This is a genomic window from Streptomyces sp. NPDC014995 (assembly GCF_043080745.1).
Taxonomy (GTDB): Bacteria; Actinomycetota; Actinomycetes; order Streptomycetales; family Streptomycetaceae; genus Streptomyces.
The window spans coordinates 1-203,850 of the sequence record NZ_JBIBVX010000018.1; the positions used below are offsets into that span (position 1 = coordinate 1).

The 203,850-nt window shown below is 71.2% G+C and carries 156 protein-coding genes, 1 tRNA gene, 1 rRNA gene, 9 pseudogenes and 1 riboswitch; of the genes and pseudogenes, 105 read left to right on the forward strand and 62 right to left on the reverse strand.

Annotated features, from left to right (window positions below; all coding sequences use genetic code 11):
* The 3 genes from rrf to ACF1A1_RS31140 form a co-directional block, all read left to right on the forward strand.
* A 5S ribosomal RNA gene (gene rrf, locus ACF1A1_RS31130) occupies positions 1 to 93 on the forward strand; the annotation flags it as partial.
* 114 nt (positions 94 to 207) lie between these two features.
* On the forward strand, positions 208 to 870 hold the full coding sequence (locus ACF1A1_RS31135; RefSeq protein WP_392004481.1) for a DegT/DnrJ/EryC1/StrS family aminotransferase: 663 nt from the start codon (positions 208 to 210) through the stop codon (positions 868 to 870).
* A 75-nt stretch (positions 871 to 945) separates the two neighbouring features.
* Positions 946 to 1,018, forward strand: a tRNA-Thr gene (locus ACF1A1_RS31140).
* Positions 1,019 to 1,072: 54 nt separating this feature from the next.
* On the opposite strand, the gene ACF1A1_RS31145 is transcribed toward ACF1A1_RS31140, so the two are convergent.
* On the reverse strand, positions 1,073 to 3,808 hold the full coding sequence (locus tag ACF1A1_RS31145) for a SpoIIE family protein phosphatase (RefSeq protein WP_392004337.1): 2,736 nt from the start codon (positions 3,806 to 3,808) through the stop codon (positions 1,073 to 1,075).
* Between the two features lie 327 nt (positions 3,809 to 4,135).
* Here ACF1A1_RS31145 and ACF1A1_RS31150 point away from each other — a divergent pair, with 327 nt between their 5' ends.
* From ACF1A1_RS31150 to ACF1A1_RS31190, 9 genes are all read left to right on the forward strand, one after another.
* Positions 4,136 to 9,598 carry a HAMP domain-containing protein gene (locus ACF1A1_RS31150; RefSeq protein ID WP_392004338.1) on the forward strand — a complete coding sequence of 1,821 codons (5,463 nt, stop codon included), beginning with the start codon at positions 4,136 to 4,138 and terminating at the stop codon, positions 9,596 to 9,598.
* Between the two features lie 244 nt (positions 9,599 to 9,842).
* Complete coding sequence (locus ACF1A1_RS31155) at positions 9,843 to 10,529, forward strand: two-component system response regulator (protein WP_392004339.1); 687 nt, start codon at positions 9,843 to 9,845, stop codon at positions 10,527 to 10,529.
* Between the two features lie 252 nt (positions 10,530 to 10,781).
* The gene (locus ACF1A1_RS31160; protein WP_392004340.1) at positions 10,782 to 13,502 is read left to right on the forward strand and encodes a DNA translocase FtsK; all 2,721 of its coding nucleotides are present in this window, start codon (positions 10,782 to 10,784) and stop codon (positions 13,500 to 13,502) included.
* Positions 13,503 to 13,760: 258 nt separating this feature from the next.
* On the forward strand, positions 13,761 to 14,594 hold the full coding sequence (locus ACF1A1_RS31165; protein ID WP_392004341.1) for a helix-turn-helix domain-containing protein: 834 nt from the start codon (positions 13,761 to 13,763) through the stop codon (positions 14,592 to 14,594).
* A 112-nt stretch (positions 14,595 to 14,706) separates the two neighbouring features.
* Complete coding sequence (gene rimO / locus ACF1A1_RS31170; protein WP_392004342.1) at positions 14,707 to 16,176, forward strand: 30S ribosomal protein S12 methylthiotransferase RimO; 1,470 nt, start codon at positions 14,707 to 14,709, stop codon at positions 16,174 to 16,176.
* Positions 16,173 to 16,907, forward strand: a complete 735-nt coding sequence (pgsA, locus tag ACF1A1_RS31175; RefSeq protein ID WP_392004343.1) for a CDP-diacylglycerol--glycerol-3-phosphate 3-phosphatidyltransferase — start codon at positions 16,173 to 16,175, stop codon at positions 16,905 to 16,907. The genes rimO and pgsA overlap by 4 nt, the downstream gene beginning before the upstream one ends.
* Positions 16,904 to 17,449, forward strand: coding sequence for a CinA family protein (locus ACF1A1_RS31180; protein WP_392004344.1), 546 nt, complete (start codon positions 16,904 to 16,906; stop codon positions 17,447 to 17,449). Before pgsA ends, ACF1A1_RS31180 begins: the two co-directional genes overlap by 4 nt.
* Positions 17,450 to 17,558: 109 nt before the next feature.
* Positions 17,559 to 17,939 carry a helix-turn-helix domain-containing protein gene (locus ACF1A1_RS31185; RefSeq protein WP_392004345.1) on the forward strand — a complete coding sequence of 127 codons (381 nt, stop codon included), beginning with the start codon at positions 17,559 to 17,561 and terminating at the stop codon, positions 17,937 to 17,939.
* Between the two features lie 269 nt (positions 17,940 to 18,208).
* Positions 18,209 to 18,679: a Dps family protein gene (locus ACF1A1_RS31190; protein ID WP_392004346.1), complete on the forward strand. Its 471-nt coding sequence runs from the start codon at positions 18,209 to 18,211 to the stop codon at positions 18,677 to 18,679.
* A gap of 483 nt (positions 18,680 to 19,162) precedes the next feature.
* Here the strand turns inward: ACF1A1_RS31190 and ACF1A1_RS31195 are convergent, their stop codons facing one another.
* The 3 genes from ACF1A1_RS31195 to ACF1A1_RS31205 all read right to left on the reverse strand — a co-directional run bounded on the left by ACF1A1_RS31195 (position 19,163) and on the right by ACF1A1_RS31205 (position 25,817).
* Positions 19,163 to 19,927, reverse strand: a complete 765-nt coding sequence (locus ACF1A1_RS31195; RefSeq protein ID WP_392004347.1) for an SDR family NAD(P)-dependent oxidoreductase — start codon at positions 19,925 to 19,927, stop codon at positions 19,163 to 19,165.
* 32 nt (positions 19,928 to 19,959) lie between these two features.
* The gene (locus ACF1A1_RS31200) at positions 19,960 to 20,802 is read right to left on the reverse strand and encodes an Fpg/Nei family DNA glycosylase (RefSeq protein ID WP_392004348.1); all 843 of its coding nucleotides are present in this window, start codon (positions 20,800 to 20,802) and stop codon (positions 19,960 to 19,962) included.
* 101 nt (positions 20,803 to 20,903) lie between these two features.
* A complete protein-coding gene (locus tag ACF1A1_RS31205) occupies positions 20,904 to 25,817 on the reverse strand; it encodes an ATP-dependent helicase (protein WP_392004349.1) in 4,914 nt (1,637 codons plus the stop codon).
* Positions 25,818 to 25,951: 134 nt separating this feature from the next.
* Here ACF1A1_RS31205 and ACF1A1_RS31210 point away from each other — a divergent pair.
* The 3 genes and pseudogenes from ACF1A1_RS31210 to ACF1A1_RS31220 form a co-directional block, all read left to right on the forward strand.
* Positions 25,952 to 26,791: pseudogene (locus ACF1A1_RS31210) on the forward strand (AraC family transcriptional regulator); the annotation flags it as partial.
* A gap of 23 nt (positions 26,792 to 26,814) precedes the next feature.
* Complete coding sequence (locus tag ACF1A1_RS31215; protein WP_392004350.1) at positions 26,815 to 27,561, forward strand: AzlC family ABC transporter permease; 747 nt, start codon at positions 26,815 to 26,817, stop codon at positions 27,559 to 27,561.
* Entirely contained in the window at positions 27,558 to 27,866 is a 309-nt protein-coding gene (locus ACF1A1_RS31220; protein WP_392004351.1) for an AzlD domain-containing protein, read from the forward strand. The genes ACF1A1_RS31215 and ACF1A1_RS31220 overlap by 4 nt, the downstream gene beginning before the upstream one ends.
* 409 nt (positions 27,867 to 28,275) lie before the next feature.
* Here ACF1A1_RS31220 and ACF1A1_RS31225 read toward each other — a convergent pair whose 3' ends face one another.
* Entirely contained in the window at positions 28,276 to 29,220 is a 945-nt protein-coding gene (locus ACF1A1_RS31225; protein WP_392004352.1) for a hypothetical protein, read from the reverse strand.
* A 79-nt stretch (positions 29,221 to 29,299) separates the two neighbouring features.
* Between ACF1A1_RS31225 and ACF1A1_RS31230 the strand changes: the two genes are divergently transcribed.
* The 6 genes from ACF1A1_RS31230 to ACF1A1_RS31255 all read left to right on the forward strand — a co-directional run bounded on the left by ACF1A1_RS31230 (position 29,300) and on the right by ACF1A1_RS31255 (position 37,507).
* Positions 29,300 to 29,494, forward strand: coding sequence for a DUF3046 domain-containing protein (locus ACF1A1_RS31230; RefSeq protein WP_392004353.1), 195 nt, complete (start codon positions 29,300 to 29,302; stop codon positions 29,492 to 29,494).
* Between the two features lie 60 nt (positions 29,495 to 29,554).
* Positions 29,555 to 30,829 (forward strand): AI-2E family transporter, encoded by a 1,275-nt coding sequence (locus ACF1A1_RS31235; RefSeq protein ID WP_392004354.1) that lies wholly within the window; start codon positions 29,555 to 29,557, stop codon positions 30,827 to 30,829.
* Between the two features lie 905 nt (positions 30,830 to 31,734).
* Positions 31,735 to 32,865 (forward strand): recombinase RecA, encoded by a 1,131-nt coding sequence (recA, locus tag ACF1A1_RS31240; RefSeq protein ID WP_392004355.1) that lies wholly within the window; start codon positions 31,735 to 31,737, stop codon positions 32,863 to 32,865.
* A gap of 3 nt (positions 32,866 to 32,868) precedes the next feature.
* Complete coding sequence (recX, locus tag ACF1A1_RS31245) at positions 32,869 to 33,666, forward strand: recombination regulator RecX (protein ID WP_392004356.1); 798 nt, start codon at positions 32,869 to 32,871, stop codon at positions 33,664 to 33,666.
* A 520-nt stretch (positions 33,667 to 34,186) separates the two neighbouring features.
* Positions 34,187 to 34,672 (forward strand): winged helix-turn-helix domain-containing protein, encoded by a 486-nt coding sequence (locus tag ACF1A1_RS31250; RefSeq protein WP_392004357.1) that lies wholly within the window; start codon positions 34,187 to 34,189, stop codon positions 34,670 to 34,672.
* Between the two features lie 291 nt (positions 34,673 to 34,963).
* Entirely contained in the window at positions 34,964 to 37,507 is a 2,544-nt protein-coding gene (locus ACF1A1_RS31255) for an FtsX-like permease family protein (protein ID WP_392004358.1), read from the forward strand.
* A 487-nt stretch (positions 37,508 to 37,994) separates the two neighbouring features.
* Here ACF1A1_RS31255 and ACF1A1_RS31260 read toward each other — a convergent pair whose 3' ends face one another.
* The 8 genes from ACF1A1_RS31260 to ACF1A1_RS31295 form a co-directional block, all read right to left on the reverse strand.
* Positions 37,995 to 38,390: a rhodanese-like domain-containing protein gene (locus tag ACF1A1_RS31260; protein ID WP_392004359.1), complete on the reverse strand. Its 396-nt coding sequence runs from the start codon at positions 38,388 to 38,390 to the stop codon at positions 37,995 to 37,997.
* The gene (locus ACF1A1_RS31265; RefSeq protein ID WP_392004360.1) at positions 38,387 to 38,926 is read right to left on the reverse strand and encodes a cysteine dioxygenase; all 540 of its coding nucleotides are present in this window, start codon (positions 38,924 to 38,926) and stop codon (positions 38,387 to 38,389) included. Before ACF1A1_RS31265 ends, ACF1A1_RS31260 begins: the two co-directional genes overlap by 4 nt.
* 87 nt (positions 38,927 to 39,013) lie before the next feature.
* On the reverse strand, positions 39,014 to 39,139 hold the full coding sequence (locus ACF1A1_RS31270; RefSeq protein WP_392004361.1) for a putative leader peptide: 126 nt from the start codon (positions 39,137 to 39,139) through the stop codon (positions 39,014 to 39,016).
* A gap of 99 nt (positions 39,140 to 39,238) precedes the next feature.
* Positions 39,239 to 40,834, reverse strand: coding sequence for an FAD-dependent monooxygenase (locus ACF1A1_RS31275; RefSeq protein ID WP_392004362.1), 1,596 nt, complete (start codon positions 40,832 to 40,834; stop codon positions 39,239 to 39,241).
* 175 nt (positions 40,835 to 41,009) lie between these two features.
* Positions 41,010 to 41,915 carry an amino acid ABC transporter permease gene (locus ACF1A1_RS31280; protein ID WP_392004363.1) on the reverse strand — a complete coding sequence of 302 codons (906 nt, stop codon included), beginning with the start codon at positions 41,913 to 41,915 and terminating at the stop codon, positions 41,010 to 41,012.
* Entirely contained in the window at positions 41,912 to 42,580 is a 669-nt protein-coding gene (locus tag ACF1A1_RS31285; RefSeq protein WP_392004364.1) for an amino acid ABC transporter permease, read from the reverse strand. The genes ACF1A1_RS31280 and ACF1A1_RS31285 overlap by 4 nt, the downstream gene beginning before the upstream one ends.
* A gap of 153 nt (positions 42,581 to 42,733) precedes the next feature.
* Positions 42,734 to 43,576, reverse strand: a complete 843-nt coding sequence (locus ACF1A1_RS31290; protein WP_392004365.1) for a glutamate ABC transporter substrate-binding protein — start codon at positions 43,574 to 43,576, stop codon at positions 42,734 to 42,736.
* Between the two features lie 92 nt (positions 43,577 to 43,668).
* Entirely contained in the window at positions 43,669 to 44,445 is a 777-nt protein-coding gene (locus ACF1A1_RS31295; protein ID WP_392004366.1) for an amino acid ABC transporter ATP-binding protein, read from the reverse strand.
* Between the two features lie 325 nt (positions 44,446 to 44,770).
* On the opposite strand from ACF1A1_RS31295, the gene ACF1A1_RS31300 reads away from it, so the two are divergent.
* Together ACF1A1_RS31300 and ACF1A1_RS31305 are read left to right on the forward strand one after the other, a co-directional pair.
* Complete coding sequence (locus ACF1A1_RS31300) at positions 44,771 to 45,457, forward strand: response regulator transcription factor (protein ID WP_392004367.1); 687 nt, start codon at positions 44,771 to 44,773, stop codon at positions 45,455 to 45,457.
* Positions 45,458 to 45,467: 10 nt separating this feature from the next.
* A complete protein-coding gene (locus tag ACF1A1_RS31305; protein ID WP_392004368.1) occupies positions 45,468 to 46,880 on the forward strand; it encodes an ATP-binding protein in 1,413 nt (470 codons plus the stop codon).
* Between the two features lie 152 nt (positions 46,881 to 47,032).
* On the opposite strand, the gene ACF1A1_RS31310 is transcribed toward ACF1A1_RS31305, so the two are convergent.
* Positions 47,033 to 48,031, reverse strand: coding sequence for a TAXI family TRAP transporter solute-binding subunit (locus tag ACF1A1_RS31310; protein WP_392004369.1), 999 nt, complete (start codon positions 48,029 to 48,031; stop codon positions 47,033 to 47,035).
* 141 nt (positions 48,032 to 48,172) lie between these two features.
* On the opposite strand from ACF1A1_RS31310, the gene ACF1A1_RS31315 reads away from it, so the two are divergent.
* Positions 48,173 to 48,580 carry a MazG nucleotide pyrophosphohydrolase domain-containing protein gene (locus ACF1A1_RS31315; protein ID WP_392004370.1) on the forward strand — a complete coding sequence of 136 codons (408 nt, stop codon included), beginning with the start codon at positions 48,173 to 48,175 and terminating at the stop codon, positions 48,578 to 48,580.
* A 114-nt stretch (positions 48,581 to 48,694) separates the two neighbouring features.
* Here the strand turns inward: ACF1A1_RS31315 and ACF1A1_RS31320 are convergent, their stop codons facing one another.
* Together ACF1A1_RS31320 and ACF1A1_RS31325 are read right to left on the reverse strand one after the other, a co-directional pair.
* Positions 48,695 to 49,918, reverse strand: coding sequence for a cation:proton antiporter (locus ACF1A1_RS31320; RefSeq protein ID WP_392004371.1), 1,224 nt, complete (start codon positions 49,916 to 49,918; stop codon positions 48,695 to 48,697).
* A gap of 4 nt (positions 49,919 to 49,922) precedes the next feature.
* Complete coding sequence (locus ACF1A1_RS31325) at positions 49,923 to 50,408, reverse strand: cation:proton antiporter regulatory subunit (protein ID WP_392004372.1); 486 nt, start codon at positions 50,406 to 50,408, stop codon at positions 49,923 to 49,925.
* 417 nt (positions 50,409 to 50,825) lie between these two features.
* Here ACF1A1_RS31325 and ACF1A1_RS31330 point away from each other — a divergent pair.
* Together ACF1A1_RS31330 and ACF1A1_RS31335 are read left to right on the forward strand one after the other, a co-directional pair.
* Positions 50,826 to 51,767, forward strand: a pseudogene (locus tag ACF1A1_RS31330) (sensor histidine kinase); the annotation flags it as partial.
* A 206-nt stretch (positions 51,768 to 51,973) separates the two neighbouring features.
* A complete protein-coding gene (locus tag ACF1A1_RS31335) occupies positions 51,974 to 52,663 on the forward strand; it encodes a response regulator (protein WP_392004373.1) in 690 nt (229 codons plus the stop codon).
* 269 nt (positions 52,664 to 52,932) lie between these two features.
* Here the strand turns inward: ACF1A1_RS31335 and ACF1A1_RS31340 are convergent, their stop codons facing one another.
* Genes ACF1A1_RS31340 through ACF1A1_RS31355 form a run of 4 tightly spaced genes read right to left on the reverse strand, consistent with a single transcriptional unit; the run spans position 52,933 to position 56,914 of the window.
* Complete coding sequence (locus ACF1A1_RS31340) at positions 52,933 to 54,231, reverse strand: NAD(P)/FAD-dependent oxidoreductase (RefSeq protein WP_392004374.1); 1,299 nt, start codon at positions 54,229 to 54,231, stop codon at positions 52,933 to 52,935.
* Complete coding sequence (locus ACF1A1_RS31345; protein WP_392004375.1) at positions 54,228 to 55,157, reverse strand: amino acid ABC transporter ATP-binding protein; 930 nt, start codon at positions 55,155 to 55,157, stop codon at positions 54,228 to 54,230. The genes ACF1A1_RS31340 and ACF1A1_RS31345 overlap by 4 nt, the downstream gene beginning before the upstream one ends.
* Entirely contained in the window at positions 55,154 to 55,969 is an 816-nt protein-coding gene (locus ACF1A1_RS31350) for an amino acid ABC transporter permease (RefSeq protein WP_392004376.1), read from the reverse strand. The genes ACF1A1_RS31345 and ACF1A1_RS31350 overlap by 4 nt, the downstream gene beginning before the upstream one ends.
* Before the next feature lie 9 nt (positions 55,970 to 55,978).
* Positions 55,979 to 56,914, reverse strand: a complete 936-nt coding sequence (locus ACF1A1_RS31355; RefSeq protein ID WP_392004377.1) for a substrate-binding periplasmic protein — start codon at positions 56,912 to 56,914, stop codon at positions 55,979 to 55,981.
* A 244-nt stretch (positions 56,915 to 57,158) separates the two neighbouring features.
* Here ACF1A1_RS31355 and ACF1A1_RS31360 point away from each other — a divergent pair, with 244 nt between their 5' ends.
* The 3 genes from ACF1A1_RS31360 to ACF1A1_RS31370 all read left to right on the forward strand — a co-directional run bounded on the left by ACF1A1_RS31360 (position 57,159) and on the right by ACF1A1_RS31370 (position 61,000).
* Positions 57,159 to 58,460 carry a CdaR family transcriptional regulator gene (locus ACF1A1_RS31360; RefSeq protein ID WP_392004378.1) on the forward strand — a complete coding sequence of 434 codons (1,302 nt, stop codon included), beginning with the start codon at positions 57,159 to 57,161 and terminating at the stop codon, positions 58,458 to 58,460.
* Positions 58,420 to 59,949 (forward strand): tRNA (N6-isopentenyl adenosine(37)-C2)-methylthiotransferase MiaB, encoded by a 1,530-nt coding sequence (gene miaB, locus ACF1A1_RS31365; protein WP_392004379.1) that lies wholly within the window; start codon positions 58,420 to 58,422, stop codon positions 59,947 to 59,949. The genes ACF1A1_RS31360 and miaB overlap by 41 nt, the downstream gene beginning before the upstream one ends.
* A 319-nt stretch (positions 59,950 to 60,268) precedes the next feature.
* The gene (locus ACF1A1_RS31370) at positions 60,269 to 61,000 is read left to right on the forward strand and encodes a class III extradiol dioxygenase subunit B-like domain-containing protein (RefSeq protein WP_392004380.1); all 732 of its coding nucleotides are present in this window, start codon (positions 60,269 to 60,271) and stop codon (positions 60,998 to 61,000) included.
* Between the two features lie 161 nt (positions 61,001 to 61,161).
* On the opposite strand, the gene ACF1A1_RS31375 is transcribed toward ACF1A1_RS31370, so the two are convergent.
* Entirely contained in the window at positions 61,162 to 61,431 is a 270-nt protein-coding gene (locus ACF1A1_RS31375; RefSeq protein ID WP_392004381.1) for an antitoxin, read from the reverse strand.
* Between the two features lie 23 nt (positions 61,432 to 61,454).
* Positions 61,455 to 61,787, reverse strand: coding sequence for a hypothetical protein (locus ACF1A1_RS31380; RefSeq protein ID WP_392004382.1), 333 nt, complete (start codon positions 61,785 to 61,787; stop codon positions 61,455 to 61,457).
* Between the two features lie 182 nt (positions 61,788 to 61,969).
* Between ACF1A1_RS31380 and miaA the strand changes: the two genes are divergently transcribed.
* The 6 genes from miaA to hflX all read left to right on the forward strand — a co-directional run bounded on the left by miaA (position 61,970) and on the right by hflX (position 70,855).
* The gene (gene miaA / locus ACF1A1_RS31385; RefSeq protein WP_392004383.1) at positions 61,970 to 62,908 is read left to right on the forward strand and encodes a tRNA (adenosine(37)-N6)-dimethylallyltransferase MiaA; all 939 of its coding nucleotides are present in this window, start codon (positions 61,970 to 61,972) and stop codon (positions 62,906 to 62,908) included.
* 108 nt (positions 62,909 to 63,016) lie between these two features.
* On the forward strand, positions 63,017 to 63,526 hold the full coding sequence (locus ACF1A1_RS31390; protein WP_392004482.1) for a hypothetical protein: 510 nt from the start codon (positions 63,017 to 63,019) through the stop codon (positions 63,524 to 63,526).
* Between the two features lie 310 nt (positions 63,527 to 63,836).
* Positions 63,837 to 64,730 (forward strand): diaminopimelate epimerase, encoded by an 894-nt coding sequence (gene dapF / locus ACF1A1_RS31395; RefSeq protein WP_392004384.1) that lies wholly within the window; start codon positions 63,837 to 63,839, stop codon positions 64,728 to 64,730.
* Positions 64,731 to 65,030: 300 nt separating this feature from the next.
* Entirely contained in the window at positions 65,031 to 67,265 is a 2,235-nt protein-coding gene (locus tag ACF1A1_RS31400; protein ID WP_392004385.1) for a RelA/SpoT family protein, read from the forward strand.
* Between the two features lie 452 nt (positions 67,266 to 67,717).
* A complete protein-coding gene (locus tag ACF1A1_RS31405) occupies positions 67,718 to 69,226 on the forward strand; it encodes a M1 family metallopeptidase (protein ID WP_392004386.1) in 1,509 nt (502 codons plus the stop codon).
* Between the two features lie 135 nt (positions 69,227 to 69,361).
* Positions 69,362 to 70,855 (forward strand): GTPase HflX, encoded by a 1,494-nt coding sequence (hflX, locus tag ACF1A1_RS31410; protein ID WP_392004387.1) that lies wholly within the window; start codon positions 69,362 to 69,364, stop codon positions 70,853 to 70,855.
* A gap of 119 nt (positions 70,856 to 70,974) precedes the next feature.
* Here hflX and ACF1A1_RS31415 read toward each other — a convergent pair.
* The 4 genes and pseudogenes from ACF1A1_RS31415 to ACF1A1_RS31430 all read right to left on the reverse strand — a co-directional run.
* Positions 70,975 to 71,621, reverse strand: a pseudogene (locus tag ACF1A1_RS31415) (trypsin-like serine peptidase); the annotation flags it as partial.
* Between the two features lie 66 nt (positions 71,622 to 71,687).
* A complete protein-coding gene (locus ACF1A1_RS31420) occupies positions 71,688 to 72,911 on the reverse strand; it encodes a trypsin-like serine peptidase (protein WP_392004388.1) in 1,224 nt (407 codons plus the stop codon).
* Between the two features lie 416 nt (positions 72,912 to 73,327).
* Positions 73,328 to 74,920, reverse strand: coding sequence for a DHA2 family efflux MFS transporter permease subunit (locus ACF1A1_RS31425; RefSeq protein WP_392004389.1), 1,593 nt, complete (start codon positions 74,918 to 74,920; stop codon positions 73,328 to 73,330).
* A 170-nt stretch (positions 74,921 to 75,090) separates the two neighbouring features.
* On the reverse strand, positions 75,091 to 75,564 hold the full coding sequence (locus ACF1A1_RS31430; protein WP_392004390.1) for a MarR family winged helix-turn-helix transcriptional regulator: 474 nt from the start codon (positions 75,562 to 75,564) through the stop codon (positions 75,091 to 75,093).
* A gap of 864 nt (positions 75,565 to 76,428) precedes the next feature.
* On the opposite strand from ACF1A1_RS31430, the gene ACF1A1_RS31435 reads away from it, so the two are divergent.
* From ACF1A1_RS31435 to ACF1A1_RS31450, 4 genes are all read left to right on the forward strand, one after another.
* Positions 76,429 to 78,045, forward strand: coding sequence for a diaminobutyrate--2-oxoglutarate transaminase family protein (locus tag ACF1A1_RS31435; RefSeq protein ID WP_392004391.1), 1,617 nt, complete (start codon positions 76,429 to 76,431; stop codon positions 78,043 to 78,045).
* 512 nt (positions 78,046 to 78,557) lie between these two features.
* Complete coding sequence (locus ACF1A1_RS31440; protein ID WP_392004392.1) at positions 78,558 to 80,444, forward strand: IucA/IucC family protein; 1,887 nt, start codon at positions 78,558 to 78,560, stop codon at positions 80,442 to 80,444.
* A complete protein-coding gene (locus ACF1A1_RS31445; RefSeq protein ID WP_392004483.1) occupies positions 80,339 to 81,163 on the forward strand; it encodes a GNAT family N-acetyltransferase in 825 nt (274 codons plus the stop codon). The genes ACF1A1_RS31440 and ACF1A1_RS31445 overlap by 106 nt, the downstream gene beginning before the upstream one ends.
* Positions 81,164 to 81,423: 260 nt before the next feature.
* The gene (locus ACF1A1_RS31450; protein ID WP_392004393.1) at positions 81,424 to 83,406 is read left to right on the forward strand and encodes an ATP-dependent DNA helicase; all 1,983 of its coding nucleotides are present in this window, start codon (positions 81,424 to 81,426) and stop codon (positions 83,404 to 83,406) included.
* A gap of 138 nt (positions 83,407 to 83,544) precedes the next feature.
* On the opposite strand, the gene lexA is transcribed toward ACF1A1_RS31450, so the two are convergent.
* Positions 83,545 to 84,324: a transcriptional repressor LexA gene (gene lexA, locus ACF1A1_RS31455; RefSeq protein ID WP_392004394.1), complete on the reverse strand. Its 780-nt coding sequence runs from the start codon at positions 84,322 to 84,324 to the stop codon at positions 83,545 to 83,547.
* Between the two features lie 582 nt (positions 84,325 to 84,906).
* Between lexA and nrdR the strand changes: the two genes are divergently transcribed.
* On the forward strand, positions 84,907 to 85,476 hold the full coding sequence (gene nrdR, locus ACF1A1_RS31460; protein WP_392004395.1) for a transcriptional regulator NrdR: 570 nt from the start codon (positions 84,907 to 84,909) through the stop codon (positions 85,474 to 85,476).
* 165 nt (positions 85,477 to 85,641) lie between these two features.
* Positions 85,642 to 88,530, forward strand: coding sequence for a vitamin B12-dependent ribonucleotide reductase (locus tag ACF1A1_RS31465; RefSeq protein ID WP_392004396.1), 2,889 nt, complete (start codon positions 85,642 to 85,644; stop codon positions 88,528 to 88,530).
* A 125-nt stretch (positions 88,531 to 88,655) separates the two neighbouring features.
* Here ACF1A1_RS31465 and ACF1A1_RS31470 read toward each other — a convergent pair whose 3' ends face one another.
* Positions 88,656 to 89,189, reverse strand: coding sequence for a TerD family protein (locus ACF1A1_RS31470; protein WP_392004397.1), 534 nt, complete (start codon positions 89,187 to 89,189; stop codon positions 88,656 to 88,658).
* A 155-nt stretch (positions 89,190 to 89,344) separates the two neighbouring features.
* Between ACF1A1_RS31470 and ACF1A1_RS31475 the strand changes: the two genes are divergently transcribed.
* The 3 genes from ACF1A1_RS31475 (at position 89,345) to ACF1A1_RS31485 (ending at position 91,647) form a co-directional block, all read left to right on the forward strand.
* On the forward strand, positions 89,345 to 89,950 hold the full coding sequence (locus ACF1A1_RS31475; RefSeq protein WP_392004398.1) for a YdbC family protein: 606 nt from the start codon (positions 89,345 to 89,347) through the stop codon (positions 89,948 to 89,950).
* 119 nt (positions 89,951 to 90,069) lie between these two features.
* The gene (locus ACF1A1_RS31480; RefSeq protein ID WP_392004399.1) at positions 90,070 to 90,729 is read left to right on the forward strand and encodes a histidine phosphatase family protein; all 660 of its coding nucleotides are present in this window, start codon (positions 90,070 to 90,072) and stop codon (positions 90,727 to 90,729) included.
* A 12-nt stretch (positions 90,730 to 90,741) separates the two neighbouring features.
* Positions 90,742 to 91,647, forward strand: a complete 906-nt coding sequence (locus tag ACF1A1_RS31485) for an ADP-ribosylglycohydrolase family protein (RefSeq protein WP_392004400.1) — start codon at positions 90,742 to 90,744, stop codon at positions 91,645 to 91,647.
* A gap of 390 nt (positions 91,648 to 92,037) precedes the next feature.
* Here ACF1A1_RS31485 and ACF1A1_RS31490 read toward each other — a convergent pair whose 3' ends face one another.
* Positions 92,038 to 93,585, reverse strand: a complete 1,548-nt coding sequence (locus ACF1A1_RS31490) for an MFS transporter (protein ID WP_392004401.1) — start codon at positions 93,583 to 93,585, stop codon at positions 92,038 to 92,040.
* 186 nt (positions 93,586 to 93,771) lie between these two features.
* On the opposite strand from ACF1A1_RS31490, the gene ACF1A1_RS31495 reads away from it, so the two are divergent.
* From ACF1A1_RS31495 to ACF1A1_RS31505, 3 genes are all read left to right on the forward strand, one after another.
* Positions 93,772 to 94,395: a TetR/AcrR family transcriptional regulator gene (locus tag ACF1A1_RS31495; RefSeq protein WP_392004402.1), complete on the forward strand. Its 624-nt coding sequence runs from the start codon at positions 93,772 to 93,774 to the stop codon at positions 94,393 to 94,395.
* Between the two features lie 93 nt (positions 94,396 to 94,488).
* Positions 94,489 to 95,190, forward strand: a complete 702-nt coding sequence (locus tag ACF1A1_RS31500) for a ribonuclease HII (protein ID WP_392004403.1) — start codon at positions 94,489 to 94,491, stop codon at positions 95,188 to 95,190.
* Positions 95,191 to 95,258: 68 nt separating this feature from the next.
* Positions 95,259 to 95,897, forward strand: coding sequence for a hypothetical protein (locus tag ACF1A1_RS31505; RefSeq protein WP_392004404.1), 639 nt, complete (start codon positions 95,259 to 95,261; stop codon positions 95,895 to 95,897).
* 331 nt (positions 95,898 to 96,228) lie between these two features.
* On the opposite strand, the gene ACF1A1_RS31510 is transcribed toward ACF1A1_RS31505, so the two are convergent.
* Together ACF1A1_RS31510 and ACF1A1_RS31515 are read right to left on the reverse strand one after the other, a co-directional pair.
* Positions 96,229 to 96,849 carry a hypothetical protein gene (locus tag ACF1A1_RS31510; protein WP_392004405.1) on the reverse strand — a complete coding sequence of 207 codons (621 nt, stop codon included), beginning with the start codon at positions 96,847 to 96,849 and terminating at the stop codon, positions 96,229 to 96,231.
* A gap of 347 nt (positions 96,850 to 97,196) precedes the next feature.
* Positions 97,197 to 99,362, reverse strand: coding sequence for a RecQ family ATP-dependent DNA helicase (locus ACF1A1_RS31515; RefSeq protein ID WP_392004406.1), 2,166 nt, complete (start codon positions 99,360 to 99,362; stop codon positions 97,197 to 97,199).
* A 130-nt stretch (positions 99,363 to 99,492) separates the two neighbouring features.
* On the opposite strand from ACF1A1_RS31515, the gene ACF1A1_RS31520 reads away from it, so the two are divergent.
* From ACF1A1_RS31520 to ACF1A1_RS31550, 7 genes are all read left to right on the forward strand, one after another.
* Complete coding sequence (locus ACF1A1_RS31520) at positions 99,493 to 101,235, forward strand: DUF4192 domain-containing protein (RefSeq protein WP_392004407.1); 1,743 nt, start codon at positions 99,493 to 99,495, stop codon at positions 101,233 to 101,235.
* Positions 101,236 to 101,963: 728 nt separating this feature from the next.
* Positions 101,964 to 103,883 carry a glycogen debranching N-terminal domain-containing protein gene (locus ACF1A1_RS31525; protein WP_392004408.1) on the forward strand — a complete coding sequence of 640 codons (1,920 nt, stop codon included), beginning with the start codon at positions 101,964 to 101,966 and terminating at the stop codon, positions 103,881 to 103,883.
* A 131-nt stretch (positions 103,884 to 104,014) separates the two neighbouring features.
* Positions 104,015 to 104,773 carry an NUDIX domain-containing protein gene (locus ACF1A1_RS31530; protein ID WP_392004409.1) on the forward strand — a complete coding sequence of 253 codons (759 nt, stop codon included), beginning with the start codon at positions 104,015 to 104,017 and terminating at the stop codon, positions 104,771 to 104,773.
* Positions 104,774 to 105,037: 264 nt separating this feature from the next.
* Positions 105,038 to 107,401, forward strand: a complete 2,364-nt coding sequence (locus ACF1A1_RS31535) for an ATP-binding cassette domain-containing protein (RefSeq protein WP_392004410.1) — start codon at positions 105,038 to 105,040, stop codon at positions 107,399 to 107,401.
* A 163-nt stretch (positions 107,402 to 107,564) separates the two neighbouring features.
* Positions 107,565 to 108,452: a FadR/GntR family transcriptional regulator gene (locus tag ACF1A1_RS31540; RefSeq protein WP_392004411.1), complete on the forward strand. Its 888-nt coding sequence runs from the start codon at positions 107,565 to 107,567 to the stop codon at positions 108,450 to 108,452.
* A gap of 428 nt (positions 108,453 to 108,880) precedes the next feature.
* Complete coding sequence (locus ACF1A1_RS31545; protein WP_392004412.1) at positions 108,881 to 110,422, forward strand: RNA polymerase sigma factor; 1,542 nt, start codon at positions 108,881 to 108,883, stop codon at positions 110,420 to 110,422.
* Between the two features lie 132 nt (positions 110,423 to 110,554).
* Complete coding sequence (locus tag ACF1A1_RS31550; protein ID WP_392004413.1) at positions 110,555 to 111,406, forward strand: S1 family peptidase; 852 nt, start codon at positions 110,555 to 110,557, stop codon at positions 111,404 to 111,406.
* A gap of 113 nt (positions 111,407 to 111,519) precedes the next feature.
* Here ACF1A1_RS31550 and ACF1A1_RS31555 read toward each other — a convergent pair whose 3' ends face one another.
* On the reverse strand, positions 111,520 to 111,750 hold the full coding sequence (locus tag ACF1A1_RS31555; RefSeq protein ID WP_053848812.1) for a hypothetical protein: 231 nt from the start codon (positions 111,748 to 111,750) through the stop codon (positions 111,520 to 111,522).
* A 443-nt stretch (positions 111,751 to 112,193) separates the two neighbouring features.
* On the opposite strand from ACF1A1_RS31555, the gene ACF1A1_RS31560 reads away from it, so the two are divergent.
* From ACF1A1_RS31560 to ACF1A1_RS31580, 5 genes and pseudogenes are all read left to right on the forward strand, one after another.
* Positions 112,194 to 114,317 carry a type IIA DNA topoisomerase subunit B gene (locus tag ACF1A1_RS31560; protein ID WP_392004414.1) on the forward strand — a complete coding sequence of 708 codons (2,124 nt, stop codon included), beginning with the start codon at positions 112,194 to 112,196 and terminating at the stop codon, positions 114,315 to 114,317.
* Positions 114,318 to 114,826: 509 nt separating this feature from the next.
* A pseudogene (locus tag ACF1A1_RS31565) lies at positions 114,827 to 115,291 on the forward strand (DUF1453 domain-containing protein); the annotation flags it as partial.
* 10 nt (positions 115,292 to 115,301) lie between these two features.
* Positions 115,302 to 115,853, forward strand: a pseudogene (locus ACF1A1_RS31570) (response regulator); the annotation flags it as partial.
* Positions 115,854 to 115,931: 78 nt separating this feature from the next.
* Positions 115,932 to 116,492 carry a DUF485 domain-containing protein gene (locus tag ACF1A1_RS31575; protein ID WP_392004415.1) on the forward strand — a complete coding sequence of 187 codons (561 nt, stop codon included), beginning with the start codon at positions 115,932 to 115,934 and terminating at the stop codon, positions 116,490 to 116,492.
* Positions 116,489 to 118,081: a cation acetate symporter gene (locus tag ACF1A1_RS31580; protein WP_392004416.1), complete on the forward strand. Its 1,593-nt coding sequence runs from the start codon at positions 116,489 to 116,491 to the stop codon at positions 118,079 to 118,081. Before ACF1A1_RS31575 ends, ACF1A1_RS31580 begins: the two co-directional genes overlap by 4 nt.
* Before the next feature lie 80 nt (positions 118,082 to 118,161).
* On the opposite strand, the gene ACF1A1_RS31585 is transcribed toward ACF1A1_RS31580, so the two are convergent.
* The 4 genes from ACF1A1_RS31585 to ACF1A1_RS31600 form a co-directional block, all read right to left on the reverse strand.
* Positions 118,162 to 118,842, reverse strand: coding sequence for a response regulator (locus ACF1A1_RS31585; RefSeq protein WP_392004417.1), 681 nt, complete (start codon positions 118,840 to 118,842; stop codon positions 118,162 to 118,164).
* Complete coding sequence (locus ACF1A1_RS31590) at positions 118,839 to 120,509, reverse strand: ATP-binding protein (RefSeq protein WP_392004418.1); 1,671 nt, start codon at positions 120,507 to 120,509, stop codon at positions 118,839 to 118,841. The genes ACF1A1_RS31585 and ACF1A1_RS31590 overlap by 4 nt, the downstream gene beginning before the upstream one ends.
* 133 nt (positions 120,510 to 120,642) lie before the next feature.
* A complete protein-coding gene (locus ACF1A1_RS31595; protein WP_392004419.1) occupies positions 120,643 to 121,581 on the reverse strand; it encodes a sucrase ferredoxin in 939 nt (312 codons plus the stop codon).
* 158 nt (positions 121,582 to 121,739) lie between these two features.
* Positions 121,740 to 122,996, reverse strand: coding sequence for a citrate synthase (locus tag ACF1A1_RS31600; protein ID WP_392004420.1), 1,257 nt, complete (start codon positions 122,994 to 122,996; stop codon positions 121,740 to 121,742).
* A 96-nt stretch (positions 122,997 to 123,092) separates the two neighbouring features.
* Here ACF1A1_RS31600 and ACF1A1_RS31605 point away from each other — a divergent pair, with 96 nt between their 5' ends.
* A complete protein-coding gene (locus ACF1A1_RS31605; protein WP_392004421.1) occupies positions 123,093 to 124,259 on the forward strand; it encodes a citrate synthase/methylcitrate synthase in 1,167 nt (388 codons plus the stop codon).
* A gap of 461 nt (positions 124,260 to 124,720) precedes the next feature.
* Here the strand turns inward: ACF1A1_RS31605 and ACF1A1_RS31610 are convergent, their stop codons facing one another.
* Positions 124,721 to 124,960: a hypothetical protein gene (locus ACF1A1_RS31610; RefSeq protein WP_392004422.1), complete on the reverse strand. Its 240-nt coding sequence runs from the start codon at positions 124,958 to 124,960 to the stop codon at positions 124,721 to 124,723.
* A 247-nt stretch (positions 124,961 to 125,207) separates the two neighbouring features.
* Positions 125,208 to 125,765, reverse strand: a complete 558-nt coding sequence (locus ACF1A1_RS31615; protein WP_392004423.1) for a DUF6082 family protein — start codon at positions 125,763 to 125,765, stop codon at positions 125,208 to 125,210.
* 321 nt (positions 125,766 to 126,086) lie between these two features.
* Between ACF1A1_RS31615 and ACF1A1_RS31620 the strand changes: the two genes are divergently transcribed.
* Both ACF1A1_RS31620 and ACF1A1_RS31625 read left to right on the forward strand, forming a co-directional pair.
* Positions 126,087 to 127,211 carry a CobW family GTP-binding protein gene (locus tag ACF1A1_RS31620; RefSeq protein ID WP_392004424.1) on the forward strand — a complete coding sequence of 375 codons (1,125 nt, stop codon included), beginning with the start codon at positions 126,087 to 126,089 and terminating at the stop codon, positions 127,209 to 127,211.
* 50 nt (positions 127,212 to 127,261) lie between these two features.
* Positions 127,262 to 128,235 (forward strand): annotated as a pseudogene (locus ACF1A1_RS31625) (IS701 family transposase).
* 109 nt (positions 128,236 to 128,344) lie between these two features.
* Here the strand turns inward: ACF1A1_RS31625 and ACF1A1_RS31630 are convergent.
* Complete coding sequence (locus tag ACF1A1_RS31630) at positions 128,345 to 130,387, reverse strand: PA14 domain-containing protein (protein ID WP_392004425.1); 2,043 nt, start codon at positions 130,385 to 130,387, stop codon at positions 128,345 to 128,347.
* Positions 130,388 to 130,748: 361 nt separating this feature from the next.
* On the reverse strand, positions 130,749 to 133,205 hold the full coding sequence (locus ACF1A1_RS31635) for a DNA topoisomerase (ATP-hydrolyzing) subunit A (RefSeq protein ID WP_392004426.1): 2,457 nt from the start codon (positions 133,203 to 133,205) through the stop codon (positions 130,749 to 130,751).
* Positions 133,206 to 133,598: 393 nt separating this feature from the next.
* Here ACF1A1_RS31635 and ACF1A1_RS31640 point away from each other — a divergent pair, with 393 nt between their 5' ends.
* From ACF1A1_RS31640 to ACF1A1_RS31655, 4 genes are all read left to right on the forward strand, one after another.
* On the forward strand, positions 133,599 to 134,981 hold the full coding sequence (locus ACF1A1_RS31640) for a M16 family metallopeptidase (protein ID WP_392004427.1): 1,383 nt from the start codon (positions 133,599 to 133,601) through the stop codon (positions 134,979 to 134,981).
* Positions 134,978 to 136,366 carry a M16 family metallopeptidase gene (locus ACF1A1_RS31645; protein WP_392004428.1) on the forward strand — a complete coding sequence of 463 codons (1,389 nt, stop codon included), beginning with the start codon at positions 134,978 to 134,980 and terminating at the stop codon, positions 136,364 to 136,366. Before ACF1A1_RS31640 ends, ACF1A1_RS31645 begins: the two co-directional genes overlap by 4 nt.
* 199 nt (positions 136,367 to 136,565) lie before the next feature.
* Positions 136,566 to 136,733: riboswitch (cyclic di-AMP (ydaO/yuaA leader) on the forward strand.
* A 13-nt stretch (positions 136,734 to 136,746) separates the two neighbouring features.
* A complete protein-coding gene (locus ACF1A1_RS31650; protein ID WP_392004429.1) occupies positions 136,747 to 137,502 on the forward strand; it encodes a M23 family metallopeptidase in 756 nt (251 codons plus the stop codon).
* A 187-nt stretch (positions 137,503 to 137,689) separates the two neighbouring features.
* Positions 137,690 to 138,382 (forward strand): GntR family transcriptional regulator, encoded by a 693-nt coding sequence (locus ACF1A1_RS31655; protein ID WP_392004430.1) that lies wholly within the window; start codon positions 137,690 to 137,692, stop codon positions 138,380 to 138,382.
* A 214-nt stretch (positions 138,383 to 138,596) separates the two neighbouring features.
* Here the strand turns inward: ACF1A1_RS31655 and ACF1A1_RS31660 are convergent, their stop codons facing one another.
* Positions 138,597 to 138,878 (reverse strand): HPr family phosphocarrier protein, encoded by a 282-nt coding sequence (locus tag ACF1A1_RS31660; protein WP_145866789.1) that lies wholly within the window; start codon positions 138,876 to 138,878, stop codon positions 138,597 to 138,599.
* 178 nt (positions 138,879 to 139,056) lie between these two features.
* Here ACF1A1_RS31660 and ACF1A1_RS31665 point away from each other — a divergent pair, with 178 nt between their 5' ends.
* The 4 genes from ACF1A1_RS31665 (at position 139,057) to ACF1A1_RS31680 (ending at position 144,459) form a co-directional block, all read left to right on the forward strand.
* Positions 139,057 to 141,861: a GNAT family N-acetyltransferase gene (locus tag ACF1A1_RS31665; protein WP_392004431.1), complete on the forward strand. Its 2,805-nt coding sequence runs from the start codon at positions 139,057 to 139,059 to the stop codon at positions 141,859 to 141,861.
* 63 nt (positions 141,862 to 141,924) lie between these two features.
* Positions 141,925 to 142,521: a DUF5998 family protein gene (locus ACF1A1_RS31670; protein ID WP_392004484.1), complete on the forward strand. Its 597-nt coding sequence runs from the start codon at positions 141,925 to 141,927 to the stop codon at positions 142,519 to 142,521.
* Positions 142,521 to 143,768, forward strand: a complete 1,248-nt coding sequence (locus ACF1A1_RS31675) for an alkaline phosphatase family protein (RefSeq protein ID WP_392004432.1) — start codon at positions 142,521 to 142,523, stop codon at positions 143,766 to 143,768. Before ACF1A1_RS31670 ends, ACF1A1_RS31675 begins: the two co-directional genes overlap by 1 nt.
* Positions 143,769 to 143,811: 43 nt before the next feature.
* Entirely contained in the window at positions 143,812 to 144,459 is a 648-nt protein-coding gene (locus tag ACF1A1_RS31680) for a thymidine kinase (protein WP_392004433.1), read from the forward strand.
* 108 nt (positions 144,460 to 144,567) lie between these two features.
* Here ACF1A1_RS31680 and ACF1A1_RS31685 read toward each other — a convergent pair whose 3' ends face one another.
* A complete protein-coding gene (locus ACF1A1_RS31685) occupies positions 144,568 to 145,371 on the reverse strand; it encodes a VOC family protein (RefSeq protein ID WP_392004434.1) in 804 nt (267 codons plus the stop codon).
* Positions 145,372 to 145,666: 295 nt separating this feature from the next.
* Here ACF1A1_RS31685 and ACF1A1_RS31690 point away from each other — a divergent pair, with 295 nt between their 5' ends.
* The gene (locus tag ACF1A1_RS31690; RefSeq protein ID WP_392004435.1) at positions 145,667 to 146,518 is read left to right on the forward strand and encodes a sulfurtransferase; all 852 of its coding nucleotides are present in this window, start codon (positions 145,667 to 145,669) and stop codon (positions 146,516 to 146,518) included.
* A gap of 126 nt (positions 146,519 to 146,644) precedes the next feature.
* On the opposite strand, the gene sepH is transcribed toward ACF1A1_RS31690, so the two are convergent.
* The 3 genes from sepH to ACF1A1_RS31705 all read right to left on the reverse strand — a co-directional run bounded on the left by sepH (position 146,645) and on the right by ACF1A1_RS31705 (position 150,610).
* On the reverse strand, positions 146,645 to 147,676 hold the full coding sequence (sepH, locus tag ACF1A1_RS31695) for a septation protein SepH (RefSeq protein ID WP_392004436.1): 1,032 nt from the start codon (positions 147,674 to 147,676) through the stop codon (positions 146,645 to 146,647).
* Positions 147,677 to 148,092: 416 nt separating this feature from the next.
* Entirely contained in the window at positions 148,093 to 149,412 is a 1,320-nt protein-coding gene (locus tag ACF1A1_RS31700; RefSeq protein WP_392004437.1) for a D-arabinono-1,4-lactone oxidase, read from the reverse strand.
* Positions 149,372 to 150,610: an MFS transporter gene (locus ACF1A1_RS31705; protein WP_392004438.1), complete on the reverse strand. Its 1,239-nt coding sequence runs from the start codon at positions 150,608 to 150,610 to the stop codon at positions 149,372 to 149,374. The genes ACF1A1_RS31700 and ACF1A1_RS31705 overlap by 41 nt, the downstream gene beginning before the upstream one ends.
* A 261-nt stretch (positions 150,611 to 150,871) precedes the next feature.
* Here ACF1A1_RS31705 and ACF1A1_RS31710 point away from each other — a divergent pair, with 261 nt between their 5' ends.
* A complete protein-coding gene (locus ACF1A1_RS31710; RefSeq protein ID WP_392004439.1) occupies positions 150,872 to 151,999 on the forward strand; it encodes a ferrochelatase in 1,128 nt (375 codons plus the stop codon).
* 8 nt (positions 152,000 to 152,007) lie between these two features.
* Positions 152,008 to 152,823 (forward strand): inositol monophosphatase family protein, encoded by an 816-nt coding sequence (locus ACF1A1_RS31715; protein WP_392004440.1) that lies wholly within the window; start codon positions 152,008 to 152,010, stop codon positions 152,821 to 152,823.
* 73 nt (positions 152,824 to 152,896) lie between these two features.
* On the opposite strand, the gene ACF1A1_RS31720 is transcribed toward ACF1A1_RS31715, so the two are convergent.
* Positions 152,897 to 153,070 (reverse strand): hypothetical protein, encoded by a 174-nt coding sequence (locus tag ACF1A1_RS31720; RefSeq protein WP_167348321.1) that lies wholly within the window; start codon positions 153,068 to 153,070, stop codon positions 152,897 to 152,899.
* A gap of 416 nt (positions 153,071 to 153,486) precedes the next feature.
* On the opposite strand from ACF1A1_RS31720, the gene ACF1A1_RS31725 reads away from it, so the two are divergent.
* From ACF1A1_RS31725 to ACF1A1_RS31740, 4 genes are all read left to right on the forward strand, one after another.
* Complete coding sequence (locus ACF1A1_RS31725; RefSeq protein ID WP_356254900.1) at positions 153,487 to 154,140, forward strand: response regulator transcription factor; 654 nt, start codon at positions 153,487 to 153,489, stop codon at positions 154,138 to 154,140.
* A gap of 5 nt (positions 154,141 to 154,145) precedes the next feature.
* Entirely contained in the window at positions 154,146 to 155,381 is a 1,236-nt protein-coding gene (locus ACF1A1_RS31730; RefSeq protein ID WP_392004441.1) for a sensor histidine kinase, read from the forward strand.
* Positions 155,382 to 155,775: 394 nt separating this feature from the next.
* Positions 155,776 to 156,072, forward strand: a complete 297-nt coding sequence (locus tag ACF1A1_RS31735; protein WP_003993510.1) for a DUF4193 domain-containing protein — start codon at positions 155,776 to 155,778, stop codon at positions 156,070 to 156,072.
* 13 nt (positions 156,073 to 156,085) lie between these two features.
* Entirely contained in the window at positions 156,086 to 157,045 is a 960-nt protein-coding gene (locus ACF1A1_RS31740) for a hypothetical protein (protein WP_392004442.1), read from the forward strand.
* 33 nt (positions 157,046 to 157,078) lie between these two features.
* On the opposite strand, the gene ACF1A1_RS31745 is transcribed toward ACF1A1_RS31740, so the two are convergent.
* Entirely contained in the window at positions 157,079 to 157,543 is a 465-nt protein-coding gene (locus ACF1A1_RS31745) for a DUF3093 domain-containing protein (RefSeq protein ID WP_392004443.1), read from the reverse strand.
* 168 nt (positions 157,544 to 157,711) lie between these two features.
* Here ACF1A1_RS31745 and ACF1A1_RS31750 point away from each other — a divergent pair, with 168 nt between their 5' ends.
* The 8 genes from ACF1A1_RS31750 (at position 157,712) to ACF1A1_RS31785 (ending at position 165,669) form a co-directional block, all read left to right on the forward strand.
* Entirely contained in the window at positions 157,712 to 158,296 is a 585-nt protein-coding gene (locus ACF1A1_RS31750) for a PaaI family thioesterase (protein ID WP_392004444.1), read from the forward strand.
* The gene (gene dut / locus ACF1A1_RS31755) at positions 158,293 to 158,844 is read left to right on the forward strand and encodes a dUTP diphosphatase (RefSeq protein ID WP_392004445.1); all 552 of its coding nucleotides are present in this window, start codon (positions 158,293 to 158,295) and stop codon (positions 158,842 to 158,844) included. The genes ACF1A1_RS31750 and dut overlap by 4 nt, the downstream gene beginning before the upstream one ends.
* 1 nt (position 158,845) lies before the next feature.
* A complete protein-coding gene (locus ACF1A1_RS31760) occupies positions 158,846 to 159,610 on the forward strand; it encodes a DUF3710 domain-containing protein (RefSeq protein WP_392004446.1) in 765 nt (254 codons plus the stop codon).
* Between the two features lie 165 nt (positions 159,611 to 159,775).
* Positions 159,776 to 160,960 carry an alginate lyase family protein gene (locus tag ACF1A1_RS31765; protein ID WP_392004447.1) on the forward strand — a complete coding sequence of 395 codons (1,185 nt, stop codon included), beginning with the start codon at positions 159,776 to 159,778 and terminating at the stop codon, positions 160,958 to 160,960.
* Positions 160,961 to 161,171: 211 nt separating this feature from the next.
* The gene (locus tag ACF1A1_RS31770; RefSeq protein WP_392004448.1) at positions 161,172 to 163,742 is read left to right on the forward strand and encodes an ATP-binding protein; all 2,571 of its coding nucleotides are present in this window, start codon (positions 161,172 to 161,174) and stop codon (positions 163,740 to 163,742) included.
* Positions 163,736 to 164,452 (forward strand): response regulator, encoded by a 717-nt coding sequence (locus ACF1A1_RS31775; RefSeq protein WP_392004449.1) that lies wholly within the window; start codon positions 163,736 to 163,738, stop codon positions 164,450 to 164,452. The genes ACF1A1_RS31770 and ACF1A1_RS31775 overlap by 7 nt, the downstream gene beginning before the upstream one ends.
* Positions 164,453 to 164,514: 62 nt before the next feature.
* Positions 164,515 to 164,913 (forward strand): OB-fold nucleic acid binding domain-containing protein, encoded by a 399-nt coding sequence (locus ACF1A1_RS31780; RefSeq protein WP_392004450.1) that lies wholly within the window; start codon positions 164,515 to 164,517, stop codon positions 164,911 to 164,913.
* A 3-nt stretch (positions 164,914 to 164,916) separates the two neighbouring features.
* A complete protein-coding gene (locus ACF1A1_RS31785; protein WP_392004451.1) occupies positions 164,917 to 165,669 on the forward strand; it encodes a DUF3159 domain-containing protein in 753 nt (250 codons plus the stop codon).
* 208 nt (positions 165,670 to 165,877) lie between these two features.
* Here ACF1A1_RS31785 and ACF1A1_RS31790 read toward each other — a convergent pair whose 3' ends face one another.
* Positions 165,878 to 166,555, reverse strand: coding sequence for a potassium channel family protein (locus tag ACF1A1_RS31790; protein WP_392004452.1), 678 nt, complete (start codon positions 166,553 to 166,555; stop codon positions 165,878 to 165,880).
* Positions 166,555 to 167,223, reverse strand: a complete 669-nt coding sequence (locus tag ACF1A1_RS31795) for a potassium channel family protein (protein WP_392004453.1) — start codon at positions 167,221 to 167,223, stop codon at positions 166,555 to 166,557. The genes ACF1A1_RS31790 and ACF1A1_RS31795 overlap by 1 nt, the downstream gene beginning before the upstream one ends.
* A gap of 394 nt (positions 167,224 to 167,617) precedes the next feature.
* On the opposite strand from ACF1A1_RS31795, the gene ACF1A1_RS31800 reads away from it, so the two are divergent.
* Together ACF1A1_RS31800 and ACF1A1_RS31805 are read left to right on the forward strand one after the other, a co-directional pair.
* Positions 167,618 to 169,681, forward strand: a complete 2,064-nt coding sequence (locus tag ACF1A1_RS31800) for an APC family permease (protein ID WP_392004454.1) — start codon at positions 167,618 to 167,620, stop codon at positions 169,679 to 169,681.
* Between the two features lie 92 nt (positions 169,682 to 169,773).
* Positions 169,774 to 171,117, forward strand: coding sequence for a class I SAM-dependent RNA methyltransferase (locus ACF1A1_RS31805; protein WP_392004455.1), 1,344 nt, complete (start codon positions 169,774 to 169,776; stop codon positions 171,115 to 171,117).
* 210 nt (positions 171,118 to 171,327) lie between these two features.
* Here ACF1A1_RS31805 and ACF1A1_RS31810 read toward each other — a convergent pair whose 3' ends face one another.
* Together ACF1A1_RS31810 and ACF1A1_RS31815 are read right to left on the reverse strand one after the other, a co-directional pair.
* Positions 171,328 to 171,618 carry a hypothetical protein gene (locus tag ACF1A1_RS31810; protein ID WP_392004456.1) on the reverse strand — a complete coding sequence of 97 codons (291 nt, stop codon included), beginning with the start codon at positions 171,616 to 171,618 and terminating at the stop codon, positions 171,328 to 171,330.
* Between the two features lie 262 nt (positions 171,619 to 171,880).
* The gene (locus ACF1A1_RS31815) at positions 171,881 to 172,570 is read right to left on the reverse strand and encodes a TetR/AcrR family transcriptional regulator (RefSeq protein ID WP_392004457.1); all 690 of its coding nucleotides are present in this window, start codon (positions 172,568 to 172,570) and stop codon (positions 171,881 to 171,883) included.
* Between the two features lie 276 nt (positions 172,571 to 172,846).
* On the opposite strand from ACF1A1_RS31815, the gene ACF1A1_RS31820 reads away from it, so the two are divergent.
* A complete protein-coding gene (locus ACF1A1_RS31820; RefSeq protein ID WP_392004458.1) occupies positions 172,847 to 173,647 on the forward strand; it encodes an SDR family NAD(P)-dependent oxidoreductase in 801 nt (266 codons plus the stop codon).
* Between the two features lie 142 nt (positions 173,648 to 173,789).
* Positions 173,790 to 174,254, forward strand: coding sequence for an SRPBCC family protein (locus ACF1A1_RS31825; protein ID WP_392004459.1), 465 nt, complete (start codon positions 173,790 to 173,792; stop codon positions 174,252 to 174,254).
* Between the two features lie 177 nt (positions 174,255 to 174,431).
* Here ACF1A1_RS31825 and ACF1A1_RS31830 read toward each other — a convergent pair whose 3' ends face one another.
* Positions 174,432 to 175,280, reverse strand: coding sequence for a helix-turn-helix transcriptional regulator (locus ACF1A1_RS31830; RefSeq protein WP_392004460.1), 849 nt, complete (start codon positions 175,278 to 175,280; stop codon positions 174,432 to 174,434).
* Positions 175,281 to 175,424: 144 nt separating this feature from the next.
* Between ACF1A1_RS31830 and ACF1A1_RS31835 the strand changes: the two are divergent.
* From ACF1A1_RS31835 to ACF1A1_RS31860, 6 genes and pseudogenes are all read left to right on the forward strand, one after another.
* A pseudogene (locus tag ACF1A1_RS31835) lies at positions 175,425 to 175,606 on the forward strand (SDR family NAD(P)-dependent oxidoreductase); the annotation flags it as partial.
* A 21-nt stretch (positions 175,607 to 175,627) separates the two neighbouring features.
* Positions 175,628 to 175,789, forward strand: a pseudogene (locus ACF1A1_RS31840) (SDR family NAD(P)-dependent oxidoreductase); the annotation flags it as partial.
* Complete coding sequence (locus tag ACF1A1_RS31845; RefSeq protein ID WP_392004487.1) at positions 175,779 to 175,940, forward strand: hypothetical protein; 162 nt, start codon at positions 175,779 to 175,781, stop codon at positions 175,938 to 175,940. The pseudogene ACF1A1_RS31840 and the gene ACF1A1_RS31845, both read left to right, overlap by 11 nt.
* A gap of 2 nt (positions 175,941 to 175,942) precedes the next feature.
* Positions 175,943 to 176,380: an SRPBCC family protein gene (locus tag ACF1A1_RS31850; RefSeq protein ID WP_392004485.1), complete on the forward strand. Its 438-nt coding sequence runs from the start codon at positions 175,943 to 175,945 to the stop codon at positions 176,378 to 176,380.
* Positions 176,381 to 176,466: 86 nt separating this feature from the next.
* The gene (locus ACF1A1_RS31855) at positions 176,467 to 177,264 is read left to right on the forward strand and encodes an SDR family NAD(P)-dependent oxidoreductase (RefSeq protein WP_392004461.1); all 798 of its coding nucleotides are present in this window, start codon (positions 176,467 to 176,469) and stop codon (positions 177,262 to 177,264) included.
* Between the two features lie 266 nt (positions 177,265 to 177,530).
* Positions 177,531 to 179,561: an AAA family ATPase gene (locus ACF1A1_RS31860; protein ID WP_392004462.1), complete on the forward strand. Its 2,031-nt coding sequence runs from the start codon at positions 177,531 to 177,533 to the stop codon at positions 179,559 to 179,561.
* Between the two features lie 61 nt (positions 179,562 to 179,622).
* On the opposite strand, the gene ACF1A1_RS31865 is transcribed toward ACF1A1_RS31860, so the two are convergent.
* From ACF1A1_RS31865 to ACF1A1_RS31885, 5 genes are all read right to left on the reverse strand, one after another.
* Positions 179,623 to 180,627, reverse strand: a complete 1,005-nt coding sequence (locus ACF1A1_RS31865; protein WP_392004463.1) for a zinc-binding dehydrogenase — start codon at positions 180,625 to 180,627, stop codon at positions 179,623 to 179,625.
* 58 nt (positions 180,628 to 180,685) lie between these two features.
* Positions 180,686 to 181,804 carry a glycosyltransferase gene (locus ACF1A1_RS31870; RefSeq protein ID WP_392004464.1) on the reverse strand — a complete coding sequence of 373 codons (1,119 nt, stop codon included), beginning with the start codon at positions 181,802 to 181,804 and terminating at the stop codon, positions 180,686 to 180,688.
* A 606-nt stretch (positions 181,805 to 182,410) separates the two neighbouring features.
* A complete protein-coding gene (locus ACF1A1_RS31875; RefSeq protein WP_392004465.1) occupies positions 182,411 to 182,692 on the reverse strand; it encodes a hypothetical protein in 282 nt (93 codons plus the stop codon).
* A gap of 26 nt (positions 182,693 to 182,718) precedes the next feature.
* Positions 182,719 to 183,408, reverse strand: a complete 690-nt coding sequence (locus tag ACF1A1_RS31880; RefSeq protein WP_392004466.1) for a response regulator — start codon at positions 183,406 to 183,408, stop codon at positions 182,719 to 182,721.
* Between the two features lie 32 nt (positions 183,409 to 183,440).
* Positions 183,441 to 184,676: a sensor histidine kinase gene (locus tag ACF1A1_RS31885; protein ID WP_392004467.1), complete on the reverse strand. Its 1,236-nt coding sequence runs from the start codon at positions 184,674 to 184,676 to the stop codon at positions 183,441 to 183,443.
* A gap of 266 nt (positions 184,677 to 184,942) precedes the next feature.
* Between ACF1A1_RS31885 and ACF1A1_RS31890 the strand changes: the two genes are divergently transcribed.
* From ACF1A1_RS31890 to ACF1A1_RS31900, 3 genes are all read left to right on the forward strand, one after another.
* On the forward strand, positions 184,943 to 185,725 hold the full coding sequence (locus ACF1A1_RS31890) for an ABC transporter ATP-binding protein (protein WP_392004468.1): 783 nt from the start codon (positions 184,943 to 184,945) through the stop codon (positions 185,723 to 185,725).
* Positions 185,725 to 188,301, forward strand: a complete 2,577-nt coding sequence (locus ACF1A1_RS31895; protein WP_392004469.1) for an ABC transporter permease — start codon at positions 185,725 to 185,727, stop codon at positions 188,299 to 188,301. Before ACF1A1_RS31890 ends, ACF1A1_RS31895 begins: the two co-directional genes overlap by 1 nt.
* Before the next feature lie 740 nt (positions 188,302 to 189,041).
* The gene (locus ACF1A1_RS31900; protein ID WP_392004470.1) at positions 189,042 to 189,281 is read left to right on the forward strand and encodes a hypothetical protein; all 240 of its coding nucleotides are present in this window, start codon (positions 189,042 to 189,044) and stop codon (positions 189,279 to 189,281) included.
* Positions 189,282 to 189,443: 162 nt separating this feature from the next.
* Here the strand turns inward: ACF1A1_RS31900 and ACF1A1_RS31905 are convergent, their stop codons facing one another.
* The gene (locus ACF1A1_RS31905) at positions 189,444 to 189,632 is read right to left on the reverse strand and encodes a DUF4157 domain-containing protein (protein WP_392004471.1); all 189 of its coding nucleotides are present in this window, start codon (positions 189,630 to 189,632) and stop codon (positions 189,444 to 189,446) included.
* A 493-nt stretch (positions 189,633 to 190,125) separates the two neighbouring features.
* Positions 190,126 to 190,698 (reverse strand): TetR/AcrR family transcriptional regulator, encoded by a 573-nt coding sequence (locus ACF1A1_RS31910; protein ID WP_392004472.1) that lies wholly within the window; start codon positions 190,696 to 190,698, stop codon positions 190,126 to 190,128.
* A gap of 258 nt (positions 190,699 to 190,956) precedes the next feature.
* Between ACF1A1_RS31910 and ACF1A1_RS31915 the strand changes: the two genes are divergently transcribed.
* Positions 190,957 to 192,405: an MFS transporter gene (locus ACF1A1_RS31915; protein ID WP_392004473.1), complete on the forward strand. Its 1,449-nt coding sequence runs from the start codon at positions 190,957 to 190,959 to the stop codon at positions 192,403 to 192,405.
* Between the two features lie 312 nt (positions 192,406 to 192,717).
* Positions 192,718 to 192,825 (forward strand): annotated as a pseudogene (locus ACF1A1_RS31920) (IS5/IS1182 family transposase); the annotation flags it as partial.
* A gap of 930 nt (positions 192,826 to 193,755) precedes the next feature.
* Here ACF1A1_RS31920 and ACF1A1_RS31925 read toward each other — a convergent pair.
* A complete protein-coding gene (locus ACF1A1_RS31925; protein ID WP_392004474.1) occupies positions 193,756 to 194,376 on the reverse strand; it encodes a transposase in 621 nt (206 codons plus the stop codon).
* A gap of 69 nt (positions 194,377 to 194,445) precedes the next feature.
* On the opposite strand from ACF1A1_RS31925, the gene ACF1A1_RS31930 reads away from it, so the two are divergent.
* From ACF1A1_RS31930 to ACF1A1_RS31950, 5 genes are all read left to right on the forward strand, one after another.
* Entirely contained in the window at positions 194,446 to 195,063 is a 618-nt protein-coding gene (locus ACF1A1_RS31930) for a hypothetical protein (RefSeq protein ID WP_392004475.1), read from the forward strand.
* 19 nt (positions 195,064 to 195,082) lie between these two features.
* Entirely contained in the window at positions 195,083 to 195,643 is a 561-nt protein-coding gene (locus ACF1A1_RS31935) for a phage minor capsid protein (protein ID WP_392004476.1), read from the forward strand.
* Positions 195,644 to 195,740: 97 nt separating this feature from the next.
* A complete protein-coding gene (locus ACF1A1_RS31940; RefSeq protein WP_392004477.1) occupies positions 195,741 to 197,054 on the forward strand; it encodes an ISL3 family transposase in 1,314 nt (437 codons plus the stop codon).
* 154 nt (positions 197,055 to 197,208) lie between these two features.
* Positions 197,209 to 198,459, forward strand: a complete 1,251-nt coding sequence (locus ACF1A1_RS31945) for an IS701 family transposase (protein WP_392004486.1) — start codon at positions 197,209 to 197,211, stop codon at positions 198,457 to 198,459.
* A 9-nt stretch (positions 198,460 to 198,468) separates the two neighbouring features.
* Complete coding sequence (locus tag ACF1A1_RS31950; protein ID WP_392004478.1) at positions 198,469 to 198,927, forward strand: hypothetical protein; 459 nt, start codon at positions 198,469 to 198,471, stop codon at positions 198,925 to 198,927.
* Between the two features lie 565 nt (positions 198,928 to 199,492).
* On the opposite strand, the gene ACF1A1_RS31955 is transcribed toward ACF1A1_RS31950, so the two are convergent.
* Positions 199,493 to 199,939: a hypothetical protein gene (locus ACF1A1_RS31955; RefSeq protein ID WP_392004479.1), complete on the reverse strand. Its 447-nt coding sequence runs from the start codon at positions 199,937 to 199,939 to the stop codon at positions 199,493 to 199,495.
* 32 nt (positions 199,940 to 199,971) lie between these two features.
* On the reverse strand, positions 199,972 to 203,850 hold a 3,879-nt coding region (locus ACF1A1_RS31960; RefSeq protein WP_392004480.1), incomplete at its 5' end, for an RHS repeat-associated core domain-containing protein.

Genomic DNA, 203,850 nt, shown 5'->3' on the forward strand with positions numbered 1-203,850 from the left:
ACGCCCGGTTACATTCCGAACCCGGAAGCTAAGCCTTACAGCGCCGATGGTACTGCAGGGGGGACCCTGTGGGAGAGTAGGACGCCGCCGAACAATCATTCAAAGGGTTGGGCCCTGAACTTCGGTTCGGAGCCCAACCCTTTTTTGTTTTTCGTCACTTGAGGTTCATGTCGCGCGCCCAGCATCCACCGCATGGGTACTGCAGCACTGCTCAGGGCCGCAGGCGTCGGAGTCGGTGACGAGGTCGTCGTGCCGGCCTTCGGCAACGTGGAAGTGGCCGAGGCGGTGGCCCTGACGGGCGCGCTTCCGGTGTTCGCCGATGTGGATCCGGTGACGTACTGCCTCGACCCGGTCGCGGTCGCGGACGCCGTAACTCCCCGGACCGCGGCCGTCGTTGCCGTACACCGGTTCGGGCGGCCGGCGGACGTCTCGCGGTTGCGCGAGGTGGGGCAGCGGCACGGGCTGCTGGTGTTGCAGCACGGGGAGTCCGAGGCGCCGTATGACGAGGTCGCGCAGCGTAGGGAGCGGGCCGCCTATCTTGATGCCCGCTTGCGTGGCGTACGGACGCCCGATGGTGGGGACGGGCACACCTATCAGCAGTACGTCGTGCGGGTGCCGGGGAACGGACGGCCCGATCGGGACGCGTTCGCACGGGCCCTGCGGGGGAGGGGAGTCGCGTGCCGGGTGCCGGTGAAGACTCCGCTGCACCGGATGCCCGAGTTCCGGCGGTGCGTTTCGCTGCCGCAGACCGAACTGGCCGCCGACGAGACGCTCGCGCTGCCGGTGGACGCGTCGCTGACGAAGCGGGACATGCAGCGGGTCGTGTCCGCCTGCAACGCACTGGGGGGACTGCTCCAGCCTGCCTTCTGAAGGCGTTTGGGACCACGGCTCTGTTCGGGGTATGATCTATTCCGTTGCCGCGAGGGAAACCTCGAAAAGTGGCAGGCCCCTATAGCTCAGTCGGCAGAGCGTCTCCATGGTAAGGAGAAGGTCAACGGTTCGATTCCGTTTGGGGGCTCCGAAAAGAATCCCCCCGCCCATTCGGGCGGGGGGATTTTTCATGCCCTTTCCCTCATGCCACGCGCATCGCCAGGATCGCCATGTCGTCGGACGGGGCGTCCGACGCGAAGCGCTCCACCGCGCGCATGATGCGGGCCGCGACCGCGCCGGCCGTCAGGCCCGTGCAGGTCGTGAGGACGTCGGCGAGGCCGTCGTCGCCCAGCATGCGGGTGCCCTCACGGCGCTCGGTGACGCCGTCCGTGACGCAGAGCAGGACATCGCCCGGGTCGAGGGTGACCGTCTGCTCGTAGAGCTCCAGGTCCTCCATGACGCCGAGGAGCGGCTGGGGTTCGGCGGCTGCCTCGACCGTGCCGTCCTGGCGCAGGCGGAGGGGGAGGGGGTGGCCGGCACAGACCACCTTCAGTTCCGCGCTGCCGTCCTCCTGCGGGCGCATCTCGCCGTAGAGGAGGGTCAGGAAACGGCTGCGGGCGCCCTCGTCGAGGATCGCGGAGTTGAGGCGTTCCAGGACCGCCGGGCCGCTGAGGCCCTCCCTCGCCAGCAGCCGCAGGGCGTGGCGGGCCAGGCCCGTCACCGCCGCCGCGTTCGGGCCGGTGCCGCAGACGTCGCCGATGGCGAAGCCGTAGGCGCCGTCGCTGATGGGGAAGAGATCGTAGAAGTCGCCGCCGACCTCGTTGCCCTCGCCGGCCGCGCGGTAGATGACCTCGACCTCGACACCGTCGATCTCGGGGAGTTCCGGCGGCAGGAGGCTGCGCTGGAGGGACTGGCTGATGGCCGTGCGCTCCGAGTACAGGCGGGCGTTGTCCAGGGCCAGGGCCGCGCGGCGGCTCAAATCCTCGGCCAGTTCCAGGATTTCCTGGCGGAAGTGCTCGTCGGTGGGCTTGCCGAGGGTGAGCATGCCGATGACGCGGTTGCGGGCGACCAGGGGGAGGACGACGGTCTCGCCGCCCACCGCCGAGGCCGTGGCCAGGGTGGGGCCGATGCCGGACGTCACCTGGTGGCTCGGGCCGCCGGTCAGGCCGAGACTGCGCATGGAGCTGCGCAGGGCCGCCTCGTGCGCCGCCTCGCCGGGGGCCGACCAGACGCGGGCGCCCGGGGTGGGGACCGGGTCCGGCGGGGCGATCTTCGAGAGCAACGACTTGATGCCGTCGATGAGTTCCTCGTCCTCGTGCAGGACGTACGACAGGTACGGGTCGGAGGCCTGGTCGGCGATCGTGTAGACCGCGCACCAGGTGGCGAGGGTGGGGACCGTCATCTGGGCCATGAGGGCGAGTGTCTGGTCCCGGTCGAGGGTGCCGGCGAGGAGGTCGGAGGCCTCGACGAGGAAGCTGAGGGAGCCTCGGCGCAGGCGTTCCAGCTCGCCCAGGCGGGCCGACTCGACCGCGAGCGCGATGCGGTCCGCGGCGAACTGGAGGCGCAGGGCCTCCTCGTTGGAATATCTGCCCGGGGCCTCCGCCGCCACGCCGAGGGAGCCGGTGAGACGGCCCTCGACCTTCAGCGGGACCGTGACCACCGAGCGCATGCCGGTGCCGTTGAGCAGGGGGACGGCTCCGGGGACGGCCAGCAAATCCTCGTGGACGGCCGGCATGCGGGCCGAGCCGTAGCGGCCGGGGCCCGCCTCGACGGGGACGCGGGCGAAGCGCTGGCGGGCGGAGGGCAGGCCGGTGGAGGCGCGGACCTCCAACTCCGTTTCGTCGTCGGTCGCGAGGAGCAGGAACGCGGAGTCGCCGTCGAGCATGTCGCGGGCGCGCTCCACGGTGCGCTGGAGGAGGCCGTCGAGGTCGTCCGGGGGCGGGGAGCCGATGAACACCTCGAACGGGTCGGTGCTCTGGCCGTCGGCGGGGGCGGTGTCGGAGGCCGGGACGCGCGACGGCGTCTGCAGGACCGCGCGTTCGTGGTCGCGGACCAGGAGGCAGACCGTGGAAGGGTCGCCGTCGGTGTCGCGGACGCGCAGATGGGAGGCGTACACCGGGGTCACGCGGCCGTCGGCGCCGCGGATGCCGTAGCTGCCCTCCCAGCGGGAGAGCTGGAGTGCCTCGGCGATGCCGGTGCTGGTGCCGGGGGTGTGCGGCCAGGCGGCGAGGTCGGTGAGGGGCTTGCCGGTGACCTGGTCGGCCGGGTAGCCGAAGAGTTCCTCGGCGTCCTCGTTCCAGGCCGAGATGGCGCCCGTGCGGTCGATCTGGACGACGGCGACGCGGACGCGGCCGTCGGCGAGCGGGAGCAGGTCGGCGGGGAGCGACGGGCCGGCCGCGCGGGTGCCGACGGGGCGCTCGGGGAGGGTGAGGTGGAACCAGACCTTCTTGTGCGTGGGTGTGTAGTCGACGCCCCAGCGTCCGGCGATCGCCGCGCACAGCTGGAGGCCGCGGCCGCCCTCGCGGTCCGGGCTGCCCATCGAGGCGGGGGAGCCCTGGAGGGGGATCTCGCGCTCGGGATAGCGGTCGGAGACCTCGATGCGTACGCCGTCGTCGGCACGCAGGCAGAGGAGGTCGGCGTGGGTGCCCGCGTGGACCACCGCGTTGGTCACCAGTTCGCTGGTCAGGACCACGGCGTCGTCCACGATGTCGGCGAACCCCCAGCCCTGGAGGGTGTCCCGGACGAAGGAGCGGGCGGTCGCGACCGATCGCCCCACGGGCTCGAAGCTGGCGGCCGCGCGCGCGGTGATCACAGAACTCCTCGGCCGGTTGTCGACGTGCAGGGCTCCCCGGCCGTCCTGCTCGTGCCGCTGGTGCGGCAGCGTGCGCGTCGGCCGGGGTTCCGGGGGCTGTCCCCCCGGGATCAGTCCGGTGGTCATGTGTGCGGCCGCCCTCCGATGCCCGCTCGTACTCGTGCCACCGCCCAGACCGGACGGACCGGCGCGGCTGGACAGCCGCATGCAAGGTTACTTACCTTCCCCGTCGGTACGGATGCCGGTCAGCAGTGTTTCCGCCCCCAGGGTGTGCGGACCGTGTGTGCGTGCTGCCGAACTGTTATGGCCTGGTTCGGCGAAGGTGAAACACTGGGCAAGCTTCTTGTGAAGGTCGGGCAGACTGGGTGTCTTCTGTGTTCGGCGGGCAGCAGCCCCTTGGGCCTGCCTGATTTCATCGGGCAGTAGGACGGTCGATCCCTGCGGGAGGGACAAGTGGAGTCTGGCGCAGCGACGCGGGGCACTAAGGCGCGCGCGAAAGGCGGACAGTCCCTGAACAGGCAGCGCACACCCCGAAGCAGTACCACCACGGTGGACACGGCGGCCCTGAACCGGCTGTTGGCCGCCCTGGTGTCCATGCGGGACGGCAACTTCCGCAAGCGGCTCACGGTGTCCGGTGACGGCGTGATGTCGGAGATCGCGGCGGTCTTCAACGAGGTGGCCGACCGGAATCTTCACCTGACGGGTGAACTGTCGCGGGTGCGGCGCATGGTCGGGCGTGAGGGAAAGCTCACGGAACGGCTGGAGACGGGCGCCTGCGAAGGCTCCTGGGCGACCGCCATCGACAACTCGAACGCGCTGGTCGACGACCTCGTACGCCCTGTTTCCGAGGTGGGACGGGTGCTGTCGGCGGTGGCCGAGGGTGATCTGTCGCCGCGTATGGAGCTGCGGACGCACACGCCGGAGGGGACCGGGCATCCGCTGCGCGGGGAGTTCCTCAAGGTCGGGCGGACGGTGAACAACCTGGTCGACCAGTTGTCGACGTTCACCGACGAGGTCACGCGTGTGGCCAGCGAGGTGGGCACCGAGGGCAAGCTGGGCGGACAGGCCCAGGTGCGCGGTATGTCGGGTTCGTGGAAGGACCTGACGGAGTCCGTCAACACGATGGCGGAGCGGCTGACGGCGCAGGTGCGCGACATCGCGCTGGTGACGACGGCGGTGGCCAAGGGCGACCTGTCACGCAAGGTCACCGTGCATGTCGAAGGCGAGATGCTGGAGCTGAAGAACACCGTCAACACGATGGTGGACCAGCTGTCCGCTTTCTCGTCCGAGGTGACGCGGGTGGCCCGTGAAGTGGGCACCGAGGGCATCCTGGGCGGTCAGGCGCAGGTGTCCGGGGTCGACGGTGTGTGGAAAGAGCTCACCGATTCTGTGAACACCATGGCCGGAAACCTCACAGCCCAGGTGCGCGGGATCGCCGAGGTCACGACCGCGGTCGCCAACGGTGATCTGTCGCGGAAGGTGACCGTGCCGGCGCGCGGTGAGGTGGCGCAGCTCGCCGAGACGATCAACCAGATGACGGAGACGCTGCGGATCTTCGCGGACGAGGTCACGCGGGTGGCCAACGAGGTCGGTGGCGAGGGGCGGCTGGGCGGTCAGGCGAACGTGCCGGGTGCCGCCGGGACGTGGAAGGACCTGACGGACTCCGTCAACACCGTCTTCCGGAACCTGACCACGCAGGTGCGGGACATCGCGGCCGTGACGACGGCCGTGGCCAACGGTGATCTGTCGCAGAAGGTCACGGTGGACGTGGCCGGCGAGATGCTGGAGCTGAAGAACACCGTCAACGGGATGGTCGACCAGCTGTCGGCCTTCGGTGCCGAGGTCACGCGGGTGGCGCGGGAGATCGGTGTCGAGGGTGAGCTGGGCGGTCAGGCGCAGGTGTCGGGCGCGGCCGGGACGTGGAAGGACCTGACGGACTCCGTCAACACGGCGTTCCGGAATCTCACCGGACAGGTGAGGAACATCGCCCAGGTGACGACGGCCGTGGCCAACGGTGATCTGTCGCAGAAGGTCACCGTCGACGTGTCCGGCGAGATGGCGCAGCTGAAGAACACCGTGAACACGATGGTGGACCAGCTGTCGTCCTTCGCCGACCAGGTGACGCGGATGGCCCGGGACGTGGGCACGGAGGGCCGGCTCGGCGGTCAGGCCCGGGTGGACGGCGTGTCGGGTACGTGGAAGGAACTGACCGACTCCGTCAACTTCATGGCCGGCAACCTCACCTCGCAGGTGCGACAGATCGCCCAGGTGACGACGGCGGTCGCCCGGGGTGACCTGTCGCAGAAGATCGACGTGGACGCGCGCGGGGAGATCCTGGAGCTGAAGAACACCATCAACACGATGGTCGACCAGCTCTCCGCCTTCGCCGAGCAGGTGACGCGGGTCGCGCGTGAGGTGGGTACGGACGGGCGGCTCGGCGGTCAGGCGCAGGTGCCCGGTGTCGCCGGCGTGTGGCGGGACCTGACGGACTCGGTGAACGGCATGGCCGGCAACCTCACCGCCCAGGTGCGCAACATCGCGCAGGTCGCCACCGCCGTGGCCCGGGGTGACCTCTCGCAGAAGATCACCGTGGACGCGCGCGGGGAGATCCTGGAGCTGAAGAACACCCTGAACACGATGGTCGACCAGCTGTCGTCGTTCGCCCAGGAGGTCACGCGTGTGGCCCGTGAGGTGGGTACGGAGGGCATCCTCGGTGGTCAGGCCGAGGTGCAGGGTGTCTCCGGCACCTGGAAGGACCTCACGCAGTCCGTGAACTTCATGGCGAACAACCTGACCATCCAGGTGCGCAACATCGCCGAGGTCACCACCGCGGTCGCCAAGGGCGACCTGTCGAAGAAGATCACCGTCGACGCCAAGGGCGAGATCCTCGAACTCGTCACGACCGTCAACACGATGGTGGACCAGCTGTCGTCGTTCGCCGAGCAGGTGACGCGGGTCGCGCGTGAGGTGGGCACGGAGGGCATCCTCGGCGGTCAGGCCCATGTGCCGGGTGTGACGGGTATCTGGAAGGACCTCAGCGACAACGTCAACCTGATGGCGAAGAACCTGACCGTTCAGGTGCGGAACATCTCCCAGGTTGCCGCGGCCGTCGCCAACGGTGACCTGACGCGGACGGTGACGATCGAGGCGCGCGGCGAGGTCGCGCAGCTCGCGGACACCTTCAACACGATGGTGAAGACGCTGAGTTCGTTCGCCGACCAGGTCACCAAGGTGGCCCGTGAGGTGGGTACGGACGGCATCCTGGGCGGTCAGGCGCACGTGCCGGGTGTGGCGGGTACGTGGAAGGACCTCACCGAGTCGGTGAACCAGATGGCGTCCAACCTGACCGGGCAGGTGCGCAACATCGCCATGGTCACGACGGCCATCGCCAAGGGTGACCTGACGAAGAAGATCGACATCGACGCGCGCGGGGAGATCCTCGAGCTGAAGACGACCATCAACACGATGGTCGACCAGCTGTCGTCCTTCGCCGAGGAGGTCACCCGGGTCGCCCGCGAGGTGGGCACCGAGGGACAGCTCGGCGGCCAGGCACGCGTGCGTGACGTCGACGGCACCTGGCGCGACCTCACCGAGTCGGTGAACGAGATGGCCGGGAACCTGACCCGGCAGGTGCGTGCCATCGCGCGCGTGGCGACCGCGGTGACCCGCGGCGACCTGAACCTGAAGATCGACGTGGACGCGTCCGGGGAGATCCAGGAACTCCAGGACTACATCAACAAGATGATCGCGAACCTGCGCGACACCACGATCGCCAACAAGGAGCAGGACTGGCTCAAGGGCAACCTCGCGCGCGTGTCCGCGTTGATGCAGGGCCGGCGCGACCTGGAGGACGTGGCCTCGCTCATCATGAGCGAGCTGCCGCCGCTGGTGGCCGCGCAGCACGGCGCGTTCTTCCTGGCGATGCCGCCGGCCGACGGCAACGGGGACCAGTACGACCTGCGGATGCTGGGCTCGTACGGCTACTCGATGGGGTCCATGCCGACGTCGTTCCGGCCGGGTGAGGCGCTCGTCGGGACGGCCGCGGAGGAGAAGCGGACGATCCTCGTCTCGAACGCGCCGAGCGGCTACCTGAAGATCTCCTCCGGGCTCGGGGAGGCGCCGCCCGCGCAGGTGATCGTGCTGCCGGTGCTGTTCGAGGGCAAGGTGCTCGGCGTGATCGAGCTGGCGTCGTTCACGCCGTTCACGCAGATCCAGAAGGACTTCCTCAACCAGCTCGCCGAGATGATCGCGACCAGCGTCAACACGATCTCCGTCAACACCAAGACGGAGCAGTTGCTGAAGCAGTCGCAGGAGCTGACCGAGCAACTGCGGGAGCGGTCGGCGGAGTTGGAGCAGCGCCAGAAGGCCCTCCAGGCGTCCAACGCCGAACTGGAGGAGAAGGCCGAGCTGCTGGCCCGGCAGAACCGCGACATCGAGGTGAAGAACACCGAGATCGAGGAGGCGCGGCAGGTCCTGGAGGAGCGCGCCGAGCAGCTCGCGGTGTCGATGCGCTACAAGAGCGAGTTCCTCGCCAACATGTCGCACGAACTGCGTACGCCGCTCAACTCGCTGCTGATCCTGGCCAAGCTGCTCGCCGACAACGCCGAGGGCAACCTCTCCCCGAAGCAGGTCGAGTTCGCCGAGACCATTCACGGCGCCGGGTCCGACCTGCTCCAGCTGATCAACGACATCCTGGACCTGTCGAAGGTCGAGGCGGGCAAGATGGACGTCTCCCCGACGCGCATCGCGCTCGTCCAGCTCGTCGACTACGTGGAGGCCACTTTCCGGCCGCTGACCGCGGAGAAGGGCCTCGACCTGTCGGTGCGGGTGTCGCCGGAGCTGCCGGCCACGCTGCACACCGACGAGCAGCGGCTGCTCCAGGTGCTGCGCAACCTGCTGTCCAACGCGGTGAAGTTCACCGATTCCGGGTCGGTCGAGCTGGTGATCCGGCCGGCCGGGGTGGACGTGCCGGTGGCGATCCGGGAGCAGCTGCTAGAGGCCGGTTCGCTGGCCGATCCGGACGCGCCGCTGATCGCGTTCTCGGTGACCGACACGGGTATCGGGATCGCGGCCAGCAAGATGCGGGTGATCTTCGAGGCGTTCAAGCAGGCGGACGGCACCACCAGCCGCAAGTACGGCGGTACGGGCCTGGGGTTGTCGATCTCGCGGGAGATCGCGCAGCTGCTGGGCGGTGAGATCCACGCGCAGAGCGAGCCGGGGCGTGGATCGACGTTCACCCTGTACCTGCCGCTGCACCCGAGCGAGCTGCCGCCGCAGGGCTACCAGCAGGTCGTGCCCGCGCTGGAGGCCGGTGACCTGGTGGCGTCCGAGAACGGGGCCGCGGAGGTGTTGGAGCTGTCCGACGTGGAGATCGAGACACCGGCCGAGGTGAAGTCGTACCGGGAGACGCAGAACGGTCCGGCCGCGCTCTTCCGGCGCCGGCGGCGCTCCGTGGCCGGCGGGGAGCCGCAGGTCGGGCACCCGGATCAGTGGGCGCCCGTGGGGCGCGAGGCGCCGCAGGGACACCGGGGCATCCGGTTCGTCGGCGAGAAGGTGCTGATCGTCGACGACGACATCCGCAATGTCTTCGCGCTGACCAGCGTCCTGGAGCAGCACGGCCTGTCGGTGCTGTACGCGGAGAACGGCCGCGAGGGCATCGAGGTGCTGGAGCAGCACGACGACGTGGCGGTCGTGCTGATGGACATCATGATGCCGGAGATGGACGGGTACGCGACGACGACGGCGATCCGCAGGATGCCGCAGTTCTCCGGGCTGCCGATCATCGCGCTGACCGCGAAGGCGATGAAGGGCGACCGGGAGAAGGCGATCGAGTCGGGTGCGTCCGACTATGTGACGAAGCCGGTCGACCCCGATCACCTGTTGGCGGTGATGGAGCAGTGGATGCGGGAGGAGTGACGGGAACCATCCGAGGACGAGAGAAGTGGCCGACTCCGGGTGGTCACGGCCGTGTAGCGGGGCGGGATTCGGGGAACCTTCTGGTCTCATGCCGCGTTCCCGCTATGTGCACAGTGACATCACGGTGACAGGGTGTGGCGACGGTCGGGGTGCGGCTACCATGACCGGCACAAGGAAGGGCGGCGCAAAGGAGTCGTCCCCAGGGGCGGCGCCCGGTGCACTGCCGGGGCGAGGAGGGCGGGCCATGGTGCAGAAGGCCAAGATCCTCCTGGTCGATGACCGGCCGGAGAATCTGCTGGCGCTGGAGGCGATCCTCTCTGCGCTCGATCAGACGCTGGTGCGGGCATCGTCCGGGGAAGAGGCGCTCAAAGCACTGCTGACGGACGACTTCGCGGTCATTCTGCTGGACGTCCAGATGCCGGGAATGGACGGATTCGAAACGGCCGCCCACATCAAGCGGCGAGAACGGACGCGGGACATCCCGATCATCTTCCTCACGGCGATCAACCACGGCCCCCATCACACCTTCCGTGGGTACGCGGCGGGCGCGGTGGACTACATCTCCAAGCCGTTCGACCCGTGGGTGCTGCGTGCGAAGGTCTCGGTCTTCGTCGAGCTCTACATGAAGAACTGCCAGCTGCGGGAGCAGGCGGCCCTGCTGCGGCTCCAGTTGGAGGGCGGCGGCGGCAAGGCGGCGGCCGGTGGTGCCAAGGAGTCGGCCGGGCTGCTCGCCGAGCTGTCCGCGCGGCTCGCGGCCGTCGAGGAGCAGGCCGAGGCGCTGTCCAAGCAGCTCGACGACGAGTCGGCGGACGCGGCCGCGGTGGCCACGGCGGCGCATCTGGAGCGCAAACTCACCGGTCTGCGCCGGGCGCTGGACGCGCTGGAGCCCGGCACCGGAAGCGGCTCGCCCTCGGTGCCGTCGCAGAACTGACGCGTGCGGCGCGGACGGTCGTGCGTGAGCGGCCGTCAGCCGTGGGCGGGTGAGCCGCAGTCATGGGTACCGGCAGTGCCGCGGTCGCGCGGGTACGGACCGCAGTCGGACGAGAGCCTGCGTCAGCCACCGGTAGGAGCGCGTCAGTCGCCGGGGGAGCGCGTCAGCTCCGCGCCTCCATGACAGCGACACGAACGGGTGAAGCAGTGGGCACACGTGTCCGCTGTGGTCTCCCCCGGTAACCTCACACCTATGGCCTCACGTCCCTCCGCAGCCAAGAAGCAGCCCGCCAGGAAGGCGGCCGCTCCCGCGAAGGCTCCGGCGAGGAAGGCCGCCGCGAAAAAGGCCCCGGCGAAGAAGGCGCCCGCCAAGAAGGCCGCGGCCAAGAAGCCCGCACCCAAACCGGCCCCCAGCCCCACCGGGGGCATCTACCGGCTCGTACGCGCCGTCTGGCTGGGTCTGGCGCACGCCGTGGGCGCCGTCTTCCGCGGCATAGGGAACGGCGCCAAGAACCTCGACCCCGCCCACCGCAAGGACGGCGTCGCGCTGCTGCTGCTGGGCATCGCGCTGATCGTCGCCGCGGGCACCTGGGCCGATCTGCGCGGCCCCGTCGGCGACCTCGTCGAGATCCTCGTGACCGGCTCCTTCGGCCGCCTGGACCTGCTCGTGCCGATCCTGCTCGCGGTCATCGCCGTGCGCTTCATCCGGCATCCGGAGAAGCCCGAGGCCAACGGCCGCATCGTGATCGGCCTGTCCGCACTCGTCATCGGCATCCTCGGCCAGGTGCACATCGCGTGCGGCTCGCCCGCCCGCGGCGACGGCATGCAGGCGATCAGGGACGCCGGCGGCCTCATCGGCTGGAGCGCGGCGACCCCGCTGACGTACGCCATGGGCGAGGTCCTCGCCGTACCGCTGCTCGTGCTGCTCACCGTCTTCGGGCTGCTGGTCGTCACGGCCACGCCCGTCAACGCCGTCCCGCAGCGGCTGCGGCAGCTCGGGGTGCGTCTGGGCGTGCTGCACGATCCCGAGACGGACGGGTACGACGAGGTCACGGACGACGACGCGCGCTACGACGAGCAGTGGCGCGAGGCGCTGCCCGCGCGCCCCCGCCGGCGCTCGAGCGCCCCGCAGGTGTACGACCCCGACGGCGCCGAGCAGGAGGCCGTCTCCCAGCGGCGCGGCCGCCCCCGGCGCTCGGCGGTGCCGCAGCCCGCGATGGACCGGCAGATGGACGCCGTGGACATCGCCGCGGCCGCCGCGGCCGACCTCGACGGTGCCGTGCTGCACGGCATGCCGCCCTCGCCGATCGTCGCCGACCTCACCCAGGGCGTGAGCGTCGGCGACCGTGAGCCGACCACGCCGACGCCCGTCCCCGCCCCGGCCGCGCGCCCCAGGCAGGACAAGCCGAAGGCCGGGGCGGTGCCCGACCTGACCAAGTCCGCCCCCGAGGAGACGCGCGAGCTGCCGCCGCGCGCCGAGCAGCTCCAGCTGTCCGGCGACATCACCTACGCGCTGCCGTCGCTCGACCTCCTCACGCGCGGGGGGCCCGGCAAGTCGCGCAGCGCGGCCAACGACGCCGTCGTCGCCTCGCTGACGAACGTCTTCACGGAGTTCAAGGTCGACGCCGCCGTCACCGGCTTCACCCGCGGTCCGACGGTCACGCGCTACGAGGTCGAGCTCGGCCCCGCCGTGAAGGTCGAGCGGATCACCGCGCTGACGAAGAACATCGCGTACGCCGTCGCCAGCCCCGACGTGCGGATCATCAGCCCGATTCCCGGCAAGTCGGCGGTCGGCATCGAGATCCCGAACACCGACCGGGAGATGGTCAACCTCGGTGACGTGCTCCGTCTGGCGGAGTCCGCCGAGGACGACGACCCGATGCTGGTCGCCTTCGGCAAGGACGTCGAGGGCGGGTACGTCATGCACTCGCTGGCGAAGATGCCGCACATGCTGGTCGCCGGCGCGACCGGCTCCGGCAAGTCGTCCTGCATCAACTGCCTGATCACCTCGGTCATGATGCGGGCGACCCCCGAGGACGTGCGGATGATCCTCGTCGACCCCAAGCGCGTCGAGCTGACCGCCTACGAGGGCATCCCGCACCTGATCACGCCGATCATCACCAACCCCAAGCGGGCCGCCGAGGCGCTCCAGTGGGTCGTCCGGGAGATGGACCTCAGGTACGACGACCTGGCGGCGTACGGGTACCGGCACATCGACGACTTCAACCGTGCCGTGCGCGAGGGGAAGGTCAAGCCGCCCGAGGGCAGTGAGCGCGAGCTCCAGCCGTATCCGTACCTGCTGGTGATCGTCGACGAGCTGGCCGACCTGATGATGGTGGCGCCGCGGGACGTCGAGGACGCGATCGTGCGGATCACGCAGCTCGCGCGCGCGGCCGGCATCCATCTGGTGCTCGCGACGCAGCGGCCGTCGGTCGACGTCGTCACCGGTCTGATCAAGGCGAACGTGCCGTCGCGGCTCGCCTTCGCCACGTCGTCGCTGGCGGACTCGCGGGTCATCCTCGACCAGCCGGGTGCCGAGAAGCTGATCGGCAAGGGTGACGGGCTGTTCCTGCCGATGGGCGCGAACAAACCGACCCGTATGCAGGGCGCTTTCGTGACCGAGGCCGAGGTCGCGGCGGTCGTGCAGCACTGCAAGGACCAGATGGCGCCCGTCTTCCGGGACGACGTCACCGTGGGCACCAAGCAGAAGAAGGAGATCGACGAGGACATCGGCGACGACCTCGACCTGCTGTGCCAGGCCGCCGAACTGGTCGTCTCCACGCAGTTCGGGTCGACGTCCATGCTCCAGCGCAAGCTGCGCGTCGGGTTCGCCAAGGCCGGGCGGCTGATGGACCTCATGGAGTCGCGGAACATCGTCGGACCGAGCGAAGGGTCCAAAGCGCGTGACGTTCTGGTGAAACCCGACGAGTTGGACGGCGTGCTCGCGGTGATCCGCGGGGAGGCTGAAGGGTAGACGTTTCTCCGTGGGGACGGCGGGCGTTCGTGACTCACCCGTTAGAGAGCGGCGAGCAACCGTCTCCCCTCGGTGTACGTCAAGTTGAGCGAGAGAACAGGTGCGGGTCCCATGCTGGGCGTCGCACCTGGCCCGTCATCGGTGTGTCCGGCCATTCCGATGGCGTACAAAGCGTTACCGCCCGGTTGCCCCTCCCTTTCGCACCCCCCCTAGACTGAACTTCCAGCACAGGTGGCTACACGCTCGAAAGGCGCCCCCGTGTCCATCGGCAACTCCCCTGAAGACGAGCGTCCGTTCGAAGACGTCTCCCAGGAAGCCCGCCCCCCCATCGGCCGCGCCCTTCAGCAGGCGCGCATCGCGGCCGGGCTGACCGTCGACGACGTCAGTACCGCCACCCGGGTCCGCATCGCCATCATCCACGCCATCGAGGCGGACGACTTCGCCGCCTGCGGCGGGGACGTCTACGCGCGCGGGCACATCCGGACCCTGGCCAGGGCCGTCCACCTCGACCCCGCCCCACTCATCGAGCAGTTCGACGCCGCCCACGGCGGCCGCCCGGCGCCCACCTCGGCCGCACCCCTGTTCGAGGCGGAGCGCATCCGCCCCGAGCGGCGCGGGCCGAACTGGACCGCGGCCATGGTCGCCGCGATCGTCGCCGTGATCGGGTTCGTCGGCTTCACCGCGGTCAAGGGCGGCGGCGAGGGCACGACGGACGTCGCCGACGGCACCACGCCGACCACCAGCGCGCCCGCCTCGCCCACCCCGAAGAGCGACAAGACGGCCGACGAGACGCCCGACCCCTCCGACAGCGCCATCGCCGCCGCGCCCCAGGACAAGGTGACCGTCCAGGTCAGCGCCACCGACGGCAAGAGCTGGATCTCCGCCAAGGACCACAACGGCCGACTGCTCTTCGACGGTCTGCTCAAGCAGGGCGACTCCAAGACCTTCCAGGACAGCGAGAAGATCAACCTCGTCCTCGGCGACGCGGGCGCGATCCAGCTGTACGTCAACGGCAAGAAGATCGAGGACGACTGGCAGCCGGGGGCCGTGGAGCGACTGACGTACACGAAGGGTGACCCGCAGGCCGGGTGAGCGGGGCGTGCCCTGGGGCGGACGGGGTCGGCGGGGATCGCCGGCCCCGTCGGCATGAAGATCGCCAACCCGTCGACGTGGGGTGTCAGCCGGACGAAGTAGTCTTGAGCCCATGCCTGAACGCCGTACCGTCGCACTCGTCACCCTTGGCTGCGCCCGTAACGAGGTGGACTCGGAGGAGCTCGCAGGCCGTTTGGAGGCGGACGGCTGGCAGCTCGTGGAGGACGCCGCGGACGCGGACGTCGCCGTCGTCAACACCTGCGGTTTCGTCGACGCCGCCAAGAAGGACTCGGTCGACGCCCTCCTCGAGGCCAACGACCTCAAGGATCACGGCAGAACCCAGGCCGTCGTGGCGGTGGGCTGCATGGCCGAGCGGTACGGCAAGGATCTCGCCGAGGCCCTCCCGGAGGCCGACGGCGTGCTCGGCTTCGACGACTACGCCGACATCTCCGACCGCCTCCAGACGATCCTGTCCGGCGGCATCCACGCCGCCCACACTCCGCGCGACCGGCGCAAGCTGCTGCCGATCAGCCCGGCGGAGCGGCAGGCGTCGGCCGCCGACGTCGCGCTGCCCGGGCACGGCCCGGTGGATCTCCCGGACGGCCTCGCCCCGGCGTCCGGCCCCCGCGCGCCGCTGCGCCGCCGCCTCGACGGAGCCCCGGTCGCCTCGGTCAAGCTCGCCTCCGGCTGCGACCGGCGCTGCACCTTCTGCGCCATCCCGTCCTTCCGCGGCTCCTTCATCTCCCGCCGCCCCAGCGACGTGCTGAACGAGACGCGGTGGCTGGCCGAGCAGGGCGTCAAGGAGATCATGCTGGTCTCCGAGAACAACACCTCCTACGGCAAGGACCTCGGCGACATCCGGCTGCTGGAGTCGCTGCTGCCCGAGCTGGCGGAGGTCGACGGCATCGAGCGGGTGCGCGTCAGCTACCTCCAGCCGGCCGAGATGCGGCCCGGTCTGATCGACGTGCTGACCTCGACTCCGAAGATCGCCCCCTACTTCGACCTGTCCTTCCAGCACTCCGCGCCCGACGTGCTGCGCGCCATGCGCCGCTTCGGCGACACCGACCGGTTCCTGGAGCTGCTCGACACCATCCGCAGCAAGGCGCCCGAGGCCGGCGCGCGCTCCAACTTCATCGTCGGCTTCCCCGGCGAGTCCGAGGCCGACCTGGCCGAGCTGGAGCGGTTCCTGAACCACGCGCGGCTGGACGCCATCGGCGTCTTCGGCTACTCCGACGAGGAGGGCACCGAGGCCGCGACGTACGAGAACAAGCTCGACGAGGATGTCGTCGCCGAGCGCCTCGCGCGGGTTTCGCGGCTCGCCGAGGAACTCGTCTCCCAGCGGGCCGAGGAGCGACTCGGGGAGACCGTGCGCGTGCTCGTGGAGTCGGTGGACGAGGAGGGCGTGTACGGCCGCGGGGCGCACCAGGCGCCGGAGACGGACGGCCAGGTGCTGCTCACGTCGGGCGAAGGACTGAGCGTCGGTCGTATGGTCGAGGCGAAGGTGGTCGGCACGGAAGGTGTCGACCTCGTGGCCGAGCCCCTGCTGGGCTCGATCGAGTGTAGTGAGGAGGCGGACAGATGACGGGTGTCCCGGCATCGGCCGCGGGCGGCTCCTCGCAGGCGAAGGGTGCCACGGCCGCTTCGGGCGCGTCTTCCGCCGCCGACGACTCCTCGGGTGCCGCCAAGTCACCGCGGGGCGGCAAGCTGACGGCCGCGGCCGTCAACCAGGCGAGCGTCTGGAACATCGCCAATCTGCTGACGATGCTCCGGCTGCTCCTGGTGCCCGGCTTCGTCGCGCTGATGCTGGCCGACGGCGGCTACGACCCGGCATGGCGTTCGCTCGCCTGGGCCGCCTTCGCCGTCGCCATGATCACCGACCTGTTCGACGGGCATCTGGCGCGGACGTACAACCTCGTCACCGACTTCGGGAAGATCGCCGACCCCATCGCCGACAAGGCGATCATGGGAGCGGCCCTGATCTGCCTCTCCGCGCTCGGCGACCTGCCGTGGTGGGTGACGGGTGTCATCCTCGGCCGGGAACTCGGGATCACGCTGCTGCGTTTTCTCGTCATCCGGTACGGCGTCATCCCGGCGAGCCGGGGCGGCAAGCTCAAGACGCTCACCCAGGGCGTGGCCGTCGGGATGTACGTCCTGGCGCTGACGGGATGGCTGGCCACCCTGAGGTTCTGGGTGATGGCCGCGGCGGTCGTGCTGACCGTGGTGACCGGACTCGACTATGTGAGACAGGCCATTGTGCTGCGCAGGCGGGGAATCGCCGAGCGCAAGGCCGCGTTGGAGGAGACGGAAGCGTGAGTTCCACGGCCGCCGACGTGGTGCGACTACTCACGGTGAGGGGCGAGACGCTTGCTGTCGCCGAGTCGCTCACCGGTGGTCTGGTCGCTGCGGAGATCACATCGGTCCCCGGTGCGTCCCAGGCCTTCCGGGGGTCGGTCACGGCCTACGCCACCGCGCTGAAGCAGGAACTGCTCGGCGTCGACCCCGGCCTGCTGGCTGCTCGGGGAGCCGTGGATCCGCAGGTCGCGGCCCAGATGGCGGCCGGCGTACGCAAGGCGTTGGGTGCCGACTGGGGCATCGCGACGACCGGCGTCGCGGGTCCGGACCCCCAGGACGGGCAGCCCGTCGGGACGGTCTTCGTGGCCGTGGACGGTCCGTCCGGGCCGGATTCCGGTTCCGCCTCTGGCGGAAAAGTGGAGGCCCTGCGGTTGAACGGCGACCGCGCGGAAATTCGTAGAGAGAGTGTACGGAGCGTACTCGCAGTGCTCCTGAGGGAGCTTGCGGACGAACAGACCGGGAATGAGCGGGCACAGGATACGGAACAGAACGGGGGGTTTTGATGTTTGCAGCCCTGAGTGAACACGACATCGCTCCCCGCACGGCCGCGGCGCAAGGCGGTACGGTGGGGCGAGAAGGATGCGGCTACGCGGTCCGAGGAGGGAGCCACCGATGATTCTGCTCCGTCGCCTGCTGGGTGACGTGCTGCGTCGGCAGCGCCAGCGCCAGGGCCGTACTCTGCGCGAAGTCTCCTCGTCCGCCCGAGTCTCACTCGGCTATCTCTCCGAGGTGGAGCGGGGGCAGAAGGAGGCTTCCTCCGAGCTGCTCGCCGCCATCTGCGACGCGCTGGACGTACGGATGTCCGAGCTCATGCGGGAAGTGAGCGACGAGCTCGCCCTCGCCGAGCTGGCCCAGTCTGCTGCGGCCACACCCAGTGGGCCTGTGCCCACGCCGGTTCGTCCCATGCTGGGTTCCGTGTCGGTGACCGGTGTGCCGCCGGAGCGGGTGACCATCAAGGCGCCCGCCGAAGCGGTGGACGTGGTCGCCGCGTGAGGTGGCCCTGCGTGGGAGTGTCCACCGACGAGTGCGTGTGAAGGCGTACAGCACGCCGTACGCGTAGGGCGTACGGCTTGTGAGGCCCCGGCCGGGGCTTCTCCGGGAGGATCCGGAGAGGTGCGGTCGGGGTTTTTGCCTGTCCGGGGTGAGGTGGCCGTGCTCAGGTGCGGCTGAGGCGTTCGGGCGGTTCGGGTGCGTTTGCCGGGGTCCGGTGGGGCGGTCATCGTGGAGGGGCACGAGGGGAGTCGACCAACCCGGAGGTACGGATGTACGTCGTGAAGAGCCCGCTGTCCGACGCCGATCTGAAGACCGTCTCCGAGGCGTTGCAGAGTGCGCTGGTCGACCTGATCGACCTCTCGCTCGTCGCCAAGCAGGTCCACTGGAACGTCGTCGGGCCTCGCTTCCGGTCCGTCCACCTCCAGCTCGACGAGGTCGTGGACAGCGCGCGTACGCACTCCGACACCGTGGCGGAGCGTGCCTCGGCGCTGGGCGTTCCGCCGGACGGGCGTGCGGCGACGGTGGCTTCCGGGAGCGGGATCGGTGCGGTGTCCAAGGGGTGGGTCAAGGACACGGACGCGGTCGGGGCGCTGGTGGCGGCGCTGGGTTCGGTGATCACCCGGATGCGGGCACGGGTGGCGGCCACCGGGGACGCGGATCCCGTCAGCCAGGACATCTTCATCGGGATCACCGCCGATCTGGAGAAGCATCACTGGATGTTCCAGGCGGAGAACGGGTGAGGCGTGCGGCGCCGCCGATGCGCCGGCGGGCGCGCCGGTGACGCGCTCTCCCGGTGGTGTGGGCGGGCGTCCTGCCGGGTCGGCGCCACGGCTTACCGGCGTTACGGGCGGCGGGCTGGAGGTGACGGGCCGTGGCGGGTCGGATAGTGCGCCGGGGGGCCGTGCTGGGGCTCGGGGCGCTGTGGTGGTGGGCCGCGGTGCGGATCACCGTGGCGCCCGACGCCGGAGTGCTGGAGGGGGCGGTTGCCGCCGGGGGGTGGGGGCTGAGTCTGCTGCCGGTGCACTGTGTGGCCAAGGCGCGCGCGGTGGGGGCGGTCGCCGAGGGGCGGTGGGTGGCTGCCTGGCGGGGGAACGCCGGGGGCGCGGAGGGTGCCGGCGGTCGGGCCGGAGTCGGCTCCGGGGGCCTAGCGGGTGGTGGTGGGCTTCCGGAAGGGGGCTCGGGGGAAGGCGGGGAGGCGGTGGTCGGAGAGGTGCGCGAGGCGCCTACCAGGGCATGGCGACGCCGCCGTTCGGGCGGAGGATCTGGCCCGTCGTGAACGAGGACGCGTCGGAGGCCAGGTGCAGTACGGCGTGGGCGACGTCCTCCGGCTCACCGACTCGGCCCAGCGGTGACATGCGCGACATCAGCGACTCGGCGTGCGCCTGTGCGCCGGCGTCGTGGCGGTCGGTCATCGGCGTGCGGATCCAGCCGGGGGCGACGGCGTTGACGCGGATGCCGTGCGGGCCGACCTCGGTCGCCAGGCTCTTCGTCAGCTGGACCACGGCCGCCTTGGCGGCGCCGTAGCAGAGGAGGCCCGGGCCGCCGGTGTCGACGGCGCCCGAGGCCATGGTGACGATGCTGCCCCGGCTGGCGCGGGCGAGCATCAGGCGGGCCGCCTCCTGGCAGGCGTACAGCACCCCCTTGAAGTTGACGTCGAGGACCCGGTCGAGGTCCTCGTCCCGGGTCTCCAGGACCGGGCTGCTGTGCATGATCCCGGCGACGGCCGCCATCACGTCCAGGTGCTCGCAGGACCGCACGGCCCGGCGCACCTGGGCGCGGTCGGTGACGTCGAGGCGGTGGGTGTGGGCCGTGCCGCCCTGATCCTTGATCAGGGTGGCCGTCTCCCGCAGTCCCCGCGCGTCACGGTCCGCGCCGTGCACGGTGGCGCCTGCCTCGGCCAGCAGGACGGCGCAGGCGCGGCCTATGCCGCTCGCGGCGCCGGTGACGAACGCGGTGCGTCCGGTGAGGTCGTACGCCTTCACGGCCATGGGGGGACGGTACGAGCGTTTCTGACGGTCCGTCAATTGGTGCGGTGGGAGCGGATGGGGCGCGTGGCCGGGGAGCCCGGGGCCGGGGCGGGGCCCGTCTGGCAGGCCGGGCACCAGTACGTCGGGCGCTCGCGCGAGCCGTCGCCCTGGTCGGCGACACGGACGCGGGTCCCGCAGCGCAGGCAGGGCCGGGGTGCGCGGCCGTAGACGAAGAGGTCCTGGCCTCGGCTGCCCGTCGTGCTGCGGATGGAACGGTCGCGGTTGGTCTCCAGGAGCTTCTTGGCGAGGGCGGGCAGCTTCGCCGCGCGGTCGGCGGGGAGCGCGCCGACCGGGAGCCATGGGGTGGCGCCGAGGAGGAAGCAGAGCTCGCTCTTGTAGACGTTGCCGATGCCGGCGAGATTGCGCTGGTCGAGGAGGGCCTCGCCGAGGGGGCGGGCGGGGTCCGCGAGGAGGTTGGCGAGGGCCCGCTCGGGGTCCCAGTCCGGGCCCAGCAGGTCGGGGCCGAGGTGGCCGACGGCTCGGTCTTCGTCTGCGGTGCGCAGGAGTTCGAGGACGGGGAGGCGGTAGCCGACCGCGGTGCGGTCGTGGGCGCCGAGGACGGCACGGATCTGGTGCGCCGGGCCTCCGGTCCAGCGCTGGTCGTTCGCGTACACCTTCCAGGACCCGTCCATCCGCAGGTGGGAGTGGAGCGTCAGGCCGCCGTCGATGCGGGTGAGGAGGTGTTTGCCGCGCGGGGTGACCTCCAGGACGGTGCGGCCGGTGAGGTCGGCGGTGGCGTACTGGGGCACGCGGAGGTCGAAGCGGGTCAGCACCTTGCCCGCGAGGGCGGTGTGCAGCCGCCTCGCGGCCTGCCAGACCGTGTCACCTTCGGGCATGGGTCAAGGGTTGCACGGGGGGGAGGGGAGGGAGTGGGTCGGAGCCGAAGTGGAGTGGGGTGGGGGCGGGGTGTGCCGACTGTGCGGGCCGAGGTGGGTCGTCATGCTCGTAGCCGTAGGCCTCGGGGGGTCGCGATGAAGCCGGCTCCTTCCAGGAGGGTGCCCAGGGGGGACGTCAGGGCCGAGGTGCCGTTGACGCGTTCCACCGTGACGGTGCCGAGGGAGCCCGCGCGGGCGGCGGCTGCGAGAGCCTCGGCCGCGGCGTGCAGGCGGGGGTCGTCGGCGGGGGCGTCCGCGCCGTCCGGGGTGGAGGGCCAGGCCAGCAGGGTCTTTCCGCCGCGCTCCATGTAGAGGGTCAGTTCGCCGTCGACCAGCACCACCAGGGAGCCCGCCTTGCGGCCGGGCTTGTGCCCGGCACCGGTCGGTGGCTCGGGCCAGGACAGGGCGGCGCCGTACGCGTTCGCGGGATCGGCCGCGGCCAGGACCACGGCACGGGAGGCGGGGGAGGGCGTACGGCGAGGGCGGTCGGAGAATCCGGTGGCGTACGGGAAGCCGTTGCCGCCTCGGGGGCCGCCGCCTCGGGGGCCGCCGGCGCCGGGGGAGGCGAAGTCGCGGGGGGAGACGTAGTCGCCCGGTGAGGCCGGGGCTGTCGGGGAGCCGAAGGTGTCGTCGAGGCCGGGGACGTCCCAGCCGAGGTCGTCGGACGGGGAGGTGTCGGGGAAGGTGAAGGCGTCGGGGGTGCCGTCCTCCCGGGGGCCGGGCAGGGTTTCCTCCCGGTCGCGGGCGTTGGCCACCGCGCGGACGCGGTCCACGGCGCCGTCCATCGCGAACTGCGCGGCGCCGAGTCCCTCCACCACATAGCCGCGCCGGGCCTGGCCGCTCTCCTCGAAGGCGGACAGGACGCGGTACGTCGCCGAGAAGCCGCCCTCGACGCCCTCGGCCGAGACCGCGCCCCGGGTCAGCACGCCGTGCCGGTCCAGGAGTGTGCGGGCGAGGGCGTGGGCGCGGACGGTGGGGTCGGGTTCGTGGGCCGGGAGGAGCGACCAGCGGCCCGCGACGGTCGGGGGTCCGCTGCGGGAGGCCGAGCGGGCGGCGGCCGTCAGCGAGCCGTAGCGGCCGCGCGGGACCGCGCGCTTGGCACGGTGGGCCGTGGAACCGGCCGTGCGGCCCGAGCCCAGCAGGGAGCGCATCGGCGCGAGCGTGTCGTTGGTGAGACGCCCGGACCAGGCCAGGTCCCAGAGGGCGTCGGCGAGTTGCGGGTCGGTGACGTCGGGGTGGGTGGTGGCACGGACCTGGTCGGCGATCTGGCGGAAGAACAGGCCGTAGCCGCCCGACAGGGCGTCCAGGACGGACTGGTGCAGTGCCGTCGGCTCCAGCGGGTGGGGTGGGGGCAGGAGCAGCGGGGCCGCGTCCGCCAGGTACAGGGATACCCAGCCGTCCTTGCCGGGGAGGGCGCCCGCGCCGGCCCAGACCACCTCTCCGGCGGCGGTGAGCTCGTCGAGCAGCGCCGGGGTGTAGTCGGTCACGCGGGACGGCAGGACGAGCTTCTCCAGGGCGGAGGCGGGTACGGACGCGCCCTGGAGTTGCTCGATCGCGCGCACCAGGCCGTCGACGCCGCGCAGGGCGTGGCCCTTGCCGATGTGCTGCCACTGGGGGAGGAACTGGGCGAGCGCGGCGGGCGGGACGGGTTCGAGTTCCTGCCGCAGGGCGGCCAGGGAACGGCGGCGCAGCCTGCGCAGGACGGTCGCGTCGCACCACTCCTGGCCGATGCCGGCGGGGTGGAACTCGCCCTGGACGACGCGGCCGCCCGCCGCGAGCCGCTGGAGGGCGCCCTCGGTGACCGCGACACCGAGGCCGAAGCGGGCGGCGGCGGTGGCCGACGTGAACGGGCCGTGGGTGCGGGCGTAGCGCGCCAGGAGGTCGCCCAGCGGGTCCTTCACCGGCTCGGTGAAGGCCTCCGGGACCCCGACCGGGAGTGCGGTGCCGAGGGCGTCGCGCAGCCGGCCCGCGTCCTCGATCGCCGCCCAGTGGTCGGCGCCGGCGACACGGACCCGGATGGCGCGGCGGGCGGCGGCCAGCTCCCGGGCCCAGTGGGGCTCCGCGCCGCGCTCGGCCAGCTCCGCGTCGGTGAGCGGGCCGAGCAGGCGCAGGACGTCCGCGACGCCTTCGGCGTCCTTCACGCGGCGGTCCTCGGTCAGCCACTGCAGCTCCCGCTCCAGCTCGGTGAGCACCTCGGCGTCGAGCAGTTCGCGCAGCTCCGCCTGGCCGAGCAGCTCGGCCAGCAGCCGTGAGTCCAGGGAGAGTGCGGCCGCGCGGCGCTCGGCGAGCGGCGAGTCGCCCTCGTACAGGAACTGGGCGACGTAGCCGAACAGCAGGGAGCGGGCGAAGGGGGACGGCTCCGGGGTGGTGACCTCCACCAGGCGCACCTTGCGGGACTCCAGGTCGCCCATCAGCTCGGCGAGCCCGGGCACGTCGAAGACGTCCTGGAGGCACTCGCGGACCGCCTCCAGCACGATCGGGAACGAGCCGAACTCGCTCGCCACCTGGAGCAGCTGGGCGGCGCGCTGGCGCTGCTGCCACAGGGGGGTGCGCTTGCCCGGGTTGCGGCGAGGCAGCAGCAGGGCGCGGGCGGCGCATTCGCGGAAGCGGGCCGCGAACAGGGCGGAGCCGCCGACCTGGTCGGTGACGATCTGGTCGACCTCGCCCTTGTCGAAGACGACGTCCGCCGCGCCGACCGGCGCCTGCTCGGCGTCGTATTCCGTGCCGGCTTTCATCGGCTCCCGGTCGAGCAGCTCCAGGCCCATGAGGTCGGCGTCCGGCAGGCGCAGCACGATGCCGTCGTCGGCGTGCATGACCTGGGCGTCCATGCCGTACCGCTCGGAGAGCTTGGCACCCAGCGCGAGCGCCCAGGGAGCGTGGACCTGGGCGCCGAAGGGGGAGTGCACGACGACCCGCCAGTCGCCGAGTTCGTCCCGGAAGCGCTCCACGACGATCGTGCGGTCGTCCGGGACGTGACCACAGGCCTGGCGCTGTTCGTCCAGATACGACAGCACGTTGTCCGCGGCCCAGGCGTCCAGTCCCGCGGTCAGCAGGCGCAGCCGGGCGTCGTCCTTGGGCACGGAGCCGACCTCCCGCAGGAACGCGCCCACCGCGCGGCCCAGCTCCAGCGGGCGGCCCAGCTGGTCGCCCTTCCAGAACGGGAGACGGCCGGGGACGCCGGGGGCCGGGGAGACCAGGACGCGGTCGCGCGTGATGTCCTCGATGCGCCAGGAACTCGTGCCCAGGGTGAAGACGTCGCCGACGCGGGACTCGTAGACCATCTCCTCGTCGAGCTCACCGACCCGGCCGCCGCCCTTCTTGGGGTCGGCGCCCGCCAGGAACACGCCGAACAGACCGCGGTCGGGGATCGTGCCCCCGGAGGTCACGGCGAGGCGCTGGGCGCCGGGGCGGCCGGTGATCGTGCCGGCGACGCGGTCCCACACCACGCGCGGGCGGAGCTCGGCGAAGGCGTCGGAGGGGTAGCGGCCGGCGAGCATGTCGAGGACGGCGGTGAAGGCGGACTCGGGCAGGGAGGCGAAGGACGCGGCGCGGCGGACCGTGGCGAGCAGGTCGTCGAACTGCCAGGTGTCCATCGCGGTCATGGCGACCAGCTGCTGGGCGAGGACGTCCAGAGGGTTCGCCGGGACCCTGAGGGACTCGATGGAGCCGGTGCGCATGCGCTCGGTGACCACTGCCGCCTGCACCAGGTCGCCGCGGTACTTCGGGAAGACCACGCCCGTGGAGACGGCTCCGACCTGGTGGCCCGCGCGGCCGACGCGCTGGAGGCCCGAGGCCACGGAGGGCGGGGACTCGACCTGGACGACGAGGTCGACCGCGCCCATGTCGATGCCCAGTTCCAGGCTGGAGGTGGCCACGACGGCGGGCAGCCGGCCTGCTTTGAGGTCCTCCTCCACGAGCGCGCGCTGCTCCTTGGAGACCGAGCCGTGGTGGGCGCGCGCGATGACCGGCGGGGCACCTTGGGCCGCGCCCGAACCGCCCATGAGTTCGGCCGGGGCGTGGTGCTCGTCGAGAGGTTCCCCGGTGGCCCGCTCGTAGGCGATCTCGTTGAGGCGGTTGCAGAGGCGCTCCGCGAGGCGGCGGGAGTTGGCGAAGACGATCGTGGACCGGTGGGCCTGGACGAGGTCGGTGATCCGCTCCTCGACGTGCGGCCAGATCGACGGGCGTTCCGCCCCGTCGGAGCCGTCCGCGACGGGTGAGCCGCCCAGCTCGCCCAGGTCCTCGACCGGGACGACGACCGAGAGGTCGAACTCCTTGCCGGAGAGGGGCTGGACGATCTCCACCTTGCGGTGCGGGGAGAGGTAGCGGGCCACCTCGTCGACCGGGCGGACGGTCGCCGACAGACCGATGCGTCGGGCCGGCTTCGGCAGGAGTTCGTCCAGGCGCTCCAGGGAGAGGGCGAGATGGGCGCCGCGCTTGGTGCCGGCCACGGCGTGCACCTCGTCCAGGATCACCGTCTCGATGCCGGTCAGCGCGTCGCGGGTGGCCGACGTCAGCATCAGGAACAGGGACTCCGGGGTGGTGATGAGGATGTCCGGCGGGCGGGTGGAGAGGGCGCGGCGCTCGGCGGCGGGGGTGTCGCCGGAGCGGATGCCGACCTTGACCTCGGGCTCGGGCAGACCCCGGCGCACGGCTTCCTGGCGGATGCCCGTCAGGGGGCTGCGGAGGTTGCGCTCCACGTCGACGGCCAGGGCCTTGAGCGGGGAGACGTACAGGACGCGGCAGCGCTTCTTCGGGTCGGCCGGTGGGGGCGTCGAGGCCAGCTGGTCCAGGGCGGCGAGGAACGCGGCGAGTGTCTTGCCGGAGCCGGTCGGGGCCACCACCAGCACGTCCGAGCCCTCGCGGAGGGCCTGCCACGCGCCCGCCTGGGCCGCGGTGGGCGCGGAGAACGCCCCCGTGAACCAGCCGCGGGTCGCGGGGGAGAAGCCGTCCAGGGCTCGGTGTGCGTCGCTGACCATGCGTCCATCGTGCACCCGGGGTCTGACAATCGGGCCCACCTGCGGATCTGGACGACCCACTGCCACGCGTCACCGCGGCCCGCTGCCGCCGAACCGCGCTGCGGGTGGGCGCGGCTGTCACGGAGAATGGGCGCATGGCGAGTTCGGGTGAGGTGGCGCGGCACTGGCGGTACGCGGAGCTGCCCGGGGTCGATCTGCTCCGGGCCCGTTATGTCCGGAAGAACTTCATACGGCACACCCACGAGCACTTCGTGATCGCCGGCATCGTCGAGGGCGTGGAGGTCTTCCACCATCGTGGGGGCGATCAGTACGTGGGAGCCGGTGCGCTCGCGTTGGTCAACCCCGACACTCCGCACACCGGGCGGGCCGGTGTTCCCGAAGGGTGGCGGTATGGGGCCGTGTATCCGTCGCCCGAGGTCGTGGCCGGGATCGCGGCCGAGACGACCGCGTTGCGGGGCACTCCGGGTTTCGTGAGCCCGGTGCTCGACGACCCGTACGCCGTCGCGCTGGTGCACCAGGTGCTGCGCGCCACCGACGAGGGCAACGCGCTGGCCGCCGACACGTTGCTGCGGGTCGCCGTGACGCGGCTGCTGCGGTTGAACGGAGGGGCTCTGCCGGTTCGGCGGATGCGCACGGCCGGGGGACGGGTCGCCGCACGCGCGCGTGCCGTGCTGGAGGACCGGATGGCCGATCCGCCGACCTTGGAGCACCTGGCGGGGGATCTCGGGACCAGCCCGTTCGCGCTGCTGCGCGCGTTCCGGGACGCCTACGGGATGCCGCCGCACACCTGGCTCACCGACGCGCGTGTCCGTCGGGCGCGGCGGCTGCTGGACGCCGGGACGGCACCGGCGGAGGCGGCCCTGGCGGTGGGGTTCACCGATCAGCCGCACCTCAACCGTCACTTCGCCCGGATCGTGGGGGTGCCGCCGGGCGCCTACCAGCGTGAGCGCAAGAACGTACAAGACGCGCGGCGCTGATCGCTCCTACCGTCCGACGCGTGACAGAACAGACAGCTCTCGCAGACATACGTGACGGCCGGGGCGGCAGGCCCGACGCCGCCGTCGTACGGGACGCCCTCGGTGTCGGGGTCGCCGTGGGACTCTCCGGGTTCGCCTTCGGGGTGACCTCGGCGGGCAGCGGGCTCACCGTGTGGCAGACCTGCGCGCTCAGTCTGCTGGTGTTCACGGGCGCGTCCCAGTTCGCCCTCGTCGGGGCGCTGGCCGCGGGCGGCAATCCGCTCACGGCGGCCGCGGGCGCCTTCTTCCTGGGTGTGCGCAACGCCTTCTACGGTCTGCGTCTGTCGCAGTCGCTGGCTCTCCCGCGCGCGGTGCGACCGTTCGCGGCCCAGTGGGTGATCGACGAGACGGCGGCCGTCTCGCTGGCGCAGCGCGATCGGCGCGGCGCGCGGATCGGCTTCGCGGTCACCGGGCTCAGCCTCTACGTGCTGTGGAACCTCAGCACGCTGCTGGGCGCCCTGGGTGCCGAGGCGATCGGGGACACCGACGCGTGGGGGCTCGACGCGGCCGGGCCCGCCGTCTTCCTGGCGCTGCTCGCCCCCATGCTGAAAAACGTCACCGAGCGGGCCGTGGCCGGTCTCGCGGCGGTGCTGGGGCTCGGTCTGCTGCCCGTCCTGCCCGCCGGCGTGCCCGTCCTGGTGGCCGCGCTCGCCGCGCCGCTCGCCCTCTGGGGCGAGGGCCGCCGCAAGGGGCGGGCGCACGGTCCGCTGGAGGAGGGGGAGCGGTGAACACCTGGATCGCCATCGGCGCGACCGCCCTCGGCTGCTACGCCGTCAAGCTCGCCGGACTGCTCGTTCCCGCGGGTGTGCTCGAGCGGCCCCTCGTCCGGCGGCTCGCGGCCCTGCTGCCCGTCGCCCTGCTCGCCGCCCTCACGGCCCAGCAGACGTTCGCCGACGGGCAGACGCTCGTGCTGGACGCGAGGGCGGCGGGGCTCGCCGCGGCCGCCGTGGCGCTCGTCCTGCGCGCGCCGTTCCTGCTCGTCGTCGCGGCGGCCGTGGCGGTGACGGCGGGGGTGCGGGCCATGGGCGGGTGACGGGCGGCACGGGACGGCCGGGGGGCGGGATGGCCGGGGGCCGGGGGCGGGACGGCCACCGCTCGGGTGGACGGCCTGCGGGCGGGGTGGCCTGCGGGTGGGGTGGCCGATGTGACCCTGTGCCGTGTGTGTCGCCCTGTGCGTCGCGTCCCGTCCACAGGCCCGTGCTGCCGTGCGCGGTCTGCGCCTTGCCGTCGGTCGGGGTTGGTCCGCAGGCGGGGGGCGTGTGCGGCGGTGTGTGGTCCTGTGCTCTGGCGTCGGCCCGCGGGTGTGCGCGGTCCTGCACTGCGGCGTGGGTCCCGGGGGTGTGCGGCCCCGTGCTGCGCCGCCGGTTTGCGCCTTTCTGCTGCGCCGCCGGTTTGCGCCTACGGCGGCCTGTGCCCGCGTCCGCCGACTGCGGGCTTCGGCGTCAGCCGATGGCGCGGCCGTAGGACCTCAGGGTGTGCAGGGCCTCGATCGTCACCATGGGGCGTGCCTCCAGAGCGGTGCCGGGTGCCCAGCGGCGCCAACGGATCGGCCAGCCGCCGTCCTCCTGCTGCTCGGCGGCGAGGAAGTCCAGGGACCGTTCCATCTCGTCGTCCGTGAACCACGCGCGCGCGAGGGAGCCGGGTGTCCGGGCGAAGTCGTACGGGAAGTGGTGCTCGCCGGGGGCGTAGCCGGGCGAGACGGGACAGGCGTCGCGGTGGTCCGGGTCCAGTACGGCGAGCCGCTGTTCGCGTACCAGGCGGCCCAGGCGGTCGGCGGCGGCCTCCGCGCGCTGGCGGTCGGGCGCGGAGTCCAGGAAGGTCACGGCGGCCTGGATCTCGTAGGGGTGGGACGTCTCCAGGGAGTCCACGGCCTGCCAGCAGAAGTCCGTCGCCCTGAACAGCCAGGCGTGCCACACCTCGTTGCGGTGGAGGACGCCCACCACCGGGCCCGTGGCCAGGAGGTCGCTGGGCGGGTCGTCCACGATCGGGACGAACGGGGCCGCCGGGTAGCCGCGCTGGCTGGGATGGACCGCCGGGAGAGCGCCGTCCGGGGTGGAGACGGAGGTGAGGTAGCGGCACACCCGCTCCACGCGCTGGCCACCGCAGCGGCCAAGGGAGTCCAGCACGCGCAGGGCGCGCGCGACGTGCAGGGGCTGGCTGACGGGGCCGCGCAGGTCGGGTTCCAGCGCGTGGCCGTATCCGCCGTCCTCGTTGCGGTAGGCGTCGAGCGCGGTCTCGACGGGATCGGCCCCGCCGTGCAGGAAGTGGTACGCGAAGAGGCGCTGCTCAAGCACGCGCGCGGTGAGCCAGACGAACTGCTCGGCGCGGAAGAGCGGGGTCTGCGCCGGGGGCGTAGGGGGGAGTGGGGATGCTCCGGTTTCGGCCATGGTCAGACCGTAGGGTGGAAAGCGGTGTCGGCAGGTGGTCCCGGCCAGGGCCACCCCCCGGGGGCGGGATACTGGTGCCATGCGGTTGACGGTCTTCTGGCAGCGGATGGCGGAGCACTTCGGTACGGGCTACGCCGAAACCTTCGCGCGCGACCACGTCATGACGGAGCTCGGCGGGCGCACGGTGCACCAGGCGCTGGCGGCCGGCTGGGACGCGAAGGACGTGTGGCGCGTGGTCTGCACGGTGATGAACGTTCCGCAGGAGAAGCGCTGATCCACGGTGAAGATCGCAGAGGGGTCTCCGACTGTCGGTGCTGTGGGCGAGACTTGATCCGTGGCACCCACTGACGAGTCCGGGCAGGTCGGCCCGCACGTACCCCCGTCGGACACGACGCCGCCCACCCGGCCTCCGGCCGGCACCGAGGCCGCGCCGAGCGCGGGCATGCCCCGCTGGCTCCCGCGCGCGATGGTGCTCGCGCTCGCCCTCGTGGGCGTGTTCCAGCTGGGCACGTGGGCCTTCCACCAGCTCATCGGCCTGCTGATCAACATAGTCATCGCGTTCTTCCTGGCCCTCGCCATCGAACCCGCGGTGAGCCGGATGGCCGCCCACGGCGTGCGCCGGGGGCTCGCCACCTTCCTGGTCTTCTTCGGCCTGCTGATCGTGGTCGCCGGTTTCTTCACGCTGCTCGGCTCGATCCTCGCGGGACAGATCATCAAGATGATCGAGGACTTCCCGCAGTACCTCGACTCCGTCATCAACTGGATCAACAACACGTTCCACACCGAGCTCAGACGCGTGGACATCCAGGAGGGTCTGCTCCACTCCGACTGGCTGAGGAGATACGCGCAGAACAGCGCCGCCGGCGTCCTGGACGTCTCCACCCAGGTCCTCGGCGGCCTCTTCCAGCTCCTGACGATCGCGCTGTTCTCGTTCTACTTCGCCGCCGACGGGCCCCGCCTGCGCCGCGCCCTGTGCTCCGTCCTGCCGCCCGCCCGGCAGGCCGAGGTGCTGCGCGCGTGGGAGATCGCCGTCGACAAGACCGGCGGCTACCTGTACTCGCGCGGACTGATGGCGCTGATCTCCGGCGGGGCCCACTACGTCCTGCTCCAGGCGCTCGGCATCCCGTACGCGCCCGCGCTCGCGATGTGGGTGGGCGTGGTCTCGCAGTTCATCCCGACCATCGGTACGTATCTCGCGGGCGCGCTGCCCATGCTGATCGCCTTCACGGTCTCGCCCCTGTACGCGCTGTGGGTGCTGATCTTCGTGGTGATCTACCAGCAGTTCGAGAACTACATGCTGCAACCCAAGCTGACCTCGAAGACCGTCGACATCCACCCCGCCGTCGCCTTCGGCTCGGTCGTCGCCGGCACCGCCCTCCTCGGCGCGGTCGGCGCCCTGATCGCCATCCCGGCGGTGGCCACGCTGCAGGCGTTCCTGGGCGCGTACGTGAAGCGATACGACGTCACGGACGATCCCCGCGTCCACGGGCACCGGAGGCGGGGCGACGGACCGGGCCCGCTCACACGCGCTCGGCGGCTCTGGATGAAGACACGACAGCGGATCGCCGGGCCGGGAAGAGGTCCGGATGACAGCGCTCGAGGCGCATGATCCGGCTGCGGTGACGGCGGCCGCGTAGCAGGTGTCGCCGCGGCCGGGAGTCGCTTTCGCCCGCGCTTCCCCCGCTTTCGCTCTGATTCCGACCCGGTTCCGCGTGAGGGTTCGGCTCGGGGACGTCTCTGTGGGGGCTGTGGGGGCTGTGGGGGCTGTGGGGGCTTTGGGGCTGCGGGGGCTGCGGGGGTGGCGGGGGTGGCGGGGGTGGCGGGGGTGGCGCCGCGTACAGGTAGAGGTACGGGCGCGTGCTGGCGTCGGCCAGTAAGGCGCGGGCAGGCGCAGCCAGGCGTGGCGCGGGCAGGCACCACCAGCGCGGCCATGTACGGCGACGGCCGGCGCGGCGCGGGCAGTCATCAGGATGTGTGCGGACGGATCCCGCGCCGGGGGGCGCCATTCGTGAGCGGACGGATCCCGCGCCGGGGGCGCACCTGTGACCCGCCGTGGCCGGACAGGGCGACCGACCCGCATCGCACCGTGGGTGGCATCCGTCTGCCCGCCCGGCCCGCAAGGCGCTGCCGGGAGGGCACCGTGACCCCGGCCCGGTCAGCTCTGCCGTGACTCCGGGATGCGGGGGAGTTCCTGTACGAGGCGCAGGACCACACTGATCCGCGGCGGTATGGATCGCGCTGAGCCCGGCGGTCTGGCCACATCAGGTCGGAACCGGGGCGGTGTCAGGGGATGAACCCAGGCTCGGAGGTGCCACGTGGTGCGCTTGACACGAAAATCGAACATCCATTCTTATGGAGGCTCCGGCGAGGCTCACGGCGCGGATTTCGTCCCGGTTTGGGTGGACAAGTGCCTGAGTTATCCACAGGCCGGACCAGCGTCGGGGCGCATTGTCAGTGGCAGGCGTTAGCGTCTTTGACGTGAAGCGATCGACTCAAGCAAATCGGGTGGAACCCATGGCAGGAACCGACCGCGAGAAGGCCCTGGATGCCGCACTCGCACAGATTGAACGGCAATTCGGCAAGGGCGCGGTCATGCGCATGGGCGAGCGGTCGATGGAGCCCATCGAGGTCATCCCGACCGGGTCGACCGCCCTGGACGTGGCCCTCGGCGTCGGCGGCCTGCCGCGCGGCCGCGTCGTGGAGATCTACGGACCGGAGTCCTCCGGTAAGACCACGCTGACGCTGCACGCCGTGGCCAACGCACAGAAGGCCGGCGGCCAGGTCGCGTTCGTGGACGCGGAGCACGCCCTCGACCCCGAGTACGCGCGCAAGCTCGGCGTCGACATCGACAACCTGATCCTCTCCCAGCCGGACAACGGCGAGCAGGCCCTGGAGATCGTGGACATGCTGGTCCGCTCCGGTGCCCTCGACCTCATCGTCATCGACTCCGTCGCCGCGCTCGTCCCGCGCGCGGAGATCGAGGGCGAGATGGGCGACAGCCACGTCGGTCTGCAGGCCCGGCTGATGAGCCAGGCCCTGCGGAAGATCACCAGCGCGCTCAACCAGTCCAAGACCACCGCCATCTTCATCAACCAGCTCCGCGAGAAGATCGGCGTGATGTTCGGCTCCCCGGAGACCACGACCGGTGGCCGGGCGCTGAAGTTCTACGCCTCGGTGCGCATCGACATCCGCCGCATCGAGACGCTGAAGGACGGCACGGAGGCGGTCGGCAACCGCACCCGCTGCAAGGTCGTGAAGAACAAGGTCGCGCCGCCCTTCAAGCAGGCCGAGTTCGACATCCTCTACGGCCAGGGCATCAGCCGCGAGGGCGGCCTGATCGACATGGGCGTGGAGCACGGCTTCGTCCGCAAGGCAGGCGCCTGGTACACGTACGAGGGCGACCAGCTGGGCCAGGGCAAGGAGAACGCCCGTAACTTCCTGAAGGACAACCCCGATCTCGCCAACGAGATCGAGAAGAAGATCAAGGAGAAGCTGGGCGTCGGCGTGCGTCGGGAGGAGCCCGCGGCGGAGCCGGTCACGGACGCCGCGGTCGCCACGGGCGCACCGGCGGACGACGCCGCCAAGACGGTTTCCACTCCCGCTGCCAAGGCCGCCAAGACCAAGGCCGCGGCTGCCAAGAGCTGACCCGTGACGCGACGAACGGACTGGGCCGAGTACGACGCCTACCCCGTCAACCCCCGGGAGCCCGGGAGCGGGGACGGCGGCGGCCCTGCCCGGGGCGACGACTGGCCGGACGGCGGCTCGCCCGGGAGCGGCGGGGCGGACGGCGCAGGTCGGCGACGTGGCGGCCGATCCGGACGCGGCGGTGAGGACGGTCCACGGAGCGGGCGTGGACGCCGTCGGCGCGGCTTCGGAGAACCAGCCACCGAGGACGAAGGCACTTCCGACTCGTCGAGGGCCGAGAAGGGGGAGTCTTCAGGGGACCCGGCTGAGCGGGCACGGGCGATCTGCCTGCGCCTGCTCACCGGGACCCCGCGCACGCGGAAGCAACTCGCCGACGCCCTGAGCAAGCGGGAGATCCCGGACGAGGTGGCCGAGGAGGTGCTCTCGCGGTTCGAGGAGGTCGGGCTCATCAATGACAGTGCCTTCGCGGACGCGTGGGTGGAGTCCCGGCACCACGGCCGGGGCCTGGCCAGGCGTGCGCTCGCACAGGAGCTGCGGACCAAGGGTGTCGACTCGACGTTGATCGACGAGGCGGTCTCCCAGCTCGACTCCGAGCGTGAGGAGGCGACCGCGCGTGAGCTCGTCGCCCGCAAGCTGCGCTCGACCCGCGGCCTCGACCGCGACAAACGGCTCCGCCGCCTGGCCGGGATGCTCGCCCGCAAGGGCTACTCCCAGGGCATGGCCCTGAGGGTGGTCCGGCAGGCGCTGGAGGAAGAGGGGGAGGACACGGAGTTCCTGGGGGACGCGGACGGGGACGTCTGACGGAGTGCCAGGAACACGGCGGGTCCCGGACGGGGTAGATCCTGGGCAGGGCAGGCCCTTGCACACGGCAGGTCTCGGACGGGGACGTCTGACAGGGGCACTGGGCCACGGCGGGTCCCTAACGGGCGCCAGACGCTGGTCGGGCAGGCCCTCGCACACGGCAGGTGCCGAACGGGGACGTCTGACGGAGGACTCGGGACACGGCAGGTCCCGAACGGGCCAGATTCCGAACGGGCCAGGCCCTGGACGGGGCAGGTCCCGCACACAGCGGGGCCTGGAAGTCGGAGCCGGCCGGAGAGCTGACGGCCACAAGGGCTGACGAAAGGTCCGGCGGTGGGCGACACCTGTTCCCACCGGCTCGGTTCCGGACACGGTGGACGCGCGGGGGCGCCCATCGCGTCCAGGACCAGGCCCCCAGCCCCGGCCGGCTTCCCAGTCTCTAAGTGGGGGGTTAACCCCCCACCGAGGACGCCGGGGCACCGCAGTGCACAGGCACGGGTGCACGGACGACTGTGTACGCATGTCACAGTTACTCGGCGTCGGAGAGCCCTCGGATGCGGGGCGCACGTCCGCCGCTCGCGTCGGACTCGGCGATCTGGCCCCGTTCAAGGCGCTCGCGCGTCCCCGCCGCCGGCGGATGCTCGAGCACTTCACCCTGCACGGCCCGGCCACCTCGGCGACGCTCGCCCGGGCTCTCGGCCGCAATACCGGATCGACCAGCTATCGCCTGCGTGAGCTGGTCGGATACGGCTTCGTCGAGCGGACGGAGAGCCGATCTGCCGTGCCGGAGGACGGCCGGGTGGCCAGGGAAACGGACGCGGCGACGCAGAGGGAGACCCGCAGGGGAGGGGCCCGGCACCGAAGCGCTGGCGGGGGGCCGGTCCCCGGTGATCTCCGCTTCCTGCCCCGCAGTCGGCAGAGCCCCGAGATGTGGCACGTCATGGACGAGTTGAACCACCATGACTACGCCGCCGACCTGGGAACTCTTCGAACGGCTCCAGCGTGACGCGGAGGACGGCGATCCCTGGGCGGACGCGTTTCCCTCCTCGCGCGGCGCCATCCGGCTCATGCTGCCCGAACTCCGCAGGTCTTTCGAGGAGTACATCGCCCTCCTCAACCGCTGCAAGCGGCCCGAGTTTGAGACCCCCTGGGGCGCGCACCCTGCTCACCCGGTTCCTCGCCTTCCCGGCCCCGACCCCGACCCCCGCCCCCGCCCCGGCGTCCGCCCCGGCGCCCACGGGCAGGGCCACCCCACACAACACACAACACACAACAACAGAAGAGAGGCCGACCCGTCATGATGCTGCGCTACGCCCTCAAGACCGTCCGCGCACGCAAGGCCGGCTTCCTCGGTGCCTTCCTCGCCCTGATGTGCGCGGCCGCCCTGATCACCGCGTGCGGCACGCTCCTCGAGACGGGGCTGCGCGGCACCATCCGGAGCGAGCGCTATGCCGCGGCCCCGGTCGTGGTCTCCGCCGACCAGAAAGTCCACCAGACCACCCTCAAGCACAAGAAGGGCAAGACCAAGGTCAAGCACAAGGCCAAACCCATCGCCGAACGCGCCTGGCTCCCGGCCGACCTCGCACACACCCTCGCCGACACGCCCGGCGTGGCCCGTGTCATCTCCGAACTCACCTTTCTCGCCGAGCCGTTGCTCCCCGCGGGCACCGGTGCAGACGACGGCGGCGACAGTCCCTCCTACGGCCACGGCTGGGAGTCCGCCGCGCTGACGCCGTACCGGCTCACCGCGGGCGCGGCTCCCGAGGCCGCCACCGACGTCGTGGTCGACCGCGACCTCGCCGAGCGCGTCCACCTCGCTCCCGGCGACCGCCTGACCGTCCAGTCGACCCAGGCCCCGCGCACCTACCGCGTCACCGGAATCGCCACCCCCGCCGCGGACGTACGCCACCAGACGTCCCTCTTCTTCGCCACCGCCGAGGCCCGCCGGCTCGCCGCCCACCCCGGACAGGTCACCGCGTTCGGCGTGCTGCCGGTGGCGGGTACGGACACGGACCGGCTGCGGCAGGACGTGGCCGCCGCCCTGCGCGGCACCGGCGCGCAGGTCAGTGCCGGGGACGCCCGTGGGCCGGTCGAGTTCCTCGACGCCGCCGCGGCTCGCACCAAACTGGTCAGCATGGGGGGCGCGATGGGCGGCACCTCGTTGCTCGTGGCGATCCTCGTGGTCGTCGGGACCTTCGCGCTCTGCGTCCAGCAGCGCCACCGTGAACTGGCCCTGCTGCGCGCCCTGGCCGCCACCTCCGGGGCGATCCGGAAGCTGCTCGGACGGGAAGCACTGATCGTCGGAGCGGCCGCGGGCGCGGTCGGCGCCCTCCTGGGGCTTCCGCTGGGCGGCTGGCTGCACTCCCGGTTCGTGGTGCTGGGCGCCGTGCCCGCCACCCTCCGGCACACTGCCGGTGTCGTCCCGCCGCTGACGGCCGTCGCCGCGACCCTGTTCGGTGCCTGGGCAGCCGCACGGATCGCCTCCCGCCGGGTGGCTCGCATCCGCCCGGCCGAGGCGCTCGCCGAAGCGCGCGCCGAGCGCAGCCGGCCCGCCTGGGGCCGCCTACTCGCCGGTCTGCTGCTGCTCGCCGGCGGCGCCGTGCTCGTCGCCGTGCTCAGCGTGCTGCGCACCGAGGCCGCCTCGACGCCCGTGACCTTCCTCGCCGTAGTCGTGCTGTCCACCTCCGTCGCCCTGCTCGGGCCGCTCCTGGTCAGGGCGGCCACCCTGTTCCTCGCCGGCCCGCTGCGCCTCGTCGGTCCAGGAGGCCGGCTCGCCACCGCCAACCTGCGCGGCAACGCCGTCCGCATGGCCTCCGTCGTCACCCCGCTCACCCTGCTCATCGGTATGACCTGCACCGTGCTGTTCGTGCAGCCGACCCTCGGTGACGCCGCCCGCGCCCAGGTCCGTGAGGGCGTCCGCGCTGACTGGGTCGTCGCCTCCCGGGGACCCGGCGTCCCCGCCGAGGCGGCACGACAACTCCGTACGGGACACGACGTCGTCACCGAGGTCGTCCGTACGACTGTCCGGGTCGGCCTCGACAAGTACGCGGCCCAGGGCGTCACCCCGGCCGGCCTCACCCGCACCTGGGATCCGGATGTCACCGCCGGCTCCCTCGACAGGCTCACCGAACGCACCGTCGCCGTCAGCGAACTGGCCGCGGACCAGCTCGACCTGACGACCGGCAGCACCCTGAAGCTCACGCTCGGCGACGGCACGCCCACCACCCTCACCGTCGCCGCCGTCTACGCCAAGGGTCTCGGCTTCGGAGACCTCACCTTCGCGCACGACCTGCTCGCCCGCCATGTCGACAACCCGCTCTCCTCCTCCCTCCTCGTCAGCACGCCCCGTACACAGACACAACTCGCGACTACGCTGCGTGAGTTCCCGGGCGTCGAGATCCTCTCCCCGGCGGCCGCCGACTCACTCCAGGCCGAGCGACAGCAGGCCAACGCCGAGGTCGACTTCCTCGCCATGGGGCTCGTCCTGGCCTTCACCGCCATCGCCGTCGTCAACACGCTCGCCATGTCCGTCTCCGAACGGGTGAGGGAGTTCGCGCTGCTGCGCCTCGCGGGTGCGACCCGCCGTCAGGTGCTGCGGATGCTGCGCACCGAGGCCCTGTCGGTCCTGCTCCTCGCCACGGCTCTCGGCAGCGCCGTCGCCCTGGCCGTCCTGACCGCCTTCAGCGTCGGTATCACGGGCCGTTCGGCACCGGCGGTCGCGCCGCTGGCGTACGCCACGGTGGTCGCGGCGGCCGGCCTGCTCGCGCTTGTCTCGACCGCCCTGCCCGGCCGGGTGGCGCTCAGGGTCCGCGCGGTGACGGTGGCGACGGCGAAGGAGTGAACGACTCCGGGCCGGACGACACCGAGGCCACCACCCCCGGCCGTCCGACCCGGAGCCCGTAGCTCCGCTCCCCCCTCCGAGATGCGCAGAATTACCCTGCGCTCCCGTAAGGGTGAGCCCGTCCGGCCCCGATGTGCGGTCTGCTGCCGGCACGCGGACACACGGGCCCAGGGCCGCACGGACCCCGGGCGCCCGTACGCAGCCCGTACAACCACCCTTGCCGTACGGACCGTCGGGACCGCACGCACCGAACCACCGGCACACATAAGCCCGGGCGTCCGGAACCACCGGCACACACAAGCCCCCGTACATCCGGAACCAACGGCACACACAAGCCCACCGGCACCTGTGGAACCACCTGCACGCCCCAGCCCTCAGCACGCCCGGCACCCGCTGCACGCCCAAGCCCCCGGCACGCCCGGCACCACCCGGCCAACTCGCGTCAGGACGCGGCGACGGAGCCTTTCGACTCCCGCCCCGCGTCCGACTACGACGTCACCGGCAGTCCCGCCGCCCGCCACGCCTGGAATCCGCCCACCAGGTCGGTGGCCCGGCGCAGTCCCAGCCGGTGCAGGGACGCGGCCGCGAGGCTCGACGCGTAGCCCTCGTTGCAGATCACGACGACTCGCAGGTCATGGCCGGTGGCCTCGGGCACGCGATGGCTGCCCTGGGGATCCAGCCGCCACTCCAGCTCGTTGCGCTCGACGACCAGGGCCCCGGGGATCAGCCCGTCCCGCTCGCGCAGGGCCGCGTACCGGATGTCGACGAGCAACGCCTCGCCGGCGCGGGCCGCCTCGTAAGCCTCTAGTGGCTCCACGCGCGCGTACCCGGCACGCACGCGTTCCAGCAACTCGTCGATGCCCACGGGCCGCTCGCCGTTCACTGCCAGTCCTGCGGGCGCTCGACCTGCTCCAGGCGCAGCACCTGGCCGGTACGGCTGTATCGGCGGATGCGGGGCAGCGGCGGGTGGTAGGCGTGGACGGAGATCGCGTGCTCGTCGGCCGACTCGTTGCGGACCTCGTGGACATGATGGCGGCCGAAGGCGCGGCCCAGGCCGGCCGGCAGCCGGCGCTCACGGTCCACGCCCGCCGTCAGTTCCAGGGTCTTCCAGCCGTCGGTGGGCAGCCGGGCGGCGAGCGAGTTCTCCTTCAGTTCGCCGCGCGCGGTGTGGAACGCGCCCACGGAGTCGGCGTGGTCGTGCCAGCCGGTACCGGTGCCCGGCGGCCAGCCGATCAGCCAGGCCTCGCTGCCGCCGGGCCCCTCCAGGCGCACCCAGGTGCGGCCCTCGGGGTCGAGGGGGAGCGAGGAGATCAGCTCGGTGTCGGCGGCCGTACGCCGGACGAAGTCGAGGAGGTCAGCCTGTGTCGGAGGCGCGGTGACGGTGGCGGACACGGGGACGAGAGAAGGGAAGACAGACACGGGTACCGTCCTGAGGGCGTTCGCAGGGGGGCGCACGGCAGCGCGGGAGCGCTCGCGGCGCGCGCCGGTGGAAGAAGGGATGCGAATTCAGCAGGACGGACGACACACGCAGCCCGCGTAACGGAGGAGGTCCATATGGACCCTCCGCCACAGGCGCACACAGGTGTCGGTCACGATCCGGAGTAGACCACGCGGGTCCGCACCGGTCAACACGCCGTCACCCCGTGGACCGCGGGGTGACGGCGCATACGACAGCCGCCCATCACACCGCGAAGCCCCGTCCGTCCCATCTCCGCGCTCGCCACGGTCCGCTCACCTCGCACCGGCCCCGGCCTGCGCCCCCACCGGCCCTCCCACCGCGGCCTCCGCCGCCGCGTACAGGTCGGCCGGGCGCACCCCGCCCAGCGCCGTGACCAGATGGCCGTCGGGCCGGATCAGCAGGACCGTGTGGGCGGCCGCGCCCGGGTAGCTCTCGGCGACCAGCAGCTCGGCCGGGCAGGGCAGCGCGGTCACCGCGGCGGCCAGCCGGGGCATGATCCCGGCGCTCACCCAGTGCTTGCGCTCCCACACGCCGGTGCCCGGCGCGATCAGCACGACGAGCAGGGCGCCGCGGCGCAGCCGGTCCCGCAGCCGTACGAAGGAGCCGTCCTCCGCCGTCACCCGGACGTCCTCGACCGGCGCGCCCAGGGGCGTGTCCACGGGCACCTCCGCCTCCAGGTGCCGGGCCGCGAGCGGGGAGCCGGCGTACGTGCCCGGCGCGCCCAGCGGGCCGCGGCCCAGGTGGCCGTCCGTGAGCAGCACGTCATGGCCACGGGCGGCGCCGGGGACGTACGCCCTTATGCCACCGCCGCCGCGCAGCAGCGGGAGTGCCTGGTCGGCGGCGCGCAGCCGGGCGGCGACCGCCGCGCGCCGCTCCGTCTGGTAGCTGTCGAGCAGCGCCTCGCGCGGCCCGTGGTGCCAGGCCAGGGCCAGCTTCCAGGCGAGGTTGTCGGCGTCCCGCAGGCCCTCGTCGAGGCCCTGGGTGCCGAGTGCGCCGAGCAGGTGGGCGGCGTCCCCGGCGAGGAAGACCCGCCCGACCCGCCAGCGGCGCGCCAGCCGGTGGTGGACGGTGTGGACGCCGGTGTCGAGCAGTTCGTACGCCGGGGTCGAGCCGCCGTTCCAGCCCGCGAGGGTCTCGCGGACGCGGCCGATCAGGAGTTCGGGCGTGACGAGGTCCTTGCCGGGCGGCAGCAGCCAGTCCAGGCGCCAGACGCCGTCCGGCAGCGGACGTCCGGTGACTTCCCCGCCGGAGGGACCCGACGTACGCCAGGGCGGCATCCGATGGAGCAACGCCTCACCGGTCCACGGAAGTTCCGTGCGCAGCGCGGCGACGGCGTGCCGTTCCACCGCCGTACGGCCGGGGAAGCGGATGTCCTGGAGTTTGCGGACCGTGGAGCGGGGGCCGTCGCAGCCGACCAGGTAACTGCCGCGCCACCAGGTGCCCTTGGGACCGCGGGTGCGGGCCGTGACAGCGGAAGGTTCCTGCTCGACGGTGTCGAGGCGGCTGTCCACGGCGATCCCCACCAGCCGCTCACCCGCGAGGGCCGCCCGCAGGGCACCGGTCAGCACGTGCTGGGCGAGGTGCAGCGGGGCTGGTTCGGTGTCGTCGAAGGCGATCTCGCGTGTCACCTGCTTGCGCCGCATCGCCCGCCATCCGGCCCAGTGGATTCCGGCCTCGGTGAGGTCCGTCCCGGTGAGCCGTTCCATCAGGGCCGCGGTGTCCTCGCGCAGGACGACGGTGCGCGCGAGCCGTGGTTCGTCCTTGCCCGGGCCCTCGTCGAGGACGATCGACGGCACCTCCTGACGCGCCAGCGCCAGGGCGAGCGTGAGCCCCACGGGCCCCGCTCCGACGATGATCACCGGGTCCACGGCGTGGCGCCCCCTGCCCGCGACGGTGTCCTCAGGGACGTGAGTGAACAAGAGGTTGGAGCAGGGTGCACGATCACAGAACGTATGCAACCCATTGCCGCAGCTTGCGTCAAGCGACGGAGGCAGTGGCGAGCCCGCCACTGCCTCCGTACAGCTCACACCCCTTGAGCGGGCGTCACACGGTGCCGCCCGCGCCGGTCCCGTAGGTGCCCGGAACGGCGGCCGGGTTGTCCTCGACCTCGTCCGGTGCCAGCACCGCGCCGGTGCTGCGCTTGCTGCGCCGCAGCCGGCCCTCCAGCCAGGAGGCGAAGGAGGTGAGGATGAAGTTCACCACGATGAAGATGATCGCCACGACGATGAAGCTCGGGATGACGTTCGCGTAGTTCGCCGCCAGCGTGCTGCGCGTGTTGAGCAGTTCGGTGAACCCGATCATCACGCCGCCGAGCGCGGTGTCCTTCACGATGACCACGAGCTGGCTGACGATGGCCGGCAGCATGGCCGTGACGGCCTGCGGCAGCAGGATGCTGGTCATCGTCTGCCCCTTGCGCAGACCGATGGCGTACGCGGCCTCGGTCTGTCCCTTGGGCAGGGCGAGGATGCCGGCCCGGACGATCTCGGCGAGGACCGAGGCGTTGTAGAGCACCAGACCGGTGATGACCGCGTACATGGGCCGGTCGTCGCTGCTCACGCCCGTGGAGCGGACGTAGAACTCGTTGGCGAACAGCATCAGCAGCAGCACCGGGATGGCCCGGAAGAACTCGACCACCGCGCCGGCCGGGACGCGCACCCAGCGGTGGTCGGACATGCGGGCGATGCCGAACACCGCGCCCAGGGGAAGGGCGATGATCATGGACAGCGCCGCGGCCTTCAGGGTGTCGGCGAGGCCCGGCAGCAGGTAGGTCGTCCAGGCCTGGGAGGTGGTGAACGGCTCCCACAGCGCCCACTCGAGCTGGTTCTTCTCGTCCATCGTCTGCCAGACCCACCACAGGGCCAGGGCCAGCAGGACGAAGAAGAGGATCGAGAGGAGGAGGTTGCGCCGCCTGGCTCGGGGGCCGGGGGCGTCGTAGAGGACGGAGGTCATCGCTTCACCGCCAGTCGCTTGCCGAGCCAGCCGAGCAGCAGGCCGGTGGGAAGGGTCAGCACCACGAACCCGAAGGCGAAGACCGCGCCGATGGCCACCGTCTGGGCCTCGTTCTCGATCATTTCCTTCATCAGGAAGGCGGCTTCGGCCACGCCGATCGCTGCCGCCACGGTGGTGTTCTTGGTCAGGGCGATCAGGACGTTGGTCAGCGGGCCGATGACCGAGCGGAACGCCTGCGGCAGCACGACGAGCCGCAGCGTCTGACTGAAGCTCAGCCCGATCGCGCGGGCCGCCTCCGCCTGGCCGAGGGGCACGGTGTTGATGCCGGAACGGATCGCCTCGCAGACGAAGGCCGCCGTGTAGGCGATCAGGCCGAGCACCGCGAGGCGGAAGCCCTGCAGGTCGAAGTCGTCGGACGCGCCCATCGTCATACCGAAGATGTCGGCGAGGCCGAGCGAGGTGAAGACGATGATGACCGTCAGAGGGATGTTCCGCACGATGTGGACGTAAGCGGTGCCGAACCCGCGCATCAGCGGGACCGGGCTGACCCGCATCGCGGCCAGCAGGGTGCCCCAGACCAGGGAACCGACGGCGGAGAAGACGGTCAGTTTGATCGTCATCCAGAACGCCGCGAGGACGTCGTAGCCTTCAAGAAAGTCGAACACGATCTCCCGCGCTTCCGGGTGTGTGGCGTACGTGGATGAGGGCGTGGCGCGCCGCCGCCGTGATCGCGACGGTCGGCGGCGCGCCCGCGGAACCCCACGTCGGCCGCGGGATTCCTACGGCAGCGAATGCCGCATGGCGTTTCGGCTGACGCCTTACTTGACGATGACGCCGATCTTCGGGGCCTTCTCGTTCTTGTAGTTCGCCGGACCGAAGTTCTCGTCGACCGCCTTCTGCCAGGAGCCGTCGCTGACCATCTTCTCCAGCGCGGCGTTGATCTTGTCGACGGTGGCCTTGTCGCCCTTCTTGACGCCGATGCCGTAGTTCTCGTTGCTGAGGTGCTCGCCCACCAGCTTGAACTGGCCCTTGTACTTGTCCTGCGCGGCGAAGCCCGCGAGGATCGAGTCGTCGGTGGTCACCGCGTCGACGCGGCCGCTCTGCAGGGCGGCGATGCACTCGGAGTAGCCGCTGTTCTGACGCAGGTTGGCCTTCGGGGCGATCTTGTCCCGGACGTTCTGCGCGGAGGTCGAGCCGGCCACCGAGCAGAGGTTCTTGCCGTTGAGGTCCTCGCCCGCGGCGATCTTGGAGTCGGCCTTCACCAGCAGGTCCTGGTGGGCCAGCAGGTACGGGCCGGCGAAGTCGACCTTCTGCTTGCGCTCGTCGTTGATCGAGTAGGTGGCCGCGATGAACTTCACGTCACCGCGCGCGAGGGCGTTCTCGCGGTCGGCGCTCTTCGTCTCGACGAACTCGATCTGGTTCTCCTTGTAGCCGAGCTCCTTGGCGACATAGGTGGCGACGTCCACGTCGAAGCCCGAGAAGGAACCGTCGGGCTCCTTCAGACCGAGGCCCGGCTGGTCGTACTTGATGCCGATCTTGATCTTGTCGCCGCCACCGCTGGATCCGCTGCCGGAGTCCTTGTCGTCGGAGCCGCACGCCGTGGCGGTCAGGGCGAGGGCGAGGACGGCGGCCGAGGCGGCGGTGACCTTGCGAAGCTTCATGGTGGACTTCCTTTGCATGATGCCTTCGGTGAGGAAGGAATACGGGCCGTCGAAAGGCGGGTGACGCAGGTCGTCGGGTGCGCCGGGGCGCGTCAGTGGTGCAGGATCTTCGACAGGAAGTCCTTGGCGCGGTCACTGCGCGGATTGCTGAAGAACTGGTCGGGCGTGGCCTGTTCGACGATGCGGCCGTCGGCCATGAACACCACGCGGTTCGCGGCCGATCGCGCGAACCCCATCTCGTGGGTGACGACGATCATGGTCATGCCGTCCCGGGCGAGCTGCTGCATGACCTCCAGCACCTCGTTGATCATCTCCGGGTCCAGGGCCGAGGTCGGCTCGTCGAAGAGCATGACCTTCGGGTTCATGGCCAGGGCCCGCGCGATGGCGACGCGCTGCTGCTGGCCGCCGGAGAGCTGGGCGGGGTACTTCTCGGCCTGGGTGCCCACGCCGACCCGGTCCAGGAGCTGGCGGGCGGTCTCCTCGGCCTTCTTCTTGTCGGTCTTGCGGACCTTGATCTGGCCCAGCATCACGTTCTCGAGCACCGTCTTGTGCGCGAACAGGTTGAAGGACTGGAAGACCATGCCGACGTCGGCGCGCAGCCGGGCCAGCGCCTTGCCCTCCTGGGGCAACGGCTTCCCGTCGATCGTGATCGTCCCCGCGTCGATCGTCTCCAGGCGGTTGATGGTGCGGCACAGGGTGGACTTCCCGGACCCGGAGGGTCCGATGACCACGACGACTTCACCGCGCTCGATCGTCAGATCGATGTCCTGGAGAACGTGCAACGCGCCGAAGTGCTTGTTGACGCTCTTCAGGACGACCAGTTCGCCGGACGCGGCCGCGTCTTCCTTGGCCACCGATACTTCGGTCATCGCTCTAAGGCTCCGTCCTCCTCGGTTTCGGAGGACAGTAGTAACCAGTCTCGACCAGCGTCATTACATCTGAGGGGAATCTGAGCATCACGATCCGATAGCAATCGGACACTTGTCGTAGCAGTTGTGACCTGGGCGCGTATCGGCCGGATAACGGAAGCCGCGCGCAACCGGAACGCTCTTGACGGCGTCCTCGTCCATCAGCGTGACTGCCATGGTGCACACGCGTGTGCCGCGTTCCCGTGGCGCGCTGGAACCGTACGTCCGGGCCGTACGACTTCGTACCGAACCGGACCGTACGCCCGATGAACCGGAGGAGGCCGGAATGAGACTGCTGCTCGTCGAGGACGACAACCATGTCGCCGCCGCGCTGTCCGCGGTGCTGAAGCGGCACGGTTTCGACGTCACCCACGCGCGCAGCGGTGAGGAGGCACTCCAGGCGCTCGTCCCGGAGGGGCCCGGCTTCGGGGTCGTCCTGCTCGACCTGGGCCTGCCCGACCAGGACGGCTACGAGGTCTGCGGCAAGATCCGCAAGCGCACCTCCACCCCGGTCATCATGGTGACGGCCCGCTCCGACGTGCGCTCCCGCATCCACGGCCTCAACCTGGGCGCCGACGACTACGTGGTGAAGCCCTACGACACCGGAGAGCTGCTCGCCCGGATCCACGCCGTCAGCCGGCGCACCGCCCACGAGGACCCGGCCGCGGCCGGCGAGGGCGCGCTCATCCTGGGCACCGTGCACATAGAGCTGCCCACCAGACGCGTCACCGTCGACGGCTCGGTCGTCCAACTGACCCGCAAGGAGTTCGACCTCCTGGCGCTGCTCGCCCAGCGCCCCGGCGTCGTCTTCCGCCGGGAGCAGATCATCAGCGAGGTGTGGCGCACCAGCTGGGAGGGGACCGGGCGCACCCTGGAGGTGCACGTCGCCTCCCTGCGCGCCAAGCTGCGCATGCCCGCGCTGATCGAGACCGTACGCGGGGTCGGCTACCGGCTCGTCTCCCCGGCCGCGTAGCGGGGACCTGTTGCGTACACGTCTCCTGCCGCTGCTCATCGTGCTGATGGCGGCCGTGCTGCTCGCGCTCGGCGTGCCCCTGGCCGTCAGCGTGGCCGGTGCGCAGCAGCAGAGGGTGGTCGTGGACCGCATCGACGACACCGCGCGCTTCGCGGCCCTCGCCCAGTTCGTCACCGCCCCGCCCGCCACGTCCGATGCCGCCTCCACGTCCAACGACGAGCGGCGCGAGACCCTCAGCCGCGAGCTGGCCAGTTACTACGAGGTCTACGGCATTCGTGCCGGTGTCTTCTACCGCACCGACACCCCCATGGCTCACGCACCGAGGGACTGGTACCTCCCCGAAACGGGCGAGGTGCGCGACGCGTACGAGGAGGCGCTGCTCAGCCGTCGCAGTCATGACCCCCAGCAGGTGTGGCCCTGGCAGCGCAACCGTCTGGTGGTGGCGTCGCCGGTGATCCGGGACGGCGACGTCGTCGCGGTCGTCGTCACCGACTCGCCCACCGGCGCGATGCGGTCGCGGATCCTGCACGGCTGGCTGGTCATCGGCGCGGGCGAGATCGCCGCGATGCTGCTCGCCATAGGGGCTGCCCTCCGGCTGACCGGCTGGGTGCTCAAGCCCGTACGTGTCCTGGACGCCAGCACCCACGACATCGCCACCGGGCGTCTGAAGTCCCGGGTCGCGGTCGCGAGCGGTCCGCCGGAGCTGAGGCGGCTGGCCCGATCGTTCAACGAGATGGCGGACAACGTCGAGGACGTGCTGGAGCAACAGCGCGCCTTCGTCGCCGACGCCTCGCACCAGCTGCGCAACCCGCTCGCGGCGCTGCTGCTGCGCATCGAGCTGCTGGCCTACGAACTTCCCGAGGGCAACGAGGAGATCGCCTCCGTCCAGAGCGAGGGCAAGCGCCTCGCGCAGGTCCTGGACGACCTGCTCGATCTGGCCCTGGCCGAGCACACCGAGGCCGACCTCAGGGTCACCGACATCGGCGCGCTGACCGCCGAGCGCGTCGCCGCCTGGGCGCCCACCGCCGAGGCCAAGGGCGTCCGCCTGGTGGGCGACTGCCCGCCCACCACGGCATGGGCCGACCCGGTCACCCTGTCCAGCGCCCTGGACGCGGTGATCGACAACGCGGTGAAGTTCACGCCGGAGGGCGAGAGCGTGGAGGTGACGGTCGCCTCCAACGGCCAGACCTCGACCGTCGTCGTCACGGACAACGGCCCCGGCCTGACCGACGAGGAACTCGCGCGCGTGGGCGACCGCTTCTGGCGCAGCGGCCGCCACCAGAACATCAAGGGTTCCGGCCTGGGCCTGTCCATCTCGCGGGCCCTGCTCGCGGCCGGCGGCGGATCACTGTCGTACGACCATCACGAGCCGACCGGGCTGACGGTGACGGTGTCGGTGCCGCGGTCGCGGCCCGCGGCCTGAGGCCTGAGGCCTGTGGCCTGAGGCCTGAGGGGCGGGGCGGGGCGGGGCCGGTCCGCGATCCGAGAGCGGGGCGGTCTGACCTCCGAGGAGTGGGGCGTCTGGGGCCCGACGGACCGGTCGTGACTCCGGGCCCTGGCGGACGACAACGGCTTCTACGGCTTGACGGACCGGTAGTAGCGACGGGCGCCCTCGTGCAGGGGGAGCGGGTCGGTGTAGATGGCCGTGCGCAGATCGACCAGCTGGGCGGAGTGGACGTGCGCTCCGATGCCGTCGCGGCTCTTGATCACGGTCCGGGTGAGCCACTCGGTGAGCCGGGGATCCATGTCCGTGCGGGTCATCAGCAGGTTGGACACCGCGATCGTCGGCACGGTGGAGCCGTTCTGGATGGTCGGGTAGGCCGACTCGGGCATGTTGGTGGCCCGGTAGTAGCTGGTGGCGTCGTCCTGCTCGTGCATCTTGGCGACGAGCTCGGCGTCGATCGGCACGAACCGGAAGGTGAAGCTGTCGGCCAGCTCCCGCAGACCGGCCGTCGGCACCCCGCCGGACCAGAAGAACGCGTCGATCTTGCCCTGCCTCAGCCGCTCGGGCCCGGTGTCGATGCCCTCCGACACCGCCGTGAGGTCCTTCCCCGGAGCCAGGCCCGCCGCCTTCAGCACCCGGTTGGCGATCAGGCGCACACCCGAGCGGGGCAGACCTGTCGCGACCGTCTTCCCCTTCAGGTCCGCGACGGACCGGACGTCGGAGTCGCGCGCCACGACGAGCTGGACGTAGTCGTCGTACAGCCGGGCGACACCGCGCAGCCGGGCGGCCGAGCCGGGGTGCTGGACCTCGTACGTCGCCACCGCGTCGGCCGCGGCGATGGTGAAGTCGGCCTGGCCCTTCGCCACGCGCGCGACGTTCTCCTGCGACCCGTTGCTGGTGGTCAGGTCCACATCCAGGTGCGGCATGTCCTCGGCGAGCTCGGTGCGCAGACGGCTGCCGTACTCGTAGTAGACGCCGCTCGTCGTGCCCGTGCTGAAGGTGATGTCGCCGCTCGGCGGATCCTCGCCCAGGGGCAGCAGCCACCACAGCAGCAGCCCGAGGACGACGGCACCGGCGGCCGCGCCCTGGAGGGCACGGCGCCTGCCGATACGGGACAACACCTTGGACATGCGCGCGATCCTGCCAGGCGGAAGCGGGCCTGACCAGGGCGGGGCTCACAGGGCGAGGCCCGGGGAGCGTCGCAGTGGGGCCGGGGGCGCGTGTCGGCGGACTCGGGAGGGAGTGTCGGTGGCCGTCGCTACAGTCGGTGCATGAGTTCCTCGCCCGCCGACCTGGTCCGTGCCTTCCACCTCGCCTGTGGGCTCGACGTCCGCGGTACGCCGACGGAGGTGTCGCCCCGCCTCGCCGCGCACCGCGGGGAACTGCTGGCCGAGGAGGCGGCCGAGGTCGCCGAGGTGTCGGTGAGCGGCCCGCTGGACCGGCTCGCGCACGAGCTGGCCGACGTCGTCTACGTCGCCTACGGCACGGCCCTGGTGCACGGGATCGACCTCGACGCGGTCATAGCCGAGATCCACCGCTCCAACATGACCAAGCTGGGCCCCGACGGCCGGATCGAGCGCCGCGCCGACGGCAAGGTGCTCAAGGGCGAGCACTACGAGGCTCCGGACGTGGCGGCGGTGCTGCGCCGCCAGGGATGGGTGCCCGGCGGCGCAGCCTGACGGTCTGCGGGGGCGGCGCGCCGTGTGCGTAACGCGCCCCCTCCATGGGCCGCCGTTCCGCAGCCATGGGGCCGCCGTTCCGCAGTCGGGAAGGCGCGCCGCCGACCCCGTTCCTCAGTCGCCCACAGGTGTTTCCCTCCGTGCCTCCGGCACCGGCTCCGGAACACCCCGCCTTGCCTCCCCGCGTCGCGCCCACCGCATCGCCAGCGGTTCCGTGAAGCGGGCGGTGAGCGGGCCGAGGACGACCAGGATCAGGACGTACGCCGTCGCCAACGGGCCGAGCGACGGCTCGATGCCCGCGGTGACCGCCAGCCCGGCGATGACGATCGAGAACTCGCCGCGCGCCACCAGCGCCCCACCCGCGCGCCAGCGGCCCTTGACCGAGATCCCGGCACGCCGGGCCGCCCAGTAGCCGGTGGCGATCTTCGTGGCGGCGGTGACGGCGGCCAGCGCGAGGGCGGGCAGCAGGACGGGAGGGATGCTGGCCGGGTCGGTGTGCAGGCCGAAGAACACGAAGAAGACCGCGGCGAACAGATCCCGCAGCGGGCTCAGCAGAGTGTGCGCGCCCTCGGCGACCTCCCCGGACAGCGCGATGCCCACCAGGAACGCGCCCACGGCCGCCGACACCTGCAACTGCTGCGCCACGCCGGCGACCAGGATCGTCAGCCCCAGGACGACGAGCAGCAGCTTCTCCGGATCGTCGTTGGACACGAAACGGGAGATGAGCCGGCCGTAGCGCACCGCCAAGAACAGCACGAGTCCCGCGGCGCCCAGCGCGATCGCCAGTGTCAGGCTGCCGGACGCCAGCCCGACCCCGGCCACGAGCGCGGTGACGATCGGCAGGTAGACCGCCATCGCCAGGTCCTCCAGCACCAGGACGCTCAGGATCACCGGGGTCTCCCGGTTGCCGATCCGGCCCAGGTCGCCCAGGACCTTGGCGATCACCCCGGACGACGAGATCCAGGTGACGCCCGCCAGCACCACGGCCGCCACCGGACCCCAGCCCAGCAGCAGCGCGGCGGCCGCGCCCGGCAGGGCGTTGAGGGCGCAGTCGACGAGACCGGACGGGTAGTGCGCCTTGAGGTTGGAGACCAGGTCGCTGGCCGTGTACTCCAGGCCGAGCATCAGCAGCAGCAGGATGACGCCGATCTCGGCGCCGATGGCGATGAACTCCTCGCTCGCGCCCAGCGGCAGCAGTCCGCCCTCGCCGAAGGCGAGACCGGCCAGCAGGTACAGGGGTATGGGCGAGAACCGGAAACGGGCCGCGAACCGGCCGAGCAGGCCGAGGCCCAGGATGATGGAACCGAACTCGATCAGCAGGACGGCGGAGGAGTGCACCGGTTCACTCCCGACCGAGTATCGCCGCGGCCGCGTCCACGCCCTCGCGGGTGCCGATGACGATGAGGGTGTCACCGCCCGCGAGCCGGAAGCCGGGCGTCGGCGACGGAATCGCCTCGGCCCGCCGCAGCACCGCCACGATCGACGCCCCGGTCTCCGTGCGCATCCGGGTCTCACCCAGCAGCCGCCCGTTCCAGCGCGAGCCCGCGGCCACCTCGACGCGCTCCGCGACCAGCCCCAGATCCGTCGTGTACAGCAGGCTCGCGCTGTGATGGGACGGCATGAGCGCGTCGATCAGCGAGTCCGCCTCGGCGGCGGTCAGCCGCAGCGACTGGGCGCAGGAGTCCGGATCGTCGGCGCGGTACACGTTCACCGTCCGGGTGCCGTCGCGGTGCGCCACCACGGACAGGTGGCGTCGCTCCCGCGTCACAAGGTCGTACTGAACGCCGATGCCCGGCAGCGGTGTCGTCCGGAGACGTGGAGCGGACACGTTTCTTCCCCTTGTTGGTCGTTCGTCGTGCGAGTCGTTCGTCGTGCGAGTGGTTCGTCTTGCGGGTTGTTCATCCTGCGGGTTGTTCGTTGCGCCGGTCGTTCGTCACTGGGCCGCTCGCTCGGTGGCTGTCGGCCGTCGGGCACGGTGGTGCGGGTTCCCGTCCGCCGGCCGCGCAGGCCTGGCAGACGGTCACGCGCGGTCTCGCCCGGCGGCCCGGCAGACCGCGTCCGCCGGCCGGTGCGGCCGCCGGACTCCCGTGCGCGGAGCCGCCATGCTGCCATCCCCCCGTACGGTGGCGACATGGGTGTCGTGACGGATGGACAGGGTCGGCGGCGGACGGAAAGGCTGTTCACGGCGGTGCCATGGACGAGAAGTCGGCAGACGGCGGGGGCCGGGGGAGGAGGAGTCGCGCACGTGTCGCTGTTCTGGCGGATCTTCACCCTCAACGCCGTCGGCCTGGTCGTGGGCGCCGCGTTGTTGCTCGGGCCGGTCACCGTCTCCACGCCCGTCCTGCCCGGCGAGGCGCTCGTCGTCGTGGCGGGTCTGGCCGGGCTGCTCGCCGTCAACGCGGTGGTGCTGCGCGTCGGTCTGGCCCCGCTCGGACGTCTGGGGCGGGCCATGGCCGACGTCGATCTGCTGCACCCCGGGGCCCGTGCCGTGGTCTCCGGACCGGTCGAGACGGCCGAACTGATCACGACCTACAACGCCATGCTCGACCGACTGGAGGCCGAACGCGCCGCCAGCGCCGCCCGTGCCCTGTCCGCACAGGAGCGGGAGCGCCACCGCATCGCCCGTGAACTCCACGACGAGGTCGGCCAGACCCTGACCGCCGTGCTCCTCCAGCTCAAGCGCGTCGCCGACCGCGCCCCCGACGACCTGCGCGGTGAGCTGGGCCAGGCGCAGGAAGCCACCCGCGCCGGCCTCGACGAGATCCGCCGTATCGCCCGGCGCCTGCGTCCCGGTGTCCTCGACGAACTCGGCCTGTTCAGCGCTCTGCGCTCCCTCGCGGCCGAGTTCACCACCCATGGGCTGACGGTCCGCCACGATCTGCGGGCCGGTCTGCCCCCGCTGACCGAGGAGACGGAACTCGTGCTCTACCGCGTCGCCCAGGAAGCCCTGACCAACACCGCCCGGCACTCCGGCGCCGACCGCGCCGAACTCCGCCTCCGCCCGGTCGCAGGCGGTGTCGAACTCCTCGTCCGGGACAACGGCAACGGCCTGGACCCGGCGGCGGCCGAGGGCGCCGGCATCGGCGGCATGCGCGAGCGGGCCCTGCTGATCGGAGCGACACTCACCCTGACGTCCGGCGCCGACGGCGGGACGGACGTACGGCTGCGGATCGGGCGGCCCGGGCGGCCCGGACCGGCTGGGCCGCACGAGCGAGCCGAGCGGCTCGAGCCGCTCGACACGGGGTCGGAAGTCCGCACCGGCGGGGATACGGGCGTCCGTGCCGGAACCGGCATCAGCGGAGGCACGGGCACCGCTGCGGTGACCGACATCCCCGCGGGCGGAGGCGAAGGCGTGCGGCCGGCCCGTTCTTCGGTCACCCCCGGAGGGCATCGATGACCGACGAGACGTCACGGCTCTCGCCCGCGCCGCCGATCCGCGTCCTTCTCGCCGACGACCACACGCTCGTCCGCCGGGGCGTGCGGCTCATCCTCGACGGCGAACCCGACCTGACGGTCGTGGCCGAGGCGGGGGACGGGGCCGAGGCCGTCGAGCGGGCCCGGGCCGGGGACGTCGACCTGGCCGTGCTCGACGTGGCCATGCCCCGCGCCACCGGTCTGCAGGCGGCCCGTGAACTCTCCCGCCGCCTCCCCGGCCTGCGCATCCTCATCCTCACGATGTACGACAACGAGCAGTACTTCTTCGAGGCCCTCAAAGCCGGAGCCGGCGGCTACGTCCTGAAGTCCGTCGCCGACCGCGACCTGGTCGAGGCGTGCCGGGCGGTCATGCGGGACGAGCCGTTCATCTACCCGGGTGCGGAGCGGGCGCTCGTCCGCTCGTACCTGGACCGGCTGCACCGCGGTGACGGCGTCGACGGTCTGCCCGAGCGGCCCGTCACCGAGCGGGAGGAGGAGATCCTCAAGCTCGTCGCCGAGGGCCACACGTCCAGGGAGATCGGCGCGCTGCTCTTCATCAGCGCCAAGACCGTCGAACGCCACCGCGCCAACCTGCTGCGCAAACTGGGCATGCGCGACCGGCTGGAACTCACCCGCTATGCCATCCGCGCAGGCCTCGTCGATCCCTGAGCACCACCCGGGACCGGCACGACCCGGCCGACCCGACCGGACCGGACCGGACCCGACCCGATCCCATCCGATGCGATCGGCACGACACGACCCGCACGACCCGCATGACCCGCACGACACGACCCGCACGACCCGGCTGACCCGACCCGACCCGACCCGACCGGACCCGACCCGATCCGATGCGACCGGCACGACGCGCGACCCGCACGGCCCGGCAGAAGCGACCGCCGCGGACTGCGCGAACGCCGCCGCCCCGGAGGGCGGCCCGCTCACCTGCGCAGTCGGTCGAAGCGGAAGGGCGCGAGGGCCTGCGGGCGGCGGCCGGTGAGGACGTACTCGGTGAGCCTGTGGCCGGTGACGGGGCCGAGCGTGACGCCGAGCATGCCGTGTCCGGTCGCCGCGAAGGCGTTGTCGTGTCCCGGGACGCGGTCGACGACCGGGAGCCCGTCGGGCAGGAAGGGCCGCCCCCCGACCCAGGGGTCGCGGATCAGGCTGACCAGGTCGTCCGGGTCGTCGAACCAGTGGCCCAGGTAGTGGCGGCTGGCGAGGGCCACGGCGACGACCCGGCGCCAGTCGAGGCGGTTGTTGTTGCCGCTCAACTCCATCGTTCCGCCGATCCTCGTGGTGGTGCCGATCGGTGAGGCGACGGCTCGGCGTTCGCCGAAGTACAGGGTGTGCCGGGGCGCCGGGTCCAGATCGACCGAGAAGCTGTAGCCCTTGCCCGCCTGGAGGGGGAGCCGCTGTCCGAGGAAGTCCAGCAGGTCGGCGGAGCGCATGCCGGCCGCGATGACGACGGCCGCGCAGGGGATGTCGCCCTGGGTGGTGTGCAGGGCGGTGACGCGCCCCCGGGCGGTGCGGAATCCGGTGACCTCCGCGTGCTCGTGGATCTTCACCCCGGAGGCGGTGAGCGCGTCGCCGAGGCCGCGCGCGAATGCCTCGGGATCGACCACCCCCTCCCCTTCGACGAGGTATGCGGCCCGCACCCGGGGCGACAGCGCCTCGTCCAGCAGCCGGGCCGCGTCACCCGTGGTCACGTCGTCGGGGAGCCGGTAGCGGCCGTCCGCCATCTCGCGCTGGACGGCGAGGTGGTGCCGGGCCTCGGCCGGCGACAAGAAGGCGTGCACCATGCCGGGGCGGGTCAGCGTCGTCTCCACCCCGGCCGCGCGCAGCCCGTCGAAGAGGTCGAAGGTGTCGCGGTTCAGCTCGGCGATCGCCGTGTAACCGCGCCGGAAGGCGGCCGGTGTACTGCTGCGCCAGAACCGCCACAGCCACCGTGCGAACGCCGGATCGGGCAGGGGACGGAGATACAACGGGGAGTCGGGGCGGCCCAGCGACCGGAGCGCGAAGCGCACCACGCCCGGAGCGGGGACGGGCGTGGAATGGCTGAGGCAGACCCAGCCCGCGTTGCCCCGCGACACGCCGGAGCCCAGGTCCCGTCGCTCCACGACCTCGACCGGCAGTCCGGCGGCGGCCAGGTAGTACGCCGTGCACAGGCCCACGACACCGCCGCCGACCACCACGACGGGGCCGTCGCCGAAGACGCCGGCCGTGCCGGGTGCAGCGTTCATGAGGCGGATCCGTACGAAGCGAGGAACTCCCGGGTCCGGGCCTGGGCGGGCTGGTCGAGGACGTCCCGCGGACTGCCCTCCTCGACGATCCGGCCGCCGTCGACGAAGACGACGTGGTCGGACACCTCGCGGGCGAACGGCAGTTCGTGGGTCACGATGAGCATCGTCATGCCCTCGGCGGCCAGTTCCCGCATCACGCCGAGCACCTCACGGGTGGCCTCCGGGTCCAGGGAGGACGTGGGTTCGTCGAAGAGCAGGACGGCGGGCCTGAGCGCGAGTGCCCGGGCGATCGCGACGCGCTGCTGTTCGCCGCCGGAGAGCTGTTCGGGCTGGGCGAGACCGCGGTGGGCCACGCCGACCCGGCGCAGCAGGGTGACGGCCGTCTCCATCGCCTGCGTCTCGGGGACACCGGCCTTGCGCTGGGCCAGGACGATGTTCTCGACGGCCGTGAGGTGCGGGAAGAGGTTGAACCGCTGGAAGACCATGCCGACGCTGCGGCGCAGCCGGGGCAGGTCGCGGCAGACCGTGCGGCCGTCGCGGTGCACGACTTCGCCGGCCACCTCGACCGTGCCCCGGTCGGGGCGTTCCAGCAGGTTGACGCAGCGCATCAGGGTCGTCTTGCCGCCGCCGCTCTGCCCGATGACGCTCACGATGCGGCCGCGTTCGACCTCCAGACGCACGTCGTCGAGCACCAGTCGGCCGTCGAACGACTTGCTCAGCCCCTCGATCCGGACGACGGCCTCACCCGGCACCGGTGCGGTGGTCGCGGGAGGGCTGTCGGCGGAGGTCCCGGACGTGCCGTGTGCCGTGGTTCCGGACGTGGCGTGTGCGGTGGTCCCGGACGTGGCGTGTGCGGTGGTTCCGGGCGCCCCGTGTGCGTCGGCCCCGGACGTGCCGTCCGCGGTGCTGGTGACGGGCTCGGTCATACCGCCGCCTCCTTCCGGTCGGCCTGATCGGTTCGGTCGGCCTGGTCGGCCTGGTCGGCCTGGTGCCGGACGTCCGTGCCGAGACCGACGGCGAGGTCGGCGGCGAGCAGTTCCCCGGCCGCCCGCACGCGCCGTCGCCGCCGGGGAGACAGCGGGACACCGGCGCGTACCTTCCGCTCCAGCAGCAGGAGGAGCTGGGAGAGCGGATAGCACAGGGCGAAGTAGACCGCGGAGATCACCAGGTAGACCTCCAGAGCCCGGAAGGTGGCGGAGGTGATGAGCCGCCCCTCGGACATCAGTTCGGCGGCGGAGATCGTGACGAGCAGTGAGGTGGACTTGAGCAGGTCGACGAGCATGGTGTTGGTGCCCGGCAGGGCCTGCCGGACGGCCTGCGGCAGGATGACGTGGGTGAAGATCCCGGCCCTGCCGAGGCCCAGGGCCTCACCCGCCTCGGTCTGTCCGGCGTGCACTCCGCTGATCGCGGACCGGAAGATCTCGGACAGGTAGGCGGCGTAGAAGACGACGAGGCTGAGGCAGCCGGCCGTGAACACGTCCAGCCGGATCCCGGCCGAGGCCAGGCCGAAGTAGGTCAGGAAGATGATGGCCAGCAGCGGGACGTTCTTGAACACCTCGGTGTAGACGGCGGCCACGGCCCGCGCGGGCCACGCCCTGCTGAGCCGGAGCAGCGCCACGGTCAGGCCGAGCAGCACCGCGCCGGCGAAGCTCACCACCGTGTAGGAGACCGTGCGGGCGAGCGCGTCGAGCAGGTCGGACTGGTAGTCGGACCAGGGGACCTGGAAGAGACCGGACATGTCATCCCCTCACTGTCCGACGGACGGTGGCGTCCAGTCCCGCGGCCGGTCCACCCCGCGCCGCGCGGTGGCGACATCGGCGGAGGGCTTGAGGAACTGCTCGGGATCGCCGCCGTACTTCTCGACGAGTCGGGCCATCTCGCCGTTCTCGTACATGGCGTCGATCTCCGCGGAGATCGCCTTCTCCAGCGCGGTGGCCTTCTTGGGGAGGTAGAAGCCGGTCTGGTACGGCTGGAAGTACTGGTAGGCGGGCTCGGCCCTGACCTCGGCCGCGGTCGGCGGGGTCAGGTACTCCGTGGCGATCTTCAGGTCCGGGCGCTGCTTCTGCGCCGCGATGATGATGAGCGGGTCGAGGAAGCCGACGTCGACGCGGCCCGCGCCGAGATCGTCGAGGACTCCGTTGGCGTCCGGGTAGGCGTGCAGCTCGGCGCCCGGCACGGCCTGGATCGACTTGACCCAGACATAGCCCTCCACGGTGCCCAGGTCCAGGCCCTTCAGGTCGTCGACCGTCTTGTACGTCCTGCCGTCGCGGACGGCCATCGCCGGGGGTGAGTAGTAGGGCGGGTCGGTGAACAGTCCCTGTTTCTGCCGGTCGGCGGACCAGGCGACGCCGCCGACGGTGATGTCCACGCGGCGGGACTGGACCCCGGCGAGCATGCCGGCGAAGTCCGTGACCTCCGGCTCGATCCGAAGACCGAGCTTTTCGGCCACGTGGGTGACGATGTCGCCGTCCAGGCCGACGATCTTGTCACCCTGGACGCTGGTGTAGGGCGCGTACGGCTGGACGGCCACCTTGAGGACACCGGGCGTGAGCGTGCCCAGCGCGGCGGCGCCGGCTGAGACGTTCTTGGGGGCGTCGCCGCCGGAACCGCAGGCGGCGACGGTGGAGAGCATCAGCGTCGCGGACAGGGCGACGGCGAGGGAGCGCACACGGATCATCGGCATGGGCCTTCCGTAACGGCACTGGGATTCGGCACTGGGGATTCGGCACTGGATCGGCGCTGGATCGGCACTGAGGGAACCCGCCGTTCACCGCGCTGTGCCCCGGGCGGGGATGTGATGGGGGCAAACGCTAGAGACCGCCCTCCCGCGCGTCACCGTTCGCTTCGTACGAATGTGTGGCCGAAATCGCTCGGTCCCCTGTACGGTCCGTCCAAGCCCAGCCCGCCCCCCGACGGGAGGACCGCCTGTGCTGAGCCCGTCACTCGCCCAGGAGATCGCCGGGGACACCTCCGCCGTCATCGGCTTCAACGTGCTCATCACGGACGCCGAGGGCGTGGTCATCGGCAGCGGCGACAGCAGCCGCGTCGGCACCTTCCACGAGGCGTCCGTCGAGGTCATCCGCACCAAGGAGCCCGCCACCCACACCGCGGCGCAGGCCCAGCGGCTGCGCGGAGTGCGCCCCGGGGTCACCCTGCCCCTGGTCGCCGGCGGACAGGCGGTGGGCACCGTGGGCATCACCGGCACACCCGCGCAGGTGCGCCGTTTCGGACTGCTGGTCAAGCGCCAGACGGAGATCCTCCTGCGGGAGTCCGTGATGCTGCGGTCCCGGCTGCTCGCCGAGCGGGCCGCCGAGAAACTGCTCGCCGACATCGCCTCCTACGATCCCCAGGTCATCGAGGGCGAGACCCTCGCGTTCCGGGCCGCCGAACTCGGCTTCGACCTGAGGCTGCGCCGGGTCGCCGTGGCGTTCGAGGTGACCGCGCCCGAGACGGCGGCCCGGCGCCAGGGCGCCCCGCACCGGGACATGGCACTGGCCCGCTCCGAACTGCTCCGCACGGTCCGCGAGGTCTTCGCCGACCCCCAGGACATCGTCGCCTCCACGGCGCCGGGCTGGATCGGCGTCCTGCACCGGCTCCCGTCCCGGCGGCCGGCGGACTCCCTGACCGCCGACTGCCGACGGGTCATCGACGCCGTCGCCGCCCAGGACGGTCTCACCGCACGCGCCGGGATCGGCGAACCGGCCGCTTCCGTCGCGGCCCTGCACGACTCCTACCAGGACGCGTGCGAAGCCCTCCGCCTGGGCTCCCGCCGGCCCGACGGCTCGCCCATCCATCCGATCGCCGAACTGCGGGTCCACCAGCTCCTGGCGGCCGTGAGCCAGCCCGTCCGCCGTCGCCTGCTCGACGTCACCACCGCGCGGCTGCGGACCCAGCCGGACTGGCCGGCGCTCCGCGACACGATCACCGCCTGGTGCGAGAGCGGCTTCAACCTCGTCCGGGCGTCGGCGGCCCTGCACATCCACCGCAACACGGTCGTCTACCGCATGAACAAGATCGAGGAGCTCACCGGCCGCTCCCTGCGCGACCACCGCACCACCATGGCCCTCTACCTCGCCTGCCTGGCCGACCGACTCGGCGGCGGAGCCGGTGCCGGCACGGGGCGGTCCCCCGCGGCCCGCTCGACGACATCGACGACAGCCACCTCCCGGGACCACCTACCCTTGAGGAATGACCAGCAGCAGCGACCGGAGTCTCGCAGTGGGCGTTGAAGGACCGAAGAGCTACGAAATCCGCACCTACGGGTGCCAGATGAACGTCCACGATTCCGAGCGCTTGTCCGGGCTGCTCGAACAGGCCGGTTACGTGCGCGCCCCCGAGGGGTCGGACGGCGACGCCGACGTCGTCGTCTTCAACACCTGCGCGGTCCGTGAGAACGCCGACAACCGGCTGTACGGCAACCTCGGCCGGCTCGCGCCGAAGAAGGCCGGCCGGCCGGGCATGCAGATCGCGGTCGGCGGCTGCCTCGCCCAGAAGGACCGCGACACCATCGTGAAGAAGGCGCCCTGGGTGGACGTCGTCTTCGGCACGCACAACATCGGCAAGCTGCCCGTCCTGCTGGAACGCGCGCGCGTGCAGGAGGAGGCGCAGGTAGAGATCGCCGAGTCCCTGGAGGCGTTCCCCTCCACGCTGCCGACGCGCCGCGAGAGCGCGTACGCCGCCTGGGTCTCCATCTCCGTCGGCTGCAACAACACCTGCACCTTCTGTATCGTCCCGGCCCTGCGCGGCAAGGAGAAGGACCGCCGCCCCGGCGACATCCTCGCCGAGGTCGAGGCCCTGGTCGCCGAGGGCGTCTCCGAGATCACCCTGCTCGGCCAGAACGTCAACGCGTACGGCTCCGACATCGGCGACCGCGAGGCCTTCAGCAAGCTGCTGCGCGCCTGCGGGAAGATCGAGGGTCTGGAGCGCGTCCGCTTCACCTCCCCGCACCCGCGCGACTTCACCGACGACGTGATCGCGGCCATGGCCGAGACGCCGAACGTGATGCCGCAGCTGCACATGCCGCTGCAGTCCGGTTCGGACACGGTCCTGAAGGCGATGCGCCGCTCCTACCGTCAGGATCGCTACCTCGGGATCATCGAGAAGGTCCGCGCCGCCATCCCGCACGCGGCGATCACCACCGACATCATCGTGGGCTTCCCCGGCGAGACCGAGGAGGACTTCGAGGAGACGCTGCACGTCGTTCGCGAGGCCCGCTTCGCACAGGCGTTCACCTTCCAGTACTCCAAGCGGCCCGGCACCCCGGCCGCGACCATGGCGAACCAGATCCCCAAGGAAGTCGTCCAGGCGCGCTACGAGCGTCTCGTCGCCCTCCAGGAGGAGATCTCCTGGGAGGAGAACAAGAAGCAGGTCGGCCGCACCCTGGAGCTGATGGTCGCCGAGGGCGAGGGCCGCAAGGACGGCGCCACCCACCGCCTCTCCGGCCGTGCCGCCGACAACCGCCTGGTCCACTTCACCAAGCCGGACCAGGAGGTGCGTCCCGGCGACGTGGTGACCGTCGAGATCACGTACGCCGCCCCGCACCACCTCCTCGCCGAGGGCGCCGTCCTCGACGTGCGCCGCACGCGCGCGGGGGACGCCTGGGAGAAGCGCAACGCCGAGAAGGAGGCCAAGTCGGCCGGCGTCATGCTCGGCCTGCCCAAGATCGGCGTGCCGGCGCCGCTGCCCGTGGCGGCCGGCAGCGGCTGCGGCTGCGACTGACCCGGGCGGGCCGGCGGGAAGGGCTTCCGCAAGCCGTCCAGCGTGGCGGTCGCCGAGCGCGCGGCACGCGTCAGGGACAGCCTTCCCGCCGACCGCCGTGACGTGCCGGAACGCGGACTGAAGGTCCTCCTCGCCGACCCGCGCCGCAGGCTGTCCCCCGTCGGCGACGACCAGTCCCCCGGAGGACAGCCCTCGCGCGCGACCTCTTCGTCGAGTACGTCATCAGCGACGGCAAGCCGGCCGTGCCCGTCCTGACGGTGATCGATCCGACGGACGTGCTGATCGAGGACTGACAGCGGGCGGCGTTACCCTGCCGATCATGCTTGTCGCCGCCGCAGTCTGCCCCTGCCCGCCCCTGCTCGTGCCCGAGCTCGCCGCGGGTGCCGCACCCGAGCTGGACGCCGCGCGCGCCGCCTGCTCGGAAGCGCTGGGCGTGCTCGCCGCGGCCCGGCCCGACCGGCTCCTGGTCGTCGGACCCGTCGACGAGTCCGTGCGGGGGGTGTACCCGGAGGGCGCGCGGGGCTCGTTCCGGGACTTCGGTGTGGAGGTCGCCGTACGGCTCGGCCGAGGCGGGGATCCTGCGCCCGAGCGGGAACCGTCGTCCCAGCGGGAACTGCCGCCCTCCCTCGCCGTCGGTGCCTGGCTGCTGGAGCGGGCCGGGTGGTCCGACGCCCCGGTCGAGGGACTCGGCGTGGCGGAATCCCTCCCGGCCGAGCGGTGCGCCGATATCGGCAGGGACATCGGCGGACGGGCCGGGCGGGTCGCGCTGCTGGTGATGGGCGACGGCAGCGCGTGCCGCTCGGTGAAGGCCCCGGGCTATCTCGACGAGCGCGCGGCGCCCTTCGACGCGGAGGTCGCGCGGGCCCTCGGCAGCGCGGACGTCGCGGCCCTCGAGGCGCTCGACGCCGGGCTGGCGCGCGAGCTGAAGGCCGCGGGCCGGGCGCCCTGGCAGGTGCTCGCCGGTGCGGCCGAGGGCACCGGACTCTCGGGCGCGCTGCTGTACGAGGACGCGCCGTACGGGGTCGGCTACCTGGTCGCCGCCTGGTCCTAGCGGCCGCGTGACGGTGCCGCGTCCCCGTGCCCCGTGCCCGAGCCCCGAGCCCCGTGGTGCCCGTCCGTCGTGCTTGTGCACCGTGTCCGTGGCACGGCGGACGGCCGCGCGTTCCCGCCGCGCGGCCGTCCGCCGATCGATGTGCCGTTGTGGACTGCTGGTCAGGAACTCGGCGGGGGCGTCGTCGGCGGCGTGAACGTGTCGCCGCCCGCCCCCGGCTCGTCCTTGTGCGCGAGCCGGTCCATGGCGCCCTTCGCCTTGTCGGTGCCCGTGTGGATCCTGTCGCTGTACTTGCCCTTGGTCTTCTCGTCGACGACCTTGGCGGCCTTGTCGATCCCGTGCTGGATCCGGTCCTCATGCCGCTGGGCGAGGTCCGAGACCTTGCCCTTGGCCGGGGAGAGCTTGGACTTCAGATTGTTCAAAAGGCCCATGGGTCACCTTCCTGGCGGGTCCGTTACGAGCGGGCGCTCTCGCCGGCCTCGCTGTCGACTGCCTCCTCGGCGGACTGCTGCCGCGGAATCTCGACGCCGTCGGTGGCGGTGGCCGCGTCGGTCTCCGTCGCCGTCTCCGTGGCGTCACCGGCCTCGGCCGGCTCCCGCGCCGACGTCTCCTCGGCGGCCTGCTCCGCCTCGGCGCCGTGCACCGCCGTACCGGCCGGGGCCTCGGCGGCGGTCTCCGCCTCCCGCGCGGTCGTCTCCTCCGTGGCCGTCTCCTCTGTGCTTGCCGCCTCCGCAGTCGTCTCCTCCGTGGCCTTCGACCTCCGGAAAAGCCACGCCAAAACGCCCATATCCACTCCATACGGTACTCGTGCGGGCGAAATCCCGCGTTGCCCGGTGCGTCCGTTTGCGTCACCGGGATGTGCCGCCCCCGCGAACGGGCGACGGGAACTCGCAACGGGCAACGACGCCGAACCGGCCTCGTCACGTAACTCGTTCGAGAGCGGGGTCCGAGGTTTGCGAGACTGGTGCCGTGAGCAGCGCACCCCCCACCCCCCGCGTCATCGCCGTCGTCGGACCGACCGCGGCCGGAAAGTCCGATCTGGGCGTCTTCCTGGCCCGGCACCTCGGCGGTGAGGTCGTCAACGCCGACTCCATGCAGCTCTACCGAGGGATGGACATCGGCACCGCCAAGCTGACGCGGGAGGAGCGCTCCGACGTCCCGCACCACCTTCTGGACATCTGGGACGTCACCGAGACCGCCTCCGTCGCCGAGTACCAGAAGCTGGCCCGCGCCCGCATCGACGCGCTGCTCGCCGAGGGCCGCTGGCCGATCCTGGTCGGCGGCTCCGGGCTGTACGTCCGCGGCGCCGTGGACAACCTGGAGTTCCCCGGCACCGACCCCGAGGTCCGCGCCCGTCTGGAGGAGGAACTCACACTGCGCGGCTCCGGCGCGCTGCACGCCCGCCTGGCCGCCGCCGACCCCGAGGCGGCGCAGGCGATCCTGCCCAGCAACGGCCGCCGTATCGTCCGCGCCCTCGAGGTGATCGAGATCACCGGCAAGCCCTTCACGGCCAACCTGCCGGGCCACGACTCGGTCTACGACACCGTCCAGATCGGCGTCGACGTGGCGCGCCCCGAACTCGACGAGCGCATCGCCCGCCGCGTCGACCGGATGTGGGACGCGGGGCTCGTCGACGAGGTGCGCGCGCTGGAGGCGCAGGGCCTGCGCGAGGGGCGTACGGCCTCGCGCGCGCTCGGCTACCAGCAGGTCCTCGCCGCCCTGGCCGGTGAGTGCACGCAGGACGAGGCGCGTGCGGAGACCGTCCGTGCCACCAAGCGCTTCGCGCGCCGTCAGGATTCATGGTTCAGGCGCGACCCGCGCGTGCACTGGTTGAGTGGGGCTGCGGCGGATGTCACAGAACTTCCGCAGCTCGCACTGGCGTTGGTCGAACGACCGGTCACAGCCTGATCACGTCATGGCATCGGGACGCTCAGGCCGCCGTCCGGGCCTTCGGCACCGTGCCATCATCGAGCTTCGATCGACCAAGTGGAGTCCGAGTTGGGAGGGCGCGTGGCGATGGAGGCCGGCCCTCGCGACACCGCACAAGGCACCGAGCACCTCATCCCCGAGCGGGGTGAACCGGAGCCGGAGGAAGGACGTCTGAGCCCCGACGGGCCGGACGTCGACGACACCCAGGACGGCGTGACCGCCGACGGGCCCGAGCCCGAGGAGATGTTCGCGGGCGGCCCCGAGGTCGAGGTCGAGCTGCGTCCGCAGCGCCGGCTGCGGATCTGGCAGCTCGCCCCCATCGTGGGCCTGGCCGCGACCGGCTCCCTGATGTTCGCCTTCCCCCTCGCCTTCGACTTCGGCGACAGCGGAGCCGTGATCGCCATGCTGGGGCTGCTGATCTGCTCCTGCGCGGCCGGCTGGGGGATGATGGCCGCGCGCCGCGTCGGTTACACGTGGCCCGGCCTGCCCCAGCGCGGCTCCGGCTGCCGCCCCGACTGGCGGGTCGTCCTCGCGTACGTCGTGATGGTCGCCGCGGTGGTGGCCCTCGCGGTGTGGCGGGTCGCCCGGCTTCGCTAGCCTCCCGAGCCGGAGGCCCTCCGGGCGGCCAAGTCGTGCACCGCGACGGTCGCACGGTCTGCCGCGACCTGCCCCGGCTGCGCCGCAGCGTCGGCATGGTCTTCCCGTTCCTCCGGCGCGGCGAATCTCCGGCGCGACCGGGTCACCGGACCTGTCTCCGACCCGGGCCACCGGACCTGCGAAGCCGCCTCCCGCACGAGGCGGACCCGCGGCGACCTGGTCACGGCGGCGAGCGGGGCGCATGGGGTCCCGGCGCGAGCGCGAGGGCCGAGTGGGGGTCGGTGTCGTACCCACCCCGTACGATCGAGGAATGAGCACGCGGATCGCCTTCCTCAAGGGGCACGGCACCGAGAACGACTTCGTGATCGTCCCCGACCCCGAGAACGCCGTCGACCTCCCCCCGGCCGCCGTCGCCGCCCTGTGCGACCGCCGCGCGGGCATCGGCGGTGACGGGCTGCTGCACGTCGTGCGGTCCGCCGCGCACCCCGAGGCGAAGGACATGGCCGCCGAGGCGGAGTGGTTCATGGACTACCGCAACGGCGACGGCTCCATCGCCGAGATGTGCGGCAACGGCGTCCGCGTCTTCGCGCGCTACCTCCAGCACGCCGGGCTCGTCACCGAGGGCGACCTCGCGGTCGCCACGCGCGGGGGCGTGAAGACCGTGCACATCGCCAAGACGGTGTCCGGCAGCGGCTCCGCCGCGGGCGACATCACCGTCGGCATGGGCAAGGCGCGCCTCCCCGACGGGGAGGTCACCGTGAGCGTCGGCGAGCACACCTGGCCCGCGCGGAACGTGAACATGGGCAACCCGCACGCCGTCGCCTTCGTCGACGACCTCGCGCACGCGGGTGACCTGCTCTCCCCGCCGCCCTTCAGCCCCGCCTCCGCCTACCCGGACGGGGTCAACGTCGAGTTCGTCGTCGACCGCGGCCCGCGGCACGTCGCGCTGCGCGTGCACGAGCGTGGTTCCGGCGAGACCCGTTCGTGCGGCACGGGCGCCTGCGCCGTCGCCGTGGCGGCCGCCCGCCGGGACGGCGCCGACCCGACCGTCACCGGGACGCCGGCCACGTACACCGTGGACGTCCCCGGCGGTCGCCTCGTGATCACCGAACGGCCCGACGGCGAGATCGAGATGACCGGCCCCGCGGTGATCGTCGCCGAAGGCACGATCGACCCGCAGTGGCTGGAAACCGCCGTCCGCTGACGGGCGCGGTGGCTTGGCATCGGAGGCTGAGGCGGCCGAGTGAGGCGCAGGAGTGCCGCCGGGGCCGGGCCCAGGAGTTCGACATCACGACCCGCCCCAGGTCAGGCGGCGCAAAATCGTAAACCTCCGCACCATCGCTCGAATGGGTGATCCGTTTCACGCTCGGCGAGAGGCGGTCAGTCGGGCGTGGTGGGCTCGGTAGCATCAAGCACCGGCCCGGACGGGGGATCGTTGCCAGCCCCCTGAGCCGTGTCCGCCTTGGGGCACTCCGTCCGCCGGTCCACGCAGCCGGAGGTGCCCATGAGTGCGGAGGCCACGAACCCCGCGACGCCAGGCCCGGTGGCGCCTGCCGCTTCCCGCAGGCGCAGCCGCCCCCGGATCGACCTGCGTCGCCTGGGCCGGGCGGCGTTGCTCGGCCCCGCCGCCCGCGGACGACTGCCCGACGCGATCGGCCACGTGGTCGAGGCGCACCGCGCCCACCACCCCGACGCCGACCTGGAACCGCTGCGCCGCGCCTATGTGCTCGCCGAGTCCTCGCACCGCGGCCAGATGCGCAAGAGCGGCGAGCCGTACATCACGCACCCGCTCGCCGTGACCCTCATCCTCGCCGAACTCGGCGCCGAGACCACCACACTGACGGCCTCTCTGCTCCACGACACCGTCGAGGACACCGACGTGACGCTCGACGAGGTCGGCGAGCAGTTCGGCGAGGAGGTGCGCTACCTCGTCGACGGCGTCACGAAGTTGGAGAAGGTCGACTACGGCGCCGCGGCCGAGCCCGAGACCTTCCGCAAGATGCTCGTCGCCACCGGCAACGACGTCCGCGTGATGTCGATCAAACTCGCCGACCGGCTGCACAACATGCGCACCCTCGGCGTGATGCGTCCCGAGAAGCAGGAACGCATCGCCAAGGTGACCCGCGACGTCCTCATCCCGCTCGCCGAGCGCCTCGGCGTCCAGGCCCTCAAGACCGAGCTGGAAGACCTCGTCTTCGCGATCCTGCACCCCGAGGAGTACCAGCGCACACGCGAGTTGATCGCCGACAACGCCTCCCGCGCGGACGACCCGCTCGCCGAGTTCGCCGACGCCATGCGCGCGGTCCTGCGCGACGCCGACATCCAGGCCGACGTCCTCATCCGGCCGAGGCACTTCGTCTCCGTGCACCGCGTCGCCCGCAAACGCGGCCGGCTGCGCGGCTGCGACTTCGGCCGCCTGCTCGTCCTCGTCAACGAGGACGCCGACTGTTACGCGGTCCTCGGCGAACTGCACACCTGTATGACGCCCGTCGTGTCGGAGTTCAAGGACTTCATCGCCGTCCCGAAGTTCAACCTCTACCAGTCGCTGCACACCGCTGTGGCCCGTGCGGACGGCCAGGTCGCCGAAGTCCTCATCCGTACCCACCAGATGCACAAGGTCGCCGAGGCCGGCGTCGTCGCGCTCGGCAATCCCTACGCCGCTCCTGCGGAGGAACAGGGCGGCGAGGGTGGGCCGGCCGACGGGGAGCGCGTCGACCCCACCCGGCCCGGCTGGCTCTCCCGCCTCCTCGACTGGCAGGAGGCCGCTTCCGACCCCGACACCTTCTGGTCCACCCTGCGCGAGGACCTCGCCCAGGACCGCGAGATCACCGTCTTCCGCCCCGACGGCGGCGCCCTCGGCCTGCCCGAGGGCGCCACGTGCGTGGACGCGGCGTACGCGCAGTACGGCGAGGACGCCCACGCCTGCATCGGCGCCCGCGTCAACGGCCGCCTGGCGACCCTGAGCACCGTTTTGCAGGACGGCGACACCGTTCAGCTCCTCATGGGCCAGGACCCGGCCTCCGAGCCCTCCAGGGAGTGGCTGGAGCACGCCCACACCCCGGCCGCCCGCATCGCCATCCAGCGGTGGCTGGCGACGCATCCGGGCGCGGACGGCCCGGCCGCCGAGCCCGGCGGTGAAGCCGCAGGGGAGGCCGGGGTGGCCGGAGCGACTGCGGTGGCTGGGGCGGTCTGGGGGCCCGTGTCCGCCGACGAGGCCGAGGCGGGGGGAGCCCCCGGAGGCGTCGCCGCCCGCTCCGCTTCCGAAGGGCCCGTTCTCCGCCCGGGGGCCGCGATCACCGTGGCGGACCGTCCCGGGGCGAACGTCCGGCTCGCCGGGTGCTGCACGCCCGTGCCCCCCGACGAGGTGACCGCTTTCGCCGTGCGCGGGGGAGTGGTGACCGTGCACCGAGTGGAGTGCGCCGCCGTGGCACGCATGTCCGAGGCGGGGCGCGCGCGGTTCGACGTGCGCTGGGGGGACACCACCGAGTGCCGGGTCACCCTGGTCGCCGAATCGTTCGGCCGCCCCCACCTGCTCGCCGACCTCACCGAGGCGATCGCCCTGGAAGGCGCGGAGATCGTCTCCGCGACCGTCGAACCCCCGACCCAACAACGCGTACGCCACACGTACACCCTCCAACTGCCCGACGCGGCCCACCTCCCCACGCTGATGCGCGCCATGCGGAACGTGCCCGGCGTGTACGACGTGAGCCGGGCACAGCACCACGCGCCGGCTTTCTGACACGGGGGCGGGAGAGGCTGCGCCGCCCGAGCCATCAGGCGCGAGCCGGTCGGCACGTGCGGGGCGCGGGAGCGTACGCCCGTAGGGGTCGCCCCTGCTGTTACGCGGACTCCGTCGGGGGAGCGCACGCCCACGGCTCGCAGGGGCAGGCCGCCGCACCGCCGTCGGCCTGAGCTCCGGGGGCGTATGTCCGCCGGGGGCGCACGTCCTGTCCGGGAGCGCCCGCCGGGTCGGGAGTCGGGCGGGTGCATGGGCGGCCCGCCCGCGCGCGGAACGTTCGCATCTCCGCGGAATTGACCGCCCGACGCGCACCCCGCCACCCCTCGCTCCCTCCCGGCACCAGGCACGCGCCCCCTTCCAGCACCAGGCACGCGCACGCGCGGGCAATCCGTTCGAGTGGGCCGGTCGCGCGTCGTCGCCGAGGGGCACGTGTGCGCTGGTAGCGGTGGTGCATGCCCCTCACCCTGCTCACCACCCTCACGTCCCCCGCCAGAACCGCCTGCTCCCGTCGCCTCAAGCCCGCCCTGCTGGCCTCGGCCGTCTCCGTCTGTCTCGTCGCCGCGAGCGCCCCGGCGACCCCGCTCGGCGTCGGTGACCGCCTCTTCCCGTACCTGGGCAACCCCGGGTACGACGTGGCCTCGTACGACCTGGCGTTCACCTACTCCGGCAGCAACAGCAAGCCCCTCCAGGCGGTCACCACCATCGACGGCTGGACCACCACCGCCCTGGACCGGATCAACCTCGACTTCGCCCACGGCAAGGTCCGGTCCGTCGAGGTCGACGGCGAGCCCGCCGCCTTCCTCAGCGCCGGCGAGGACCTGGTGATCACACCGGAGGACCCGCTGGCCCGGGGCGACCGGATGCGCGTCACCGTGCGCCACACCAGTGACCCGGTGAGCGGCGGCCGGGACGGCGGCTGGGTGCGGACCGCGGACGGCCTCGCGATGGCCAACCAGGCCGACGCCGCCCACCTGGTGTTCCCCTGCAACGACCATCCCTCCGACAAGGCGACATTCACGATCCGGGTCACCGCACCCGACGCCTACACGGCCGTCGCCAACGGCCTGTCGGCCGGAGTCGCCAGGGCCGGCCGCACGACCACATGGACGTACCGGACGCAGCACCCCATGGCCACCGAACTCGCCCAGGTGTCCATCGGCCGCTCCACCGTCCTGCACCGTCAGGGCCCGCACGGGCTGCCCCTACGGGACGTCGTGCCCACCAAGGACCGCCGTCTCCTCGAACCCTGGCTGAAGAAGACCCCCGACCAGATCACCTGGATGGAGAACAAGGTCGGCCCCTATCCCTTCGAGACGTACGGTCTGCTCATGGCCGACGCCACGACCGGCTTCGAGCTCGAGACGCAGACCCTCTCCTTCTTCGAGCGAAATCTGTTCACCGAGCCCGCCTACCCCAGGTGGTACGTCGAGTCGGTCATGGTGCACGAGCTGGCCCACCAGTGGTTCGGCAACAGCGTCAGCCCAAACACCTGGTCCGACCTGTGGCTCAACGAAGGGCACGCCACCTGGTACGAAGCCCTTTACGCGGAGGAGAGAGCGGGCCGCACCCTGGAGGCGCGCATGAAGGCGGCGTACGGCGCCTCCGACGGCTGGCGTGCGTCCGGCGGCCCGCCCGCGGCCCCCAAGCCGCCCACGCCCGGCCAGAAGATCGGCATCTTCCGCCCGAACGTCTACGACGGCGCGGCCCTCGTGCTGTACGCCCTGCGCCAGGAGATCGGCACACGGGCGTTCGAGCAGCTGGAACGCGTCTGGGTGCGCGAGCACCGCGACTCCACGGCGACCACCGCCGACTTCCAGCGCCTCGCCACGCAGATCTCCGGCCGCGACCTCGGGGTCTTCTTCAAGAACTGGCTGTACGACGAGAAGACCCCGCCGATGCCCGGACACCCGACGTGGAAGTCGGCGGCGCCCTCCTCGTCCGCCGACAAGGCCGCGAAATAAGGCGGTGACGAGACGGGCCGTACCGTGCGACCATCGTGAGGTCGGCGTGGTACGGGACAACGGGAATCTCCCGGGGTACTCGTACGTTGTGCAGTATGACCGCCGAATCGGCATCCCCAACGACGTAAGGACCCAATGACCTCCTCTTCTTCCCCTTCCCAGGACGCCAAGCGCCTCGTGCATGCCTACCCCGAGGGCCTTCGGGCCGATGCCCTGATGGAAGAGGACGTCGCCTGGAGCCTCGAGATCGACGAAGAGCGGGACGGCGACCAGTTCGACCGCTCCGAGCGCGCGGCCCTGCGCCGCGTCGCGGGCCTCTCCACCGAGCTCGAGGACGTCACCGAGGTCGAGTACCGTCAGCTCCGCCTGGAGCGGGTCGTGCTCGTCGGCGTCTGGACCTCGGGGACCGTACAGGACGCGGAGAACTCCCTCGCGGAGCTCGCCGCCCTCGCGGAGACCGCGGGCGCGCTGGTGCTCGACGGCGTGATCCAGCGCCGTGACAAGCCCGACGCGGCCACCTACATCGGCTCCGGCAAGGCCGACGAGCTGCGCGACGTCGTGCTCGAGACGGGCGCGGACACCGTCATCTGCGACGGTGAGCTCAGCCCGGGCCAGCTGATCCACCTCGAGGACGTCGTCAAGGTCAAGGTCATCGACCGTACGGCCCTGATCCTCGACATCTTCGCCCAGCACGCCAAGTCCCGGGAGGGCAAGGCGCAGGTCGCGCTCGCGCAGATGCAGTACATGCTGCCGAGGCTGCGAGGCTGGGGTCAGTCGCTGTCCCGTCAGATGGGCGGCGGCAAGGGCGGCGGCCTCGCCACCCGTGGTCCCGGTGAGACCAAGATCGAGACGGACCGGCGACGGATCCGCGAGAAGATGGCGAAGATGCGCCGGGAGATCGCGGAGATGAAGACCGGCCGCGAGATCAAGCGCCAGGAGCGCAAGCGCCACAAGGTGCCGTCGGTCGCCATCGCGGGCTACACCAACGCCGGCAAGTCCTCGCTCCTCAACCGCCTCACGGGCGCGGGCGTCCTCGTCGAGAACGCCCTGTTCGCGACCCTCGACCCGACCGTGCGCCGGGCCGAGACCCCGAGCGGGCGGCTGTACACGCTGGCGGACACCGTCGGATTCGTCCGGCACCTGCCGCACCACCTGGTCGAGGCGTTCCGCTCCACCATGGAGGAGGTCGGCGAGTCCGACCTGATCCTGCACGTGGTGGACGGCTCGCACCCGAACCCGGAGGAGCAGCTGGCGGCCGTCCGCGAGGTGATCCGGGACGTCGGCGCCACCGACGTACCCGAGATCGTCGTGATCAACAAGGCGGACGCGGCCGACCCGCTGACGCTCCAGCGGCTGCTGCGGATCGAGAAGCACTCGATCGCCGTCTCGGCCCGCACCGGCAGGGGCATCGACGAGCTGCTCACGCTCATCGACGACGAGCTGCCGCGGCCGTCGGTCGAGATCGAGGCGCTCGTGCCGTACACGCACGGCAAGCTGATCGCCCGTGCCCACACCGAGGGCGAGGTGATCTCCGCGGAGCACACGGCGGAGGGCACGCTGCTCAAGGCGCGGGTGCACGAGGAGCTGGCGGCGGATCTCGCGCCGTACGTCCCGGCACAGCTCGCCTGACACCTCGTCCTACGGAGTGCGAAGGCCCGCCCCCTGCTCGGCGCAGGGGGCGGGCCTTCGGTGTGCCCGGCGGCGGCCCGCGCGAGGCGGCTCAGCGGGCCGGGGCCCACGGGCTCGGGTCACCGACCGCCGTGGGTCTGCTCATGTTCTCGTAGAGGGCCCGGGCCTCCTGGCCGGGCCGCGGGCCCGCCGGCCAGGTGTGGTCGGCCGGGCGATCGAGGTGTTGGAGGCCAGCTTGGTCTCGCCGTCCACCTTCCGGGACCAGCCGCCGCCGACGAACCGCCGGTCATGGTGCAGCCGATGCGGTACATCGTCGGCAGCGCCGGGCTCAGCGACAGCCGCCCGGGCCGGTCGAGGCACTTGAACATCGTCAGCCCGTTGTACGGTGCCGCCGCCGGATAGCCCCAGGCGCCCATCGCGTCGACCTCGGTCGCGGACGGCGCGGAGCAGTCGACGTCCAGCGCTCCGCCGAGAGTCTCCTCCAGCGACTCGGCACCGGACTCGGGCGTCACACGCAGCACGGCGTAGTCGTACGCGCCACCCGCGCCGCCCGTGTCCGAGCCGCCCTGGATCCAGTGTTCGACGTCGACGCCCAGTCCGCCCACCAGTTGCCGTACGGGGCGATCTCCGAGGCCGTCGCCTTGCCCAGTTCCGCCTCGGACCTGCCGAGGTCGTTGTGGGCGGGGACGAAGACGATGTTGCGGTACCAGCCGCCCTCGCCACCGGCGTGGACACAGTGTCCGGCCGTCCAGACGAGGTTGGGGCCCATGCGATGCGGGACGAACGGCGGTGAGGTGGTGAAGGTTCCCGTGAGACACCCCACCGCCGTCGATCACTGTCCGGCGAACTTCTCGCTCACCGAGTCGTACACGCCCTTGGCCGCCTCACCGAGTCGCGGCCCCGCGAGCCAGCCCGCGTCCACCGGGCCGATCGAGGTGTTGGACACCAGTGCCGGCTTGCCGTCCGAGCCCGTCGCCACCCAGCCGCCGCCGGACGAACCGCCGGTCATCGTGCAGCCGATGCGGTACATCGTCGGGTCCGAGGCGTTGAGCGACAGCCGCCCCGGCTTGTCCTCGCACTGGTACAGCTTCTGCCCGTCGTACGGCTCCGCCGCCGGATACCCCGTGGCGGTGATGCTCCGCACCTTGGTCACGGCCGGCGCAGCGAAGTCCACCGGCAGTGCCGAACCGACCGTCTCCTCCAGCGACTTGCCGGAGCCGCCCTCCTCGGGCGTCACATGAATGACGGCGAAGTCGTACGCCGCCCCGTCACCGCCGGTCTGCCCGCCCTGCTCGATCCACTGGTCCGAGGTCTGCGCCCAGTCACCCCACCAGACCCCGTACGGCGCGGCTTCCTCCTTCGTGGCGGTCTGCAACTCCTCGGCCGACTTGCCCCCGTTGTTGTACGACGGCACGAACGCGATGTTGCGGTACCAGCCGCCCTTCTTGCCGGCGTGCACGCAGTGGCCGGCCGTCCACACGAGGTTGGACTTGCCGGGGTGGGCCGGGTCCTGTACGACCGTCGCCGAGCAGACCATCGTGCCCTCGGGGGAGTCGAAGAACACCTTGCCCGCCTCGGGAGCGTTGTCGTGGTACGTGGCCGACACGGCCGTCGCGTCCACCGCCGCCGGCGCCGGGTCGGTCACGCCCTGGTCGTCGGAGAGGTCGCTGTCGTCGACACCCCGGTCCGGGTCCTCGGCCTCGCGCATCCGGTCCGGGTCCCACAGACCCTCGATGATGGGGTTGACGTAGTCCTGCGCCTCACGCAGCCAGTCGTCCCTGTCCCAGTTCTTCCAGGCGCCGTTCTTCCACTTGTCGAGGTCGATCCCGTGCTCCTTGAGCCGGTCCTTGATGTCGTCCGGGATCGTGATCTTTCCGTCCCCGCCCGCCGAGGCGGACGCGGTGGCCTGGCTCTCCGCGTTGCTGTCACCCGAGTCGCAGGCGGTCGCGGTGAGTGCGAGCGCCGAGACGAGGGCGACGGCGCCCAGCACGGGGCGAGTTCCGCGGCGGGCGTTCCTCCCCCGACGAGCGGTGAACGACGGCCGTATGGATCGCATGGTCTGACTCCCCCTGCTGTCAACGAACTTGGAGCGGTTGGCCGTTCCCGCCGCGTAACTCATGGTGATCTCACGCCCGGTTCACGCGGGTCTCACGGCCTGGTGGAACGGCATCACACGATATGCGCTCGCGGCGGGGGACTCCCGACGGAACGGCAACGGTTCGGCTACAAGCCGTCTGACCTGGTAAACGTCCAGGGTTCCGCCGATCCGGCGTCTCGTCGCATCCGGTCTCCTCGGGCTTCGGGCAGCCGGACGAGGCGCCGTACGCGGGGCCGCTCTCGGCGTTCGGCCCCGCTTCCTTCTCCTTCACGCGTGTCCTGCGGGACCCATGCGGACGGCCCGGCCGAGCGCGAGAAGTACCCGTCCTTCCAGGTCACTCACGCAGCACGGCCGGGCCCACCGGGGTCGTCCCTTCAGTGACCGACCGCCTCGCCGGCGCGCCGCACGCCGGCCGCGGCCACCACGGCGCCGATGACGCACAGCACGCCGGCGACCTGGACGGCGGTGTGCACGCCGTTCATGAACGCCTGGTGACTTCCCTCGATGACGGCGGTCCTGAGCTGGGCGGGCATGTCACCGGAGACCGGGGCGACTCCCATGGCCACGGCGTCCTTCGCCTCGTGCAGGCCCTGTGCCGCGGACGCGGGCACCCCGGCGGAGGTCAGTTCGCCGGTGAGGGTGGAACCGACCCGGCCGCTGATGAGCGACACCAGCACGGAGGTGCCGAGCGCGCCGCCCACTTGCAGGGCGGTCGCCTGCAATCCGCCCGCCACGCCGCCGTCCCTGACCGGTGCGTTGCCGACGATGGCGTCGGAGGAGGAGGCCATCACCATGCCCACACCCAGGCCGAGCGCGATGAACGGCGGCCACATCGCGGCGTAGGAGGAGTCTCCGCTCCAGCCGAGCATGACGAAGCAGGCGAGCGCCTGGAGCACCATGCCGAGCGGCATGGTGAGCCGCGGCCCGAACCGGTCCGTGAGTGCGGCGCCGAGCGGCGAGGCCACGACCGACGCCAGGCTCAGCGGCAGGGTGCGCACACCCGCTTCGACGGGGGTGAGGCCGCGCACGTTCTGCAGGTAGAGCATGACGAAGAAGATCACGCCGAGGAGGACGAAGAAGTTCAGTGCGGTGATGACCGTGCCGATGGTCAGCGCGGGACTGCGGAACAGGCGCAGGGGCAGCAACGGCGACGCGACGCGCGTCTCGTACCAGCCGAAGACCGCCAGGACCAGTACGCCCGCCGCGATCGCGCCCAGGGTGCCGCCCGAAGTCCAGCCCCACGACTCGCCCTTGACCACGCCGAACACGACGGCGACCAGGCCGAGGGCCAGCAGTACGACGCCCGGGATGTCGAACTTATCGGACGCGGCGGCGGTGTTCCTGCTCTGCGGTAGGACGACGGCGCTGAAGACGAGCGCGATGACGCCGATGGGTGCGTTGATGTAGAAGACGGACTCCCAGTTGACGTTCTCGACGAGCAGACCGCCGACGATGGGGCCGAGGGCGGTGGAGACCGAGGAGACCATGGCCCAGATGCCGACCGCCATGCCGAACTTCTTCGGCGGGAAGACGGCACGCAGCATGCCGAGGGTGTTGGGCATCAGCAGAGCGCCGAAGAAGCCCTGGAACGCGCGGAAGACGATGACGCCCGTGATGGATCCGGAGAGTCCGATGGCGACGGACGCGGCGGTGAAGCCGGCGACGCCGATCAGGTAGAACGTACGGCGCCCGAACCGGTCACCCAGCTTGCCGCCCAGGATCAGCGCCGCGGCGAGGGCCAGCAGGTAGGAGTTGGTCACCCACTGCAGGTCGGCGGTGGACGCGTTCAGATCGCGGCCGATCTCGGGGTTGGCGATCGACACGACCGAGCCGTCGAGACCGACCATGAACAGGCCGAAGGCGACGGCGACGAGCGTCAGCCACGGATTGGCCCGCGGGCCGCGGGGCTTGTCCTGGGGCGGGGCGTGGGCCGGCGAGGCGGACGGGTTCATGGTGGCGGAGGGCATGACTGCGCTTGTCCTTCGTATGGCATGGGGGAGGCGCGGACGGGACTCGGCCCGAGCGCGGGGAATGGGGGAACGACGCGACCCGGCGACCGGCACACGGATGACCGGAGCGCGGGAGGATCCGGCCCGCAGCACGCCCACCGGGCCCACAGGGGACCCGGTGCGCGTGATCAGCGGGCGGAGTGGTGAAGGTGCCGGTTGAGCACGTTGAGCGCGCCCAGGGCGGAGCCGAGGGCACCCCGTTCGCCGTCGGTCATGGCGCGCAGCGCATGCGCGACATGGGCACCCATGAGGTGCGCGACCTCGGCGAGTCGCCGCCGGGCGGTCGGAGTGAGGTGCAGGTGCGCGACCCGTTTGTCGGCGGGGTCCTGCCGGCGCTCCACCAGCCCCTGCTCGGTCAGCTGTGTGACCAGCGCGCTGACGTTGTTCGGCTTCATCAGCAGGGCCTCGGCCGCCGCGCGCACGGTGACGCCGTCGTTGACCTCGATGTGCCGCAACAGCGCGAGCTGGGCCTCGGAGGGCTTGGGATGCGGGTAGTCCTGGTCGATCTGCCGCTCAAGGGCCCGGGACAGCGCGGGCAGGCATGCCACGAGGCTCGCGGCCACCTGGTCGATGTCCTGGGCGGACGCGCTGTGCTGGGGCATGCCACCACCATAGGTAAGACGAGATACCTATGTCAACATACCTAAATGGCTTCTGTCTCTTGTCTGCCCGCCCCCTGAGGGGTACGTGGGGCCCGGCCTCGGCCCGCCGGCGCCGGAGCGCAGCGCCAGGGACGGCGAGGTCGGTGCCGTGCGGCCGACTTCTTCGGGGCGGCCCGTCTGCCTCTTCGGAGCGACCCGTCTGCTTCTTCGGGGCAGCCCGTCTACTGGCGATGCGCTGACCACGGTGCTCCGCCGTTCCGCGTGTCGGACGGTGCCACGCGGTCGCAACAGCTGCCACTGTGCGCCAGGAGAAGCACGGCGTCAGGGGCGGCGTCGCTCGCCGCGGGGACGTCAGCGGAAAGCCACGTAGGAGACGTCAACCGCCGGTCGGGGTGGCAGCTGCCGCACCACTTCACTCCGCGTCGACTCCTCTGACGGATGCCGGCAATGGACGCCGGCCGCTTCTCCACCTGGGGCGGACTGGAGCGGCGACGGTCCGTCACGGCAGGGGAATTCGAGGCAACCCGTAACCCGCTGGATCATCCGGGGTTGGTAGCCGTGGAGCCTGCCGCCTGCTTGCGGCCCTCCGTGCGGGAATCCACCGAGGGTGCGGGGAAGCCGTTTTCCTCGCGGTCGACCTCCTTGCGGTCGACGGACACGACGTCGGCCCTGGCGTTCCGCGACGCACCAACTCACCTGTGGACAGCGGGAGGACAGGGAGCCGTGGCCGTGACCGAGCCGGTACCTGGAGATGCGTCCTCGGGGCGCTCCGGTGGTGGGGGCGCTGCCTCTGAGGCGGCCCCTGCCGGGGCTTCCGAGGCGCGGAGCATCGAGGGCGAGGGCGCCTCCGCCGGCGGGAGCCCGATGGGTGTGCGGCCGGCGCACGAGGGGATTCTGCGGAGGCAGTCGGCGCGCGAGTCGGCGGCCCGCACCTACGCGCGCGCCCTGCCGATCGTGCCCGTGCGGGCACGCGGACTGACCATCGAGGGCGCTGACGGCCGCCGTTACCTCGACTGTCTCTCGGGCGCCGGCACCCTGGCACTCGGCCACAACCACCCCGTCGTGCTGGAGGCCATCCGCAAGGTCCTCGACTCCGGCGCACCCCTGCACGTCCTCGACCTCGCGACTCCTGTGAAGGACGCCTTCATCACCGAACTGTTCCGCACCCTGCCACCCGGGCTCGCCCGCCACGCGCGCGTGCAGTTCTGCGGGCCGACCGGCACGGACGCCGTGGAGGCCGCGCTCAAGCTGGTCCGGGCCGCCACCGGCCGCACGGGCGTCCTGGCGTTCACCGGCGCCTACCACGGCATGACCGCCGGATCCCTCGAAGCCTCCGGTGGCGCCTTCGACGTACGGGTGACGCGCCTGCCCTATCCGCAGGACTACCGCTGCCCGTTCGGCGTCGGCGGCGAGCGGGGCGCCGAACTCGCCGCCCGCTGGACCGAGTCCGTCCTCGACGACCCCAAGTCCGGAGTGCGTCCACCGGCCGGGATGATCCTCGAACCGGTCCAGGGCGAGGGCGGCGTGATTCCCGCGCCGGACGCCTGGATGCGGCGCATGCGGCAGATCACGGCCGACCGGCGCATCCCGCTGATCGCCGACGAGGTGCAGACGGGCGTCGGCCGGACCGGCGCCTTCTGGGCGGTGGAGCACAGCGGGGTCACCCCCGATGTCATGGTCCTCTCCAAGGCCATCGGCGGCAGCCTCCCCCTGGCGGTCATCGTCTACCGCGACGACCTCGACGTCTGGGAACCCGGCGCCCACGCGGGCACCTTCCGCGGCAACCAACTCGCCATGGCCGCCGGCACGGCCACCCTCGCCTACGTCCGCACCAACGGTCTCGCCGACCGCGCGGCCACCCTCGGCGCCCACCTGTTGGACCAACTCCGGCGGCTGGCCCGGGACATCCCGTACATGGGCGATGTGCGGGGGTGGGGACTGATGATCGGAATCGAGATGGTGGACCCGGAGGGCGAGTGCCGCAGCAGCGAGCCCGGATGGGTCGGCCTGGGTGAGGGCGGGTGGGAAGACCACGGCGGGGGAGGGGACGTACCCGGGTCCGCGAACGGCAGTGTGACCGCGGTGCCGGCGGATCCAGGCCGGATGGGGGAGCCGTCCACGGCTGCCTCGCTGGGCCTTCATCCGCCGGCCCAGGGGATGAGTACGCGGACGAAGGCCGCTCCTGGCCCTCGCCCCGCCGCCCCTGACCTGGCCGTCGCCGTGCAGCGGGAGTGCCTGCGGCGCGGCCTGATCGTCGAACTCGGCGGACGGCACGCGAGCGTCGTACGTCTGTTGCCGCCCTTGACGATCACCGACGAGCAGGCGGCCGCCGTACTCGACCGGCTGGCGGACGCGCTGGAGGCGGTGGCTCGTACCCACACCGGCCGCACGGACCAGGCCGACCAGCGCCGGCCGAGCCCACCGCAACAGCCGACCGGCCCACCCCCGCGGCACCGAACCGGTGCCGAAGGCACGAGGTAACGCGGGCACCAACTCCCCGTGCCTCGTACGTACGCCACGGTCAGCGGCCGCCGGTGTACCACGAGCCGCCGGTGTACCACGACGCCCCCGAGCTCCGTGAGCGAGCCGGAGCCCGGGCCACCCGGGGCCCACTCCGTCACGCGGGGCAGGCCGCCCCAGGCCACTGCTGCCGAGCCCCCACGTCTCGACGTGAAGCCCTGCGCCCGACCACGGGCGCGCCCACCGCCGCAACACCCCGCTCCGTCGCCGACCGAGCCGACCCCACCCGACGAGGAACGACCTTGAACACGTCCCCCCGGCCCGCCGGTTCCGCCACCCGGGCAACCACGACTTCCCCCGCATCAGCGTCGACCTCCTCCGTCCCGCCAACGTTCTCCGTTCCAGCACTCCCGGCACCCCGCCAACAGGGAGACACCCCGCACACCGAACAGCGGCGCACCGAACCGCCACATCACGCGGTCACCGATCTCCTGAACCACACAGCCCCGCTGGCGGCGGCCCAGGCCGCAGCCGTGGAGAACCTGCTGCGCTGCTGGGTGCGCGAGACCGGTCTGTCCGCCTCCGCCGACGGCATCCTGCGCATTCCGCTGCCCGCCACCGGCACCGCTCTGCTCACCCCCGTCCGCTACTGGTCCGCAACGGGCTCGCACCGCTTCGGCCTCCCACACCTGGCAGACGCTCCCGAACTCTCCCCGCCCGTGGACGCGGTCACGGTCGCCGCCCTGCTGGCCCGCGAGACGCCCGGGGCGCACGGCACGTCCGCGACAACCACGGACGAGCGCGTCGGCGAAGGCCCGGACGCCCACCCGGACCAGGACGCCACCGCCTCCGCGGGCCCGCCACCCGGCTCCACCTCTCCCTCCATCTCCCCTTGCGGAGACGGTCTCGACCTCGTCGCTCGCGTCGCCGACTCTGTCCGCCGCACCGCGGCCTTCATCAGTGCTCGCCGGGAACGCCCGGCCGACGAGCCGGACCTGTTCCTCGCCGCGGAACAGGCACTGCTGCTCGGACATCCGTTCCACCCGACCCCCAAGAGCCGCGAGGGCCTCTCCGACACCGAAGCAGCGCTGTACTCACCCGAGCTGCACGGCTCCTTCCCCTTGCACTGGCTGGCTGTCGCCCCGTCCGTACTCGCCACCGACTCCGCCTGGACCGAGCGGGGACGCCTCGTCCCGGCGAACCGGCTGACGGCCCGACTCGCCGGTGCCGGGCTGCCGCTGCCCGACGGGTACGCCGCACTGCCGCTGCACCCCTGGCAGTGGCGCGAGGCCCGCCACCGTCCCGAGGTCGCGGCCCTGCTCGACGCAGGACTGCTCCGGGACCTCGGTGCACACGGGCTCCCGTGGCATCCCACCTCCTCCGTCCGAACCGTCTACCGGTCCGGCGCCCCGGCGATGCTCAAACTGTCGCTGGGGCTGCACATCACCAACTCCCGCCGCGAGAACCTCCGCAAGGAACTCCACCGCGGTGTCGAGGTGCACCGCCTGCTGCGCACCGGCCTGCTCAGGCAGTGGCGGGCAGCCCATCCGGGCTTCGACATCGTCCGTGACCCGGCCTGGCTCGCCGTCGACGGACCGGCCGGCCTCCCCGTGACAGGGCTCGACGTGGTGATCCGGCACAATCCGTTCACCCCGTCCGACGACGTCTCCTGCGTCGCCGCCCTCGTCACTCCTCGGCCGTACGCCCAGCAAGACACCCAGCGGTACGCCCGGCAGAACGCCGAACCAGGCGACCCCACGGCGGAAGCGCCACTGTCCGACCGGGGCCCGGCTCCCTCCCTGCCGTCCCGGCTCGCCCTCCTCGTCACGCGTCTCGCTCGCAAGACAGGCCGCCCACCCCGGACCGTGGCCACCGAGTGGTTCCTGCGCTACCTGGAACAGGTCGTCCGTCCCGTGCTGTGGCTGGACGGTGAGGCAGGCATCGCCCTGGAAGCACACCAGCAGAACACGCTCCTTCTGCTGGATCCCGACGGCTGGCCCACCGGCGGCCGCTACCGCGACAACCAGGGCTACTACTTCCGGTCGTCCCGCCGCGCTGAACTCGAAGCCCGACTGCCGGGAATCGGCGAACGCAGCGACACCTTCGTCTCCGACGAGGTCACCGACGAGCGCTTCGCCTACTACCTCGGCATCAACAACGTCCTCGGACTCATCGGTGCGTTCGGCTCCCAGCGGCTCGCCGACGAGCCCTTGTTGCTCGCCGCCTTCCGACGGTTCCTCACCGAAGCCGCCCACGGCCCCGACCGGTTGCGCAGTTCGCTGCCCGCCCGTCTGCTCGACTCACCCGTCCTACGCTGCAAGGCCAATCTGCTGACCCGGCTGCACGGCCTCGACGAACTCGTCGGTCCGGTCGACACCCAGTCCGTGTACGTCACCATCGCCAACCCCCTGCATCCCTGAACCTTCGCCTTCCGTCACCGCTCGCCCGCCTGCCCGCTCGCCCACTCCCTTCGCTCCCGAGGTGCCCGCCCCTCCCGCCATCAGAGAAGGAGCCCACCGTGCCTCCCACAGACACCGAGGACACGCTGGACCTGTGTCTGCCCGCCGAGGACCTGCTGGACCACATCGGCGGCTGGGGGCCGGTCGCCACTCCGGCCGGCGCCTTCCACCTCGTCCCTGTGCAGCTCGAGAGGGACCTTCCCCGCATCGGCAGGTGGATGAACGACCCCGCTGTCGCGGCGTTCTGGGACCTGGCGGGTCCCGCGTCCCTGATCCAGGAACACCTGCGCCGTCAGCTCGACGGCGACGGGCGCAGCGTTCCCTGTCTCGGTGTGCTGGAGGGCACCCCGATGAGCTACTGGGAGATCTACCGGGCCGACCTCGACCCGTTGGCCGTCCACTATCCGGCCCGGCCCCACGACACCGGCCTCCACCTCCTCATCGGCGGTGACGCCGACCGCGGGCGGGGACTCGGTGGCACTCTGCTCAGAGCCGTCGCCGGCCTCGTACTCGACAGGAGACCCGCCTGCGCGCGCCTCGTCGCCGAACCGGACCTTCGCAACACCCCCTCCGTGGCCGCCTTCCTCAGCGCCGGCTTCCGGTTCTCCGCCGAGGTCGACCTGCCCGCCAAGCGAGCAGCCCTCATGGTCCGAGACCGGCAACCGCCTCTCCTGTGGTGACACTGTGCGGTCGCGCCGTCACAAATGGAACGCCGCGGGATGCGGGCCGGTTCCCGGACGCCCGAGAGCCGACCACTTTTTTCTCGAGGACCTGCTCCGCTCCCCTCGGATTCTCTTGCTCGCAACGATCCACAGCCCCGCCTGCCCCTCTGCCACCACCGATCCGAGAAGCTCCCCACATTGATTCTGTCTCCGTCGTCACCCCTGACCACTCGCATGACCACACGTTTGTCAGTCCCGCGCCGTAGGGTGGTCGCGCTATGACGAAGCCCTCACTCCCCGAACTCCTGCATGCCGCCGTCGCCGCCGTCGGCGGTACGGAGCGCCCTGGCCAGGTGACCATGGCCGAAGCCGTCGCGGAGGCGATCGACGACAGCTCCCATCTGCTGGTCCAGGCCGGCACCGGCACCGGTAAGTCGCTGGGGTACCTCGTGCCCGCGCTCGCGCACGGGGAGAAGGTCGTCGTGGCGACCGCCACGCTGGCGCTGCAACGCCAGCTCGTGGAGCGGGACCTGCCGCGCACGGTCGACGCGCTGCATCCGCTGCTGCGCCGCCGCCCGGAGTTCGCGATGCTCAAGGGCCGGTCGAACTACCTGTGCCTGCACCGTCTGCACGAAGGCATGCCGCAGGACGAGGAGGAGGGGCTCTTCGACCAGTTCGAGGCAGCCGCTCCCACCAGCAAGCTCGGCCAGGACCTGCTGAGGCTGCGCGACTGGGCGGACGAGACCGAGAGCGGAGACCGCGACGACCTGACGCCCGGCGTCTCCGACCGCGCCTGGGGCCAGGTGTCGGTCTCCTCGCGGGAGTGCCTGGGCGCCTCGAAGTGCGCGTACGGCGCCGAATGCTTCGCGGAGATGGCCCGTGAGCGCGCCAAGCTGTCCGAGGTCGTCGTCACCAACCACGCTCTGCTGGCCATCGACGCCATCGAGGGCGCCCCGGTCCTCCCGCAGCACGAGGTGCTGATCGTCGACGAGGCGCACGAGCTGGTGTCGCGCGTCACCGGAGTAGCCACCGGTGAGCTCACCCCGGGCCAGGTCAACCGCGCGGTGCGCCGTGCGGCGAAGCTGGTCAACGAGAAGGCCGCCGACCAGCTACAGACCGCCGCCGAGGGGTTCGAGCGGCTGATGGAGCTGGCGCTTCCGGGCCGTCTGGAGGAGATCCCGGAGGACCTCGGTTACGCCCTCATGGCGCTGCGCGACGCCGCGCGCACCGTCATCTCCGCGATCGGCGCGACCCGCGACAAGTCCGTCCAGGACGAGGACGCGATCCGCAAACAGGCCCTCGCGTCCGTGGAAACCGTGCACGACGTGGCGGAGCGGATCGTGGACGGCTCCGAGTACGACGTCGTCTGGTACGAGCGCCACGACCGCTTCGGCGCCTCCCTGCGCGTCGCCCCCATGTCCGTGTCCGGCCTGCTGCGGGAGAAGCTCTTCGCGGACCGATCCGTGATCCTTGCCTCGGCGACCCTGAAGCTGGGCGGGGACTTCAACGGCGTGGGTGCCTCGCTCGGCCTCGCCCCGGAGGGCACGCAGGGTGACGACTTCCCGCAGTGGAAGGGCATCGACGTCGGCTCGCCCTTCGACTACCCCAAGCAGGGCATCCTGTACGTCGCCAAGCATCTGGCGCGCCCCGCGCGGGACGGCGACCGCGCGGACATGCTGGACGAGCTGACCGAACTGATCCAGGCAGCCGGCGGGCGCACCCTCGGCCTCTTCTCGTCCATGCGGGCCGCTCAGCTCGCCGCCGAGGAGCTGCGCACGCGCATCCCCGAGTTCCCGATCCTGCTGCAGGGCGAGGAGACTCTCGGCGAGCTGATCAAGAACTTCGCGGCGGATCCCATGACCTGCCTCTTCGGCACGTTGTCGCTGTGGCAGGGCGTGGACGTCCCCGGGCCCAGCTGCCAGCTGGTGGTCATGGACAAGATCCCGTTCCCGCGTCCGGACGATCCGCTGATGAGCGCCCGCCAGAAGGCGGTGGAGGACGCCGGTGGCAACGGCTTCATGGCCGTCGCCGCCACGCACGCCGCGTTGCTGATGGCCCAGGGCGCGGGCCGGCTCGTGCGCGCGTCGGGCGACCGCGGGGTGGTCGCCGTACTGGACCAGCGCCTGGCGACCGCCCGCTACGGCAGCTATCTGAAGGCGTCCATGCCCGATTTCTGGTACACGACGGACCGCAACCAGGTCCGCAAGTCACTGGCGGCGATCGACGCGGCGGCCAAGCAGGCGGAAGCGGAAGCGCGGTGAGGAGTGGCCTGTCCCGGCTCGGGGCAGGCCACCCCACCGGCGGTAACCGGTCGGGCACAGCACAGGGCCCCGGAACCGGCGCAGGGATCCCGGGGCCCAGTCAGGGGGCGGATCGAGGAGCTCCGTCCGCCGCCGATCTCAGACGCGACGCAGTACGGCCACCACCTTGCCGAGGATCGTCGCGTCGTCGCCGGGGATCGGCTCGTACGCCGCGTTGTGCGGGAGCAGCCACACATGGCCGTCCTCGCGCTTGAAACGCTTGACGGTGGCCTCACCGTCGAGCATCGCGGCCACGATGTCGCCGTTCTCGGCGACCGGCTGGCGGCGGACGGTGACCCAGTCACCGTCGCAGATCGCGGCCTCGATCATCGAGTCGCCCACGACCTTCAGCACGAACAGCTCACCGTCACCGACGAGCTGCCGGGGCAGGGGGAAGACGTCCTCGACCGACTCCTCGGCGAGGATGGGGCCACCGGCGGCGATGCGGCCGACCAGGGGAACGTACGACGCGGCGGGCTTGCCGGCGGTGTCCGTGGGCTGCACGGTGGCCGCCTGGTCGGAGCCGCGCACCTCGTACGCGCGCGGACGGTGCGGGTCGCGGCGCAGGAAGCCCTTCCGCTCCAGTGCCATCAGCTGGTGCGCCACCGACGAGGTGCTGGACAGGCCGACCGCCTGGCCGATCTCCCGCATGGACGGCGGGTAGCCGCGCCGCTGCACGGAGTCCCTGATGACCTCGATCACCCGCCGCTGCCGGTCGGTGAGGCCCGAGCTGTCCGCCCGGATGCCTGGAGGTCGGCCCGGCAGGGAGCGCTTGTGCCCCTCGGGATTCATGGCTTCGTTCATCGCATGCACCGGCTCGAGTCGGCCCTGGGAGCGGTCCTGGGCGGTGATGGTGGCACTGTCTGCGGTGGTGGTCACGTCGGCCCCTCTCGGTTGTCTCCCTGCTGGACAACGGTAGTTGCTTTCGAAAGGTTGCGCCAAACACACGTTCGAGTGAAAAAGCGCGAATAGCCTGACTTGATCATGTCTCTGGGTGTATGGCTAGCGCGCTGACCAGCAGGCAAAAGGGATCATTGTTGTACCCTTCACCGCCGGGGCCGATGACCTTGTGAGGTGTCGCCCCAGTCTGCCATCCGCCCTCCCGTCGGCCGGGAACCGGGCCCCGCTCTGTGCGAGAGTCCCACCGCTCCTCCTTGTGGCGCTCACGGTATCCCTGTGCGGGCTGCCGCGATACGGCCGTGCACGCGTGCGTGCAGGCGTTCTCGGGTGCTCGGCGTGACGGTGGAACCGCAGGGTGTGATGGCTGTTGCCGCGACACGCGTTTTGGCCTGGGTGTATGAGCCAAGCCCCATATCTAGTGGTTGGATGGCAACAGCAGCCCACAAGTTGTGGTCCCCCGGGTCTGCACCGGTTTCTGGATCGCCTATGCTTGGGGCTGCTTCGAGGGGCCCATGAGGCCCAGCGAGGCTATTGAGTCTGCTGTGAGGAGGGTTGGAGTTCATGCACTGCCCCTTCTGCAGGCACCCCGACAGCCGCGTCGTCGACAGCCGTACAACCGATGACGGCACGTCGATCCGCAGGCGCCGCCAGTGTCCTGACTGCTCCCGTCGTTTCACGACCGTGGAGACGTGCTCGCTCATGGTGGTCAAGCGGTCCGGAGTCACCGAGCCCTTCAGTCGCACCAAGGTCATCAACGGCGTGCGCAAGGCATGCCAGGGGCGGCCTGTCACCGAGGACGCCCTGGCCCAGCTCGGCCAGCGGGTCGAGGAGGCGGTGCGGGCCACCGGGAGCGCCGAGCTGACCACCCATGACGTGGGGCTGGCCATACTCGGCCCGTTGCAGGAGCTCGACCTCGTCGCCTATCTGCGATTCGCCTCCGTCTACCGGGCCTTCGACTCGCTCGAGGACTTCGAGGCGGCCATCGCGGAACTCAGGGAGCAGACGGGGCACCCCGCCGCGGACGACGACGACCGTGACGACGCCGAAGGAGCTGTCGCGGGGAGCCGGGAAGACGACGGCGGGCGCGGAGGGACCGGGCAGGTCCCCGAGCCCGCCCACGCCGCCGACTGACCGGAGGGCCGGAACCGGGCGGAGACCTCGGATCCGGCCGGGCGGCGGCGGACGAAGACTTGTTGCGGGCGCGAGTGAACGGGTTGCCCGCAGCACCAGACACAACACCGTGCCACGGGAACATCGTGGCATTTCAGGGCGTTTTTGCCTGTACAGGGAGGCGGCATGACAGAGACGGCGAGCGGTCCGGCACGAGGTTCCCGAGCGAAGGGCGCCAAAGCCACCAAGGGGCTGCGTATCGAGCGCATCCACACCACCCCTGGCGTGCACCCGTACGACGAGGTGGCCTGGGAGCGCCGAGACGTCGTCATGACCAACTGGCGCGACGGCTCGGTCAATTTCGAGCAGCGTGGCGTCGAGTTCCCCGACTTCTGGTCGGTGAACGCGGTCAACATCGTCACCAGCAAGTACTTCCGGGGCGCCGTCGGCACCCCGCAGCGAGAGGTCAGCCTCAAGCAGCTGATCGACCGCATCGTGAAGACGTACCGGAAGGCTGGCGAGGACTACAAGTACTTCGCCTCGCCCGCCGATGCCGAGATCTTCGAGCACGAGCTGGCGTACGCCCTCCTGCACCAGATCTTCAGCTTCAACAGCCCCGTCTGGTTCAACGTCGGCACCCCGCAGCCCCAGCAGGTCTCCGCCTGCTTCATCCTGGCCGTCGACGACTCCATGGAGTCGATCCTCGACTGGTACAAGGAAGAGGGCATGATCTTCAAGGGCGGCTCCGGTGCCGGCCTCAACCTCTCCCGCATCCGCTCCTCCAAGGAACTGCTGTCCTCCGGTGGCAACGCCTCCGGCCCGGTCTCCTTCATGCGCGGCGCCGACGCCTCCGCCGGCACCATCAAGTCCGGTGGCGCCACCCGCCGTGCCGCCAAGATGGTCGTCCTCGACGTGGACCACCCGGACATCGAGGACTTCATCGAGACGAAGGTCAAGGAGGAGGAGAAGATCCGCGTGCTGCGCGACGCGGGCTTCGACATGGACCTGGGCGGCGACGACATCACGTCCGTCCAGTACCAGAACGCCAACAACTCGGTCCGCGTGAACGACGAGTTCATGAAGGCCGTCGAGCAGGGCGGCCAGTTCGGCCTGCGCGCGCGGATGACCGGTGACGTGATCGAGGAGGTCGACGCCAAGTCCCTCTTCCGCAAGATCGCCGAAGCCGCCTGGGCCTGCGCCGACCCCGGCATCCAGTACGACGACACCATCAACAACTGGCACACCTGCCCCGAGTCCGGCCGGATCACCGCGTCGAACCCGTGCAGCGAGTACATGCACCTGGACAACACGTCCTGCAACCTGGCCTCGCTGAACCTGATGAAGTTCCTGAAGGACGACGGCAAGGGCAACCAGTCCTTCGAGACCGAGCGCTTCCAGAAGGTCGTCGAACTCGTCATCACCGCGATGGACATCTCCATCTGCTTCGCGGACTTCCCGACCCAGAAGATCGGCGAGAACACGCGCGCGTTCCGCCAGCTCGGCATCGGCTACGCCAACCTCGGCGCCCTGCTGATGGCCACGGGTCACGCGTACGACTCCGAGGGCGGCCGCTCCCTGGCCGGCGCCATCACCTCCCTGATGACGGGTACGGCCTACCGCCGCTCCGCCGAACTGGCCGCGGTCGTCGGCCCGTACGACGGCTACGCCCGCAACGCCGACGCCCACAACCGCGTCATGAAGCAGCACTCCGACGCCAACGGCACGGCCGTCCGCATGGACGACCTGGACACCCCGGTCTGGGCCGCTGCCACCGAGGCCTGGCAGGACGTGCTGCACCTCGGAGAGAAGAACGGTTTCCGTAACTCCCAGGCGTCCGTGCTCGCCCCGACCGGCACCATCGGCCTGGCGATGTCCTGCGACACCACCGGTGTCGAGCCCGACCTCGCCCTGGTCAAGTTCAAGAAGCTGGTCGGCGGCGGCTCGATGCAGATCGTCAACGGCACCGTCCCGCAGGCCCTGCGCCGCCTGGGCTACCAGGAGGAGCAGATCGAGGCGATCGTCGCCCACATCGCCGACCACGGCAATGTGATCGACGCCCCCGGCCTCAAGCCCGAGCACTACGAGGTGTTCGACTGCGCCATGGGCGAGCGCGCCATCTCCCCGATGGGCCACGTCCGCATGATGGCCGCGATCCAGCCGTGGATCTCCGGTGCCATCTCCAAGACGGTCAACATGCCGGAGACGGCGACCGTCGAGGAGGTCGAGGAGATCTACTTCGAGGCCTGGAAGCTGGGCGTCAAGGCCCTCGCGATCTACCGCGACAACTGCAAGGTCGGCCAGCCCCTCTCCGCCAAGAAGAAGGACGTGGAGGAGAAGAAGGCCGAGGAGCCCGCCGCCGTCGAGACCAAGGTCGAGAAGGTCGTCGAGTACCGCCCGGTCCGCAAGCGCCTCCCCAAGGGCCGTCCCGGCATCACGACCTCCTTCACGGTCGGCGGCGCCGAGGGCTACATGACCGCCAACTCCTACCCGGACGACGGTCTCGGCGAGGTCTTCCTGAAGATGTCCAAGCAGGGTTCGACCCTCGCGGGCATGATGGACGCCTTCTCCATCGCGGTCTCCGTCGGCCTGCAGTACGGCGTGCCGCTGGAGACGTACGTCTCGAAGTTCACCAACATGCGCTTCGAGCCGGCCGGAATGACGGACGACCCGGACGTGCGGATGGCCCAGTCGATCGTCGACTACATCTTCCGCCGCCTGGCGCTGGACTTCCTGCCCTTCGAGACGCGCTCCGCACTCGGCATCCACTCCGCCGAGGAGCGTCAGCGCCACCTGGAGACCGGTTCGTACGAGCCGACCGAGGAGGACGTGGACGTCGAGGGTCTTGCCCAGTCCGCCCCGCGGCAGACCGATCTGAAGGCCGTCGCCACCCCGAAGGCCGAGGTCGAGGCGGTCAAGCCCGTCCCGCAGCAGGCCCACACCAGCGCCGAGCTGGTGGAGATGCAGCTGGGCATCCAGGCCGACGCCCCGCTGTGCTTCTCCTGCGGTACGAAGATGCAGCGGGCCGGTTCCTGCTACATCTGCGAGGGCTGCGGCTCGACCAGCGGCTGCAGCTGATCCCAGCGGTGCCGGCCAGGGGTGAATGACCTGGCACAGGGCGGTGGAGCCGGCGTACGGCTCCACCGCCCTCGTCCGTGTTCGGCGCCCGGCGCGGGTTCAGGACCTGACGCGCGGGACGGGGATCACCGCCGGCGCAGTTCGCCCATGATCCTGGTGAACGTCGCCGGGTCGTCCTCGAAGCCCTGGACACCGGAGTGGAACGACCACCCGTCGGACGGGGCGCGCACGAACTCCGCGACCGTCGCCGCCGTCGCGCCCAGCACGCCGCCGAAGTCGTCCACGGCCAGGTCGGTGTAGCCCTCGCGGATCCGGACGGCGGGATTGAGCACGCTGACGAAGGTCCGGTGCTCGGAGTGCTGCTGGATGACGACACCGACCACCACGCGCGCGTACCGGGCATCCAGGCGCTGGAGTTCCACGGTCATGACCTCGTCCCAGCCGAAGCCCTTGCCGTCCTTGCTGTCCCGGTTGAGAGAGATGGTGCCGTCGGGGGAGCGGCTGTCGAAGTGCACCACATAGGCGGGGGCGCCCTGTGGATCGTCCGCCAGGTAGGTCGCGGCCACTATGTCCAGGTCGGTGGGTGGTTGCCCCGCCGGACTGGGGTCCCACTTCAGCGCTATCTCGACCTTGCCGATCCCCTTGTTGAGGCCGTTCACCGGACTTCCCCTCCCCGTTCGCGATGTGCCGTCGCCCCGAACTGCCCGCTCATCAGGGCCGGTTGTCCATCCTGCCACGTGCACGTGCACGCTCGCATGGTTGCTCTGCCCCGGAGCGTGACCGACGCCACGCCCGGTGGCCTTACCATGGCGCGGTGCTGGTCAAGTGGATTCGCTGCACCGTGGTGGACCGCCGCGGTTTCGAGCGGGGGCAGCGAAAGTGGGCGGGGCTTCTGGGGGAGCCGGGATTCCGGGGACAGGGCGGGGGCTGGAGCAGGGGACGGCCCTCCGTCGCGCATGTCTTCGCATTCTGGGAGAGCCGTGCCTTCTACGACTCCTTCATGGCGCGCTCCCACGACCGGCTCGCGACGGCGCAGGCGGGCACCTTCAAGGACGCGCAGGTCCGCCTTTTCGACTATCGCTTCGACGTGAAGACGGGCTTCGAACCCCGCTTCACCGACTCGGACCTGCTGCGGGTCGCTCTGTGCCGGGTTCACGCGGAGCGCGCCGAGCACTTCACCCTGATGCAGGAGAAGGTGTGGAACCCCGCCATGGCCGGTTCGCCCGGCATGATCCGCGGGCTGTTCGCGGAGGCACCGGGCCACGAGTTCCTGGTGCTGTCGATGTGGCGCTCCGAGGCCGAGCACGGCAAGTACCGCACCGAGCGCGTGGAGCGGCTCGCGCTCCGCGCCCAGACCGAGGCGGACATCTCCTCCCTCACCGGTGACATCGTCGAGCTCGAACCGACCTGGACGGTTTGAAAGGCAAACTCACCATTCGTGTGCTCTTGAGTGGCTCGTGGTGCAGGATCCGTGTGACCTACGCCGTATGGACGCCGTCCGAGTGCTCGATCGGCCGTCACCCGATCTAGGGTTTCGGCATGGCACGACCACGGCGCATCGTCCTTGTCCGACACGGGGAGTCAACGGGCAATGTTGATGACACCGTGTACGAGCGTGTACCGGACCACGCACTGGCCCTGACCGAGCGGGGCCGGCGGCAGGCGGAGGAGACCGGTAAGACCCTGCGGGAGCTGTTCGGCCGCGAACGGGTCAGTGTGTACGTATCGCCCTACCGGCGTACGCACGAGACTCTCCAGGCCTTCCACCTCGACCCCGACCTGATACGGGTGCGCGAGGAGCCCCGGCTGCGCGAGCAGGACTGGGGCAACTGGCAGGACTGCGACGACGTCCGCCTGCAGAAGGCCTACCGGGACGCCTACGGTCACTTCTTCTACCGCTTCGCCCAGGGGGAGAGCGGAGCCGACGTGTACGACCGGGTCGGTGGCTTCCTGGAGAGCCTGTTCCGCAGCTTCGAGGCCCCCGACCACCCGCCGAACGTGCTCCTCGTGACGCACGGCCTCGCCATGCGCCTGTTCTGCATGCGCTGGTTTCACTGGACGGTCGCCGAATTCGAGTCGCTGTCGAATCCGGGGAACGCCGAGATGCGGATGCTCGTTCTGGGGGACGACGGCAAGTACACCCTTGACCGGCCGTTCGACCAGTGGCGAGATCCGGAGCCGTACGGGATCACCGGATAGAGTGGCAGAGCCATGACCCCTGACTCCTCTCCCGACGGGCGCCTGGAGCGCGCCCTCGCCAGCCTGCGCGGACTCGCGGTGGGGGACGCGCTGGGCTCACAGTTCTTCGTGCCGGTGAACTATCCGCTGCTCCAGCGCCGCGAACTGCCGCCCGGCCCCTGGCAGTGGACGGACGACACGGAGATGGCCTGCTCCGTGGTCGCCGTCCTGGCCGCCCACCACCGCATCGACCAGGACGCCCTGGCCCGCTCGTTCGCGGTGCACCACGACTTCGACCGCGGCTACGGTCCCGCGGTCAACCGGCTGCTGCGGCTGGTCAGGGAGGGCGGCGACTGGCGCGAACTGTCCGCCGCGCTGTTCAACGGGCAGGGGTCCTGGGGCAACGGCGCCGCCATGCGGATCGCTCCCCTGGGAGCCTGGTACGCCGACGACCCCGAGCAGGCGACTCACCAGGCGGAGATCTCCGCCTACCCCACGCACCAGCACCGGGAGGCCGTGGTCGGGGCCATGGCGGTCGCCGCGGCCGCCGCGCTGGCCGGCGCGCCCGGCGGCCCACCGAGCGCCGAGGCGCTCCTGGACGGCGTCATCGCCCTGGTTCCGAAGAGTGCCGTCGGCGCGGGTCTGCGACGGGCCCGGGACATGCTCGACTACGGCGACGCTGCCACCGTCGCGGCCGTGCTGGGCTGCGGACGGCGTACGACGGCCCATGACACCGTCCCCTTCGCGCTCTGGTCCGCCGCGCGCTCCCTGGGCGACTACGAGAAGGCGTTCTGGACGACGGCCCAGGTCGGCGGGGATGTGGACACGACCTGCGCCATCGTGGGCGGGGTACTGGCGGCGGGGAAGGCGGGCACGCCTCCCGGGGCCTGGGTGGAACAGGTGGAGGCGTTCCCCGAGTGGGTTCCGGCGTCCGCGTGACGCTGCCCTGACGCGGGCACGGCCGCCTCCCCGAGCGGGCTCGCCCGCTTCCGTCGGAACGCTCCGTGTCCAACGGGAACTCTGCGTGATCGGTCGCGCGTTGTCCGGTCATCCGCTGTGCGAAGTGGTGCTGCGCCGCGGATGACCGAAGAGGTTGAGCGACTGCGGAAGAGGCTTTGGGGGTGGGGCGTGCGGTGCGTGCTGTTCTTGACCGTGCTCTGGTGGGCGATGGTGACGGGAACCCGGCGGGGGCCCATCAGGGGACGGACGGCCACCCTTCCGCCACTCTGCGGTTCGGAACGGCCGCGTTCGGAACGGCCGCGCGGCCGCGGACGGGCACACGGGATGTCCGTCGGCGACAGCTCGCGGCCGGCCCGTGATGCCTTGTCGTCAGCCGACGACAGGGCCCGCCGTGCCCGACAGGGCTTCGAGGTCGCTCTTGCGGACCCGAATGACCAGCCAGGCAGTCACCAGGGCGAGCGCGGCCATCGCGGCGGCCGGGACGAAGGCCGTCGAGATGCCCTGGGCGAGTACCTCGTGTCCCCACGGAGCGGGAAGTCGGTGCGTCTCGGCGAATTCGGCCTTCTGCTCCGCCGATCCGTGTGCGAGGAAGTCCGGCAGCTGCTTCTCCGCCTCGTCCTTGCTGGCCGAGCCGAAGACGGTCGTCAGAATGGCGAGCCCCAGCGAGCCGCCCACCTGCTGCGTGGCGTTGAGCAGGCCCGAGGCGGCGCCCGCCTCATGCTGGGCGACACCGGAGACCGCCGTGACCGTGGCCGTCACGAAGTTCAGGCCCATGCCGAACCCGAACACCAGCATGGGTCCGAGCACCCCGCCCACGTAGGAGCTCTCCGGGCTGATGAAGGTCTGCCAGACAAGGCCGATCACCACGAGGACGGAACCACCGAGCATGAACGGCTTGGGCCCCAAGACCGGCAGGAACCGCTGCGACAGGCCCGCCCCGACCACGATCGCGGCGGTGACGGGGAGGAAGGCGAGCCCGGCCTCGATCGGGCTGTAGTCCAGCACGTTCTGCACGAACAGCACGATGTAGAAGAACATCCCGAACATGGCCGCGGCGAGGCTCAGCATGATCACGTACGTGCCGGAGCGGTTGCGGTCGGCGAACATCCTCAGCGGAGTGATCGGTTCCTTCGCCCGCATCTCCGTGAACACGAAGGCGACCAGCAGGACCAGTGCGGTACTGAAGGCACCGAGGGTCAGCCCGTCTCCCCAGCCCTCCTCCGCCGCGCGGATGAAGGCGTACACCAGGGATGCCATACCGACCGTCGAGGTCAGCGCACCCGCGATGTCGAAGCGACCGGGGTGGCGTTCGGACTCACTGATGTACAGCGGAGTGAGCACGGCGATGAGGACGCCGATCGGCACGTTGACGAACAGCACCCAGCGCCAGTCGAGCCACTCGGTGAGCATGCCGCCCGCGAGCAGACCGATCGCACCACCGCCCGCCGACACCGCGGCGAAGACGCCGAAGGCCCGGTTGCGTTCCGGGCCCTCGGGAAACGTGGTGGTGATGAGCGCCAGCGAGGTGGGCGACGCGATGGCGCCACCGACGCCCTGCAGGGCGCGGGCAGCCAGCAACTGCCAGGGCTCCTGGGCTATTCCACCCAGGAGCGAGGCGAACGTGAAGAGCAGGATGCCGGCCAGGAACACCCGGCGCCGGCCGAGGATGTCACCGGCTCGCGCGCCGAGCAGCAGCAGACCGCCGAAGGTGAGCGTGTAGGCGCTCACCACCCACGTCAGGTCCGTTGTGCTGAACCTGAGCGCGTCTTGAATGTGCGGGAGCGCGATGTTCACAATCGTCGCGTCGAGCACCACCATGAGTTGGCACGCCGCGATGACGGTGAGCGCGATGCCGGGATGCCCCTCCCGGCGGGCCGCACCTGGTTTCTGGTTCTGAATCACCTGAGAGGTCGTCACTATGGTCCCCCACACATGCATTAGTGAACGGTGGCGTTCACTGTCGCGCCAACGGTAGTGAGTCCCCAGTAGTGAACGCAAGCGTTCACTTGAGGTGCTGCCCATCGACGGCCGCCTCGTCGCTGCCGCACGGCGTCTCACCGCTCCCCGCAATCCCCGCTCCTTCTGCTCGCTGGAGACACTCAGATGGTTACTTCGCGCTGGACGGCCGCCCCCGCTCAGGCCGCCTCCTCCCGCCGGCGCGGCGCGGTACTCGAACGCGCGATCCTCGATGCCGCCCTGGAACAACTGGGCACCGTCGGCTGGAACGGCCTCACGATGGAAGGGGTCGCGGCCGGAGCCCAGACCGGCAAGGCGGCCGTCTATCGCCGCTGGCCGTCCAAGGAGGATCTCGTCGCGGACGCCCTGCGCGCCGGACTCCCCCGGCTGGATGCCGTTCCGGACCTGGGGAGCGTTCGCGAGGATCTGGTGGTGCTGTGCCGCAAGGCGCGCGACGCGATGTTCTCCCGGCCGGGCTTCGCGGTACGTTCGATCATTCACGAATGCGACCCGTCGCAGGTGGAGCGCTTCCACGCGCTGATCGTCGAGGGGGTCGTGGAGCCGACCATCAAGCTCCTGCATGAGGTCATCGGCCGTGGAATTGAGCGGGGAGAGGTTCGCCCCGGTGCGGCGAACGGCTATGTCCTGGACGCCATCCCGGCCATGATGATGTACCGGTCAAAGATGTGCATCAGTGAATGGACAGATCAGGATCTCGAAGAGATGGTCGACCAGCTCATGCTGCCGCTGCTCAGGCCGGACGCGGGTTGAGCGGGGCCTGGACGCGGTCGCCGCCGACCGGGGAGCCGTCACCGGAAACCGGGGTGTCGCGAGGCGATCCCGGCGGCGTACCCTAAGGGCGCCATGCCGTACGAACCACCTACTCACACCGTCGAGCGCTCCCTCCGCGCCACGACCGGAGCGAAGGTCATTGCCGGTGTCGACGAGGTGGGGCGCGGTGCGTGGGCCGGTCCTGTCACCGTCTGCGCGGCGGTCACCGGACTCCGCCGGCCCCCCGTAGGTCTCACCGACTCCAAGCTCCTCTCCGTCAAGCGTCGCAATCAGCTTGCCGTGGAACTGGAGACGTGGGTGACGTCGTACGCCCTGGGGCACGCCTCCCCGGAGGAGATCGACGACCTGGGGATGACGGCCGCGCTCCGGCTCGCCGCCATACGCGCTCTGGACGCTCTTCCGATCCGCCCCGATGCGGTGATCCTCGACGGGAAGCACGACTACCTCGGCGCTCCCTGGAAGGTCCGCACGGTGATCAAGGGTGACCGGTCGTGTGTGGCGGTCGCGGCGGCCTCGGTGATCGCCAAGGTTCAGCGCGACAAAATGATGGCCGAACTGGGTATCGACCATGCAGACTTCGGTTTTGCGGACAACGCCGGGTATCCGTCGCCCGTGCACAAGGCCGCACTGCAGGAGCGGGGTCCCACCCCGTACCACCGGTTGTCGTGGGCGTATCTTGATGCGCTGCCCCAGTGGCGGCACCTCAAGAAGGCCCGTAGCTGGGCGGACGGAAGCGTTCCGGAGATCGAGGGTCAGCTCGGCTTCGACTTCTGACGATTCCGCTCGCACGCATGTGCCACCCGCTGGCGCGAGCCGCACCAACGTTTGATAAATATCAGCCCATGCCTCTCATTCCCGAGGAGCCTCAGATTCACGAGAGTGCCCAGGGTCCCCGCGCCACTCCGGCCAGCGGCCGCACCGCGCCGACCCCTCGACCCGTACCCGGTCCCCGTCCCGCGGCTCCGTCGCGTCCCGGTCGTCCTGGACCCCTCCGGCCCACGCCCCCGGTGCAACGCACGCCACGTGACGGCGCCGCCAAGCCCGGGCCCTCGGCCCCGGCCGCCCCTGCCGCCTCCGCACCCGCCTCGGCGACTCCTCAGGTCCAGCTGATCCCGGCCTCGGCCGACGGCGCGCTGGATGCCGCCGAGGAGGCCGTGGACCTGCTCCTGGACTCCGGCCGCGCCCCGGGCGACGTGCTGGTGATCACTACTGGTGAGCAGCATCCCTGGGCCGCCCACGAGCTGTCCTTCGGTGAAGCGTCCTACTGGGCGCAGCACGACGCGGGGGACGACGTCTTCTACGCGGACGCCGCCGTCGCGGACCGAGCAGGCGTGCGGCCCGTGGTCGTGGTCGCCGTGAACGGCGGTCCCGCCGCCGCTGCGGCCACCGCTCTGCCCCTGGCCCACAAGCGGGCCGACGCCCTGCTGATCGTCTGCGGTGACCCGCAGCAGATCAACGCGGTGCTGGGCGCGGGCGTCTGAGCCGGTCCCGGTTACCCGGGATACCGGGTTCGAGGAGGCGTCGCGGCCGCGCACCTCCACGCCGGGTCTTGGCGTGCGCGACGACGGAGGTCTCGACGCGCGCACCTCGGCATACCCCGGGACGCGCGCTCGGACGTCGCTCCGCTGGGCGCGCCGGGGGAGCCCCCGACACGCGGCCGTCGTACGCGCCGCTGCGGGGATGGCGGCCCGAGCGGCGATGTGCGTCGCTCTTGCCGCCCTTTTCAGGGCTTTCTCGTCCTCCTGAGGGCCCGAGGGCGGCCGGTGCCGCCGGACCATCTGCTCAGCCCGTCAGGACGTCTCGCGGTCCGGCTCAGCGGGCGGCCGCGCGGCGCAGAACGTCCGAGGCGGCACCGCCTGTCCTCGGCACCGGGGGCGGTGCCTCGGACAGGGCGAACGGCTCCGGAGCCGAATCCGCGTTGGGACGGCGTCCTCCACGCCCTTCGCCGAGGACCTGCCAGCCGTCCCGGGTCAGCGTGATGTACGCCCCACAGCGCAGCCCGTGCAAGGTGCAGGCGTCACGCAGCCCCCACATCCAGGCGCCGTCCTCCTCCGTCCAACGCGCGTCGCCCTCACGGCAGTAGAGCAGCACGGCGGTGCGTACCGGAGTGCGGCGCCGCAGGTCGTGCGGGATGACCCGGCGCAGTTGGGCGAGCAGCGCGTTGCGGAACATCCAGCCGTCGGCCGATGCCTGCCGCCGGGTGAACGAAGCGCTGGCCAGCAGCCGCTCGTCAGGATCGAGCACGGCCACCACCGCGGTGGACGGTCTGGGCCGGTGGCGCGTATGCAGCCCGCTGACGACCTCCCGCGGGTTGCGCAGCAGCGGAATGCCGGCCGCGGCCCACTCGGCAGGCTCGAGCAAGCGGTTGGCGGAAGCGGCGGACGCGGACGTCGACAACGATGCCGCCGAGGACGGAGCGAATCCGAAGGTCACGAGCCTCCCTTCGGCTACGGCCCACACTGCGGGCGGGTCGGGTTCGGGGGGAGCGCACACCGCAGCAAGGCCCTACCGGACCACGGACGAGCCATGCGGGGAGCGGAACTCAATTCTTCCTGTCGAACTTGGTTGCGGCAACGAGCAATTGGGGTCACCGACCTTTATGTGGCGGTGCGTGTCTTATATCCCTACCCAATGCTGGTGGGGTGACGCGCGTGTCCGCCGTACACGCCTCGTTCACCTTCTGTGCTGGCGGTGTTCCCCCGACCTCGCGGCCGACACACGGCGAGTCGTCCGGCACGCTGAGCGGGCCTCGCTCTGGTGAGTCACGCTGGTCCGGGGGGTCAGCCCTGCACGGCCAGGACCAGAGGCAACACCCCCTGCGCGCCCGCACGTCGGAGCATCCGGGCTGCCACCGCGAGGGTCCACCCGGTCTCGGTGTAGTCGTCCACGAGGAGCACGGGACCCCGGGCCTCGGACAGTGCCGCAGCGAGTGCCGGCGGCACCTCCAGCATCCCGTCGAGCGCCTTGAGACGTTGGGCGCTGTTGCTCCGGGAAACGGGCGGAGCCTCACCGGTGTACTCCACTGCGCCCAGCAACGGCAGCCGGCCGACGTCCGCGATGCGCGCACCCAGCGAGTGGATCAACCGCGGCCGTGTGCGTGAGGCGATCGTGACCACGCCGACCGGCCGGGGCTGGGCGTCGGCCGCTCCCGAGGCCCAGCCGCCGGGGCCCTTGGCCCAGTCGGCCAGCACACCCACCACGGCCTTCGCCACATCGTCCGGAACGGGCCCGTCGGGCGCCTGGGCAGCCAGCATGGGGCGGAGCCGATTGCCCCAGCCGATGTCCGACAGGCGCCCCAAGGCCCGCCCGGTCGCCGCCTGTTCACCGGCCGGAATGCGCCCCTTCAGCTCCATGCCGATCGCGGGAAGACCCGTCGGCCACATCCGACGCGGCTCCACCTCGACGCCCGCCCGGCCCAGGTCGACGCGGGCGGCGTCCAAGGCCGTCGCGGACGTCTCGGTGGTGTGGCGCGTCCCCGCGCAGTTGTCACAGCGTCCGCAGGGCTTGGCTCCGTCGTCGTCGAGTTGGCGCTGCAGGAACTCCATCCGGCAGTCGGTCGTCGACGCGTACTGCCGCATCGCCTCCTGCTCGGCCCCGCGTTGCCGCGCCACCCAGTCGTACCGCTCCGCCTCGTACGTCCACGGCTGCCCGGTCGCGATCCAGCCGCCCTTGACCCGCTTGACCGCCCCGTCGACGTCCAGCACCTTCAGCATGGTCTCCAGGCGGGAGCGGCGCAGCTCCACCAGGGGTTCCAGGGCGGGCAGCGACACGGGGCCGTTCGCGCGCGCGAGGACGTCGAGTGTGCGGCGCACCAGCTCCTCCGAGGGGAAGGCGAGCGACGCGAAGTACTCCCAGATCGCCTCGTCCTCCTTCCCGGGCAGCAGGAGCACCTCCGCGTGCTCGACCCCTCGTCCGGCACGGCCCACCTGCTGGTAGTAGGCGATGGGGGAGGAGGGCGAGCCGAGGTGGACGACGAAACCCAGGTCGGGCTTGTCGAACCCCATCCCGAGCGCGGACGTGGCGACCAGGGCCTTGACCTTGTTGGCGAGCAGGTCGTCCTCGGCCTGCTGCCGGTCGGCGTTCTCCGTCCTGCCCGTGTACGAGGCGACGGTGTGCCCGCGCTGTCGGAGGAAGGCGGTGACCTCTTCGGCGGCGGCGACGGTGAGGGTGTAGATGATCCCGGAGCCCGGCAGCTCGTCGAGGTGGTCGGCGAGCCAGGCCATCCGGTGCGCGGCGTCCGGCAGCCGCAGCACGCCCAGGGTGAGGCTCTCGCGGTCGAGCGGGCCGCGCAGCACCAGGGCGTCCGAGGTGCCTCCGGTGCCGAGCTGTTCTGCCACGTCGGCGGTCACGCGCGCGTTGGCGGTCGCGGTCGTCGCGAGTACGGGGACGCCTGGTGGGAGGTCGGTGAGCATGGTGCGCAGCCGCCGGTAGTCGGGGCGGAAGTCGTGACCCCAGTCGGAGATGCAGTGGGCCTCGTCGACCACGAGCAGTCCGGTGGTGGCGGCCAGTTCGGGGAGGACCTGGTCGCGGAAGTCCGGGTTGTTGAGCCGCTCCGGGCTGACCAGCAGGACGTCGACCTCCCCTGCGGCGATCTCGGCCTGGACGGTCTCCCATTCCTCGGTGTTCGAGGAGTTGATGGTCCGTGCGTGGATGCCGGCCCGGGCCGCGGCCTCGACCTGGTTGCGCATGAGGGCGAGCAGGGGAGAGACGATCACGGTGGGTCCCGAGCCGCGCGCCCGGAGCAGCGAGGTCGCCACGAAATACACGGCGGACTTGCCCCATCCCGTGCGCTGGACGACCAGCGCCCGGCGCCGCTCGGCGACCAGCGCCTCGATCGCCCGCCACTGGTCCTCGCGCAGTCGGGCCGTGCCGGTGGCGTCGCCGACGAGACGGGCGAGGACGGCATCGGCGTCGGCCCGGAGATCCGCGTTGCTCGTGTGCTCCATGCGTCCATACAACAGGACGGCACTGACAATCCGGTCATCGGCGGCCGCCACCCGAATGGCGTGACGTGTCCCTGACCGGACTTATCCACAGGCTCAAGCGGAATCCGGCGATCCGCGAGATCGTCGCCGCATGACGAATCACAGCGAAACGGCTGGACCCTTCGAGAACGGCGACATCACCGGCGATGACGGATGTGACGGACCTGCGTCGTACGACGGCCAGGCAGCGCAGGAGGGCCGTGTCCCGTACGAGGGACGCTCACCGTACGACGACGGGCCCGCACACCAGGTGACCCTGCGCACCCCGGCCGAGCTGGCCGACGCCCTGCCCTATCTGCTGGGGTACCGGCCCGAGGACAGCATCGTCCTGGTCGCCCTGCACGACCGGGGCGGGCGGGGGCGGTTCGGAGGCCGGGCCCGACTCGGCATTCCCGCGAACCCGGACGACTGGGGCGTCGTGGCCCGACAGCTGGCGCAGGGGCTCGTGACGGGCAGCGAACGCAGGGGTGCCCGCCCCGCGCAGATGGTCGCCTACCTCTGCCAGGAGCCGGCGAAGGGCGAGACGGGTCAGCAGGTCATGGAACGGCTGCAACCGCTGGCCCAGCAGCTCCGTCTCGAGTGCGGTCGGCTCGACATCCCCGTGATCGAGGCACTGTGCATCTCCGACGGCCGCTTCTGGTCGTACTGCTGCGCGGGAAAGGGCTGTTGCCCGGTCGAGGGCGTGCCGATGGGCCTGCCCGGCACCTCCGTGCTGGCCGCGGCGGCCACCTACGCCGGGATCCAGGTCCGAGGCACTCTGAGGGAGTTGCGGGCCCGTCTACTTCCCCTGGAGACCGGCGCCGCGCTGGAGCAGGAGGTGGCGCTCGACACCGCCAGCATGGCGCTGGTCCCCCGGATCCTCGACGACGGGAACCGCGCGTCCGTGGCGGAGGAGACGGTCGCCCTGGCCGGACGGGTCATGCGGCGCTTCGCCGAGGCACCACCGGTGACCGGGGCCCTCATGGCGGACCACCGCGACGACGAACTGCTCGCACCCGACGAAGCCGCGGCTCTCATCCTCGGTCTGCAGGACCGTGTGACGCGCGATCGCGCGGCCGAGTGGATGGAGGGGGACGAGGCCGCTCCCGCCCTGCGTCTGTGGCGCGCGCTGGCACGCCGCTGCGTCGGCCCCTATGGAGAGCACGCGGCGGCGCCACTCACACTCGCCGGGTGGGTCGCCTGGTCCAGCGGCGACGAGCTGGAGGCCAGGGAGGCCCTCGCCATGGCCCTGGGCGCGGATCCGGGTTACCTCTTCGCACGCCTCCTGCACCAGGCGTGCAACGAGGGCCTCGACCCGGAGTCGGTCCGACGGTGCCTGCGCGCCGAGCGCGACGGTCGTGGGCGGAGGACCGAGGCGGGGGCCGAGTGGTCGCCCGAGGACGAGCGCGATGCGGGGGCGAAGGAGCCGTGCGGCACGGAGTACGCCGCTCGGCTCGACGGATCTGACGGGGGCGCTGGGCGCGACGGAGGCGGTGAACCGGGTGTTCCCGACCACCCCGACGTGGTGACCGATGTCGCGGCAGCGGACCCGCGGAGCGCGACCGGACGGGAGGCCGGGCCGTCGCCCGCACCGGTGGGGGGCCGCCGACGTCGCCGCACCCGCTCCGAGGGTGCCGGCGGCGGCCTCCCGCGAGCGGAGGCAGGCGGAGCGGATGGGCGGCGAGCCGACGCGCTCCGCCCCCGTACGCCGCTGCGCGCCACGCGTCCCGCCTCACCCGGACGGGGCGAGTCCCGCCCCCGTACGCGCGCTGTGGGCAAGGCCCCCGCACGGCGACGCGGCAACTGTGCGGGAGGGGTGCGGGCCGAAGGCGGTGAGACCGGGGAGAAGGAGTGAGGCTCCTGTCGAAGTGATCCCGGGCGATCCGGATACGACCCCGGGCGATCCGGATACGACCCCGGCGAACTTGGTACGACGCTGGGCGATGTCCTCGTGCCGCCGCAGCCGGTGGCCGCACGGCTGATCATCCTCCAGGACGCCGGGTGACCGGACGGAGCGGCGGCCGGCAGCGTCTGGCTGCCGGCCATACCACCTGCGCGGCCATTTGTGGAGCCCTCCGACTCTGAGCGTGACCTGGGGGAGCCCCGCTCCGTTCACCTGAGTGGCGGAATGCCCGCACGGGGTGTGCCGCCGCAGCGCACCTGCCCTGCCGGAGCCTTGCGCCGGCGCGACCATGCCCGAGGCGCACAGAGAGCAGAAGAAGTCACCACATGCATCAGCCGACTCCGCCCTCCGCCGCCGACGAACGCCCCGCCCTCGACAGGTTCGTGCCCCTTCCCGGGGCAGATACCGACCGGCCGCCGGGGGACAACGGACCCGGACGCCATGGGATCGGAGTGCAGGGGACCGACCACTCCTGGCGCGCTGCGCCCCCCGCCGGCTCGGAGGGGGCTGCCCGCCCGTCCGCGGATCAGGAGACCCGTGGGGCGTATGCCTTTCCACCGCCTGCCTTCCCACCGCCCGGCGCAGCGCGTCGCCCTGCTTCCGGCCCGCCCGCGGGCGCCGCGTCACGGGCCACGCCGGCACCGCGCCGCCCCACCGACCTGCCTCCCGCCCACACGGCGATGATCTGCGTCGCCCTACCGGGCCTCGCCATCTCCACGGAACAGGGGCAGCTGACCGGGCGCGGACTGGAGGGGTACTACCGGGCGGGTCGGCGGATCCTGTCCCGGTGCCAGGTGCGGGTGGCGGGGCGCGAGCCGCTCGTCGTCCAGGCCCGGATGACCTCGGCCGACCGCGTTCGTTTCGTCGGCACGCTGCGGTCCACACCGCACGGTGGCCCGGACCCGGACGTCGTGGTCGAGCGGACCCGCTCAGCGGACGGCACAGAGCGGATCACGCTGCACAGCGCCGCCACCCGTCCGCTGCGCCTGCCGGTGGAGGTCGCCCTCGGCACGGACCTGGCCGACCTCGGCACGATCGCGGCCGGCGCTGCCGGGTCCGAACTGCCCGCCAGCGTGCAGGACTCCGGACTGCGCTGGTCCTGCGCCACAGGGACCTCGTACGTCACGGCGGAGCCCCCGCCCGCCGACGCGCTCGCCTCCGCGGGACTCCTGCGCTGGGACTTCGACGTGGTACCCGGCGGCAGCGTGACCGTGGAGCTGAGAGTCCGTCTGGACGGTGCGGGTCCGGTCCGGGCCGTGGGCCGCGCCGCGACGAATCCCGTGGCTCCCGCACAGGCGACGGGAGACGACCCCCGCGTCTCCGTGCTGCTGAGTACGAGCATCGAGGACCTGCAGGCCCTGCTGGTGCGCGACCCCGCCCACCCCATGGACACGCACCTCGCGGCGGGAGCACCGTGGCGCTGCGGTCTGGCGCCGACCGACGCCCTCGCCGCTGCCCGTATGACGCTGCCCCTCGGCACCCGGCTCGCCGCAGGCACACTCCGCACCCTCGCCCGCACTCAGGTGACGGGCCAGCCGCCGCGGAGCGGCCTGATCCCCGGCCCGCGGCGGGACGCGGGCACCCACCTCCCGCCGGGCTGCACGGCCACGGAGGCCACGCTGCTGTTTCCGGTGGTCCTCGCGGAGGCCCGCCGATGGGGGCTGCCCGACCAGGAGACGGAGGAACTACTGCCGACGGCCGAGCGCTGCCTGACCTGGCTGCGGGCCGCCGTGGGCGAGGGTGCCTACCTGCCTGATCCCCAACCGGGCGGCCCCGTCCGCTGCGAGACACAGGCCCATGCCCACCGCGCGGCGCTGCTCGGCGCCGACCTGCTCGACGCCTGTGGCAGGCCGGGCGGAGGTGAGCTGCGGGACTGGGCGCGGAGGCTGCGGGCCGCATTCGGGCAGGATTTCTGGATCGACGATCCGGGCGGTGGCCGGCCCGCCGCCGCCCGTACCCGGGACGGGCGGCCGGTGTCGCACCTGGGTGCGACCGTCGTCCACCTGCTCGACACCGGGTTGCTGGGCGGCGGCGAGTACGCCCCCGGGCTGCTGGACAAGATGCACACCGAACAGCTCGCCCGGCTCCTCGGCAGCCCGGTCATGGACTCGGGCTGGGGGCTGCGCGGGCTGGGCGCCAAGGAGGCGGGCCACAATCCCTTCGGCCACCGCAGCGGTGCCGTGCGTGTCCACGAGACGGCGGTCGCCGTCGCGGGCCTCGCCGGAGCGGGTTATGAGAAGGAGGCCGGTTCACTGCTGCGGGGCCTACTGGCGGCGGCCGAGGCCTTCGGCCATCGCCTTCCCGAGATGTACGCGGGGGAGCAGCGCACCGAGGGGAGCGCCCCACTGCCGCACCCGGCCGCCTGCCGCCCCGCCGCCACCGCGGCCGCTGCCGGGGTCCTGCTGCTGACCACTCTGGCCGGTATCCGCCCCGACGCCCCCGCGGGGACCGTCACCCTGCGCCCCATGCGCAGCGCACCTCTCGGCGAGATCGGCCTGACCGGACTGCGGGTCGCGGGCGCCCCGTTCTCCGTACGGGTCAGCCGGCTCGGTCTCGCCATGGTGGAGGAGGCGGCCGACGGACTTCAATTGGGAGTGTGACCTCGTATGACACGGAACCGGGCGACAGCCGGATTCGAACGGTGACAGCCGCGCCGAACCCGAGTGGATCAGCCGCCGAAGCGGCCGATGAGGGGAGTGTTTATCGTCAGGAAGACGACTATGATCGCCGCATGCCCTACGACCCGTCAGCCTTTCCGCCCTTCGCCGTCACCGTGGATCTGGTCGTGCTGACCGTGCGCCGCCATGCCCTGTGCGCGTTGGCGGTGCGCAGGGGTGAGCCGCCGTTCCAGGGGCGGTGGGCCCTCCCGGGCGGCTTCGTGCGGGCCGACGAGGACCTCTCCCAGGCCGCGGCGCGAGAACTGGCCGAGGAGACGGGACTGAGCGCCCACGACCCGTCCACCCCGGCCCAGGACAACGGCGCGCACCTGGAACAGCTCGCCACCTATGGCGACCCCAAGCGTGACCCCCGGATGCGTGTCGTCAGCGTCGCCCACCTGGCGCTCGCTCCCGACCTGCCCGCTCCGCGAGCCGGCGGCGACGCCAGCAACGCGCGCTGGGCACCGGTCGAGGAACTGCTGCAGCAGGGCGGCTACGGGCGTGACGGCGAACCGGTCGCACCGCTCGCCTTCGACCACGCGCAGATCCTCGCGGACGGGGTGGAACGCGCCCGCTCCAAGATCGAGTACTCGTCGCTGGCGACCGCGTTCTGTCCCCCCGAGTTCACCGTCGGCGAGTTGCGGCGCGTCTATGAGGCGGTGTGGGGCGTGGCACTGGACCCGCGCAACTTCCACCGCAAGGTGACGGGTACCCCAGGCTTCCTGGTCCCCGCCGGAGGCACCACCACACGGCAGGGCGGCCGCCCGGCCCAGCTCTTCCGCGCCGGCGGCGCCACGCTGCTCAACCCGCCGATGCTGCGGCCCGAGGTCTGATCTCGACGGGGCGCACCGCCGACTGCCACCTGCCGGCCGACGGAGGCGGCGAAAGCGGGTGACGCCCCTTGCGGCCTCACGGTTGGCGTCTTGCGCAATGAGGGCCCTGACGCGGTGCCGCCGGCTGTCCTTCCGTGTCTTGGCCAGCTCCAAGACGCGGTCTCCGCTTGAGGCGACGAACCGACACCGCAGACGTCGATCGCGCCCGTGCGACCAGCCGCGCGATACCCGAAAAACCGGACATAACGCGCTATCTTGCTACGGGTGATCCAGGCCTTCGGACTGACCAGCAATCCCCGCAAGGGCCTTCCGCCCGCCCTCGATGACGTCTCCTTCGAAGCGCGTGCCGGTCGCGTCACCGTATTGCTCGGGGAGCCGGGCGCGGGCAAGACCACGGCGCTGAGACTCATGCTCGAACTCCAACAGGGCCGTGGCGTCACCTACTTCAGAGGGCGCCCCCTGCACCGCATCGCCCACCCCTCGCGCGAGGTCGGCGTCCTCCTCGGTGACGTGCCGGGACATCCCGCCCGTACCGTCCGAGGCCACCTGCGCATGCTGTGCGCGGCCGCAGGCGTCCCCGTCCGGCGGGCCGACGAAGTCCTCGAGGCGGTCGGCCTCGTCAGCCTGCGTGACGAGCGACTCGGCACGCTCTCCCGCGGCATGGACCGCCGACTCGGTCTGGCCTGTGCCCTCCTCGCCGACCCGCACACCCTCGTACTCGACGACCCGGCCGACGGACTCTCCGAGCGCGAAAGCCGTTGGCTGCACGGCATGCTGCGCGCGCACGCGGCCCAGGGCGGCACCGTCCTGTCGACCACGGCCGACCCCAAGGAAGCCACGCGCACGGCCGACCGGGTCGTCACCCTGGACCAGGGAAGGCTCGTCGCCGACCAGGAGGTCAGCGAGTTCGCCCGCACCCGGCTGCGCCCCCGTGTCGCCGTCCGCAGCCCCCATGCCGCCCGTCTGGCCACCCTGCTCACCAAGGAGGCCCGTACCGCCCACCGTTCCGTCGAGGTGGTGCAGGAGGGCGGCAACCGGCTCTCCGTGTACGGCAGCACCTGCGCCGACGTCGGCGAAACGGCGTTCCGGCACGGCATCCTCGTCCACCAACTCGCTGATGAGATCGGCGACATGGGACCGGGAGCCGGGAAGGGGGCCACGGAGGAGCAGGCTGGCGCTCGTCCGGCGAGCGAGGCTCGGAAGGTCGTTGTCGTCGGCGCGACACACGCGTCGCACGGGGAGCGACGGTCCTCGTCGGTGCCGCACCAGCCGATGGATCCGTCGGCCGGTGACACACGGGCTTCCGAGGGTGAGATCGACGTAGAGGCCCCCGCATCGAGTGCCGGCGGCACGGCTTCCGACAATCCGTGCCCGGCTCTCGTCCCCACCGCCACGGAAGATCGACCCGCCACGGAACAACGATCCGCCACGGAACAACGACCCGCCGGGAAAGATCGATCCACCACCGAAGGCCGATCCTCCGCCGAGGCACGACCCGCCGCCGACGGGCTCCAGCCCACTCCTACCGGCGAGGCGCAGCACACTGCCACCGGCGAGGCGGAACACACCGCCGCTGACGGGGCAGGGCCCACTGTCACCGACGAAGCGCAGCAGCCCTCCTCCGGCGGACAAGACCAGCCCTCCTCCGATGAGGCACAGCAGGCCTCCTCCGACGAAGAGCAGCTCACCACCGGCCCAGCTGTGCCAGAGGCTGCCTCTGCCGACCACCCCCGCACGCCTGTGGACGCCGTCCCCAGCCAAGTCGCCCGACCCACGAACAGGAAGTCCGCCCGCCCCGCTCCGGCGCGACCCCTCGGCGCCCTGCCAACCCTCCCTCCCCCCATCTCCGTCCGCCCCGCTCCCAGCCCCCTGCGCCCCCTCCGCTACGAACTGCGCCGCGCCTCCGGCATCAGCACCGGTTTCCTCATCGGGGCCGTCGTACTGCTCGTCTCCGCCCTCACCGCCTTCCTCCTGGCCCGCATCGGCCACACCTCACAACCGCGACTGCTGGCCGCCTGGCCCGTGGAACTGCCGCTGCCCCCGGCGGCGCTCGGCGCGGGGCTGGTCGGTGCGCTCGCCTTCGGCGACGAGTTCCGCCACCCCGCCCTGGCCGCGGACCGCGGTACCGTGCCTCGCCGACTGGGCCTGCTGACCGCGAAGCTCCTCGTCACCGGGCTCACCGCGCTGACGCTGGCCTTCCTCACCGTGGGCTGCAACGCCGAGGTGCTCTATCTCGTCTACGGGCGGGAGTTCGCGAAGGTTCCCCCGGACTGGATCCAGCTGAGCGCGAGTTGGATCGCACTCGTGGTCGGCTGTGCCTGGGCCGGTGTCCTCGCGGCAGGTGTCTTCCGGTCCACCACGGCCGGGCTCGCCGCGGTCGTCGGTGTGCCGGTGGTCGGCGTGCCCCTCGTACAGAAGGTCGTGGAGGGCGCGTCCGTGCGGACGGCTGCCGGGTTCTCGGTTCGGTTGCGTGAGGTCTTCCTGCTGCAGTGGCCCTTTGGCGGAGAACGCTATCTGGCCGCTGCGGCCCGCCTGATCGCCCAACCGGTGGGCGGTGCACTGGCGTTGGCTCTGTCCGCTCTGCTGTGCGCGTATCTGATCGCGACCATGCGTAGCAGGGTTCGATGACGACTCTCCGTGCCCGTCCGGTCTCATCATGTGCGCCACTCCGCTTCAGAAAGCCCATTTCTTTCCGATAAGGCGTCAAGTGCGACGGGGTGAGCGATCACCCTTTCGTGTGCTTTTCACCAAAGACCTCAAGGGAGTTGGAGGCGGCGCCGACAAAGGATCCGTGAGTACCCTTGCGCACACCATGATGACCGCCGCCCGCTCCGCCGACTCCGGTCTGGCCGGCCCGGGCGAACTCGACCGCTACCCCTACGCCGAGGCCCCCGCCGTCGACCGCGTCGGAGCGCCCGTCTGGGAAGGCGCGGACCCCGAGCTGGGCCGTGTGGGCCGGCGCGCCGCGGGCAGCCGCGGACGCGGGCTCCACGGCCAACTCGTCCAGCAATTGGGCCAGATGATCGTTTCGGGCGATCTGGGCGCCGACCGCCCGCTCGTGCCCGAGGAGATCGGCCAGCGTTTCGAGGTCTCCCGCACCGTCGTCCGTGAGTCGCTCCGCGTCCTGGAGGCGAAGGGCCTGGTCAGTGCCCGTCCGAATGTCGGCACGCGGGTGCGGCCCGTGAGCGACTGGAACCTCCTCGACCCGGACATCATCGAGTGGCGGGCCTTCGGTCCGCAGCGCGACAACCAGCGGCGGGAGCTGAGCGAGCTGCGTTGGACGATCGAGCCGCTCGCCGCCCGCCTCGCCGCCGGGCACGGGCGCGAGGACGTCCAGCAGCGGCTGGCCGACATGGTCGAGATCATGGGGCACGCCATGGGGCAGGGTGACGCGCTGACCTACTCCCGGGCCGACGCCGAGTTCCACTCACTGCTGATCCAGGTCGCGGGCAACCGCATGCTGGAGCACCTTTCCGGAATCGTCTCGGCCGCCCTGCAGGTGTCCGGAGGTCCCGTCACGGGCTGCGACCGGCCGAACGAGGCGTCCCTGGGGCACCACGGCAGGATCGTCGACGCCCTCGCCGCGGGCGACGGCATGGGGGCGGAGTCGGCCATGCGTCAACTGCTCACCGTCCATCCCGAGGTGGAGCGCGTCGTTCCGGCGCCGCGCGAGCACTGAGCCCACACCGCGGTCGGTGCGGTCGGTGATGTCTTCCCCGCCTGTGCCATTTCTCGACCGGTGCGCCGCCCTCACGTCGGACCCCGCAGGCCCCGAACACGGGCCCGCGGGGTCCGACGGCGCGTCGGGGCGGGTTGGGTCGTTGCGGTGTGGGTAGACGTCGCGGGTGACCTTATCTGCCCGTGTCTGACCGTTTTTGAACGCTTACGCGGTGTGACTCGGGCCACGAAGATTGGGCGTAACGCTTGTGGAAACAACGCGATGACCTAAGAGGTGACAGCCGCGGAGGGAATACGGGCGCCGTTCAAGGCGCTGTGGAACTCCCCGGCCCCCGCCCGCGCCGTCGGCCCACCCCCAGGCCGGTGGTCGGCTCCTGTCCGCAGTGGACGGGGCCGGAAGCCGTTTTCCAACGTTCCGAGAGGTTGTTCGTGTCGGCCAGCACATCCCGTACGCTCCCGCCGGAGATCGCCGAGTCCGTCTCTGTCATGGCGCTCATTGAGCGGGGAAAGGCTGAGGGGCAGATCGCCGGCGACGATGTGCGTCGGGCCTTCGAAGCTGACCAGATTCCGGCCACTCAGTGGAAGAACGTACTGCGCAGCCTCAACCAGATCCTCGAGGAAGAGGGTGTGACGCTGATGGTCAGTGCCGCGGAGCCCAAGCGCACCCGAAAGAGCGTCGCAGCGAAGAGTCCGGCCAAGCGCACCGCCACCAAGACGGTCGCGGCGAAGACGGTGACCACCAGGAAGGCCACCGCCACCAGCCCGGCCGCCCCGGCCGCACCCGCTGTGGACGACCCCGCAGAGGAAGCCGCCCCCGCGAAGAAGGCGGCTGCCAAGAAGACGACCGCCAAGAAGGCCGTCGCGAAGAAGGCCGCCCCCGCCAAGAAGACGGCGGCCAAGAAGACCACTGCCAAGAAGGACGACGTCGAGCTCATCGAGGACGAGGTCCTGGAGGAGGCACCCAAGGCGGGCGACGAGCCCGAGGGCGCCGAGAGCGCCGGCTTCGTACTCTCCGACGAGGACGAGGACGACGCCCCCGCGCAGCAGGTCGCCGCGGCCGGCGCCACCGCCGACCCGGTCAAGGACTACCTCAAGCAGATCGGCAAGGTCCCCCTGCTCAACGCCGAGCAGGAGGTCGAGCTCGCCAAGCGCATCGAGGCCGGCCTGTTCGCCGAGGACAAGCTCTCCAACGCCGACAAGCTCGCGCCGAAGCTCAAGCGCGAACTCGAGATCATCGCCGAGGACGGCCGCCGCGCCAAGAACCACCTCCTGGAGGCCAACCTCCGTCTGGTGGTCTCCCTGGCCAAGCGCTACACCGGCCGCGGCATGCTCTTCCTGGACCTGATCCAGGAGGGCAACCTCGGTCTCATCCGCGCGGTCGAGAAGTTCGACTACACCAAGGGCTACAAGTTCTCCACGTACGCCACCTGGTGGATCCGTCAGGCGATCACCCGCGCGATGGCCGACCAGGCCCGCACCATCCGTATCCCGGTGCACATGGTCGAGGTCATCAACAAGCTCGCGCGCGTGCAGCGCCAGATGCTCCAGGACCTGGGCCGCGAGCCCACCCCGGAGGAGCTGGCCAAGGAACTCGACATGACCCCCGAGAAGGTCATCGAGGTCCAGAAGTACGGCCGCGAGCCCATCTCGCTGCACACCCCGCTGGGTGAGGACGGCGACAGCGAGTTCGGTGACCTCATCGAGGACTCCGAGGCCGTCGTCCCGGCCGACGCGGTCAGCTTCACGCTCCTGCAGGAGCAGCTGCACTCCGTCCTCGACACCCTGTCCGAGCGCGAGGCGGGCGTCGTCTCCATGCGCTTCGGTCTCACCGACGGTCAGCCGAAGACCCTCGACGAGATCGGCAAGGTGTACGGCGTCACGCGTGAGCGCATCCGCCAGATCGAGTCCAAGACCATGTCGAAGCTGCGCCACCCGTCGCGTTCGCAGGTGCTGCGCGACTACCTGGACTAGGCGCGGTCGAAGAACGACGCCGAAGGCCCGGTTCCCCTCGGGGAGCCGGGCCTTCGGCATGGGTGCGGGTGCACGGCGCCATGAGGTGCATCACCCTGAGTGTCCATCGGTCACTCCAGAGTGAGGAGCGCTATGCGTCGTCCCTTTGTCCGGGCCCTGGCCCGGCCGCTGGTCCTGTCGGCCGCAGCCATGGCGATACCGCTGGTCTCCGCCGCGCCGGCGGCCGCCGACGGCGTCGTCGTGGGTGGCTTCCCGGTTGATGTCTCCATCAGCCCCTGGACCGTCGCGTTGTCCAGCCGTGACCGGTTCGGCGGTATGCGGTCGGGGCAGTTCTGCGGGGGTGTGGCAGTCGGGCCGTCCACCGTACTCACGGCGGCCCATTGCATGAGCGAGGAAGTGCTGGGGTCGCCGCGGGTGGCCGACCTGAAGGTCGTCACAGGGCGCACGGACCTCTCCTCGAACGCGGGACGCGAGATCCCGGTGGGTGAGGTCTGGGTGAATCCGGCCTACGACAGCTCCATCAACTCAGGAGACTTCGCCGTGCTCAGACTCACCGAGGCACTGCCGCGGTCCTCGGTCATCAGCATGGCCGCAGCCGGCGATCCGGCGTACACGCCCGGCACCGAGGCCACGGTCTACGGTTGGGGCGACACCACGGGACACGGCTCCTACGCGCACAGGCTGAGAGCCGCTCCCGTCCATGTGCTGGCCGACCGCCTCTGCGAGGCGGCGTATCCCGGACCGGACAACGGTACGTACGCGGCGGAGACCATGGTGTGTGCCGGAGAGGTGGGAGGCCGCCGGGACTCCTGCCAGGGCGACAGCGGCGGACCGCTGGTCGCGCAGGGCCGGCTGATCGGGCTCGTGTCATGGGGGAGTGGCTGCGGGCGGCCGGGGAGCCCGGGTGTCTACACGCGTGTGTCCGACCTTCTGCGCGCACTGCGCTGGGAGACCGGCTCCCGGGAGCCGCACAGGGCCGCCTGACAGGCCTGAGCGCTCTCTTCGCATGACGAGCGTGGGCGGCCGCCCCTGGGAGCAGGGGCGGCCGCCCATGTGCCGGCCTGTGCCGGATCTAGCTCGTCGTGGAACGCGAACGGTCAGCGCTCTTCTTCGGAGGCGGATGCGGGAACGGCCGTCAGCCGCTCCGTCTCGTCCTGTATCTCAGCGGCGATCTTCTTGAGTTCCGGCTCGAACTTGCGACCGTGGTGGGCGCAGAAGAGCAGTTCTCCGCCGCTGAGCAGGACGACGCGCACGTACGCCTGTGCGCCGCAGCGGTCGCAGCGGTCAGCGGCCGTCAGCGGGCTCGCGGGGGTCAGAACAGTAGTCACGTCGCCTCTTCTCTAGCTCGACGAGCTGTCGTACCAGGGTCAACATCCAACCAGCCCCAAAACGTTCCCGCTCGTGGCTTCTCCTCGAAAAAAATCTTCCGAGGTGGCCGTCTGCTGCCGGTTTGGCGGCGAATGTGCCGTATTGCGTGTCTGTCGTGTCTTACGGTTTCGCGCTGTCGGTCATGGTTCCGTCCTCCCGGCTGGATTGCCGGTTTGTTCATGAGGACGTGCCCGGAGCCTAAATGGTTCATGCCTCGAAGGGAACGTGATATGTACTTCACTCCATCGAGGGATCGAACACTCATGCGACTCTGGACTACGCTGCGTTCAGACGAGGGTGGCGTTACAACGGCTCTACCAGGCCTCGGTACCCTCTTGGCGGCGACCGAAGCCGCGCCCTTCCCCACTAGGGCCCACTTGAAATTCAGCGAGGAGCGAACCGCGTGACCGCCGAAACGTCCGTGCCGTCCACAGCGCTGCTGGCAGGAGCAGACCGGGACGGTTCCAACTACACCGCGCGGCACCTCCTCGTCCTCGAGGGCCTCGAGGCCGTACGCAAGCGCCCGGGTATGTACATCGGCTCGACCGACAGTCGTGGTCTGATGCACTGCCTCTGGGAGATCATCGACAACTCAGTCGACGAGGCTCTCGGTGGTTACTGCGACCACATCGAGGTGGTCCTCCACGACGACGGCTCGGTGGAGGTCCGCGACAACGGCCGGGGCATCCCGGTCGACGTCGAACCCAAGACCGGCCTGTCCGGCATCGAGGTCGTCATGACCAAGCTGCACGCCGGCGGCAAGTTCGGAGGCGGCTCCTACGCCGCCTCCGGCGGTCTGCACGGCGTCGGCGCCTCCGTGGTCAACGCCCTGTCCGCCCGCCTGGACGTCGAGGTCGACCGCGGCGGGCACACGCACGCGATCAGCTTCCGCCGCGGTGTCCCCGGCGCGTTCGCGGCCGACGGACCGGACGCCAAGTTCGAGAGCAAGAGTGGTCTGCGCAAGGCCAAGAAGATCCCCAGGACCCGCACCGGCACGCGCGTTCGGTACTGGGCCGACCGCCAGATCTTCCTCAAGGACGCCAAGCTCTCGCTCGAGAACCTCCACCAGCGCGCGCGCCAGACCGCGTTCCTGGTGCCCGGTCTGACCATCGTCGTCCGTGACGAGTACGGCCTCGGCGAGGGCGGCAGCAAGGGCGAGGAGTCCTTCCGCTTCGACGGCGGCATCAGCGAGTTCTGCGAGTACCTGGCCACCGACAAACCCGTCTGCGACGTCCTCCGCTTCACCGGGCAGGGCACCTTCAAGGAGACGGTCCCGGTCCTCGACGACCATGGCCAGATGACGCCGACGGAGGTCACCCGCGAACTCGGCGTCGACGTGGCACTGCGCTGGGGCACGGGCTACGACACGACGCTTCGGTCGTTCGTCAACATCATCGCCACCCCCAAGGGCGGCACGCACGTGGCCGGCTTCGAACAGGCCGTCGTCAAGACGCTCAATGAGGTGCTGCGCGCGAAGAAGCTGCTGCGCGTCGCCGAGGACGACATCGTCAAGGACGACGCGCTCGAGGGCCTGACCGCCGTCGTCACCGTCCGTCTCGCCGAGCCGCAGTTCGAGGGCCAGACCAAGGAGGTCCTCGGTACCTCGGCGGCCCGCCGGATCGTGAACACCGTGATCTCCAAGGAGCTCAAGGCGTTCCTGACGTCCACGAAGCGGGACGCGGCGGCTCAGGCGCGGGTCGTGATGGAGAAGGCGGTCGCCGCGGCACGTACGCGTATCGCTGCCCGTCAGCACAAGGACGCGCAGCGCCGGAAGACGGCCCTGGAGTCCTCGTCCCTGCCCGCGAAGCTCGCCGACTGCCGCAGCGACGACGTCGACCGCAGCGAGCTGTTCATCGTCGAGGGAGACTCCGCGCTCGGCACGGCGAAGCTCGCCCGGAACTCCGAGTTCCAGGCCCTGCTGCCGATCCGTGGCAAGATCCTCAACGTCCAGAAGTCCTCCGTGACCGACATGCTCAAGAACGCCGAGTGCGGCGCGATCATCCAGGTCATAGGGGCGGGGTCGGGCCGGACCTTCGATATCGACGCGGCCCGTTACGGCAAGATCATCATGATGACCGACGCCGATGTGGACGGCTCCCACATCCGGACCCTGCTCCTGACGCTGTTCCACCGCTACATGCGGCCCATGGTGGAGTCCGGCCGGGTGTTCGCCGCGGTCCCGCCGCTGCACCGCGTCGAGCTCGTCCAGCCCAAGAAGGGCCAGGACAAGTACGTCTACACGTACTCGGACCGTGAGCTGCGCGACAAGCTCATGGAGTTCCAGAGCAAGGGCATCCGGTACAAGGACTCCATCCAGCGCTACAAGGGTCTCGGCGAGATGGACGCCGACCAGCTGGCCGAGACGACGATGGACCCGCGCCACCGCACCCTGCGCCGCATCAACCTCTCCGACCTGGAGGCGGCGGAGCAGGTGTTCGACCTCCTCATGGGCAACGACGTGGCACCTCGCAAGGAGTTCATCTCCAGCTCGGCGGCGACGTTGGACCGGTCGCGTATCGACGCGTAGGGGCTGCGCCGGGCCAGGCGTGGAGCGGGTTGCCGTGTGCCCTCGCTCGAGGGCTTGCCAGGCCCTGGCCTGGCTTGGCCTTCAGGCGGGGGCCCGGAGTGGGGCGGTCCGGCCGGTCGCGCCGGGGACGGATGAGCAGCGGACTGTCGGGCGAGCGGCTGTGCTCTCGCGGTGAGCGGCGGGTGTGGAGCACGCACTGGATGGGCGAACGCCATGCCCCCACTGGGGCGAGCCGTAAGCCGAGGCCGTCACCTGCCGGCGGACCAGTAGGTTCGTGCCGGGTGTCCCGTGCCGGGTGCCCCGGTGCCGGGTGCCCCGCAGAGTGCCCTGTCTGGAGGCCTGACCAGCGGCGTTTCGGCGGGGCTCCACCCGTGGGTGGAGAGCCGAGCTCTCGGGAATCCACCCGTGATCCACCCCTGCTCCGATCTGCGGACCTGCGCGTTTCCGTAGCGTCGAAGGCGTCGGCGGCACTCGCTGCCGACAGCTCCTTCCCGCTCACGGAGGCTGTGATGTCCGGGCTCGTCAACGCATTGCTGATCGCGGCCGTGGCCGCCCTGGTGATCGTGCGGCAGTTCCGCGCAAGCCGCGTCGACACCGATCGGCGCTGGTGGGTCCTGCCCGGGATCCTCGCCGTCCTGGCCCTGCGCGAGCCCCGCCTTCTCGACCCCCACCACCCCACCGTGTCGGCTCTCCTTATCGGCGCCGACCTGCTCGTCGGCCTGGCCACGGGAGCCGGATGGGCGTGGACGACCCGCATATGGGTGGAAGCGGACGGCGTCGTGTGGAGCAGGGGCACCAAGGCGAGCGTGGCCGTCTGGGGCGCCGGCATAGGCCTGCGCGTGGGCCTGTACGCGTGCGGCGCGCTGGTGGGCGTCCGCCAGGACAGCGCGGCTCTGCTGCCGGCACTCGCGGCCACCCTGCTGCTCCGCTCACGAGTCCTGACATGGCGCGTGCTGTCCCTCGGCCGGACGCCCGTGCGGGCCGGACGAGGCGGTGAAGCTGGTCGCGGAACTCGACCCGGACGTGGTGCTGATGGACCTGCGCATGCCCCGCTGCGACGGGGTCGAGGCGACTCGGCGCATCAGGGCGGAGCATCCCGGCACGCAGGTCGTGGTGCTCACGACGTACGCGGACGACGACTCGCTGTTCCCCGCGCTGAGAGCGGGTGCGCGGGGGTACCTCACCAAGGACGCGGACGGGGACGAGATCGTGCGGGCCGTACACAGTGTCCTGTCGGGGGACGCGGGGCTGTCGCCGAGGGTTCAGCGGCGCCTGCTGGAGCGCCTGTCGGCACCCGAGCCGGAGCCTGTGGCGCCCGTCGGCCCACCGGATGGACTGACCACGCGGGAGACGGAGGTGCTGGTTCTGATCGCCGAAGGTTTCAACAATCAGGAGATCGCCCAGCGGCTGCATGTGTCCACGGCGACCGTGAAGACCCACATCAACAACCTGTTCTCCAAGGCCGGGATCAAGGACCGGGCCCAGGCCGTGCGTTACGCGTACCGGAAGGGGGTGGTGCGACCGCCGACGGGGTGACGGCTCTTGATCACCTGATGGGGTGAAGAGCCCAGGGAAGAAGAGTCACGGATCTTCCCGTTCTGTCCATCCTTGGGCATGCAGTCAAGCAACGGCCGTACCCGTGACAGCGGGGACAGTTCCGAGAGTGCGGGCGACCATGGGCGAGGCCACGGACCGGCGTCCGTCGAGGCCGCAGGACATGCCCGGTACACGGATCCGTGGTACGACGTGCTCGCCTCGGGCTGGGGCGAGTCGGGCAGCCTGAGTCCGCCCGTGGCAGACGTTTCGGCGGCGCGCCGGGAGCGACAGGACGGGGCCGTGGCGGCGGCCCAGGTCTACCTCGAGGTGCAGCGCAGTGCGGCCTTCCAGGAGGTGCGCAGCCGGTACCGGCGGTTCGTGGTCCCAGCGGTCGTCGGCTTCTTCCTCTGGTACGTGGCCTACGTCGTGACCGCGACGACCGCGCCCGGTTTCATGGCACGTCCCGTGGTGGGTGCGGTGAATGTGGCGTTGCTCGCGGGGCTCGGGCAGTTCCTCAGCACGTTCCTGCTCACGTGGGCCTACTCCCGGCACGCACGGCTGCGCAGGGACCGGGCGGCGCTCGACCTGCGCTGGGAGACGCAGGAGCTGACGCGCGAGGCACGAGGTGGTGTGGCATGACCGGCAATCATCAGACGCTGGCGCTGCTGCTGTTCAGCGCCTTCATCGCGGTCACGCTGGGGATCACGACATGGGTGAGCCGGAAGCGCCGTGGCTCGGCGGAGGAGTTCTATGCCGGCGGGCGGCTGTTCTCGCCGATGGAAAATGGTTTTGCCATCGCGGGCGACTACATGTCGGCCGCCTCCTTCCTCGGCATCTCCGGGCTCATCGCGCTCTTCGGCTACGACGGGTTGCTGTACTCGGTGGGCTTCCTGGTGGCGTGGTTGGTGGTGCTGTTCCTCGTGGCCGAACTGGTGCGCAACTGCGGACGCTTCACACTCGCCGACGTGGTGGCCGCGCGGATGACCGAGCGGCCGGTGCGGATCGCGGCGGGGACGTCGTCCGTCACCGTGTCCGTTCTCTACCTGGTGGCGCAGATGGTGGGTGCGGGCAGCCTGGTCGCGCTGCTCCTCGGCAAGACCGGCGAGGCGGCCCAGGCCTGGACCGTCATCGGTGTCGGTGCGCTCATGGTGATCTATGTGTCCTTGGGAGGGATGCGGGCCACCACATGGATTCAGATCGTGAAGGCAGTACTGCTGCTGGGCGGCACCCTGGCGCTCACCGTGCTCGTCCTGGTCCGCTTCCACGGTGACTTCGACCGGCTGCTGCTCACAGCGGCGGAACGCAGCGGGCACGGCGCCGCGTTCCTGGCGCCCGGGCTGAAGTACGGCGGGGACTGGACGGCGCGCTTCGACTTCATGAGCCTGGGGCTCGCCCTGGTGCTGGGCACCGCCGGGCTGCCGCACATCCTGTCCCGCTTCTACACCGTGCCGACCGCGCGGGCCGCCCGGCGTTCCGTCGTCTGGTCCATCGGGCTCATCGGCGGCTTCTACCTGATGACGATCGTCCTCGGCTTCGGCGCGGCGGCCATCGTCGGTCCGGACGCCGTACGCCGGTCGAACGCGGCGGGGAACACGGCGGTTCCGCTGCTGGCCCTCGATCTGGGCGGCGGGGCCGGCTCCATGGGAGGAACGGTTCTGTTCGCGATCGTGGCGGCCATCGCCTTCGCCACGATCCTCGCGGTGGTCGCGGGGATCACGCTTGCCTCCTCGGCGTCGGTGGCCCATGACCTGTACGCCTCCTTGCGACGCAAGCACGTCGAACCGCGCAGCGAAGTGGCGGTGGCACGGATCGCCGCCGTCGGGATCGGCGTGGTCGCCATCGGCCTCGGCCTGCTGGCCCGCGATCTCAACGTCGCCTTCCTCGTGGGGCTCGCCTTCGCCGTCGCCGCGTCCGCGAACCTCCCGGTCCTGCTGTACTCGCTGTTCTGGCGGGGCTTCACCACGCGTGGCGCCGTGTGGGCGGTGTACGGGGGACTGGTCCCGGCGCTGGTGCTGGTCCTGCTGTCGCCGGTCGTATCGGGCAGTCCTCAGTCGCTCTTTCCCGGCCTCGACTTCCAGTTCTTCCCGCTGCAGAACCCGGGCCTGGTCTCGATCCCGCTGGGCTTCCTCGCGGGCTGGCTCGGCACGGTCACCTCGGCCGAGGTCGCCGACGCGGCCAAGCACGCCGAGACCGAGGTGCGGTCGCTGACGGGGGCGGGGGCCGTCTAGGGGACCGGGGCCCTGATCGTCGTAGGCCTGTGGTGCCCAGCGGCGGGCAGGGCTCTTCCCGCGCCCGTCGGGTCACGTCCTCAGGTGCGGGTCGCCCACACGTAACGGTGTTCGGGGCGGCCCGCGTCGCCGTACTTCAGGGTCAGGCGGGCCCTGCCGGTGCGTTCCAGGAGCTTCAGATAGCGCTGGGCGGTCTGGCGGCTCACCCCGGTCCGGTCGGCGATCTCCTGGGCCGACAGAGGTCCTTCGGCGTGCATCAGTGACTGGCGGACCAGTTCGGCGGTGGTGGGGGAGTGGCCTTTGGGCAGCCCCGGCTCCGACGGCGCGGACAGGGCGCCGAAGATGCGGTCGACGTCGGCCTGTTCGGCCTCGCCGCCGCCGTCGAGCGTTCGGCGCAGCTCCGCGTACGCCTCCAGTTTGGCGCGCAAACCCGCGAAGGCGAACGGCTTGACCAGGTACTGCAGGGCGCCCTGCCGCATCGCCGCCTGCACGGTCGAGACGTCCCGCGCGGCCGTCACCATGATCACATCCGTCTGGTGGCCGCGGCGGCGCATCTCCTGCACGACCTCCAGACCCGTCTCGTCGGGCAGGTAGTGGTCCAGCAGGACCAGGTCCAGGTGGGGCAGCAGCTCCAGCTGACGCAGGGCCTCGGCCGCGCTGTACGCCTCGCCGGCGACGTGGAAGCCCGGCACCTTCTCGACGTAGGCGGCGTTGACCTGCGCGACCCTGGTGTCGTCGTCCACGACCAGGACCTCGATCATCGCGACTCCTTCTCGACCGTGTTCTTCGTGGATGCGGCAAGGGCGGGTTCCAGGTCGGGCTCGGCCAGTGCCTCGGGCAGGATCACGATGAACTCGGCGCCGCCCTCCGGCGCCTCACCGACCGACGCGCTGCCGCCCTGCCGTTCGGCGAGCCGGCGCACCAGGGACAGACCGATGCCGCGCTTGCCGTGCGTTGGCGGCTTCTTCGTGGACCACCCCTCGGTGAACACCGATTCGCGATGCTCCGGCGGGATTCCGGGGCCCGTGTCCCGGACCCGCAGGACGGCGGTGCGTCCCTCGGCGCGCAGTTCGATCTCCACGCACGCGTGCGGCGTACCCGCGACCGCGTCGAGGGCGTTGTCCACCAGGTTGCCGACGACCGTGACCAGCCCGCGCGGGTCCACCAGCCGGTCGGGGAGCCGGGTGCGGTCCGAGACCCGCAGGGCGACGGCGCGCTCGGCCGCGACGGTCGCCTTGCCGACCAGCAGGGCGGCGAGCAGCGGATCCTCGATCTTCTCGGTCACCTGTTCGGCGGTCGCCCGGTGGTCGCCGACCACCTCTCCCACGAAGTCCACCGCGTCCTCGTACATCTCCAGTTCGAGCAGTCCGAGCACGGTGTGCATGCGGTTGGCGTGCTCGTGGTCCTGGGCGCGCAGCGCGTCGATGAGGCCGCGTGTCGAGTCGAGTTCGCGGCCGAGCTGTTCCAGCTCGGTGCGGTCGCGCAGCGTCGCCACGGCGCCGCCGTCGTCGGTGGGCATGCGGTTGGCGACCAGGACGCGCTGCCCGCGCACGGTGAGCAGGTCCGTACCGGTCACCCGGCCGGCCAGGACGTCGGCCGTACGGCCCTCGCCGAGAGCCTCGTCGGGCGAGCGCCCCACGGCCTTGTCCCCGATGCCCAGGAGGCGCTGTGCCTCGTCGTTGAGCAGGCGGATGCGCCCGGCGCGGTCGAGGGCGACGACGCCCTCCCGGATGCCGTGCAGCATCGCCTCGCGCTCCGCGAGCAGCGCCGAGATGTCGGAGAAGGCCAGGTCGCGGGTCTGCCGCTGGACCCGCCGGGAGATCAGCCAGGCGGCCAGCGCTCCGACGGCGAGTGCGCCGCCGGCGTACGCGAACAGCCCCGGGATCGCGTGGATCAGCCGGGCCCGCACGCTGTCGTACTCGATGCCCACCGAGACCGCCCCGATGATCTCGTTGTCGCTGTCGCGCAGGGGGACCTTGCCGCGGGCCGAGCGGCCGAGGGTGCCGCTGTCGATCTCCATGACGTCCCTGCCGGCCAGCGCCTGGCTGGGGTCCGTCGAGACGTGGCCGCCGATCTCCTCGGGGTCGGTGTGCGACCAGCGTGTGCCATGGGCGTCCATGACCACGACGTACTCGGCACCGCTGGCCTTGCGGATGCGCTCCGCCTCCCGCTGTACCGGCCCGTCGGCGGAGGGCGGCGTGCTCTGCAGGTCCTCGGCGATCTGTGGCACCGCCGCGGTGGTCTGCGCGATGGCGAGCGCGCGGCGCATCGCCTGGTCGTCCAGCTGGTTGCTGAGCGGGGCGAGAAACAGCCCCGTCGCGAGCACCGCGACTCCGGCGGCGATCGCCAGCTGCATGAGCAGCACCTGCGAGAAAACGCGCCGGGGCATTCCGAGGCGCAGGCGCCGGACGGGGGGAGTGGGGCTCATACCCATGACGGTACGTGGACCGGCCGGTGCAGCCGTAGGGATGTGTGGTGTGGATCTCTTGATCGGCTCAAGAGGGGTCAAGAGGAAACGGTTCCGTCGTGTCCTGATGGAGTGATGGAGCCGGGAACGGGGTTCAGCCCGCCAGTGCCGTCGCCAGTTCGCGCACCGCCACCACGTCCATCCGCGCCGGTGCGCCCAGGACCGACGCTCCGCAGCTTTCCGCGCGCGGTGGCAGGGACGCGCCCTGGGCCACGACGACGCTCCAGTGCCGGCCGTCGGTGTGTGCGACGGTCACCTCCCAGCGTGGCGCCTCGCCGTCCGTACGGACGACACCGAGGGCCTCCGCCGCATGCTCGCCGGTCGCCGCCCGCACGGCCAGTTCCGCCGCCTGGCCGGGCCGTTCCCAGGCCGAGCTCCCGCGGCAGCCGTCCAGCACGATCCGCCCGTCCCGGACGCCGTGGAGGACCTCCTTGACGGTGTGCGCCGCGGCCCGGCCGTAGGCGTAGCCGTGCGGCAGGACGAGCAGGGTGGGGGAGAAGCGGTGACCGCCCAAATGGGTGACCTCCCAGACGCCGTCCACGCCCGAGGCGGCGAGTTCGGCTGCGAGGGGACGGCCCAGCAGCGCGCAGCAGCGGTCGCGTTTGCCGTTGGTGCAGACGAGGGCCAGCGGATCGCCGGTGTGGGGCCGGCCCTGGAGCGCGGTGTCGAAGCTGTGGTGGTCGCCCCGGCCGAGCGCGGCGAAGTCGAGGTCCAGCAGCTGGCTCGGGTCGCTGGTCGTGGCGCTGTGCAGCCACACCCGTCCGGGGACGGTGTGGGCCGCGTACACCTGGCGCAGGCGCGGTGTGCGGCAGTCCGCGTGCCGTCCGGGGCGCCGGATGAGCGCGACGCGGACGCCCGTGTTCTGGGCCGCCGCCTCCAGGGCGCGGCCCAGTGCGGGGTCCAGGTGGCTCGAAACGAGTGCCTTGGCACCCCAGGGGCCGGACTGTTCCAGCAGGAGCCAGGTCCTCGCCGTGGGCGCGGTTCCGGACATGGGCTCGTCCAGGTCCCGCGAGACGGCCGTGCACGTACTCACAGAGGTGAGCCTAACCTGACTTCGCGCGGTGTGACTTACCGTCGGCCGCGTGTCCTGCTCCACACGCACGCGCGCGCGTGCAGTTCCGGAGTACGTGCGCGCCGCTCTGCTGTCGCGTCGAGGCTGTCGCGTCGAGTGGTCGCGAGGCGGCCGCGGGCTCACTCCGGCAGCGGCTGCGGCGGCTTCGGGCCCACGTAGTGTCCACTGGGACGCATGCGCAGGGGGCGCTCCCCGTACTCCTCCAGGGCGTGCGCGATCCAGCCCGCCGTACGGGCGACGGCGAAGACGGTCTCGCCCGCCGTGGCCTCCATGCCGCAGGACGCGGTGAGGACGGCGAGCGCGAGGTCGACGTTGGCGTGCAGCGGGCTGTACCGGGCGGTCGTGGCCACGATGTCGCGGGCCGCGGCGAGAGCGGGCGCGGCCTCGGGAACCTCCTCCAGGAGGGCGAAGAGCACCCGCGCGCGTGGGTCCTCTCCCGGGTAGAGGCGGTGCCCGAGCCCTGGGATGCGGCGGCCGGCCCGCAGTTCCTCCGCGATCACGGGAGCCGCCGAGCCCTGGTCGAGCACCTCCTGCACCAGCCGGTGGGCGAGCCCGCTCGCCGCGCCGTGCAGCGGGCCCTCGATCACGCCGAGCCCGGCGGAGACGGCCGCGTAGGCGTGGGCGCGGGCGCTCGCGGCGACGCGCACCGCGAGCGTGGAAGCGGCCAGGTCGTGGTCGACGAGCAGGCCGAGAGCCGTGTCCAGGACGTGCAGCGGTGCTTCGGCGGCGGGCCGCCAGCTGAGCCGTCCCCACAGCCGCTGTGCCAGGGCGCCGCCGTCCCGGTGGGTGCGGTGCTTCGGCGGCAGGGCGGCGACGAGGGTGGGGATGAGGGTGCGCGCGGTGCCGAGCACGGAGCCCTCGGACAGGTCGTACCGGAGGGGGTCCGCGGCGGCGGCGGCGATCGCGGCGACCCGCAACCGGTCGGCGGGGCCGGTGTGTTCCGGCAGCGCGTCCACCGCGCGGCGGGCGGCCTCGACGGAGGCTTCGGGCGCGGTGAACGTGACTTTGGGGCGCATCCGGCCGGTCCACAGCCACTCGGCGACCTCTTCGTAGGAGTGGCGGGTCGCCAGCTCGGTGGCGTCGACGCCCCGGTAGTAGTACCGGTCCTTGTCGATGAAGGTGACGCGGGTGCGCACGGAGAGTTCCGCGCCCGACGCCGGGCCCCCGCCGCTCTCCCGCCTGTTGCGCCACGCGAGCGCCTCGACCTCCTTGGCGTCGAAGGTGCTGCCGCGGCCGTTGGGCACCCGCCGACTGCTGAGCTGGCCCCGGCTGACGTACGCGTACACCGTCTCGGGCTTCACGCCGAGCAGTTCGGCGGCCTCCTTGGTGCTCAGTCGTCGTTCCGGGTGGGCGGGGCCGGGCTCCTGGTCGCGCATGGGATCACCGTATCGGCAGGGCTATGCGTTGATTCAATCAATGTTGACAAGATTTGAGTCAACCATGGACAGTAAATCAAGTCCAGGGAGGTCGTCATGTCCGTCAACAGGTCCGCAGCCGCACTCATCGAGGTACCGCGGGGGCTCGCCGGAGTCGTCGTCACCGACACGGAGGTGGGTGACGTCCGAGGACGAGAGGGCTTCTACCACTACCGCCAGTACTCGGCCGTCGACCTGGCGCGGTCCCGCACCTTCGAGGACGTCTGGCACCTGCTGGTGCACGGCGATCTGCCGGACGCGCGGCGCGGCGCCTCCTTCGCCGCCGAGACCGCCGCGCTGCGTCACCTGCCCGGTGAGGTCCGGGCCGTGCTGCCGGCCATCGCCGCGGCCGGGGCAGGCGCGAACCCGCTCGCGGGAATGCGTACGGCCCTGTCGCTGCTGGGGGCGGCCAAGGCGTTTCGGCCGGTGTACGACATCGACGCGGACCGGCGCCGTGAGGACACCGTCGTGGCGGCCGCAGCCGTGCCGACGCTGCTCACCGCGCTGTACCGGCTGGGGAGGGGGCTCGAGCCCGTCGAGCCGCGCGAGGACCTGTCGTACGCGGCGAACTACCTGTACATGCTCACCGGCGTCGAACCCGAGCCGGAACGGGCCCGGGCCGTCGAGCAATACTTGATCTCAACCATTGATCACGGCTTCAACGCCTCCACGTTCACCGCCCGGGTCATCGCCTCGACCGGCGCGGACGTGGCGGCCTGCCTCGTCGGAGCCGTGGGCGCGCTGTCCGGGCCGCTGCACGGCGGCGCGCCCAGCCGGGCGTTGGACACCCTGGACGCGATCGGCACGCCGGACCGCATCGACGCCTGGATCCGGGAGCGTGTCCTCGCCGGAGAGCGCATCATGGGCTTCGGTCACGCCGTGTACCGCACCGAGGACCCGCGTTCCCGCATGCTCCGCGAGATCGCCCAGCGGTTCGGGGGCCCGCGGGTCGACTTCGCCGTCGAGGTCGAGCGGCACGTCGAGACGATCCTCGCCGAGCTGAAGCCGGGCCGGGAGCTGCACACGAACGTGGAGTTCTACGCGGGCGTCGTCATGGAACTGTGCGGTCTGCCCCGCGAGATGTTCACCCCGACCTTCGCGGCGGCGAGGGTCGTCGGCTGGAGCGCCAACATCCTGGAACAGGCGCGGGACTCGAAGATCATCCGTCCGGTGGCGCGGTATGTGGGACCGGGGGCACCCGTGGCGGTGCCGAGCGCGGCGTGAGGGCATTTCCTGAGGAACGCGGGGAAGTGGGACGTTGCCCGAGGGACGCGGGGACGTCGGGTGTGACCCGAGGAACGGCGGCGTGAGGGACCCGGCTTGGCTGACCGCGCCGCCTGAGGAACGCGAAGGTCCGGCACCTCGAGAGATGCCGGACCGGAGAACGTGCTCGTCACCCGCACCGGCCGGTCGCACGGGCGCGCTCCGGGCTCTGCGAGGAACTCGGGAGGCGCGTCCGCGAACTGCCCGTCGCGGCTCGGGTGCGGTCGGTCGGTTCTGACGACGGGGATGCTGGTGAGTCCTCCCGACGCCGGGACTTCCCTGCCGCGACGGCGACGCCCGCGGCGGTCAGACTGCCCGGCGGGGACCGAAGACGGCCGCTGGGCCGGAGATCAGGGACACGACGGTCGACAGGGCGCCACGCCCAGCCCCACACACCCCCCCGCATCAGGCCTCGCGGCCGATCACACGTCGGGGATGTCGGCCTTGGCGCGGATCAGCGTTTCGCGGGTGATGACCACGATGCGCTCGTAGTCGGCGCGTGAGGCGTCGGAAGGAAGCCCGGCATCGAGCGCCTCCGTGGCGTCCGTGCCGATGACGGCGAAGTTCCCGTCGGCCAACTCGAAGATGTCGGGGCAGTTGCCTCCTCCCGTGCTCCCCCGCTGGCTTGGGGGCACACCGATCCGACGGATGATCTGACTCACTGTTGGTTCCCTCTGACTTTCCACGCTGAACAAGGTTGAACACAAGGCTGGAAGAGCTTGCGCACGACGGCTGCGGGGCGATGGGGCGGCCCTGTGGGGCGCGTTCGTCATCCGGCGGCGTGAGCGATGATCTTATGGAGTCGCCTACGCGATCACGTGTGAGTCAACCCCAGCAGCGTCTGGGACAACGTGACACTTCATCCGTTCGTTATGGGCCGACGGCGTGATTCTCGGACCGTGCGCCGGTTTACTCGCTCGGCGGCTCGCCGACCACCCACCATTCGTCTATGTCGGCCTCCTCCAGCCGGTGCAGCAGGTCGTCGACCATGCGGCCGAGATCGGCCTCGTCCGAGTCGTCGGGCAGCGTGGCACGCTGGCCCTGCGTCGCGTACCAGTACTCCCGGACGACAGGGTTCTGCAGGAGGCCCCGGACGCGTCCGTAGAACTCCTCACGCGTGAGATTGCCGATGCGGTAGTAGAAGAGCAGGTTCGTGTAGAGGGCGTTCGCGAAGAGGTACTGGCGTCGCTTCTGGGGCGACGCGGGGACTTCGAAGATGTCCAGCACTTCCGCCAGTTCGGGACTGTCGATGGCCTTGCTCAACAGCTCCCAGTGCAGCCGCTGCTGGTGTGCCAGGTTGGCGTGCTGCTGTGTGGACGCCATCTGCTCGATGCGTTCGAGCCGTGTGTGCAGTGCCTTGAGCGTGTGGCGTTGTGCGGCGAGCGTGACGAGGGCTCCGGCCGCCAGGCCGAATCCCGCCGCCGCGACGGGCCCCAGCCTCCGTACCCGCGATTTCAGTGTGGCCATGTCAACCCCCGAATCAGGCGACCGTCAGCCGGTCGTCGGACGATGCGGATGGACTGACGGGGACCGGCGAGCGGTGGATGGCGCTTGCCGTCTCCCAGAGTGCCGAGCGGCTCTGATCGGCGGGGAGGCGGAGAAGAGGCGCACGGAGGGAAGTGAGGGTCGCACGCCACGGCGCCTTGACCAACGTCTGCCCCGCGAGCGCTGCTAACAATCGTTCACTTCGCGGTGATTCTTCCGGCTCGTATCCTGGGTCGTCGTTCCCTTCCCGACCGCGCGCCGGTTGCGAGCCGGTGCACGCGCTGGTGCCAGAGAGGTCGCACGTTGACGCAGAGCCGCAGTCCGCAGCAGATCCCGGTCGTCGTTCTCGCCGGATTCCTCGGCTCCGGCAAGACGACACTGCTCAACCACCTCCTCCACCGCAGCGGCGGCAGCCGTATCGGCGCGATCGTCAATGACTTCGGGGCCATCGAGATCGACGCCATGGCCGTGGCCGGTGCGCTCGGAGACTCCACCGTCTCGCTCGGCAACGGCTGTCTGTGCTGCGCCGTCGACGCCGGTGAGCTCGACGTCTACCTCGAACGGCTCGCCCGCCCCTCCACCGGCATCGACGTCGTCGTCATCGAGGCGAGCGGCCTCGCCGAGCCCCAGGAACTCGTGCGGATGGTGCTCGCCAGCGAGCACCCGGGGATCGTGTACGGCGGACTCGTCGAGGTCGTCGACGCCGCCGAGTTCGACGAGACCCGCGCGAAGCACCCCGAGATCGACCGGCACCTGGCCCTCGCCGACCTCGTCGTCGTGAACAAGCTGGACCGGACGTCCGACGCCGACCGCGTCCTCGGTCTGGTCCGCTCCCTCACCGACCGGGCGGCCGTCGTCCCCGCCACCTACGGCCGGATCGACCCCGAGTTCCTCTTCGACTGCCGGCCGGGTGAGGAGCGCGTCGGGCAGCTCTCCTTCGACGACCTGCACCGGCAGGACGACCATGAGTACGACGACCACGCCGGCCACCTGCACACCACGTACGACAGCCTGTCCTTCACCTCCGCGGTCCCCCTCGACCCGCGACGGCTGATGGCGTTCCTCGACAGCCGCCCCGAGGGGCTGTACCGGATCAAGGGGTACGTCGACTTCGGCCCGCACGACCCCGGCAACCGGTACGCCGTGCACGCCGTCGGCCGCTTCCTCCGCTTCTGTCCCGAACCCTGGGGAACCGCGGAGGAGCGCCTCACCCAGCTCGTCCTCATCGGCTCCGGCATCGACACGGCCGCTCTCGGCAAGGAACTCGAGGCGTGCGGGAACGACGCCCCACACGCCGACGAGCACGGCATGTGGGGCGTTCTGCGCTACGTACAGGACCCCGGGGAACCGGAGGAGGAGACCTGGGCGGACGCCTTCACGGGAATCGACCCGGAGGACTCCGCCGAGGTCTTCCCGGAGGCCCAGTAGTGCTTCGTTAGCTCTCCCGGTCCTGCCTGGTCACCGGCATGGTGGTGGGTATGAAGCTCGGTGAGGTGGAACGGCTCCGGGGTGAGTTATCGGAGTTCGTTGCTGATGTGTTTGGGTCGCTGCCGCGGCGGGATCAGCGGCGGTGGGGTGATTGTTGTCTGCGTGGTCTGATGCTGGACGGTCGGCGCAAGTCGATCCAGCCGATGGCCGAGCGGCTGCCGGACGGGAACATGCAGGCCCTGCAGCAGTTCGTGAACCAGTCGCCATGGGATCCGCTGCCGGTGCGGCAGCGGATTGTCGGGCATGCCTCCAAGTCCCGGCTGGAACTGGGCCTGCCGGACCGGTTGGCCACCTGGTTGCCGACGGTGCCGGTGATCGTGGCCGATGCCGGCTACGGACGCGGCTTCTCCTTCCGACTTGCGCTGGAAGAACGGGGCTGGTCATACGTATGGCCGTCGACCCCAAGGAGACCGCCCGCCCGGTTGGGGCCAAGCCGCATCAGCCTGCCTATGGCGGTCTGGGGCCGCCCACTCTGCCCCGCTACCGTGAGTCGGCTCGGCCTCTGCCGCAGCTCATCGATGCCGACATCCGGTTTGAGGAAGTCGTCTGGCGTGAGGGCAGCAAAGGCACGATGACCTCCCGCTTTGCTGTTCTCGAGGTGCGGCCGTCCGGCAAGGAAACCTCCCGACCCCCCCAGGAACAGGGCGGCGGACGCAGCCAGTGGGATGGAGTGCTGCCCCTGCGGACCCTGCTGGTCGAACAGTCCGAGGGAGCACAGCAGCAGCCGACCGGCTACTGGATGACCAACCTGCCCGCCACCACACCGATCACCGACCTGGTGCGATGGGCCAGGATGCGCTGGCGCATCGAGCACGACTACCGCGAGCTCAAGCACGGTCTGGGCCTGGACCACTTCGAAGGCCGCACCTGGCGCGGCTGGCACCACCACGTCACCCTCGTCACCGCCGCCCAGGCCTTCCTCACCCTGCGGCGGCTCGACCCCAAAGCACACACGCCGGCCTGACCCTCTACCAAGTCCTCGACATCCTTCAGGACTTGCTGAGGTGCTGGACCGGCACCTGCACCACCTGCGGCCGCCCCCTCACCACAAACAGAAGCAGAACCTAACGAAGCTAGACGCGGTCCTGGAAGACGGTGTACCAGGGGTACGTGCCCACCACGGTGCCGTCGGCCGTCACGGCCTCCAGCGTGTAGAAGTACGTGTTCCCCTTCGTCGCCGTGGTGTCCGCCCACGTCCGGGCGTCCGCCGGGAGTAGTCCGTCGTGCTGGGGCTCGTACGCCTTGGTCACCGGGTTCCACCGGCTCACGCGGTAGCCGGTGACCGTGGCGCAGCGGGCCGTGTCGGTGCACTGCCAGTCGACGGACGGACGGGTGGCCGTCGCGTTGTGGCTCAACCTGCCGAGGTTCCAGTCCCGGGTGACGGTCACGGACGGCCGGACGTCGAGCTCGGTGGCCTCGACCACGGTGACCTTCGGGTCGCTCGGGTGCAGCGTGTTGCCCCAGCGGTCCTTGGCCATCACCGCGTACACGTGCGTCTCGCCGTCCGGCAGGTCGCCGCAGAGGATCGCGAGCGGGTTGCTCGTGCCCTCCGCGCAGGTGTCGGGGCCGAGCCACTTGACCGTGCCGTCGGCCTGCCGGACGCCCGTCCACACCACGTACTCGTCGATGTCGTCCTCGGGCGAGGCGGCCCAGCTCACCAGCATGCCGTCGGCGCGCGGGGTGACCTTCACGCCGGTGACCGGGCCGGGCGCCACGGTGTCGCCGGTGCGGACGACGAGCGGCGCGGAGTACGCGGACTCGTTGCCGTCCGGGTCCACCGCCGTGACGGCGTACGTCACGTACGTGTTCATGGGCATGTCCAGGTCGACGCACCGCCCCCCGTTGCCCGCCTCGTTGCTCCCCTCTTCGGCGCAGGCCACCTCGGTGCGCGCGGCCGGGTCGAAGGTCTTGCCGGGCGAGCGGTACACGCGGTAGTGCCCGCCGTTGTCCCAGTCCTCGACCCAGCGGCCGCCGGGCGCCGTCCAGTTCACCGAGGTGGAGGCGGGAACGGCGTAGGAGTTCAGGCCGGTCGGGGACTCCGGCGGCGTACGGTCGACGCCGTCGCCGGTGACCGTGGCGTACGCCCCCGGGTTGCCGAGCGCGTCGACCCCGCGGACGCGGTAGTGGCGCGGGGCGTTCGGGGGCGCGTCGGTCCGGTACGACGCCGTGGTCGTCGTGCCCAGCAGCGTGAACGGGCCGGTGGCCTCGGACGAGGCGTACACCTCGTACTTCGCCGCGTCGGCGACGGCCTGCCAGTTCAGGGCGGCCCACCACGCGTCGCTGACGACCGTGAGACCGGTCGGGGGCACCGGGCCCGTGCGGTCCACGGTCGTCGCCGTCACGTCCGGGCTGCCGGTGGACTCGCGGCCGGCCTTGTCGACGGCGCGGACCTCGTACAGGAAGGTCTGGCCGGTCGCGGGCGACGCGTCGACGAAGGACGGGGTGGTGAGCAGCGACGTGCCGCTGACCTTCGCCCAGCTCGTGGCGCTCAGTCGGCGGTACACGCGGTACCCGGCGAGGTCCATCTCCTTGTTGGCGGCCCAGCGCAGGGTCGTCTTGGCGGTGTCGCGGTTGTACGCGGCGGTGAGGCCGGTCGGGGCGAGCGGCTTGACCGTGTCGACGGCGGCCTCGGTGCGCGGGGTGTACGTGAAGGCGGCGTTGGCGACGCCGGTCCAGGCAACGTAGTCCACGCGGATCGTGTGCTTGCCGGCCGGGATGGTCAGGTCGACGGTCCTGCGGGCGGTGGTGGAGACGTTCTTCCACAGGTCGATCTTCCGCACGCCGTCGACGTAGACGCGCATGCCGTCCTGCGTGGCGGCGGAGAGCCGGAAGGGGCCGCCGGAGCCGAAGTCACGGGTGAGGGACCAGCGGACGGAGAAGTTGTCCTTGGGCAGCGTGACGCCCGCCGGGTCGCCGTACCCGTAGTTCTCGCTGATGACGGAGTCGCAGGCGGTCAGCTTCGGCGTGCCGCCGAAGGTGGAGTTGCCGAAGTACTGCGCCCTCCAGAGGGGAGAGGTGCAGGTGACCGCCGCGGAGGCGGGGGCGGCGGTGATCAGGCCGCCGGTGGTGGCGAGCGCCGCCGTCGCGGCCAGCGCGGACAGCCGGGTACGAGTCATCAGGAGAGTGGGCCCCTTCTGGACCAAGGGAAAGCATGTGAAACGGGTGACGCCTGTGTGACTCATGGGGCGGGGGCAGGGTTGCCCCGCCCGTTCACCACTTTTCACGGACGTTCGCCACTCGTCGGCCGTACCGGTGGACGTCAGCCGTAGCGGCGCCGCGCGCATGTTCCCGTCCGGCAACCGCTCGGCCACCAGCTGGATCGACTTGCGCCGGCCACATCCCTCCGCCATGCCCCCAACCAGCCAAGATCAGCAGACCTCACGAAGCACCACCAGGCAGTGTCCTTCGGATCATCCCGGGGCCGCGGTGTCAGCCAGGCGCCGCGGCCCCGGGTCGGGCTGATCCGGAAGGCACCGCCTAGAGCGGACCCGCCACCACCGACACCGTCTTCGCCAGCGACACGCCCGAGCCGTCGCGGCGCGGGTCCATCTCCGGGAGTTCGACCGGGGTGCCGTTCTTCTGGGCGGCCCGCGCCGGAGCGGCGCCCGCCCAGGCCAGGGACAGGCAGTCCTCGCCCTTCAGGAACCGCTGGCAGCGCACGCCGCCCGTGGCGCGGCCCTTGCGCGGGTACTGGTCGAACGGGGTCAGCTTCGCCGTCGTCTGGACGGAGTCGTCCAGGGTGCCGCGCGAACCCGCGACCGTGAAGACCACCGCGTCCGCCGCCGGGTCCACCGCCGTGAACGAGATCACCTTGGCGCCCTCGGTGAGCTTGATGCCCGCCATACCGCCCGCCGGGCGGCCCTGCGGGCGCACCTGCGAGGCCTGGTAGCGCAGCAGCTGGGCGTCGTCCGTGATGAAGACCAGGTCCTCCTCACCGGTCCGCAGCTCGACCGCGCCGACGATCCGGTCGCCCTCCTTGAGGGTGATGACCTCCAGCTCTTCCTTGTTGGACGGGTAGTCGGGCACCACGCGCTTGACGACGCCCTGCTCCGTGCCCAGTGCCAGCCCGGGGGAGGACTCGTCGAGCGTGGTCAGGCAGACCACCGTCTCGTCGCCCTCCAGGGAGACGAACTCCGCCAGCGGGGCACCGCCGGAGAGGTTCGGTGCCGACGCCGTGTCCGGGAGCTGCGGCAGGTCGACGACGTTGATCCGCAGCAGGCGGCCCGCCGAGGTGACGGCGCCGATCTCGCCGCGCGCGGTGGCGGGCACCGCCGAGACGATCACGTCGTGCTTGGTGCGCTTGGCGTCCCCGTCCTGCGCGAAGGGCTCGCTGTTCGCCGTGCGGGCCAGCAGGCCCGTCGAGGAGAGCAGGACGCGGCAGGGGTCGTCGGCGACCTGGAGCGGTACGGCGGCGGCCGGGCTGCCCGCCGACTCCAGCAGGACCGTACGGCGTTCGGTGCCGAACCTCTTGGCCACCGAGGCCAGTTCGGCGGAGACCAGCTTGCGCAGCTCCGTGTCCGACTCCAGGATCCGGGTCAGCTCGGCGATCTCCTCGTTGAGCCTCTCCTTCTCCGCCTCCAGCTCGATGCGGTCGTACTTCGTCAGCCGGCGCAGCGGCGTGTCCAGGATGTACTGGGTCTGGATCTCCGACAGGGAGAAGCGCTCCATCAGGAGCTCCTTGGCCTGCGCACTGTTCTCGCTGGAGCGGATCAGGCGGATGACCTCGTCGATGTCGATGAGCGCCGTGAGCAGGCCCTCCACGAGGTGCAGGCGGTCGCGCCGCTTGCCCCGGCGGAACTCACTGCGGCGCCGGACGACCTCGAAGCGGTGGTCGAGGTAGACCTCCAGGAGCTCCTTCAGGCCCAGCGTGAGCGGCTGGCCGTCCACCAGCGCCACGTTGTTGATGCCGAAGGACTCCTCCATCGGGGTCAGCTTGTAGAGCTGCTCCAGGACCGCCTCCGGCACGAAGCCGTTCTTGATCTCGATGACCAGGCGCAGGCCGTGCGCACGGTCGGTGAGGTCCTTGACGTCGGCGATGCCCTGGATCTTCTTCGAGCCGACCAGGTCCTTGATCTTGGCGATGACCTTCTCGGGGCCGACGGCGAAGGGCAGCTCCGTGACGACCAGGCCCTTGCGGCGGGCCGTCACGGTCTCCACCGACACGGTGGCGCGGATCTTGAAGGTGCCGCGGCCCGTCTCGTACGCGTCCCTGATCCCGGAGAGGCCGACGATCCGGCCGCCGGTGGGCAGGTCGGGGCCCGGGACGTGCCTCATCAGGGCGTCCAGGTCCGCGCCCGGGTAGCGGATCAGGTGGCGGGCGGCCGCGATGACCTCGCCCAGGTTGTGCGGCGGCATGTTGGTGGCCATGCCGACGGCGATGCCCGAGGCGCCGTTGACCAGCAGGTTCGGGAAGGCGGCGGGCAGGGCCACCGGTTCCTGCTCCTGGCCGTCGTAGTTGGGCGCGAAGTCGACGGTGTCCTCGTCGATCGACTCCGTCATCAGGCTCGTCGCCGCCGCCTGGCGGCACTCGGTGTACCGCATGGCGGCCGGCGGGTCGTCGTTGCCCAGTGAGCCGAAGTTCCCGTGGCCGTCGACCAGCGGCACCCGCATGGAGAAGGGCTGGGCCATGCGCACCAGGGCGTCGTAGATCGACGCGTCGCCGTGCGGGTGCAGCTTGCCCATGACCTCGCCGACGACGCGCGCGCACTTCACATAGCCGCGGTCGGGGCGCAGGCCCATCTCGTTCATCTGGTAGACGATGCGGCGGTGCACCGGCTTGAGACCGTCGCGGGCGTCCGGCAGGGCGCGGGAGTAGATGACCGAGTACGCGTACTCGAGGAAGGAGCCCTGCATCTCGTCGACGACGTCGATGTCGAGGATCTTCTCCTCGTACGAGTCGTCGGGCGGCGGGGTCTTCGTGCTGCGGCGGGCCATCGCTGCCGGCTCCTCCTGTTTTCTGGTCGCTCGCCTACGGGACGTTCACATCGGTGTCCAGGGGCGCTCGTGCTCAGCCCTGCGGGCCCCAGCGCACTCACCCTCTCGACACCGACGCGTCCCCTTCGGCTCGCTCTGGCTGAAGCGTGTGACGGGTCTGACGCGGACCATTGTGGACCGTGGCACTGACAGTGCGGGCCACGCCCCGGGCGTCGGCGTCCGGCCCCGGCTGGAGGGGCACCTCCTCCACGACTGCCCGCAGGCTACGCGATCTCGCTCTCGGCGTACGTCGTCCGGGAACTTCTCCGACGCTCCGCGCGCTTGCATACAGTGGCAGGACCGGCAGGAAAACCGCGGTTTCGACGACCGCGTCCGCGATCGGAAGGGACGTACATGCCCATGGGTCACACGGCCACAGCCCAGGCAGGCTCCGGGGGCCTGACAGCGACCGAGCACCGCCTGGCCAACGGCCTGCGCGTGGTGCTCTCCGAGGACCACCTGACCCCCGTCGCGGCGGTGTGTCTCTGGTACGACGTCGGTTCGCGCCACGAAGTCAAGGGGCGTACCGGCCTTGCTCACCTTTTCGAGCACCTGATGTTCCAGGGCTCCGCCCAGGTCAAGGGCAACGGCCACTTCGAGCTGGTCCAGGGCGCGGGCGGCTCGCTCAACGGCACCACCAGCTTCGAGCGCACCAACTACTTCGAGACCATGCCCGCCCACCAGCTGGAGCTCGCCCTCTGGCTCGAGGCCGACCGCATGGGCTCCCTGCTGGCCGCCCTGGACGACGAGTCCATGGAGAACCAGCGCGACGTCGTCAAGAACGAGCGCCGACAGCGCTACGACAACGTCCCCTACGGCACGGCCTTCGAGAAGCTGACCGCCCTCGCCTACCCGGACGGCCACCCCTACCACCACACCCCGATCGGGTCCATGGCCGACCTGGACGCGGCGACCCTGGAGGACGCGCGCGCGTTCTTCCGCACCTACTACGCGCCCAACAACGCGGTGCTGTCGGTCGTCGGCGACATCGACCCGGAGCAGACGCTCGCCTGGATCGAGAAGTACTTCGGCTCGATCCCCGCCCACGACGGCAAGCCCGCCCCCGGCGACGGCACCCTGCCCGACATCATCGGCGAGCAGCTGCGCGAGGTCGTCGAGGAGGAGGTCCCGGCCCGCGCCCTGATGGCCGCCTACCGCCTGCCGCACGACGGCACGCGCGCGTGCGACGCGGTCGACCTGGCGCTCACCATCCTCGGCGGCGGTGAGTCCTCCCGCCTCTACAACCGCCTCGTCCGCCGCGACCGTACGGCGGTGGCGGCCGGCTTCGGCCTGCTGCGGCTCGCCGGGGCGCCCTCCCTGGGCTGGCTGGACGTGAAGACCTCCGGCGACGTCGAGGTGCCGGTCATCGAGACCGCCATCGACGAGGAACTCGCCCGGTTCGCCGAGGAGGGCCCCACGGCCGAGGAAATGGAGCGTGCCCAGGCCCAGTTGGAGCGCGAGTGGCTGGACCGCCTCGGTACGGTCGCCGGCCGCGCCGACGAACTGTGCCGGTACGCCGTGCTCTTCGGTGATCCGCAGCTCGCCCTGACCGCCGTCCAGCGTGTGCTGGACATCACGGCGGAGGAGGTGCGGGAGGTCGCCCAGGCCCGTCTGCGTCCCGACAACCGGGCCGTGCTGGTCTACGAGCCCGTCGAGAGCACAGAAGGCGCCGAGAGCGCCGAGAACACCGCCAGCACCGAGAACACCGCCGACGAGAACGAGGAGGCGGCCCAGTGACCGAGCTCGCCACGATGGACTTCCACCCCCAGCCGCAGGCGGGCGAGGCCAGGCCGTGGGCGTTCCCCGCCCCCGCGCGCGGGACGCTCGACAACGGCCTGACCGTCCTGCACTGCCACCGTCCCGGCCAGCAGGTCGTCGCCGTCGAGATCCTCCTGGACGCGCCCCTGGACGCCGAGCCGGCCGGTCTGGACGGTGTCGCCACGATCATGGCGCGGGCCTTCTCCGAGGGCACCGACAAGCACTCCGCCGAGGAGTTCGCCGCCGAGCTGGAGCGCTGCGGCGCCACCCTCGACGCGCACGCCGACCACCCCGGTGTCCGGCTGAGCCTCGAGGTCCCGGCCTCCCGCCTGGCCAAGGCCCTCGGCCTGATCGCCGACGCCCTCAGGGCGCCCGCGTTCGCCGACAGCGAGGTCGAGCGACTCGTCCGCAACCGCCTCGACGAGATCCCGCACGAGCTGGCCAACCCCTCCCGGCGGGCCGCCAAGGAGCTCTCCAAGGAGCTGTTCCCGGCCACCGCGCGCATGTCGCGCCCCCGCCAGGGCACCGCGGAGACGGTCGAGAGCATCGACTCCGCGGCCGTCCGCGCCTTCTACGAGAAGCACGTCCGTCCCGCCACGGCCACGGCCGTGGTCGTCGGCGACCTCACGGGGGTCGACCTGGACGCGCTCCTCGGAGACACCCTGGGCGCCTGGACGGGCTCCTCGGCCCAGCCGCGGCCCGTGCCGCCGGTGACCGCCGACGACGCCGGCCGGGTCGTCATCGTGGACCGTCCCGGCGCCGTCCAGACGCAGCTGCTGATCGGCCGCGTCGGCCCCGACCGGCACGCGCGCGTGTGGCCCGCGCAGGTGCTCGGCACGTACTGCCTCGGCGGCACCCTCACCTCCCGCCTGGACCGCGTCCTGCGCGAGGAGAAGGGCTACACCTACGGCGTGCGCTCCTTCGGGCAGGTCCTGCGTTCCGCGCCGGACGGCACGGGCGCCGCGATGCTCGCCATCAGCGGCTCCGTCGACACCCCGAACACCGGTCCCGCGCTGAAGGACCTCTGGCAGGTGCTGCACACCCTCGCCGCCGAGGGTCTCACCGACGCCGAGCGCGACGTCGCCGTGCAGAACCTGGTCGGCGTGGCGCCGCTGAAGTACGAGACCGCCGCGGCCGTCGCCGGCACGCTGGCCGACCAGGTCGAGCAGCACCTGCCCGACGACTACCAGGCGACGCTGTACCAGCAGCTCGCCGCCACCGGCACCGTGGAGGCCACCGCGGCCGTGGTGAGCGCCTTCCCGGTCGACCGCCTGGTGACCGTCCTCGTCGGTGACGCCGCCCAGATCAAGGAGCCGGTCGAGGCCCTGGGCATCGGAGAGGTGAAGGTCGTGTCCGCGGAGTAGGCACCGCGACGACACGCGCGCGTGGGGCCCTGGTGACCGACGGATCATCAGGGCCCCTTGATGTCCGAATTGAGGGAGAGGTTGCCTGTCTGCCCTGTGGCATGCGCTACAAAAGCCGCGATCCGTTTGGGGATTGACAGCGAGCGCGTCTAGTTTCATCCGGGCTGTTCGTCGGGCAGTGCGCCGCACCCGCGGCACCGGACAGCCATCGCCGAGTCCCCGTACGGCGCGAGCCAGGGGAGCCGGGGACCCACGTACGCAGTCCCTGGGGTGAATCGGACGCCCGCGCTCGTCGCGAGGGGGTCCGTAGGAGACCTTCCTGCTCCGAACCCGTCAGCTAACCCGGTAGGCGAGAGGGAAGGAAAGGACCACTCGACTTCATGGCGTTCACCTGCGCCACCGGGAAGCACCGTCGTCCCAGCCGGATGCAGCGCACCACCGCCCGCGCGGCGGGCATCGCGGCGCTCACCACCACCGGCGTCATCGGCACCGTCGCCTCTTCCCCGGCTCTCGCCGCCGAGACCTCCGCAGAGCAGACCGGGCTGATCCCCGTCGTCACCATCGGCGACTCCGTCGCCGAGCGGATCGACGACCAGGCCGCGGCCCAGAAGCAGGCCGCCCAGGAGGAGGCCGCCCGCAAGGAGGCCGCCGCCCAGGCCGCCGCGAAGATCAAGGAGGAGCGCGAGGCCAGGGTCCGCGCAGCCCGTGAGGCCGAACGCAAGCGCCTCCACACCTTCGTGTCGCCCATCACCGGGTCCTACGTCTCCACCGGTTACAAGTCCGGTGGCTCCCTGTGGTCTTCCGGCAGCCACACCGGCATCGACTTCCACGCTTCGAGCGGCACCTCCGTGCACGCGGTCGGGCTCGGCACCGTCGTCGAGGCCGGCTGGGGCGGCGCCTACGGCAACCAGGTCCTGATCCGGATGAACGACGGCACGTACACCCAGTACGGCCACCTGTCGTCCATCAGCGTCTCGGTGGGCCAGAAGGTCACCCCGGGCCAGCGGATAGGGTTCTCCGGCGCGACGGGCAACGTCACCGGCCCGCACCTGCACTTCGAGGCCCGTACGAGCGCGGAGTACGGCTCGGACATCGACCCGGTCGCCTACCTCCGCCAGCACGGCGTGAACGTCTGACGACGTACGGCGACAGATCGTGCAGCCCCGGCCCGTGTGGCCGGGGCTTTCGCCGTTTCATGCGCCCCGCTGTCCAAAAAATATCCATGGATTCCGGCCCGCCATCGGAAATGGGGACTCATTGCAATAGAGTCACTGACCACACGTCATTCGTCGACGTTTCACGGGGATTAAGGCGGAGGTCGGTATGCGTATTCCGGCGCACTCGGTGTGCACGGCCATCCGGGACGACATCGTCGCGGGTGTCTACGAGCGCGGCAGCCGCCTCACCGAGGAACTCCTCGCGCGCCGCTACGGCGTCTCGCGCGTCCCCGTCCGGGAGGCCCTGCGCACCCTGGAGGCGGAGGGCTTCGTCGTCACACGGCGGCACGCGGGCGCGTGCGTCGCCGAACCGACCGAGCAGGAGGCCGCCGACCTGCTGGAGATGCGCATGCTCCTGGAGCCGCTCGGCGCCGCCCGGGCCGCCCAGCGACGCACCGAGGCGCATCTGAAGGTGCTGCGCGGACTCGTCCGGCTGGGGCAGGAGCGCGCCAGGAGGGGCAGCAGCGAGGATCTGCGCTCCCTGGGCGGGTGGTTCCACGAGACGCTCGCCCAGGCCTCCGGCAGCCACGCCCTGACCGCCACGCTCACCCAGCTGCGCCACAAGATCGCCTGGATGTACGTGGTGGACGCACCGGCCAACCCGGTGGAGTCCTGGACGGAGCACGGCGCGATCGTGGACGCGGTGGCGCGCGGCGACGGCGAGCGCGCGCGGGCGGTGACGGCGCTGCACACCGAGCGCTCGTCCACCGCACACCGGCTGCGCTTCGCGGGCGGGGACCGCCAGGATCGTGTGAGGACTTCGCAACACGTCGTAAACATGTCGGGCCAGCGGCATTAACACGGGAGCCGTATACAAAGAGGGGAATTCGGCGGAGACGTATTTCCGCTGCCCTTTTTCGACGCGCCCCGGAATTCCCGGCGGCGCGCTCTTCGTGTGCTCGCGGACTTTTCCCGTCCGGTCTCCGGCAATTCTCCGGAGCGACCGCGTGAAACGGCGGAACCGCGCCGCCCGGGGAAGGGCGACGCGGCTCCGTGTGCGCTGCGAGCGGGGCTCAGACGGTCTCGGGAAGCTCCTCGAGCCCCTCGGAGACCAGCTTGGCCAGCCGGTCGAGGGCGACGTCCGCGCCCTCGGCGTCGGAGGCGAGGACGATCTCCTCGCCGCCCTGGGCGCCCAGGCCGAGCACGGCCAGCATGGAGGCCGCGTTGACGGGGTTGCCCCCCGCCTTGGCGATCGTCACCGGGACGCCTGCGGCCGTGGCGGCTCGGACGAAGATGGAGGCGGGGCGGGCGTGGAGGCCCTCGGCCCAGCCGACGTTGACGCGGCGCTCAGCCATGTGATGCTGCCCTTCGGTGTTCAGGGTTGTCTAGACCAGTGTTCCACACGTGAAGCGTGCCCGGAACGGTCCTGCGTCCCGTTCCGCCGTGGTCGTCGGGTCGCGGCCTCGACCCGACGTTCCGTCCTCCACAGACTGCCCTGCGCCCTTGTCGGACGCGAGCCGTAGTCTGGGCCCCATGCAGAGCGCGCCGGACCGGCACGAGTACCCCGCCCACTGGGAAGCCGACGTGGTGCTGCGCGACGGCGGCACCGCGCGCATCCGCCCCATCACCGTTGATGACGCCGAGCGCCTGGTCAGCTTCTACGAGCAGGTCTCGGACGAGTCGAAGTACTACCGCTTCTTCGCGCCCTACCCGCGTCTGTCCGCCAAGGACGTCCACCGCTTCACGCACCACGACTTTGTGGACCGGGTGGGACTCGCGGCCACGGTCGGCGGCGAGTTCATCGCCACCGTACGCTATGACCGCATCGGTGCCGACGGTCTGCCCGCCTCCGGGCCCGCCGACGAGGCCGAGGTCGCCTTCCTCGTGCAGGACGCCCACCAGGGCAGGGGCGTGGCCTCCGCGCTGCTGGAACACATCGCGGCCGTCGCGCGCGAGCGCGGCATCCGACGGTTCGCCGCCGAGGTGCTCCCCGCCAACAGCAAGATGATCAAGGTGTTCACGGACGCCGGATACACCCAGAAGCGCAGCTTCGAGGACGGCGTCGTCCGCCTGGAGTTCGACCTCGAACCCACCGAGCGCTCCCTGGCCGTGCAGCGCGCGCGGGAGCAGCGTGCAGAGGCCCGCTCCGTACGGCGGCTGCTGGTGCCCGGCTCGGTCGCCGTCGTCGGCACCGGCCGCGCCCCCGGCGGCGTCGGCCGCAGCATCCTCGGCAATCTCCGGGCGGCAGGCTTCACCGGGCGCCTGTACGCGGTCAACAAGGCGTTCCCCGAGGACCTGAAGGAGCTCGACGGGGTGCCCGCCCACCGCTCGGTGCGCGACATCGACGGGCCCGTCGACGTCGCCGTCGTCGCCGTCCCGGCCGAGCGCGTGCCCGAGGTCGTCACCGAGTGCGGCGAACACGGCGTGCAGGGACTCGTCGTCCTCGCCGCCGGATACGCGGAGAGCGGCCCCGAGGGACGCGAGCGCCAGCGCGAACTCGTGCGCCACGCGCGCGCGTACGGGATGCGGATCATCGGGCCCAACGCCTTCGGGATCATCAACGCCTCCCCGCAGGTGCGGCTCAACGCGTCCCTGGCGCCGGAGATGCCCCGGCCCGGCCGCATCGGACTGTTCGCCCAGTCCGGCGCCATCGGCATCGCCCTGCTGTCCCGGCTGCACCGGCGCGGCGGAGGCGTCACCGGCGTCACCGGCGTGTCGACGTTCGTCTCGTCCGGCAACCGCGCCGACGTCTCCGGCAACGACGTCCTGCAGTACTGGTACGACGACCCCGACACCGATGTCGCCCTCATGTACCTGGAGTCCATCGGCAACCCGCGCAAGTTCACCCGCCTCGCGCGGCGTACGGCGGCGGTGAAGCCGCTCGTGGTGGTGCAGGGCGCCGGATCCGCCCCCCAGGGGCACGCCGTACGGGCCACGCGGCTGCCGCACGCGACGGTGTCGGCGCTGCTGCGGCAGGCCGGCGTGATCCGCGTGGACACCATCACCGAGTTGGTGGACGCCGGCCTCCTGCTCGCCCGCCAGCCGCTGCCGGGAGGTCCGCGGGTGGCCATCCTGGGCAACTCCGAGTCGCTGGGGCTGCTGACCTACGACGCCTGCCTCTCCGAGGGATTGCGCCCGCTGCCCCCGCTGGACCTCACCACGGAGGCGTCGGCGGACGACTTCCACGCGGCGCTGGCGCGGGCCCTGGCCGACGAGACCTGCGACGCCGTCGTGGTGACGGCGATCCCGGCGATCGGCGAGGTGTCGCCCGGCGACGCGGAACTGGCGGATGCCCTGCGCTCGGCCGCGGCCGCGGGCCCCGCCAAGCCGGTGCTCGTCGTGCACGTGGAACTCGGCGGCCTGGCGGAGGCCCTGTCGGCCGCCACGAGCACCGCCCCACGCGCGCGTGCCGCGACGGCGGACGCGGGGACACCGGGCGCCGGCCGGGGACCCGCACCCGTGGCCCCCGAGGGCGCCCACCTCATCCCCGCCTACCCCGCCGCCGAACGCGCGGTCCGCGCCCTCGCCGAGGCCGTGAAGTACGCGCAGTGGCGCCGCGAGGCCGCAGACCCCGGCAAGGTGCCCGAGTACGAGGACATCGACGAGAAGGGCGCCGCCCAGCTGATCGGCGGGCTCCTGGCGCGCGGGCAGGGCCTCACCCTCGGCACCGACGAGACCTGCGAGCTGCTCGGCCGGTACGGCATCCCCGTGCGCCGGGCCATCCCCGCCCCCACCCCGGACGAGGCCGCGCGGGCCGCACGCGCCCTCGGCTACCCCGTCGCCCTCAAGGCCACCGCCCCCCACCTGCGCCACCGCGCCGACCTGGGCGGTGTCCGGCTCGACCTCGCCGACGAGGAGCAACTGCGCCGGTCGTACACCGAGTTGACCGAGCTGTTCGGGACGCCGCAGGAGGTGCGCCCGGTCGTCCAGGCGATGGCCCCGCGCGGGGTCGACACCGTCGTCCGCGCGGTCATCGACCCGGCGGCCGGAGCCGTGCTCTCGTTCGGGCTCGCCGGGGCCGCCTCGCAGCTGCTCGGGGACATGGCGCACCGCCTGGTCCCGGTCACCGACCGCGACGCGACCTCCCTGGTCCGCTCGATCCGGACGGCACCGCTGCTGTTCGGCTGGCGCGGCTCGACGCCCGTGGACACCCCCGCCCTGGAGGAGCTGCTGCTGCGTGTGTCCCGCCTGGTCGACGACCACCCGGAAGTCGTCGCGGTCACGCTGGAGCCGGTCGTCGTCGCCCCGCACGGCCTGAGCGTCCTCGGCGCCTCCGTACGCCTGGCGCCGCCCCCCGCCCGCGACGACCTCGGCCCACGGACGCTCCCGGCGTACTGAAGCCGTCGTGAGCGGTTTCCGGTCGCCGTGACAGGTCCCTCGCAGTCAGTGGGTCCCCGTAGGATGGACGGCATGGCCAAGACCAGTACGACGACCCAGGGGCTGCGTGCGGCGATCGAGCGCAGCGGCTACTACCCGGCCCTCGTGGCCGAGGCGGTGGAGGCCGCCGTGGGCGGCGAGCCCATCCGGTCGTACCTGGTCCACCAGGAGACCACCTTCGACCAGAACGAGGTGCGCCGGCACGTGACCGTGCTGGTCCTCACCGGCAACCGCTTCATCGTCAGCCACACCGACGAGCAGGCCGCCGACACCACCTCCCCGACGCCGTACGCCACGACGTCCACCGAGTCCGTGAAGCTCGGCCGGATCTCGTCGGTCGTGGTCAGCCGCGTGGTCGCCAACCCGGAGTCGTACGCACCGGGCACCCTGCCCCGCGAGGTCGTGCTGACCATCGGCTGGGGCGCCGTCTCCCGCATCGACCTGGAGCCGGCCGCCTGCGGCGACCCCAACTGCGACGCCGACCACGGCTACACGGGCAACTCGACGGCCGACGACCTCAGCCTGCGCGTCAGTGAGGCCGGGGACGGCCCGGAGACGGTGCGCCAGGCGCTCGCCTTCGCGCAGGCGCTCTCCGAAGCGACCGCGGACCTCACCCGCTGATGTCGCACCCGTCGCCTCCCTCCGCCCAGGACCGAGGGCGTTCCGCGCCCGCCCTCTCCGATGCCGCCTGGGGCCACCCGGAGCCTCTCGCCGTCTCCTCCGCGCCGGTCCCCGAGTACGGCTCGGGCTCCCTCGCCGACCTGCTGCCCACTCTGGCCGCCGGCCTGGGCGTCCCCGGCATGACCGCGGCGATTCCGGAACTGACCGCGGCCGATCGCAACTGCGTCTTCCTGATCGACGGCCTCGGCTGGGAGCAGATCCGGGCCCACCCGGACGAGGCGCCCTACCTGCACGCCCTCCTCGCCGGCTCGCGCGGCGGCACCGGACGCCCGCTCACCGCCGGCTTCCCGGCGACCACCGCGACCTCCCTCGCCTCCGTCGGCACCGGCCTCCCGCCGGGCGCCCACGGCCTGCCCGGCTACACCGTGCGCAATCCGGCCACCGGCGAGCTGATGAACCAGCTCCGCTGGCAGCCGTGGACCCCGCCGGGGCCCTGGCAGCCGTACCCGACCGTCTTCCAGCTGGCCGACGCGGCGGGTGTGCACGCCGCGCAGGTGTCCTCGCCCACCTTCGAGAACACCCCGCTGACCAAGGTGGCGCTCAGCGGGGGAACGTTCCTCGGACGCCTGACCGGCGAGGAGCGCATGGACCTCGCGGCCGAGCAGCTCGCGGTCGGCGACCGCTCCCTCGTCTACACGTACTACGCCGAACTCGACGGTGCCGGACACCGCTACGGCGTCGCCTCCGACACCTGGCGCGGCCAGCTCATGTACGTCGACCGGCTCGTCCAGCGCCTCGCGGAGCAACTCCCGCCGCGCAGCGCGCTCTACGTCACCGCCGACCACGGCATGGTCGACGTGCCCTTCGACGAGCAGCACCGCATCGACTTCGACGAGGACTGGGAACTGCGCGCCGGGGTCGCGCTGCTGGGCGGCGAGGGCCGCGCCCGTCACGTCTACGCCGTGCCGGGCGCGGAGAACGACGTCCTGACCTGCTGGCGCGAGGTGCTCGGCGAGCAGTTCTGGGTGGCCTCGCGGGACGAGGCCGTCGCCGCGGGCTGGTTCGGGCCGCCCGGCCAGGTCGACGAGCGCGTGTACGCCCGCCTCGGCGACGTGATCGCGGCCGCCCGCGACGACGTCCTGCTCATCGCCTCCGAGCGGGAGCCGAAGGAGTCGGCGATGGTCGGCAACCACGGCTCGATGACCCCTGCCGAGCAGCTCGTTCCCCTGCTCGAAGTACGCCCCTGAAGCCCGCCCCTGTTCTTCCTTGCCGAAAGGTGCCCAACTCCCCATGCCCGAGCTGGTCTTCTTCTCCGGAACCATGGACTGCGGGAAGTCGACGCTGGCTCTCCAGATCGAGCACAACCGCTCCGCGCGCGGCCTGCAGGGCATGATCTTCACCCGTGACGACCGTGCGGGCGAGGGCAAGCTGTCCTCCCGACTCGGCCTGGTCACCGACGCCGTCGAGGTCGAGGACGGGCAGGATCTCTACGCCTACCTCGTCGACCACCTCTCGCACGGCGGCCGCGCGGACTACGTGATCGCGGACGAGGCGCAGTTCCTCGCCGAGGAGCAGATCGACCAGCTCGCGCGCGTGGTCGACGACCTCGGCGTCGACGTCTACGCCTTCGGCATCACGACCGACTTCCGCTCCAAGCTGTTCCCCGGCTCCCAGCGGCTCGTCGAACTCGCCGACCGCGTCGAGGTGCTCCAGGTGGAGGCCCTGTGCTGGTGCGGCGCCCGGGCCACGCACAACGCCCGTACGGTCGGCGGCGTGATGGTCGTCGAGGGCGCCCAGGTCGTCGTCGGCGACGTCGACCAGGCCGACACCATCGGGTACGAGGTGCTGTGCCGCCGGCACCACCGGCGCCGTATGACGGCGGCGACGGCGCGGGCGGCGGCGCTGTCGCCGGACGTGCTGCCCGTGCAGCGGGTGTAGGCCGTGTCTTTCGGATCACCCCCGTCAGCCGGGCGCCGCGGCCCCCAGTCGGGCTGATCCGGAAGACACGACCCGGGCGAGCGGTCGTCCCGTCGGCCGGCCCGAGCGTCAGCGGGGATCCTGGATCAGCGAGAAGCGGGCCCCCTCCGGGTCGGTCACGGTCGCCACGCGTCCGTGGGCGCTGTCCCGGGCCGGTTTCAGGACGTGCCCGCCGAGGGCGACGACCCGCGCGAGCGCCTCGTCCACGTCGGCGACCTCGAAGTACGTCATCCAGTGCGGCCCCCGGTCGCGGGGCAGGGTGGTGCCGACGCCGTGGACGCCGGCGACGGGGCGGCCGGCGACGTGCAGGGTGACGTAGTCGAGGTCGTCGGAGGCCACGGACTCCCGCTCGTAGCCGAAGACCGTCTCGTAGAACTTGGCGACGTGCGCGGACTCGAAGGTCAGCACTTCGTTCCAGGCGGGTGTGCCGGGCACGCCGGTGATGTCCGTGCCGAGGTGGGCGGTCGCCTGCCAGATGCCGAAGACGGCGCCGGAGGGGTCGGAACCGATGGCCAGACGCCCGGCCTCGGCGGCGTCCAGGGGACCGACCCCGATGGTGCCGCCGCACAGGCGCACCGTTTCGGCGGTCGCGTCCACGTTGTCGGAGGCGAGGTAGGGCGTCCAGGCGATGGGGAGGTGGAGGTCCGGGGGCAGTTGGCCGAGCCCGGCCACATCACGGCCGTCGAGCAGCGCCCGCACGTACGGGCCGAGTTGCCGCGGACCGGGTTGGAATTCCCAGCCGAACAGCTCACCGTAGAAGTCCTGAGTGGCGGTCAGGCCGTGCACCATCAGGCTCACCCAGCAGGGTGTGCCGGGCGCGTACCGGGCGTGTGCTTCGCCGTTCAGGCCGGCCGACCCCCGTGCCTCGGTCATCGTCACTCTCTCCTCGGCCCCTCGCGGTGGCCGCGTCGCTTCCGCCCTCCGGCTCCGAGCCGATGCTCGCACCACCCGAGGTGCCACGCGCTCCGGGCGCGCCGCCGCACCACGGCCCGTGTCGGGAGGATGTCCGATGTGCGGTTCCTCGTCCGTGTCCGTGCGATTGCCGACAGATGTCGATCGGCTGTACGGCATGTGCCCGGTTCCGTACGCGCTGTGATCGGACCTGCCCGGCCGAGCAGAGTAGCCGGACATGGACGCCGAGGCCACCCCGTGCGCGAGGATGGTGGCCATGAACGCCATCATCTCCGCAACCGAACTCGCGAGCGACCTCACGGGGAAGAACCCGCCGGTCGTACTCGACGTCCGCTGGCAGCTCAGTGTGGCGAAGGCGGCCGGGGAGCCGCCGTTCGACGGCCGCGCCGCGTACGCGTCCGGGCACGTGCCCGGCGCCGTCTACGTCGACCTGGACCGGGAACTGGCCGGTGCGCCCGGCACGGGCGGCCGCCATCCGCTGCCGGACATCGCGGAGTTCGGCGCCGTGATGCGCCGGGCGGGCGTCTCGGCGGCCCGGCCGGTGGTCGTGTACGACGGCGGGCAGGGCTGGGCGGCGGCTCGCGCGTGGTGGCTGCTGCGCTGGACGGGTCACCCGGACGTGCGGGTCCTCGACGGCGGGTTGCCGTCCTGGAAGGGGGAGCTGTCGGCCGACGTACCGGTGCCCGTGGAGGGCGACTTCGAGCCGGTGGCCGGGCCCGACGGCCTCCTCGACGCGGACGGCGCCGCGGCGCTGGCCCGCTCCGGCGTGCTGTTCGACGCTCGTGCGGGGGAGCGGTACCGGGGTGAGGTCGAGCCGATCGACCGGGTCGGCGGACACATCCCGGGAGCCGTCTCCGCGCCGACGACCGAGAACGTGGGCCCGGACGGCCGTTTCCTGCCCGCCGGTGAGCTGAGGGACCGCTTCAAGGCGCTGGGAGCGTCCGACGGCACGCAGGTGGGCGTGTACTGCGGCTCGGGCGTCTCCGGCGCTCACGAGGTACTGGCGCTGGCGGTGGCGGGCATTCCGGCGGCCCTGTACGTCGGTTCCTGGTCGGAGTGGTCATCGGACCCGTCCCGGCCGGTCGCCACGGGCCCCGATCCGCAGTGACGCGATGACGTGAGCGGTGCAGGAGGGCCGCACCGAACAGGTGCGGCCCTCCTGCACGTATCAGTCGTTGTGCGCACCGACTTCCGCGAACCGGCGGCCACCTCGGGCGAGTCGCCCCGCGGCGGCTTACTCCTGCTTCTTGCGCCGGGTGCCGAACACGATCTCGTCCCAGCTCGGCACCGCCGCGCGGCGGCCCGGGCGGACGCCGTCGGCCTCGGCCTGGCGGTCGGTGGCGCCGATCAGACGGTCGCGGTGGCTGCCGACGGAACGCGGCATGAGGACGTCCGCGTAGGCGGAACCGGCGGACGCCGCGGGCGCCGGGGGCTCCTCCTCGGCGGGTTCCTCGGCCGGTTCCTCCGGTTCCTCCGACGGTCGTTCCGGGACGACGAGGTCGCCCCGGAAGCTCGGTACCGCCTCCAGCAGGCTGGTCAGCGAGTCGCGCTCCCGCTCGCCGGTGCTCTCCTCGTCCGGTTCCGACGCCTGCGCGGGCAGGCTCGGCCGCTCGAGGGCGCGGTCCATCGAACGCTCGCGCGGCAGCCGGGCGATGCGCGGAACGAACGGAAAGCTGGGCTCGGGAGCGGCCAGGTCGTCGGACTCGCCGATCAGCGAACGCGCCTCGTCGTCGACGGCCTGGACCAGCCGCCGCGGCGGGTCGTACGTCCAGCTCGCCGAGTGCGGTTCACCCGCGACCCGGTAGACGAGAAGCACTTCCCAGGTGCCGTCGTCGCGGCGCCAGGAGTCCCACTGGACGGTGTCCTTCTCGGCGCCGCGCAGCAGCAGCCGCTCCTGGACGGCCTCGCCGAGCTGGGGCCCCGCGTTCTCACCGGGCCGGCGGACGGGGGTCTTGCGGGCCCGCTCGGCCATGAAGGCGCGCTCGGCCAGTACGGGGCCCTCGAAGCGACGGACGCGGTCGACGGGAATGCCGGCCATCTGCGCGACTTCCTCGGCCGTGGCACCCGCGCGTATACGCGCCTGGATGTCGCGGGGGCGGAGATGGCTCTCCACCTCGATCTCGATCTGACCGAGGCGGGGACGGTCACCGCGGACGGCGGCGCGCAGACGCTCGTCAATCGGAAGCGTGTACTCCGTGCTGTCCGCAGCCTTCAGCACCAGCCGTGTGCCGTCATTCGAGACGGCCACGACACGCAGTTCGGGCATGGGGACCTCCCGGGTGGTGCCTGCCGACGTCACGTGCGTCGCTGCTTCCGCTAGTCGAGTGTGGCCTGCCCGGGTGCAGCCTGCCACAACCTTGCCGAGTTGCCCGGCGTGTCGGGCACGGGCCCGGGATCGCCGTTATGGCACGGTTACCTATTCGCCACGCTAAGTGACCAAAATCGTCACCCTGTGCAACCAGCTCCCCTTCCGGCGGTCCGGCAAGGCCCCGGACGCCCTGGCGGGGAGACCGGACCCAGGGCTCGCAACAGTACTCCATTTGGGCCACGTGCGTGGATTGGCACGCCGCTCGACTTCCGGCAACGGGCGCGACTCGGCCGTCCGTTGCCCCGTTTTCTCGATCTTGAACGTGGCGTACTTCACCCAAGTGGCCGAAACGGAACCAGGTGCCGCCGGGACCGCTACGACCCGAGAACCCTCCGCAAGTAGTCGTTCTGGAACCGGCGGTCGGGATCCAGCCGTTCCCGCAACGCCGTGAACTCCTCGAAGCGCGGGTAGACCCCGGCGAAGTACTCCGCGTCCCGCGTGTGCACCTTGGCCCAGTGCGGCCGGCCCTCGTGTGCGGTGAGGATGCGCTCGGCGGCGGTGAAGTACCCCTGGTACGGCGTGCCCCTGACCATGTGGACGGCTATGTACGCGCTGTCGCGGCCGGAGGCGGTGGACAGCGTGATGTCGTCGGCCGGCGCGGTGCGCACCTCGACCGGGAAGCTGATCCGCAGGCGCGAGCGGTCCACCATCGCCTTGAGTTCGCGCAGTGTCTCGGTCACGGCCGCGCGCGGCACGGCGTACTCCATCTCCACGAACCGCACCCGGCGCGGGGACGTGAAGACCTTGTAGGGGATGTCCGTGTAGGTACGCGCGGACAGGGCCTTGCTGGAGACCCGGGCGATCGTCGGGATCGTGGCGGGCACCGCCTGGCCGACCCACTGGGCCGCCTGGAAGACGCCGTTGGAGAGGAACTCGTCCTCGAACCAGCCCGCGAGCTGTCCCACGGGCCTGCGGGGGCCGGCGCTGCGGTTGTTGCGCTTGGTGTTGGTGCTGCCGGTGTGCGGGAACCAGTAGAACTCGAAGTGCTCGTTCTCGGCCCACAGTTCGTCGAAATCGGCGAGGACCTTGTCGAACGGCATCGGTTCCTCGCGCGCGGTGAGCAGGAAGAGCGGCTCCACGGCGAAGGTGAGGGCGGTGACGATGCCGAGGGCGCCGAGGCCGATCCGGGCCGCCGCGAAGACCTCGGGGTTCTCCTTGTCGGAGCAGGTGAGGACCGAGCCGTCGGCCGTGACCAGTTCCAGCGCCTTGATCTGGGCGGCGATCGAGCCCGACTCGCGGCCCGTGCCGTGGGTTCCGGTGCTGGTGGCCCCGGAGACGGTCTGCTCCATGATGTCGCCCATGTTGGTGAGCGACAGACCTTCGCGCGCCAGCGCCATGTTGAGTCTCTTGAGCGGTGTGCCCGCCTCGACCGTGACGGTCATGTTCTCGCGGTCGATGTCGCGGATGCCGGTCAACAGTTGAGGGCGGATCAACACACCGTCCGTCGCGGCGATCGACGTGAAGGAGTGGCCGCTGCCGACCGCCTTGACCCTCAGCCCGTCCTCGGCGGCCCGGCGCACGGCCGCTGACAGCTCGTCGACGGAGGCGGGCGTGACCTCCCGCGCGGGGCGGGCGGCGACATTGCCGCCCCAGTTACGCCACGTGCCGTTCCTGCCGCTCGCTGTGGTGCTCAACGGTGCCTCCCCGACCCGGAGCCGGCCTGCTGAGCCGGCGGTACCCCAGAAAACCGACCGCGACCGCGACGGCCCCGGACACCGCCGGAACCCCGTACCCGGCCCGCGCGCCGGCCGCGTCGATGACCCAGCCGGCGATGGACGAGCCGAGCGCGACGCCGACGGCGAGCCCGGTGCTCACCCAGGTCATGCCCTCGGTCAGTTGCGCGCGCGGTACGTGCTCTTCGATGAGGGACATGGTCGTGATCATCGTGGGAGCGATGGCCAGGCCCGCAACGAACAGCGCCACGGCCAGAAACGGCAAGTTTCCGACCAGTAGGAGGGGGATCATACTCACGGCCATCATGAACACGCCCAGCAACCAGCGACGCTCCGGCGAACCCTGGGGCCGGAGCAGGCCGAAGACCAGGCCCGCCGCGCAGGAACCCGCCGCGTAGAGAGCCAGGACGACGCTCGCGGCGCCCTTGTGGCCCTGCTCCTCGGCGAAGGCGACGGTGACCACGTCGACCGAGCCGAAGATCGCCCCGGTCGCCACGAAGGTGGCCACCAGGACCTGAAGGCCCGGCGAGCGCAGGGCCGTGCCGCCGCCGCTCCGCGCGCGCGGGTGCGGCTCCGGCTCGGTGGCCCGCTGGGCGGTCAGCCAGAAGACACCGACGGCGAGGAAGCAGGCCGCCAGCAGCGGCCCCGCCTCCGGGAACCAGACGGTGGACAGCCCGATGGAGATGATCGGCCCGAAGATGAAGCAGACCTCGTCCACCACGGACTCGAAGGAGTACGCGGTGTGCAGCTGTGGGGTCCCCCGGTACACGGCCGCCCAGCGGGCCCGGATCATCGCACCGAGACTGGGCACGGAGCCGATCCCGGCCGCGCAGACGAACAGCACCCAGTCCGGCCCGTCGAAGTGCGCGGCCAGCAGCAGCCCGGCCGACGCGGCGAGCGCCACCAGGGTCGCGGGGCGCAGCACCCTGCGCTGGCCGTACTGGTCCACCAGGCGCGAGATCTGCGGCCCGATCGCCGCGGCGGCCAGCGCGAGGGTCGCCGACAGGGCGCCCGCCAGGCCGTAGCGGCCGGTGAGCTGGGAGACCATCGTGACCACGCCGATGCCCATCATCGACAGCGGCATCCGGCCGAGGAACCCCGCGGCGGAGAAACCCTTGGAGCCGGGGGCGGCGAACAGGGCGCGGTAGGGGCTGGGCACGGAGGGCTCCGGTGGGTCCGGTCACGCGTGCGTAGCGGCTCGGCACGGCGCGAAAGACGGCGACTCTGGGGGGCTCGGTGAGGCGTGCATGGAGCGCGACGGGACTGGTAAGGCGTCATTGAAGCTCATACAGCTTACGAGTTAGGCAACCCTAACGCACCCCCTCGCGCGAACCGTCGCACGGTCGGCGCCCCGACGACACCCTTCCCTACGGTGCCGTGCGGTTTCCCGGCTGTCAGTGCCGGGTGGCAGGATCGAGACATGCCAGACGCGCTCGATGCCACCCCCTACGACGCCCTGCTCCTGCTCTCCTTCGGCGGCCCGGAAGGCCCGGACGACGTGGTCCCGTTCCTGGAGAACGTGACGCGCGGGCGTGGCATCCCCAAGGAACGCCTCAAGGAAGTCGGTCAGCACTACTTCCTCTTCGGCGGGGTCAGCCCCATCAACGACCAGAACCGCGCCCTGCTGGACGCCCTGCGCAAGGACTTCGCCGACCACGGCCTGAACCTGCCGATCTACTGGGGCAACCGCAACTGGGCCCCGTACCTGACGGACACCCTGCGCGAGATGGTCGCCGACGGCCGCCGCCGCATCCTCGTCCTCGCCACCAGCGCCTACGCCTCGTACTCCGGCTGCCGCCAGTACCGCGAGAACCTCGCCGACTCGCTGGCCGCCCTGGAGGCCGAGGGCCTTCCGCTGCCGAAGATCGACAAGCTGCGGCACTACTTCAACCACCCGGGCTTCCTGGAGCCCATGATCGACGGCGTGGTCCGGTCCCTCGCCGACCTCCCCGAGGACGTCCGGGAGAGCGCGCACATCGCGTTCACGACCCACTCGATCCCGACCGCCGCGGCCGACACCTCCGGCCCCGTGGAGGACCACGGCGACGGCGGCGCGTACGTCAGGCAGCACCTGGACGTGGCACGGCTGATCGCCGACGCCGTCCGTGAGCGCACCGGCGTCGACCATCCCTGGCAGCTCGTCTACCAGTCCCGCTCCGGCGCCCCGCACATCCCGTGGCTGGAGCCCGACATCTGCGACCACCTGGAGGAGCGGCACGCGGCCGGTGTCCCGGCGGTCGTGATGGCCCCCGTCGGCTTCGTCTCCGACCACATGGAGGTCCTGTACGACCTCGACACGGAGGCCAGTGCCAAGGCGGAGGAGCTGGGCCTGCCGGTGCGCCGCTCCGCCACCGTCGGCGCCGACCCGCGCTTCGCGGCCGCCGTCCGCGAGCTCGTCCTGGAGCGCGCCGCGACCGAGAGCGGCCGGGCGGTCACCCCCTGCGCCCTGGGCGCGCTCGGCGCGAGCCACGACCTCTGCCCCGTCGGCTGCTGCCCGGCCCGTGCCCCCCGGCCCGCCGCCGCGGGCGCCGACAGCCCCTACGCGTGAGGAGCCCCGTGACCGACCCCCTGCACACGGACCTGCTCGAGCTGGCCAAGGAAGCCGCCCGCCGGGCCGGCGAGCTGCTGCGGGACGGCCGCCCGGCCGACCTGTCGGTCGCCGCGACCAAGTCGAGCCCCATCGACGTGGTCACCGAGATGGACATCGCGGCCGAGAAACTGATCACCGGGCTGATCTCCGACCAGCGCCCCGACGACGGCTTCCTCGGTGAGGAGGGTGCCTCCAGCGAGGGCAGCAGTGGCATCCGCTGGGTGATCGACCCGCTCGACGGCACCGTGAACTACCTCTACGGCCTGCCCACCTGGGCCGTGTCCATCGCGGCCGAGCAGGACGGCGAGACCGTCGTCGGGGTCGTCGAGATCCCGATGCGCGGCGAGACGCACCACGCGGTGCGCGGCTCGGGGGCCTGGGCGACCGGCGCATGGGAGGGCGAGCGGGCCCTCGCCTGCCGCCCCACGGCACCCCTCGACCAGGCCCTGGTCTCCACCGGGTTCAACTACGTCACCGACGTGCGCGCCCACCAGGCCGACGTCGCGCAGCGGCTGATCCCGCTGCTGCGGGACATCCGGCGCGGCGGGTCCGCGGCCGTCGACCTGTGCGACGTGGCCGCCGGCCGCCTGGACGGGTACTACGAGCGCGGCCTGCACCCCTGGGACCTCGCCGCGGGGGACCTGATCGCCCGGGAGGCGGGCGCGCTGACCGGCGGACGCCCCGGAGCCCGCCCGTCGCGTGATCTGACGGTGGCCGGGACCCCGGGCGTCTTCGAGCCTCTCCAACGGCTCCTGGAGGACTTCGGCGCCTGGCACGACTGACGCGGGCACCGGCCCACACGAAGGGGCCCCGGCGCTGGATTCGCCGGGGCCCCTCCGTCGTGCTGCGAACTGCTCAGACGCTTGACGCGCCGACTTCCACACCGTGCTCGGCGGCGAGGCGGCGCAGGTCGTCGAGCTCGCCCTGCTCCACCTCGACGAGGAAGTCGTCGCCCTCGTCACGAGCCCGCGTCAGGTCGGACTCGGTCGCCTTTATGCGCTGCAGAAGTCCTGCGGTGAATGCGTCCATGCTGCGCCCCCTCGTCCTGGGTCGTGGGTCGGTGGCACGGGGGTGTGCCGGTTGGGAAGGGGCGATCACGTCTCCGGTAGATGCCCGGCGCGCTGCCCTGCCGGGCGGCGACGGTGCCGGACACCCACGCCCGCTCTGCGGCAAGCGGGTCGGAGTACCACATGGTGCTGCGGCACATGCAGAGCGTGATCGCGGGGTGTAAAGCCGTCCTCCCCCCACACCCTTCCGTGGAAACCTCAACCCCACGAGAAAATCTCGCATTCCCGGGCTTCACACCTGTCCTTCATGGGCCGCACACCCGTCTTACCGCCGACTTATGGCCGAAAAGGGCAGGATGGAAGCACACACCCACCAAGACCCCTGCTCGCGCGCGCTCACGGAGCGCTACGCGGGTGGACACAGGAAGGACAAGCGACGTGCGCGTACTCGTCGTCGAGGACGAGCAACTGCTCGCCGATGCGGTGGCCACCGGACTGCGCCGGGAGGCCATGGCCGTCGACGTCGTGTACGACGGTGCCGCCGCCCTGGAGCGCATCGGCGTCAACGACTACGACGTGGTCGTCCTCGACCGCGACCTCCCGCTCGTGCACGGCGACGACGTCTGCCGCAGGATCGTCGAACTCGGCATGCCGACGCGCGTGCTGATGCTCACCGCGTCCGGCGACGTGAGCGACCGCGTCGAGGGCCTGGAGATCGGCGCCGACGACTACCTCCCCAAGCCCTTCGCCTTCAGCGAGCTCATCGCACGCGTGCGTGCCCTCGGCCGGCGCACCAGCCTGCCGCTGCCGCCCGTCCTGGAGCGCGCCGGCATCAAGCTCGACCCCAACCGCCGCGAGGTCTTCCGCGACGGCAAGGAGGTCCAGCTCGCGCCGAAGGAGTTCGCCGTCCTGGAGGTCCTGATGCGCAGCGAGGGCGCTGTCGTCTCCGCGGAGCAGCTCCTGGAGAAGGCCTGGGACGAGAACACCGACCCGTTCACCAACGTCGTACGCGTCACCGTCATGACCCTGCGCCGCAAGCTCGGCGAACCCCCGGTGATCGTCACCGTCCCCGGCTCCGGCTACCGGATCTGACCCCCGTGGCCACGACTCCCGCACCTCCCCAGGCGCCCCCCAAACCGACCTGGGACCCTAGGCGGCCCCAGGCCCCCTTCCCCTGGCTGCGCCCGACGATCCGCATACGGCTCACGCTGCTGTACGGCGGGATGTTCCTGATCGCCGGCATCCTGCTGCTGTCGATCATCTACCTGCTTGCCGCGAACGCGCTGAACGTGGGCAGTGACCTGCCCTTCAAGATCGTCTCCGGTGGGGTCTCCAGCGACATCTGCAAGTTGCGGAGCCCCGAGCTGCCCGCGGCCGAGCTCAACCAGGCGCTGAACGAGTGCGTCAACGAGCAGCGCCAGCACGCCCTGGACGACCTCCTCAGCCGCTCCCTCCTCGCCCTCCTCGGCCTCGCCGTCATCGCCTTCGCCTTCGGCTACGCGATGGCGGGCCGTGTCCTGTCCCCGCTGGGCCGGATCACCCGGACCGCGCGCGCGGTGGCGGGCTCGGACCTGTCCCGCCGTATCGAGCTGGACGGGCCGGACGACGAGCTGAAGGAGCTGGCCGACACCTTCGACGACATGCTGGAGCGTCTGCAGCGCGCCTTCACCGCCCAGCAGCGCTTCGTGGGCAACGCCTCGCACGAGCTGAGAACGCCCCTCGCGATCAACCGCACGCTCCTCGAGGTGCACCTCTCCGACCCCAACGCGCCGGTGGAGCTGCAACAGCTCGGCAAGACGCTCCTCGCCACCAACGAGCGCAGCGAGCAGCTCGTGGAGGGGCTGCTGCTGCTCGCCCGCAGTGACAACCAGATCGTCGAGCGCAAGCCGGTCGATCTCGCCGAGGTCGCCGGGCAGGCCATCGACCAGGTGCACGGCGAGGCCGAGGCCAAGGGCGTGCGGATCCGGGGCAAGCGCGAGACGGCGATCGTCCAGGGCAACGGCGTCCTGCTGGAGCGGATCGCCCTGAACCTGGTGCAGAACGCCGTGCGGTACAACGTTCCCGAGGACGGCTGGGTCGAGGTGACCACCGAGGTCCAGCACGGCCAGGCGGTCCTGGTCGTGTCCAACACGGGGCCGGTCGTGCCGGCGTACGAGATCGACAACCTCTTCGAGCCCTTCCGGCGGCTGCGTACGGAGCGCACGGGGAGCGACAAGGGGGTCGGGCTGGGCCTGTCCATCGTGCGGTCGGTGGCCCGGGCGCACGGCGGCCACATCACCGCCCAGCCCCGGGACGGGGGTGGGCTCGTGATGCGAGTAACCTTGCCGCTCTGAGATCATGTCGCCGACACACGGGGCTGTTCGCTTTGCGCTGAATTTTCAAGGCTGTGATCCAGCTCCCCCGTGTGTGATCGATCACAGGTGCGATTTTCCGGCCATCTACTCTCCGTGATCATGAAGGTGGCCGGAAAGCCCGGAAACTCCGGGTTTTCGGGGGTCCTGATCACGGGAAGTACACGGTGAGGCGCCTTTGAAGTGCGACATTCGGACCGTGTACGGTCCCGATCGCCATCCCAGCCGATCACTCGGGAGGAGTCCGGTTGGGTGTCGATTGAGTAACAGACCTTGATGTGAGGCAAAATCTCCGCCTCGAGGCGGGCACAAGTCCGGCCTCTCACGCGTTACGTGCGCTGGAGACACCGCAGATACCCAGAGGGGGAGAGGCGAAATGGCAACCGATTACGACACCCCACGCAAGACCGATGACGATGTCGACTCCGACAGCCTTGAAGAGCTGAAGGCCCGGCGGAACGACAAGTCCGCCTCCGCTGTCGACGTCGACGAGTTCGAGGCCGCGGAGGGCCTGGAGCTGCCCGGCGCAGACCTTTCCAACGAGGAGCTGGCCGTCCGGGTGCTGCCGAAGCAGCAGGACGAGTTCACCTGCATGAGCTGCTTCCTGGTACATCACCGCAGCCAGCTGGCCAGGGAGAAGAACGGCCAGCCGATCTGCCGCGACTGCGACTGAGGGAGGGTCGGCCGTGACTGGCTCGACCCCTCCTCGGAAGCGCCGCTTCTCTCTACCGGGAGCGGACAAGGGGCCGTCCGACGGCTCCCAAGGCGCGCGTGACGACGAGCGAGGCTCATCCGGCAAGGGAGTGGTCCCTGCGGGATCGGCCTCGCTCGAGCCGGCGGTCGGCCGGGGTGACCTCCCGGCGCCGGCACAGGGCGCCGCGCCCGTCGCCAGGCGACGGGTGGCGGTGGTCCGGGACAAGGCCGTGGACCTGGCCAGAGCAGGCGTCCGCAGGAGCGGAAGCCGGGCCAGGGCGGCCCTGGCCCATCTCACCGACCGGATCATCGAGACAGCCCCGAGGATCCCCGTACGGGACCTCCAGACGCTCCGTCGGCAGTTCCCCAGCCTCGGGCCGGAGCAGCTCGCCGACAAGCTGGTGGCGGGCGCGGCGAACGCCACGTCCACTGTCGGAGCGGGCGTCGGTGCGGCGGCCATGCTGCCCGTACCGCCCGCGATGCCGGCCGAGATCGCCGCGGAGATCACCGGCGTCGCGGCGATCGAGCTCAAGCTGATCGCCGAACTGCACGAGGTCTACGGCGTACGGCCGCCGGGGAACCTCAAGGACCGCAGCACCGCGTATCTGCGCTCGTGGTCCGGTGAGCGCGGGGTCGACGTGCTGAAGCCCGCCTCGCTCAACTCGGCCCTGAGCGGCCAGATGAAGCGCGAGCTGCGCCAGCAGATCATGAAGCGCACGGTCCGCGACCTGCCGAACCTGATGCCCTTCCTGGTGGGCGCCGCGGTCGGCGCGCTCATGAACCGGCGCGACACCAAGAAGCTGGCCGCGAGGATCCGGGCCGACCTGCGCAAGCTCCAGGTGCCGTGGGACGCCCTGCCCGAACTCCCACCGCTGGAGAAGCCCGAGAACCCGCTGCCCCTCGACGAGAGCCCCGGAGAACGTCCCGGAGACCGCGGGGACCGAGGGGACTGAGAAGTCTTTGCGCGGCGCGGGCGAAAGCTTTGCCTACGCCGCCGTCTCCCGCGCCGTCCGCAGCGCCTCGGCCAGACGCTCGGGCTCCCGCGTCGACAGGTAGAGGTACGGCGTCGGGTCGTCCGGGTCGGTGACCTCCACCCGCAGCGCGGTGGGGATGTAGGCGCGCAACAGCAGGAAGGCGCGGGTGTCGGCCTTGTACGTGCGCCAGGCGCGCGCCTCCTCGGGCGTCAGCACCTCCGCCTCGCCCAGTGCCGCGACCGGGATCCTCGCCTCGCCCGCGATCAGGGAGTCGCCCACGACGCGGATCCGGACGGAGCCGTAGGAGCTGGCCACGACCGCGGCGGCGGCGGTCCCGCCGACCAGGCCGCCGAGCATCGGCAGGGTGCCGAACGGCAGCAGGATCAGGGCGAAGGAGACGCCCACGAGGAACGAGACGAACCACCACGAGCGCGGGGCGGTGAGGCGTTCTTCGTACGGGGTGGTGGAGAGCTGCATGGAGCCAAGCTTGGCACGGTGCCCGGACACGACCAGGGCCAGGGGGCCGCGGCGCGCAGCGCTGTCGGTCGGTGTGGCGGTGGGCGACGAGTGGCTCGGGGTGCTGGCGCGCGGCGGCGTCGGTCGGGATGCCGGTGGGTGCCGGGAGGGCGGGTAAGGTCTGCGGCTGTGAGTGGTACTTCCCCAGCTCTTCAGCCTCCGGCCGACGCCGTCAAGCCGGTTCGGCACCCCGACGCTCCCGTACCCGGCGAGCTCCTCGGTGCCCACTACGAACAGTGTTTCGGGTGCGGCGGCGCGCAGCCGCACGGGCTGCATCTGGAGGCGCGGGCCGGCGAAGGGGTCACCGTCACCGCCGAGTTCACCGTGCGGCCCGCCCATCAGGGAGCGCCCGGGCTGGCGCACGGCGGTGTCCTGGTCAGCGCCCTCGACGAGACGCTCGGCTCGCTGAACTGGCTGCTGCGGACGATCGCCGTGACCGGACGGCTCGAGACCGACTTCGTGCGGCCCGTGCCCGTCGGTACGACGCTGTATCTGGAGGCCGAGGTGACGGCGGTGGCCGGGCGGAAGATCTTCTCGACCGCCACCGGGCGGATCGGCGGCCCCGACGGGCCCGTCGCCGTCCGTGCCGAGGCGCTCTTCGTCGAGGTCAAGGTCGAGCACTTCGTCCACCACGGCCGTCAGGAGGAGATCCAGGCGGCCATGAGCGACCCGGACCAGGTCCGGCGCGCCCGCGCCTTCGAGGTGAACCCGTGAGCCGTACTCCCGTGAACGTCCTGATCCGGCGCGTCGACCCCGACGTACCGTTTCCGACGTACGCGCATCCCGGTGACGCGGGGGCGGATCTGCGGACCACCGAGAGCCGCGAGCTGGCGCCGGGGGAGCGCGCGGTGTTGCCCACGGGGGTGTCCGTCGCGCTGCCCGAGGGGTACGCGGCCTTCGTGCATCCTCGTTCGGGGCTGGCCGCCCGGTGCGGTGTCGCCCTCGTGAATGCCCCGGGGACGGTTGATGCCGGGTACCGTGGGGAGATCAAGGTGATCGTGGTGAATCTCGACCCGCGCGAGTCCGTGCGGTTCGAGCGCTTCGACCGGATTGCCCAACTGGTCGTCCAGCAGGTCGAGAGGGTCCGCTTCCAGGAGGTCGCGGAGCTTCCCGATTCGGCGCGGGCCGAGGGGGGCTTCGGGTCCACCGGTGGCCACGCCGCGGTGGACGGCGGGGGCGGCACAAGCGGTCAGGCCGCCGTGGGCGGCGCGACGGGTGGGAATCGATACGCTTCGGTCGTATCCGACCGGGAAGGACAGTGACGTGTTCGGACGTCGCAAGAAGAAGGGTGCCGCCGAGGACGCGGCCGGCGAGGCCGAGCAGGTCGTCGACAGTGTCGACACTGAGGCGGACGAGGTGGCGGGCGAGCGTGAGCGCGTGCGGCTCGAGCCCGAGCCGCGGCCCGACGGGCCGTGGGACAGCTCGGAGGTACGCGACCCCGGCGAGGGCCGGGTGGACCTGGGCGGGCTCTTCGTGCCCGGGGTCGACGGCATGGAGTTGCGGGTCGAGGTCGCGGGCGACGCGATCGTCGCGGCCACCGTCGTGCTGCGCGACAGCGCCATCCAGTTGCAGGCCTTCGCCGCGCCCAAGCGTGAGGGCATCTGGGGCGAGGTGCGCGAGGAGATCGGCTCGGGCATCACCCAGCAGGGCGGCATCGTCGACGAGGTCGAGGGCCCGCTGGGCTGGGAGCTGCGGGCCCAGGTGCCGGTGCAGCTGCCGGACGGCACGGGTGGGTTCCATGTCGTGCGGTTCGTCGGCGTGGACGGCCCCCGCTGGTTCCTGCGCGGAGTGATCTCGGGCCAGGGCGCGGTACAGCCGCAGGCGGCCGGCCTGCTCGAGCAGATCTTCCGGGACACGGTCGTGGTCCGCGGCGACGGCCCGATGGCGCCCCGCGACCCGATCGTCCTCAAGCTGCCGAACGACGCCCAGATGGTCCCCGAGAGTGTCCAGCAGGAGGAGGCGGGCTCCCGCTTCTCCGGCGGCATGGGCCAGCTCCAGCGCGGACCGGAGATCACCGAGGTCCGCTAGAGACACACCTGGAGACACACACAGAGAGAAGGGCCGCACCCCACAGGGGGTGCGGCCCTTCTCGCTGCGCGGACCCTTGACGCCTGATTGGTCTGTACCTACGGTCTCCGCTCAACGCCTGGTTCATGAGGGCGCTCTAAGTTCACATACGAGAACGGAGCCGCTGTGCCTCGAACCGCCTTCCTCGCGACCGTCACCGCCCTCCTCCTGGGCACCCTCACGGCACCGGCCACGACCGCCCACCGCGCCGAGGCCGCCCCCGCCACCTTCGTCCACCCCGGGGTCACCGTCTCCCGGGCCCAGCTCGACTTCACCCGCCGGCAGGTCGACGCCGGCGCCCAGCCGTGGAAGGGCGCCTTCGACCGGATGCTGGCCAGCAGGTACGCCGACCTGAACCGCGTCCCCAAGCCGCGCGAGATCGTCGAGTGCGGGTCCTACTCCACGCCGAACAACGGCTGCACGGACGAGCGCGAGGACGCCCTCGCCGCCTACACCCACGCCCTCGCCTGGTACGTCACACGCGACGACCGCTACGCACGCAAGGCGATCGAGCTGATGGACGCGTGGTCGGCCGTGATCCGGGACCACACCAACAGCAACGCGCCCCTCCAGACCGGCTGGGCCGGCTCCTCCTGGCCCAGGGCCGCCGAGATCATCAGGCACGCGTACACCGGCACCTGGCCGAACTCCGGCCGCTTCGCGACCATTCTCCGGGACGTCTACCTGCCCGAGATCATCAACGGCTCGAACTCCAACGGCAACTGGGAGCTGTCGATGATGGAGGCCGCCGTCGGCATCTCCGTCTTCCTGGAGGACAAGGCGTCGTACGACAAGGCCATGGCGCGCTTCCGGACCCGTACGGCCGCGTACGTCTACCTGGCCTCCGACGGCGATCTGCCGAAGACCGTGCCCAGCCAGAACCTGAACACCCGGGAGAAGATCGTCGCCTACTGGCAGGGGCAGTCCACCTTCGTCACCGGCCTCAGCCAGGAGACCTGCCGCGACTTCACGCACACCGGGTACGGCATCTCGGCGATCTCGCACGTCGCCGAGACCAGCCGGATCCAGGGGCAGGACCTGTACGGCACCGACGTCGGCGAGCGGCTGCGGCACGCCCTCGGCCTCCACGCCAAGTACCAGCTCGGCACCGCCGTCCCGAGCTGGCTGTGCGGTGGATCCGTGAAGCTCGGACTCGGCCCGGTCACCGAGGTCGGCTACAACGCGCTGCACAACCGCCTGGGCACCGCGATGACGAACACCCGGACCCTGACCCTGGAGAACCGCCCGGCCGGCACCAACAACCTCTTCGTCGCCTGGGAGACGCTCACGCACGGGGACAGCACGGCGTGAACCGATCGGGGGGCCTCATCCGATGAACCGGTGAGAGGGAAGCGACGAACCAGTGAGGGGGAGGGGCATGAGCCGGTCGGCCTGCGGTGTGTCCGCCGCGTCAGGGTTGCGTCAAAGGCGTCCCGTACCCTCCTCCTCGCCCCGTTCGTCCGCATCGTTGGCCGTAAGGTCGACGCAGCGCAGGCAACGGTCACCGGAAGACGATGAGGTCATGGCACGCGGCAAGCTTCGGATCTACCTCGGTGCGGCACCGGGCGTGGGCAAGACGTACGCGATGCTGTCCGAGGGGCACCGCCGGGTGGAGCGCGGCACGGACTGCGTGGTGGCCTTCGTGGAGCACCACGGTCGGCCGCGTACGGAGGCGATGCTGGACGGCCTGGAGGAGGTCCCGCGCCGGGAGCTGGAGTACCGGGGCGGCGTCTTCACCGAGATGGACGTGGACGCCGTCCTCACCCGCCGCCCGCAGGTGGCCCTCGTCGACGAGCTGGCCCACACCAACGTCCCGGGCTCGCGCAACGCCAAGCGCTGGCAGGACGTCGAGGAACTCCTCGCCGCCGGCACCGACGTGATCTCCACGGTGAACATCCAGCACCTGGAGTCCCTCGGCGACGTCGTGGAGTCGATCACCGGGGTGCGGCAGCGGGAGACCGTCCCCGACGAGTTCGTACGGCGGGCCGACCAGATCGAGCTCGTCGACATGTCGCCGCAGGCCCTGCGCCGCCGCATGGCACACGGCAACATCCACCGGCCCGACAAGGTCGACGCGGCCCTGTCGAACTACTTCCGCCCCGGGAATCTCGCCGCCCTGCGGGAGTTGGCGCTGCTGTGGGTGGCGGACCGGGTCGACGCGTACCTGAAGCAGTACCGCAGCGAGCACCGGGTGTCGGCGATCTGGGGTTCGCGGGAGCGGATCGTGGTCGGGCTGACCGGAGGCCCCGAGGGGCGGACGCTGATCCGGCGGGCGGCGCGGCTGGCCGAGAAGGGTGCCGGCGGCGAGGTCCTGGCCGTGTACATAGCGCGCAGCGACGGCCTGACGTCGGCCTCGCCGAAGGAACTGGCCGTGCAGCGCACCCTGGCCGAGGACCTGGGTGGCACCTTCCACCACGTCGTGGGCGACGACATACCGGCCGCACTGCTCGACTTCGCCCGGGGGGTGAACGCCACGCAGATCGTCCTCGGCTCCTCCCGCCGCAAGGCCTGGCAGTACGTCTTCGGGCCCGGGGTCGGCGCGACGGTGGCCCGGGAGTCGGGGCCCGACCTGGACGTGCACATCGTCACCCACGAAGAGGTCGCCAAGGGGCGGGGGCTGCCGGTGGCCCGGGGCGCCCGGCTCGGCAGAAACCGCATCATCCGGGGCTGGCTGGTCGGCCTGGCCGGTCCGGTCGTGCCGGCGGTGCTGCTGAACACCGTCCCCCTGGGCCTCGCCAACGTCATGCTGCTGTTCCTGACGGCGACGGTGGCCGCGGCGCTGCTCGGTGGACTGCTGCCGGCCCTGGCCTCGGCGGCCGTGGGCTCCCTGCTGCTGAACTACTACTACACAGAGCCCCTGTACCGGTGGACGATCGCCGATCCCAGGAACATCGTCGCCATCGTGATCTTCGTCGGGGTCGGGGTGTCGGTGGCGTCGGTGGTGGACCTGGCGGCCCGGCGTACCCACCAGGCGGCCCGGCTGCGGGCCGAGTCGGAGATCCTGTCCTACCTGGCGGGCAACGTCCTGCGCGGGGAGACCGGCCTGGAGGCGTTGCTGGAGCGGGTGCGGGAGACCTTCGGCATGGAGTCGGCGGCGCTGCTGGAGCGGGAGAGCGACAGAGGACCCTGGACCTGCGTGGGCGATGCCGGCGTCGGGCGGCCGGTGCAGCGGCCGGAGGACGCGGACGTCGACGTGCCGGTCGGGGACCATGTGGCGCTGGTGCTCACCGGGCGGGTGCTGCCCGCGGAGGACCGGCGGGTGCTGGCCGCGTTCGCCGCACAGGCGGTCGTCGCGCTGGACCGGCGGCGCCTGCAGGAGGAGGCCGACCAGGCCCGCGCTCTCGCCGAGGGCAACCGCATCCGTACGGCGCTGCTGGCCGCCGTCAGCCACGACCTGCGGACGCCGCTGGCCGGGATCAAGGCGGCGGTCTCCTCGCTGCGGTCGGACGACGTCGAGTGGTCCGGTGAGGACGAGGCCGAACTGCTGGCGGCGATCGAGGAGGGCGCGGACCGGCTCGACCACCTGGTCGGTAACCTGCTCGACGTCTCCCGCCTCCAGACCGGCACCGTCACCCCGGTCATCCGGGAGACCGACCTCGACGAGGTGGTGCCGATGGCGCTCGGCGGGGTCCCGGAGGACAGCGCGGAGCTGGACATCCCGGAGACGCTGCCCATGGTCGCCGTGGACGCCGGGCTGCTGGAGCGGTCGGTGGCCAACCTGGTCGAGAACGCGGTCAAGTACAGCCCGGACGGCGAGCCGGTCCTCGTCTCGGCGAGCGCCGTCACCGACCGCGTCGAGATACGCGTCGTCGACCGGGGACCCGGAGTGCCCGACGAGGCGAAGGAGCGCATCTTCGCGCCCTTCCAGCGGTACGGTGACGCTCCACGAGGGGCGGGAGTGGGACTCGGCCTGGCCGTCGCGCGAGGCTTCGCCGAAGCCATGGGCGGCACCCTCACCGCCGAGGACACACCCGGCGGCGGTCTCACCATGGTCCTCACGCTCCGCGCGGCGGGATCGTGCGCGGAGCCCTTCGACGAGGGAGCCGCAGGAGAGGAACTCCCCGTACATCCGGAAAGGCAGGCCGCATGCTGAGCCCGGCCGGGGGGCACCCCCAGACCCCCACGAGGGTGCTCGTGGTCGACGACGAGCCGCAGATCGTGCGGCCCCTCGTGATCAACCTCAGGGCGCGCAAGTACGAGGTGGACTCGGCCCACGACGGGGCCACCGCCCTCCGGCTCGCCGCAGCCCGCCCTCCGGACGTCGTGGTCCTCGACCTGGGACTGCCCGACATGGACGGCGTAGAGGTGATCAAGGGACTGCGCGGCTGGACCCGGGTGCCGATCCTCGTCCTGTCCGCCCGGCACTCCTCGGACGAGAAGGTCGAGGCGCTCGACGCGGGCGCCGACGACTACGTCACCAAGCCCTTCGGCATGGACGAGCTGCTGGCCCGGCTGCGGGCCGCCGTCCGCCGGGCCGAACCCGCCGGGGTCGGCGAGGACGACGTCCTGGTGGAGACCGACGCGTTCACCGTCGACCTCGCGGCGAAGAAGGTCGACCGGGGTGGCAAGGACGTACGGCTGACGCCCACCGAGTGGCATCTGCTGGAGGTGCTGGTGCGCAACACCGGCCGGCTGGTCGGCCAGAAGCAGCTGTTGCAGGAGGTGTGGGGGCCGTCGTACGGGACGGAGACGAACTACCTGCGCGTGTACATGGCACAGTTGCGCAGGAAACTGGAGGCTGATCCGTCGCATCCCCGGCACTTCATCACCGAGCCGGGCATGGGATACCGGTTCGAGAAGTGAGCCGTTCGGGCGCGGTGGTACGCGGCTGCGGTCCTGACGGTGCGCCCCGGTACGCTTCTGATATGAGTGCTGTTCCTCGTTCCGAAAAGCCGGTGGGCCGGTTCCGGCGCATGCTTGACCGGCTCTCCTCGTCGCAGGAGGACCTGGAGTCCGAGGAGCTGCGGGAGGACGCCGACACCGCCGGCTGTACCCGGATCGGAGACTGCCAGGACCGACAGATAGTGACGGTTACTGGTACCTTGCGCACGGTCACCCTGCGGCCGCGCGCCGGAGTCCCGGCCCTCGAGGCCGAGCTGTTCGACGGTTCCGCCGCGCTGGACGTGGTGTGGCTGGGCAGGCGCTCCATCGTGGGGATAGAACCGGGGCGCCGCCTCATAGCATCGGGCCGGATCTCGATGAGCCGGGGCCGCCGCGTGCTGTTCAACCCGAAGTACGAACTGAGACCCCTCGGTAGGGAGTAGCCGGTGACGTCGCTCGACAAGCCGACCGAAGACACTCAGCAGGACGACGCCCGGACGGTGACGGAGGCCGCGCTGTTCGAGGCGTTCGGCGGGGTGCGGGGCATGGTCGAGACGGTGCTGCCCGGCCTGCTCTTCGTCACGATCTACACGATCAACAAGGACCTGCACATGTCGGCGATCGCCGCGCTCGCGGTGTCGCTGGTCCTGGTCGTGGTCCGCCTGGCCATGAAGGACACCGTGAAGCACGCCTTCAGCGGTGTCTTCGGTGTCGCCTTCGGTGTCGTGTTCGCGATGATGACCGGCAATGCGAAGGACTTCTACCTGCCCGGCATGCTGTACACGCTGGGACTGTCCTTGGCGTACATCATCACGACGCTGTGCGGGGTACCGCTGCTCGGGCTGATCCTCGGGCCGGTCTTCAAGGAGAACCTCTCCTGGCGGACCCGCAATCCCGGGCGCAAGAAGGCGTACGCCAAGGCCAGTTGGGCCTGGGGACTGATCCTGCTCGGCAAGTGCGCGATTCTGTTCCCGCTGTACTGGTGGGCCGACACGACGCAGCTGGGCTGGGTGCTGGTCGCGCTGAAGATCCCGCCGTTCCTGCTGGCCGTGTGGCTGACCTGGGTGTTCCTGGCGAAGGCGCCGGCGCCGATCGACGTCTTCGCCGAGATGGAGGCGGAGGAGAAGGAAGCCGCGGCGAAGGAAGCCGCGGCCAAGGAGGGCGCGGAGGCTGGTGGGCGGCACCGCCGGGACGCGTAACCTTCGGCGTCGATGCCGTCCTCGCTGGGGGCCGCCGCCCCCAGAGCCCCGCTTTCAGAACCCTCTGGCCCTGACCCTCCGGCCCTGAACGGGCGTCGTGCTCAACGGGCGTCGTCCTCGCCGAGGGTCGTCCTCGAACGGGCCTCGTCCTCGAACGCCGGACGGGCTGATCCGGTCAGCCCGTCCGGCGTCGGTCGTTCGGGACGGCTCAGCCGCCCGTGTCCTCCCGCCGTACCGACAGCAGGTCCTCCAACTGCTCCTCCCGGGCCTGGGCGGCCACGAAGAGGAGTTCGTCGCCGGGCTCCAGGGAGTCCTCGCGCGACGGGGTGAGGACGCGGTTGCCGCGAATGATGGTGACCAGGGAGGTGTCCTCGGGCCACTCGACGTCGCCGACCCGGGTGCCGGCCAGGGCCGACTCCTCGGGGAGGGTCAGTTCGACGAGGTTGGCGTCGCCGTGGCTGAAGCGGAGCAGGCGGACCAGGTCGCCGACGCTCACCGCCTCCTCTACCAGCGCGGACATCAGACGGGGGGTGGAGACGGCGACGTCCACGCCCCAGGACTCGTTGAAGAGCCACTCGTTCTTGGGGTTGTTGACGCGGGCGACGACGCGCGGGACGCCGTACTCCGTCTTGGCGAGGAGCGAGACGACCAGGTTCACCTTGTCGTCGCCCGTCGCGGCGATCACGACGTTGCAGCGCTGGAGCGCCGCCTCGTCCAGGGACGTGATCTCGCAGGCGTCGGCCAGCAGCCACTCCGCCTGTGGGACGCGCTCGACCGAGATGGCGGTCGGCGCCTTGTCGACGAGCAGGACCTCGTGGCCGTTCTCCAGCAGTTCGCCCGCGATCGAGCGGCCGACGGCTCCTGCTCCGGCAATGGCGACCCTCATCAGTGACCGCCTTCCCTCGGGCCCTCGGCGAACGACGCCTCGACCTTCTCGACCTCGTCGCTGCGCATCATCACGTGCACCAGATCGCCCTCCTGCAACACGGTCTGCGAGGTGGGCAGGATCGCCTCGCCGAGGCGGGTCAGGAACGCCACGCGGACGCCCGTCTCCTCCTGCAGCTTGCTGATCTTGTGGCCCACCCAGGAGGCGGAGGCGTGCACCTCGGCGAGCTGGACGCCACCGGTGGGGTCGGTCCACAGCGGCTCGGCGCCCGACGGGAGCAGCCGGCGCAGCATCTGGTCGGCCGTCCAGCGGACCGTGGCCACCGTCGGGATGCCCAGGCGCTGGTAGACCTCGGCGCGGCGGGGGTCGTAGATACGGGCGGCGACGTTCTCGATGCCGAACATCTCACGGGCCACGCGGGCGGCGATGATGTTGGAGTTGTCGCCGCTGGAGACGGCGGCGAAGGCCCCGGCCTCCTCGATGCCCGCCTCGCGCAGGGTGTCCTGGTCGAAGCCGACTCCGGTGACCCGGCGGCCGCCGAAGGAGGAGCCAAGGCGGCGGAAGGCGGTGGGGTCCTGGTCGATCACGGCGACCGTGTGCCCCTGTTGCTCCAGGGTCTGGGCGAGAGCGGAGCCCACTCTGCCGCAGCCCATGATGACGATGTGCACGACCGTCCTTCCGAGGTCAAGGGTTGCTGACTTGGCTTGAACAGGGTCTCAGACCGCTGACCAAGCTACACATGCGCGGTACGTGGTGGGCACCCCCGTGCGCAGTCAGCGGGCTCAGCGACGGCTGATGCTCCAGAGACTGAGGACGGCGAGAATGCCGAGGCCGACGAGGGTGCCGAGGGCGCCGATCAGCTCCGCGGTCGTGTGCATGAAACCTCCCAGAGGCGGCAGCGGGCGAGGGATTGTCATATAGGCATGCCGATCGCCCCGGCCGGGCAATCCGCCGTCGCGGCGAGGCCGAATTCACCCGGGAGGCAGACGCGGCACGGCGTCACCCGACCGAGCCCGGGGCCGAGTGGGCGGCCCCCTGTTCGAAGGCTTACGATCCTCTGTTGTGTCCAAACTGACCGACGTGCCCAAACGGATCCTGATCGGGCGCGCTCTGCGCAGTGATCGGCTCGGAGAAACGCTCCTGCCGAAGCGCATCGCCCTTCCCGTCTTCGCATCCGACCCGCTCTCCTCCGTGGCCTACGCGCCCGGGGAGGTGTTGCTGGTCCTGTCGATCGCGGGCCTGTCGGCCTACCACTTCAGCCCGTGGATCGCGCTCGCGGTCGTCGTACTGATGTTCACCGTGGTTGCCTCCTACCGCCAGAACGTCCACGCCTACCCCAGCGGCGGCGGCGACTACGAGGTGGCCAACACCAACCTCGGCCCCAAGGCCGGCCTCACCGTCGCGAGCGCGCTGCTCGTCGACTACGTCCTGACCGTCGCCGTCTCCATCTCCTCCGGCATCGAGAACCTCGGCTCCGCGATCCCGTTCGTCGTCGAGCACAAGGTGGCCTGCGCGGTCGCCGTCGTGGTGCTGCTGACGGTGATGAACCTGCGGGGCGTCAAGGAGTCGGGCAAGCTCTTCGCGATCCCGACGTACGTGTTCGTCACAGGCGTCTTCCTCATGATCGCGTGGGGCGCGTTCCGAGCGATGGTCCTCGGGGACACCATGCGGGCGCCCACGGCCGAGTACACGATCAAGCCCGAGCATCAGGGCCTCGCCGGCTTCGCCCTGCTCTTCCTCCTGCTGCGTGCCTTCTCCTCCGGCTGTGCCGCGCTCACCGGCGTGGAGGCGATCTCCAACGGCGTGCCGGCCTTCCGCAAGCCCAAGTCGAAGAACGCCGCGACCACACTGGCGATGATGGGCCTGCTGGCCGTCACCATGTTCTGCGGCATCATCGTCCTGGCCCTCGTCACCGACGTCCGCATGGCCGAGAACCCGGCCGCCGACCTGCTGAAGAACGGCGTCGCCGTCGGCTCCGACTACGTCCAGAACCCGGTGATCACCCAGGTCGCCGAGGCCGTCTTCGGCAAGGGCAGCTTCCTCTTCCTCGTGCTCGCCGCGGCCACCGCCCTGGTGCTGTTCCTGGCGGCGAACACCGCCTACAACGGCTTCCCCGTCCTCGGCTCGATCCTCGCCCAGGACCGCTACCTGCCCCGCCAGCTGCACACCCGCGGCGACCGCCTGGCCTTCTCCAACGGCATCGTGCTCCTGGCCGGCGCGGCGACCCTGCTGATCGTCCTGTACAGCGCCGACTCCACACGTCTGATCCAGCTGTACATCGTCGGCGTGTTCGTGTCCTTCACGCTCAGCCAGACCGGCATGGTCCGCCACTGGAACCGGCACCTGGCGACCGAGACGGATCCCGGCCAGCGCCGTCGCATGGTCCGCTCCCGCGCGATCAACACCTTCGGCGCCTTCTTCACCGGCCTGGTCCTGGTCGTCGTCCTCGTCACCAAGTTCTCCCACGGCGCCTGGGTGGCCCTGCTCGGCATGGTGATCTTCTACGGGACGATGACCGCGATCCGCCGCCACTACGACAGCGTGGCCGCGGAACTGGTCGCGCCCGAGGGCCCCAGCGACGACAGTGTCCGCCCGTCGCGCGTCCACTCCGTGCTGCTGATCTCCAAGATCCACCGCCCGACGCTGCGCGCCCTGGCCTACGCCAAGCTGATGCGCTCCGACACCCTGGAGGCACTCACCGTCAATGTCGACCCGGCCGAGACGAGGGCGCTGCGCGACGAGTGGGAACGGCGCGGCATCGACGTACCGCTGAAGGTCCTCGACTCGCCCTACCGGGAGGTCACGCGGCCGGTCATCGAGTACGTCAAGAGCCTGCGCCGGGAGTCGCCCCGCGACGCGGTGTCGGTGATCATCCCCGAGTACGTGGTCGGCCACTGGTACGAGCACCTGCTGCACAACCAGAGCGCGCTGCGGCTGAAGGGCCGGCTGCTGTTCACCCCGGGCGTGATGGTGACCTCGGTGCCGTACCAGTTGCAGTCGTCCGAGGTGGCGAAGAAGCGGGCCCGCAAGCGGCAGGAGTGGAGCGCTCCGGGTTCGGTCCGGCGCGGCCCCGCGGCGGAGGACCGGGCGAAGGAGCCGTCGAGCTCCGCCGGCCCGGAGGCCTGACCGGCTCGTGGTGAACGGCCGGGCGACAGCCACGTAGACTGGTGGGCTGTTGTCCGGCCGTTCCTCGTTCGACGTTGTGGAGTCACCCCGCCATGCAGGCAGAACCGAAGAAGTCTCAGGTGGGGTCGCTGGTGGGCGAGGAGTACGAGGTCGAGATCGGCCCCGTCGCCCATGGCGGCCACTGCATCGCCCGTACGGACTCGGGTCAGGTGCTGTTCGTCCGGCACGCGCTGCCCGGCGAGCGGGTCGTGGCCCGGGTGACCGAGGGCGAGGAGGGCGCCCGGTTCCTGCGCGCGGACGCGGTGGAGATCCTGTCGGCCTCCAAGGACCGGGTCGAGGCCCCCTGCCCCTTCTCCGGCCCCGGCCGGTGCGGTGGCTGCGACTGGCAGCACGCCAAGCCGGGTGCCCAGCGCCGAATGAAGGGCGAGGTCATCGCCGAGCAGTTGCAGCGGCTCGCGGGCCTCACTCCCGAGGAGGCCGGCTGGGACGGCACGGTGATGCCGGCCGAGGGCGACAAGCTGCCGGCGGGCCAGGTGCCGCAGTGGCGGACGCGCGTGCAGTACGCGGTGGACGCCGGGACGGGCCGGGCCGGTCTGCGCAAGCACCGTTCCCACGAGGTCGAGCCGATCGACCACTGCATGATCGCCGCGGAGGGCGTCAGCGAGCTGGGCGTCGAGAAGCGGGACTGGAGCGGAATGGCCTCCATCGAGGCGATCGCGGCGACGGGTTCGCAGGACCGCCAGGTCATCCTCACCCCGCGGCCGGGCGCGCGCCTGCCGATCGTCGAGCTGGACAGGCCGGTGTCGGTGATGCGGGTCGAGGAGAAGGACGGCGGGGTGCACCGCGTCCACGGCCGCCCCTTCGTCCGCGAGCGCGCGGACGGCCGTACGTACCGCGTCGGCAGCGGCGGCTTCTGGCAGGTCCACCCGAAGGCGGCGGACACCCTGGTGACCGCGGTCATGCAGGGCCTGCTGCCGCGCAAGGGCGAGATGGCGTTGGACCTGTACTGCGGAGTCGGTCTCTTCGCGGGCGCGCTCGCCGACCGGCTCGGCGAGAAGGGCGCGGTGCTCGGCATCGAGTCCGGCAAGCGTGCCGTCGAGGACGCCCGCCACAACCTCGCGGGCTTCGACCGGGTGCGGATCGAGCAGGGCAAGGTCGAGAGCGTGCTGCCGCGGACGGGGATCACCGAGGTCGACCTCGTCGTCCTGGACCCGCCCCGGGCGGGGGCCGGCCGGCAGACGGTCGAACACCTGGTCACGCTGGGAGCGCGCAGGATCGCGTACGTGGCCTGCGACCCGGCGGCGCTGGCACGGGACCTGGGGTACTTCCGGGACGGGGGGTACCGGGTGCGGACGTTGCGGGCGTTCGATCTGTTTCCGATGACGTCGCATGTGGAGTGCGTGGCTATTTTGGAGCCTGCCGCAAAGGGGCTCTGACCTGCGGGTTCTTGTAGCTTACTCAGGCGCGGCCCGTGCGCTCGATCTGTTTCCCGGAAGGCATGACGTGAACCACGTCCGATGCGCCTGAGCGTCACTGAGCTGCTGTTTTGCGAGCACTACGGGGACGGCGACTGTGCCTCGTCAGGTGGAGGCCAGCACGGAGGCAGGTTGTCTTGACGCTCGGATGACGCTCGATCTGTTGGCCTGTCAGAGGCCGCCTCCGAGCCTCTCTCCATCTCTGGCGCGTTCGTGTCCCCGTGGCCGGAGGCCCGGCCGCTGACGCAGTGGTATCCACAGGAACAGCAGGACGAGCGAGATCCCGATGACGACCTGTCCGAGCGAGAGTCCGGTGACGCGCGCGATGCCTTGGGTCAGCACCGTCCAGGGATCGGCTCCGAGATCGGCTTTCACCAGCATCGCCGGACAGATTCCGAACAGGGCGAGACCGAGCAGCATCCGGGCGGCGGGCTCGACAGGCCTGTCGTGGAGGCTGCGCATGGCGGTTGGCCGCCGCGGCCACCAGGGTCTCGGCCGCCTGTGTCGCGTCGGCGACGGCAGCGGACGCGACCTGGTGTTGGCGAGGGAAGCGCTGAGGGCGTATCCGATCGCGGTGACCCGTCACACGCTAGAACCGATCGAGTCCCCTGAGGCTGGGCCCACAGGTGGAAAAGAGCACCCCGCGTCCTCCTTGAGGCCCCCCTCCGTAAGGAGGAGGGGGCGACGATTTCACCGTCGGCGGCCACGCCGCCTCCGGGAGGCGTCAGGCGGCCGGAGCGGACGGCCGGCCGCCGAAGACGCTGCGGATCCAGACCTCCGCGAGTGCGGCCACGCGCTGGTCGTCGGGGATTCGCGGCTCCATGCCGAGAAGGGCGGCGTACAGGTTGCGCTCGCTCATCCACACCAGGGTGGTGGCGAGCGTGGCGGCGGGTGTGCCCGCAGGAGCGCGCCCCGTGGCGCGCTCCTGCTCGATCCATGCCGTGGCCGGTTTGATGAACAGGTCGAGCAGCCCGGTGTAAACGCCTTGCAGCTCCGCGTCCGATGCCATGGCGTCGGACGCGGCCAGCACCACCGGTGCGTGTTCACGCCACAGGGCCAGGATCTCGGAGTAGTTGGCCTCGAACGTCCGCTGAGGCGTCGGATCCGCCTCGGTGGTGCCGAATCCGCGCAGCGCGATTTCCAGCTTGTCCTGCATGACCCGCTCCAGGAGAGCCGCCAGCAGGGCGTGCTTGGTGTCGAAGTAGAAGTAGAACGTGGGGCGTGAGATGCCCGCTCTGGCGGCGACCTCCCCGACGGAGATCTCCGTGAATGGCTTCTCCGCCAGCAGGGCCTCCGCGGCGCTGAGCAGTGCTTCCAGACGGCGATCTCCCCGGCTGGCAGGACGGGCCCAGCTGCGCGGGGCCGCCTGAGCCGACTCCTGCGATGCGCTCGTGTGTGAGGGGCGGGCTGCCACGTGGTGGGTTCCTCTCCTTCTGCGGCTCCTGCCCTGCGCGAAGAATTCTGTCCGCCGGTGTGGAGCTCTGCTCATGGTAGCCAGCAGCAGGGGCCGTCCCTGTTCGTGCCCAGCGGCCACGGAGCGGGGGGCGGCCGAGGAAGGGCGGGCGTTCGGAGGGGGAGGCGGTGGGTCGGCGGCTGGTACTCAACAGGTGTTGGTTTAAGCTGACACATGTTGATCGGCACTCGTCCGCAATGTGCACACCCGCGCCGCCCCCCATCGAAAGGGCCCCACGTGGCAACCATCCTGATCACCGGAGCGTCCGACGGTCTCGGCCGCGCACTGGCCGAGGATCTCGCGGCGGACGGCCACCGCCTGCTGCTGCACGGCCGCAACCCGGAGCGGCTGGCCGAGGTCGCCGCCGCCACGGGCGGAGAGGTCTTCCCCGCCGACCTGTCGTCCCTCGCCGCGACGAAGCGGCTCGCAGCCGACGTCCGTGCCCGGCACTCCCGTCTCGACGTCCTCGTGAACAACGCGGGGGTGGGCTTCCAGGGCGGAAGCACGGTGCGGGAAGTTTCCGCGGACGGCTACGAACTCCGGCTGGCCGTGAACTACCTCGCGCCGGTGCTGCTCACCCGTGAGCTCCTTCCCCTGCTGCGCGAGGGCGCGCCCGCCCGCATCGTCAACGTCGCCTCGGTCGGCCAGCAGCTCTTCGACTTCGACGACCCCCAGCACGAACACCACTTCACCCAGGCCGACGCCTACTGCCGCTCCAAGCTCGCTCTGATCAGCCACACCCTCGATCTCGCGGAGCAACTGGCCGACTCGGGCGTCACCGCGAACGCCGTCCATCCCGCGACCTTCATGGCGACCACCATGACGAAGACCTCCGGTATGCCCGCCCAGGAGCCGCTGGAGAAGGGGGTGGCGGCCACGCGCCGCCTGGTGGACGCCACCGATGTCACCGGTCTGACCGGCGCCTACTTCCACAGTGAGGAGAAGGCCCAGCCATCGGAACCGGACGCCCTCAGCCCCGCATACCGCCACCGCCTCGCCACGCTCACCCAGGACCTGTTGGCGGCCGCAGGCGTCTGATCACCCGCTCTGATCGCTCACTTCGGATCAGGCGGTTCGCAGGCCACCGGCATGACACCCACGACCGGTCCGCCTTCCACGTTCCACGGCCCGGGCAGCCTCCCGCCCGCACCCCACCTTTCGACGTTCCACAGGAGTGTTCATGGCACGCACGTACGTCAGCGCAGTCGTCCCCGCCACCGCGGAATCCGTATGGCAGGTCCTCCGCCCCTTCGACGGCCTTCCGCAGTGGCACCCGGCCATCGAATCGAGCGTGCTCGAAGAAGGCGGGGCCACGACGGTCGGAGCTCTGCGGCGCCTGCGCTTCGCCGGTGGGGACACCACGGTGCTGGAGCGTCTGACCGCGCTCGACGACACCGCACGCACTTTCACCTACGAACTCGTCGAGCACCCCTTCCCGGTCCGCAGCAGCGTCTCCACGCTTCGGGTGCTGCCCGTGATCGACACCGGAGAGGCATTCGTCGAGTGGTCGGCCGAGTCGGAGGAGGACACCGCGGACTCCGCCGCCGCGCAGACCCTCGTCGAGGAGCTGTACGGCAGTGGCCTGGCCGCGCTGCAGCGGCGCTTCGGGGCCTCCCGGTCTCTTCGCGAGGCGTCCGTCGACTGAGCGGATGCTCTGGTCAGGTCGGTGGCCGCTGCCGTATGGCTGGAGCTGAGCCTTCGCTCAGGTGGCCCATGTATCCGGCGGGAGCGGGTCCACCTCCGTGGGCGCCGTACATACCGGCCGGCCGGCACCCGGCCTCCTGGCACAGGCTGTCGGCCGACCGGCACCCAGCAGCCTGTGTCAGGAGGTCGCCGAGGTGAACGTCTCGGTGCCGATGGTGTCGAGCAGGGCCAGCGTGCGTGCGTCGGACGAACCAGGTTCGGCGGTGTACACCACGATCCGTAGATCGCTTCCCTCCACGGTCAGGACGTCACAGTCCAGGGTCATCGCCCCGACCTGCGGATGAAGAATCGTCTTGCGGGTCGCCGTGTGCCGGGCGACGGAGCCGTGCTGCCAGAGGTGGTCGAAGCGGGTGCTCACCGAGCGCAGATCGGCGATGAGCGTGTGGAGTCGCTCGTCGTCCGGATGGCGACCTGCCGCGGCGCGCAGGTCCGCGACGGCCGCGGTCTCGAAGGCCGCGTCCTCTTCGGGTGTGGAGACCACCCGGGATGGGGCGCCGGTGAAGTGCCGCCACAGCAGATGGCGTTCGCGCGGCGGCTCGGCGGACAGATCGCCGAGCAGGGCCGTGAGCAGCGGGTTGGCGGCGACGAGGTGCCAGGCCGCGTCCAGGACCATCACAGGAGTCCCGGCAAGGCGGTCGAGTATTCGCTGAATACCCGGAGTGATGTGCCTGTTGACGCCGGTGGTGCGTGGATCCGCGTGGCCGGCCAGGCGGAACAGATGGGCGTTCTCGTCGTCCGACAGGCGCAACGCCCGGGCCAGAGCGGCCAGCACCGGGGGAGAAGGGGTTCCGGCGCGTCGTTGCTCGAGGCGAGCGAGGTAGTCGACGGAGAGTCCGGCAAGGTGCGCCACCTCTTCGCGCCTGAGGCCGGGAACGCGCCGCAGGCTGCCCGTGGACAGTCCGACGCTCGCCGGGCTGAGGCGGTCGCGCCAGTCGCGCAGGCACCGTGCGAGTTCTCTTCGATCCATGCCTCCATGGTCACCCGAACCGGACGGATCAGCGTCGCCCTGCCAGTCCTAGGCAGAAGCGGTCTCTCGTGCCTGCGCCGGTCCGAGGGCACGGTGGTGTCGGAGCAGCCGCGAACGGCGGTTGCTTCGGCAAGGAGCATCACCATGACCCGAACGAACGAGGCAGAGCGCCCCGGCACCGGACGCCTGGCGGGAAAGACCGCACTGGTCACCGGGGCACCGCGCAGTATCGGCCGAGCCGTCGCCGAGGCGCTCGCTCAGGAGGGCGCCGACATCGTCCTCCACTACCGCAGCCGCCACGGGGAGGCGGAGGACGCCGCGCGGGCGATCCGCGAGCAGGGCGTCGAGGTACTGCCCGTTTCGGCGCGTACGCCACCAGCAAGAACGGCGCCACCGCGACGATCCGCACCCTCACCATGGAGCTCGCCGAGCGGGGCATCACGGCCAACACCGTCGCTTCGGGTGCCGTCCTGGACGGTTTCCTCGCCGAGGAGAGCGATGTCCTCAGCCCCGAGGCGATGCGGTACGTGGCCGCCTCCGCGCCCGCCGGCCGGCTCGGAGAACCGCGACATCGCCGCCGCGGCGCGGTTCCTCGCGCTGCCCGAGGCCGAGTGGGTGAACGGTCGGACCCTGACCGTCAACGGCGGAAGCTGGGTCTGATCATGAACATCACCGTTGACCACTCCGCCGTCATCGACGGCGGCCCGAAGTCGGTCTGGACGCTCATCGCCGCCTTCGAGGACATGCGGTGGCATCCGCAGGTGGACGGCAGCCGACTCGTGAGCGGTGAGTCCGGGCAGGTCGGTGCCGTGCGCGAACTGTCCCTCGCCGACGGCAGCACGGTACGCGAGCGCCTCGAAGAGCTGGATCACGCCCGGATGACGCTGGTCCACAGCTTCCAGGGCGACCCACCGATCCCCGTCTCCATGTCCTCCCGCACCACCGTCTCGCTGCAGCCCGCTGACGGGCAGACGGCGGTCACCTGGCAGGGCCGCTACGGCGTCGCGGACAGCGATACCGCGGATCTCGTCACACGGATCAGCCGCGAGACCGTCTGGCCGCTGACCGCACATGCCCTGAGCGTCGCAATCGGCCGCTAGCCAGGCCGGGCAGCGCATCTCCAGACCCTCACGGCATCCCTCCCCTCCGCACCCCTCACGCTTCTTCGATCCCAGGAGCACCTGACATGACGTCCCACCCCAACCACCACCCCGCACCCCTCACCATTCAGGCTCGTCGCCTGGAGGGCAAGGTCATCCTGATCACCGGCGCATCCGCCGGCATGGGCGAGGCCGCCACGCGGCGCTTCGCCGCCGAAGGCGCACACGTCATCGCCGCGGCCCGGCGCACCGACCGCCTTCAGGCGCTGGCGGCCGAGCTGTCGACGGCCGACAACCAGGTCCTCGCCGTCCCGCTCGACGTCACGGACGAAGCCTCCGTCGAGGCCGCGGTCGCGTCGGCCGTCAAGCGCTTCGGCCGGCTCGACGGCGCACTGAACGCCGCCGGTGTCACCAGCTCCGGGGCGCCCCTGCACGAGATGGCGACCGCGTCCTTCGAGCGGGTCATGGACATCAACGCCAAGGGCGTCTTCCTGTCGATGAAGCACGAGATCCCCGCTCTGCTCGCCGCGGGGGGCGGCTCGATCGTCAACGTCTCGTCCATCGGCGGCATGGTCGGCGTGGCCGGGATCTCCGAGTACGTGGCCTCCAAGTGGGCGGTCAACGGCCTGACCAAGAGCGCCGCCCTCGAACTCGCCGGGTCGAACATCCGCGTCAACTCTCTCGCACCCGGCTCCACCCGCACCGAGATGTGGGACATGCTGCCCCTCGAACTCCAGGAGCATCTGGCGGGCATGGCCCCGATGAACCAGATCGCCCTGGCCGACGACATGGCGCGCGTCGCCCTGTTCCTGCTGTCCGACGAGAGCCGTTGGACCACCGGCGCCGTCATCCCGGCGGAAGGCGGGCATCACGTCGGACGCTGACCCGCCGGCCGGCTCGGGGCACCGCCAATGGCGGTGTCCCGAGCCGGACCCGGCAGAGCTCCGGCGGCGGTCCGGTGCGGAAGGCGGGTGTCGGTCCGGCTCGACCCGGCGTCGGCGCCGCACGCAGCGGGGCGACAGGCCTTCGTTAGGGTTGCCGGGCGAAGAGGGGCCGTCGTGACGTGCCTTTGCAAGTGACGCGGCACGCACCTGCCGTGGGAGAAGGGCAGGAGATGGAAGCACCGATACGCGGCACTGTCGCTGATCGCGTGAACGCGGCGAGGGACAGCGTGTTCGTCGGCCGGGAGACCGAACTGGCCCTGTTCCGTGACGCCCTCGCCGGACGCCCCGGTGCCGCCTCCGTCCTCTACGTGCACGGCCCCGGCGGCATCGGTAAATCGACCCTCATGCGGCGGTACGCCAACGAGGCCCGCGCTGCCGGCCGACCGGTGGTCCACGTGGACGGCCGTGCCCTGTCCGCCGCACCGGAGGCGTTCGAGAAGGCGGCCGCTGCGGTCGTGCGCACGCAGGGTGCGCTTCTGCTCGTCGACACCTTCGAGTACTGCCAGAGCCTGGAGGGCTGGCTGCGCGAGGAGTTCCTGCCGGGCCTGGCCGACGACGTACTGGTGGTCGTGGCGGGCCGACAGGCGCCGGACGTCAGCTGGTCCGCGGACCCCGGCTGGGCCGGTCTGCTCACGGTGGTGGCGCTGGAGGACCTCGACGCGAGCGAGGCGGAGACCTTCCTGGTGAGACGAGGTGTCGACCCCGCCCACCGGCGGCCTCTGCTCGCCTTCGCCTCCGGCCACCCGCTCGCGTTGGCGCTGGCTGCTCATGTGGCCCGGACGGAGGGCATCGACCTGCCCGCTTCCGCATCCTGGCGGCCCGCCCCCGAGGTCGTCGCGTCGCTGCTGCGGCGGATCCTGGGACATCTCCCGGGCCCGCGGCACCGCCTCGCCCTCGAAGTCTGTTCCCAGGCCCATCTGACGACCGAGACACTCCTGCGTGCCGTGGTGGGGGACGACGCCCCGGAACTGTTCGCGTGGCTGCGGGAGCAGCCGTACGTGGACCACTGCGCCGAGGGAGTCTTCCCCCACGACGTCGTACGGGAGGCACTGGCGGCCGACCTGCGGTGGCGGGACCCCGAGAGGTTCGACCGGCTGTACCGGCACCTGCACCAGCACCTGCTGGAAGGGATCGGCTCCGCGCCGTCCGAACGGCTGCTGCACGCGGTCGGTTCGCTCCAGTTCCTCTACCGGGGCGAGGGACACATGGCCCAGAGCCACCTGTGGCATCTCCCCGGGCTGGTCGAGGACCACCCGTACCGGCCCTCGGACGAGGCGCACGTACTGGCCCTCGCCGAACGGGCCGAGGGCCCCGACTCGGCCGTGACGGTCCGCTACTGGCTCCGGCACCGGCCGCAGGACTTCCGGGTGCAGCGGCTGCGCGGCACGGCGCCCGCCGTCGCCTTCTCCGCCTGGCTGCGACCGGAGCCCGACCAGGGCCGCGCGCACGACCCGGTCGCCGCCGCGGCCTGGGACCATGTCGCGTCGCACGGCCCGCTCGGGCCCGGCGGGCACATCGCCCTCGGCCGTTTCCACGTCCATCCGCGGCACTACCAGCGGCCTTCGCCGGTGATGGACCTGATGCTCTGGCGCATGCTCGGCGAGATCCTCCGGGACGGCGGTCTGGCGTGGTCGTTCATCGTGCTGCGCGACGACGGGTTCTGGAACGCGCACATGGAGTTCTGCGATATGACACCGCTGGAACAGCCCGTCACCGTCGGCGGATCGGCCTACCGGATCTTCGCCCACGACTGGCGCGACCTGGCCCCGAGAGCATGGCTGACGGACAAGCAGCAGGCACTGCTGTCCGGCACGGACGACGGCTTCGCCGAAGCCGGTACGTCTGACCCCTGGCCCCACTCCCCCCTATCTCCGCCGGAGTTGAGCCGCCCTGAGTTCACCGCCGCGGTCCGATCCGCGCTGCGCGACCTGACTCAGCCGCGGGCCCTGGAGCTGAACCCCTTGCGGCACAGCCGCCTGGTCGCCGACCACGGCATGACACTGCGGGAGGTGCTCGCCAACGCCGTCGCATGCCTGGTCACCGAACGCGGAGGAGACAAGGCACTCCGCGTCGCCACGCTCGCCTTCATGGAGGGAGCACCCACCCAGGAGGCGGCGGCCCGGCGCTTGGACATGCCGTACAGCACCTACCGGCGACACCTGACCGCCGCGGTCTCACGGATCGAGGAGACCATGTGGCATCACGAGGTGAACGGCCTGCCGCTGCTTCCTCCGTGACGACACGGCAGTCCGCGCGGCCGCCTTCCGTGGGTGCTTTACGGACTGCCGTCCCTCTCGGTCACGGACGCCGGTCGATCTCAGGCCGCAGCACCACCTTGCCGATGGTGGCCCGGGTCTCCAGGGCGTGATGGGCCTCGGCCGCACGCACGAGCGGGAAGCACTGGACGACGGGGCGCAGCCGTCCGGCCGCCGCCCACTGGAGCGCGGTCTCCTCCAGCCTGCGGATTCCGCCCGGCAGCCCGAACATCGAGGGACCCACGGCCAGTCGGGAGGTAATGCCGCGCTGCCCCAGCTCCTGCGGCGAAAAGCTGGTGAACCGTCCCTCGTCGGAAACCCAGCCGTAGTACAGGTGCCGTCCTCCCGCACCGAGCGTCTCGGCCGCGGTCCGGCCGAGCCGACCGCCCACCCCGTCGAGGACGACGGTCGACGGTACGCCGCCCAGCGCGTCGCCGAGTCGCTCCTGCCAGCCGGGCAGGGTGTAGTCCACGGCATGGTTCGCGCCCTGCTCCAGCACCACGTCGAGCTTGTGCCGACTTCCGGCCAGGCCCACGGCCACGGCGCCCGCCCGTCGGGCCGCCTGCATGAGCAGCGTGCCCAGGCCCCCTGCGGCCGCCGTGACCACGACGACGTCCTCGGCCGACAGGGCGGCCTGCTCCAGAATGCCGATCGCGGTCCGCCCGGTGCCGATCATGGTGACGGCGGCGTTGTCGTCGAGCCCGTCGGGAACGTGGTGCAGGGAGGCGGCCGACGTCACGGCGTGCGTGGCGTAACCGCCGTTGCGCTCGTGCCCGAGATAGGCGACCGCCCGTTCCCCGAGCCATCCTTCGTCGACCCCCGCGCCAACGGCGTCCACCACACCCGCCGCCTCCCGGCCCGGTGTCATCGGCAGGTGCGGCAGTGCCATCCCCATCTCGCGCCCTGCGCGCAGCACGGTGTCCATCAGGTGGACCCCCGCCGCTGTGACAGCGAGGCGGACCTCGCCCGGGCCCGGCGACAGTGGCTCCACCTCCTCGTACACCAGCACGTCCGGTGCGCCGAAGGCATGTTGACGTATCGCGTACATGGTTCTTCCTCTTTCCGTCGTCGGCTCGCGGGCGGGGCCGACGTCCTGTCGGCGTGGATCAGCCCCGGCGCTGGGTCAGGAACGACAGGACCTCGGGGGCCGGGGTCATCGCGGCGATGTTCCGGGAGGCCGCCTCGGCGGCGGCGCGGAACGACGGCTCCCGCAGCACCCGCGCTACCGCCCCGCCCGCCTCGTCCGCCGAGCCGATGACCTTGGCGGCACCCAGCGCGGCCGTCCGTTCGGCGTTCAGGGGCTTGTCGAGGCCCATGGGCCAGATCACCATCGGAACGCCGGCGCCGAGCACCGAGAGCACCGTTCCCGCACCGCCCGAGGAGACGACCGCGTCCACACCCTGGAGCAGCAGGCCCATGGGAACGAACCCGGTCACGTGGACGCCGCTGCCCTCCACGGGCAGGGTCTTCGCCTCGGACGACGGTGGAAGAGCGACCACGACGTTCACGTCGTGCCGGGTGAGCGAGGCGACGATCCGGGTGAGCGCGTCGGCGTCGTCGATGATCGTGCCCAGGGTCACGAGGACCCGGGGCAGGTGCTCGCGGCCGGGGAAGGACGGCGCCCGCCAGTCCGTTCCCTCCTCGGACTCGTGCGCCTGGGGCCGGATGGTGACGCGGTCCGCCGACGGCTCCCAGTCGTCGCGCTGGAGGCAGTCGGGCCAGGGGTCGACCGACGCCGTCGGCCGGGCCAGGGTGATGCCCCGCTCCGCCGCACGCGCGGCGGCCGTCGCCCACATGGCCTCGGCCAGGGGGGTCTCCAGGGCGATCCCCACGCCGTGGGAGGCCCACGGCACGCGCAACTGCGAGGCCGCCAGGGGGCCGAGGAAGTCCGCGGTCTCCGCTATCACCAGGTCAGGGGCGAAGTCGCGGGCCGCCGTCAGGGCGTCGTCCGCGCCGAGGTCGACCCGGGTTCCGCCGAAGAACTCGCCCACGGTGGCCGGGCTCATGTCGGTGGCGGCGTTCTTCCCGGTGCGCCGCTGGAACTCGCCCAGGGTGTCCTCCAGGGTCGCGCCCGCCGCGCGGACGGTGGCGGGAGCCACCACGTCTGCGAGGGAGGCGTGTGTCAGGAACGCGGTGGTGTGACCGGCCTGGCGGGCCGCTCTTTCGAGGGGGAGCAGTGGCAACAGGTGGCCGTAGGCCGGCGTGCCGGAGAACAGGATGCGCATGGAACACCTTCAGCAGAGAGAACAGGGGCCTGGGCGGAGCGTCCCTGTGGTCAGGGAGGCGGCAGTGCCCGAACGGGTCCGGTCGGCGCAGGCCGCGCGGCCCGGCCGGACCTCGTCCCTTCATCATGCGGGCCACGACTGCTCATGCGAGGCCATGCCGACTGCTCACCTCTGCTCAATTCCGCCCACACGCCGCCACGGCCCTGCTCGCGTGGCACTCGGCCCGCCCCGACTTCCGGTGACCGAGTGGAATGGGGCCCACCCTGCTCCTATAACGCGATCAGCCGATGTCACCCGCACATGGCGAACGTTGGCGGCGCCCGTCAGCAGCAGCCTCACCGCATCCGCCCGCTCGGGTACGAGCACCACCGAGGGGAGAGGTTGCTGAGTGCCCTCACCCGCTGCCCCAGATCCGGGATCCCTGGTGGATCTGGCACGTCCAGGACGGCGAGCGCCTGGCCACGGAGTTCAGCCAGGAATATGACGAGGCCTTAGATATGGACGTCTCTTCGGAATGTCTCCGTCATCATGAGCCCGGCGTCGGATTCCCAGGTATGTCGCTGCTCAATTACTGCTCGGCTGTTCTCGGTCCAGAGTTTTCTCCTGTTACGGAGTCATCCGGTCGACCGCCTGTTTCGCCTCCAACAGGCCCGCACCGGTGATCTCCCGGTACTTCTTGATCGCGGCGACGTCCTGTCCGTCGCGGGCCAGTGCGGCCACGTCGGCCAGCTGAGGATCGTCGTTCCGTATCTGGAGATGTTCAAGGAGCAGGTCCACCTTGCGGTCAAGGGCCCGGATCCGCCGGTCCAGCCGGCTCGCCCTGCTCTCCACTGTCACGATGGTCACGATGCCGGTCAGGGCGATGACGACGAGCATGGCTGTGCTCACTGGTTGTCCCTTTCTCTCCGTGGCGGTCAGGCGCTGGGTTCGGGCGCAGGCCCCGTGCGCGGTGTCACCAGTCCGCAGTCGTACGCCAGGACCACCGCCTGCACGCGGTCGCGCAGCTGGAACTTCTCCAGGATGTGCGCGACATGGCTCTTCACGGTCGTCTCACCGATGCCCAGTTCCCGGCCGACCTCCGCGTTCGACAGGCCACGGGCCAGAGCGCGCAGCACGTCCAGCTCGCGGGCCGTCAGGGCGTCGAGCCGGGGCGGCACGGCGGGCGCGGTCCCCGACGGCATACCGGCGAACCGGTCCAGCAGTCGGCGGGTGACGCGTGGAGCGAGCACGGCGTCGCCCGTGGCCACCGTCCGGATCGCCGCCACCAGGGAGTCGGCGGGGCCGTCCTTCACCAGGAACCCGCTGGCGCCCGCCCGCAGCGCGTCCACGACATGGGCGTCCAGGTCGAAGGTGGTGAGGATGATGACGCGGCTGGACGACGCACTACGGGCGATCAGCTCGGTGGCCTCGACACCGTCCATGTTCGGCATCCGGATGTCCATCAGGACGACGTCGGGCGCCAGCCGCTCGGTCTCCGCGACAGCCTCCCGGCCGTCGGACGCCTCCGCGACGACGTCGATGTCCCCTTCGGCCTCGAGGATGAGCCGGAACCCGGTCCGGATCATGGGCTGGTCGTCAGCCAGCAGAACGCTGATGCGCCGCATACGGTTCGATTCCTTTGCCATGGTGCTGTCGGTCAGGCCGGTTTCAGGACGGCATGGACGCAGAAGCCCCCGCCGGGCCGCTCACCCGTGTGCAGGGTGCCGCCCACGGCGGCGATCCGTTCCCGCATGCCGACCAGGCCGTGTCCGGTGCCGTTCGCGGGTGTCTCGGAGGTCCGAGCCGCGGACACGGCCGGACCGTCGTCACAGACCCGCAGAGTGAGGCGTTCCGGTCCGTCCTCCCAGATGATCCGCACCTGGGTACGGGTCGGACCGGCGTGCTTCATCGTATTGGTCAGCGCCTCCTGGACGATGCGGTAGGCCGTCAGGTGGGTTCCGGCGGGCAGCGGGAGCGGTGTGCCCGTCACCTGGTAGTCGACGTCAAGGCCCGTGTCCCGCACGGAGTCGATCAGTGCGGGCAGGGCGTCCAGGGTCGGCTGGGGCGGTTCCTTCGAAGGGTCGGCCTCGGCCTCCTCGTCGGTCCGCAGCACATCCAGGAGCCTGCGCAACTCCGTGACGGCGTCCCGACCGGTCTGCTCGACCGCCGCGTGCAACTCGTGGGCCTTCTCCGGATCACGGTCCTGGACCCGGTCGGCGGCGATGGTCTGCACGACCATGAGGCTCACGTTGTGGGCGACGATGTCGTGCAGTTCGCGGGCGATGCGGGCCCGCTCGTGCATCACCGCCGTCCGGGCGTTGGCGGCCTGTTCGCGCTCGAGGGAGGCCGCGCGTTCCACGGCCTCGTCCCGGATGGCGGCACGCGCCTTCGCGAGACGGCCCAGAGCCCAGGCCGCCAGCAGGAGGACGGCCTGGGTCAGGAACGTGGCGATCCGGTGTCCCGCCGGCGCGATGAGCCCCTCCACCAGGGAGTCGAGCGGGATGAACACCCCTGCCACGACGGTGGTGATCCAGGGACCGCGGCGCACCGCCGTGAGGTACACGGCCGTGGCGACGGCCAGGTACGTCGGGCCGATCGAGGTGCCCTCGGACCCCGAGAGCTGGGGAACGTACGTCAGCGCCTGCAACGTGCTCGCCGCCGCCGCGGACACCAGCAGACTGCCCAGCGGCAGGTGGCGGTGCACCGACATGGGCAGAGCGACCAGCAGGACGAGGACGAACCACCAGGTGTCGGGTGCCCGCAGGTCCTGGCTGTCCGCCGGGATCGCCGTCGGCAGGGCGAGACAGCCCGCTGCGGCCAGGACGGCCAGCACAGCGTCCGTCCACGCGGCCGGTACCCCGCGCCCTGCCCAGGAGCCTGTCACCTTCATCATTCGACTTTAGAGTCGGACTTTCTCCGTGCCGCCACCCGCAGGGTGGAGCCGCCTGCCGCTCCTCCTCCGTGATGCCCCCTCCTCAGGGAGGAGGCGGCGGGGACCCTGCCCGGCCGGCCGCCGGACCCCTCATCCGGGCGGCGGAGCCCCCGCCCCGTCTCCGCCGACGGGCGGAGGAGTGGATTCGACGTGAGGGCGGAGGATACGGCCGCTCGTCGCGGATGGACTGGAGGCACCACACACCGCATCACTCGACGAGGCCACTCATGCTCAGAGCACGCGGCCGGCAGACACCGGCCGACACCACCCCCGCCGCCACCGGAAGCGCGGTACGGCTGACCCAGGTGACCAAGCGCTACGGCGACGGCGCGTCGGCGGCCGTGGCCCTCGACGATGTCAGCATCGGGATCCGGCCCGCCACGTTCACCGCCGTCATGGGGCCGTCCGGCTCCGGCAAGAGCACCTTCCTGCAGTGCGCCGCCGGACTCGACCGGCCCACGTCCGGCATCGTGCAGCTCGGCGGGCAGGACCTCGCCGAACTGAGCGAGAGCAGGCTCACCGAGTACCGCAGGACCCGTATCGGCTTCGTCTTCCAGGCCTTCAATCTGCTGCCGTCCCTCACTGTGGAGCAGAACATCACCCTGCCCCTGCGACTGGCCGGCGCCGCCGCCGACAGCACCTCGGTCCACAGCGTCGCGGCCGGTGTCGGACTGACCGGCCTGCTGCGCCGCCGGCCCGCCGAGCTGTCCGGGGGGCAGCAACAACGCGTGGCCATCGCGCGCGCCCTGATCACCCGTCCGGAGGTCGTCTTCGCCGACGAGCCCACCGGTGCGCTCGACCCCGACACCGCACAGGACATCCTGCACCTGCTCCGGCAGGCGGTGACCGACCTGCACCAGACCGTGGTGATGGTCACCCACGACCCGGTGGCGGCCCAGCACACCGACCGCGTCGTCTTCCTTGACGCCGGGCGCGTGGTGCACAGCGTGGACCGGCCCTCCGCGGACCAGGTCAAGCGTGTGATGTCCGAGCTGCGGGGGACCCGCTGATGCTGCGCCTCGCCCTCGCGACGCTCCGCGCCCGCAAGGGGCCGTTCGCCGCGACTTTCCTCGCTCTGCTGATGGGCGCGGCGGTGATCAGCGCCTGCGGGGTGCTGCTCGAGTCCGGGCTGCGCTCCGCCCTGCCGCCCGAGCGCTACGAGAACGCACCACTGATCGTCGCCGGACGGCAGAGCGCGGAACTCGACGTGAAGTCCGCCGACGGCTCCACCTACCGCAGCTCTCAGCCCCTGCCCGAACGCCTCGTGCTGCCCGCGGACCTCGCCGACGACATCGCAGCGGTCGACGGCGTCGCCTCCGTGGTGCCGGACCGGGGCGCGGCGGTCCGGCTGCTGCACGAAGACCGCGCGGTGACGGGCCGCAACGGCGCGTCACCGCAGCTGCACAACTGGGACAGCCTCGCACTGGGCGGTTTCCGGCTCGCAGTGGGCCGCCAGCCGCGTGGCGCGCACGAGGTGGTGCTGGACTCCGACCTCGCCGCCCGTAGCGACCTGCGCGTCGGCTCCCGGGTACGACTCATGACGAGCTCCACTCCTGCCACCTTCGAGGTGGCCGGTCTCGTCGCGCTCGACGGCGGCCGTGCACCCCGCCAGTCCGTACTGTTCGCCGCCGACTCCGTCCTCGACCGGCTGGCCCCCGACACCGCAAGCGGCGTGTACGCCTTCGGTGTGGTGCCCCGTCCGGGAACCGCGCCGTCCGACATCGCCTCGGACATCGAGCACACGCTGAAGGGGCAGCGGTCCGTCAGCGTGTACACGGGTGGTGATCGCGGCGAGGCCGAGTTCACCGATGTCGCCGTCGGCGCCGCGAACGTGGTCGAACTCGCCACCGGCATCGGGGGAAACGTCATGTTGGTGGCCGTGTTCGTACTGTGCGCCACGACCTCCCTCGCGGTGCGCCACCGCCGTCGCGAGCTGGCGCTGCTGCGGGCGATCGGCACCACACCGCGCCAGCTGCACGGCATGATCGCCGCGGAGTCGGCCGTGGCGGGCCTGGTGGCGGGTCTCCTCGGCTGCCCGCTCGGGGTGGGTGTCGTGTACTGGCTCAGTTCCCAGTTCGCGGGCCGGGGCATCGTCCCTCCGGACTTCCGGCCGGTGCTCGGCCCGCTCCCGTTCCTGGCCGCCGTCGTCGCGACCGTCGTCACCGCCGTCGCGGCGGCCTTCGTGGCGGCCCGGCGCGCGGCCCGCATCCGCCCCACCGAAGCCCTGGGGGAGGCGGCGTCCGAGCCCTCCCGCCTCGGCCGGGGGCGCCTGATCACCGGCGGTGCGCTGCTCGCCCTGGCCGCGGCGGTACTCGGCCTGGGCCTGGGCTACCGGGCCGACTTCCTGACCCTCGTGGGTCTGGCCAACTCCCTGGTCCTGCTGCTCGCCGTCGCCGCCGCCGTGCTCGGTCCGCTGCTCACCCGCGCGGCGGTCGGGCTGCTGGCACCTGTGCTCGACCGGACGGGCGTCACCGGCTGGCTGGCCGCGGCCAACTCCCGCAGTGGGGCTGTCCGGACGGCCGGCGCCGTCACGCCTCTCATCCTGGCCGTCTCCTTCGCCGCGACCGTGGTGTTCACCCAGACCACCCAGCTGCGCGAGTCCGCCGACGAGATCCGCTCCGGCACACTCGCCGACCACGTACTGACCGCCCCGTCCGGTGTCCCCCCGCAACTGGCGCGCAAGGCCGCGGAGTTGTCGGCCGTGGCGGCCGCGACCGGTGTGGTGCGCTCCAAGGCCGTCGGGGTGGCTTCGTTGCTCGGGGAGGAGGAGACCGTGTCACTGAGCGCCCAGGGCGTCGAGCCCCGGGCCCTGGGTGACACGCTGGACCTGGACGAACGTGACGGCGACCTGTCCGCTCTGACGCGGGACACGGTGGCGCTCAGCACGACGGCGGCCTCGTGGCTCGGTCTCGATGTCGGCGACCGGGCGCACCTGTACCTGGGGGACGGCACGGCCTTCGACGGCAAGGTGATCGCCGTGTACGGCCGCGGCTTCGGCTTCGCCGACCTCACCTTCGACCACGATCTGCTGCTGTCCCACACCACGGAGGCCGTCGACCGGTCCGTCCTGGTCCGGTCGGCGTCCGGCTCCGCGGACACCGAGCGGCAGCTCTCCTCGCTGGCGCGTGACTATCCGGGCACGAAGCTCAGCGGCACCCTGGCGGCCGATGCCCAGGTCGAGGAGCAGCGGGCGACCGCCTGGGTGAACTATCTGGTGGTGGGCCTGATCATCGCCTACACCGCCATCACCGTCGTTAACACCCAGGTGATGAACACTGTCGCCCGCAGGCGGGAGTTCGCCCTGCTGAGGCTGACCGGCACGGACCGCTCGCAGGTGCTGGGCATGATGCGGCGCGAGAGCCTGACCGTGGTCGTGGTCGGCGCCGTGGTGGGAGTGGCGCTGGCGCTGCCGCCGCTGGTCCTGGTCGCGATCGCCCTGACCGGCACCCCGCTGCCGACCGCTCCGGTGCTGGGCTGGCTGGCCATCCTCGGCTCCACGGCCGTACTGGCGGTGGCCGGGGCGATGCTGCCCGCACGGCTGATGCTGCGGGCGCGACCGGTGGAGGCGATCGGGATGAAGGAGTAGGGGCGCGGAATGCCGAGGGCGTGCGGACCGGTGGGCGGCCGGTCCGCCCTGCCGTCACCTGTCGCGGAAGGCCTTCTGAGCGCACGTCCGGATGCCGTGCGACCCCCCCCATGGACCGGGACTGCTCATCCGGGCTCGGAAACCGTGCGTTCCTGCTGGTGGGCACCCGCGATGCCGCGGCGCAGGACGACGGGACCGCTGTCCGCCATCAACGATTCCGACTACCGGCCCCGCGTCTGAGAGGACAAGCCGCTTCTCCCCCTGGGGAGAAGCGGCGTTTCGTCATGTCCGCAGTGGAAGCTCACGGCGCGGTCCGGTGGCGGGCCGTCCGGAGGACGTCGGCCGTATCAAAAGGGCACCTGAGGGTGCGCGCTGAGTGCGGGATTCCCCTCGGCGGCCCGGCGGTTCACCGAACAGGCGCGGTGAGATCCGCCGAACAGGCCGCAGTGAAAGATGACAAGAAAGATATGGCTCGCGCTCTGGGGCACGTAGGCCGCTCTTGACCTGTGCATGGTGATAACTCCATTCCGAGGCGGAGTTCGTCGGATTCGCCGGAGGAATTCCCTTGCCCCCAGGAGACACCGCATGCGTGACACCAGCCGTGCGAGGACGCTCCTGATCGCCGCCGCCGCTGCCGTCACCGGCGACGGGAAATCGGCTGATCAGGACTCCGCCACGGAGGGGTCAACGGCACGTTCGCCGACGGCACGATCGAGTACCTGGCGCCGACCAAGTACATCGTGAGCGTCAAGGGCAGGAACCAGCAGTTCTACGTCGCCGCCGGCACGGAGGTGTACGGCGCCGGCACCCTGTGCGGCACGTACAGCACGAGGGCCACGACGCGTTGCTCCCTCGGCGAGTTGGAGAGCGGCAGCAAGAGCGGTTCGGTCGCTGCGGACGTGGTCGTGAAGAAGGGTGTCGCCACCAGGATCACGGAGCGACCCGCTCCGGACGAGGACCCCGCCGTCGACGACCAGTGACCGCTGCCCTGCTCGCGGACCACGGCGGCGTACGGGGGTGAGGGCAACGGCTGTCCGGGTCCGCTGCCCGGCATCGGTCGGTCGCGAGCGGTGCCCACGGCTCCGGTTCGGCCGCGCGGACAGCCCATCGAGCGGACAGGGCGCGCGCCGCCGGGCGGCCGGTCAGATCGCGGTGGACATCGCGCGTCGCGCGTTGGCCTCCGCCTCCTGCTCGACGCGGTCGCCTGGATCGCTCACCTGGACGCCGTCACCCCGGTCCGTGCCCGCCACCGGCCCGGTGCGCTGCTGCATGACATGGGTCAGCTCGTGCGCCATCGTGTGCTTGTCGGCGCCGCCCGCACCGATCACCACGGGGGACCCCGAGGCGTGGGCACGCGCGCCGCGTCCGCAGCACGTCGTGCACCAGTGAACGCTGCACAGGCGCCGCGCCCGGAGCCTCGGGCGAGGGCGACCACCCCGCCGCGCCGCAGCCGGGGCCGTGGGTGTGCCGCTCCTCGTCCGCCTTGCGGGCGACCGCCGCGTTGCCGGCCAGACGCCTTCAACTTTCTGACGGTGCGCGGGGACACCGGCGGTACGGCACCCCGACCCGCGAGGCCGGGCCCGGTGCTGCGGTCGCGCTCCGCGTGTCCCGTCGACCGCGGAATCCGTCGCCGCTCGTCGTACCCGGACTCACCTTCAAACGTCGTCCGCACAGCCCACCTCCGTAGTCGTCACCCCCATGAAAGGCGGTCCGCCCGGCGGGCGCCGGCAGCGGGCGGGCAGACAGCGGTGCACTCCTGGTCCCTCTGGTGCCGTCCGATGGCGCCGCGCTCCGGGCCGTTCGCGACTCTCCGTGCCCCAGGCGTCAGGGGCGGACGCTCAGGCCGTCGAAGGTGAGGTCGAGGAGGCGCTCCGCCTGTGCCCGCTGCTCTGCCTTGCCTGACGCCAGTGCGATGCCGGTGAGGGCGGCGAACAGGTCGGTCGGGCCGATGTCCGTACGGATGGTGCCGGCCTCGGTGTTGGCGTCGAGGAGGGAGGCGATGGCCTCCAGCATCATCTCGTGGCTCTGGGCGTAGGGGTTGACGCCCGTGTCCACCAGAGCGCGCAGGGCGTCCGCCATACCCAGTTTGGCGGTGGCGTAGTCGATGAAGTGCCCCATCCACGCGCGCAGGGCCTGGCGGGGCGGCAGGTCGGCGAGGAGTCTCGGTGCCGCGTCGCAGAGCTTGGCCAACTCGTTGCGGTAGGCGGCCTCGATCAGCACCTCCCTGGTGGGGAAGTTGCGGTAGAGGGTGCCGGAGCCCACGCCGGCTTCCTTGGCGATGCGCTCCAGGTGCGCATCGAGACCTTCCTCGGCGAAGACGCGCACCGCTGCCGAGAGGATCTTCTCGCGGTTGCGCTTGGCGTCGGCCCGCAGAGGCCGTCCTGTCTCGTCGGGCACCGTTCTCTCCTGTCACCCCGGCTTGCTAAGTGGGGGCGTCCCCACTTAATCTTCCTAAGTGGCGGCGCCTCCACTTAAACCGGCGGCGCCTCCATTTCAACCTTAGGGCACGCGCTCCGCCGGCGTTCGCCGTGGCGCCGGGGCGGCACCGCGTGCGGCCGTCGCGCCCGACTCGGGGCTTCTCCGGACCGGCCCGTATGCCGCCGGCCCGGACAGGTCCCCCGCCGCCTCCGCACTCCGATCGGAACCCGAATCCCCATGCCCTCTTCCCGTCACGCCTCCACACCCGCGTCCACGCCACCCCGTCCCGCCGGTTCCACCGCGTCCCGGACCGGCCCGGGACGCGGCGCCGCCGTCGGTATCGCCGTCGTGCTGGTCGCCCAGCTGATGCTCGCCCTGGACACGACCATCGTGAACGTCGCCTTGCCCCGCATCGGGGCGGGCCTGGACTTCACACCCGCCGGACTGTCCTGGGTCCTCAACGCGTACACCCTCGCCTTCGGCGGCCTGCTCCTGCTGGGCGGGCGGCTGGGCGACGCCTACGGCAGACTCCGCGTCTTCGAGTTCGGCCTCGGCCTCTTCACGGCTGCCTCGCTGCTCGGTGGCCTCGCCCAGACGCCCGCCCTGCTGATCGTCGCGCGGGCGGCGCAGGGCACCGGAGCCGCCCTCGCCGCTCCCGGTGTGCTCGCCCTACTCACCGCCGGTGCGGGCGACCAGGGCGCCCGCCATCGCGCACTCGCGCTGTTCTCCGCCGTCAGCATCGGCGGCAGCACGCTCGGCCTCGTCCTGGGTGGTCTGGTGACCGACTACGGCTCATGGCGCTGGACCCTGTTCATCAACGTGCCCATCGGCCTGGCAGTCCTTCTCCTCGCTCCCCGCTTCGTCGCCAAGACTCCCAGGCGCCCCGGCCGGTTCGACACCGTCGGTGCCGTGGCGGCCACCGGCGCCGCGGTCGCGGTCGTCTGGGCCCTGATCGGCGCCCCCGACCACGGCTGGACGTCCGCCCGGACGATCGGCGCGCTAGCCGTGGGAGCGGTGCTGGCCGCGGTGCTCGCCGTGACCGAGCGCCGGGTGGCCGATCCGCTGCTCGTCCCGGCGCTGCTGCGCAGCCGCCGACGCCTCGCGGGCCTCGCCGTCACCGCCCTGGTCTTCGGCTCGCAGATGTCGATCTTCTTCCTGGTCGTGCAGTACGTCCAGCAGGCCCTGGGCTTCAGCCCGCTGCGGGCCGGACTCGCCTTCCTGCCCATGACTCTCGGCATCTTCGCCATGTCCCGCATCACTCCCCGCCTGCTCGCCCGCTTCGGCCAGGGCCCGCTCCTGATCACCGGCACGCTCGGCCTCACCGCCAGCTATCTGTGGCTCGGGAACCTCGGTACCTCCAGCGGTTACGCCGCCGCAGTGTTCGGCCCCTTGCTGCTCAACGGCGTCGTCGCCGGTCTGACCTTCACCCCCGCCGCCTCTCTGGTCGTCGGCGATGTCGGACCCGAACACGCGGGAGCCGCCTCGGGGCTCCTCCAGACCACCCAGCAGCTCGGCGGGGCGATCGGACTCGCCGTGATCGTCTCGGTCTACGCCGCCGGCGCGGTACCCGGCGCGTTCGTACCGGGCGTCCGGGCGGCCTTCACGACGGCAGCGGCCCTCACGGTCGTCGCGTGCCTCGTCACCGCTGCGACGACGCTTGCCGGCCGGGGGAGCCGCCGGGCGTAGCCGACGCCGCGCGACCTGCGCGCACCGGCGGGTTCGCCTGCCCTCGCACTCACCGTGCCGGCGATGCGGAACCGAGCTGCGGAGTCCTCTGACGGACTCCGCGGCTCCGTTCTGTTCCGTTGGTGTTCCTTGCCGACGGCAGAGCCGGGAGCTGCGGGGTCGCGGCGTGCCGCAGGGCCCTGGGATCCGTTGCGAAAGTGGATCTTGTTCGTTGACGATCACGTCCTGTGAGACGTGGGGATCTGACGAACGGCCAGTGGGCCCGGCTGAAGCCTTTGCTGCCGACGGGCATCAAGCCGGGTCGGCCGCAGGAGTGGATGCGGCGGCTGCCGCCGACTCCGCAGCCGCTACGAACGCCGGGCCGAGCACTTCCTCGCCTTCACCAGCCCCGCCTGCACCGTCATCTGCTACCGCCGACTCGCCAAACGAGATGGCTTGCCTTCGTGCAGCGTAGTGCGGTGTAGGCCCGTGCGCTGGCGAGGCTTGCCCAGGACCCGTCCAGCGACTCCGGTGGACGCCGCCGAAGCTTCTCCCTGTACAGCGCCAGGTCCTCAGCATCCGCGCCCGAGAGGTCCCTTGGCACGGATGCGGGGTGCTGCGGGCTGGAGAGCGTGACTCCATGATGGCGGTCGGCGACGGTGCGGGTCATGATGTGGGAGTCGGTGTCGGAAATGAGCGGGGGATCCCGTCGGGTGAGCTCTTTCGCGCAGTCTGATCTGCCTTGAGCGGCAGGGATGGACTGTCGGCCGTGACGCTCGTTTGACGCTGTGAGCGCCCGCATACAGAGCTATGAGCCGATAAACCGGCTCTGACCTGGTGTTTCCCGTGAGTCGCCTAGCCTGACATCTTTCCGATGACGCATCATGTGGAGTGCTTGGCGATTTTGGAGCCCACGGCAAAGGGGCTTCGACCTGCGGATCCTGATGGATCGTCCAGGCGCGGCCGGTGTGCTCGACCTGTTTTCCGACGTCCATCGCGTGGTGCGTGTCGCAGGCTCGCGCCACGTGTCTCACCTGCGGCTTCGCGCAGCGGTGGGCGGTGAGGAGCGTGTTGCCTCGACCTCGTGAGGGCGGTTGGGGGAACGAACGTCTTGACGCTCGTTCGACGCTGACTCCGACGGAGCGTCATACGCTCGCTCGGCCGGCATCTAGGCCAGATCAAAGGTCCCGGGCCGACGCCGTCGGTCTCGAGCTCGGTGGCCGCCCGTGCGCGTTGCGGCGGACGGAGGACCAGAGGGACCATGCGTTCGGGGTGACGCCCACCAGGCCAGTGATCATCTCGTTGTGCTCGCGCTCGTCCTCTTCCTCCAGCCGATCCTCGAAGCAGCCGGACCATGGCGGGTCTTCGAAGTTAGGCGGGGTGGAGGTGTCCGCGGGCCCGGCGGGTGGTGACGCAGCGTGTGCGTAGGCGTTGGTTGGCGGGGTTGCGGAAGCCGTGGGCGGCGCGGGCGACAAGCTTGATCACACGGTTGATGCCTTCGCTTTTGGCGTTGCTGTGTCCGGTGGCGATGAATGCGGCGATCTCGGGCCACCAGCGGTCCACCGTGACGGCCAGTTGGCGGACTTCGGGGATCTCGGAGTCCGCGCACCAGGTCAGGAACTTGAACCGCAGGTGGCCGATGCGGTGGCGGTCGACGCCCGCACGCAGCGCAGCATGGTGACCCGGAAGAAGAAGGCCGGGTACGCGCGGCACGCCTTCGCCGACATGCTGCACGTCATGCTGCGGATCGACGCCGCGCAGTTCGCGTCGCCGATCACCCCGGAGCGCCCGCGCGTCGAGTTCGGCGACGGAGTCGCACCGTCCGAGCAGCAGACGGCGACAACGCTCGACCTGCTCAACCGGGCCGGCGCCGTGTCGACCTCGACGAAGGTCAAGATCCTGCACCCCGATTGGGACGACACCGCCGTAAAGGCCGACGTCGCCGCGATCCTCGCCGAGACCGGCGCCGCCGCCTCCGATCCCGTCGGGCATTTTCCCCTCCACTCTCCGCCGATAGCGAAAACCGCAACGGCGACGTAGCTCTTGCCTCAAAGTGCAGCCATGCGCCAAGAACGAAAACGCGGACGATCCAGCTATGCCCACCCCAGACGGCGACCGCGCCTGCCAGGGCAGCGGACCACACAAGAAGAGATCAGGCGTACCGATGAAAGTAGGGAGAGCGTCTGGATCAACACTATTTCCGCAGGCATCAGTGCTTTCATCGCAATTCCGGCTCTGATCCTCGCCCTATTGGCGTACGTCGACACGAGGCAACAAGAGGAAGAAGGGGACATCAAGGAGGCGGCACAGATCAGCTGGTTCGTAGTTTCGAGTCCCGGACCCGCAGATCGGCTGCAAATCGAACTTGAAAATCGAAGCCTGCGGCCGATTTACGACCCCATAATCGTTTTATCTACGGTCACCCAGTTCATTCGTTTTGCCGAGACTGTAGCGCCCTGCACCAGAATAACCTACATAATTCCCGAGAAGTTGGCGGAACTCCCCAAGCATGGACACCTAGGGACAGTAGGTTTCCTGTTCTTTCGCGACTCCCTCAATCACTGGTGGGAGACCGGTTACAGCGGAGGGTTGAGTAAGGAATCAGGACCTCCTTACGACCCCAATGACCTCAGTTCGCCCGTGGATACGCATCGCGAGGAACTACAGAACTGCGGATGATTGTTCGGGGGTGCGCAGGATGCCGATTCACCCGGGCATGGTCGAACCCCTCGCCGAGCGCACCCTCGTTTTGTACGCGGACGCCGAGAACCGGCTACTCGGCATCATCGCCGGGCAGCTCGCCGACGGCCTCGACGCCCCAACGTGGGCCGAGCGAAAGCTCGCCGCCGTGCAGGCACTCAGGCGCAGCGCACAAGCCGTCGTCGACGAGCTCGGCAAGGCCGTGACCCTCGACGTGTTCGACGCGGTCGCCGAGGCGTACAACACCGGGCACCGCGCCGCGGTCGCCGAGCTCGGCGCCCCGTCGGACCGCGCCCGGCAGCTGGTCGACCAGATCACGCCGAACGCGCAGGCCGTCGACCGCCTCGCCGCCGAGACCGTCATCCGCGTGACCGCGACGCACCGCTCGATTCTGCGCGCCGTCGTCGACGGATTCCGCCAGATCGTCGCGGAGGTCACCGCAACGCCCCTGCTCGGCACCGGCACCCGCAGGCAGGCCGCGCAGGACGCCATGCGCCGGTTTGCCGGGTCTTCGAGCTTGGGTCTGGCTGTAGTCGGCCTGTCGCACCGTCACAGATGATGAATGCGGGGTGAGTTGGGCCCTGGATGCAGGAAGCCCGTGGTCGTGGGTGATCATGACTGTTCTCTACGCAGCTTGATCACCTGGACACACGGGCTTGGACAACAATACGACGTTGCTGCTCGACCTGGACGGCCTGGCAGTTGAGAAGGTCGAGCGGCTTGCGGACGGCACCCGGCGGGTGTACCTGACCACCGCGGACGAGGCCGCACGGGCCTGTCCCTCCTGCGGGGTATTCGCCGTGCATGTGAAGGGATTCGTGCAGACTCGCCCACGGGATCTGCCCTACGGCGAGCGGGGGCTGGAGCTGGTGTGGCGCAAGCGACGCTGGTACTGCACCGAGCCGGCCTGCCCACGCCGGACCTTCACCGAGCAGGTGCGCCAGGTCCCGGCCGGGGCCCGGATCACCGAGCGACTGCGGAGTGCGGCCGGGCGGCGGGTGTGCGACGCCGGTTCCACCGTCGTTCAGGCAGCCCGGGACCTGGGCCTGTCCTGGCCCACGGTGATGCACGCCTTCCGCACCGCAGGGCAGGAGGTGAGCGCTGCCGCACTCGAACCGGTCGACGTCCTCGGGATCGACGAGACCCGGCGGGGCCGCATGCAGTGGCGGCAGAACCCGGAATCAGGTCGGTGGGAGCCCGTGGCGGATCGCTGGCACACCGGCTTCGTGGATGCTTTCGGCGTGCAGGGCCTGCTCGGGCAGGTCGAGGGCCGCGCCCCCTCGGACGTGCTGGCCTGGCTCGCCACGACGCCGCTGGCCTGGCGCCGGCAGATCCGCTACGTCGCGATCGACATGTCCGCCGGCTACCGCGCTGCGATCCGCACCGGGCTACCCCACGCTCAAGTCGTGGTCGACCACTTCCATGTGGTCCAGCTCGCCAACAAGATGCTCAACATCGTCCGACGCCGGACCACCGCCACCCTGCGAGGCCGGCGCGGACGGGCCGCCGACCCGGAATGGAAAGCCAGACGCCGGCTTCTGCGCAACCGCGAGGACCTCACCGACGCCCAGTTCACCACGATGTGGAACGCACTGATCGACGCCGGGACGATCGGGATGACGCTGCTGACCGCCTGGATCGCCAAGGAACGGCTGCGGGACCTGCTCGCCTGCGCCCGCACCGGCGTCGACCGCCACCGCATCGGCCACCTGCGGTTCAAGTTCCTGACCTGGTGCGCGGACTCCGAGATCCCCGAAGTCCGCCAACTGGCCGTCACGGTGGACCGCTGGTGGCCCGAGATCGCCGCATTCATCGCCACCGGACACAGCAACGCCAAAAGCGAAGGCATCAACCGTGTGATCAAGCTTGTCGCCCGCGCCGCCCACGGCTTCCGCAACCCCGCCAACCAACGCCTACGCACACGCTGCGTCACCACCCGCCGGGCCCGCGGACACCTCCACCCCGCCTAATACTCCAGCCGTAGATCGTGATCTTGCTGGTGGGGGCGGCCGAGAGACGGGTACGGCCACCGCTGATCATCGGTGTGTGAAGACTGAAGATCATGCGGTGGCCGCGGGTCACAGCGTAGACCCTGCCCGCTGGCAGGAGGCGTTCGAGGTCCTGATGTCGCGGATAGCGGGCCGGTTCGTGCGGGTGGAACCCCGGCGCCGCGTAGGGGACTTGGTGCTGGGGCTGCTGTCGGACCTGCCGCGCAAGAACTGCTGGTCGATCGCCGAGTGGGCCGGGGAGGCGAGTCCGGACGGCATGCAGCACCTGCTCGGCCGGGCCAGGTGGGACGCCGACGCCGTGCGTGATGACGTGCGCGAGTACGTCCTGGAGCATCTACACGACGAGGACGCGGTGCTGGTAGTCGACGAGACCGGGGACGTGAAGAAGGGCACGCACACCGTCGGCGTCCAGCGCCAGTACACCGGCACCGCCGGGAGGATCGAAAACGCGCAAGTCGCTGTCTACCTCGTCTACGCAGGCCGGAGCGGGCACGCTGCGGTGGACCGTGAGCTGTACATCCCGCGCTCGTGGACGTGTGACCCGGACCGCTGCCGGGCCGCGGGCCTGGGCGAGGAGGTCGTCTTCGCGACCAAGCCGGAACTGGCTTCCCGCATGATCGGCCGATTCCTCGACGCAGGGCACCGCGTGGGCTGGGTCGCAGGCGACGAGGTCTACGGCGGCAACCCGAAGCTGCGGTCCGTGCTGGAAGAGCGCAAGGTCGGTTACGTGCTCGCCGTCGCCTGCTCGGCTGAAGTCACCACCAGTGCGGGGAAAAGCCGCGCGGATGCCCTGGCCGCGAAGGTACCCAAGCGGGCCTGGCAGAAGCTGTCGGCCGGGGCCGGCGCCAAGGGGCACCGCTTCTACGACTGGGCCGTCATCGACCTGGCCGAACCCCGGTCCGGCAGCCACCGGCTGCTGATCCGCCGCAACCGCACCACCGGTGAACTCGCCTACTACCGCTGCTTCTCGCCCGCCCCGGTGCCCCTGACCGCCCTGGTGCGCGTCGCCGGGTCACGATGGCGGGTGGAGGAGACCTTCCAGGCCGGAAAAGGCCTGGCCGGACTGGACGAGCACCAGGTCCGCCGCTTCACCTCGTGGTCCCGCTGGGTCACCCTGGCCATGCTTGCCCACGCCTTCCTCGCCGTCGTCCGCGCCGACGCACACGCCCACCATCCCGCCCCGGACGGGCTGATCCCGCTCACCTGCAACGAGATCCAGCGATTGTTCACGACGCTGGTCGTCCGGCCCGTGCGCGACGTGGCCCACCGGCTCCACTGGTCCGCCTGGCGCCGACGTCACCAATCCCGCGCACGTCACAGTCACTACCAGCGCCAGGCAGCCCTTCCACCAGGAAGCATCGGATAGCTTGCGGACATGGCGGAGAGAGCACATGAAGATGCCACAGCGGCTTTGGAACGACTGGCCCGCCGGGTCCGTAACGAGCTGACAGCGGCCGGCCTACCGGTGGTGGCGCACGACCTGGCACCCGAATTGACGGTGGGGGCCGAGGTGACCGTCGCATCGGAGGCCGACAACGGTGCCGTGTTCGTGAGCTGGAACGCTAGCCCTCAGCTCCGCCGGAAGGCATTGAACGCGCTACGGCACCGCCGTCTGAATGACCCAGCGCTACAGCACCAAGGCGCAGTCTTGGCCGCCATGGCCCAGGCAACGATTGCGATCCTGACGGCCGCCGGCTTCACCGCGCGGGACGCGGAGAACGACATGAGCCCTTTCGATGTGCGGGTCCTCGACAGTCCCGGATCGAACACGGAGGCAGCGTGGGCCATGCCAGCAAGCGATCTGACTCTCCCTGGCTGGTCATCAACCACCTGATCCCTCACCAACAGCCGATCCGCTCGCTGATCCGAAAGATCACGATCTACGGCTGGAGTACTAACTTCGAAGACCCACCATGGCACCTACCTGATGGCGCTGCCGGGCTGCGCCCGTGACCAGCGGATCTTGTGAATCGCCGGTCACGGCAAGTTCGCCCCAGCCCTTCCAGGGTTTCGACATCGTCGAGTGGGTGCTGGTGACCCGCACAACCAGGCTTCGTACTGGTCCGGGAACGCAAGGCGGAGGAGCAGCTATCGCGCGCACAGGCCGTCGGCGACACGGGCGCTGAGTTCGGGGCGCTGAAGGAACGTGCGCGGCAGCTCGGAGAGGACGTCACGTCATGGGAGGACATGCGAACGCGACCGTCCCGCTGTGGGACGCTCGTTCAGTGGTTTCGCGTACCGACAGGTGGGGCGTCACCTTGATCTCCGTGGTCCCCGTGCACCCGTCCGTGCGGAAGTCGATGGAAATGTGCTTGGTTGATCGCCCTGAAGTGGCAGTAAGGTGCGTTGCGCTTTCGCGGAATAAGTCCAGGACCTCGACTCCATGACGCTCGTGACGCTCATTGGACGTCGAATTCGTGCACCACCACCCAGTAGTCGGATTCTTCGACCGAAGCGGCACACAGGTGGCGGCCGTCAACCGAAACGGCCACGAATTCGGGTGAACCCGTCACTGCGGAGATACGTGACGGGAGGTTCTTGCCGACCGGGTCTGTCACGCGCACCCAGCCGACCTCGCTCCCGCCGGGTACAGGCGGAAGGATGAGGAAGTCTCCGTTCCCCCCGTAGAGCGAAGCCTGTGAAGCATGGTGATGCCACGCCTCGTCCAGTTCGTCGGCGGCGTGGGGGGTGGAGGCGGGGATCGCGGCGACCGGCTCCACCTCGAATCCGCTGACCGCGTAGATGGCGGCGTTCACAGGTGGGCCGTCAGGCGCCGCCTCCCCCGTCACCTCGAGTCCGCAGCGCTGAAGGGTGTCCAGCCACTCCGGTGCCTGCCCGTCCTTCATGATCCCTGACCTTTCGTCGGTCCCCACGACACTCAGCTGCCTTCGTAGAACAGGTGATGGTCACCACCCTGTTTGTTTATCTTGGCATATCTCTCCATGGACTCCGGATAGCCGAGACTGCCGTCGGGCCGCTGCACCCTCGCGTTGTCCCAGCCGAAGTTGACGAAGTTCCGGGTGTCATCGATCTTCGGTTTGCCGGCATGGAAGTGTGGCCCTGCCGGATCGTGGGTGTGCTCGACGACCACACGCGAACCGCTGTCCGTTTCGAACTGCCGGAAATTTCCCCAGTGTGCCGGGTCGGGGGAATAGACGTAACCCGGCGTGTGCTTCAGTTGCTTGTCCCCGGTGACCACCCACTCGGCAATGGGGTCCTCGCCGTAGCGAACTCCGGCGAGCTCGAACGCGGCCTTTTCCGCATCCGCACGGTTCTCGAATGGGTTGCCTTTCTCGCCACGCGGATAGGGGCTCAGTCCGAGGGGGTCGGACCAGGTGTGAGGGTTGTGGACGTAGGTGGCGGGGTTGGGTGCGGGAGTGAGCCCGAGGGGGTCGGGGGTGAGGTATCGCGCGGTTTCAGGGTCGTAGTGGCGAAACAGGTTGTAGTGCAGGCCGGTTTCCGGGTCGTAGTACTGACCGGGGAAGCGGAGCGGGGTGTAGGCCGTGCTGGATCTGCTCCAGGCGGTGGTGCCCCAGAGGGTGGCGCGGGTGCGCCAGGCGATGTCGCCGTCCTGGCCGATCAACTCGGTAGGGGTTCCGACGAGGTCGGTGGCGATGGCGAAGAAGCGCCGGTCCACCTCGTCCTGACGGGCGTCCGCCGTGACGATGCGCTCGGTCTGTGAGAGGGGAACGCCGGACCGATGGTCCCAGGTGAGGGCGACTGCGCTCGGAACGTCCGGGTGGTGAACGGTCTGTTCGCACAGGGTCATGCCGTCCCAGGCGAACCGGACCTCCTCCACCACGCTCTCGTCGTCTGCCAGGCGCAGCTTGGCGACGCGGCGGCCCAGGGGGTCGTAGCGGTAGCGCCAACGGGTGCCGTCCGGCGTGATCACCGAGGTGAGTCGGTTCTCGGCGTCCCATTCGTAGCGCCAGGTGTCGGGCTTGCGGGACAGGCGGGTCTTCTGCCGCAGGGTGATGCGGCCGAGGGCGTCGTGTTCGAAGCGGACGGCTCCGGCGCGGGTGATCGCTGTGCCGGCGTAGGTCCGCGGTCCGGTGGCTTCGTTGCCGGGGTGGGAAGCGGGCCAGGACGCCTCGGTCAGGTTGCCGCTCGCGTCGTAGGCGTACCGCTCGGTCCACCCCTGCGCGTGGACGGCCGTGACGTGGCCGACCGCGTCCAGTTCGAAGGTGCGGGTGCCCGACAAGAGATCGCTGACAGAGCTGAGGTGGCCGTCCGCGCGGTAGGAGTACGTACGGCTGTTGAGGGTACGCCCGCCGGCGCTCAGGTGACTGGCGGAGAGCCGTCCGGCCTCGTCCCAGGCCGAGGTGACGGTGAGAGGGTCGGCGAAGTCCGCGAAGACACGAGCCGTTTCACGGCCTGCGACATCATGGGTGAAGACGACCGGGGACCCTCCGGTGGTCAGGCGGTCGGGACGGCCACTGGCGTCGTACGTGTAGGTGGTCAGGTGGCCGGTGGGAGTGATACGGCGGGTGCGGCGGCCCACGGCGTTGTACGCGTAACTCATGGCGCGGCCGTCGACGAGTTCGGACTTGACCCGGCCCAGGCGGTCGTACGTGTAGAGGAGTTCGCTGTCCGGGCCGGAGGCCTGCAGAAGACGTCCGGCCCGGTCGTAGCCGTAGGTCGTCACCTGGCCGTCGGCGTCCTTCCGGATCACCTGGCCGAGTTGGTCTCGCTCGAAGGAGATGATGTGGCCGAGCGAGTCGGTTCGGGAGGTGAGTTGTCCGGCGGAGTCGAGACGGTAGCTGAGGGTTCGGCCGTCGAAGTCGGTCTCCGAGACCATGCGACCGGACGCGTCGTACTCGTAAGTCCAGTGTGACCCCTGCGGGTTGGTGACCTGGACGAGCCGCAGGGCGGCGTCGTACCCGAATTCGTACCGGCCTCCGTTCGGCTGGGTGCGGGCCGCCACCAGGTCGAAGTGGGTGTACTCGAAGCGGGTCACCCCGCCGATCGGATCGGTGTGGGTGAGGCGGTTGCCCTCGCCGTCGTAGGTCCAGGACTCGGTGGCGCCGTCCGGGGCCTCCCGGCGGATCAGATTGCCGTCCGCGTCCCACTCGAGACACGTGACGCCACCCGTGGGGTCGGTGGCGCGTATGGCGTTTCCGAGCGCGTCGCGCTGAAGATGAGTGGTCCCGCCGGCCGGGTCGATGACCTGCACGGGCTGGCCCATGGCGTCGCAGCGGACTGTGGTGACGGCTCCCAGCGCGTCGGTGATCGACGTCAGGCATCCCCGAGCGTCGTAGGTGTACCGGGTCGTATGGCCGGCCGGATCGGTGACCGCCACCCGATTGCCGCGCTCGTCGAATCTCTGGAGCCAGCGGCTGCCGTCCGGGCCGTGGAGGTCCGTGTACCTCCCGAACGGGCCGGGCTCCATGGCGAGTCGGCTGCCGTCCGGGCGGAGCACGGCGACCAGGCGGTCGTTCTCGTCGTAGGTGTAGGCGGTGGTGCGGCCGAGCGGGTCGGTGCGGGTGAGGAGGTTCCCGCGCGTGTCGTAGGTGAAGCTGTTGGTGTGGCCGAGCGGATCTGTGGTGGCCAGGACGCGACAGCCGGGGCCGATGAGGTGGCGGGTGGCGTGACCCTCTGCGGTGGTCAGGGTGGTGGTGCGATGGCCCGTCTCGGGGTCGGGTTCGGTGTAGGTGAGGGTGATCTGGATGTGGCCGGCTTCGCCGCCTTCGGCGACGACGCGGTCGCGGTCGTCGTAGAGGTAGTCGTAGCGGCTTGCGTTGGAGTCGATCCAGGCGATGACGCGGCGGCGGTCGTCGTAGACGAAGGTGGTGGTGGCGCCCGACGGTTTGGTGACAGTGGTGAGGTTGCCGTCCTCGTAGCCGTAGCGCATCAGGGGCAGGTCCGCGCCGCCCTCGCCCGCGCCGGCCAGGGAGAGCGCGGTGACGAGGCCGTCGGCGGTGATGAGCTTCACCTGGTGGCCCGCCGAGTGGACGAGGGCCAGCGGGAGGCCGTCCTCGGCGCGGTCGATGGTGATGGTGTGGTCGTTGGGTTCGGTGATGCCGGTCAGCCAGGCGGTTCCGTCGCCGCCCGGTTCGCTGCCGGACGGGGCGGTGAAGTGGAGGGTCAGTCCGGTGTCGGGGTCGGTGACGGTGTAGTCGCCGTCGGCGTCCCGGGCGAGAATTCTGCGGGCCCTGCCCGATTCCGGTGTGGTCGGCGCGCCGGGGGCCGGATGCGGATACGGGACCAGAAGTCCCTCGGCGGTGATGTGGACGACGCCGATCGCGTCGATCTCCAGACGCTCGTCGACGGTGGAGGTCCAGGCGGGCCCCAGGAAGCGGCCGACCGTGCAGCCCGACTCGGTGCGGCGGGTGAACACCAGCGGCAGGATGCCCGGAACCGCGAGGTCGGTCTGGGGTAGGTACATCCGGCCGGTGGCGAGGTCCACCGGGTCGGTGCCGTCGGTGATGCGCTCCCCGTCGGGGCGGTTGTGGGTGCCGTCGGGGGCGTCATCGATCAGCCTGCGCGCCCGTGCGGCGTCGGCGGCCTCCTCCGCGATGCGGATGCCTTTCACCGCGGCGCCGCCCCCGCCGGTGGCGGCGGTCAGCGCGAGGTCGGGGATCAGCCGGCCGAACCCCTCGGCGGGGTCCTTCATGAAGTCGCTGATCATCTGCTTGCCGGTGCCGACCGGGTCGTTCGCGGCCACCACCAGGCCCGCGGCCAGGCTGTTGAGGGATGTGGCGTACTCGGCCGGGTGCGTGATGTTGTACGGGTCCAGCGGATTGACACTGCGGACGAA

Excerpts from the sequence above, each read along its gene's own strand:
- ACF1A1_RS31345 (WP_392004375.1), bottom strand. The coding sequence starts at position 55,157 with ATGACCGAGCCCGTCACCAGCACCGCGGACGGCACGTCCGGGGCCGAC.
- ACF1A1_RS31880 (WP_392004466.1), bottom strand. The coding sequence starts at position 183,408 with ATGCGGCGCATCAGCGTTCTGCTGGCTGACGACCAGCCCATGATCCGG.
- ACF1A1_RS31515 (WP_392004406.1), bottom strand. The coding sequence starts at position 99,362 with ATGGAGCACACGAGCAACGCGGATCTCCGGGCCGACGCCGATGCCGTC.
- ACF1A1_RS31770 (WP_392004448.1), top strand. The coding sequence starts at position 161,172 with ATGGCACGCGGCAAGCTTCGGATCTACCTCGGTGCGGCACCGGGCGTG.
- ACF1A1_RS31775 (WP_392004449.1), top strand. The coding sequence starts at position 163,736 with ATGCTGAGCCCGGCCGGGGGGCACCCCCAGACCCCCACGAGGGTGCTC.
- ACF1A1_RS31650 (WP_392004429.1), top strand. The coding sequence starts at position 136,747 with ATGGCGTTCACCTGCGCCACCGGGAAGCACCGTCGTCCCAGCCGGATG.
- ACF1A1_RS31425 (WP_392004389.1), bottom strand. The coding sequence starts at position 74,920 with ATGCCCTCCGCCACCATGAACCCGTCCGCCTCGCCGGCCCACGCCCCG.
- ACF1A1_RS31845 (WP_392004487.1), top strand. The coding sequence starts at position 175,779 with ATGTCCTCAGCCCCGAGGCGATGCGGTACGTGGCCGCCTCCGCGCCCG.
- ACF1A1_RS31160 (WP_392004340.1), top strand. The coding sequence starts at position 10,782 with ATGGCCTCACGTCCCTCCGCAGCCAAGAAGCAGCCCGCCAGGAAGGCG.
- ACF1A1_RS31310 (WP_392004369.1), bottom strand. The coding sequence starts at position 48,031 with ATGTCCAAGGTGTTGTCCCGTATCGGCAGGCGCCGTGCCCTCCAGGGC.
- ACF1A1_RS31200 (WP_392004348.1), bottom strand. The coding sequence starts at position 20,802 with ATGCCCGAAGGTGACACGGTCTGGCAGGCCGCGAGGCGGCTGCACACC.
- nrdR (WP_392004395.1), top strand. The coding sequence starts at position 84,907 with ATGCACTGCCCCTTCTGCAGGCACCCCGACAGCCGCGTCGTCGACAGC.
- ACF1A1_RS31895 (WP_392004469.1), top strand. The coding sequence starts at position 185,725 with ATGCTGCGCCTCGCCCTCGCGACGCTCCGCGCCCGCAAGGGGCCGTTC.
- ACF1A1_RS31250 (WP_392004357.1), top strand. The coding sequence starts at position 34,187 with ATGTCACAGTTACTCGGCGTCGGAGAGCCCTCGGATGCGGGGCGCACG.
- ACF1A1_RS31190 (WP_392004346.1), top strand. The coding sequence starts at position 18,209 with ATGTACGTCGTGAAGAGCCCGCTGTCCGACGCCGATCTGAAGACCGTC.
- ACF1A1_RS31230 (WP_392004353.1), top strand. The coding sequence starts at position 29,300 with ATGCGGTTGACGGTCTTCTGGCAGCGGATGGCGGAGCACTTCGGTACG.
- ACF1A1_RS31950 (WP_392004478.1), top strand. The coding sequence starts at position 198,469 with ATGGCGGAGAGAGCACATGAAGATGCCACAGCGGCTTTGGAACGACTG.
- ACF1A1_RS31630 (WP_392004425.1), bottom strand. The coding sequence starts at position 130,387 with ATGACTCGTACCCGGCTGTCCGCGCTGGCCGCGACGGCGGCGCTCGCC.
- ACF1A1_RS31915 (WP_392004473.1), top strand. The coding sequence starts at position 190,957 with ATGCCCTCTTCCCGTCACGCCTCCACACCCGCGTCCACGCCACCCCGT.
- ACF1A1_RS31660 (WP_145866789.1), bottom strand. The coding sequence starts at position 138,878 with ATGGCTGAGCGCCGCGTCAACGTCGGCTGGGCCGAGGGCCTCCACGCC.
- rimO (WP_392004342.1), top strand. The coding sequence starts at position 14,707 with ATGCCTGAACGCCGTACCGTCGCACTCGTCACCCTTGGCTGCGCCCGT.
- ACF1A1_RS31635 (WP_392004426.1), bottom strand. The coding sequence starts at position 133,205 with ATGGCCCGCCGCAGCACGAAGACCCCGCCGCCCGACGACTCGTACGAG.
- ACF1A1_RS31380 (WP_392004382.1), bottom strand. The coding sequence starts at position 61,787 with ATGGGCGTTTTGGCGTGGCTTTTCCGGAGGTCGAAGGCCACGGAGGAG.
- ACF1A1_RS31640 (WP_392004427.1), top strand. The coding sequence starts at position 133,599 with ATGCCCATGGGTCACACGGCCACAGCCCAGGCAGGCTCCGGGGGCCTG.
- ACF1A1_RS31375 (WP_392004381.1), bottom strand. The coding sequence starts at position 61,431 with ATGGGCCTTTTGAACAATCTGAAGTCCAAGCTCTCCCCGGCCAAGGGC.
- ACF1A1_RS31335 (WP_392004373.1), top strand. The coding sequence starts at position 51,974 with ATGACCGACGAGACGTCACGGCTCTCGCCCGCGCCGCCGATCCGCGTC.
- ACF1A1_RS31355 (WP_392004377.1), bottom strand. The coding sequence starts at position 56,914 with ATGCCGATGATCCGTGTGCGCTCCCTCGCCGTCGCCCTGTCCGCGACG.
- ACF1A1_RS31805 (WP_392004455.1), top strand. The coding sequence starts at position 169,774 with ATGCAGGCAGAACCGAAGAAGTCTCAGGTGGGGTCGCTGGTGGGCGAG.
- recA (WP_392004355.1), top strand. The coding sequence starts at position 31,735 with ATGGCAGGAACCGACCGCGAGAAGGCCCTGGATGCCGCACTCGCACAG.
- ACF1A1_RS31935 (WP_392004476.1), top strand. The coding sequence starts at position 195,083 with ATGCCGATTCACCCGGGCATGGTCGAACCCCTCGCCGAGCGCACCCTC.
- ACF1A1_RS31830 (WP_392004460.1), bottom strand. The coding sequence starts at position 175,280 with ATGGATCGAAGAGAACTCGCACGGTGCCTGCGCGACTGGCGCGACCGC.
- ACF1A1_RS31225 (WP_392004352.1), bottom strand. The coding sequence starts at position 29,220 with ATGGCCGAAACCGGAGCATCCCCACTCCCCCCTACGCCCCCGGCGCAG.
- dapF (WP_392004384.1), top strand. The coding sequence starts at position 63,837 with ATGAGCACGCGGATCGCCTTCCTCAAGGGGCACGGCACCGAGAACGAC.
- ACF1A1_RS31680 (WP_392004433.1), top strand. The coding sequence starts at position 143,812 with ATGCCCGAGCTGGTCTTCTTCTCCGGAACCATGGACTGCGGGAAGTCG.
- ACF1A1_RS31495 (WP_392004402.1), top strand. The coding sequence starts at position 93,772 with ATGGTTACTTCGCGCTGGACGGCCGCCCCCGCTCAGGCCGCCTCCTCC.
- ACF1A1_RS31480 (WP_392004399.1), top strand. The coding sequence starts at position 90,070 with ATGGCACGACCACGGCGCATCGTCCTTGTCCGACACGGGGAGTCAACG.
- ACF1A1_RS31825 (WP_392004459.1), top strand. The coding sequence starts at position 173,790 with ATGGCACGCACGTACGTCAGCGCAGTCGTCCCCGCCACCGCGGAATCC.
- ACF1A1_RS31505 (WP_392004404.1), top strand. The coding sequence starts at position 95,259 with ATGCCTCTCATTCCCGAGGAGCCTCAGATTCACGAGAGTGCCCAGGGT.
- ACF1A1_RS31315 (WP_392004370.1), top strand. The coding sequence starts at position 48,173 with ATGAGTTCCTCGCCCGCCGACCTGGTCCGTGCCTTCCACCTCGCCTGT.
- ACF1A1_RS31790 (WP_392004452.1), bottom strand. The coding sequence starts at position 166,555 with ATGAGGGTCGCCATTGCCGGAGCAGGAGCCGTCGGCCGCTCGATCGCG.
- ACF1A1_RS31485 (WP_392004400.1), top strand. The coding sequence starts at position 90,742 with ATGACCCCTGACTCCTCTCCCGACGGGCGCCTGGAGCGCGCCCTCGCC.
- ACF1A1_RS31290 (WP_392004365.1), bottom strand. The coding sequence starts at position 43,576 with ATGAAGCTTCGCAAGGTCACCGCCGCCTCGGCCGCCGTCCTCGCCCTC.
- ACF1A1_RS31195 (WP_392004347.1), bottom strand. The coding sequence starts at position 19,927 with ATGGCCGTGAAGGCGTACGACCTCACCGGACGCACCGCGTTCGTCACC.
- ACF1A1_RS31850 (WP_392004485.1), top strand. The coding sequence starts at position 175,943 with ATGAACATCACCGTTGACCACTCCGCCGTCATCGACGGCGGCCCGAAG.
- ACF1A1_RS31400 (WP_392004385.1), top strand. The coding sequence starts at position 65,031 with ATGAGTGCGGAGGCCACGAACCCCGCGACGCCAGGCCCGGTGGCGCCT.
- ACF1A1_RS31580 (WP_392004416.1), top strand. The coding sequence starts at position 116,489 with ATGACCGGCAATCATCAGACGCTGGCGCTGCTGCTGTTCAGCGCCTTC.
- ACF1A1_RS31525 (WP_392004408.1), top strand. The coding sequence starts at position 101,964 with ATGATCTGCGTCGCCCTACCGGGCCTCGCCATCTCCACGGAACAGGGG.
- ACF1A1_RS31865 (WP_392004463.1), bottom strand. The coding sequence starts at position 180,627 with ATGTACGCGATACGTCAACATGCCTTCGGCGCACCGGACGTGCTGGTG.
- ACF1A1_RS31735 (WP_003993510.1), top strand. The coding sequence starts at position 155,776 with ATGGCAACCGATTACGACACCCCACGCAAGACCGATGACGATGTCGAC.
- ACF1A1_RS31205 (WP_392004349.1), bottom strand. The coding sequence starts at position 25,817 with ATGGTCAGCGACGCACACCGAGCCCTGGACGGCTTCTCCCCCGCGACC.
- ACF1A1_RS31465 (WP_392004396.1), top strand. The coding sequence starts at position 85,642 with ATGACAGAGACGGCGAGCGGTCCGGCACGAGGTTCCCGAGCGAAGGGC.
- ACF1A1_RS31590 (WP_392004418.1), bottom strand. The coding sequence starts at position 120,509 with ATGAGCCCCACTCCCCCCGTCCGGCGCCTGCGCCTCGGAATGCCCCGG.
- ACF1A1_RS31720 (WP_167348321.1), bottom strand. The coding sequence starts at position 153,070 with ATGGACGCATTCACCGCAGGACTTCTGCAGCGCATAAAGGCGACCGAG.
- ACF1A1_RS31605 (WP_392004421.1), top strand. The coding sequence starts at position 123,093 with ATGTCCGTCAACAGGTCCGCAGCCGCACTCATCGAGGTACCGCGGGGG.
- ACF1A1_RS31675 (WP_392004432.1), top strand. The coding sequence starts at position 142,521 with ATGTCGCACCCGTCGCCTCCCTCCGCCCAGGACCGAGGGCGTTCCGCG.
- ACF1A1_RS31390 (WP_392004482.1), top strand. The coding sequence starts at position 63,017 with ATGGAGGCCGGCCCTCGCGACACCGCACAAGGCACCGAGCACCTCATC.
- ACF1A1_RS31745 (WP_392004443.1), bottom strand. The coding sequence starts at position 157,543 with ATGCAGCTCTCCACCACCCCGTACGAAGAACGCCTCACCGCCCCGCGC.
- ACF1A1_RS31945 (WP_392004486.1), top strand. The coding sequence starts at position 197,209 with ATGTCGCGGATAGCGGGCCGGTTCGTGCGGGTGGAACCCCGGCGCCGC.
- ACF1A1_RS31280 (WP_392004363.1), bottom strand. The coding sequence starts at position 41,915 with ATGACCTCCGTCCTCTACGACGCCCCCGGCCCCCGAGCCAGGCGGCGC.
- ACF1A1_RS31690 (WP_392004435.1), top strand. The coding sequence starts at position 145,667 with ATGAACGCCATCATCTCCGCAACCGAACTCGCGAGCGACCTCACGGGG.
- miaB (WP_392004379.1), top strand. The coding sequence starts at position 58,420 with ATGACCAGCAGCAGCGACCGGAGTCTCGCAGTGGGCGTTGAAGGACCG.
- ACF1A1_RS31155 (WP_392004339.1), top strand. The coding sequence starts at position 9,843 with ATGGTGCAGAAGGCCAAGATCCTCCTGGTCGATGACCGGCCGGAGAAT.
- ACF1A1_RS31435 (WP_392004391.1), top strand. The coding sequence starts at position 76,429 with ATGGGTGTGCGGCCGGCGCACGAGGGGATTCTGCGGAGGCAGTCGGCG.
- ACF1A1_RS31185 (WP_392004345.1), top strand. The coding sequence starts at position 17,559 with ATGATTCTGCTCCGTCGCCTGCTGGGTGACGTGCTGCGTCGGCAGCGC.
- ACF1A1_RS31655 (WP_392004430.1), top strand. The coding sequence starts at position 137,690 with ATGCGTATTCCGGCGCACTCGGTGTGCACGGCCATCCGGGACGACATC.
- ACF1A1_RS31530 (WP_392004409.1), top strand. The coding sequence starts at position 104,015 with ATGCCCTACGACCCGTCAGCCTTTCCGCCCTTCGCCGTCACCGTGGAT.
- pgsA (WP_392004343.1), top strand. The coding sequence starts at position 16,173 with ATGACGGGTGTCCCGGCATCGGCCGCGGGCGGCTCCTCGCAGGCGAAG.
- ACF1A1_RS31930 (WP_392004475.1), top strand. The coding sequence starts at position 194,446 with ATGCGCCAAGAACGAAAACGCGGACGATCCAGCTATGCCCACCCCAGA.
- ACF1A1_RS31685 (WP_392004434.1), bottom strand. The coding sequence starts at position 145,371 with ATGACCGAGGCACGGGGGTCGGCCGGCCTGAACGGCGAAGCACACGCC.
- ACF1A1_RS31890 (WP_392004468.1), top strand. The coding sequence starts at position 184,943 with ATGCTCAGAGCACGCGGCCGGCAGACACCGGCCGACACCACCCCCGCC.
- ACF1A1_RS31550 (WP_392004413.1), top strand. The coding sequence starts at position 110,555 with ATGCGTCGTCCCTTTGTCCGGGCCCTGGCCCGGCCGCTGGTCCTGTCG.
- ACF1A1_RS31405 (WP_392004386.1), top strand. The coding sequence starts at position 67,718 with ATGCCCCTCACCCTGCTCACCACCCTCACGTCCCCCGCCAGAACCGCC.
- hflX (WP_392004387.1), top strand. The coding sequence starts at position 69,362 with ATGACCTCCTCTTCTTCCCCTTCCCAGGACGCCAAGCGCCTCGTGCAT.
- ACF1A1_RS31575 (WP_392004415.1), top strand. The coding sequence starts at position 115,932 with ATGCAGTCAAGCAACGGCCGTACCCGTGACAGCGGGGACAGTTCCGAG.
- ACF1A1_RS31615 (WP_392004423.1), bottom strand. The coding sequence starts at position 125,765 with ATGGCCACACTGAAATCGCGGGTACGGAGGCTGGGGCCCGTCGCGGCG.
- ACF1A1_RS31295 (WP_392004366.1), bottom strand. The coding sequence starts at position 44,445 with ATGACCGAAGTATCGGTGGCCAAGGAAGACGCGGCCGCGTCCGGCGAA.
- ACF1A1_RS31370 (WP_392004380.1), top strand. The coding sequence starts at position 60,269 with ATGCTTGTCGCCGCCGCAGTCTGCCCCTGCCCGCCCCTGCTCGTGCCC.
- ACF1A1_RS31420 (WP_392004388.1), bottom strand. The coding sequence starts at position 72,911 with ATGCGATCCATACGGCCGTCGTTCACCGCTCGTCGGGGGAGGAACGCC.
- ACF1A1_RS31955 (WP_392004479.1), bottom strand. The coding sequence starts at position 199,939 with ATGAAGGACGGGCAGGCACCGGAGTGGCTGGACACCCTTCAGCGCTGC.
- ACF1A1_RS31255 (WP_392004358.1), top strand. The coding sequence starts at position 34,964 with ATGATGCTGCGCTACGCCCTCAAGACCGTCCGCGCACGCAAGGCCGGC.
- ACF1A1_RS31600 (WP_392004420.1), bottom strand. The coding sequence starts at position 122,996 with ATGCGCGACCAGGAGCCCGGCCCCGCCCACCCGGAACGACGACTGAGC.
- ACF1A1_RS31665 (WP_392004431.1), top strand. The coding sequence starts at position 139,057 with ATGCAGAGCGCGCCGGACCGGCACGAGTACCCCGCCCACTGGGAAGCC.
- ACF1A1_RS31340 (WP_392004374.1), bottom strand. The coding sequence starts at position 54,231 with ATGAACGCTGCACCCGGCACGGCCGGCGTCTTCGGCGACGGCCCCGTC.
- ACF1A1_RS31520 (WP_392004407.1), top strand. The coding sequence starts at position 99,493 with ATGACGAATCACAGCGAAACGGCTGGACCCTTCGAGAACGGCGACATC.
- sepH (WP_392004436.1), bottom strand. The coding sequence starts at position 147,676 with ATGCCCGAACTGCGTGTCGTGGCCGTCTCGAATGACGGCACACGGCTG.
- ACF1A1_RS31870 (WP_392004464.1), bottom strand. The coding sequence starts at position 181,804 with ATGCGCATCCTGTTCTCCGGCACGCCGGCCTACGGCCACCTGTTGCCA.
- ACF1A1_RS31780 (WP_392004450.1), top strand. The coding sequence starts at position 164,515 with ATGAGTGCTGTTCCTCGTTCCGAAAAGCCGGTGGGCCGGTTCCGGCGC.
- ACF1A1_RS31145 (WP_392004337.1), bottom strand. The coding sequence starts at position 3,808 with ATGACCACCGGACTGATCCCGGGGGGACAGCCCCCGGAACCCCGGCCG.
- ACF1A1_RS31585 (WP_392004417.1), bottom strand. The coding sequence starts at position 118,842 with ATGATCGAGGTCCTGGTCGTGGACGACGACACCAGGGTCGCGCAGGTC.
- ACF1A1_RS31500 (WP_392004403.1), top strand. The coding sequence starts at position 94,489 with ATGCCGTACGAACCACCTACTCACACCGTCGAGCGCTCCCTCCGCGCC.
- ACF1A1_RS31885 (WP_392004467.1), bottom strand. The coding sequence starts at position 184,676 with ATGATGAAGGTGACAGGCTCCTGGGCAGGGCGCGGGGTACCGGCCGCG.
- ACF1A1_RS31300 (WP_392004367.1), top strand. The coding sequence starts at position 44,771 with ATGAGACTGCTGCTCGTCGAGGACGACAACCATGTCGCCGCCGCGCTG.
- ACF1A1_RS31670 (WP_392004484.1), top strand. The coding sequence starts at position 141,925 with ATGGACGGCATGGCCAAGACCAGTACGACGACCCAGGGGCTGCGTGCG.
- ACF1A1_RS31710 (WP_392004439.1), top strand. The coding sequence starts at position 150,872 with ATGCCAGACGCGCTCGATGCCACCCCCTACGACGCCCTGCTCCTGCTC.
- ACF1A1_RS31925 (WP_392004474.1), bottom strand. The coding sequence starts at position 194,376 with ATGCCCGACGGGATCGGAGGCGGCGGCGCCGGTCTCGGCGAGGATCGC.
- ACF1A1_RS31810 (WP_392004456.1), bottom strand. The coding sequence starts at position 171,618 with ATGCGCAGCCTCCACGACAGGCCTGTCGAGCCCGCCGCCCGGATGCTG.
- ACF1A1_RS31450 (WP_392004393.1), top strand. The coding sequence starts at position 81,424 with ATGACGAAGCCCTCACTCCCCGAACTCCTGCATGCCGCCGTCGCCGCC.
- ACF1A1_RS31350 (WP_392004376.1), bottom strand. The coding sequence starts at position 55,969 with ATGTCCGGTCTCTTCCAGGTCCCCTGGTCCGACTACCAGTCCGACCTG.
- ACF1A1_RS31855 (WP_392004461.1), top strand. The coding sequence starts at position 176,467 with ATGACGTCCCACCCCAACCACCACCCCGCACCCCTCACCATTCAGGCT.
- ACF1A1_RS31430 (WP_392004390.1), bottom strand. The coding sequence starts at position 75,564 with ATGCCCCAGCACAGCGCGTCCGCCCAGGACATCGACCAGGTGGCCGCG.